Origin of the sequence: Elusimicrobium minutum Pei191, from assembly GCF_000020145.1 — a bacterium.
GTDB classification, from domain to species: domain Bacteria; phylum Elusimicrobiota; class Elusimicrobia; order Elusimicrobiales; family Elusimicrobiaceae; genus Elusimicrobium; species Elusimicrobium minutum.
This window is the reverse complement of record NC_010644.1, coordinates 1-230,686: the sequence shown is the minus strand read 5'-3', so window position 1 is coordinate 230,686 and position 230,686 is coordinate 1. Positions and strand designations below refer to the sequence as shown.

Below are 230,686 nucleotides of genomic sequence, written 5' to 3'. Positions count from 1 at the left end.
CTTCCAAGAGGTAAACAGGCCTCAACAACGGGGTGTCTTAAATCAGCGGCTTTTAAAATATTGCTTTCATCAATAACAGGTTTTGTAAATTTATAAACTTTGGCGCAGTGCGCCAGGTTAGAGTAAACGTCTAACTCAGCTATCGCTTTTGCAAACGAGCGCATAACGCCGATATGTTCGGCCAAATGTTTACGCACGCTGTCAAAAAGGCTTGTTTCCAAACGCAAAATCTTTTCTTCCGCGTGTAAAATTTTATCTTCAATTTCTTTAAGTTCTTCGGTAATAAAACGTTCGGCGTTGGTTAAAGTTTGTTTTCTGGTATAACTGAAAGGCACTTTGCCGGACTGGCCTTTACTTACTTCAATATAATAACCGAATACCGAGTTAAACCCCACTTTTAAAGTGCTTATGCCGGTTTTCGCTTTTTCACGCTCGCAAAGTTCGGCGAGGGTTTTGCTGCTGTTGTTTTTTGTGTTTCTTAAATCGTCAAGCTCCGCATTAAAACCTTGTTTTATTATACCGCCGTCGGATATTTTAATGGGCGGGTTAGGTTCTATAGCGGAGTTTAAAAGGTTAGCTAAATCTTCAATAACCGTGATTTTAGATAAAATGTTTTCTTTTAAATAAGGAACCACAGCCCCGTATTTGTCAAACCAGTTTTTTAAAGCCCCGTGCACCGCAAGAGAACGCGCAAGCCCCGCCAAATCCCTGGGCCCCGCGTTACCTGTGCCTACCCTGCTCATAATGCGTTCAATGTCACTGATATCGGCTAGAATAACTTTAAGTTCCTCATAGGCCAAAGGGTTGTCATAAAAATTGCTTACGCAATTTTGCCTTTTTTCAATATCTGCAAGGTTTAACAGCGGGTTTAAAATCCAATTTTTAAGCGTTCTGCCACCCATAGGAGTTACAGTAAAATCCAATAAATGCCAAAGACTGCCTTTGCGCGCGCCGTTTTGGCTTACAAGTTCAAGCGTACGTACGGCGTTTTCATCAAGCGCAAGATAATCAGAAATTTCTTTGTAAAAAGGAATAAGCAAATCTTTAAAACCCGGCTCGTTAACATTAATGTATTTTATTGCCGTAAGAGCGCATGTTAAGGCTGTTTTTTTGCCTGCCCATACGCTTTGCGAAGGCCAGTTGGAAGGGATTTGGGAAGATTCTTCCCTGGGCACTATCGTTGTGGCTACGCTGCCCGGTATCATCATTGATGATTTTACTCTGTCTAAAGTAATTTTGTCTAAAAGTATTTCCGCAGGATTTAAAGCAGCCAGCATGCAGGAAAGTCCGTTTAAAGAAATATCGTCCGCCTGTTCGGTTACCCAAAACTCACCCGTGGATACGTCTATAGCGGCGGCTCCCCAGCCTTTTTTATCAGTAAAAACACAAACGAGGTAATTGCTTACATTGCTTTGAAGCATATTATCCTCAATAACAGTGCCCGGCGTTATAACACGCACTATTTTACGTTCAAAAAGTTTGCTTTTTCCTTCCCCCGTGCCTACCTGCTCGCAAATGCCTACTTTTCTACCTTCTTTAATAATTTTGCTTATATAATTGGCCGCCGCGTGGTAGGGTACCCCGCACATAGGCACGCCGCCTCTCTGTGTTAAGGCTATACCTAAAATACGGCTTGCTTCGCGCGCGTCGGAATCAAACATTTCGTAAAAATCCCCCAAACGGAAAAACACTATTAAGTCGGTGTTTTTACTTTTAATGTCATTATACTGTCTCATTAAAGGGGTAAGCTGTTTGGATTCCTGCATCGGTTACTCCATATTTTTATATAAAGATAAAGCGATAATAGTTTTAGCGTCTCTTATAACGCCCTTTTTTATCATATTATAAGCCGTTTTTAAAGGAAAAAGCTTAATATTTAAAAATTCGTCCTCATCGGGATTTGTTTTGCCCGGTTTTAAGTCCGTAGCTGTAAAAATGTGCAAAACTTCGTCTGAAAAAGCGCAGCAGGGGTGAAAAGAGATAAGTTTTTTAACTTTGCCGCTGTAGCCGGTTTCTTCTTTAAGCTCGGCTTTGGCGCAGGCAAGCGGGGTTTGGCCCTTTTTCATTTTGCCGGCCGGTATTTCCCATGTGGTTCTGCCCACGGGGTAACGATATTGCTCAACAAGCACAACCTTATCGTCTATTACAGGTAAAACAGCGCTGGCTCCCGGATGAACCATATACTCGCGCGTTACTACGCTGCCGTCAATAAGTTTAACCGTGTCTTTGTTAAAACCCACCACTCCGCGGTGAATAACGCCCGTTTTGACCTTAGTTTCTTTTAATTTATTATAATGTTTATGCATAAGCTTTATTTACATTATACCTTTTAACCCCCTTTTTTTATAGGATTTTATCATGGAATTCGTACATCTGCATAATCATAGTGAATACTCGTTATTGGACGGGATGTTAAGGCTGTCCGAAAAGGGGCCGTCTAAATTTTTAAAACAAGTAGCGGCGGACGGGTTTAAAGCCATGGCTATAACCGACCATGGCAACATGTACGGCGCTATGGATTTTTATAAAAACGCCGCGGCCGCGGGGATAAAGCCCATAATAGGCTGCGAAGCGTACATAACTAACGGCAGCCATAAGAACAAAGAAAAAGGACTTGATAAAACATTCCACCTTACTCTTTTAGCCAAAGATTATGAAGGGTACCAAAATTTAATGGCGCTTATTTCCAAAGCGTGGCTTGACGGTTTTTACTACCATCCCCGTATAGATAAGGATATTTTGGCCCAACACGCAAAAGGCATTATGGCGCTTTCGGGCTGTTTGAAGGGGGAAGTTTCCCAAGAACTGCTTAACGGCACTTTTGCGCAGGCCTGTGAGTACGCCAAAACCTATGAAAGCATTTTAGGCAAAGGCAATTATTATATTGAACTTATGGACCACGGTATTGAGGAAGAGCAAATTATACTTCCTAAACTTATAGAAGTGTCCAAATCAACAGGCATACCCGTTGTGGCCACAAACGACTGCCACTATGAAAAGCAGGAAGACTGGCAGGCCCACGACATACATATGTGTATTTCTATGGGTAAAACTTTAGATGATCCTAACCGTTTAAAATCCTCCACCCATGAACTTTATTTTAAATCCGCCCAGGAAATGGCCGAGCTTTTTTCCTATATACCCGAGGCTGTTTCCAATACCCTAGAAGTGGCAGAAAAATGTAATGTTGTAATGCCTAAAAGCGGCTTCGTTTTGCCTGTTTTTGATATACCCCCCTCTTTTTCGGATACAGATTCTTATATAAAAAATTTATGCCAGGAAGGCCTTGCTAAAAAAATGAGCGGGATTATACCCCCTAATTACCAGGAAAGGCTTGATTATGAATTGGGCGTTATCGGCAAAATGGGCTTTTCAAGCTACTTTTTAATTGTGGCGGACTTTATAGATTACGCAAGGCAAAACCATATTCCCGTAGGGCCGGGGCGCGGCAGCGGCGCCGGCTCTATAGTGGCGTACAGTTTAAACATTACAAAAGTTGATCCTATTAAAAACGGACTTCTTTTTGAACGTTTTTTAAACCCCGACCGTCTTAGCATGCCTGACTTGGATATCGACTTTTCGGACGAAGGCCGCGAACAGGTTATAAACTATGTCCGCAACAAATACGGCGAAACTAACGTGGCGCAAATTATAACCTTTGGCACAATGAAAGCAAAAATGGCTGTAAAAGACGTGGCCAGAGTGCTTAATATACCCGTGTCCGAGTCAAACCGCATAACAAAGCTTATTCCTAATGATTTAGGCACTACCATTGATTCGGCCATTGAAACCGTAAAAGAATTAAAGCAGGAAATAGCCTCAAACCCGCAAACGGCAAAACTTTTTGATTTCGCCAAAAAACTTGAGGGTTTAAAAAGACACGCGGGTATACACGCCGCGGGTATTGTGGTTACCCGTGAGGAAGTTTCCAAATACGCGCCGCTGGCAAGGGGCTCAAAAGAAGCGATTACAACCCAATATGAAGGCGGTATTTTAGCGGACGACCTTGGCCTTCTAAAAATAGACTTTTTGGGACTTAGAACCTTAACAATTATAGATAACGCCGTTGACATTATAAAAAACATGCGCGGTATTGATATTGATATAGACAATATTCCTTTGGATAACAAAAAAACTTATGAGCTTCTTTCCTCTGCCAAAACGCTTGGTATATTCCAATTAGAAAGCGGCGGCATGAGAGACTTGGTTAAAAGGTTAAAGCCTTCCGAATTTAGTGATATTTCCGCTCTTGTGGCTTTGTACCGCCCCGGCCCCATGGAATCGGGCATGTTGGAAAGTTTTGTGCGCCGTAAAGCCGGACAGGAAAAAATTACCTATGACACTCCCCTTATGGAACCCGTTTTAAAAGAAACTTACGGCACTATGGTTTACCAGGAACAAATTATGGAGCTGTCCAAATTATTAGGAGGTTTTACACCCGGACAGGCCGACAGTTTGCGTAAAGCAATGGGTAAAAAGAAAGTTGACGAAATGGAAAAAGCCAGAGTTAACTTTGTAAACGGGTGTGCGGGCAAAAAAATAAACCCTAAAACCGCGGATAAAATTTTTGAACAAATGAGCAAATTCGCCGGCTACGGTTTTAACAAATCACATTCTGTCGCTTACGCGCTTGTTTCTTACCAAACAGCGTATCTAAAAGCCAATTACCCTATTGAGTTTATGTGTTCGCTGCTTACAAACGAAATCGGGCATAATGCCATAGGATCCGACGATAAAGAAAATAAAATAGTAACTTACATCGAAGAAGCAAAAAAAATGGGTTTTGAGACCCTGGGTCCGGATGTAAACCATTCTAAAGAAAATTTTTCAATAGAAGAAGTTAACGGAAAAGAAATTATACGCTTCGGTTTAGAGGCGGTTAAAAACGTAGGCACCGAAGCCGCCGCTTCCATAGTATCAGCCAGAGGCGACAGGCCTTATTGCGGGTTTCAGGACTTATTAGAACGCATTGACCTTAAAGCTTCAAATAAAAAAACTATAGAATCTTTAATAAAAGCCGGCGCGTTAGACTCTCTTATTCCTGGTAAAACGCCCAACTCAGCGCGCGCGGTAATGCTTGCCGAAATGGAAGACATGCTTGAAATTACGGCTAAAATAAAAGAAGAAAAAGAATCCTCAATATGCAGCCTTTTCGGGGAAGATTCTTCCGCTTTTGTAAGCGTGAAGAAAAAAGAAACTAAAACCGCCCCCCGCCCTTTAAAGCAGGAACAGCTTTTGGAAATGGAAAAAGAAGTTTTGGGTTTTTATAATTCTGGACATCCTCTAGCCAAATATAAAAAGCATATGGATAAAATAAAATCCGTTACCATAGAAGAAATTAACGAAAACAATATAAAAGGCGCAGTTAATATTTTGGGCATTATAACTAGAGTAAAAAAACGGCAAAATAAACGTAAAGAAGACTGGGCTCAATTTATTATTGAAGACGAAACGGGCCAAATGTCGGCAAACGCTTATTCAAGGGTATATGCCGAAATAGCCGAAAAAATTGAAAATAACGCTATAGTCTATTTAACGGGCGATATTAAAACGGATGAGGAAAGTGCCAGGACGGAAATAATGGTTTCCAATATAGAAAGCATTATTCCCGTTATTTCACGCGCGGCGGCCAAGGTAACCATTGACATACCGAAAGGATATTCGGAAACCAACTCCAGGCTTTTAAACACCCTTTTAGAGCGCGGTAAAGGCATTACGGAAGTATATTTTAATATAGAATCCCCCGACGAAGACAAGGCCCCATTTCTAGTACGTTCACAGCATAAAATAGTGCTTCATAAAGCGCTTATTGACCATATAGAAAACACTTTGGGCGAAAACTCCTGGACATTTGAAAAATAAACCGCCGTTTACAAAAGCGCAATATTATCATATTTATACGCTTTTTTAGCACAAATGCCTTTGACGTAGCCTGTTTTTTCTTTCCGAAGTAAAATGCCTATTGCAAAATCAAGTAATATTTATTAAACTTTTCTCGTAAGGCATTTAAAGTACTTTCCCAGGAGGAAAAACAGTATGGCAGAAAAAGTTCAAAAAGTTGGTGTTACCCGTGAAGACGGATTTCTTTATTTTATAGATAAAGACGGCGACGTTGCTAAAGTTCAAATGGCACGCGGCGGCAAAAAAGGCGGCAAAGCAAAAAAAGTTGAAAAAACAGGTATCAAAAAAGAAAAAGGTTATCTTTATTTCTTAGACAAAAAAGGTGATATCTCAAGAGCAAAAATGGTTAACGCCAAATAAGCTTAGAATTTCATAAAAAACCGCGCAATAAAATGCGCGGTTTTTTTATTTATTTTTTAAAAATTATTTTGTTAGAATATAAATATCTTTTGTCAACAAATATTAAAAAGGGGTACGGTTATGAGGAAGGGATTTACATTAATAGAACTGCTTGTTGTGGTTTTAATAATAGGTATTTTGGCGGCTATAGCGCTGCCCCAATACCAAAAAGCCGTTATGAAAAGCCGCTACACCCAGCTTTTTATTATGGTTAAGGCGGTTACGGACGCAGAGGAAAGGTATTATCTTGCCGAAGGCTCTTATACAAACGATGTTAACAACCTTGATATTGAACTTCCTTCCAACGCCAACTATTCTTATTACTTTGACATACGCGGTGACGGACACGCCGCTTTGGTAATGACCAGCAAGGACGGGGCTTTACAGTATGTATCTTATTTCGCCAAATCTACAGCAAGACCTTCAATAAAAGAATGCAGGGCGCTTTCCACCAACGAAAAGGCCATATCAGTATGCAAATCGTTAACAGGTAAAAATACGCCTGACGGCGCGGGCGGGACAGGTTATCCGTCTTTTATTTTTTAAATAAAACTCCTCAGGCTCACGCCAGGGGGTTTTTTGTTTCAAAACTTCATTTTAGGGTTTCACTCAACAACACCTCCACACCGGCAAGGCGGAGGTATTGTGAAATCAAGAGACTATCCATCCCCCGGCTTTGGCAGAAGGTTTTCCGTACTCTCATAAAAAAAATCCCTTACATAATTGTAAGGGATTTTTTTATGCCTTTTATTTATAAAAGCTGTAAAGGCGCGTATTTAAGCATGAAGGTTCTTTTTACTCCGTTAGCAAACATAACGGTTATTTTTGCCGCTTCACCGGAGCCTGCTATTACAATAACTTTACCGTCGCCAAAAACGCCGTGCCTGACACGCTGCCCCGTTCTTGGGCCTTGCGCCGAAACGTGTACCGCGGGAGCTTCGTTTTCTCCGGCTATTCCTAAAGGCGCGCAGCCTATAGGCGCGCCGTAATCCCCTTCCTGCTCTTCTATTTCATAACCATGCTCATCATATTTTTTTTGTTTTTTAGGAGCCGCGAAGAAAGGTTTAAAAGAAGGCCTGTTTTGCGTTTCACCGTATTTGGAGCCGTACTTAGTCTTATACCCGCCGTAATTTGGCATAACCGTGCTTTGGCGGTTTAAGGGGCCTTCCTGCTCTTCCGTAATAAGGCCGCTTTCAAATAAAAATCTGGAAGGTAGATTTGTGTACATTTTACCGAAAATTCTGCGTGTGCTTGTGTACGTCATAAACAAACGGTCTTTAGCGCGCGTCATGGCAACATAACAAAGGCGGCGTTCTTCCTCAAGGTCGTCATCGTCTTTACTTGAAAGAGGGAAAAGGCCTTCTTCCAACCCGCTTACAAACACCACGGGAAACTCCAACCCTTTTGCCAAATGCACAGTCATTAAAGTAACCGCTCCGGCGGAAGAATCCTGCTTTTCGTCAGCTCCGGTAATTAAGGAAATTTCCTGCACAAAATCAGAAAGGGACGCCTCTCTCTCCGTTCTTGCCATTCGTTCCTCATACTCTTTTACAGCGTTAACAAGTTCTTGTAAGTTGTCTAACCTGGCGCCGGCTTCCAAATCTTTTTCTACTTCGTCTTCAACAGCTTTCCAATAACCAGAAAGCGTTAAAATTTTATTAACGATATCCGTGGGGCTTGTTACTTTAAGTTCTAACCTTAAAGTATCCATTAAATTAATAAATTCCTGCGCCGCGCGCCTTGCGGTAGGCGTAAGGCCTTCAACAAAAGCGCTTCTTTGCAAAGCCTGGTAAAGCGAAATATTATGCAGGTTGGCGTATTCTAAAAACTTTTCCTCCGCTGTTTTACCTATGCCTCTTTTAGGCGTGTTTAAAATACGCAACAAACTCACGGTATCAAGCGGATTAACCAAAACGCGCGCGTACCCTAAAATATCTTTAATTTCCCTGCGGTCATAAAACCTTACCGCGCCGATAAGACGGTAAGGCAGCTGGTATTTTCTAAAATTGTCTTCAAAATTTCTTGACTGCGCGTTTGTACGGTAAAAAACGGCGATATCATTTAAACTTGCGCCATCTTCAATTAAATTAGCTATATTTTGCGCCGTCCATCTGGCTTCTTCCCCTTCGGTAAGAAGTTCCCGCACTTCAATAGGCTCGCCCGATGTTTTATTGGAATACAAGCTTTTGTCTTTACGTTTTTTATTTTTTTTAATAAGTTTATTGGAACTGTCTAAAATAATTTGGGTGGAGCGGTAATTTTGCTCAAGCGTTATTATTTTAGCGTCGGGGAAATCTTTTTCAAATTCTAAAATATTTCTTATATTCGCGCCGCGCCAGGAGTAAATGCTTTGGTCCGGATCGCCCACCACGCAAAGATTGCGGTGCTTATAAGCAAGCGTGCGGGTAATAATATACTGCGTATGGTTGGTGTCTTGGTACTCGTCAACTAAAATGTGCTGGAAGATGTTTTGGTAATACTCGCGCACGTCTTCATTATTTTTAAGAAGCTCGGCCGTTTTAACAAGCAAATCGCCAAAATCCAAAGCGCCTGCGGCGTTTAATTTATTTTGATATCTTTTGTAGACTTCCGCCGCGCGTATTTTAAAATCAATATTGGAAGCCAAAGCGGAAATGGCAAAACTTTCAGGGTCAATCATATCGTCTTTAGCGCGCGATATTAAAGAAATATATTGGTTAATTTCTTTTTTAGCGTCCTTTTGGCCCATTTCCTGCAAAACTAAAGTTATTATTTTTTTCTGTTCGCTTTCATCATAAATAGCAAAGTCTTTGGTAAGTTTTAACAAATGCGCGTTTTGCCTGAGCAGACGCACACCGAAGCTGTGAAAAGTGTGTATCCAAACTCTGCCGCTTTGCCCGGGGGCAAGCGCTTCCACGCGTTCACGCATTTGCGCGGCGGCTTTATTTGTAAAAGTAACGGCAAGTATGCGGTTAGGGTTTACGCCGTTTTCTATTAAAGCGGCTATCCTTGTCGTTAAAGTTTTGGTTTTGCCCGTGCCCGCGCCGGCTATAATAAGACACGGCCCGTTTTGGTGTAAAACGGCCTCCTGCTGCATCGGGTTAAGCGATTGTAAAAGATAATCTATACTCATTTAAGTTCTAACTCTACTAAAGTTTCAATATGTTTTGTGTTGGGGAAAAAATCAAAAGCTTCAATATTTTTAATATTATAGTTTTTTGTAATAGCCTCTAAATCCCTTGCAAGCGTAACGGGATTACACGAAATATAAACTATATAAGGCACGCCCGAACCCGCCACAGCCTGTTCCGCCGCGGGATGCATTCCGCCCCGGGGCGGGTCTAAAATAATTAAAGAATCGCGCGTGCTTAATTTGTTTTTCTTTACATAATCCTCAACCTTATCGCACACAAAAGAAACATTTTCTATTTTATTTAGTTTGGCGTTTTCCGCGCCGTCGGCAACAGCCTCGGGCACTGATTCTATGCAAAAACTTTTTTCAACTAAATCGGCGCAGGTTAAGCTAAAGCTGCCCGCTCCGCCGTAAAAATCGTAAATTATTTTAGGTGATATTTTTTTAATTATGTCACGCACTCTTTGGTACATTAACTGCGCGGCGAAAGTGTTTGTTTGAAAAAATGATTGGGCGGATAATGTAAAAACAGGTTCGGTATCGCTTAATTTAATTGTTTCTTTTATTGCGCTTTGCCCTTTTAAAACTTTGGCGTTTTGCGTTTTTGCGACATCGGCAAGACCGTCGTTAACAGCAAGCAAAATATTAGCTTTAGGCAACACGCTTTCAACAGCCTTAACAAAACCGTCCGTATTAAAACTGTCATTAGCGGCGATTAAAACAACCATTTGATCACCGGTGTTTTTACCGCAGCGCAGCATTATATTACGAAGTACGCCCGTATGTTTGCGCTGGTCATAGTAAGCGATATTTTGTTCTTTAGCCCAGGCGCGTACCGCGTTAAGCAAATTAATTAAATAAGGTTCAAAAATAATACAGTCCTGTATATCAACGGCGCGGTCCCAACAGCCTTTTACTTTAAAACCGAGCGCCTGCTCAAACTCAAGCGGCTTTGTTTTATCACGCTTAAATTTTTTATCAAAAGGACGTTCCCAAACTACCTGGTTGCAAAAGCCCACTTCAATTTTATTTCTATAAAATTCTTTTGAAGGACTTTCATACACAAAAATTTCTTTATCCCAAAAAGGACGCAAAAGGCCTTTAACCTCGCCGCATTTAAGGTTAACCTGCCTTTCATACGCAACGTCCATATTCTGGCAGCCGCCGCAAAAGTTAAAGTGCTTGCAAATTTTTGTCATCTATAATTCCTGTCAGTATCAAAATTTTCCGCTATAGGCAAAGCGGAAGCAACAAACTTATCAAAATTACTTGTATTGCTAAATTTTATTACGGTAATCCACTTGCCGCATATTTCCACAACAAAATTACCTTTTTCTATTCTTGGCAAAACCCGCATCAAACTATCAAGCGCGCGTTGTTCATATTCAGGAGCACAGTAAAGCTTATAGCGTTTGTGTACCGAAATCCCGTTAAAATTTTTATTTAAAGGTTTGTAGAAAAATTTTAATATAGTAAAAAATTTTGGCTTAGGAGCTATCTTTATATAAGGCTGCGCTTCTCTAGCTTCCAACACTATGGCCTGCGCCTTTTTTTCTCCACTGAACCTACCCAGGTCCCATTCATAGCAAACTTCCAGCATATATGCTCTTTTGCCTGTTATATTTAAGGAAACCATTTTACTGGTAGCAATTGTTATCTCCCTTCTAAGTATATTGCGGGGCCTGTTTCTAAAAACAGCGATATCTTGCAGTTCATTTTTCATTTTATACTTCGCGTAATCATCTTTTACTAAAGAAAATCCGCATTTGCGGCAAATTTTTTCTATTTTCTTTTCTCTAAAGTACGCCCAAAGCGCAGGAAGGATTAGTGCCGATATTATCAAAATAAAAACAATTTTTGGCACCGTTTCCAGGCTTGTAAAAGCCTCCAAAGCAGGACCTCCTAAAAACCAAACAACAACGGCGCCTAAAATAATTGATATAACAATATGGAATTTGAAACTTTGTGGTACTTTTTCTGTACGCTCATTTGAAAGAGCTATAAATTCTTTTGTATAAAGGGAAAGATCTTCAGACGAAAGCTTTTTCAAAAAGGCGCGGCTTTCCGCCTCTGACATTTTGTTTATTTTTTCGTGGTCAAATTTATACTGTCCGCTTATTTTAATACGCTCAACCTCCAAGTCAAACTCGGCATCTTCTTTAGCGCGGATAATATTCTCTTCCTCACGGTCCTCTTCAGTAAGATTCTTTAAATAGTTATCATACTCTTCCGGTTCCATTTCAGCAATTTCTTCACGGCTTTTTTTCATAGAAACCCTTATGCGTTAACTTTAAATAAACAAACGTCTCCGTCTTTTACAATATATTCTTTGCCTTCCGAGCGTATGAGGCCCTTTTCCCTAAGCACTTTTTCAGACTCCCATTTATCAATATCTTCAAAGGTGTATACATCGGCTCGGATAAAGCCCTTTTCAAAATCAGTATGAATTTTACCCGCCGCCTGTGGCGCGGCGCAGCCCAAGGGAATAAGCCAGCTTCTTACCTCAACTTCCGTACCGGCCGTAAAATAGGTGCAAAGGTTAAGAAGTTTTAAACCTTCGCGCACAATTTTTTCAAGCCCCGTGTATTCGCTGCCTATATCTTGCAAGAAAGCGTGTTTTTCCTCATCGGATAATTCAGCTATGTCAGACTCAAATTTAACGCAAAGTTCCACAAACCCGGCGTTATTTTTTTGCGCGTACCGGGCAAGTTTAGCGGCATTTTCTTTATTGGGAGTTTCGGAATTATTGCCCACATAAAGAATGGGTTTTGCGGTTAAAAATTGAAATTCCTTTAACTCTTCTTTATCAAGTCCGAGCGAAGCTACCTGATTGCCGTCTTCCAAACATTTTTTAATTTTTTTAATTATTTCAAGCTGGGCAACAGCTTCTTTTTTGCCGCTTCTGGCCGCGCTTTCAAGACGGGGAAGCATTTTTTCAACGCTTTCCAAATCGGCAAGCATAAGCTCAGTTTCAATAATTTCAACATCGCGCAAAGGATCAACAGAGTTCATGACATGCGTAACATTTTCATCTTCAAAAAGCCTTACGACATGGATAATAGCGTCAACTTCGCGGATATTTGCTAAAAATTTATTTCCCAAACCTTCGCCTTTGCTGGCGCCTTCAACAATACCCGCAATATCAACAAATTTAATAGCCGCGGGAGTTTTTTTAGGCGGGCCGAAAACCTGTTGTAAACGGTCAAGCCTGCGGTCCGGTATGGCAACTATGCCGACATTCGGTTCAATTGTACAAAAGGGGTAATTACTTGCCTCCGCGCCCGCGCATGTTAAAGCGTTAAAAAGCGTTGATTTGCCTACGTTAGGCAGTCCTACTATTCCTATTTCCATTTTTCTGTTCTCTCTGTTATTATGATAATTAAAAAGTTATACCCAGTTTTAAGCCTGTTTCTTTTGTTTTATTTTCAGGCTCATAAATATATAAAGTTGTGCCGGGCACACCGGCAATCTTAGAATCTTTTATATGCCAATACCTGAAAAAAGGCTCAATAAACAAACCAATTTTTTCGAAATTTTTTGTTATTCTGGCGCTAAAGCGCATGCCATAACCCTTTTCCTGCTCATTTTCTATCCAGCCGTTCCAATCACTTCTTTGCGTACCGCTTAAAAAAAGATTGTATTCCGCATTAAGTGAAAAAAGCCAGCTCTCACTTGCTTTTAAAACAGCCTTTAAACCCAAAGGCGCGTAAGTATACCGCGATTCCCTGTCATACCCGTATTGCACTTCACCCATACCGTTAAACAAATATCTGTACCCCAAACCGAAATAAGGCCATAATTCTAAAGAAGTTTTTGGTATTTCAAAAGAGACTCCCAATAAAGCCCGACCTTCAATATAAAAATCTTTTATACCGTCAGCCGTATACGCGCTGGTTTGCCCGGTGGAAGTATTTACAACACTGCCTTCGTATTCTATGTTGCCGAGCATAAACAAACCTTGTAAAGATAAAAAAAGCGGAGTGCTTGTCCCCACGCCGCCGGCGGTAAAATCGCCCGACATACCATATTTAGGGCCTGAAAGTTTAACATCAACCTCCGGTTCTCTGTATTCATAATTTGACATTTGAAAAGCCAAATCAAAACTTGCCGATTTGTTTTGGGCAAACGCGGCGCCGGCAAACAAAATAAATACCAAAAACAATATTTTTTTCATAAAGTTCCGCCTTATTTTCAGATACAAGAAAAACGATAGAAGAAGATAGGTTTCCGTATTACAAGTATTTCAGCAACGGCAAAACAGGCTTACGCCACAAACAAAATAAGTATATTTTCAAATCACCGCAAAGCAGTGCTTTGCTTTTATTAATAAGCGTATTTTTAAACCCCCGTAAAGGGGGTTTAAAAATACGTCCCGTACGGGATTTGAACCCGTGATCTCCGCCTTGAGAGGGCGATGTCCTGGACCGCTAGACGAACGGGACAAAAACCACAAAATTGACCTTTATATTTTACCAAATTATACCAATCCGTTTTAAGTAATAATTGTATAATAAGCTGAAACAAAAAAAGGAGCCCTTATGGAAAAAGGTTTTACATTAATAGAATTACTTGTAGTTGTCCTTATTATAGGCATTTTGGCCGCGATAGCTTTGCCGCAATATAACAGAGCCGTTTTAAAAAGCCGTTATACACAGTTTCAATTAATGGGTAAAGCCATAGCTGACGCTGAGGAAAGATATTATTTAGAAAATAACGTATACACGGCAAACCCAGCGGACCTGGACATTGATATCCCGGCAAGCAGTGAATTTCATATTGGTTTTGACGTTAGACCCAACGGAGAGGCAGCATTAATAATCTTTAGTAAAGACACCTCTATGGTTCACATAATTTATTTTGACAAAGCTACAAAATTTAAGGGAACAAAAGAATGCAGGGCATTACCGGAAAACGCTAATGCTAACGCAGTCTGTAAAACAATTACCGGTAGCCCAACACCAAACGGTACGGGCGGACCAAGTTACAACGCATACGTTTTTAAATAATTTAAAAACCCCCGTTTTTTTAAGCGGAGTTTTTTATTTGGAAAACATTGTAAGCAATATTCCTTTTAAAAGCACTTTAGGGTCATGCCCTGAGGATGTTTTGAGCGCGATGTCGGCGTCAATAATTTTATTTAAAGTTTTTAGCATAGTTTGTTCAGACGGGAACATACGGGCGGATGAAACAAGCCTGCCTTCCCAAAACATAAGCCCAGCGGATGACACTATTTCTTGATTTGAATACCCCGCGTTAACCAAACGTTTAATACGGGTCATTTTAAGCACAGAAGCGGAAATTTTATTTAAAATTGATACGGGTGATTCGCCTTCGCCAAGCAATTTCCCTACAAGAGTAAGGGCGGTTTTCCTGTCGCACGCTAAAACAGCGTTGGAAAGCGCAAAAGGGTTTTCCTCCCTGCTGTAACCCACACACTCTAAAATATCCGCGCTTGTGGCGGTGCCCTGCATGTTCTTATAAAGGGAAATTTTTTCAATTTCACTTTCTAAGGCGGCCAAGTCCGAACCGGTCATGTCAATAAGAAGTTCGCACGCTTCAGGCTCAACACTTAAACCTTTTTCTTTAAATTTATTTTTAATCCACGCGTTTAAAGCCGGTCCTTTAAGCTCGGCAAAATCAATAACAGTTCCAACCGCTTCGGCCGCTTTTTTTACTGAAGCGTCCGTTTTTAACTTTTTAGCGTCGTTATGGAACAAAACAAGCACCGTGGAATGCATGGGAAGTTCTAAATAATTTAAAAGCGCCGACTGCGCGTCTTTTTTTAATTTATCTATATTATTTAAAAAAATTATTCTTCTGTCCGAAAAAACGGGAGCTGTGTTTGCGAGGGCTAGTATTTCGCCAAAATCTGTTTTGGAGGCGTCTTCTTTAGTTACGTTAAAATCATCTGCGTTAATTTTTTTTACAATGCGCTCAAGCATGGCTGACTTGCGGTAAACATCCTCCCCCGTGAAAAAATATACGGGAGAGATGTTTCCGTCCGCTAAATTTTTGGCTAATGTATTAACGTCTGTAACTGTCATGGTTTTATTGTGTGATTGTGGTAAATTCCTGATTGTCTTGAGAACTGCGTCTGCTTTCGCTCCATACAGAGCCGAACCCATCCGTAGTTCTTTTTACGATATCTCTGGCAAGCCTGTCCCAAATCTGCTCCCTTGCCTGTTCTTCCGTCATACCGCCGGGCAATGTAGCTGCTGAATAAATATAACTTGACATTAACGCGGGTTCTTCCCAAATAACAATATCTGTCTTTTTATCTAAGAATCTTACATTTAACCATATCTCCATACGGTAGGTTGTTGGAATAAGCTGCGTATCATACTGGAGCGGAATCATTAAATATCTTGTTATCTGTCCTATTACCACGCCGTCAGAATTATTTTCTGTGACAACTTGGTAATATCCGTTTTTTAAAAACTCGTCTGTTACTCTTAAGGTCAGTTTATCTTCTAAAGCAAATACCTGTGTTTTATTAATAAAAGGACGCACGGCTACTTTATTAATATGCTCGGGCATAATTTGCTGATACGGTCTGTACGTAGCGTCTGTACAGGCGGACAAAATAACTGCTATAGAGATAAGTAAAAATACTTTTTTCATAATAACTCCGGCGTTAAAAATATTATTTAACCACTATATTAACCATTCTTTTGGGTACGATTATTACTTTAACTAAAGCTTTGCCTTCCATATGTTTTTTTACATTGGGCTCTTCAAAAGCTTTTGCTTTTATCTCATCATCAGACGCTGAAGCGTTTACGGTTATACTGCCGCGCACTTTACCGTTAACCTGAATGCCCAAACCCATATCTTCCGAGCGCAAAAGCATAATGTCCGCTTCCGGCCAAGCCGTTTTAACAAGGAAGGGGCCGCACTTGCGCCTGCTCCACAACTCTTCCGTTATATGCGGCGCAAAAGGATGCAAAAGCGCTAAAAATGTTTTAAAGTGTTTTAAAGGAACGCCTTTAATTTTAGACAGGTCATTAAAATAAATCATAAGCGCGGAAACGGCTGTATTAAAATTAAACTTCTCAATATCCTCGCTTACTTTTACAATGGTTTTGCTTCTTAAAATATCAAGTTCCTTTGTTGATAAGAAAACTTCGTCCGTTTCAACGCTTTCGCCCCAGGCGTATACCCTTTTTAAGAACCTGTTTACACCTTCAATGCCTTTCATATCCCAAGGTTTGCTTGCCTCAAACGGGCCCATAAACATTTCATACATTCTAAAAGCGTCGGCACCGTATTTATGCAAAATATCGTCAGGGTTGATAACGTTCTTTTTAGATTTAGACATTTTTTCAACCATGCTGTTTAACTTTTCACCCGTGGTTTTGAGTTTCGGATTTTGCAGGTCGGACAAATCAACTTCATCATATCCGTGATAAACGCCGTCCTCGCCGCGGTAGGAATAAGCCAAAATCATACCCTGGTGGCGAAGTTTTGCATAAGGTTCTTTATATTTAACATAACCCAAATCGTAAAGCACTTTGTGCCAAAATCTAGAATAAAGCAAATGTAACACAGCGTGCTCCGCTCCGCCTATATAGCAGTCAACCGGGTCACACTCTCTTTCAATTTCCGGGTTAACAAAAGTTTTATCGTTTTTAGGATCTAAATATCTTAAATAATACCAGCAGCTTCCCGCCCATTGCGGCATGGTATTTGTTTCGCGTTTGGCAGGCCCCGCGCAAACAGGACAAACCGTGTTAACCCATTCGGGCACATTAGCCAAAGGAGACTCGCCCGTGCCTGTAGGTTCATAATTGGTAACTTCAGGCAGTTTAACGGGAAGTTCGCTTTCCGGCACGGGGACAACACCGCACTTGGGACAATGAACTATAGGAATAGGCTCGCCCCAGTATCTTTGGCGGCTGAAAACCCAGTCACGCAGGCGGTATGTGGTTTTTGCTCCGCCAACGCCTTTTTCTTCCAAAAATTTTATCATGGCCGCTTTGGACTGCTCAACTTTCATGCCGTTTAAAAAGTCCGAATTAACCAATTCGCCGTCACCGGTAAAGGCTTCCTTTTCCACACCTTTATCGCTTTTAATAACTTCAATAATCTCAAGGCCGAATTTTTTGGCAAACTCATAGTCGCGTTCGTCATGGGCGGGAACAGCCATAATTGCGCCGGTTCCGTAACCCATTAAAACATAGTCTGAAGTCCATATTTGTATTTTTTTACCGTTTACGGGGTTAATGGCGTAAGCTCCCGTAAAAACACCTGTTTTTTTATTGACATCGCCGCGTTCAAAATCAGTTTTAGCTGCGGCCTCTTCCTGATAAGATTTAACGGCGGCTTTTTGTTCGGGCATTGTAATTTGTTCCAATATCGGATGTTCGGGCGATACAACCATATACGTTGCGCCAAACAAAGTGTCCGGCCTGGTTGTAAAAACTTTAAGATTTTCTTTATGCCCGTCAATTTCAAAATCAACTTCCGCGCCGATGCTTTTGCCTATCCAATTACGCTGCATGGCAAGCGTGCTTTCCGGCCAGTCAAGGCCTTCTAAATCTTCCAAAAGCCTGTCGGCGTACTCGGTAATTTTAAGAACCCACTGGCGTATGTTTTTGCTTTCTATTTTTGTTCCGCAGCGTTCGCAGTTGCCGTTAAAAACTTCTTCATTAGCCAAACCTGTTTTACAAGACGGGCACCAATTTATAGGCACAGTGCTTTCATAGGCAAGGCCCTTTTTAAAAATTTGTAAGAATATCCACTGCGTCCATCTGTAATAGTTGGGGTCGGTTGTGTCAATCTCGCGGGTCCAGTCATAAGCCATACCCAAAGATTTAATTTGTCTTCTGAAATTATCAATATTATTTTTTGTGGTTATAGCGGGGTGCACGCCTGTGGCGATGGCGTAGTTTTCGGCGGGAAGGCCGAACGCATCCCACCCCATGGGGTGAATGACGTCAAAACCTTTCATTTTTTTATATCTTACAAGAATATCCGATGCTGTGTATCCTTCCGGATGGCCTACATGAAGCCCCTGTCCGCTCGGGTAGGGGAACATATCTAAGCAATAAAACTTAGGATTTATGGGAAGGCGGGGAGTAACAAATAAGTTGTTATCTTCCCAGATTTTCTGTTGTTTTTTATCTATTTCTTGAAAATTTATCTCTGTCATATTATTATATTATAGTTTATTTAACACTGTATATTTATCATTAAGCTGCGCTGCTGCTTCAAAAACCAAAATTAATAAGCTGCGCTTGAGATAGAAGAATCAAACGTTCCGCCCAATGATTTCCGCAGCTTCTCTTCCTTGACCTGATTGGCGGGCCTTACCGCGCTCCAACTCTTGCTCTTATTCCCAAGCCAAAGTTCACAGAATAATATCCGTACGGGCGGGAAGAACAATAAATATTAGCAGAAATCATCTATCTTAATTCTGTCATTAACAGTTGTGTCCGCCGGGGGAAGGTCAATATCAAACTGTGTAAAATCCGTAGCCGTAAGAACATTGCTGCAAAAACAATCTTTCTTGCGGGTCTTTTATAGCTTTTGTAAGTATTATAAGTTTAGTGTATCTGTTTTTTACAACAGCATTTTGGTATTGAGGCAAAGCTATAGCCGCCAAAATACCGATATTAAGCGCTACTGCCGGTAATGCTATTAATGCAAGTCCTTGTTTAAAAAGGCCTTTAAATTTATATATTAAGTAATATAATAAATAATTTAAACACGGCACAATGCTTTTTAACTAACAAAAGCCTCTGTTCTTGTTTTGGCTGATTTATGCATGGCCTCAAGCACGCTTTGAACATACAGCCCGTCTTTAATTGAAGGATTTGCCGCGGCGCCTTTGCTTACGCAGGTTAAAAAGTTATGTAAACAGTCAACATGCGCGCGCAAAAAGCCCAAAGTGTGGTTGCCGGGAGGAAAAACACAATCCGCCCCATAGCGCTGCATGGTTTCTATTTTTGTAAACCCCTTCATTCCGCCGTTTGGGGAGGCAGGAGCCGTATTATCGTAAAAATAAAGCCAGTTAGGATCAATAAGGTCAAGCGCCAAAGCGCCTTTTTCCCCGTGTATTTCTAACTTAAAATTGCCGTTTTTACCCGTGGCTATTTTTGTTGTTTCCATTGTGCCCATAGCACCGTTTTTAAGTTTTACTAAAGAGTAGGTGGCGTCCTCAATTTCGATTTTAACGTCTTTGCCGTCCTTATCCTTGCGTACGGGATGGGCTATTTGGTTTTTAGTGTAAACGCTTTCAAATTCGCCCAAAAGATTGTAAACCATGTCGCTTAAATGCGCGCTTAAATCATAAACCACTCCGCCGTTGCCCTCAACCGTCTGCCTCCAGGATACAGGCTTTAAAACGTCAACCGAACTGTTATGAAGCATAACCCCTCTAAAAGAAAATATTTTGCCCAAACGACCTTCCCCAATTAATTGTTTGGCGCGTATAGCCGCGGGGTAAAAACGGTTATTAAAAACAACCTGCGTAGTTACTTTATCTAAATTAGGATGGGAAAGAACGGCCTTAATTTCCTCTTCCCCCACTACAACGGGCTTTTCGCAATAAATATGTTTTTTATTGTCTAATGCTTTTAAAATTTCATTTTTATGATTGGCGTTTGGCGTGCAAATATCAATAACGTCTATAGAAGGGTCGTTTAAAATATCTTCCGGGTTTGAAGTCGCGTATTCAAAGCCAAAGGCCTCTTTAAAATACTCGGCCTTTTCAAGCGTTCTGTTGCAAACACCCGCAAACTTTATTTTAAAATCATTATTGTAATACAGGGGTATTGTTTGGTAGCCCGCCATATGCGCGCGCCCCATAAAACCACAGCCTAATAAACCAACTTTTATTTCTTTCATACTTCCTCCTAACTTAAATCTATAAGATGCCAATGCTTCTGGTATAAATCTATAAGACGTTCTTTAAAAAGGGCGTGCTCTGGAAGGATAAGTTTAGGGTCCTGGGTTAAAAGTTCATCACGGTCTTCTATCGCCCATTTTAGCACTTCCTGGTCTTTAAAAATATCACCCGCTTTAAATTCAAAATCACCGCTTTGACGGGTGCCTAAAATTTCACCCGGCCCGCGGAGCTGCATGTCACGCTCGCCTATTTTAAAACCGTCTGTCGTTTGGCATAAAATATCAATGCGCTCTTTACTTACAGTGCTTAGATTATGCGGAACTAAAAGACAAAAGCTTTCCTCGCTGCCTCTTCCCACCCTGCCGCGGAGCTGGTGCAGGCTTGCCAAACCGAAACGCTCTGCGCTTTGTATAACCATAACCGTGGCGTTTTTAACGTCAATGCCTACTTCAATTACCGGAGTGGCGACCAAAACATCGGTTTTTTTGTCTTTAAAATCAGCCATGGCTTTTTCTTTTTCAGCCCGTTTCATCTGCCCGTGCAGCATGCCCACTTTATAAGGGGCAAAAACACCTTCAATTTTTTCAATATCTTCCTTAACGGCTTTTACGGTGAGCTTTTCACTTTCTTCAATAAGCGGGTAAACTATATAAACCTGGCGCCCTTTTTCAAGCTCGCTTTTGGCTTTTTGGTATGCTTCGCCCTCGGTAATAGAAAAAGTTGTAATCGGCTTTCTGCCTGGCGGGAGCTCCGTTATGGCGGAAACTTCCAAATCACCGTAAAAAGCAAGCGCCAAAGTTCTTGGTATCGGGGTTGCTGTCATTGTAAGCATGTCAATTTCTTTAGCTTTGTTTCTAAGTCGGGTTCTCTGCTCAACGCCAAAACGGTGCTGCTCGTCAACTACAGTCATTTTCAAATTTTTAAAGACGACATTATCCTCAATAATAGAGTGGGTGCCCACTAAAATATCAATTTTTCCTTCGGCCAAATCGGCCAAAAGTTTTTCTTTAGTTTTACCTTTAACGGAAGATGTTAAAAGCGCGGTTTTCACATCCAACCCTTTTAAAAAATTTGTAATTGTTATAAAGTGCTGTTCGGCCAAAATTTCAGTAGGGGCCATAAGCGCGGCCTGAAATTTGTTTTCAACAGCCAAAAGCATGGCGCTTAAAGCTACTGTTGTTTTACCGCTGCCAACGTCGCCTTGTAAAAGACGGGTCATCGGCAAAGTGCTTTGCATGTCTTTAAAAATCTCATTAATAACTTTTTTTTGCGCATGCGTTAACTCAAAACCTAAATTATTTTTAAAAGGAGTAAGCAAATTTGTTTTTATATGGTAGGTGTAATTTTTTTGCACCGTTTTTTGCTGTTTTTTTATACCCCAGGCCGAGGTTAAAAGCAAAAACTCCTCATAAACAAGCCTTTTGCGCGCGGCGTCAAGCTCCGGAGTATTGGAAGGGAAATGAATGGCTTTTAAAGCCTGTTTTGCCCCTAACAAAGAGCGTTTTTTTACCAAAGAAACCGGCAGGCTTTCATGCTCTTCAAACAAATATTTTTCAAGCGCAAAATGAACGGCGGTTCTAAAAAATTTACCCGTAAGCCCCTGCGTTAAAGAATAAACAGGCGTAAGGCGGTTAACGTGAATTAAACTTTCCTGCTTGTCGGCAGAGTAATATTCCTCAACCGTGATTTTGTTTGATATAAAACTTTCTTTATCCTCGCGCTTTCCTATTACCCAAACCCAAACGCCCATTTTAAAATCTTTTTTTAAACTGCCCATAGGATCAAAACGGGCTTTAAAAAAAGTGCGTTTTTTAAACCAGGTACATTCAATATTATTGCCTTTATCATCTTCCAAAAAAGCTTTAAATATGTGAACCGATTTAGCGGGAATGCTTTGCGTCCTTGCCACACGTCCTAAAAACACCACAAGCCCCTGACTGCAGAATTCATTTAAAACACCGGGCCGCCTGTCTTGGTAAGTACGAGGATAATAACGCAAAATGTCCGAGACTGTGTTAATTCCCAGCCTCTCAAACATAGCCGCCCTGGCAGGCCCTACTCCTTTTAAAAATTTAATATCCATTAAAACCGCCGCTTATAATATTTCCAGACCTTACTTATTTTAAAATCCTTACAGATAACGATACCAAAAATACTACTTATCTTCCAATAAATTTTTGTCTCTCAAATGCCTGTGGTAAGTTATGCCGAAGCGGTGCACCTCGTCTCGCATTTCCATAAGCAGGTTTAAGGCAGGATCGCCTATAGGCAGTTTAATGCTTTCGCTGCGGCCGGTAACAAAAATTTCTTCTTCCCGTTTAGCTAAGGAAATAAATTTCATTTTAACACCCGCTCTTTGGGCTGCGGCTTCAGCCATACCAAGCTGGCCTTTCCCGCCGTCAATAACCATTAAATCAGGTAGCGCGCCGCCAGCTTTTTTTAAGGCCGCAAGGCGTCTGCCCACAATTTCCGTCATCATCAAAAAGTCGTCATTGCCGGTGCCGGGCAAAACGGACTTAATTTTAAACCTGCGGTAATGCGCGTGATGTTTTTTACCGTCAATATAACAAACCATACTGCCTACCGCGTAACGCCCGTAAAGACCAGAAGTGTCAAAAGTTTCTATATGCCTGGGCACTTTGGCAAAGCCCAAAACTTCGCCCAGCCTTTTTACTTTAGAAGACGCGTCTATGGCTGACAATATTTTTTCGTCCTTATATTCACTTACCAAAATGCGTTCGGACATGCGTTCTAAGGTGTTTAAAAAATCTCTGTACCTGGCGGCTGATTCATAATCCATATTTTTACTGGCCATTTTCATGGCTTTTGCCAAACCGTGTTTCATTTTACCGAAATTGCCTTCTGCGAAATCCCTAAACCGCTGCACTATTTTTTGGTAATCCTTATAAGAAATTTTTCCCGCGCAGGGAGCGGGGCATTGCCCTGTGTGAAAATAAACGCAAGTTCTTATTTTACGTTCGTCTAACGGTTTAGAAAGGCTGAAATTCCATTTACACGGCCTTAACGGGGCAAAACCGCTTGTCCACAAAAAACGCAAAAGACTTTTAATAGCGAAAGCGTTGGGGTGCGGACCGTAATATTCGCCCGGTCCTTTTTTGTTTCTAGTCAGCAATCCCCTGGGGAAATCTTCATCGCTTATTTTTATATAAGGATAAGATTTATCGTCTTTACCATCGGTATTAAAAAAAGGTTTGTATTTCTTTATTAGACGGCTTTCAAGCACCAAAGCGTCCCGCTCGCTGGCCGCCACAATATAATCTATTTTGGCCACAAGCGGCAGCAAACTCGGCAAAAGCCAGCCGCGGCTATGGAGGTTAGACTCCAAAAAATACTGCCGCACGCGCGCCGCCAAATTTTTAGCTTTACCGATATACAAAACCTCGCCCAGGCCGGAACGCATTATGTATACACCGGGAGATTTTGGTAAAATATTAAAGTTAACGCTCATAATATTATTATAAATTATAAAAAAGAGGTTGACCGTACTCTTGCAAATAAAGTAAAATATTTTAACAAGTTATACAGAGGTAATATAAATATATGGCAAAACTTAAAACCGGCAGACACACAAGCGCACTTAAAGCACAACGTCAAGCCGAAAAAAGAACTTCAAGAAATAAAGGTTTAATAAAAACTGTTCGCGTAACAACAAAAGAAGTACGCGCACAAGTAGCAACAAAAGACACTAAAGCCGTTGAAACTTTAAAAAAGGCAGTTTCAGCCGCAGACAAAGCCGCTAAAAAAGGCGTTATCCACTGGAAAACAGCCGCGAGAAAAAAAAGCAAACTTACTAAACTCGTAAACAGTTCAAAATAAAAAACTTTTTAAAGCCGCTGCGATCGCAGCGGTTTTTTTTGTTTTATTTTCAGGTTTTTATGCTAAACATTATTTTACGGTTAAGCCCGTTTAAATCATAAAGCTTTATGCTAAAATAATCTTATGACAAAAAAAAGTTACTTTTTTATTACTATAATTGTTGCCTGCATCGCCGTTTTAATAGCGTACAGGGGTTACGGCATTTACCAAAGGCATGTTGAAAGAATTAACGCTCAGCAGGAAAACGAAATGCCGTCAATGTTTGGAAGCATAAGCGCGGAAACGCCCGAAAGCGAGCCGCCGCAAAGCGGAGTGGCTTTATATGTGCCCCCTTCGGAAGTTAAAACTCCGCTTGATACCACGCACAGCCAAATGCCTCCCAGCAGGCACCAGGTAAAACCAAACATCCAATCCGGAGTTATGCCTCCGTCCGCTAATGATTTTCCTTTAGACCCTGTACCGGAATTGCCGCAAGTTTCAACCAACGCCGAAGTACAGAAAAAGGCGGAAAATGTATTTAAAAAATATTCGGAAAATCCTTTGATAAAGCAATTTAACCAAGATATGCAAAAAGCCGGCGCTTATAATATGGACTTTGCTAAACTTGCCGGACAAGATATCAACCAAGTGTTAAGCGCAAACCCGCAACTGCAGCAGGTTTTTATGAAATACGCGCAAAATCCTGAGTTTTTAAAACTCATACAGCAGTTGCAAACAGACCCGGAGGTCAAGCAGGTTACCCAACAATTACGCCAACAAAATTAATATAATTTTGTATATTATCTTTAAAGTTATTTATAATTAATATTTAATAAACTTTTGGAGGAAGGATGAACGAAGATACACGCAAGCCGTTAAATTCGTTATTTATTATTCTAATTAAAACCGTAATTCTGGTTACCATAGTTATGTGCACTTTTTTCATTGTGTACCCCAACGCTTGCCAAAATTACTGGTCAGACAACAGAACGGAAGATCCTTCAATATTAGATATAAATAAACCGTTAAAACCTGTTAATTCAGATACCAAAGCAATGGAAGACGCTATGCCTTCAGACGATAATTTTGCTGATTCGCCGGCACAAACCGCGCCCGCGAAAGGTGATAAAAATTATATAAAAGTTCACGAGCCGGAACCGCAGGCCGAGCCGGGATCCGACCAGGAAGAACTTATTAAAAAACAGCAGGCTGAGCAAGACGCTTTTGATTACGAAGTTGTTAAAAGATATGTGGCTATAGAAAAAGAATATCTGGCTAATCACCCTAACGATAAAAACGCATCCATAGTTATAACGGCGCAGGTTATGCAAGAAGCTCAAATAACACAGGAAGACTGGAATGAAATAATACTAAAAGGAACTGATAAGGGCTGGTTTAACGAGCTTAGAAAACAAAAATAAGTTTAGTTAAATGATTTTATAAAAAAAGAGCCGCCTAAAAGGCGACTCTTTTTTTATAACTTAATATAGGCGGCTTTCCATATGTTTTATTTATTGTCTTTACGCCAAAGCCAAGGCTCCTGCGGCGAGCGCATATTCCAAAGCCCTTTTTTACGGGCCTTTGCCTCCTCTTGCAAGGTTACCCAATAAGTACACCTCTCTATACGGCAATACTGTGGGTAAACCCAGGCGTAGCCCCGCTCTACCATAAGCCGGTTAATATCTTCTCCGCGTAAAGTTAAAAGCCCTACCGGGCGTCCATATCTGTCTATATCAATAATATCGGCTTCAATATCTTCTCCGGCAATTACGGAAGATAATGCCTTTTTGGCGGTGGAACCATAATCTTGCTTTTTTTCAGGAGCGTCTATTCCATAAAGCCTTATTTTTATTTTTTCTCTTTGCGGACTTAATAAAGTTACGGTATCCCCGTCAGATACTTTAACTACCCTTCCCTGTACAATGCCTTTTACGGGACGGTATTCTTTATATATAACGGCGTCTTTACCAAAATAAACTATTATAACAGCGGCAACAAGCGCCATTATTTTATTAAGCTGCTTCTTTGATTTTCTGCCCTGTTTTCTTTTAGCCATAAAATAAATGCCAAATTGGTTTTTATAACAGTTATTTTATCAATTAAAGAGGTTTTTGCATTTTTTAGCTTTTTACCAGGGCGCGGTTTAACTTCCGAATAAAAAAAGAAGCTTTTTGCTCGGCAATCTAATAAAAAGGCCGCTCTTTCAAGCGGCCTTTTTTACTATTTAACTTCTAAAAGCTCTATTTCAAATATCAATACAGAGTTAGGCAAGATAATTCCCCTTTGCCTGTTGCCGTAAGCAGTTTCGGGCGGGCATATTAATTTAGCTTTGCCGCCGGGGCGCATTTCCTGAAGGCCTTTTGTCCAACAAGGAATAACGCCTGTTAAAGGAAATTCCGCCGGTTCGCCGCGAAGGACAGAGCTATCAAAAACCGTTCCGTTAATGAGCGTTCCGTGATAATTAACCTTAACCGTATTCTCCGGTGTCGGAGCATTGCCTTTACCTTTTGTTATAGTATGCACTAAAATACCGCCCTCAAGTTCTTTTGTATTTCTCTCTTTTTTTGCAGCGGCTAAAAATTTCTTCTTTTCCTCGTCTCTTTTAGCGGTTATTTTTTTAGTGTCTTCCTCATATCTTTTAATAATAAGCGGTTTATATTGGTTGATATCAGTTTGGCTGGGGTTATTCATCAAATTATCCCTCATGCCCTGCGATATGTACTTATATTCATTTTCATCTTCAATAATAAGATTGCTTTTAACGCTTTCAACCATCAGGTAACCCAAAGAATATAAGGTTTTTGCCTTTTCTTCCTGCTCTTTTAAAACGGGATCAACAACCTCCTCCCCCGCAGAAACTTCGGTATTGGCAGGTACGGCCGAGGTTTGCGCCAAAACAGCTATATGTGTTAAAAGTAAACCCAATACTAATAATTTTTTCATCTGCTATCTCCTTTCCAAATAATCATATAATCTGTCTTTAATTTCTTTGCCCGCACTTTGGCCTATATCGTCCATAGTCCTTTTAACGGCTTCTTCCGTGCGTGAGGAGCCTTGTCTTCCGCTTATGCTAAAACGCGCAAAAATTCCGCCTGTTTCCACATCTTTTAAACCTACGGTAGCCGTTGCACTGCACCAGTAAAGCCCTTCTAACCGTTTTGACGGATATTCAACTATTTCACTGTTAACGTCTACTGATATATCGGCTTCCTGGTTAATAGCCACGCTTAAACCCATTTCATTAAGAGCGTTAATAATATGTGTATGCAGAATTTCACTGTTTTTACCCAATACCTGAAGGGAAAATCTTACATCGTTCATTGACTGGTATACTATATTTTTCAATGAGGAGAAATTTTGCGGGTCATACCCCTGTCCGGTATAATCTATTTTTTCATGCAGGTCCTCAAGCGCGTTTCTTTTTAATAAAAGAGGCTGTATTTTAAGCGCTGTTTTTACTTTGGCAAATTTATCCTGTTTCATATTAAACTGCATAACCAAACCCGCGAGCTGCGAGTCCATAGCGTCCAAGTTATTTTTAATCATATTTTTGGCGACCTTTCTTTCCAAGGCGGCTATGGCGTAATAAGTATTTGTTTGCTTATCTTTCCATGTTTCTTCAATAAACGCATGGTTGTAAATATCCGCCACAACAGGCATTTGCCCCGCTGAAGTAGCATTAAAGAAAGCCTGAATATCGGCTTTGGCCCTTTCCTGGGCCTCTTTTTTATCCTGGGCAAAGCCTACACCCGTAATATATTTTTCCGAGGATACTTTAGAAAGTTTATAACTTAAAGTATTCTTATTTACCGTGGAACATGCCGCTAAAATTACAGCACACACAGTCAACGCCAATATTTTTTTCATATAACACCTCTTTTTAAAATTTTATTTGCCTGTTCTGTGATGCAAATAAATTCTTTCTCCTGCTTTAATTTCTATATTATCAAAATCTTTAACCTCTATGGCGTTACCCATGGAGTCATAGGCGGTAAAAATTATTTTATGGTAACCGGGTTCGACAAAAACTCTGCTCATTCTTATTTCCCCAGGCAGGGTAAACCACATTCTTGTGTCCGCGCGCTCGGTAGCGGCGTTAAAAGCGCTTACCATCATACCAGCTATCATACCCCAGTTTTCATTATCCGTAGCTTTTGTGGCGGCATGCCTTGCCTGGGTGGCTATAATCTGTTTTATAACCGCTCTCGCTACCATTTTAGCCATTATTGAAGGCATTCTTTCATCTAATTCTTCTTTAGCAAGTGCCGATAAATTATGCACAAGCACGGTATCTTGTTTAACAGAGCCTACTCTTACCGAAGACCCCGCCGTACTAAACGGCACAGGTGTTAAAACAGGGTAAGCTATGGTGACGGCGTTGCCCATAATGCCCGCAACGACAGCGTTTTGCACGGAGGAATCCGCATTGGCAAGGTCGTCCGTACCTACAGTCATTGACATCGCCCTGTCCCACGCTATCTGAATAGTCTGGGAGCGTATTATAGGTATATGCCCGTTATAATGGACAAATATAATTTCCCCCATTTTATCCGCGTTAGAAGGGACAGTAAAATCCGGCTTCGGCACATTATAAAAAGACGCAAAACGCTCATACGCGTTAAAAGCGTTTGCCCTGGCTATCCTTGCCGAGGATAAATTACCCTCGCTTTCAAATAACAAACTGGCGAAATACTGTACAAAAGGATCATCATTATACCCTTTATGCTTATTTTTTCTTAAATTGTCCAAATAAAAAACTGCTTTTCTGGCTTCAACCAAAGCACCTGACAAATTGTTCATGGCTAAAAAATTCATAGCCCTGTAAAAATAGGTCATGGCTCTTTCATAATCGGCCCCTTCATAGGCGGCCGTAAGTTCGTTTTTTACCAGCGTTCCTACCGACTGGCTTACGCTTGTTGTAAAAAGCTCATCAATTCTTTGCTGGGCCAGGTCAAAATTTTTATCACTCTCTTCATGTTTTTTGGCGTCATGCTGCACGGTGCCTAAATCCAAATAATAAATTAAAGAATCTTTTTCCCTGTAAACCTTATTTTTTTGGTCTTCAATTTTAGCTGTGGCAGAAGAGTAATTACCCTCGTTAATCTCCTTGTTTACGTTCTGTCTGAAATTAAAAGAAGACCTGCACCCGCAGATAACAAGAATTATAAGCAGAAATATACAGGTCTTCTTCATAAATTAGTCCCTTCCCGGCCCTACCACTTTGCGGAACGTTTAAGTACGTATTTTTTAATCTTTTTCTCGCCGTTCCAAACTATCTGGTTAGTTTCAATATTTATAAGTTTTAAATTGACTTGGTAATAAACAACGCTTCTTTTACCTTCCTGATCAACTATGGAATTAAGCACGCCGCTTAACATGAAGTCTGCGCCTACTTCCCTGCCAAAAGCTTTCCTTGTAAGTTCGGAGGCGAACTCATCCTGTTCCAGACGTTCTGTTCTTACTTCGCCGCGTTCATTTTTGCTTGCCACAAAGTTTACTTTGCCGCTGTTAATTAAAGCGCGCTGCATATTTTCAATGAAGGTATCGGTATTAATATGCTCCATGCTTTGGTTGTTAACCGTTCCCACTATTATGGTAGGCTCTTTACCTTTTGAGGTTAAAAATCTGTTATACCAAACACGGCTTAAGCAGTCAGAAATCATTTCTTCCGCCACCATTTGGGAATCAGTGTCATTCCAACCACCGCTGAGATCTTTTACCGTACCGGCGTCCATCCTTTCAACTTTGGTGGAGCAGGCGCAGAAAATAAAGGCTGCCATAAGTACCGCTAATATCTTTTTCATAGTATTTACTCCCTTTCAAAAATATACACCTATAATTTATATTACTAATTATTAAATGCAAATTCATATATTTTATTATAAGATTGGGTTTTGGCAAACAAAATTGTATACTGTATATATACATTTAAGATTTTCTGAAAAAGGTGTTTTATGGAATTTATTTTTTCTGCAGTTTTTACTCTTCTTATGGTTATGGACCCCTTTGGCAATATGCCTATATTCATAACGGCTTTACGGAAAGTGTCGCCCGAAAGAAGGCGTTTTATTTTAATAAGAGAACTTTGTATAGCCCTATTAATAATGTTGGCGTTTGTGTTTTTAGGAAGGCAGTTTTTGGGGATGATGGGTATTAAAGAGTATTCTTTAAGCATAGCCGGTGGTTTAATGCTTTTCATAATATCGCTTAAACTTGTTTTCGGAAGTTCCGAAGATCCGGGCGCAAACCCGAAAGATGAAGAACCTTTTGTAGTTCCTTTGGCCATACCGCTTGTAGCGGGCCCCGGTTCACTGAGCACAATAATGATTTTATCCGCCCAAAGCCCAAGCAAAAGCATTATCTGGATGGCCGTTTTAATAGCGTCAGCGTTAAATCTTATAATTTTATTATTCTCATTCCCCATTAGCAATTTACTCGGGAGAAGAGGCCTTTTAGCTTTGGAAAGGCTTACCGGCATGCTGCTTGTTTTATTATCTGTTAACATGGTCATGTCCGGAGTGGCTGACTTTATGGCAAAAGGATTTTAAAAATGAAAAAACTTTTTATAACAGCTTTACTTTTATTACCGCTTACAATGTTCGGCAAAGATTTGGTTAGGGTAGCCGTATTTACCTCTCCCGCCTGCGTTCACTGCAACCATATGAAGCAGGATAAATTTGTTGAAAAATTAAAAAAAGAATATGGTTCAAAAATTGAAATTATAAATATTGACACATCCGACGCGCAAGGCAGCATTATTTTTAAAGAATCGGCCGAGGCTTACGGTAAAGATTTTGGCGTACCCGCCATGGCCATAGGCGAAACATACCTGCAGGGTTACCCCGCGCAAATAGCTTTTTACGCCGGCCCGGCAGTTGAAAGAGCTTTGGCTAACAACGAAACAACCAAAATAACGGTAAAAGAAGTAAAAGCTGAGGACGAATTTAACAAACTTACGTTTTCAACCATTGTTTTAAGCGGTTTGGCGGACGGCATTAACCCGTGCGCTTTCGCCGTAATAATATTTTTTGTTTCTTTCCTTGCCGTTTACGGATATAATAAAAAAGAAGTTGTTTACGTCGGCAGCGCTTACTGCCTTGCAGTATTTTTGGCCTACTTTTTAATAGGGCTGGGCCTTTTTGAGTTTTTATACGCAATGAGCGGCTTTGCCTACGTAATAAAAATATTTTACTTTTTGGCCGCCGCGCTTTGTTTTGTTTTCTTTCTGCTTAGTTTATATGATTTTATTATTTACCAAAAAACAAAAAAATCGGACGGCATGCTTTTGCAACTGCCCAAAAATTTAAAACTCAAAATAAATAAAATAATAGGTTTTTTTATGCGCGGTAAAGAGGGCGAAGGCCGCCACCCGCTGCGCCTTATAGTAGCCGCTTTCTGCGTAGGTATTTTAGTATCTTTAGTTGAATCTGTATGCACAGGACAGGTTTACGTGCCCACAATAGTTTTGATAATGAAAGATCCCCATTTCAGAACGAGGGCCGTCTCATATCTTATCTTATACAACCTGCTTTTTATTTTACCTCTTCTTATTGTTTTCGGTTTTACATTGCTGGGACATAAGTCTGAAAAAGTTAACTCTTTATTTAAAAAACACCTCGGGATAACAAAACTTTTGCTTGCTTTGGTGTTCTTAGGTTTATTTATAATGTTGGTTATTGTTTAAGAGGCCGCATGATAATGACTGATGAAGGGATAGTTCTTATCCGCCAAAATTTTAGAGAAGCGGACAGAATGGTTTCCTTATACACAAAAAGCTATGGAAGGCTTAACCTAAGGTTCCCCAGCGTTAATAAATCCGCCGGTAAACTAAAAGCGTTAAGCGAGCCTTTTGTGCACGCCAATTACCGCATTTACGTTAAAAGAGGCGCGGTTATAGGCTGTGTTACGGGCGGTAAAATTGAAAGCGTTTTCCCGCAAATAAGGCAAGACGGCCCCAAAACTAAAATGGCTTTGCACTTTTGCGAACTTATGTTCAGGCTTACGCCCGAACACCAACCGAGTGAAGAAAAATTTTTATTACTGCAAGAAGCGTTAAATTCCCTTCAAAAAACAGACTGTAACCCTTCTTTAAGTCCAGCTTTTATACTGCGACTTATGACTTTGGCGGGCTTTGGTATGGATAAACCCGCTTTAGGTATACCTGCCGCTTTTTGGGAAACTTTGCATAATGCGGATTTTGAAAACCTTGGCTTTACTTCCCCCCAAGACCTCCTTAACTTAAACAAATCTGCTTATATTTGCAGAAGGTTTTTAAACAGATACCTTACCTACCCGCTTAATACTTTAAAAGACGAAGATATTTCCGACATGGCTAGAAACCTTGATAACTATGACAGCGAATTCGAGGCCGAAACCCAGCCCGCCGCCGCTTATTAGGCCCTTTTCCATTCCGCACACAAAGTTAAAAAATAGTAAAATTTAATATATGAACTTTCAAGATATAATATTTACATTACAAGATTATTGGAAAAAACAGGGTTGTATAGTAGGACAGCCGTATGATGTGGAGAAAGGCGCGGCTACCTTCAGCCCCTATACATTTTACGGGTCGCTCACTTCAAAGCCGACCTCGGCCGCTTACGCTGAACCATGCCGCAGACCCGCGGACGGAAGATACGGCGAAAACCCTAACAGATTAGGCAAATATTACCAGTTTCAGGTAATAATAAAACCGGCGCCTTCAAATATTCAGGAACTTTACCTTAACTCACTTAAAGCTATAGGCCTTGACCCCAAAGAACATGACGTACGCTGGGTTGAGGATGACTGGCAGTCCCCTACATTGGGCGCAAGCGGCGTGGGCTGGGAAGTTTGGCTTGACGGTATGGAAGTTACACAATTTACTTATTTCCAAAATATGGCCGGTTATGCCCTTAACCCCATAACAGTTGAAATTACTTACGGGCTTGAGCGTATAGCCATGTATTCCCAAAAGAAAGATAATGTTTATGGCATTATGTGGAATAATACCCGCTCTTACGGGGATTTATTTTTAGAAGGCGAAAAACAATTTTCCCGCTATCATTTTGAACAGGCTAACATTGAACATTTAAGACGCTACGTAGAAGAAAATGAGGAAGAATGTAAACGTCTTTGTTCTATGGGCTTGTACCTTCCTGCTTATGAATGCGCTATGCGAGTATCACATTACTTTAATATGTTAGAAGCTCGCGGCGCTATAAGCGTGTCCGACCGTACTAACATAATTGCAAAAATACGCTCGCTTGCCAAACTTTGCGCTACCGAGTATATAAAGGCTGTCGAACCCGAGGTTATCAAATAATATGAAAAACGCATTGTTAGAAATCGGGGTTGAACATTTACCCGCGAGATTTGTTGAAGGCGCTTTAAGGCAAATGGAAGCCTTAGCCGCCGAGCAATTTGCAAAATATAATATTTCTTACGCGTCTTTACGCGCTTTCGGAACTTTTAGGAAAATAGCCCTTCACATTGAAGGCCTTGAACCCAAATCAAAAGATATTTCCAAAGAAATTAAAGGCCCGCCTGCTAAACTTTTAAAAGACGCAAACGGCAATTTTACTCCTCAAAGCGCAGGATTCGCGCAAAAAAACGGTATTAAGCCTGAAAAACTTTCCGTAGTTGAAACGCCAAACGGCCCTTTTATTTATGCCAAAATAAAAATTAAAGGTGAAGCCACTAAAAAACTTTTACCACAGATTTTTACAAATATTGTAACTTCTTTACAGTTCCCCAAAAACATGGTATGGGAAGAAAGCGGCCTTCGTTTCGCACGTCCTATACGCACCTTAATAGGTTTATACGGTGACGCTGTTATAAAATTTAAAGTAGCCGGCGTTGAAAGCGGCAGAACAACGTGGCCTTTATCTTCATTTGGTACGAAAGGCATAAAAATAGCCTCGGCCGACAGCTACATAGAAACGCTTAAAAATCAGCCGCAACCTATTTTGGCCGAACCTGAAGAAAGAAAAGAAGTTCTTGCTAAAGCCATTGCTAAAGAAGGGGAATTAAGAAATTTAACCTCCGTCATAAGTGAGGATTTGCTTAACGAAACCGTTTATATGACAGAACACCCCGTAGCAGTGCCGGGCGATTTTGAAATAAGGTTTTTAACCTTGCCAAAAGAGCTTATCATAACCGTTTTAAAGAAACAGATAAAAATGTTTCATATGGTAAACAAAGACGGCGGTATTGAGCCTTACTTTATAGCCGTGAGGGACGGCATGTCCGTTAACCAGCAGGAAGTTATGGAAGGCTTTAAAAAGGTTATGTCGGCAAGATTAAGCGACGCAATTTTCTTTTATAACCAGGATTTAAACAAAGGTTTAAACGCTTTTAAAGAAAAGCTTGCCACAGTACGTTTTATTGACGGACTTGGAACAATGCTTGATAAAACCGAGAGAACAAAAAAGCTGGCCCTTTGGCTGGCTGAAAAATGCGGTGCGAAAAAAGATATTGTTGGGCAGGCGGCCGATTATTGTTACGCTGATTTAACTTCGTCAGTAGTCTATGAATTTCCGGAACTGCAGGGTTATATGGGCGGCGTTTACGCTTTAAAAGAAAATAAACCAACCGAAACTGCGAAAGCGTTGGAAGAGTTTTACTTCCCGCTTACATCAACGTCCGAACTTCCTTCAACTTTGGAATCCGCCATAGTTTCTTTAGCCGGCAAAATGGACGCTGTTACAGGCAACTTTTTAACAGGCCAAATACCTACCGGCAGTGAAGACCCTTTCGCTTTAAGACGCCAGGCCATAGGCATTGTAAGAATGATGCTTGATTATAATATGCCCATTGCGCCTAAGGAATTAGTTGATTACTCCGTTAAACTTTATGAAAAAGAAACTGATGTATATTGCGCTTTGGAAGCGTTTTTAGACGCTCGCATGTCTAACTTATTAGAAAACGAGTCCATAGATACCAAGGTAATTATGTGCGTTTCCGGCAATGCCGCCAAACCTTTTACACACACGCTCCAAGTAGCTAAAGCTCTTCAAAACATGAAAGAAAATGAAGACCTTAAAACCGTGGGCGAAAGCGCCAAACGCGTTATAAACATATTAAAAAAAGCCGAGTTTGACGCTGCCTCAGTTAACAGCACACTGTTTGAGCATGACGCGGAAAGAAATCTTTTAACTGCCGTTGAAAAAACGGAAAAAGAACTTATCAAATATAACAAAACTCTAACCGTAAAAGATTGTGAGGAAATATTTGCTTTACTCGCCGGTTTTAAAGGGGAGCTTGCCTCTTTTTTTGATTCGGTTATGGTTAACAGTGATAAAGAGGAAATTAGGAAAAACAGGCTTAACCTGCTTAATAAAACTGCTTCTTTATTAACAGTAATAGCTGATATCACAAAATTAAATTAGCTGTTTCGTTTTAACAAATACAAAACTCCCCGGGCCAAGCCCGGGGTTTCTTGTTTTAAAACTTTACTTTTTCGATTGCTCTAAAATAACAAAACAATATTTCCTTATGCATGGTTAAAGCGCAGGCGGCGTAGAAATAAAACTGCCAATCTTTAAGCTTACGCGAAAACTTTTCACGGCACAATAAAAAATCCCGGAATATAATTCCGGGATTTTTGTATTAAAGCAATTTAAAGCATTATTTATTTTCTACTTTAACTTCAGGCGCTTTAGAGTTCATTTTACTTCTGGGACCGCCTTTGCGCTGTCCGTCTTTAGGACCCTTAAAATCACCTTTAAAACTTTTGCGTTCGCCTTTATCGCAACCGCATTCTTTACCTTCGGAACATTCGGCTTTATCGCATTTTCTTTCTTTGCCAAATTTAGAAAAGTTTCCTTCCTTTATCATTTCAGCTTTTTTCTGGTTTATATTCTTTTTATCTTTCTTCTTTTCGGAAAGTTTCTTTTTAGCTTCTTTAAGCTTTTTTTCCGAATCGTCAAGACGTTTTTGGAACATCGCTATTTCAGCATCCGTTTCTTCGGCTACTTTTTGGTTTATTTTAGCTTCAACCGCTTTCTTTTCAGCGTCAGTTTTAGCGTTAGCGTATTCCTCATGAAGAGCTTTATTTTCTTTCATTTTATTTTTAAAGTGCTCTCTCATACCTTCCATATCTGCCTTGCCGGGATATTTTTTAGAACCTTGTCCCATAGGCTGGGCGTTTACAAAAACTGCAAGTAAACATACTGCAAAAAAGCCCGCTAATATTTTTTTCATAACTATCCTCCCTTATATTGTTTCAAGATATTCCAAAACTTCGCTTAAATCGGAATCAAATTGATCAAAATTTGTTTCAACCGCCGAACTGTATATGTCGGTATCTATCCGCCCCAAACTATTTTTTGATAACATATACGGGACAGCAAACACAATAAAAACAGTTAAAGCGCCAGTAAGCAAAGTCTTATAACTAAACGCCGAAAACAGATTTTTTATTGCATATTTGTTTTTCTTTGCAGCCGCTGCCATAATGTTGTCAATAACAGCCTGTGAAGGAGCTAAAGAAGTTTTGTTTAATTCTTTAGACACAGCCTTAGAAACGGCGTTTATTTTTTCCGCTTCCCCGCTGTCAGGGCTTATTCCCATATATTTAAAAAGTTCATCATTCTGCATAAACGGCCTCCGATGATTCAAAATTATTAATTGTTAGTTGTTGCTGCATTTTTTTATATCCTCTGCTGGCTCTGGCAAGCACTGTGCCGATAGGGCAGCTCAGCAATTGGGCTATTTCTTTAAAACTCATTGTTTGACGCATTATTATTATTTCTTTTTGCTCAAGCGGAAGCATATTTAAAGCTTTATTAACCGCTTCCGCATCTTCTAAATTAAGAAGAAAATCTAAAGGTTCTTTCTCTTTGGACTGAACGGTTTCGTGAAGGCTAAAACCCTCTTCAACAACAGCATCCAAAGACTGAAGATCCGTGCCGCTTTGTCTGAAATAATCCATACACTTATTCCTGCTTACCGTAAAAAGCCAGGCTTTAAAATTTGAGTTCTCCTTATAAATATACGGATTTTTAATAATTTTCAAAAACACTTCTTGAAAAATATCCTCAGCGACTGAAGCATCTTTAACATAAGAAATTATAAATGTATATAACGGTGTTTTATATTTCTCTATAAGCAGCCCTAAAGAAAAAGTATCGCCTTTCTTAAATTGTTCCAATAATTCATTATCTGCGGTTTCACTCATAAATTTCTATCCCTATATTATAACAACGGTAAAAAAACTTTTTTATTGCATAAAAAAGGCGGTTTTTAATCCGCCTTTTTATTTAAAACCGTAATCCGTTTTTGTATTTATTTAAGCGCGAATTTATTTTTGTCTGGCTAAGTTCTAACAGTTTATTTATACTAAAACTTTCTATTCCGAAACTGGCCATGACGCCGCCTACGGCCATTGCATTTTTAATGGCATACAAGGTATTCCATTTGGGAAGACTTGCCAGATAACCGGTAAAAGCCCCTCCGAAAGTATCTCCCGCACCCGTAGTGTCATAAATGTTTTCAACTAAAAACGGGGGAAGCTGGGCCATGCCGAGCGGGCTTATAAACATAGCGCCGTTGGGACCAAGCTTTATAATAACGTGTTTAGCGCCAAGTTTTAAAATATCTTTACCGGCTTTAATTAAATTATATTCCCCGGTAAGCATTCTTGCCTCAGATTCATTTACAAATAAAATATCCGTATTTTTAATAACTTTTTTAACCGCTTTTTTATTTGAATTAATCCAATAGTTCATAGTGTCGCAGGTAATAAGTTTAGCGCCGTCCATTTGTTTAATAAGACTTAATTGGATTTCAGGGTCAATATTTCCCAAAAAAGCGTATTTGCATTTTTTATGTGAACTGAGAATGCGGGGTTTAAAATTGGCAAAAACGTTCAAGTCCGTCACTTTTGTATACGCGTTTTTAAAATCCTTATCATATTCGGCGGCCCAAAAAAAGGTTTTGCCTTCCTCTACTTTTACGCCTTGGGTATCAACGCCGCGCTTTTTAAAAGGAGCAAAATGTCCGTTGCTAAAATCGGTTCCCACAATACTTATTAAATGCGTTCTGGCAAAATAACTTGCCGCAACCGAAGCATATGAGGCGGACCCGCCCAAAACCATATCTACGCGGCCCCTGCAGTTAGTAACTGTATCAAAACCAAGCGTGCCTACTACAAGTATTTCTTTTTGCAAAACAATTACTCCTGGATTAAACTTTTAATTTCATTTTTACTGTTAAAATCAATAAGAAAAGCGTCTTGAGCGGCAAGGCTTTTTGTTTCGGCCACGGTCGGAATAAAATCCTCTTTTTTCTTAGCGTAATCTTTGATAGTACCGTATTGGGTTTTATAATTAAATAAAAGTTCTTCAGGGGTGGATTTATATGAAGACATGATAATATTAGCCATCTTATTCATTTGCATGTTTCTGCGTTCCTGGTTTTCAAATTCCGCAGGCGTCATCATAAGCTGGTTTCTAACTGTCCACACGTATGCCTGCTTGCTAAATAAACCGTTGTTTGTAAAAGCGGGAGCAGTTTGAATCATATAAGCTATTTCAAAATCGGGTGTGTGAATACCGTATTTTTCAGCGCTTTGTACCATGGCCGACTGGAACATTAAAGTCTGAAGAGCACGCTGTTTAAGATAGTTTAAAAGAGAGCCGCCGTCATCGTCAAAATCTTCCGTGGCTAATCTCCTGAGTTCGCGTTCCTGTTGTTCCACAATTCTGTTATACTGTCTGGCTTTTATTTTTTCATTGCCTACTTTTGCAATTGTTTCATGGTTGGAAAGCCCCACCGAAAAAGAATTATATCCGGCGTAAAACAAACCTCCGATAAAAGAGATGACAATAACTATAATAATGATGTTTTTATACTTTTGCAAAAAAGACATTGAAAACTCCTTTTTAATTTGATTGTAAATTATTTTTCTTCTTCTTTAGCGGGGGCTATAACCACCATGCCGTTTAAAACGGCGCCTTCTTCAACGGCTATTTTTTCCGCTCGTATATCGCCTTTAATCTTGGCCGTGGCGGAAACTTCAAGCGCGTCCGCGCATATATTTCCGGTTACAGAGCCGCTTACTACGATTGTTTGCGCGCTTAAATCACCTTCCACCGCGCCGTCAACCCCTATAACAATATGCCTTGCATTATCAACACAGCCGCTTAAACGGCCGTCAACTCTTAAGGAGCCCTGTACGTTAAGAGTGCCTTGAAAGTAACAATCAGCGCTGATTACGGAAACATGTTCTCCCGAAGTAAAATCTGTATTCTTTTTTAAAAATGTCATACCAATCCTCCAAAATTCCTAATCAAAATATTTTCTGGGGTTAACGGGGTTGCCGTCTAACCAAACTTCATAATGCAAATGTACGCCCGTTGACCTTCCCGTAGTGCCCATAGTAGCTATTTTATCCCCTCTTTTCACAACATCCCCGGCTTTTACTATAATGCCGGTAACATGCCCATAAAGAGTGGAATATCCGTAACCGTGGTCAACCAAAACAGCCTGGCCGAATCCGCTTGCCCAACCCGTGTGCCTTACAACACCGTCAGCAGTTACAACTATAGGACTGTCCGGTTTATCCGCAAAATCAAGGCCTTTATGCATTGCCCCCGTAGGCGCTCCGAAAGGAGAAAGCCTGTAACCGAAGCCGGAAGTTATTCTCCCGTTTGATGGTCTTATAGAAGGCGTAGCGTTAATATTACTTTTTTTGTTTGCGTAGTACCACGCTATTTCTTGAAAATTAGCCAGCCTTTGTTTCGCCAGATTTTCAATATTATCAATATATTCTTTATAATCTTCTTCTAAAATATCGCCGCTTCCGCGCGCGAATACTTTGCTAAATAAAAGTTTTTCTTCTTCGGAACCCGGAGTCGGGTTATTCTTGCCCACAGGCATGCCGAGCATCTGCCTCATTTGCCTTTCGGTAGTTTGCGTAAGTTCCAAATATTTTCTTCCGCGTTCAAGCTCTTCACCGATAATGGCAAGTTTGGCTTTCATTATTTGGTTGTCAGCGCGCGTAAGGCTGTAATCATAACTCCTTATCAGCACATAACAAGCCCCGATTATCGATAATATCCAAAGGAAAAATATAATTACTACCGTAATCAGCCTTACTCTTATCTTTACAGTGTTTAACTTACTTGGCATTACAATTATATCAACGCGGTCTTTAAACACTTTTGATAAAAACTTTAACATATTTAAATTTTATCATATTTAATGCCGCTATCTTATAATGAGAACGCTGTATTTCAACATTTAGCAGGAACGCATCTTCACATAAAATTGTAAAAATGGTAAAATATACATACTTAAAAATTTAATTCGGGATGGTGAAATGGTATCACAGGCGCCTCTGGAGCGCTTATTCTAGGTTCGAATCCTAGTCCCGAAACCATATAAACAGCCTGCCGGATTTCCGGCAGGCTGTTAGTTTTAAATTATTAAGCCGCATAAACGGCTCTCTTAATTACAGGCTTTGGTAAAGCTCTAAAGTGTCAACTAAAGTCCCGTCCAAGTTATAAACGTTTACCGTAAGCTTACGGTCAACAATTTCGCCCACGCCGTAAACCTGTCCGGAAAGGAACCTCGCGGTCCATGGTTCTTTAAACTCTCTTTTAGTAAGTTCGGCGGAAGCCCCCGTCCCAAAAGTTTGGTAAACAATACCTTTTAAACTTTCAACTCCTTCTCTTATCGGGAAAGTGCGTTCATAACTGCGTTCATCTCCCTGGAAAACAACGTTTACGCCGTAATATTCGAAAAGGTTAGTAAAAGCGTTTTTCACATCCTCATTAGAACCTTTCGCTCCGGAGGAATATGCCGGCAAATGCATAACAACCACTTTCCATTTGCCGGCTTCCGTAGTGGCTAAAGCTGTTCTTAACCAGTCATACTGCGCGCTGTCTTTTGTAATACCGGGAGCAAATAAAGCGCCCGCTGCTGAAGAAGTATCCAAAAATATAAACCTTGCGTTGGCCGTGTCAAAATAATAGTAGTTGGGGGTACCCTTACCCCAGCTCATTGTATGCACCCTTGAATAGTTGGTTCTAAAAAAGCCTCTACTTTCTTTATCTTTTAAATCGGGTCCGTATTCTTTATCACCGACAGCGATAAACATAGGCGCCTTTGCCAAAACATCTTTAAAAGGGGTAAAAAACTCTTTATCCGCGTCCAAAGCCGAACCTGTTGAAACTAAATCACCCGTGTGAATATAAAAATCCGGATTATGTTTTTTTAACTTTTCAACCAATGCGGGCAATAATTCCCCGCTTCCCGCAGTGTTTCCGAAAATAACAAATTTAACCACTTTACGCTCAGGACTGTATAAAGTTTTAAATTTCCCGGTTCTGGGTTCCTGCACGCCGTCCTCCGCGTTATTTTGTATATAAGCTTTATAACAAAATTCCTTATTGGCAACCAGCCCGTGCAAAACAACCTCATGCGAAGTGGACTTGGGAGATATTGTCATTATCTGGTTGCATTTAGGCGACGGTCCGTACTCAAACCAGCCCACGGAAGGAACATCCGTATGCCATTTAATTATGGCGGTGGTGAGGGTAGGATCCTCAACATAAGGTCCGCGGGTAAATTCCGCACCGAAACCAAACGCTGAAATATTTAATAAAATAAAAACTAAGAGTTTCTTCATGCTCTTATTTTACAATAAAATTTGGTAATCTATAGAAATATGAGAAAATTTATATTATTAATATTATGTGTTTTAGCCGCGGCGCAGTTGCAAGCCGCCAAAATCAGCAATTCATTTTATTTTAATTCTGATTTTATTAAAAATGATTTATCTTTCGCCGCGCCTGTTACCGACCGCCTTTCAATAGGTGTAGACGGGTCATATTTAAATCATGATATCCATAACGACGACATATATACCTTTTATATCCCGGCATCTCTGTCAACAGATTTAATGCGAATTGTCTTTCGCCCGTTTTTCACGCCGAAAACAAATGAACTTTATTCATACGGGGCCATGGGACATCTTCTTTTAACTCTTAACAATAATGACAACGCCAACCTTTACACCCAGGCTTTATTGTCAATTTCATACGCAAACCAAAAAGCTGATATTGAAAAAAATAATGTCATAGAAAGAGACAATTACGGCCAGGTAGCCTACTCGCTCGGATTAAGGCAAAATTTTTATAACGCTTTTTTATTTGGCGTTACCGCGAACCTTTTTCAGTATGTTAACGGCATAAGCAATGTAACCGCTATAAGATCGGTGATGGATCAGAACTCTCTTGTTGATTTAAAAACTTTTGATATTATTTATGATTTGCCCAAATATTCCATAGGCGCCATGTTCAACAGAATGTTTTTAGACAGAAACGCCAACGTCTATGTTAATTATAATTTTATTGAATATTATACCGCTGATTCCGACCACTCAATAACGGTAGGGAATGATTTTCCTATAGCAAAAGGCTGGAAAGCGGACATAGCCTATAACCATATAAGGGCAACAAACCACGGAAGTAAAAGAGATATTTTCAGAGTAGGGTTAAGCGTATTATTTTAAGAGGGTTTTATTATGACAAATAAAGATGATATCGCCTCAAGGGTGCTTGCCCTTGTGTCACACAAATTAAGAACGCCTCTGTCTATTATTAACGGATATTCGGAGGCTATTATCGCGCAAAAAAGCAAAGAAAAATTTTCCCCCTTTACTGAAAAAGCTTTTGAGGAAATCAACAAGCAGGGGCAAAAACTTGCTATCTTGGTTGACAAGTTGCTGCGTTTTACAAAAATTGAAGAAATGAGTCAGCTTGAAATAGTGAAGAATGAAGTTAATTTAAAAAGTCTTCTTAAAGAAGCATCCGCAGAATGTATTGTTTATTCCACGGAAGGAAGCAACCGCTCAATCATTATAAAGTCAAACAACATTTCGCGTGATTCCTGCGCTATTGAAATTATTTGCCCTGACGATCTTATGGTAAATATAGACGCTAACTATTTTAAAATGGCCATTAAAGAACTTATTGACAACGCTATAAAGTTTAATAACCATATAGAAAGGCTTATAAAAATATATTGCACAAAAAACACTAATTATGTTTCTATTTCAATTAAAGACACCGGTACGGGAATACGCCCCGGAGAAATAAGCAGACTTTTTGAAAAGTTTTACCAAATTGACGACTATTTTACAGGACAAATCGAAGGATGGGGCTTAGGGCTTCCTTATGTAAAAAAAGTCATGGACTTACACGGAGGATCCGTAAGCGTAGTAAGCGACCAGGGGTCCGGCTCCGTTTTTACTTTAAATATACCCAACTGATAAATTAAATGCAAAATATAAACTATTTTTTTGAAAACACCGAGACAAAACTGGAAACCATGCGCAAAGAAATAAGCGCTGCGGGCAAGCAGCTTTATTCTTTTGTACCCAGGCTTGAGTCATTAAGCGCGCAGGTTAAAAAAGGTATCCATACTAGAGATGAATCTTTAGAAAAAGAATTTAACATTACCGCAAAAACAATATATGACCTTGCCAACACAAGCGAGGAGTTTTGGGCTAAAACAAGAGAGGAACTTAGAAATTTAAGCAAGAAGGAAATTACCGAAGTTTACAGTCTTGAAGTTAAAACGGTTAATTTAAAATCCAGAACTTTAGCAAAAACGATAGATGAATTTCAATCCGCTTTCGGTTATGTATATCCTACGGCGAAAGACTCTTCTTTAAAACTTAATTTGTGGATGATTGAAACCGCAACGCTTACTTTAGACAAGCTTGCGAATAAAATACTTTTTATGGCGCGTGAACTAAGTAAAATTTTAGAGGCCAAAAAAACTATTTATTAAAACAGGGGAAGTTGTTATGTCTGAACATATTGAACGAATTATTTCAAGCACAAAAGTCCTTCATTTTATATCAGTTTGCGTAGCTATACTTGCCAGTGTGGCGCTTGCGTTTTGTCTGATTTTTACCAAATCGGTTTCCATGCCGTTTGTCATAGCGGTGCTTATTTATACGGTATTAGCGCCTATGATACGTTTCTTAACAAAAAAAACAAAGATGCCAAACCTTCTTATACTTTCGCTTACGTTTTTGGCTGTTTGCGGCCTTACCGCGCTGGTCGCAATATTTATATATAACTCCATAGGCAGTTTTATAAGCGGCGCGGACGCTTATAGAGAAAAACTTATCGATATAGCGAATTGGGCGACATTTACCGCGTCCAAATATAATTTTCACATAGACAACGCTTTTATTTTAGACGCACTTAGAAACCTGCCCGTATTTACGTTTGTTAAAAGCCTGGGCAGCGTACTGCTTTCTTTATCAATTTCCACATTTTTAGTTATTATTATCTTATTCTTTTTCTTTGCCGGATCCCGCGCGGCGGAACAAAAAACAACCAAAGAAAGTAAAACCATGCAGGAAATACAAAGTAGAATTTCTTTTTATATAACGGTTAAAGTGGCCGTATCTTTAATAACAGGTATCGTGGTTTGGATAATATTGGGCGCGTTTAACGTTGAACTGGCTTTTATGTTCGGATTTATAACTTTTTTTCTTAATTTTATACCCAATGTCGGTTCAATAGTTGCGGTTCTGCTGCCGGTGCCCGTAATATTTTTACAATATGGATTGGGTTCCAGATTTATAATTATAATGAGTTTAGCCATAACAGCCCAGTTTGTGCTTGGTAACATTATTGAACCAAAAGTAATGGGCAGCGCCGTAGACATGCACCCGGTAACCGTTATATGCGCGTTAGTGGTGTGGAGTTTAATTTGGGGAATAGCCGGCGCATTTCTGGCCGTTCCGCTGACAGCAGCGATACAGGTAGTTATGGCAAGGTTTAAAACAACCGCGCCGCTGGCCGAACTCATGGCGGGAAGAATACCTTCCTTCTAGTCTTTACTTCACGTTTTTCTTTTTATATGATATTTAAAGTATTTAATTATAAAAAACGCAGTTAACAAAAGGAGAAAAAATGGCATATTCAGCATTCTGGAGAAGGTTAGTGGCATATATTATTGACGGTATAATCATAGGCTTAATAGATACGATTATCAGTTTTGTATTAGGCTTTGTAGCCGCTATTACAGGCTCACAGGCTCTTATAACTATCGCTACGTTACTTTCATTAATAATAGGATTAGCGGTATTTATAGCCTATTTCGCTTATCAGGAAAGCTCGGAAGATCAGGCCACTATAGGTAAAAAAGCTATGGGCATTAAAGTTGTTGATATGAACGGAAACAGAATCCCCCTTAAAACAGCCGCAATAAGATCAGCTTCCAAGATTCTTTCCGCAGCCATTATATACATAGGTTTTATTATGGCCGCTTTTACGCAGCAAAAACAAGCTTTGCACGATATAATAGCCAAAACCCTTGTTATTGACGCAAAATAATAAAGGCTAAACCGGAGGAATCATGACATACGCTGGATTTTGGAAAAGATTTTTAGCTTATATAATTGACTATTTTATTGTTTTTATAGCCAGTTTTATATGCGGGTTCATGATAGGCATTTTATTAGGCATACTTATGGCTGTTTTTAATATTAACCCGCAAGAAGCCGAAGCGGCTCTAAGCTTTGCGGGCGCACTTGTCGGATTGAGTATATGGTTTTTATACTTCGCAATATTTGAAAGTTCAAAACTGCAGGCAACTCCCGGCAAATTATCAATTGGCATCAGAGTAACAGGTCTTAACGGGGAAAGAATAACTTTCCTTCGCGCTTTAGGCAGAACGGCTGCTAAAATTATTTCCGTCATTATTTTGGCGATAGGATTTATCATGGCGGCTTTTACACAAAAAAAGCAGGCTTTGCACGATATAATAGCCCAAACGCTTGTCATAAACAAATAGTTTTAAAAACCCCCGCTTTAAGCGGGGGTTTTTTATTTAATCAAGCTATCTATTTTTTTAACCCGTCTGAAAAACATAAAATCAAAAAAGTTGTTTGAAATAATATACCCGAGGCTTAACAAAATAGTAATATAAATTTTAAATTTGGATATTCTTGCTTTTTCATTTCCAAAAGTATTTCGTGCTTTAAGAAGCAAGATAAAACTATCAAGGCTCCACAGCATAGGCCACGCTACGGATATTCTTATTTGCCATTGTTTTACGGGTATGGCTTTATAAAAAGCACTGCCGGAACCTATGTTATCCCTGCCCCAAACAATCCATTTTTTTAAAACATCCAGCAATTCTTCGGATAGTATTTTATTTTTCAAATCTTCCCGCTTAACACCGGCAGTTCTTAATTCATCTTCGGGAAAATAACACCTGCCGTTATTTAGGTCTTCTTTAATATCTCTCAAAACATTTACTATTTGTAAAGCCCGGCCGACATTGCGCCCCATATTAATAAAAGAGTCTTTATCTAAAGCCACAGGCGTATATTTTAAAATAAGCTTGCTCCAAAAAACACCGGGCGCGCCGCCCATGGTATCACAGTAATATTCAAGTTCTTCCTTAGTTTTTAAACAGGTAAGACCGCCTTTCTTGAATGTTTTTAAATCAAAAGACATGCCTTCGCACACCTTTTTTAATATATCAAAAACAAGTTCCTTATCTTCTTTATTAAGCATGCCGTATATTTTGGCTACAAACGGTATTTTTTGCAAAAGAAATCTTTCGTTTTGCTTTAAAGAATCTGAAGAAACTTCTTTAATTATTTTTTCTATTTCCCCGGATTTATTTTTGTTAATAATATCAGGAAAACGTTCTATCCAAAAAAGCCTTCTTTCAAAATCTATTAAATCAGTATCGGCAACAGTATCCGCGCAGCGGCATACAAGGTAAGCGATACTAAACGTTTCCCTAAATCCTGAGGGTAAAACTTTAGCGCTTAACTCAAGCGTTCTTGCCGTTTTTTTCAACAAATCATTTAACAGCTTTTGTTCTTGTTCATTCATTTTAATGCAAACCTGATTTGCAAATGTGTTTTTCCTTATAAAGGTCAAAACTTAGTTTTTCTTTATCTTTATATTCGCCGGTGCGTCTGGAAAGTTCATCAAAATCAACCAAGTCGCCCTCAAACATAGGACCGTCGACACAAGCAAATTTAACTTCACCGCCTACGGTTACCCTGCAGCATCCGCACATACCCGTGCCGTCAAGTAAAATAGGGTTTAAACTGGCGTAAGGTTTTATACCCAGTTTAGACATTAAAATACTTGTAAATTTCATCATTGGAATAGGGCCTATTATAAAACCAACGTCTATTTTATTGCTTTCGTCTACAAGTTTTTGTATTGCGTCAGTAACCAAACCTTTAGCCCCGCAGCTTCCATCATCGGTAGACACTATTGTCATATCTGAAAGATTTTTCATCTCTTCTTCTAAAATAAGAAGCGCTTTTGTCCTGCAACCTAAAACAGAAATTACTTTATTGCCCGCTTCTTTTAAAGCTTTTGCTATGGGGTAAACTTCCGCTATGCCTACGCCGCCTCCCACAACGGCAGCAGTGCCGTAATTTTTAATTTCCACCGGCATTCCCAAAGGCCCGACTACAGATGTAAACCTGTCCCCCGTTTTAAGGTTATTATACATAGCGGTTGATTTGCCTATTGCCTGTACAATAACAACAATGGTTCCTTTGTCCGCGTCCCAGTCAACTAAAGTAACAGGTACTCTCTCTCCTTCTTTATCGCTGTCATGTTTTATAATAACAAACTGCCCCGCCTTTGCTTTTGCGGCTATTTTAGGGGCATAAATTTCAAAACGCGCTATATCTTGCGAAAGCTGCTTTTTGTCCGTAACTGTATTAATAATCATTACCAACCCCCAAATATTCGTTAATTTTACGGGCGGCTATAATGCCGTCTTTCATAGCCAGCAGAACCGTAGCCCCGCCTCTTATAATATCGCCGCCGGCGAAAACGCCTTTTAAAGAAGTTTCTCCAAATTCAGTGGCTTCCAAAACGCCTTTAGAAGTAACTTTAAGTTCTTTTGTTTTTTTTGGGATAATAGGATTAGGCTTTTGCCCTATTGCCACTATAACGGTATCAACATCCAATGTAAATTCCGAACCCGGCACGCAAACAGGCTTTCTTCTACCATCGGGGCCGGGCTCGCCAAGTTCATTACGTGTGCATACCAAACCTTTAACACGGCCTTTTTCATCGGCAAGAATTTCTTTCTGCACGGTTAAAAATTCAAATTTAATGCCCTCTTCCATAGCGTTATGTATTTCCTCTTCTCTTGCGGGCATTTCTTCCAAACTTCTTCTGTAAACTACAGTAACGCTTTCCGGACCCAAACGCATAGCGCATCTCGCCGCGTCCATAGCGCTGTTGCCGCCGCCTAAAACAGCCACCCTTTTACCTATGTTAACAGGAGTGTCCACCTCCGGGAATTTATAGGCTTTTAACAAATTTATTCTTGTTAGAAATTCATTTGCGCTGTAAACGCCCACGCTGTTTTCACCGGGAATATTCGCCATTGTTGGCAATCCAGCGCCGCTTCCTATATAAACAGCGTCAAATTGTTCTTTAAGCTCCTCTATTGTAACGGAAGCCCCTACAAGCACGTCGCGCTCAAAAACAACGCCCATGGCCTGAACGGTTTCCACCTCTTTAGATATTACTTCTCTGGGTAATCTGAAAGAAGGTATGCCGTATCTTAAAACTCCTCCATAATCGTGTAAAGCCTCAAAAACAACAACTTCATGCCCTGCTCTTCTTAATTCCGCTGCCGCCGAAAGTGATGACGGCCCGCTGCCCACACAGGCTACTCTTTTGCCTGTCCATGCGGACGGTTCCGGCGCTTTTAAAACGCCTTGTTCTCTTGCCGTGTCAGCCACATATCTTTCAAGAAGTCCTACGGCTACTGGCTCAAATCTGCCGTTAAGGATACAGGCGCCTTCGCAATGGTTTTCCTGCGGGCATACCCTTCCGCAAATGGCGGGCAAAAGGCTTGTTTCCATAATTTTACTGGCCGCACCGCCCATATCATCTTTTAAAACCAAAGATATAAATTCCGGTATTTTTACGTTCACAGGGCACGCGGCCGAACATTTAGCGTTTTTACAGTTTAAACAGCGCTGCGCCTCAGCTTTAGCTGTCTGCGCCGTTAAACCTTTTACAACCGGGTCAAAGTTTTTAACTCTCTCTTCAGGGGTTTGGATTATGCCCTTTTGTCTTGGGGCCGAAGGATTGGCCATATTAAGGATACCTCTTGTTATTTAAATGATATAATGAAACTAAATTAGACATTATAGATACGATACTATAATTATATAAAAATAGGAGGCAGCTTATGTCAGACAGAAACGGGTTCGGAGTTTTGGGGGCTTTTTTACTTGGCGGAGCGCTTGGCGCTATCGCCGGCCTTTTAATGGCGCCTGAAAAAGGTGAAGACACAAGGGAAAAACTGAAAGACTGGATGGAAGATAATCTAGACGAAAGCAAAGAAAACCTTGAGGAATTGAAAGAAGAAATTGAACGTAAATTAGATAAAAAGAAAAAACAGCTCGGCAAAAAACTTAACCAAATAAAAGAAGATATAGCCGAAGCAGTTTTAGAAGAAGGTAAATAAAAGTTTAAAATAAAAAAGCCCTTTTAAAAGGGCTTTTTTATTTGTTTTTTTAACAATTTTATGATATCCTTCTGGATAATTTAAATAGGAATTAATATGATAAAAATATTTTTCATCTTAATTATTGTTTTGTTAATAGCCGCCGTGCTGATATTTAACAAACTGATATCTTTACGCAACAGAGTTAAAGAAGCGTGGAGCGGTGTTTTAGTACAGCTTAAATTACGTTATGATTTAGTAAACAATTTAGTACAAACCGTTAAAGCTTACGCCCGGCACGAACAGCAAACTTTAACGGCGGTTGTATCGGCAAGGAATATAGCGCAAACAGCCGTTTCGCCCCAGGCTAAAGGCGGGGCGGAACCCAAACTGTCCGGGGCTATAAAAAGCATTTTTATGCTTTCCGAACAATACCCGCCGCTTAAGGCTGACAAAAATTTTTTGGAATTACAAAACCAGCTTGTCAAAATAGAGCAAAATATACAAATGGCCCGCCGTTACTATAACGGCTCCGTGCGTGATTTAAATAATACCGTATCACGTTTCCCTACAAATATAGTGGCTAAGCTCTTTAATTTTAATGAGGAAACATTTTTTGAACTTGAAAACCAAAACGAACGCTTAGCTCCAAAAACAAACTTTTAATAAAAAGAAGATATCATAAAAAGGATTTATGTTAATTGAGTTTTTAGTAGTTGTGTCTATTATAGGCATACTTACGGCTATCGCTTTACCGCAATATACCGCAGCCGTTGGAAAAAACAAAGCCGCCGGTATGATGCCTCTTATAAGAACGCAAGGCCTCTAACGCAAGATGTTTTTTGGCTACAGGCTATTACGCTTCCTTTTTTAATGATTTAGATATTGAATTTTCTGGTACAGACAACACCGATTACAGCGCAACACATTGTAAAATTAACAACAAATATACGTATAGACTGCTTACAGATAACGGCCTTGCACAATTTTCAAAACTCTATATATTTACATTGGAATATTATCCTGATAATTAGGCTGTATCAAAAAGGATTATGTTTAAGGGCCTTGCGAATGAGATAAATACCGTAGGCAACAAAGTTTGAAAATCTTTAAATGGGGTTTTAAATTCCGCCTCATCAAGCGAAAGTATAAATTATTACGATTTAAAAGAACATGCCGTATAACAACAATATAAAACCCCGTTTAAATAACGTGGTTTTACAATTTAACACAATTTCCTTTTACCCTTTACATTTTATATACTTTAAGTATATATGAAATTTATAAAAACTTTTTTAGAATTAGCCCGTTCAAAAGCAGCTGTTTATGTTATTTTGGGCGCGCTTTTTATTTCAATTATTATCCTCGCGTGTTTTGCCCGCTATATTTTAAGCGCTCTTCCCCCCGTTTATGAGATGGAGGAGTACACCCCCTCGCTTTCTACAAAAGTTTACGATGTTAATGAAAAGCTGATTCATGAATTTTCTATAGAAAAACGCAGTATGGTACCTTTGGAAGAAATCCCTGTAGATATACAGAACGGTGTTATCGCTATGGAAGACAGGGCTTTTTTTGAACACCCCGGATTCTCTATAAAAGGCACCCTGCGCGCCGTGATTTATGATTTATTTACAGCCAGGGCCAAGCAGGGCGGCTCCACCTTAACGCAGCAGCTTTCCAGAGGCGTCTTTTTAAGCAAAGAAAAAAAGATTATAAGAAAAATAAGAGAAATTATTTTAGCCGTTCAAATAGAAAACCGCTTTAGCAAGTATGAAATTTTGCAGCTTTATTTAAATGAAATTTACTTCGGTCGCGGGGCTTACGGCATTAAAGCGGCCGCAAAAAAATATTTTAATAAAGAACTGCAGGATTTGTCGCTGGCGGAATCGGCCCTTTTAGTAGGCGTAATACCCGCGCCTGAACGCTACAACCCGTTCTCCAGCCCGGACAGAGCGCTTGAAAGAAGAAGACTTGTTTTAAAAGTTATGCAGGAACAAGGTTTTATTACAGAAGAAGAAGCCGCCTTAGCTATGGAAGAGCCTCTGCCAGAAAAAGCGCCCGAAGAAAAAGATAAACCCGGACAGTATTTTATTGAGCATATAAGAAGATATTTAGAACCAAAGTACGGCATGGATGTGCTTTGGAAAGCTGGCCTTAGCATCTACACCACTATTGATATTGAAAAACAAACCGCTGCGGAAGAACTTATGGAGAAAAAGCTTCATGAGTATGATTTAAAAATAGCAAAAGGGCTTGGCATTGATATTCCTGAATTTAGCGACGAAAACGTTGAAACTACGGAAGACGGCGAGCCTGTTGAACCCACAGAGCCGGACCTGACCAATTACCCAAGGCTGCAGGGCAGCTTTATAGTGCGCGACGTTAAAACAGGCGCTGTACGCGTTTTAATAGGCGGGCGCGATTATTCCGAATCACGTTTTAACAGGGCTACACAATCAAAAAGGCAGCCCGGTTCGAGCTTTAAGCCTTTTGTGTGGATGGCGGCCTTACAAAAAAATTATACCCCGGCCACTTTAGTAAAAGATTTGCCGACATTATTTTATTTTGACGGCAAGAACTGGCGTACCTTTGACGAGGAAGAGGACCAGTACTCTCTTTCTTTGGCGGGCCAGTCCTTTATTTCAAGCAAAAGTTTTTCAGTTTGGGTGCCTCAAAATATGGGCGGGCGCTCTTCAGGCTGGGTAACTTTAAGAAGCGCTTTGGAAAAATCTAAAAATCTTGTAGCCGTTAACTTAATTGACGCTATCGGCATAGGCAATGTGATAAGCGTTGCCAGAAAAGCGGGCATAAAAAGCAACTTGGCCCCAGTGCCGGCGCTTGCTTTGGGCGTATCAGCCGTTACGCTTGAAGAACTTTTAAGCGCAATGTCCACATTTGGCAATAACGGCATTCATACGGAAAATTATTTTATAGAAAAAGTTGTTGACGCTAACGGACGTGTTTTAGAACAGCATATACCTTATGAGCAGGGCGCGTTTTCACAGCAGGATTCCTATTTATTAATTAATATGATGAAAGGCGTTACCGACAGAGGAACCGCCGGCGCCGCCAGAACATTAAAAAGACCTTTAGCCGCCAAAACAGGCACCAGCCAAAACCACCGCGACACCTGGTTTGTAGGCATGACGCCGCAAACAGCCGCCGCGGCCTGGATGGGATATGACGACGATACTTCACAAAAAGACGGGCGTTGGACGGGGGGCGGAAGTGTTGGGCCGTGGTGGACTGATATTATGGAAGTCATTTTAAAAGATGAAGAACCTTTAGACTTCCCCGTTCCGGAAGGTATTTCATTTGTTTATATAAACCCCGTTACAGGCAAACTGGCCCAACCTACGGACAGAACAAAATTTTTGGAAGCATTCAAAAAAGGTACTGAACCAAAATCTTTCTAATTTGAAATTTGAATATTTAATTTAAACCGTTTTATGACGCAAAAAAACAACCTTGCCTATTTTTACGGCCTGCCCAACTTTGGAGCAAAGGCAAGGTTTGTTTTTGACAAATTTTCAAGTTTGGATAAAAATTCCGTCTTTGTTTCTAACGAAGAAGAGGATTTGGACGCGTTTGAATCCGCGCTAAAAACATGGTCAGAAGGCAAAATTTTAACAGAAGTATACCTTTCAGATGACAAAGGCATGTTAATGCATGCTTTATACAAAATATTAAAATCTTCCGCGCCTTTAGCCATAACCAGCACTTACCAAAATTTAAATATACCGTTGCCGGGTAAAAAAGATTTCTTATCAAAACTAAAAAACATAAAACAAACTGAAGTTTTAAAACGCGGCGACCTTATAGATTATTTGCATTCCTGCGGCTATAAACGCGAAGAGTTTACCGAAAACCCCGGTGAGTTTGCTGTGCGCGGCAGCGTGGTTGATGTTTTTATACACGGACAAAAACTGCCGGCGCGCTTATACTTCGCAGGCAATATTGTTGAAACTATAAGCTCTTTTGACGTAGATACGCAAAACACCAAAGAATATAAAAATGAAATTACCGTTATACCTCTTCACTTTGAGGAACTGCCTTCAAATATAAAGAACTGGGCGGGAGAGGCAGCTTTTATTTTTGATAATCCCGCTTCGGATTTTGACGCTACCGAATATGATAACGCCGTAATAATTTCCCCCATTCCCCACGGCGAAAATTACGCTTTAAATGCCAATATAAAATTTAACGCGAACATGGACCTTGCCACTAAAGAAATAAATTCTTTATCTCTGCAAGGCTATGATATAGCAGTTTTTTGTTTAAACAGAGGTGAAGAGGACAGGCTTAAAGAACTTTTTAATAACCACGGTATTTTAAATAAAGTTTCTTTTAAAATAGCGGACATCACGCAAGGTTATTACAGCGTAAAAGACAAAAAGGCTTACATAACCTCTTCTGAAATTTTAGACAGGAATTACCACACAAGCTCTTTGCTTAAAAACTTTGAAATCGAAGGCGCTAAAAGAGTGCGTTTTAAAGATTTGGTTGAAGGCGACTATATTGTGCACCAAACCCACGGCATAGGCCGGTACAGAGGGCTTGAAACGCTTGATAAAGACACTGCGCCGACAGACGCTCTTGTAATAGAATACCGCAAAGGAAGCAAGCTTTTTGTACCCGTGCAGGATTTTGGCAAAGTGCAAAAATATATAGGCGTAAAGGGCAAAACGCCGCCGTTATCGCACTTAGGCGGAGTGGCGTGGAAAGAAGTTAAAAGACGAGTTAAAGAAGCTGCCCAAAAAGACGCTGAGGAAATTTTAAAAATGGAAGCCTTAAGAAGCGCGGCCAACGCCAAACCTTTAACAGGTGACGCCCAGCTTGAGGCCGAGTTTGCCGATTCCTTCCCCTACATTCAAACGCCTGATCAAAGCCAGGCCATAAGCGAAATTTTAGACGATTTAACCAGACAAAAAACCATGGACCGCGTTTTAGTGGGCGACGTAGGATTCGGCAAAACGGAAGTCGCCATGAGGGCGGTTATGCGCACCGCTTTAAGTTCAAAACAAGTTTTGGTTTTGGTACCTACAACAATTTTGGCCGCGCAGCATTACAAGACTTTTGTTAAGCGTATGGCCTCATTTCCCGTATCTGTTGAAATGTTAAGCAGGTTTCAAACTAAGGCGGAGCAAAAAATTATTGTTGAAAAAATAAGAAAAGGCACCGTAGATATTGTGGTGGGTACGCACAGACTTCTTTCTAAAGATATTTCTTTCGCTAATCTAGGACTTGTTATCATAGATGAAGAGCACCGCTTTGGCGTCAAACAGAAGGAAAAAATTAAAGCAAAAACAGCTGGCGTACATACGCTTATGCTTTCCGCCACACCGATACCGCGCACTTTAAACCAGTCGCTTTCATCTCTTAGGAATTTATCTCTTATTGAAACCCCCCCGCAAGGTCGTATGCCCGTAAAAACAATTGTAACGCCTTGGAATAATGATTTGGCCGCCAACGCCGTAAGGCAGGAAATAGGCCGCGGAGGACAAGTGTATTTTGTTTATAACAGAGTGCAAAGTATGGAAAGCAGGCTTGAGCTTTTAAAACGCCTAGTGCCTGAAGCCCGCATTTGTATGGCGCACGGGCAAATGAATGAAACTGCATTAGAAAAAACCCTATGGGCTTTTTATAATCATGAATATGATATTTTGTTAGCTTCCACAATTATAGAATCCGGCCTGGATATCAGTAACGCAAACACTTTAATAATAGAGTCCGCACAGGATTTCGGCCTTGCGCAATTATACCAACTACGCGGCAGAATAGGCCGCGGTGACAGGAAAGCCTATTGCTATTTATTTCACCCTGACTGGCTGTTCCAAAAACCGAAAGACAATATTGAACGTGAAAATAATTTTGAGGATTTAAAAGCTTTTTTAACAAAAAAGAAAGAAGCCGACCCTACCGAAACTGCAAAAAAACGCCTTTCCGCCCTTATGGAATTTAGTGAACTCGGCAGCGGTTTTAAACTTGCACTGCGCGATATGGAAATAAGGGGCGCGGGAGAGCTTTTGGGCACCAGGCAGCACGGTTTTGCCAATGAAGTAGGTTTAAGTTTATATTGTGATATGGTTGCGGCAGAAGTGAAAAAATTAAAAGGTGAGCCTGTTGAAAAAAAATACCGCGCTACTGTAAACGTACCTGTAGCCGCTTATATACCGCCTGAGTATCTGCCTGATGACAATGAACGCTTACGGTATTATAAGGAGCTTTTAAACAGCGGCGAGCTGGAACAGAAGAAAACTTTAAATAAACTTATCGACTTAGCGGGTCCGCTGCCTGAGGAAGTTAAAACGCTTTCTAAAGTTATTTTAATTTCAAACAAAGCCGGCGAGCTTAATATAAGACATATTGAGGCTACCAAAGATTTTGTGGAATTTTATTTTGCTAAAAACTTTAAAATGCCTGAAGGCGCGATAGGCGAACTTATAGTGAAATACGGCAATAACCTTAAATTTATACCATCCGCCAAAGGCGACGGGTTTAGAATAAATTTAACGCGCGGCGGCGCCAATTATTTTAATGAAATTGAAAACACTCTAAACTTTTTTAATTTAAAAATAAAATAAATATAATTTTAAAATAAAAAACCCGCTTAGAAAGCGGGTTTTTTATTATCTTAAATCGCCGGGATTACGCCAGGGGGACCAGTAACGGTCTTCCTTACTGAAGGTGTCGTCCCTGTGTTTTTTTCCGCAAAGCACAGCTATCCTAAAAGCAAAAGAAAGGTTGTTGTTTCTGTCCTCAACGCCAAATTCCATATGCGCGTCATGAAAATCTTTGTAAACTTTAAAACTTCTTGAATACGCGTTTAAAGAACCTTGCCTTATCTCAAAATCAACGCCTACGTCAAAGTACCAGGTAATATTTTCGGGCCTGAACCAAAATTTAGTGTTAAAAAGATAGCTGTTTTGGTCTAAAGAATAATTGTTCATGCCAAAAACCATACGGCTTTTTTTAAACATTCTAAAATCACTTTGTAAAACAAACGCTTCCTGTCCTTCTTTAACGTCATAAAGATTCTGCGCGAACAAATTAAGGTCTCCGTTCATTGTGTTAACGCCCAGTTCGGCAAGAATAGGCAGCATTCTGTTATCAAAGCTCCAATTGTCTTGTGTTTCCCGCAAGTCATACCCCGTGCCAAGCCTGAAATATAGCCATTGCGACGGACGGTAATGGTTTTGTATATAGATTCTGTTAAGCTCTTCCCCCATATCATCGGAAACATTGTCAGTATTTAGAGTGCCGGTGGAAAATCTTTTTAAATAATCATAGGATATATCTAAAGATCCGGTAAGCAGCTCCGCTCTTAAATTAACGCCGGAACCTAAACGGGTTACATATGCGTCTTCATTATTATCTTTATCTCTGAAAATCACTCTTTCATCAAGCGACACGTACGGCAAAAGGGTAAAAGTTCTGTTTAAATTAAAAGACCTGCTGCTGTGCCAAAAAGCCCCCGCGGTTTGTTTAAAACCTTCGTCTCTTACTTCGGTATTATAAACATTAGCGTTAAAACGGTTTACTATGCCCAAAGGAAGGGTAAACGGCATAAGATGATATTCAAATTTAGGAAGAATTTTTTCAACTATTTCATACTCTTCGGTAACATAATTATATTCATCTTTTTGGGAATAGCTTATGCGTGTAATAGACCTTCTGCTCTGCCTGGAAAAAGCCACATTTATATCCTGGTCAGGCATAAATTTAAACGGGTTGGAACGGAAATAAGTGTCGTTAAAATACGGGTCGGACACACTTCTAAACTGTGACTGCATTGTATACATGGCGCCGCCGTCATCTCTGTTTAAGTGGTCAGAATTGTCAAACAACTGAGCCCAAAAACCGCCGCTTACGCCCCAGCGGTAATCTTCTTCCTTTTGGTCATCAATGGCGTAGGCTTCCAAATTACCAATTACTTTATCCGTATTTTGAACAAGAAGCTGTACGCCGTAACCAAAACCCGCTTTTGTGTAACCGTCAAGATTAACGGTTGTTCTTAAATTTCTTGTAGGAAAGAAGACAGTGCTTGTTAAAAGACCGTAACCCGTTCTTGCGCTTTGCGTAAAATCAACGTAGGTAGTAAAAGGTTTTTTTGAATCTAAAGAACGCCAAAAAAACGGCAGATAAAAAACAGGAACATCGCTTAAATATAATAACGCGTTAGTAACATAAACTCTTTTTTCGGGAGTCATTGTAACGCTGCCGGCTTTTAAATGATAATGGGGATCTTCCTGGTCACAGCAGGTTACCTGCGCGCCTCTGTACCGCTGCCTTCCGTTTTTAAATTCCGCGCTGTCAGCGTGTAAAAGCCTTATCGGAGGATATTCGGCCGAAATATTTTGAAGAGTCAAATGACTGTTTTGGTAATCGTAAAAAAGATTTTCCCCTCTTAATTCTCCACCGTCCTGCTCTACTCTAACCTCGCCTTCATTATAAACTTTTTGCTCGGCCTGATTTATATATAAATTTTCGGAATATATGCGTGTTTCATCAAAATCTGAGTTCACTGCGGTTACATTAACATCCCCTAGTAATCCTGCTGTTCTGGTATTGCCGTCATAATCAAGTTCATCAGCATTAAAATATATGTAAGTATCGCCCGAAGGAACCGGCATTTCATAATCCTGCGCTTTCAAAATAAAAGAGCATAATAGAAATGTGATAAATAAAGTAATGTTTCTAGTTCGCATTCTTATTTCTGTTTATTGCATATAAAGCCGCGCCTATGCCGCCTATCTCAGGCAACTGGGAGGTATATATTTTTAAATTTTTAAAAGGGGTAATAATTTTTTCCAAAGACAACCTTTTCTTTAAGGCGGGCATAAAATATTTTGCCGCACCCGAAACTCCGCCTGCTAAGACCACTACGTCAAAATCAAGTATAAGCCCCGCGTTTGCTATGCCCGCGCCTATACTTAAACCTACTTTTTCCCAAACTCTTTTTGCGCTATTACAGCCTTTCGCGGCTGCTTCGGATACCAAGGCTATTTTAAATTTTTTATCTTTAGCCGCCATTTTAGCGAGTAAGCTTGAAGGATGTTTTTTTACTTCCTCATTTACCAGCCTGTGTATGGCAATTGTGCCAGCGTAAGCCTCAAGGCAACCTCTGGCGCCGCATCCGCATAAGGGCGCTTTCGGATCTAAAGAAATTTTTATATGCCCTATTTCGCCCGCGGACCCATGCGAGCCCTGGTACAAATTGCCGTTAACAATAACGCCGCCGCCTATCCCCGTACCCATGGTTATAACCAGCACGTTAGCATATTTCTTTTTTAAAATAAGCTCATAAATGCCCCAAGCGGCAATAGTGGCGTCGTTAGCGGTAACAGGTTCAATCCCCGTAAGTTTTTTAATACCCGCGCCAAACTCAATTTTTTTTATGTTTTTATTTTTAAATTTTAAATTTGTGCCGAATCTTAAAACGCCTTTTTTATTATCAACGTCGCCCGGAAGGCCAAGGCCTATGCAAATTTCTTCTTTAAATTCCTTTTTCCAAACATTAATAAAATCCGCTATTTGCTTAATAAAAAAAGCCGGGCCTTTACTCATGTCCGTTTCAAGTTTATGATATTTAATTTCTTTTCCTTGTTCGTTTAACGCGAAAAATTTTACAAAAGTTCCGCCGACATCAATGCCTATTCCTATCATACCTACTCCTTAGATCTCGGATGGGTTTGCCCGTAAATTTTTTTAAGCCTGTCCAAAGACACATGCGTATAAACCTGCGTGGCCGACAGGCTTTTATGCCCAAGCATTTCCTGTAAGCTTCTTAAATCACAGCCGTTATTTAACATATGGGTCGCGAAAGAATGCCTTAAGCTGTGCGCGGTTACCTTTCTTGCCAAATTAGCTTTTATAGTAATATTTTTAACTAAGTAAGCAAGTCCGTCACCGGTTAAACGCCCGCCAAGTCTGTTTAAAAATAAAGGATCCCCGCTGTTATAAACGCCGCGCGTGGACAGATATTCTTTTAATGCTTCAATAGCCAAATCAGTTATAGGCACAAGACGCTCTTTAGAGCCTTTGCCCATAACGCGCACAACGCCTAAATTTAAATCTATATCCTTTATGCTAAGGCCGGTAACTTCGCTTCTTCTTAAACCGCTTGAATAAATAAGCTCAAACAAAGCTTTGTCCCTTGCGGGCAATTTGCCCTGGTTTGCAGCCGTGTCAATAAGCCTGTCCGTTTCTTCCTGCGTTAAAAATTTTGGCAAAAGTTTTTCTCTTTTAGGCAGCGGCAAAAGTTTAAAAGGGTTATTTTTTATAACCTCATGTTTTAATAAATATTTGGCGAAACTGCGCATTACCGAAATTTTACGAAGAACAGTGTTTTTTTTATAATCGCCTTCACTTGTTACTCCCAGGTAGCCGCGAAGCTTTGTGTGAGTAAAAAATTCAGCCGCCGTTAAATTATGCTCAGCCATATAATTTTCAACATCTTTTAAGTCCGCAGTGTAAGCCCGCAGAGTATGCCGGGAAAAATTTTTACTCTGCAAACTTAAAATAAACTTATTTATAAGGCTTGCGTTACTTTCCATTATTTATTTTCTGCTTCGTGCTCTTTTTTTATTTTGGCGATTTCCTCAGGTGAAACAGATACTATTGTTTTACATTTAGGGTAACCGCTGCAGCCTAAAAATTCGCCGCGTTTGCTTGCGCGAAGCAGCATAGGTTTGCCGCATTTTTCACATTTAATTTTTGTTTCAATAGGGCCGGAGGAAGCTACCTTATTGCCGCTCGCATCAATAGAAAATGTGTTTTTGCATTTAGGAAACGCACTGCAAGCCATAAACTTACCCCTGCGCCCCGAACGTATAACCATGGGGCTACCGCATTTTTCACATTTTTCCTCGGTTACTTCAGGCGCCAATTTTTCGCCTGAAGAAGTTAAATTAATTTTACCCTTACATTCCGGATAGGTGGAGCAGGCCAGGTATTCGCCGAATCTGCTTCTTCTTATTACCATGGGGCTGCCGCATAATGGGCATTTTTCATCGGAAGGTTTGGGCGCGGCGCGCTGCATGTCTTTATCTGCCGTAGCTAAATCTTTTTTAAAACCTTCATAAAAATCGCCTATAACTTTAACCCAGTCATTATCGCCTTCTGCTATATCGTCGAGTTTTTCTTCAATGCCCGCAGTATAAGAAAGGTCCATAATATCTTTAAAAAAGTCTTTTAACTGGTCTGTCACCGTTACGCCCAAATCAGTCACAATCAGTTTGTTGGTTTTCGGCTGGCGGATAATATATTTCCTGTCCAAAATAGTTTTAATTGTAGGAGCGTAAGTGGAAGGACGCCCGATACCGTGCTTTTCAAGCGTTTTAATCAAGCTCGCCTCATTATAGTTCGGCGGCGGGGCTGTTTTATGTGATTTGGTTACAATGTCAATAAGGTTTAAATCATCGCCTTCCGTAAGATTAGGAAGCAAGGCTGAGCCTTCGTCCTCTTCTTCCGAATCGTCTTCTTTATAAACGGATAAAAAGCCCGGGAATTTAACTGTGCGGCCCGTTGCTCTTAAAACGCATTCTTCAGCTTTGCCTGCCGTTATGTCGACAGATACTGTGTTAAAAACAGCGTCCGCCATTTGGCTGGCAATAAACCTTAACCAAATAAGTTCGTAAAGTTTGTACTGGTCCGCGCTCAAATAATCTTTTATACTAGCTGGCGTTTTATAAACATCAGTCGGGTGAATAGACTCGTGCGCTTCCTGAGCGCCTTTTACTTTGCTTTTAAAAAAATTTGGAGTTGGGGGGACAAAATCATCCCCGTATTTGCCGGCTATAAACTTTTTGGTTTGGGATTGCAAATCTTTTGATACGTTAAAAGAGTCTGTTCTCATATACGTAATTAAACCTACAACTTCACCCGCTATCTCAACGCCTTCATAAAGGCTTTGCGCCGTCATCATAGTTTTTTGTGAAGGGAAACCTATTTTATTATACGCTTCCTGCTGTAAAGAGCTGGTTATAAAAGGTGGTTTGGCTTTTTGTTTTACTTCTTTTTTTTCAATTTTACTTACCGTTAAGGGCCCTTGTCTTAATAAAGAATTAACAGGGGCAAGATCCTCAGGTTTTTTAAAGACTGTTGTTTTTACTTTATAGTCTTCGGCGAACAAATGGTATGTTGTAATAATTTCAGTATTTTTGCCCCTCCATTTAAGCATGCGCGCGTTAAATTTGGGCGTTTCACCTTGCTTTTCAAGCTCGGAGGTTAAAGAATAATATTCTTCTTCCCTAAAATTTTCTATTTCTTTGGCACGCTCGGCAAGAAGCCTTACCGCTACGCTTTGCACTCTGCCCGCGGAAAGACCGCCCGTAATTTTCTTCCAAAGAAGCGGCGAAAGTTTGTACCCAACCAAACGGTCAAGTACGCGCCTTGCCTGCTGTGCGTCAACCAAATCTTTATTAATATTTCTGGCATGGTCAAAACTGGCTTTAACAGCCGCGGGCGTAATTTCATGAAAGAAAATACGGCGTATTTTTTCAACAGGTATTTTTAAAAGTTCAACCAAATGCCAGGCAATAGCTTCTCCTTCGCGGTCAGGGTCAGTGGCCAAGTAAACATATTCGGAACCTTTAGCAAGTTTTTCAAGCTCGGAAACCATTTTTTTAGCTTTTTCCACAGGAACATATTTGGGTTTAAAACCGTTTTTTTCGTCAACGCCTATTTCTTTGGAAGGCAAATCCCTAACATGCCCGAAGGAACTTTTTACAACATAATCGGCCCCTAAAATTTTGCTTATTGTTTTTTGTTTTGTAGGTGACTCGACTATAACAAGGTTTTTACCTTTAGAAAGAGACTCCGTTTTTTTTGTTGTTGTTTTCTTGGTTGCCATTTTCTTTATCTTCCTTTTTTTGTTTAAAAATTGTTACGGCTGTATTTGCCGTCTTTGCACATTAAAACGCCTTTAATCTCCATTTCAAATAATACCGCCGCGGCCGAAGGAACATCCGTTGCCAAAGCTTCAACAATATCATCGATCGTATGTTCACCGGGGCCGATAACTTCTAAAAATTGTTTTTCCGTTTCAGTTAAATCAAGTATTTCTTTTTGAACCGAATCTTTTTCAAAAACTTCCTCATTAAGGCCAAAGCGCTCCTCAAAAGGAATAAGGTCTATAATATCGCGCGTTTCAAGCAAGGCGTGCGCGCCGTCTTTAATTAACATATTGGGGCCGCCGCTCTGTTCGCTTTCTATAGAGCCGGGCACCGCTAAAATATCTTTACCCTGCTCAGCGGCCAGTTTTGCCGTAATCAAAGCGCCTGAGCGCACTTTACCTTCTATAATAACCACCACGCTTGAAAGGGCAGAAATTATTCTGTTGCGCCTGGGAAAATGAAAAGCGTTCGGCGGTTTATTAAAAGATAGTTCCGAAATTATGGCGCCGCCGTTTTCTAAAACAGCGTTTGCCAAAGCTTTATTTTCAGCCGGGTAACAACGCCCTATTCCAGTGCCCACAACAGCCCAGGTGGGTTTATTAATATCAACCACCGCCTGCTGGCATACACTGTCAACTCCGCGGGCCAAACCGCTTACTACAACGCATCCCGCCTGCGCGATTTCCGTGGCAAATTTTTTAGCGCATCTCCTTCCGTAAGGCGTTATAAGCCTTGTGCCCACCATTGCCACTTTAGGGCCGCGCGCTTCTAATGTTCCGCGCACATATAAAACAAAAGGCGGGTCCTTAATATCTTTTAAACTTTGGGGATACTCATAATCTTCCAAAAGCAAAATTTTGCCGCCCGCTTTATTTGTAAGTTCCGCTTCCTTCTCAGCGTCAAGCGCGTGCGCTTCTTTAAGTAAATTGGCGGCAGTATCTTCCGACATTCCGCCCTGCGCCGCCAAATCCTTAGCTGAAGTTTTTAAAATCATTTCCGCGCTGCCAAAAACTTCTATCATGCGCATGGCCCAATCCGTACGCAAATAGGTAAAAGCGTTTAATTTTATTCTGGCAAGTCTTTCCGAATCTGTTATCATACGTCGGCCACGCCTTTTCTGTCAAGCGGTCTGTACTGTAAAACTTCCATAATATGAAGCTTTGAAATATCTTTACTTCCTTCCAAATCGGCAATGGTGCGCGCCGTTTTTAAAATCTTATCTAAACTTCTGGCGCTTAAGCCCAATTTTCTCATAGCCGCTTCAAGCACCGGCCCGCCGCCTTCGGGCAAAGGGCAAAATTTCTTTATTTCTGCCGTCGTCATAAAAGCGTTTACTTTTGTTTTTGAGTTTTTAAAACGTTCTTTTTGTATTTCCCTGGCCTTGGTTACGCGCGCCCTTATTTCTTTAGAGTTTTCTCCTTCAGCCTTTTTTTCCCAATCTTTAAATTCAACAGGGTTTAAATTAACGGTTAAATCAATCCTGTCTAAAAGAGGCCCCGATATTTTTGAACGGTACCTGTTAATCATAACAGGCGTACACGTACACTGTTTGTGCGGATGTCCGTGATTGCCGCAAGGGCACGGGTTCATAGCCGCTATTAAAGTAAATCTGGCGGGAAAAGAAACGCTTTCCCTTGCTCTTGCTATAGAAACGGAACCTGTTTCCATAGGCTCTCTTAAAACTTCTAAAGCGGCGCGTCCGAATTCCGCAAATTCATCTAAAAATAAAATGCCGTTGTGCGAAAGGGAAATTTCCCCAGGTTTGGGAGTCGCGCCGCCGCCTGCTAAAGCCACGTCCGAAATTGTGTGGTGCGGGTCCCTAAACGGCCTGCTATAGGCAAATTTATCTTTACCGAGCATGTTTGCCACGGAATAAATTTTAGTTATTTCCAATGCTTCCTCATGAGTTAAAGAAGGAAGTATGGACGGAAACCTTTTTGCCAGCATGCTTTTACCGGTGCCGGGCAAACCTATCATTAAAATATTATGTCCGCCCGCGGCCGCGATTTCTAAGGCGCGTTTGGCAAGCGGCTGGCTTTTTACTTCATTAAAATCTAAAAAATATTCAAACTCTTCAGATTTAAATTCAATTTTGCCAATCTGCGCTAAATCAGTAACGCCGTCTAAATATTCGGCAAGTTCTTTTAAATTTAAAGGAGCTATTGCGAGTATTTGCGCCAAAGCGGCTTCACCCGAATTAGCAGGCGGGATTACCGCCGTTTTTTTACCTGCCGCGCCAAGCATGGGCAAAACGCCCGCGCAAGAACGCAAACTGCCATCTAAACCAAGTTCGCCTATAAAAATATGGTCTTTTAACTTTTCTAAAGCTTTTTTACTTAGCTGCCCCGAAGCCGCCAAGATTGAAAGAGCTATAGGCAAGTCAAACCCCGTGCCTGATTTTTTTACTTCGGCTGGGCTTAAATTAACCGTTATTCTTTTTGACGGGAAATCAAAACCCGAGTTTCTTAAAGCCGCCACAACACGGTCTTTAGCTTCTTTAACTTCCGTATCTGGAAGGCCTACAACAGCCATAGTAGGCATGCCCGCGGCGATGTCTGCCTCTACTTCAATGGCAAACCCGTCAACACCTCTAACTCCCGCCGTAAGCACTTTTGAAATCATAAATTACATAAGTTTTAAAACTATCGCTTTTGTGGTTACGCCGTTAACATTAAAATTAGCGCTGTACTGGCGTATAATTTTGGCGGCCAACTCATCGGACGTTTTTATGTTGGCGTGTATAACGAAATCGGCGTTTGAATTGTTATATTTAACTAAGTTAAAGTCCTCAATTTCCCTTAAATCCCTTAAAATATCCTGCAGGGTTTTTAAACGTTCAATACTATTAACGTCGGTAACTCTTAAAGAGTATTCTTTGGCGGAATTAACTGCCGATTGCAAAGGATCCATAATTTCTTTGGCGGCCTGTTCACAAGCGGCGGAAATAGCTTTTTGGGCGGCTATTGATTCAATAGGATCTAAACCGCTTTGCTGGCTTGAAGCCGTTGCCACAATTCCGTAATTTTTGGTTGAGTAAACACGCATATTAACGCTGGCCCTATATGTTTTAAAAGGCGTTATTACCGAGCCTAAAACATTTAAAGGGGCGGCATTTACATCGGCTATAAAAATAAATCTGGCGCCGTTGTAACGGGCTTTATCCATTAAACCGGTAGGGTCGTCAATATTGTTTTGGCTTAAGTTATCGCCGTTCATAAGATAATAAGGCGCGTTTCTTAACGTTTTATAAATAGCCTGTTTGCAGTCCTGGTTTAAGGAAACTTCGTCGTTAATAAGCTCCCTTGATGAAATCATGATATTTGTTTTTTTAACTAAAGAAGATTCTTCCGATTTTTTTATAACGTCGCTTATTTCCGTTACAAGAACCATGGCTTTGATTTTTGTATACCAAAAATCGCCTTTTCTGTAATCTTGCATTACATGATATTTCCTTATAAATCCGTTGGATTTGGAAATAATTTCATTTTGCACAACCTGGCTGTGATCTACGGTAGTGCTGGCAGAAACAAATACGCCCGCCACCATTTCAACAGCCTTCTTCTGCGCTTCTAAAATACCTTCTTTTTTCATTGAAGCCATGTCTACTTCGTTATAAGGAACCAGACTTTCGGAAACTACATATTCTCCTTCGCCTTTAGGACCTATTTGTATTGCGCTGCAGGAACAAAGCGCAACCACGGCAAAAACCGTAAACAAGGATAAAAGTTTTTTCATTATTTCACCTCTATATTAACCGCTTTAAGTTTGCTTAAAGAAAGCCTCATTATAACGGTGGCCGCGTCGTCATTCATATACTCGGTTTTGTAAATTCCCATACCCAAAACCAAACCTTTAATAGTGTTATCTATTGAAGAATCCTGCATAACGGCGTCTTTAACGGACATTTGGGCGTATACGCCAGTGCCGTAAATATGTTCGGCCGCTCTTTGGTATCCTTGGGCTATGGCCGCCTCGCGGCTCATAATACGTTTTTGGGCGGAAGTCGTGTGAGCGGGGTTAGCCGCGCCAAAACCGCGCACCCATAAATATTTACCGTCAACTTTAGTATCGGTAAATGTAGGCGCGATTTCCCCCTTCTTAACCGCGCTGTCCAAACCGCCGCAGGCGGCAAGCAGCAATGCCGCTATCGCCAAAACTGTTAATTTTTTCATCATTTAAGTAACTCCGCTATAACTTTGACATATGTGCTGGGCGCTTTAATTTTTTCAAAATTAATTACGCCGCAACGTATAAGCATAATCTCAAGCATATGGGTGAGGATATCATAAAAATTTTCCCTCACTGAAGGGTCGCACACATCTATGGACGGCCCCAAAATAACCGCGCCTTTAAGATTTTTATTATCACAAATGTTGGCGATTTTAAAGGCGGAGGATATTATATTTGACGTATTGTAAGAGGACTTAAGCGCAAGCTCAAAACTTCCGTTAATTCCCATTTCCTTGGCACGTTCGGCGGTTGAATACGCTATCCACTTCATCATATTAGCGTTATCGGAAGGATAAAAGAAACCCACCTTGCCCCATTCCCCTCTTCCGAAATTGGGCATTTGCGTTATTTGTGAAAAGTCTTTTACGCTTATCGCGCTTTCAACATCCTCACCTGACACAGCCAAAAGCTTTTCAAACAAAACAGGATAAGACGGCACTTCTTTCCCTTCACTTTCAAGAACATGACTTAAAACTTTAGCCCGTTTAATTGTTCTTGAAATAACACTAAGAGACATGCCTCTGAAAAACTTTTCGTTTTCCGCTTCCGTAAGATCTATATGATTATCCGAAAGCATCTTTTTTACTATTCTCGTATGGTTGCTGCCTGTGGCGACCTTAAGTTCGCTTATCCAGCCGGCGTCAAGTTTAAAGTTGATAAGTTCTTCTAACTTAGCCAGGCTTTCCGGCGGGTATTTTGACGTAATAACTATTTGCTTATTTGACTGCAGAAAATAGTTAAGATACTTAGAAATATATTCCCTGTTCTGTTCATTAACCGCCGTCAAATGGATATCATCAATCAAAACAGCTTTTGTGTTTTTAACGAATTCTTCAAAAGTGTTAATTTTGCCTTCAACAACATATCTTTGTATCCCGCGTGAAAAGCGCACGCCGTTTGTAAGAAAAATATTTTGCTGCCCGTACTTTTTAGATAACGCGTACCCTATGGCGTTTAAAAAGTGTGTTTTACCTGTTCCCGTAGCGCCGTGCAAAACAAGCGGGTTGTATAAATTGCCGGGATTGTCAATAACTGAAATAGCCGTAGCGTGGGCGAAACGGTTTGCTCCTATGACCATTGAGTCAAAAGTATATGTGGGAACCAAAGGAACTTCTAAAGGCCAATTATGCTTTTCCCTGTCAGCCAACTCAATGGAATGGTCTATAGAACGTTCGGTTGTCGCCTTTCTGGCTCCAAAAAATGAATGCTGCGTTTTAGAAGGCGAAGAAGGCTCTCGCACAGGAGGCGCGGGCGGGGGAAGCGTTCTTGTCTTTTCAGCTTCCGCGGCAACAGGCGGAGGCGGTACTTTGGCAGGCTCGGTCAAAGAAGCCTGCTCCGACGCGACGGACGGCAGGGGAGCCTTAACTGGAACTGAAGGCATGGAAGGGTTTTGGGGCGGCGCCGGAGGCGCGGGAGGCATTGTTTTTGTCTGTGTATCTTCCGCAGATTTCACAGGCGCGCTCTCCTTATTAAATTCCTGCTCTTGTCTGTTTTCTTGGTTTTCCATATTAATTTCACCATTCTCCCCATTTTTTGTTTCAGCCTCGCTTACTTCAGGCTTTTTCGTTTCCGTTTCTTCCCGTTGCGGCGTTAAATCTTCAACAGTATCCGTTTCAGGCAAAGGATCTTTACTAAGTAATTTTCGGATCTCATCTTCTTCAAGGTTAAAATCATCCGGCATAAGATCAGGTTTTTCATTGGCCATTTCTTCTACCTCTCTGCTAAGGGTTTCTTCCGTTTTGTTTTTAGGTTCTCTGTTCGGCGCCGGCGGTATTAAAGGTGCTTGAGGCGCTGCCGGTTTGCCGTTTATAACAGGCGGAGGAGACGCTTGTTCCGTTCCTGCCGTCTGTTTCGGGTCTTTTGCCTGCGCAATATTTAAAGGCTTAAGCGCGGGCACAATACATTCTTCTTTTCCACCGGTTTCTTCGGGTTTAGTTTCTTTTAAAGAAACATCCTCTTTATTTTCAAATCGTTCGCTGATTTGTTCTTGAATAAATTCAGCTTTTATATTGTTAAAAGTCTTTTCATTATCAACATTCTTTTTTTTATCTTTTTTAACAATTTCAACGGTTTTGGAAATTATTTTATTAGAATCGTTTTTTATGGTTTGTTCGTTAGAATCAACCGTCTTTGCCGATACATTTTGCAATGTCGCGGGGGCCGCTTCATCCATACTATCAGCCTCTTGGACGGGAGATTCTTCCCCGGCAGGTTCTTTAGGTTCTTTTTTCTCATTTAAAGAGCCGCCGCTTACTATCATATCAAAAGGGTCAATCACTTCCCCGCCGCTCTCTTTTTCGGAGGTATCTTCCTTAAAATTTTGCTCAAAAATATTAAAGCTGGTTTTATCCGAATTTTCTAAAATTTCGCCAACCTTAGCACTCTCTTTGTTTATTTCAGCCCCTTCTTTGGCTTCAGCCGTAACGCCAGAATCAGCGTAAACGTCCATAACGGTTTTAGCAGCCAAAATATCTTCCAAGCTTATTTTTGCCCTGTTGCCGGAAGGTCTTGTACCGGGCATTGTTTTTTCCAACAAACGCTGTATTTCTTCTTCCCTGTAATTAGCACCGTTGTCTTTATGTTCAGACTCTTCTTTTTCAGATTCGGTTGGAAAATCAAAATTATGTTCAAATTCCGAAGTAGGATCCTTTGGGTAATCATAAGGCCCGTCGCCGGCTTCGGCCTGTTCAGAGCCGCCCGGAGGAAGGTCAAAAATATTATTTATATCACTATGAAGCTCGGACTTATTTTCCTGGTCTTGGGGTTCTGCCGATTCTTCTTTTAAAGGCATCATCATAGTATCGCCGGGAGCAATGGAAAGGCCGCCGTCCCCCAAATCTATGGAGGTTATTTGATCCCCGTTACTCTCGTCTCTAAAACTTATATCCGGGTCTCTGCTTACTTTAAAATTTTCAGTTTCCAAATCCGTCTTTTTTCTAAATATCGTAGGAGGATTGTCCGGATCGAGAACGCTCTCTAAATTAGCGGGGAAAAAAGGCGTTATTTTTTTACTTTGCTTAACAACTTCCTCAACCGCGGTTTTAATTTTATCAATAATATCAGGGTCATTATTTAACAGGTCAATACGGTAATTGTAAGGGGGATTGTCCGCGAGCATAGGCTCCTTAGCAAAAGGCTGGAGTTTTTTATACGCGAGTTTAGCGTCCGCCGCAGTACCATGCAAATACAACGTCATAACGCCTTCCCTGTTTTTAATTTCCCAAATATCTATCATAAGCTTTCTATAATTTTAATTGAAGAACTTGTTCCTATTCTTGAAGCCCCCGCTTCAACCATTTTTGTTAATGTTTCCAAATCTCTCACCCCGCCGGAGGCTTTAACCTGCATGCCGGATGAAATATTAGCCTTCATAAGTTTAACGTCTTCAATCGTGGCGCCCCCGCCCGCAAAACCCGTGGATGTTTTTACAAAATCAGCTTCAGCACAGGCGGAAAGTTCGCAAACTTTTATCTTTTCCGCATCTGTTAAAAGAGTGGTTTCTAAAATAACTTTTAAAACAAAGTTTTTGCCTAAATCCCTTATTAACTTTATATCATGGTAAGCAAGCTCGTAAAGGCCGCTTTTTACTGCCCCTATATTTATAACCATGTCCAGTTCTTGAGCGCCGTTTTCAAGCGCGTTTTTTGCTTCAAAAACTTTAGCTTCGGTAGTGTTGGCTCCTAACGGGAATCCTATTACAGTGCAAACCTTAACATCGCTCCCTTCAAGTTCAGAAGCCGCAAGCTTAACCCAAAAAGGGTTAACGCATACGGAAGCGAAACCGTATTTAAGCGCCTCGGCGCACAGAGTTTTTATTTCAAACTCTGTAGCGCCGGGCTTTAAAAGCGTATGGTCTATAAGCTTTGCCGTTTTATTCATATTAGTTAAAGTTAATAATCCTTATAAACTGCTCCGCCACTAATGACTGCCCGCCTACTAAGGCGCCGTCAACATCTGGCTGGGCCATAATTGCGTCAACATTATCCGTCTTCACGCTGCCGCCGTAAACTATTCTTACTTTTGAGGCAAAATCCTCACCGTATTTAGAGCTTAAATATTTTCTTGTTGAAGCGTGCACTTCCTGAGCTTGTTCTGGCGTGGCTGTTTTGCCGGTGCCGATTGCCCAAACAGGTTCATAAGCTACAACCATTGAGGAAAGCTGTTCAGCCGTAAAACCTTTCAAGCCGTTTTCAAGCTGTGATTCAATAACGCCTAAAGTTTTATCTGCTTCTCTTTCGGCAAGCGTTTCTCCTACGCAAAAAACAACCGTTAAGCCGTGTTTAAGCGCGGCGGCTACTTTTTTATTTAAAATTGCGTCCGTATCGCCAAATAAGCTGCGTCTTTCGCTGTGTCCTATAATAACGTGGGAAGCGCCCGCGTCTTTAATCTGTGAAGGGGCTACCGCGCTTGTAAAAGCGCCTTTTTCTTCAAAATGCACGTCCTGGGCGGCTACCGCCACTTTGGAACCTTTAACCGCTTCCGCCACGGCCGCTAAGCTCGTATAAGAAGGGGCTATCATAATATCAGCGTTGTTTTTGTTTTCTTTGCAATCAGCAATAGCTTTTGCCAAAGCTTTTGACTCCGCAATAGTATTGTGCATTTTCCAGTTGCCTGAAATAAAAGGTATTCTTTTTGTCATTTTTTAAACCTCATATGTAATATATATTAATATTATATTAACATTTAACACAAATAATTGGAAGTTTTTATAAATATAAAGACAAAACCCCTCTTTAAAACAGGGGTTTTTAGAAGTAAAAGTATAAAAAAATATTAAATACTGTTTTTTACGCCGTTTTTAGGGCAAATTTTTGTAATTGAGCATAAACTGCATTTTGGTTTGCGCGCGTCGCACACTTTGCGCCCGTGCCAAACAAAAGCGTTGCCCGCCCAAAGCCAGTCTTGTTTAGGCAGTTTTTTCATTAAATCAAGTTCCACTTTAACAGGGGCAGTATTATTTGTAAGCCCCGTTCTGTAGCTTACCCTTTTTACGTGCGTGTCAACAACAACGCCTTCCGTTTTTTTAAAAAAATCTGACAACACCACATTTGCCGTTTTACGGGCAACACCGCGGAGCTTAAGCAAATCATTCATATTGTCGGGCACTTCGCCGTTAAAATCCTCCGTCAAAATTTGCGCCGTTGTAACAATGCTTTTTGCTTTCGCGTGATAAAAGCCTGTTGATTTAATAATTGTTTCAATATCTTCAAGGTTTGCCTTAGCCATTTTTTGCGGCGTGGGGTACTTGGCAAACAAAACAGGCGTTACCATATTTACGCGCGCGTCAGTACATTGGGCCGATAAAATAACGGCAACCAAAAGCTGAAAAGCGCTTTCGTACCCCAAAGCGGTTTTAGTGTCAGGATAATCCTTGCGTAAAATTTTAACTATTTTGCTGATTTTTTCTTTTTTTAAAAGCATATTTTTATTTTTTTGAATAATTAAGATACGCCCGTATGTCTTCGGGCAGTTTGGAGTAAGGAATTGCGGTCGCATATCCGTCCGAAGCGTCCAAAATTTCCAAATCATAATAATCATTGCCCATATTTGCGCTTAGTAATTTTAAACTTTTAACGCTAAACGGCGCGAAACCAGAATATTCCATTTTAGAAGCTTTGTCATTTTTTTTGTATGTAAAATCAGCGTTAAAAGAACTTATACCTACAAGCTCACCTGTATTTGTCATAACGCCTGAACCTGATATCCCCTGTTTTGTGCCAAAATTTTTAGCAAGCAGCATCTGCTGGTCTTTTAAAAAGTAGACCGGCGTTTTATCGCCGTCAGAATCATTTTCAAAGTCACCCGAAATTTTTACTTCCTTTTTACTTCCTTCAATTGAAATAATTGATAAAACCCTGTTTAATTTATAATTATTTTTACCGTCAAAAGATATTATTGGCAAATATTTTGCGGAAAAATCTCTTTTATTAGCCGTGTCTAAAAAAGCTTTGGCCCCTTTTACGCGCGACAAAAAAACGTTAACCGGGTAAGCGGTCATTTCTTTTGTGTTAACCACGGTTATCTTTTGTTTGGAAGGACTATATTTAAAAAGCGCGATATCGGTGCTTTTTAAATCAAGCGGTGTTTGCGTATCAAAAGAAGCGTCAAAAAAGACTTTTTGGTTTTTTGGCCCGCTTGTTACCGTTGAATATATTTCATACGAGGAATTTTTGTTAAGAATAACCCGTATTTCACAGTTCTTAAGCTTTACCTCACACTCTTTATCCGCTTTGGCGCAGGTTGTTCTGCAATAAGGTACAACGCAGTGCGCAGCGGTAAAAAACCAATTTTTATGTATTCTTACGGCTTGGCATTTTCCCGTACGCATTCCGGCCGAAAAAACCCTTATATCATAAGTATTATTAAAATCTTCTTCTTTTGTATACTCGTCATAACCCGTTACTTTAATGACGCTTACCTGCGCGCCGCAAAAAGTAAACAATAATACAAACAGCGTAAAAAAGAAAAATATTTTTTTATTCATTAATGTAATTTATAAATAATCCAACCGCCATGGGTTCCGTCAGGCTCGCCGCCAAAAACTTCTTCACAGGCAAGATCGCCCCCTATGGATTCATTATCCATACAATAGTGAATACCGTTTTTGATAAACAACGCGTAGCCTTTAAACTTGCCTGTATTTTTTATAGCTATAATATTGTCCGCTAAAAGGCTGTTTGGCTCGTTAGAAAATATATAGTCGTAATTATTAATTCTTACCTGTCCGTCCGGATAGGCGGACAGATTGCCCGTATTTGATGTTATGGCAACGGCATCTGCAAATTCCGACTTGGCTTTATTCAAACTCCTTATAACTTTTTCGGGAGAAACTGCGCTTGAAATGCTTTGCATATCCTTAAATCTTTTAAGTACAACCATAGCCTCTATAGAGCGGTTACGCTCAATAGCCTTTGCATACATAGGATATGCTATTGCAGCCAGTATTCCTATGATAACCACAACTACCAATAATTCTATTAAGGTAAAACCTCTTTTCATTTTTATCATTTGCCCCCCTTAGGACAACAACCCCATTTCCTTTCCCACTTTTTTATAAGCGGCAACAGCCCGTTCAAGGTCAGTTATTTCATGTCCGGCGGTAATTATGTTTCTAAGCCTTTCTTTACCCTTTGCCACTGTAGGAAACCCTATCGAAAGGGCAAAAACGCCTTCCTCAAAAAGCCTGTCGCTAAACTCAACCGCTTTTTTTGTATCGCCTATCATAACGGGCGTTATAGGCGTTTCGCTTTTATTTATATCAAAACCGGCTTTAACAATTTCTTCTTTAAAAAATTTTGTGTTTGTCCAAAGTTTTTCAAGCAGTTCAGGCTCATTGTATATAACGTCAAGTCCGGCTAAACACGTTGCTATTACGCTTGGCGGATGAGAGCTGGAAAATAAAAAAGGCCTTGCGGTGGAAACCATATAATCTCTTAAATCTTGACAGCCCGCGACATACCCGCCTATAGTTCCGAAAGCTTTAGACAAGGTGCCTATTTGTATATCCACGCGGCCTTTTAAGTCAAAGTGGTCAACAGTTCCTCTGCCCTGGTTGCCCAAAACGCCGCTGGAGTGGGCGTCGTCAACCATAATAATGGTGTCATGCCGTTCGCAAAGCTCAACAATTTCAGGCAGTTTAGCGATATCGCCGTCCATACTGAAAACACCGTCAGTAACAAGCATTCTTCTTCTGGCTTTTTTTACTTCGGGGCTTTCTAAAATTTCTTTTAAATGCGTCATGTCGCTGTGGCGGTAAACTTTTTTTACAGCTTTTGACAAACGTCCGCCGTCAATAATTGAGGCGTGGTTAAGCTCATCTGAAATAAGCACGTCTTCGTGGCTTGTCATTAAACTTTGGCATACCGCGGTGTTTGAGGTAAAGCCCGATTGTATTACCAGGGCTGCTTCTGTTTGTTTAAACTCGGCAAGTCTTTTTTCAAGCTCGCCGTGTAATGTTGTTGTACCTATAATTGTGCGTACTGCGGCTGTACCTATACCGTATTTTAAACACGCGTCAGCCGCCGCTTTTTTAACTTTAGGATGCGTGGTTAAATTAAGGTAATTATTAGAAGTTAAATTAATTACTTTTTTACCGTCAATAACCGCAATCGGCGCCTGTTCTGATTCAAGCACGCGCAGTTTTATAAATCTGTTTTCTTCTTTTAATTTATTAATTTCGTCTTTTAAAAAATCCATTCTGCTCATTTAAATGTCCTCTGTAATTACGGGATTAAAACCACTTTGCCGCATTTTCTTTCGGGGTCCATCATAGTGGCAAAGGCTTTTTCATAATCTTTCATCTCAAAAGTATGGGTAATGATGGGAGCGGGGTTTATTTTGCCAGAACGCAAAAGCCCCTCCATAACATGCCAGCTTTTATAAATTTGTCTGCCTGTAATACCTTCAACTTTAATACCTTTAAAAACAATATCGTTGGAATAGTCAAGCGTCATTTCCGAGCCGGGAAGGCCGAAAGCCGTAAATCTGCCCGCGGGCTTAACCGCTTTTAGGCCAAGCCTTACAGCGTCCGGATGGCCTGACATTTCAAGAACAACGTCAACGCCGCTTGGGTCGCCCGAGGCTTTTTTAATTTTTTCAAGTAACTTTTCTTCCGTAGGGCTGAAAATAGCGTCCGCTCCCATTTGTTCAGCCATTTTTTGGCGGTAAGGAGAGCCTTCCAAAGCAATCACTTTTTGCGCGCCACAGGCTTTGGCTATTTCAATGGCAAAAAGACCCTGCGGACCGCAACCTTCAACAAAAACCGTTTTTCCCGCAACGTCTTCAACCAATGTGGCGAAAACAGCGTTACCCAAAGGCTCCATAATAGAAGCTATTTCCTTTAATTTATTGTCAGAATGTTTCCACCCGCAGCGCGCAGGTATGGCAGCGTATTCTGAAAATCCGCCCTGTGTATCCAGCCCCAAAACAACCATGTTGGAGCAAACATGCCTTTGGTCGTTGCGGCATTGGTAGCAAAGCCCGCAAAAGACGTGTGATTCAACGGATATAAAATCGCCTTTCTCAAAGCCTTTTGTGTTTTTGCCTGTTTCAACAACTTCGCCGCAAAGCTCGTGCCCGAAAACGAACGGAAGCGGGATTCTTCTAGGCGCCCAGCCGGTATAATTATAAACCGGTATATCGCTGCCGCAAATTGAAGTTTTATAAATTTTAACTAAAAGCTCGTCATCTTTTATCTTAGGCAGGTCCACGTCTTTATATTCAACGCCTTTTTCAGGTTTTGTTTTGCAAAGCGCTTTCATAGGTTATCTCCCGGGGCACAATCTTAAATAAGTAAACATCAAAAATATTGTATATTATTTTTAGATTTTTTAAATGAATTAAGGATATTGATAAATGGTTAAATACTTTTCTTTTATTTTTTTAATGCTTTCACTTCCTCTGTGCGCGCAGGAGCATATAAAAAGTTTTAACGTTTTTGCCCAGGTCTATAAGGACGGTACCGCAGTTATTACCGAATATATTACGGTAAATGTTGAACACGAGCAAATAAAACGCGGCATATACCGTGATATTCCCAGAAAATACACTAATAAACGCTTTTTGGAAGCCGAATTGGGAATAGAACCGCTGTCTTTAAAAAGAAACGGACTGCCCGAGCATTTTTTTACTGAAAGCCCCGACAGGTACACGCTTAGAGTAAATTTCGGGGATGATAATTTTATCCCCAAAGGCGAGCACACTTACGAGTTTGAGTATTTTGTAAAAAACGCCGTTGTTTTTGAAGCGGATTCTGACGAATTTTACTGGAACGTTACGGGCAATTACTGGCGGTTTGCTGTTTTATCCTCCCGTTTGGACTTAGTTTTACCCGAGGAGGCGCAAATAAATAAAGATTTAATTTCTTTATATTCGGGACCCAAAGGTAATAAAATCTGCGACTCCTGCGAAATTCAATTTACAAACCGGTTTGCGGCCTCGTTTATTAACAACCGTGTCCTTAACCCGAAAGAAGGTTTTACCGTGGCTGTGCCGTTCCAAAAAGGCGTTATTACAAGGCCGCCCACAGAAGATATCTTGAAAGATTTTATAATGAACCCCACTCCTGTTATCTTATGTTTGGTTGTTTTAATTTTAGGCTCGGCATATTTGGCTTTGGGCTGGTTTCTTTTTGGCATAGACCCTAAAAAAGGAACTATTATCCCTTTATATGAGCCGCCTGCGGATATTTCCCCCGCTAAAGCGCTTTATTTATATAGAAGAGGCAAAATATCAGACGCGGCATTATCTCAAACAATCTTAATAAGTTTGGCCTCTAAAGGCATTTTGGAAATAAAACACAAAAAACATTCTTTGCAAGACGTTAAAGTTTTTGGGAAACAGCTTTTCCCAAAGGAATTTTATTTAACAAAAAATTTTCATCCCGAAATAATTCTCTCCGAAGAAGAAAAATCTTATTTCTCCGCTCTTCCTGCGGGGCAGCTGGCTCTATCCAATACATACTATGAATATTTTAAAAAAGCTGCCGGATGTGCTAAATCACAGTTAAAAAATTTTTTCAAGAATGATTATTTTAAAAACAATTCGCTTTGGGCTTTGCCTTACAAGTTAGCCTGTGCGGCGGCGGTTTTTTATATGGCAATAGACCTTTTTCCCGTACAGCACATAATCCCGGCCTTAGCTATAACATTCTTTTTGTTACTGGCTGTTTTTAATAAAAGTTTGCAAAGCCTGGTTATTTTTTTGATGCTGTTGATATATTTTAGAACAATAGCGGCAAACGCTCTACCCGAGACGGCGGTATTATTTATAATATGCTTTTTAATGCGGGGTGCTGATTATATTTTTGACAAACTTATAGCCAAATATACCCCCAAAGGCAGAAGCCTGATGGACCAAATTGAAGGTTTAAAACTATACATTAAAGTAGGTGAAAAAGACAGGGTTAAACTTGCTACCCCCGAAAGCGCGGCCGATGTTTTTTGCAATATCTTACCTTACGCGATAGCATTAGGCCTGTCTAACGATTGGGTAAAATCATTTGACGTTATGTTTAAAAACAACCAGGTTTCCACAAAAAGAATATCAACAAGGGGGTTTTCTTCTTTCATAAACTCAAAAAGCTTTTCAGCTAAAACTTTTTATAGCGCTTTAAATAGTTTTAACAGTTCAGCGAGACAGTCTTCTTCCCCAAAATCCTCAGGCGGCGGAAGAGGTGGCGGGGGGGGCGGTGGCGGTTCAGGAGGAAGGGGCGGCTCCGGAGGCGGAAGAGGCGGCGGGGGCGGCGGCGGAAGATGAGTTTAAAAATATAAAGAACGCTAATTGTTTATAATTTTTTTAAAATTACTATACTTTTGGATACTGTTTTATTAGGTTTACTTTTAAGGAGATTAAACAATGTTAAAAAAAATTTCACTTAACACGTTCCTTCGTTTTTCTCATATTAGAAAAAGTGGTTTTACTTTAATTGAGTTATTAGTTGTTGTTTTGATTATAGGTATTTTAGCCGCAATCGCTTTGCCGCAATATAATAAAGCGGTTGAAAAAAGCCGCATTACTCAAGCTATTACTTACACAACATCGATTGGCAGAGCCGAACAAATGTATTATCTTGCCAACAGTTCTTATACAAATAATTTTGACTCGCTTGATTTGGATTTTTCAGGCACAAATGAAAACTACCTCGGCAACGCAAAAAGACTTCACCTGCCGCCCCTGGACAAGTAATTCTTCCGCATGGGCCGATACTCTTGCCTCATGCAGCCGCAACCCGCAGCAAACAAAATACGCCATAGCATTCTATAAAGACGGTAGACTTCTTTGCAGATTTTATAATACGGAAGGCGAAAATATCTGTAAAAGCGTAGCCACTGGAGGCAAACAAACCATTGGAGGCGTGGCGTCTTACGTTTTATAAAAAGAGTAGTATTTAACAAAAAAAATCCCTCTGTTTTCAGAGGGATTTTTTATTTACTTTAAAAACACTGTACGCCGTCAGGAACAGTCATTAAATTTTTATCTTGTGATGAAATATAAAAGTACCACGTGTTATAAGCATAACCTCGAAAGAAAATATCGGGTTTATTACCTTTATCAATATCCCATATCCAAAGCATTTTAGGAGCAGAATAGCTATATAATTATTTTTTACTTTTTCCTTAAACGTCTTACAAGACTAATTTATAATCTGAAACCCGCTTATCTACGTTATAATCAAAAAAAGCATCAGCCTTTCCTTCAACTTATTTGTCCAAAACATTTTCCCGAGCTTTTAATACCCCCTTTCTTACCGCCGGCAGAAAAAATATTCTTTGAAGGGATAAACATACTCGGTTGTTATGGAGGAACTTTCTATGTGAACTGATATTAAGTTAGGAACTGAAATTAAAACAACCGCGTTCCCTTCTAAAGATAAAACAGGGGATTCCTCTCCTTCGTGGCAATTCTCTTCCTCAACGCCTTCTTTGGAAATTTTTAAATGAGCTTTTTCTAAAACATATCCGTTTTTACTCTTACAAAGTCTTAACCACGGTTTAGGCAAATTTTTATTAAGTTCTTTATTCTGACTGTAATAAACCATTTGTATTAAGATTTCAAATTTAGTTTCCCAATTTCTTTTGCCATTAATTTAAAAAAATAACAAGAAATGCAAACATTAATATATTTTTTTAATTTCCTGCACCCATTGGTTATTCTTCGCCTTTTAGTTTTTTTAATCTTTCTTTTATATTTTTTTCTTTACCTATTTCAGTAGGTTCATAAAATTTTTTAGGCTTTGGCATATATTCCTGCTTAACGTAATGGTTGGGGTAATCGTGCGCGTATTTATAGCCCTCATTCTTAAAACCTGAGCGTAAATGCGCGGGCACACGCCTTTGAATACCCTCGCGGACTTCTTTTAAAGCTTCGTCCACGGCTATGTAACTTGCGTTTGATTTTGGCGCGCAGGCAACATAAATAGCGGCCTGGGCAAGCGGTATGCGAACTTCGGGCATACCGAGAACTTCGGCGCATTTAAAGGCGGCTTCGGCAAGCATTATGGCAGCCGGTTCGGCGTTACCCACGTCTTCGCTCGCGCAAATTAAAATACGCCTTGCTATAAACCTGGGGTCCTCGCCTGATTCTAACATTCTTGCCAGCCAGTAGACGGCAGCGTCCGGGTCGGAACCGCGCATTGATTTAATAAAAGCGGAAATAACATCGTAATGCTCATCGCCTTTTTTATCGTAATTTAAATGGCGTTTTTGCATACATTCTTTTGCCACGTCCATTGTTATATTAACAATGCCGTCACTGTCTTTAGCCGTGGTTAAAATGGCAAGATCAACCGCGTTTAAAAGCCTTCTGGCGTCGCCGTTAGCCTGCGTAATAAAAAAATCTTTAGCGTCTTTTTGTATTTTTGCTTCTTTAATTTTTAAAACTCTTTTTAAAATCTGCTCTAAATCTTTTGCGTCTAACGGTTTAAATTCAAAAACAGAGAATCTGGAAAGAAGCGCGTTGTTAATATAAAAGTAAGGGTTTTCGGTAGTAAGACCTATTAAAATAATATCGCCACGTTCGACTGACGGAAGCAAAACATCCTGCTGGGTTTTATTAAAGTGGTGTATTTCATCTAAAACAACAAGGGTGCGCTTTTCTAAGAAAGTGTCATTACGCCTTTCCTTAGCTTCCTCAATTACTTTTTTAATATCGCCTACTCCGGCGGCAGCCGCGTTAAGTTCAACTGTAACGGCTTCTGTTTTGGACGCTATAAAACGGGCAAGCGCGGTTTTCCCAACGCCGGGCGGGCCGAAAAATACGGCTGATTTTATAGTGTCGCTCTCAATCATACGGCGCAGCATTCTGCCCGGGCCGATAACGTGTTTCTGCCCTGCGAAATCATCTAAATTTTTAGGAGCCATGGCCGCGGCCAAAGGCATATCGTGTTTAATATCTTCCATATATTATTTGATAAGAGTGCCGGAGAGTGAGTTTTGCAATTTTAAAATAAGTTCGTCTACCTTGCGTTCTTCTTCCTGGCGTTTGGCGCCCGCATTAGAACCTTTTAAGTAAACTTCGGCAGCAAATTCCATAGCCGTCATTATGGCGAGTTTAAGAGTGTCTATAGTGCCCGTTTTATCGGCTATTTTAGCCATACGCTCTTCAATCATACTTACGAGCGTGGCAATTTCCATAGGTTCAACATTTTCAATGTTAACCTCTAAAGGAATGCGGCGGACGGTAACTTCATATCCTCTTTTTGCCATAATTTTTTACACCGTTTTTAATAATTTAATAAATCTAATTTTTTATTTCTTTTTCTATTTTTGATTGTAAACGTTTTAACTGAGCTAAGGTATCACGTTTCCAATCTCTTAAAATTTTGGCCTCGTCCTCAATTTCTCTAAGTCTTTCCAAATGAGCCTCAACAGTTCTTAAGCGGTTTTTAAGCGTGCTATTTTCCCCCTCAAGGCCCGAAAGCTTTTGGGTTGCCTGCGCTACTAACACTTCTAATTGGGCTATTTTATCTTGCACGCTTAAACACCTCTTAATACCTTATAGCAAATTATTTGCGAAGCTCCGCCCCCAAAGCGGTAAGAGCCGTGAAAATTTTATTCATATTTTCTTCAACTTCGGCGTCTTTTAAAGTTCTGTCCATAAGCCAAAACGCGAAGTTAAGAGTTAAGCTCTTTTTACCTTCCGGTAAGTTCGCGCCTGTATAAACGTCCATTAAATCAACGCTCATTTTGCTCCACACGCCGCTTGAATTAACAGCCTGTAAAACCTTGGCGTACCCAACGTCTTTGCCGATAACAAAAGATAAATCTCTGTAAGAAGACGGGAACTGCGCCGCGTCCTCTGCGGGTTTAAACTCCTGCGCGTTAAACTTCTTTTCCAAAACTTTTATATTAAGGTAAAAAGCGTAAATATCATCATTCTTTAAACCATAAGCCTTAGCCGTTAACGGATGTATTTTACCAATGAACCCTGCCTTTTGTTTGCCGTCAACAATTATATCTGCGCATATTTTAGGGTGCATATAGGCCGGCGCTTCTTTTGAAGCCGAGAAATTTACCCCCGCTATATTTTTTAAAGCCGCTTCAACCGCGCCTTTAACAAAATAAAAGTCCGCTTCAGGCGTTTTGTCCGCAAAGTATTGCTCTCTTACCGCACCGCAAACTATGCCCGCCATTACCCAGGTTTCCGCAGGAAAGCCTTTCATAATCTGGTATTCTTTACCCGTCTCGAAAATCTTATATTCTGTTGTGCCCCTGCTTTGGTTAAAATTGGCGTTTTTAAGAAGGCCCGCGAAAAGCGTAGGACGCATATACTGGTAATCCTCATTTAAAGGATTGGCGATTTCCACGCAAAATTCTTTTTTATATGAAAAATTTTGTAAATCATTTTCACATAAGAAATCAAAATTTTTACATTCATAAAAGCCGGCTGAAATAAGAGCGGAGGCGAATTTGGCCGAGGTATCCGTATTTCTGGGATTATCCGAAAACGCGACGCTTGCCCTTGTTTCGCTTACGGGCAGTTTATCTAAACCGTAAAAACGGGCGGCTTCCTCAGCTAAATCCCATTTATGGTTTAAATCGCGCCTGTGAGTGGGTGAATTAAATTTCCACGGTTTTAAAGAAGCGTCAAACTTTTGAGCAAGCCTTGAAAAAATTTCTTTAAACCTTTCTTCATCAATTTTCATGCCCAGTATTTTTTCAATATCTTCAGGAGTAAAAGAAACCTCTTCCGGCGTGTAAGGCACAGGGTAAACATCACTGGATTTTGAGGCTTTGCCACCGCAAAGTTCCTGCACTAAGTTCGTTGCCCTGGCAAGAGCTTTTGGCGTAATACCGATATCCGCGCCGCGTTCAAAACGCTGGCTGGCCTCGCTTGAAAAACCGTATTTCTTGGCGCTTTTATTTATTGCGGGCGGGTTAAAATAGGCCGCTTCAATAAAAATGTTTTTAGTTGTTTCTTTTATGCCGCTGCCTATGCCCCCCATAATACCGGCAAGACAAAGGCCTTTGTTTTTATCCGCTATTAATATATCCTGCGCCGTTAAATTAAGTTTGCTGCCGTCAAGCGTTTCAAAGACTTCACCTTCTGCCGCCTGGCGGATTATAACGCTTTCCCCAATATCCGATAAATCAAAAAAGTGTAAAGGCAGGCCGATATCATAGAGCACATAGTTACTGATATCAACAAGCGCGTTTTTGGGGTTTACGCCCATGGCCGAAAGCCTTTGCTTCATCCATTCGGGCGACTGGGCGTTTTGCACGCCGCGCACCACGCGAGATGTATAACGCGCGCAATTTTCCGTTTCAATTTTAACGTCAATGCTTTCGCCTTCTTCTTTAACTTCTTTTAAAGGGATTTCTTTTAAAGGAATATTAAGCAAAATAGAAAGTTCCCTCGCTACGCCTAAGTGGGACAAAAGGTCCGGTCTGTTTGAAGTTATTTCAAGCTCAAACAAATAATCAGCCTTAGGGTAAAGTGTGGAAACGTCTATACCGGGTTTAAGATTTTTATCTAAATGCAAAATACCTTTTTGCCTTGTGGCTGTAAGGCCAAGCTCGTCAGACGAGCAAATCATACCATCCGATTTAACGCCGCGTATTTCAGCAGCTTTTAAAACGGTTTTGCCCAGCCTGGCGCCTTCACGCGCAAGCGGCACTATAATGCCCGCTTCCAAATTGCCCGCGCCGCAAACAACTTTCCTTGTTCCGTTTCCTGTATCTAAAGTAACTAAAGAAAGTTTGTCCGCGTTAGGGTGGCGTTCAAGCGTAACTATTTTAGCCGTGTGAACGCCTTCAAAATCAACACCTGTTTTTTGTATCTCGGCTACTTCTATGCCGACGGAGTTTAGTTTTTGGGCAAGCTCCTCGGCGCTTAAATCTATGTCAATATAATCTTTTAACCAGGAATAAAGTATCTTCATGTAAAATCCTTAAAACTGTTTCCAAATTCTTAAATCGTTTTCGTAAAAAGCGCGAATGTCTTTAATGCCAAGCATTAACATGGCAAGACGTTCAACCCCCATGCCGAAAGCGTACCCGCTGTAAATCTCTGGGTCGATGCCTACGTTGCGAAGCACGTTGGGATGCACAATGCCCGCGCCCAACATTTCTTTCCAACCCGTGCCTTTACAAAAAGAGCAGGGTGATTTACCGTCGCAAAAAACGCATTTTACATCCACTTCAACGCTGGGTTCCGTAAACGGGAAAAACGACGGGCGGAACCTTACCTCCGCCTTATTGCCGAAAAGCCCTTTCATAAAAGCGGTTAAATCGCTTTTTAAATCAGCCAAAGAAACGTTTTTGTCAACGTACAACCCTTCTATTTGGTGAAACACCGGGCTGTGTGAAGCGTCAATATCATCTCTTCTAAAAACTTTACCGGGTGACATAATACGCAAAGGCGGTTTGTTTTTTTCCATATAACGCACCTGCACGTTTGATGTGTGCGAGCGCAAAACCATTCCCTTTTTTGCGCCGCCGCCTATTATAAGCGTGTCCTGCACGTCGCGCGCGGGGTGGTGAAGAGGAATATTAAGGAAATCAAAATTATATTTTTCCTCTTCTATCTGCGGGCCTTCCGCCCAGACAAAGCCGAGCTTTGAAAGTATAGCCGTCATTCTGTCCATGGCTATGGTAAGCGGATGTTTGTGTCCGTTAGCCACAGGCCATCCGGGAAGAGTTAAATCTATATTCGTTTTAGCAAGCTCTTCATTTAAAGCGGCTGATTCAAGGGCGTTTTTTTTAGAGTAAAAAGCGTCCTCTAAATCTTTTTTTATTTTGTTGCCCAAAGGGCCCGCTTCCTTCTTTTCCTCAATAGTAAAATCCTTAAGGTTTTTTAGAAGTTCCGTCAGCACGCCTTTGCGGCCAAGGCAGTTAACCCTTGCCGCTTCCAACGCGTCCGAAGAGGCGGCGTTTGAAATAATATCTCTATACTCGGCTTCCGCTGCCGAGCACTTTTCTTTCCATTCTGTTAAGTTCATAATTACCTGTAATTTGTAAATTGCAAATCCAAGCCTAAATCTTTACCTTTTAAAAGAGCCATCGTGGCCTGAAGATCATCTTTTGATTTGGAAGTTACCCTCAGCTGGTCGCCCTGTATAGAAGCGTTTACTTTAATTTTGGCGTCTTTTATTATTCTTACTATTTCTTTAGCTTTATCCGCAGGAATACCCTGTTGAATTTTAACGGACTGTTTTGCCGTGCCGCCTAAAGCGCTTTCTATTTTACCGGGTTGGAAATTCTTTAAAGAAATGCCCCTTTTAGAAAGACGAGTAAGCAAGATGTCATATAAAGATTTAACTTTAAAATCATCAGCCGAGGAGAGTTTTATCTCATTATCTTTTGTGTTTAATTCCATGGAGGAATTGGAATCTTTAAAATCGTATCTGTTTGTAATTTCTTTAAGAGCTACGCTTATAGATTCCTCTATTAAATTTGTATCCACTTTAGACACTATATCAAAACTGTAATCTGCCATATTAATATCACTCCTAAATTATATTGTTGCTTCTTTTGTTTTGGGAACATCTTTAAAAAATATCATAAACAACACGGCAACTACTAAAGCGTATATGGCGAAAGAAAGCCATATCCCGTGCCAGTTTTTCATGCCGCCGTATGTAAAGAAACGGTCTATAACAATGCCGCTTATAGAGCTGCCCAAAACCGCGCCAAAACCGTTTGTAGCCATCATAAACAGGCCCTGCGCGCTGGAACGCATTTTAGATTCTACCGTGTTTTCCACATACAAAGAACCGGATATGTTAAAGAAGTCAAAGGCCATACCGTAAATGATGCAGGAAAGGATTATCATCCAAAATCTTCCCACGGGGTCCGCATAGGCGAACAAGCCGAAACGGAACACCCACGCTATCATGCTTATAAGCATTACTTTCTTTATGCCGAAATGTTTAAGGAAGAACGGAATTGTTAAAATAAAAAGCGTTTCGGATATTTGTGAAATTGACATTATGATAGTTGAATATTTTACAACGTAAGAATTGGCAAAGGCGGGTATTTTGCTAAAGTCATCTAAAAACACGTCGCCGTAGGCGTTGGTAAGCTGCAACGCCGCGCCAAGGAAAATTGAAAATAAGAAAAACAACGCAAGCTGTTTGTTTTTAAGAAGGGCAAACGCGTCTAACCCGAGTGCCTGAATAAAAGTTTTTTTACCTTCGCCCTGTTCAGAAGGCGGGCAGGCGGGTAGAGTAAAAGCGTATATGCCTAAAATAACCGCAGCGCACGCGGCGATATAAAATTGGTTGGGTGAACTTTTGTTGCCTGTTAAATTAACAATCCACATAGCGGCGATAAAACCTATTGTTCCGAATACGCGTATCGGGGGAAAGGCTTTTACGATATCAAGGTCCGCCCTTTTAAGAACGTTATAAGCTATTGAGTTGGAAAGCGCTAAAGTAGGCATATAAGCTAACATAGCGACTAATATACCCCAGAAAAACATTGAAGGGTCTTTTATAGCGGGTAAATAAGCAAGCATAGCGGCTGTGATTATATGAAGCACGCCGTAAAGACGTTCGGCGTTAACCTTTCTGTCCGCCAGCATACCCATAAGAGCGGGCATAAAAAGCGAAGCTATACCCATAGTTGAAAATACAGCGCCAAACTGCGCGCCTGACCAGCCTTTTGTCTGAAACCAATAGTTTGCTATAGTAATAAGCCATGAACCCCATATAAAAAACTGCAAAAAGTTCATAACTGTAAGACGTAATCTTATACTCATATAAACCGCCTCTCAATGTTAATTTTTTATTTTTCCGCTTACGCAGACAGGATATCTACTACATATATTATCAAATATGAAAAGATAAGGCACAATACAAATTAGCGGCCGCGCGCGGGAAAAAGACCCCAAAAACCCCGTCTTTTTGTTTTTGGTAAAATTTGTTATAATATTTATACACTTTTAGCGCCTGTAGCTCAGTTGGTTAGAGCAATCCGCTCATAACGGATGGGTCGCAGGTTCAAGTCCTGCCGGGCGCAGTAATTTAAATTGCCGCTTTTTAAAAGCGGCAATTTATTTATAAGAAAGGAAAATTTAATTCTAAGTTAGTATAATTAGTTTGGCGGGGCATGGCTCAATTGGCTAGAGCGCTCGGTTTGGGACCGAGAGGTTCCCGGTTCAAGTCCGGGTGCCCCGATTTAATTTAATAATACCGTAAAAGACAGGTAAAATTTACAAGAACCTCCAAATCGAGCAACACTTTGCGAGCGTATTATAAAGAGAGGGGACGGAAGTCTTTCCCGTTACCGGTTCAAGTCCGGGTGCCCCAATTTAATTTTAGTTAAAAAAATGTCATACTTAATAGGTCCTATTATAATTTAAAAAGAGGTATTAAATATGCAACAGCCTCCCTACCAGATTTCATTTAGCCAAACATTAAACAAAGACAACCTGGAAAATATCGATAAAGAAAATGATGTTTTAAAAATAACTTCTAAAATTATTCCGCTTCCGTTTAACGCGGATACTTTTATTTTAACGCCTTGCGCTATAATGCCCAAAGGATCCTGCATTACAATAGAAATTAAATTTTTTAAAGGTCCTTCAAAAACACAGTGGCTTAAATATCTGCATATCGAAAAAAACAATAACTTAAGTTTTAATGAAAAAAATGAATTAGGGCATTTTGATACGGATATTTTTAAAGCTGCCGAATATATTGATTCTTTTAAATACAGAATTACCGCCAAAGGCAAAGTGAGTTTTAACTCTTTAAACTGTGTTATAACAAAACATAAAGCGCTTTTTGATTTAGAGGCCGCCACCGAGCAAGCTGACCAACCGTCCGTAATACTTAACATAAAACCGATAAGCCAGATACAACACGGGTTTGAGCGCAAAAACAGAATTTGCAGCCCCACCTGCATTGCCATGGCGCTTGATTATTTTGGAATCAGCTCCTCCTTACAAGAAACCGTGGATGGCGTTTATGACAAAAAAGCCGACACTTACGGCAACTGGGTTTTTAACGCTTCCTACGCCGGGCTTTACGGCTTGGAAAACGCCGTTATACGCTGCGACACCGTTAAGCAGGCGCAGAACATTGTTTCCGCCGGCATTCCTTTAATAGCAAGCATTTCTTTTAAAGAGGGCGAGCTTAAAAGCGCTCCTCAAAAAGAAACGCCCGGACATTTAGTCTTGATAAAAGGGTTTACAAAACAAGGCGATTTTATTGTTAATGACCCCGGCGCTGAAACAGACGCGCAGGTTGAAAAAATTTACGACAAAACGGAATTTGCCGCCGCCTGGCTAAAAAATAAAAAAGGCCTTTGCTACAAAATATCCAAACAAAAAGGAACCTGACATGAGAAAAATTTTCATTATTGCGCTTGCGCTTTTTATAGCCGCCTGCGGCGGGAAAAAAGAGAGCGACAAGCAAACTCTTATTTTTGCCCATAAAGGGGAAATGCAGTCTTTAGACCCAATTTATTCTTATGACGGTGTTACACAAGGGCTTATTTTAAATATCTATGACACGGTAATAAAATTTAAAGGAAGCTCAATATCAAAATTTGAACCTCTTATATCAACGCAGGTCCCTTCAATTGAAAACGGCCTTATTTCTAAAGACGGACTGACATACACTTTTCCCATAAGAAAAAATGTGAAGTTCCATAACGGTGAAATCTTAACACCCGAAGACGTAAAATATTCAATACTCCGTTTTATTTTATCTGACCGCGCGGGCGGGCCTTCCAATTTATTGCTTGAACCTATTTTGGGCGTAAACTCAACACGCGACGGAAGCAAATTTACAATAACAAATAAAGATATAGAAGAGGCCGTAAAAATAGAAGGGGATAATGTTGTAATTAAATTAAAAAGACCGTTCGCTCCTTTTTTATCAATTATGGCACGATGGTCATACATAATGAATAAAAAATGGTGCGCCGAAAACGGTGAGTGGGACGGACGCCTTGAAACCTGGCAAAAATTTAATAACCGCGAGCGCGACGACTCCTATCTGTTTAACCACATGAACGGCACCGGGCCTTTTAAATTAAACCGCTGGGATATCACGGGAAAAAGACTTTCACTCTTAAGTAATGAAAATTACTTTTTGGGCGCCCCTAAAATAAAGAATATTTTACTTATGACGGTAGATGAACCTTCCACCATGCGCCTTATGCTTGAAAGCGGCGATGTTGACGTGGCGGAAATTTCTCAAAAGTTTGATAAGCAGTATGACGGACATGAAGGCATTATCCTGGCGGATAATTTGCCAAGATTAAGGACTGACCCGGCCATATTTTTTACTTATGAAATTAACACAACCGCCAACCCAGATGTGGGCAGCAGTAAACTTGACGGAAAAGGAATACCGCATGATTTTTTTACTGATAAAGATTTGCGAAAAGCCTTTGCCCACGCTTTTGACTACCAAGCGTTTTTAACGCAAACCATGCAAAATAAAGGCACGCTTGCCAACGGGCCTGTACCGCCGGGATTAATAGGTTATGACAAAAACGCGCCTCATTATAATTTTGATTTGGAAAAATCAAAGGAATACTTTAAAAAAGCCTGGGGCGGCAAAGTTTGGGAAAACGGATTTAAGTTTACAATAACTTATAATACCAGCGGCGAAATGAGGCAGATAGCCTGTGAAATTTTAAAAAGAAATATTGAGTCTTTAAACCCCAAATTTAAAATTGAACTGCGCGGCGTGCCGTGGGCTTCTTTTTTAGAAAAAACCGATAAACGCCAAATGCCCATGTGGTCGCGCGGCTGGATTGCCGATTACGCGGACCCGCACAACTTTGTGTTCCCCTTTTTACACAGTCGGGGCCGCTATGCTTTAAGCCAGGGTTTTAAAAACCCTAAACTTGACGCTCTTATTGAACAAGCGGTAAACAGCGTAAACGTTTCCGAGAGGGAAAAGCTTTACTCTCAAATACAAAAAATTGCTTATGAGGAAGCGCCCCAAATTTACACCGTGCACCCGACAGCTTTATGGGCTTTTAGGAAAAATGTGAAAGGATTTTACGATAACCCGGTTTTTATGGGTATTTACTTTTATCCTTTATATAAAGAATAAAATATTTTTTAAGATAAATAAAACGGGCGTTCAATTTATTGAACGCCCGTTTTATTTTAAGCAATATTTTTACTGGTCAATTTTTAACATAGCCACAAACGCTTCTTGCGGTATATCAACGCTGCCTATGGATTTCATTCTCTTTTTACCTTCTTTTTGTTTTTCCAAAAGCTTACGTTTACGCGTAATATCACCGCCGTAACATTTTGCTATAACGTCCTTACGCATGGCGGGAATGGTTTCCCTCGCCACTATTTTACCGTTAACACGGGCCTGCACGGCAATTTCAAACATCTGCCTGCCGATAAGCTCTTTTAACTTTTCGCATAAAGCTCTGCCCTGCGTTTGCGCTTTGTCTTTATGCGTAACTACGGATAAAGCGTCAACAGGTTCGCCGTGTATCAGAATTTCCATAAGAACAACGTCTGAACTTCGATACTCGTCAAGTTCATAGTCAAAAGAGGCATACCCCTTTGACACCGATTTAAGCTTATTATAAAAATCAATAACCATCTCAGCCATAGGCATTATGTACTTGATAATAACGCGCATGTTTGAAATATGTTCCATTTCCAAATAAGTACCGCGCTTTTCTTTTAAAAGCGTCATAACGCCATCCATAAATTCCACGGGTGTAACTATGGTAATTGTTATGGTAGGCTCTTTAATATCAATAATATCCCCGTACGGCGGGAAATAGGCGGGGTTGTCTATAACTTTGTAGCCGTCGCCCGCGTCACGCAAAGCGGAAAGTTCCTGCGGGTGAGATTTTTTTGAAGTAAATTTAACATGATACACAACGTTAGGGCTTGTGGCTATTAAGGAAAGGTTAAATTCCCTCTCCAGCCTTTCTTTAACAATTTCAATATGTAAAAGCCCCATAAAACCAAGTCTGAATCCGAAGCCTAAAGCTTTAGAAACTTCACTTTGGTAACTAAAAGAAGAGTCGGACAAATTAAGCTTTTCAAGCGCCGTTCTAAGCAAAGGATAATCGGGTGAATCAATAGGAAAGATACTTGCGAAAACAACGGGTTTAGTTTCTTCATAACCGGGCAAAGGTTCATCGGCAGTGTTATCGGCTAATGTAACAGTATCGCCTACTTTAACGCTGTGAATATCTTTAATGCCGGCAACTATATACCCCACCTCACCCATATTTAAACCGCCACACTTAACAAGCTGCGGAGTCATATAACCTATTTCTTCTATCTTCGATGTCAGCCCACCACCCATAAGGCGAAGAGTCTGCCCTTGTTTTAAAGATCCGTCAAACATACGAACGTAAATAATTACGCCTCTAAAAGGGTCATAAAAAGAATCAAAAATTAAAGCGCGGGGTTTACCGTTAGGATTCCCCTTAGGCTCCGGGATATCGGTAACAATTCTTTCAAGTAAATGGTCAACGCCCATGCCTGTTTTGGCGCTTACGCGCTCGGCTAAAATAGGCTCTCTTAAAATTTCCCAAAGCTGTTCTTCGGACAAGTCAGCATCCGACTGTGATAAGTCAACCTTATTCATTACGGGAATAACTTTAAGCCCTAAACTCTGCGCCAAGTGGGCGTGCGCTACAGTTTGCGCCTCAACTCCTTGGGACGCATCCACAAGCAGCAAAACGCCCTCGCAGGCGCGCAAAGAACGCGCGACCTCGTAGGAAAAATCCACGTGTCCGGGAGTGTCAATTAAATTAAGCTCATAGTCTTTATATTTAATGCGCACAGCTTTAGCTTTAATGGTAATGCCTCGTTCTTTTTCAAGCTCCATCCCGTCTAAAAGCTGCGCCGTCATTTTACGTTTAGCCACGGTTCCCGTATCTTCTAAAATACGGTCGGACAAAGTTGTCTTACCATGGTCAATATGTGCTACTATGGAGAAATTACGAATTTTCATCTACTATTGTTAAACTCAACTTTTTAATTTCTTCAGAACTTCCCATCAAAAGAGCAGCCTGCGCAAAGTTTGCGCAAGTATCATAACTTATTGTGCGAAGCCTGTTTTTTATTCTTAAAAACATTCTGGGCGTAGTTGAAAGAGTATCAACACCAAGCCCTATAAGAAGAGGCACTATAGCCGGGTCGGAAGCTAATTCCCCGCAGACGCTTACGCTCTTATGCTTTTGCTGGCAAGACTGAACTATGTCATTAATAATTCTTATTACGCCCGGATGGTACGGATCATATAAATCGGCCACTTCCTCATTTACCCTGTCCACCGCTACCATATATTGTATCAAGTCATTAGTGCCAATGGAAACAAAATCTATATGAGGCAGCACAAAATCAAGAGCTAACGCTATGGAAGGCACCTCAACCATAATGCCCAAATCAATTTTATTTTTAGGATATATACCTTGCAAAGAACATTCTTGCAACACTTGCTCAAAAATGCCTTTCGTTTCCAAAACCTCTTCAAGTCTGGAAACCATGGGAATAATAATTTTAATCTGCGCGTTAACCTGAGCCGAAGTTTTTACAATAGCCCGTAGCTGCGAAGTTAAAAGTTCGGGGTATTTTAATAAAAACCGTATGCCCCGGCAGCCCATAAAAGGATTTAGTTCTTCCGAATAATCTCCCAGTTTTAAAGAATGCACTTTGTCCCCGCCCAAATCGGCAAGGCGTATATTAACGGGCCGCATGTCAAACTTTTTAGCTGCGGGAGTATAAAGTTCAATTTGTTCTTCTTCTGAAGGAGGAATTTCCCTTCCTAAATATAAAAATTCCGTTCTTAAAAGGCCCAGTCCGTCAGTCTTAAGTTTACGCGTTTCTTTAGAATCCATACGCGGGTCATAGTTTATCATCATTTGTACGCGTTTGCCGTCAGTGGTTATAAAAGGCAAATCATTAATTGTTTTTAACAGTGTTTCGGATTTTTTTATTTCGCGTTGTATTTTTTTATAATGAGTTAATGTTTCCGCGTCAGGGTTAACTATTAAAATACCTTTTTCCCCGTCTACAATAAGCATATCGTCATTTTGTATGGTTTTGCTGGCGGTAGATAACCCTACCACGGCGGGCAATTCCAAACTTTGGGCCAGAAGCGCCGTATGACTTGTTTTACCGCCGATGTCTGTTACAAAAGCGACAAAACTGTTATCTCTTAAAGTAAGAGTGTCAGAAGGCAGTAAATTATGAACAACTAAAATTGAGGAGGGTTTTGAAGGTTTAAAGGTTGTTTCCGCCCCTCCTCCCGAAAGATGGTTAAAAAGCCTTTTTGCGACATCAAAAACATCATTTTTTCTTTCCCTGAAAAACTCATCTTCCAAAGAATCAAACTGTACGATTATCTCTTCAACAGCGGAATGAACGGCGTTCTCGGCGGAAAGCAAATCGTTTTGTATTTTACTTAAAACCATTTTTTTAAAAGCAGGATCTTGCAAAATTGCCTTATGCGCCGTTAAAAGTTGCGCGTATTCGGCCCCCAAAATATTTTTTATTTCAACCTCGGCTTTTGTAAGATCATCTTCAGTTTTTTTATAAGCCGCGCGCATGCGGATAACCTCGGATTTCACATCCTCTTTAGTTATCTGCCTGCGTTCCGTAAGCGGGCTTGCGAAATGGTGTATGTAAGCCGGCCCTATAGCAACGCCCGGGCTTGCCGCGACCCCTGTTATTGTAATCATTAATACGCCTCTGAAAAATTGTTCTCAAACAAGTTTAATATAGCGTTAAGAGCCTCATTTTCGTCCGACCCGTCAATGGCTACCGTAAGTATGCTGCCGTATTCAGCCGCCAGCATCATAATACCCATAATGCTTTTAGCGTTAACCTCAACGCCGGATTTTGTTATTTTAATATCAGCCGCGAACTTCCCGGCCGTCTGCGCCAGCATAGCCGCCGGACGCGCGTGCAACCCCATTTTGTTTTTTATCTGTATGTCTCGTGTAATCATAATTCCTATATAAAATACGCCACTAAACTAAAAATTAAAGTAAGCAGAATATATAAATAAACGCTTGGTATATCATACTTCTGCGCGAACCCGCTCATAACAACAACAAATAAAATTATTGCCGTAAAAATAAAAATCTCAGCTGAGAAAAAGAAAACTTTTACGGTATCATATATATATAACGAAATAATAAGCAGTGTTATTATAAGGCCTATAAACCTAAACACTTTAATAGCTCTGTTCCAGTCAAAAATTAAAAGACCGAAAGCATGGTCCCTGTCGCCCTCATAGGACGCCTCTATACCTTTCCATCTTACATATAACGTTATAGAATTATAAACAACTAAAATAAAGCCCAGCAAAAACGCTGCCTGCATATTTGAAATATAACAGGAATAAAAAATATCTATTGTGCCCATGGCGCATAAATAAGCGGCCAAAATACCCGCGGCTAGAGTAAGCGGTTTCCAGGAATCCCAAAAAAGCCTATCCCCTATTGAAGCGGAAGAAGATGCCAAAAAAGTTTTTATAACGCGCCATTCTGTTTTTTTCATCGGGGCTAAGGCGACGTCCCCTTCCGAACGGGCCAAAGCGCCGTAACAAAAAGAAGCCATAATAGGGTTAGTATTAAAAGTTTCCATATAACGCAGCAGAGCGGAGTCTAAAGCTTTTGCTTTATAAAATTTTTTAAGCCAGGGCGTCATAACAAAAGCAAAACCCAACCCCTGGAACCTAAGATAATTCCAGCCCGTTTGAAGAAAAAAAGAACGCGTAAAAATTGTTAATTTATCTTTAAAATTCATCAACCGGCCTTCTCAGTAAATTTTCTGAGTAATATAAAAATACCCATCCAGGGAACGGCGATATACGCCGTTCTGAAAGCAAAATGTATTCGCTCATGCACATCCTGCCCGTAATACAAAACCGTTTTTGCCGCAAACACCACAAACATTAAAAATGCAAAGTTAAGAACAATTTGTAAAGTTAAACTTGAAATCATAAAAACCTTTATTGCCTTAAGCGGTTCTTCCGTTAGCTCTTTGTTTTTCTCAAGCAGTTTTTTGCCTATATAATTGCGGGTTAAAAATTCAATTTGTTTAAAAATAAGTCCGGCTACCACTCCGTAGAAAAAAGCAAAATATACCGGCGCGCCAAAGCCCGCCGCAACAACCGCCGCAAATACTGCCACCGTACCGTTAGGAGGCAAAACCCCGCCTACGGGAATATAGTCTAAAAACAAAAGTTCTATTAAAACGCCTATTTGCAAACCAAGCCCGATATTGCCCATAAAAAAACCCAAAATTATACCGGCTACAAACGGCCGGCCTACGCCGAACTGTCCAAAACTTACGTTATCAAGTTCAAGCAAAGCGGCAACAAGACATACCAATATAATCAGCTGCATAGCAGACTCTCCAGATTATTGTGCGGCTCCTTAGGAACCGAACGCCCGTCAAGTTTAATTCCGATAATCATAAAGTTTTTAAGCATTTGTTTTTCTTTTTCATCTAAATAAACGTCAGTTAATACTTTGTTTCTTCCTTCACGGTAATGAAGCCCGCCCACATTTAAATTTTTTATTCCAAGCCCTTTTCTTATTACCACGTCAACATCTTCTAAAGAACTGAAAAGAAGAAATATTTTTTTATCCGTCTCTTTTAAATACTTCACAGCGTCTTCATTATTTAAAATTTGAAGTCCGTAGTTCGAAGGCAGGGAAATTCGTAAAAGAGACTTGACAAGATTGTCCGCCTCGTTTATTATAACAACAAATTCATCCACTTCCATTCTAGGAAGCCAGCCTTGAACAATTTGCCCGTGAATCAAACGGTCATCGACTCTTGCAAAAACAATTGGCATATAAAACTCTCTCAAATGCGGAAGAGCAATACTTAATATATTACTCCCGCAAAATATTTCTATTTACTCATAAAATCAGTGGCATTAATTACGGCGCGCCTGCCGTCAGCTTCCGCTTTTTGGGCAAGTTCAGCCACGTTCATTTTGCCTCTATTATACAGGGCAGACATAAGCATACCCATATTCAAACCTGAAAGAATAAAAACATTGTTCATGTCCTTAGCGGCCAGAATAGGAGCGTTTACACCCGTACCGCCAAAAATATCGGACAAAACCAAAACGCCTTCCGGCGAATTTAAAAAAAGCATTTCAAGTTCCTGTATAAGAACTTTAATATCGCTGCTGCAAGTTACAGAATAGGTATAAACATCTTCTAAAGAAGAACAGCTTAAATTTTCAGCCGTTTCCAAAAAACTTTTTGATAACCCGCCATGCGCTATCAGCACAAGTTTTATCATAAAGGCCCCCTGTTATTTTTTTATATCTCTGTGATATTCGGATACGGTAAATCCGCTTTGGCTTAAAGCTTTTGTCAAAGCGTTAGCTATAAAAACGCTTCTGTGCTTTCCGCCCGTGCAGCCTATAGCAATGGTAAGGTAGGATTTGCCTTCTTTCATATATTTGGGAATTAAAAATTTAAGCATATTTAAATATTTAATTAAAAATTCGTTAGCTTCAGGAAAAGACATTATATATTTCGCTACGGGAGAATCCAACCCCGTTTTTTCTTTAAGCTTGGGCTGGTAGTACGGGTTTGGCAAAAAACGCACGTCAACAACAAGATCGGCCTCCAACGGGATGCCGTGTTTAAACCCGAAAGAAAGAACGCTGATTTGCATCTCACTGTCTTTTTTTAAGTTGCACACAAGAACTTTGGAAAGTTTTTCCTTAAGCTCACCCAAGGTAAGATTTGTAGTGTCAATTTCTTTATCGGCAATGTTTCTAAGAGGCTCAAGCTGTTTCCTTTCCTGCGCTATAGCCGCAATAAGTTTTTTCTGTATAGGGTGCTTGTGTTTAGTTTCAGAAAAACGCTGAACAAGTTTTGAATCGGACGCGTCTAAAAAAATTGTATAAACATGAAAATCTGCCTTTTTAATATTGGCAATTATCTTGGGTAAGGTTTTTAAATCTTTTCCTTCCCTTATATCTACGCCAAGAGCGATATTTTCTTCTTTCCTGTTTTTTAAATGATCAACAAAATGTTCAAATAAGGCAAGCGGCAAATTATCCACGCAATAGAAACCAAAATCGCCGAATATCTGCAGGGCTTTTGTTTTGCCCGCACCGGATAACCCGGTAATTATAAATATTTTTTTATTATTTATCATCTTTATTCCCCGATGCCCTTTGCCCCATTTTATCTAAAACTCTTTTACTAAATTCCTGCGCCGAAAAAATGCCCTGGTGTCTAAGCCTTTGGTTAAGGGCGGCGACTTCAATTAATATTGCAAGATTCCTGCCCGGAGTAACAGGTATGGATAACGAAGGTATTTCCAAATCCAAAATAGTTGTTGTTTTTTGCTCTATTCCAAGCCTATCTATAGTCATGTTAGACGCCGCGGAAGTAAGCTTAACTTCCATCGCTATTTGGCTTGATTCCATTGTAAAACCCACGCCAAATAAAAGTTCAACGTCTATTATCCCAAGCCCGCGCACTTCCATATAATGCCTAATCATATTAGGACACGAACCTATTAAAATATTTCCCCTTCGTCTTTGTACCTCAACGATATCGTCAGACACCAAGATATGCCCGCGTTTTACAAGTTCAACAGCACATTCGCTTTTACCTATGCCGGGCTCGCCTCTTATAAGAATGCCAAGGCCGGACACGTTAACCAGCACCCCGTGCACGTGCGTGGTAGGGGATACTTTTTCATCTAAAAAAGCGGAAAGCTCCCCTACAAAAGCGGAAGTTTCCAAAACCGTTGTAAAAAGAGGAACACAACCTTCTTTACAGGCCGCTATAAGCGGTTCTAGAGGAGGCTGCCCGGCGGTTATAACCAGACACGGCACATTACCTACGGCAAGCATTCTTCTTACATTTTCTTTAAGTTCGGCCGGGTTAGCCTGTTTACAAAAAGCATATTCCCCGCGGCCTATAACCTGTACAAGATCCGCGCGGAAATTCTCCAGATATCCTACCAACGCAAGCCCCGGTCTGTTAACGTTTCGGTGCGAAATCTCCCTGTCAAGATACTCTGCGCAGCAAACAGTTTCAAGCCGCAAATCATCTTCCTTGGCTTTTAAAACTTCTTCCACGCTTATAGACCTGAAATAATTACGCGAATTTTTAGGACTTTCGGCCATAAACTTTCCTTTGGAATCTTTTAAAACAGCGTGAAACCGCTTTACAAAAACAGTTTCACGCCGCCGTACAAAAGGTTATTTCTTTTTTACCGGTTTAATAAGGCCGTATGTGCTGTCAAGCCTTTTAAAAATAATATTAATTTGCTTTGAGTCTTCGTCTAAAAACATCCAAAAAGTGTAGCCAAGTCTTTCCATTTCATAAACGGCGTCTTCCGGGTTCATGGGAGTTACTTCAACCTGTTTGATTACAGAAAATCTTACATCGTTTTGAACGGACATAACAGGATCGATAAAATTAACAATTTCTTCTTTTTTGCTTCTTCTGGATTTTGTTTTTTCTTTAATTTTTTTAAGCTGGGCTTCCGCTTTAAAAGCGGCAGCGTCTATAGCTTTATAAAGGTCGCTTTCGATGGCAGTGGCATCAACTGTATTTTTATTCCCGACATGAACGATTATCTGCGCTTTTTGGTTAATCTTTTTATCTACTGATAAAAAAATCTGCGCCCAAACGACTTGGTCAACATATTTTTCCATCTTATCAAGTCTTGTCTGTGCAAAATCTTTTATTGCCGGTGTTAATTTAATATTTTTAGCTGTAATTTGTATTTCCATACTGCCTCCGTTAATTGCGGGCATAAAACCCTTTTACAAAGTTGCGACCCGTCCTCTGATTAAAGAATTTTTTAGAGGGATAGTCAATATATATTTTAATAAATATATCATTAAAATGATATATAAATATTATACCCCTTTGCCCGTGAAAAAAACAAATAAAAAACCCCCGGTTTTAACCGGGGGTTTTATTTAATCCTTCTTTGGTTCTTTATAAAACAGATTTCCTATCCATCTGCCAAGATCGTCAAGCAAAGTATAAGTGACAGGTGTCATCAAAAGCGTAACAAGCAATGATAATGTCTGCCCGCCTATAACGACGATGGCCAAACTGCGTCTCAGCACCGCCCCCGAGCCGGTACCAAACACCATTGAAACAACGCCCATAACAAGAGCAATTGTAGTCATCAAAATAGGTCTTAAACGCACTTTGTTACCTTCCAAAATAGCGTCAAGCCTGTGTAGCCCTTCGGAACGCAGTGTATTGATATAGTCTATCTGCAATATAGAATTTTTACTTACAACGCCTATTAACATAAACAAGCCCAGCAAACTGAAAATATTTAGAGTTTGCCCGGTTACAATAAGCGATATTAAAGCAAACGGCAAAGTAAGCGGCAACGAAACAAGCACCGCCACAGGATGGGTGTAGCTTTCCATTTGAGAGGCCAAAATCATGTATTTAAACAAGAAGGCTAAAATAAAAGCCATGATAAAGGATGACATCATTTTGCCCATTTCTTTACCCATACCTATTATTCTTCCATTGTATTCTTCGGAAGGATTTAAACTTCTGAAAACTTCTTCCATAACTTTACTTCCGGTACCGATATCCATGCCGCCCGTAGGGTTGGCGGAAACCGTTACCTGGCGCTGCCTGTTATATCTGTCAATCTGAGTGGGGCCAAAGCCTTCCTCAATCTTGGCAAGACTGTCTAAACGCACCGGCTCATTCTTGGAAGGAACCAATAACGCCGATACTGTAGCCACGTTGGCCCTGTACTCACCCTGTACTCGCAGGCGGACTTCGTAAAGTTCGTCGCCGTCTTTAAACTTGGTAATATCTTCCTCGCCGCTGACCATGGTTCTTAAAGCGGACGCGATATCAAGAACTTTTACCCCTAAGTCTTGGGCTTTATCCCTGTCTATAATAACGCGGTATTCCGGTTTAGCCAACGAGAAGGATACGTCAACATCGATAAATCTGGGGTCTTTTCTTAATTTATCCGCCATAGCGGTTGAATACTTTGTAAGCATTTCAATATCCGGCCCCGAAATAAGATACTGCATCTGCGCGTGGCCGCTGCTAGGACCCTCGGCAACGATAACAACCATTGTTCTTAAGCCGTCATATTTGCCGATAATTTCCCTTACTTCATCCCTATATTTAAAGGTTGTAATTTTGTTCCTGGTATTTCTGTCTTCAAGTTCCAACAAAATTGAACCTTCATTAACGGGTGAACTGCCTATCATGCTGTCAGCAGGCACACCAACGGAAACGAACATATTTTTAATATACGGAAGTTGTCTAAGATCATCGGCCAAAGTGTTAAAAATAGCCATAGAATCCTCATAACTTACGCCTACCGGCGCCTTGATGGTAGCTCTTATCTTACCGCTGTCATCTTGCGGGATAAAGTCTTTACCCACGCCTTTAAAAATAGTGTTTACCACAATATTTTGCGTATTTACGGAAAAAGAAGGTTTTACTATTTTAATAAACGGCTCTAAACCTACCAGCATAGGAATTGTTGACACCATAAGAAGCACAGAAATCAAAACCATTGTCTTTCTGTTTCTAAGAGCCCATTCAAGCATAGGCAAATATTTAGCTACAAGCCAACCGTTAATTTTTGTAACATAAACTTCAATTTTGCTTTTCTTTTCGTCCCCGGTAAGAAGCTTGGCGCAAAGCATTGGAGTAAGCGTTAAAGCCACTATACCGGAAAGAGTAATAGCAACAGCTACCGTAATACCGTAGCTTCGTACAAATCTCCCCACAATACCGCTCATAAAAGCTAACGGAAGGAAAATAACAACAATTGACGCGGTTGTGGCTATAATAGCACCCGTAATTTCTTTAGAGCCGTCTAACGCGGCCTTTACGGCGCCTTTGCCGTATTCTTCCTTATGCCTGTAAATATTTTCAAGCATAACGATGGCGTCGTCAATAACGATACCCACGGCTACAGTTAAACCCAAAAGAGTCATGTTGTTTAACGTAAAACCAAACTGCCACATAAAGAAAAATGAGCCTATAATAGATATAGGTATGGCGATTGAAGATATAATAGTTGACTTCAAAGAGCCCATAAAAACAAATACAACAAAAGCCGCAAGCAAGCCGCCCAAAATCAAATGTTCTATAACGCTGTAAAAAGATTCTCTGATGTTGCCTGACTGGTCCATAAGGAAAGTAATTTGAAAATCTTCCGGTAAAATAGGTTTTATTTCCTCTATTCTTGCTTTAATGCCTTCAATAACGGCCAAAGTGTTTGTACCGCTTTGTTTTTGCACTTCCAAAGAGATGGTTCTTCTTTCATTAAGCCAGGTAGACTGCCTTTCATATTCACCGCTGTCTATAACCGTGCCGACATCGGATATTTTTATGGGACGTCCGTTTCTGGTTCCTATGTAAACATTTAAGAAATCGGCCACCGTAGGAATACGGCCCAATATTCTTAAGTCAAACTCTTTAGAAGGCTGCTCAACGCGTCCGCCCGGGATTTCAACGTTTTGTTCCTGTAAAGCGCCTTTAACTTCACTTATCGGAATACCCAAAGAATAAAGTTTAAAAGGGTTTACCTCTACATGTATTTCTCTTTTTCTGCCGCCTACTATATTAACCGAACCTACGCCGCTTATACTTTCAATGCTTTCTTTAACAAGTTTTTTGCTCATTTCGGTAAGTTCAATAACATCTCTCTCGCCGGAAATTGCTATTGTAAGAACAGGCAAAGAACTTAGGTCAAATTTGGAAATAACAGGCGCTTCCGTACCTTCAGGCAGATTAGCCTGAATCTGGTTAACTTTATCACGCACTTCCTGGGCGGCGACGTCTCCGTCCTTTTCAAGCTCGAAGGCTATAACAGTGATAGAAAGGCCGTCTAAACTGTATGAATTGATTTCGTCTATACCAGAAACGGTATTAACGCTTTCTTCTATTATTTTTGTAATAGAAGTTTCAACTTCCTCCGGACTCGCGCCGGGAAGAACAGTTTGAATGGCAACATACGGCAATTCCACGTTAGGGTACATATCAATACCCATACTTTTAAAACCTATGACACCTAATACCAAAAGGGCAATTGACAACATTGCCGTAGTAACAGGTCTTTTGATGAAGAACGAAGCGACCGTCGCTCCTGTTTGGGGTACTTCCCCCCCTACGTTTTCTTTATTGTTATCTGACATAATTAGACCTATTTTTCTATTGAAATTTTGCTTCCGTCTTTAATACCGAACGTAAACCTAATAATCTGTTCGCCTTCCTGAAGCCCGCTGCGGATTTCGGAATAACCGCCGTTTACAAAACCAAGCGTGACATTGCGTCTTTTAGCAAGTTCTCCTTCGGGAACCAAAACATATTTTGAAACGCCGTCCTCATCTGTAAAAATATTGGAGGAAAGAACGGAAACAGCGTTTTTCTTTTCGCCAAGCACCAAGTCCGCTTTTGCAAACATGCCGGATTTTAAAAGCCCCTGTTCATTATCTGCAAGAATCTCAATAGTTACGCTTCTGCTTGCAGTATCCACTACCGGGCTTATAACATTCACTTTACCCATAAATGTTTTACCGGGAAAACCTTCAACCGTAAAGCTGGCCGCCTGGCCTTTAAAAATATTTCCTATGTATCTTTCGGGCACATCTAAAATAAGCCTTACCTGGCTTTGATTGACAACAAAAGCTATGGCGGTGTTGCGCGTAACGTTAGCACCCGGATCTAAATATATTTTACCTACTATGCCCGTAATGGTTGAGGGGACAACAACCGGTTCATAAACCGCGCCGACCTCGTCACGCTCAATTAAAGATACCGTTTGCCCTTTTTTAACATTTTGGCCTTCTTTTAAAACATTTTTTAAAAGTTTGCCTTCGCTGCGCGGAAAAAGCGTAGCCTCTTCCAACGCTTTAATGCTGCCGGAAAGCAGAAGTTCGTTCTTTAAATTTCTCTTTTCTACCGTTTCCAGTTTTACCGAAAATCTGTCCTTTTCGATTTGCTCAAATATTTTATTTTTATCTTTTCCAAAAAAGAAAAACCCCGCAACCGCTAAAATTATAACGGATATTATTATTTTCCATTTGCTCATAATTATTTTCTCACCTCATAACCTACTGTAAATTTCAAATCCGCTAAAGCAGTAAACCCGTCATACACGGCTTGGGCATATTGCAACTGCGCGTTCGTAAGCGCTACAACGGAGTCATCAAGCTCAAGTCTGCTGGCCAAACCCGCGCGATAACGTTTTTTCATAGACTCAACATTCTGTTGGGATTGTTCAATAACTCTTTCCACTGTTAACATTCTCTCTTTAGCTTCGCCCAGTCTTAACCACGCGGCTTTAATGGCGATGCGCACTGATTTTTGAAGATCTTCATAATCCGCTTCAGCCTGTTCAAGCCCGAGCTGCTTTTGTTTTACGGCCGAATTAATTCTAAATCCTTCAAAAATGGACATGCTTATCCTAAGCCCCACGGATGATGTCCAATAGTAATCATTGGAGTGTTGCGGAAAGCCATTCTCGGTCTGTGCGTTATAATATTTATTAGCGAAAGCGGCTAATTGCGGAAAATGTTCCGAACGGGCCGATTTTACCTGCTGTTGCGCTGTTTTAACGCGAAGCCTTGATATTATTAAATCAGACCTGTATTCCGCAGCAAGATCATACAGCTCCTCTAATTTTTTAACTTCGGGAATCCTCACGTCCCAAATATTCCACGTTAGAGTAAGGTCCTCTTCAGGATCCATATTTAAAAGCTGCCTTAAATAAAGATTGCCCAATTCAAAATCGTTTTTAGCTGCTATAACCAAAGGTTTAATATTTGCTACGCTTACTTCTTGCGCCAGCAAGTCTAAATTGCTTGATAAACCCTTTTGGTATTTAAGCTTCATTTCATGCAAATTCTGCGTGGCGATATCAAGCTGCCCTTGTTGTACTTTAGTAACAGCGCTTGAAAGTATTATTGAGTAACACATTTCAATTACTGTTTTTTCTATTTGGTCTTTTACCGACCTTAAATTATATTCGCCGATATCCGCGTTTATTTTTGCGGATTTGACGTTAGATCTTACTCTGCCGCCGCTCCATAAAACCCATTCGGCGTCAACGCCTCCGGTAAAGGTATTGTTTTCCCCTACCTCCATCTTTTGCCCAGACACAATAAACGCCGGTTTTTCCAAATTGCGTGTATAAGTACCGCTTACCGAAACCTTCGGCAACATATATGACCTGAACTGGGTAACCTGCGAATTATATATGTCTCGCGTAATCATGGCGTTTTTAACAGAGATATTTCTGTTAAGAGCTTCGGCCACGGCTTCTTCTATAGTAATTGTGCGTCCTTCTGTATTGGTACTGACAAACAGTTTACTATATTCAGAAGTATAGCTAGACATTGAACTGCAAATAATAGTTACTATTAATAATGCTTTCTTCATCTTTTATTCCTTATAATACTCTTTCAGCCCCAAAAATATTATTTTTGTAATTTTGGACGGATACTCTTTGTCAAAAACATAATCCGGATTTTTAAAATTTAAAACAATATGCGATGTTTGCGCACCCATAAGAGCACAAAAATCTTTGACGGCTTTTGCGGGGAGTTCTCCTTTTTTTATGGCGGCTTCTATTAAACTTTCGAAAACCTCTTTCTTTTTGTTTTCGCTTTCCATAAAAGATTTTCCGCGTTTACCGCCTTTCATTATGTAACTTATTATATGTAAAATAAAGGTTTGCATCTTAGGATTTTTTTCAAAAAATTCTATTTGGCTTCTCAATGCGAGTTCAACAAGTTTTTCAAGCGTTGCGCCGCTTTTGTAAGCGTCTTCTATGTTTTTGTGAAACATACACATGCTTTCACGAATGATTTCTTTACACAAATCGTCCTTATCTTCAAAGTAATAATACAGAACAGGTTTTGTAACGCCTATATGTTCGGCAATTTCGCGCATTGACACCTGGTCGATACCTTTTTTACTCATAAGATCATAGGCTTTTTTTATTATGCGTGTTCGCATTTTCTTTTCTTTAGAAATTTTTTTTGTCATAACTTTTACCTACCGGTCGGTAAGTATATTATAACAAAACAACACTTCCGTGGCAACCTCTATTTTTCTTGGTTTTAAAATATGCTAATCTATTTCTAGTAAAATTAAAAAGAGTATGTTATGACAACTCCCCCCAAAAAAGACGTTTTTGTTCTAGGTGACGTTCACGGACATTATGATGAGTTTACCATAATGCTCCAGGCGGCCGAACTTGCGGACAGCAAATTAAACTGGAAAGGCGGCAACAGCATATTCGTGCAAATGGGCGATTTGATTGACCGCGGCCCGCAGTCCGAAAAAACTGACTTATTGGCGGACAAACTGCAAAAACAAGCTTCTGAGGCCGGCGGCGAATTTGTAAGGCTTATCGGAAATCACGAACTTGAAATTATAATGGGCAATTTTTTTATATCAGAAATGTCTAAAGAAACGGCCCAAAAATACCAGAAAAAACTTATTGAAGGTATTTACAGCGGCAAATACAAAGCCGCATACCACCAGCGCGGCCTTTTATTTACACATGCCGGCGCGTGCGACAAGCTTCTTAATATATTAAAAATGCAACTTGGTTCGCTTACGGAAGCCAAAGTAGCTTCTTTAATAAACAATATTTTTACAAACTGCGTTAAACACTCTTTTTTTAAACATCCCATATTTAACATAAGCATTTCCCGCGGAGGAAGAGATAAATACGGCGGTATATTTTGGGAAGACTTGGAGGATTTGTACCTTTCTTTTCCCAGAAGCCCGGTACGCCAGGTTGTGGGACACACAATGGTTGATGAGGTTGTGGTAAACCCCGATAAAAATATTATCGCTACTGATATAGGCCTGCACCGCTCGATACAATATTTAAAAATACATGAAAAAAATATTGAAGTTTATACCGTGTCTTAAGATTTAAAAACCCCGGGTAAAAACCCGGGGTTTTTCTTCATTGTAAATTTTATTATTTTAGTCTTTTAAATTTTTAAAAGCTTTAAATAAAAGAGCAAAAATCCCCATAAAAACATACAAACTGAAAACAATAAAAATAACATTTTGAGGATATTTAAAAGTAAAGAAAACAAGCAAGGCTATAAATATTATAAAACCGACGCCTCGCTTCTTTCTTTCTTTTTTATCTTTAAAAGCGGCGTAAGGTATATTTGAAACCATCAAAACAGACAGCGCTATAACTATCAACGCCATAAAATTATAAATATACGGAAGAATCATGTTTAAAAACGGAATATTCTGCCCTTTTCCCAAATCTAAAAATACCATATAAGAAACCGCAAAAGCGGCGATTATAGCGGCGGCCGCTGGGGTTGGCAGTCCCGAAAAATGTTTTTTAGAACCTGTTCCCGCGTGCGCCATAGCGTTAAACTTAGCAAGCCTTAAAGCTCCGCACAAAAGAAATATAAAAGCAATGCAGGTGCCTATTCCGCCGTAATCTTTAAGCGTCATATTATAAATAAGGAAAGCGGGCGCCGCGCAGAAGGAAATAATATCCGCCAAAGAATCCATTTCCACGCCAAATTCGCTTTCGGCGTGAAGCATCCTTGCCACTCTTCCGTCAAAAGCGTCTAAAACCATTCCTAAAAAAATAAGCCAGCCGGCTCTGTAAAAATTGCCGCCGAATGAGGACAAAATAGAGAAAAAGCCGCAAGCCAAATTACCTATTGTAAAAAGGGACGGAACAGCCATAGCCCCCTTATGTTTAATTACGTCAAAAGTCTTTTTCTTTTCCATATTTTCCGCCTTAAAATATTTTGCCGCCAAAAAAGTTGTTTTTTGGCGGCAATAAAACAAAGTTCTCTAAAATTACGGAGCCTGGTGCCAAAGGCCTAAAACAGTAACGCCGCCTTCAACTTTTTGTCCTTCTTTAACCAACACTCTTACAGCGTCTTTCGGCAAATATACCGCGACCTGCGAGCCAAACCTTATATGCCCGACAAGCTGCCCTATGGTTAATTCGTCGCCTTTTTTAACGTTACAAATAATTCTTCTGGCTATAGCGCCGGTAATTTGTTCAATATGGGCAAACTTATAATTTTTTGAAAGTTTAATTAAATTCCTTTCATTTTTATCAGCGTCGGGATTATTGGCAAACAAAAAACCGCCCTGTGTATAAACAACATCTTCCACCGTGCCTGACATAGTGGCGCGTTGAACGTGTACGTTAAAAATAGAAAGGAAAATGCGGATTACCACTACATTAGGGTCTTCTTCTGTTTTTACAGACATTACCGTGCCATCGGCAGGGCAAGCTATTTCATCCTTAGAAAAAACGGTGTTTCTTTCAGGACTTCTAAAGAAAAACGCGCAAAAAACGGCAAAAGCCAGAACAATAATGCCAAGCCAGCACCATAAAAACCAGCCTAGCAGTGCACCGGCTATGGCAATTAAAAGAACGGGAATTCTTGCCTCAGGAAGCACTGTAAAAACCCAGCCAAACGCCTGTCCAACAGTATTTTTAAAATCTTCAAACATTTTTATCACTCCCCCAAAACAGTTTTTGTCTTAACCCATAAGAAAGTGTGGGCAGGGGGGGACTCGAACCCCCACGATCTTGCGATCAACAGATTTTAAGTCTGTCGCGTCTACCAATTCCGCCACCAGCCCAACGTGTATATTTTAGCAAATAAATTTTATATTGTGCAAAATTTATAAAGCTAAAACAAAAAACTACTTCAATTTTTCACTATAGATAAAAATCATTCTATTTTATATTAAAGTGTACTTTAAACAAGATCTTTAGTTTTATTGAAAAACTTTTGGCAAAACATTACTTTAATCTCATATTCTTTGACATATTGCTGTAAACTTCTATCCGAAGTAACAACCGTAACGCGCTCGCCGTTATTGTGCAGATAAAGCGCCTGCTCGTATATAAGTTCGTCCGCGCTTATATCTTCGGCGAAGTAAACTTTTAAAGCGCGCCTTACCGTGCTGCCAACGGGTCTGAACACGCCGTCAAAGATTACCCTGAAAAAAGAACCGTAATAATGCTCCGTTTCGGACAAGTCTTCTAAAAAATCAAGAAATTCTTTGGTAAGTTCTTCCTCATTTTCTGCGGTGGCGTTAAGACAGCTTCGGACAAAATTATGCCCGTCAATTATATAAATTGATGGTTTTTTGCTTATATACATTATTTTATATCCTTATATAAAAATGATACAATATTAATCCCTTATAAGGTAGGAGAGCAAAATTAAAACGGCAAAAGCCGTCTTTTGCTTTTATACACGGGGGTGACAAGTTTCGACAGGTGCATGTCTACTCTTGGTTGCAGGTACTGGTTGGCCAGGCCAGTTAAAACAGGGCTAAAAAAAATAATCGGCAATCAAACCGAACTTAACTGGGCTACAGCCTAGTTTCCATATCTCTGCTTTCTCCCGCGAAGCGGGGAATATGGTCAAGAAGCGGGATGCTGTTTTAAAGGCGAGCGTCGTACTTTAGAACTTAAGACTTACGAGGCGAACAAAACTCCGGCGGTTACGGGCCTTGGGTTTTGTTATTAACCGTAACTAAACCTGTAGTAGCCTAGATTATGCTGTGCTTGGACGGGGGTGCGAATCCCCCCACCTCCATTTTATATTTTTTAATAAAGCTTGCTTATTATGGCGGAAAGCTAAAATAGCGTAAAAAAACCGCTAATCGTCCCAAAATATATAGTTTGGCAAGTTCAAGCAAAATATGCTTTATTTATATTAAGATTTTTTATTTTAGGAGATTTAAATGGCTGATATAAAATTCACTACCGATGGATGGCGCGGCATTATCGCATGGGATTTTACTTTTGAAAATGTGCGAAGACTCGCGCAAGCTTTGGCTGATTTTATAAATGAGAACGCCCCCTCATCAGAACCGGGCAAACATACGGTTGCCGTAGGTTACGACAGAAGGTTCTTATCAGACAGGTTCGCCGCGGATATAGCCGCCATTTTACGTTCTAATAAAATTGACGTTATTTTACTTTCCGAGCCGGTTTCCTCACCCGTATTAAGTTGCTTAAGCATGGAACAGTTTTGGATGGGCATAATAGTAACGGCAAGCCACAACAAACCGCATTGGAACGGCGTGAAAATAAAAATTGAGGGCGCGTCCGCCTCTCCCAGAATTACAAAAGAAATTGAAGGTTTTATAGACGAAAGCCCAGTGCTTTACCTTCACGGTCAAAAAGCTGAACAAAAAGATTTTAAAAACGTATACCTTAAATATTTAAACTCACATATAAACACAAAAAAAATACAAGGAATAAAATCCCCGATAGTTTTTGACTATATGTACGGCAGCGCCGCCGGTATAGCTGAAAAGGTTTTGCCTAAAAACAAAATAATAACTTTAAGAGAAGAATACGACCCTTCTTTTAAAGGAATAAAGCCTGAACCTATTGCTGAAAATTTGACAGAGCTTATGACGGCGGTTACAAAAAACAAGGCCGCGCTGGGCATAGCTTTTGACGGCGACGGCGACAGGGTTACAATTATTGATGAAAAAGGCAGCTGCCTTACGCCTGAAATTTTATCTGCCATATTGCTTAACTACCTTATTAAAAACAAGAAATTAAAAGGCAGGGTGGTGCAAACGTTATCCATGGGATATTTGCTTAAAAGAATCGCCCGCAAACAAAATATGCCCTTTGAGGAAGTTAATATAGGCTTTAAATACGTAGCCGAAAAAATGGCGGTTGAAGACGTCGCTTTCGGTGTGGAAGAATCCGGCGGATACGCATGGAAAGGTATTGTGCCTGACAGAGACGGCATGATTGTAGCCCTTACTTTTCTTTACATTATGGCAAGCACAGGCAAAAAAGCCAGCGAACTTGTCGCAAATATTGAAAAAGAATACGGCGCCAGCGTTTATTTAAGAAACGACCATCCTTTAAAAAAACCCCTGGACAAAGGGTTTTTAACCGATAAAATTAAAAGAAAGGTTCCCGCAAAGATTCTAGGTTATAAAATAGCCCAGACCATAACGCAAGACGGCCTTAAAATTATATTTGAAGATGATGAGTGGCTTCTTATAAGGCCTTCGGGTACAGAGCCGCTGCTCAGGGTTTATGCCGAAACTTCGGATAAGAAAAAAACCCAGGCTTTGCTGGATTTCGGTTATAAATTAGCTGTACCTTTTATAAAATAACGGAGGCATAATGAAAATAGCATTGGTTGATGATTCAGACATGCTAAGAGCCGCAATATCAAACACCTTGGAGTCTTTCGGTTATGAAGTGATGTGTCAGGCGGCTTCCTCAGCGGAGCTTTTTGATTATCTTAAAACAAATAAAGTTAATATTGTACTTCTTGATATTTTCTTCCCTAACGAAAACGGCTTAGATACTTTAAGGGCTTTAAAACAATATCACAAAGATATTAAAGTTATTATTATCACGGGAATGAACCAAAAAATAATAACGCAAGAAGCACAAAGTTTGGGAGCGGACGACATTATTTATAAGCCTTTCAGCACCGATGATCTTACTTTAGCCCTGCAAAAGTTTAAAACAACATAAAAAACGCCTTTCTTAGAAGGGCGTTTTTTATACTTTTATTTTTATATTTTCATTATTTTAAATTCAATAAAAACAGCGGCGGCGGCCAAAACAACAATTCCCCAACCTGCTATAAAAGGGCTTAAAATTCCGTTTTGCCCCGCTGTGCTTGCCATTGTCATTACCCACCAGAAAGAAAAAGACATTACAAGAGCGGCGATAATATTTATTACTTTGCCCCTTTTTCTTACGGTTACTGCGAAAGGCATTCCTATCAAGCACATAATTATAGTCATAACAGGCATAGCCAGTTTATTATGCAAATTTGTTTTTTCTTTATAAGTCACTAAACCACTACGGCCCAAAAAGCTTATTTTTTTAAGCAACTCACGCACGCTGATTGCTTTTTCTTCAATATCGCCTACGCTGATATCTTTAGGCGCTACTTTTAAATCAGATTCAAGCGTATCAAAAACTTCTTCTCTTATGGTTATACCCTCTTCGAAATAACGTATTACGCCGTCTTTATAAAACCAAATTTTTTCGTCTTTATCCCACACAAGATTTCTGGCCACTATCTGCTTTTCTATTTCCCAATTTTCATTATAAAATTCCGTTGTTATGCCGTACATAGTCAAGGAACCGCTTTGTAAAGTTTGCGCCAAAAGCATTTGGCGGGGATTAATTCTTAACGTAATATTTCTTTCTATACCTGCTTGAAAATCTTTATCCCCCCGGAGCTGCCTGCGAAATACCTGCTCAGCCTTTTGGCTGACGCGCGGATAAACAAACTCCTGCATTAAGGAATTAAGAAAAACAACCAAAATAACACACGCGATTAAAGGAACAAACAGTTGCCCAGGCCTGTAGCCGCTTGCCAGACAGGCGGTCCATTCCCCGCCGGCGACCATGTCGGAAATAACAAATAAAACAGCAAGCAGGCAGGCAACCGGCAAAAGCATGCCCAGCCAGCTGGGTAAATTTAAAAAACAATATTTTAAAATCAGTCTGAATGTGGCATAGCCGTTGGTGATGCTTTTTATATTCTCAAAAAAATCACCTAACAAAACTAAAATGCAAAACATTGCCATCGCAAAGAAAAACGGCATCCAAAATTTTGAGGCTATGTATCTGTAAAGTATTTTAGGTTTTATCTTTTCAATCTTGTTTTCCATAAATATCTCGAAACTATTAACCCTGCCGCTATCGGTAAAAACGGCGCGAAATACGCCGCAATTTCATATTTTTTACCCAAGCTTACACCCGCCATAAGCAGCATGTAAAATGAAAGAACTATAACTATACTCCAAAGCATACCCCAAGCCTTATTAGCCCTTTTGCCGAAACTAAAAACCAACGGACAGCTTAGTAAAACCAAAACCAAAGGCGACAAGGCTAAAACCTGCCTCATGGCTACGTTGGTTTTATGCTCGGCTCTTTCTTTGTCCGTCAGTTCGCCGGAATAAATACGCGCTATAAGCTGCGGAGTGGTAAATTCCTCCTCTCTTAATCTTCTTTCTTTCGCTCTCACAAGAGGAAACGTTACATGATAGCTTTTAAAATTAGCGGCCATTATTTTAGAAGGATCTTCGGAAGACACTCTTTGCATCTGCCCGTCAAAAAGTTTAAGCCCCACATAATCGCTTGTAACATTCACTATACCGCTTAAAGCGTTAATTTTTGTAGTATAATTTGCAGAATCGTTTTTGTTTAACAAACGCACCTGCGACATAAGATTTGTTTTGGGATCTAGGCTTTCCATATACAAACTCCAGTCGCCTATTTCCATAAAAGTTTTGGGTTCCAGAATTACCTTGCCTATGCGGCCGCGCACGTTATTTCTGGCGTCTAAAAACGATTTTGTGTTTTTAGGCGTTATCCAGTTTGTGAAAGAGAAAATTACAAGAAACAAAAATAAGGCAAAAATAAAAAGAGGTTTTGTTATTTCTTTAAAAGAAAAACCAGCCGCGCGCAAAGCTATAATCTCGCCGTTTTCACTCATGTTGCCCAAAGTAAGCAGCACCGCAAGTTGAAACGCCATAGGGGCACACAAAGAAAAAACATCCGGCACAAGTTTTACAAGTGTTTTAAAAACCCACAGCATATCCGCGCCAAATGTCATGGCGAGATTAAAGAGTTTGATAAAGTGCATCATGAAAAAGATGAAAACAAGAACAAACAAGGCTCCTAAAAAGAAGGTAAGCAGGTTCTTAATCATGTATTTGGAAATTATGTTTATGCGCATTGTTTATATATTTTAACTTTTTTTTAAATATATATATATTAATTATTTTTTTAATATTTTAACAAATCATTTATATGATTTTATATTATGTATAGTGGAGTATTTTCCGCTAAATGAAAAAAATTATCAGTTTAACGTTGTCTCTTTTGTTGTTAACGCAATCGTTGCCTTTATTTGGCAATGAATACGGCTTATCAATCCTCGGTGATGAAGATTACACTATTCTTGCATTACCGGAGGATAGTTTTCCCGCCGCGCCAGAAGAATTAAGCAATGTTGAACTGATGGATTATTCCGAACAATTTTGGAGAGATGCCGTCCGCTCTATAGACGGAGATAACCCTTTAGATAAAGATGTCCCCCCGCCGATTACCAGCCTGCGTCCGTCATTTGCGATCCCGTTGCAAGGAACAAGCATTTCCTTAACAGGCAGACAGACATTAGGTATTAAAAGTGAAGCTAAAAATTATAAAAACGAAAACAAAAATTCTACTGATTCAAAGAGTTTTAGCAGTTTCGCGTTTGAACAGCAAATGCAGGTAAAAATGCAAGGCAGAATAGTGGACAGAATTTTTGTTGATATCAATTACGATAACCAAAACGAAGATACCAGAGATATTTTTGTGTCATACCGCGGTAAAGAAGGGGAACTTGTCCAAAGCGCGGAATTTGGCGACGTACAATTATCTCTGCCTAAAACGGAATTTATTTCTTTTAACAAACAGCTTTTCGGCGCTAAAATGCATTTACAGCATGACAAAGCAAACTTAAGACTTATAGGCAGCAAAACAAAAGGTACCAGCAGGTCAAAACAGTTTAGGGGAACCAGCGTTTTTGAAACTGTTACCATACGCGACATTGATTATATTCGAAGAACATACTACAACGTAAGAGAAATGCTTGACTCATCAGATCCCGGCGCCTCCTTTTTTACATATCAAATAGCAAGAAACAGCGAATTTATCTATCTTAATGACGGGTCTTCATCAAGCCAGTTTCGCTTTGAAACTTTATCTTACTCAGACACGGCGGACCCTTTAATTATATCAAGCGGAAAATTTAGACTTTTGGAAAGAGGTGTTGATTATACTATAGACTACAATAACAGTTTAATAGTTTTTAGAAACTCGCTCGCGGAAAGCGACAGCGTTGTTATTGATTACACAAACACCGCGGGCCAACGCCTGTTTGATATAGGCGCCGCAAGCACTTATAAACTTTTAAAAGCAGCTTACGATAAACCCATAGCGCCCGGCCGAGCAAGCACATATACGGAAGTAAAAACCATGTATAATATCGGGCGTAAACAAATAACGCGTGATGACGGCAACGGTAATTTTACGCTTGTTTTGCAAGACGCTAACGGGAACAATATAAGCAAACAAGAAGGACAAATTTACCCGCAAGATATTGAGGTTGATTTTGAAAAAGGCACATTCAAACTTAACAGACGTTTAAATGAAGCCAGCGTTTATAACAACACGCCGTTGTCTACAAGAAACTTATCTTTCAGAGTTGAATTAAACTCAAAAGTAAAATCCTATTTTGTGGAACCGAATATAGTTGTACAATCTGAAACCGTTAAAGTAAACGGACGTACTTTAAAAAGAAATGAGGATTATTATATTGACTACTCTTCCGGTTTTTTAACTTTTTACAAAGAAGGCACCGTTACGGAGGACTCCACCATAGACGTTACTTATGACACAACTGGCGGTTCAAGTTCGGATGTTTCATTATTAGGAGCAAGGCTGGATTACGATTTTACTGAAAACATAGGAGTCGGCGCCACTGTTTTACAAGAAGGGAGCAGCACTTCAAACAGCGCTCCCAATATTAACTCTCTTACACAGCAGCTTACAGTTTATGAAGCGGACATAAAAGCAAAAGACGTACAGGTTACCGAGGATTTAAAAATTTCAGCTTCCGGTGAAGTGGCGCAAAGCGTAAGGGAAAAAAACCTCTTCGGCTACGCTCTTATTGATAATATGGACGACGCGAAACAAATGGTCGCGGGAAGCGTGATTTTTAGAGATTGGAAAATAGCTTCGAACCCGGGCTTTGAGACCAGCACAGGGCAAAATTCTTATTGGGGAGCCGTACATTGGGATACGCAGAGCATAAACGCTCTTCAAATAAACCCCAACTCGGCAAGCAGTTCTTCTGATTCACAGGATGTTTTGGTTATTGATTACGATTTCACTAATTCGGATGAGGTTTCAATAGTTTATCCTTTGAGTGACAGCGGTGTTGACCTGTCAGAGAAAACCATGTTCGAATTAACCGCTTTAGGCAATTCAAGCGGACCTTTAATAAACGTGCATTTCGACCAAATTAATGAAATCTCAGACAGCAGTTTAGGCGACAACACTATAACCTGCAGCAAATATTGGCCTGATTATGTGCCTAAAACCGAAGACCTTTATTGCAGGGGTTCGGTATCTCCGGAAAACGACAGAGGCTGGCTGTTTGTTAACCCGGACAATACGACCGCGCGTTATGACCCTTTTGCAAATAATGAGTTTAACAGATTCTCACAGCCTAACGGTATTGTGGATACGCAAGATTTAGATAATAACGGACGTTTAGACACCGGCAACCCTAATATCGGCGGAAGTTTCGGCTACCCGGCTTCGGCCGCAATCAACCAGCCTATAGCAGGCATGGCGGGGAGCATATTAAATAACACGACCTGGGAAACGTTTACAACCCCCCTTAATTTAACCTCTTTAACAAAAGATAACTGGACAAACATAAAACACTTAAGAATCTCCCTTAAATATAATGGCGGAAGCAGAACGGGAAGAATAAAAATAGCAAATGTCGGCGTTTCAGGCAATGCGTGGACTCCAGACTCGGAAACATCCCAAATAACGGCTATTAATAAAACAGACAACACCAATTATCTTCCTATATTTGACGACGCAGCCGGCGACGGCAAACAAGTGTTTAACTATTTGTACGGTTCTCTTGACGAACTCCGTTCCGAAAGCAGAAATAAAAATATTTTTGAACAGGCCTTAGCTTTTTATTATGACACAGTGACGTATCAGGAAATACATGCCAGCAGAAATTTCAGCTCCATGGATATGACTACGCATAAAGAGCTGCGCTTTCTCCTTCACGTAAAAGATTCCGACCCTGACAGCGTGTTTTTTATGCGCTTGGGTACGGACCAAAATTACCAACAGATAAATGTTCCTTTAGATTTAGCTCCAAATAAATGGCATTTAATAAAATTAAAACTTACTGATAAAGATAATAACGGCATTCCCGAAATATTGGAACCTATTACCCCAAACGTTACGGTTGACACGGTAAATGACCCTTTAAGCCCGGCAAACGTTAACTTCAAAAAAATAAGCCGGGTTTTGGCCGGTGTCGAAAGAAAAACGGGAATGCCGGGCTCCCCTTCGGGAGAGGTTTGGCTTAATGAAATACATATGGCGAACTCAGTTACGTCCAAAGGCCTCGCGTACAGAACGGATATGAAAGTGGAATTAAACGGCTGGGGCGAAGCCGGCGGCACATATAAAAGTATAGACGACCAGTTTGAAACGCCTGTTACCGTCAACACTAATCAAAAAAATACCACTCAGGATTACTACTTGAGGCTTACAAAAGTTAACTATCTTCCCATAAGCGCGACTTATGAGCAAAGCAGGGTGGAAACTTTAACTATTTCCGACTCCGTCAATACAAACACCATAACTTCTTTAGACCAAGGCGTGGTGGAAAAGAAAACAGGAAAGATTAAAGCGGACTTTATTAAGCCGCAAATGCCTCGCCTGGGAATGGAATATATTTTTGACCGCGCCGACTATGATATGGCTGAGCGTAATGACGCTAGAAACACATATAACGCTACGGTAAACCACACTCTGCCAAGCGGATCTTTTTTAAGAGATTTAAGTTTAGGGTATACAAGCGCAAATAATGATATTAATTACAGCGACAGGCTTCTTAACTCAGCGTCAAACACATCTTACAACTCTTCGGAAGATACCAGACGCGTAAACGCCCGGTTAAGTTTTGAGCCGTGGAAAGGCTCCTCCTTCACTCCTTCTTACAGTTTAACCACGGTAAAAGAGGACCGCGACGGAGGCGGCGCTCCTGCTATAAGTTATAACAAAAGCATGCAACAGCAGGCTGGTTTTACCGGTAATTTCAGAATAACAAAATGGCTTATGCCCGCGGTAAGTTACAATATAAGCACCAATGAAACAAATAATTTAAATGAAATTACTTTCTCAAACGGCGATGCATACGGTGTAGGTGAGCTTAAAAACATTAACAGAAGCGCGGACGGCGGGGTCGCGTTAACACTTACGGTAAAAGAGATTTTCCCCAAAGCAAAACTGTTTGGCAATTTGGTTTTATCTAACTCCTACAAGCTGCAAGACGCTGATTCATATATGTACGTTGAGGACGGCTATGATTCAAAAAGCGACTTGTGGATACGAAACAATTTAGGCGCAAAAAACAAACACGCTTTCCGGCGCAATATGACGCTTAGGGATACTTTTACATCTTCCCAAAGGTGGTCCCCTTTCAGAGAATATGAGTTTACCGAGAATCTGCTGCCGTTAAAAACATTGTCAATTATCAATAATTTTACGCAAAGTTTTCAAACCACGGAAGAAACAGGAACTGAATCAAAATCATCTTCACGTACTTTGCCCGACTCCGTTATAACCATGAGCGAACTTGAAAAACTTTATGGCGGAACATACTGGCTTACTTCCACAAATATAAAAATGCGATACACGCATATACAAAATGAAATTTTTAACACACAGCTAAAAAAAGAAAACAATTACGGCCTTGAGCTGCGTTTTATGTTTATTAAAATTTTTGATACCGCTTTAATATATTCTCACCGGGACGGAGACACTAATGATTTAAGAAACAACGAAATTTCAGAAAAAATCCTTCGTGACGAATACAGCGCGCAAACATCCTTTTTTGTTAAACGGTTCCGCTTAACACCTAAACTTGCTTTTATTGAAAGCAAAAACCAGCAAAGAATGGGTATAGTAACCGAACAGTATGAAGAATTTAGCCCGAGCTTAAACTGCCGTTTGGATTTTAGCGTGCCGGGCGGGATATGGCTTCCGTTTATAAACAGGAATTATGCCACTACAAACCGTATTATCTGGAACACAAATTTCGCCTATACCCAACGGCGCTCCGACGTTGTTGTTTTGGAAAATAAAAATTATTACGATTTTAACACCAGTTTTGATTACGAGTTTTCAAAAAATCTGCGCCTTACAGTAAACGGCGGAGTGCAATTATTAGACCATTTGTATGTAGAATCTGAAAGTTACGTAGGTTACAATATAGGAACAATGGTAACATTGCAGTTCTAACATGAAAAATATTATTAAAACTCTAAAGAATTACCTGGCAAATTTTTTGCTGCCAAAAACCTGCCACCATTGTAAATGCGATTTGTCCGCAGACTACAAAGAACCCCTTTGCCTAAAATGCGCCGGCAATTTAAAAGATATGGGCGCGCTTAAGTGTAAAAGATGCGGTATAAATTTAGACTCCGGCGGAACATATTGTTTTAATTGCAGCGGGGCAAAAGCAAAAAAATTTAAGTGTTCCCTAATCCGTTCCTGCTTTATTTTTACTCCTGAGATAAGAAGTTTAATACATAATTTTAAATATCATGAACACCTGCGCCTTAAACACTTTTTTAATAGTGCGCTCTTAAAAACATTTAACCAAACGCCCGAATTTAAAAAAGTTGATATTGTTGTTCCCGTTCCGTTAAGCTGTTTACGTTACCGCGCGCGCGGGTACAACCAAAGCGCGGTTTTGGCAAAAAAACTATCCGCCTCAACACATATTTCTTATGTGCCGCAAAGCTTAAAAAGAATAAAAAACACAAAAAGCCAGGTGAATTTAGATAAAGAAAAAAGAGCCTCTAACATGAAAAACGCTTTTAAAGCAGCAGGGAAAATAACCGGCAAAACCATTTTATTAATTGACGATGTTGCCACAACAGGCTCTACTTTGGAAGCCTGCGCCGAAGCGTTAAAAAAAGCCGGGGCAAAAAATATTTACGCTCTTACAATAGCAAGAGAGCCTTTTAAGCATTAAAAAAACGCCCGCTTAAAAAAGCGGGCGTTTTTTATAATATTTTATTTATTCAAATCAGCCGTACAGTCAGGGCATTTAATTGCTTGTATATTAATGTCGCTAAAACAAAAAGGGCAGCTTTTTGTGGTTACAGGGGCAGGCTCTTCTTTACGTTTAAGATTATTCATAAACTTTATCATTATAAAAATAGCAAACGCCACTATAATAAAACTTATAATATTGTTTAAAAACATACCGTAATTAATTGTGGACGCGCCCGCGCTCTGCGCCGCCTGCAAGGTAGCATAAGGCCCGTGCACGGAACCTTGTTTAATTACCAAATATAAGTTTGAAAAATCTATTTTGCCGAGCAATAAGCCCAAAAAAGGCATTAAAACGTCTTTAACTAAAGAATCAACTATTTTACCAAACGCCGCGCCCAAAATAACACCGACGGCCATGTCCATAACATTGCCCCGCATGGCAAATGTTTTAAATTCACGCACAACGCCTACCAAACTCTTTTTTAACATATTTCCCTCCAAATTAACTATTAACTTAAGTATACTATTATTATGAAAACAAATGAAGAACATAAATTGCATATAAAATTTTTACGCGCCGCCGTAAAAATGGCCGAAAAAGGCGTCAAGGCGGGAAAAGGCGGGCCTTTTGGCGCGGTTATAGTAAAAGACGGCAAAATGGTGGCTAAAGGATACAACCGGGTAACTTCTTCCAATGATCCTTCTTTACATGCCGAAGTTGACGCTATAAGAAAAGCGTGCAAAAAATTAGGTTCATTTGAGCTTACGGGCTGCATTATTTATTCCTCGTGCGAGCCGTGCCCCATGTGTCTTGGAGCCATTTACTGGGCAAGGCCAAAAGCTCTATACTTCGCCGCGGATAAACATACCGCCGCTAAGTACGGTTTTGACGATAAATTTATTTATGAACAAATCGCTTTGCCATATGAACAACGCAGTATTAGAACGCATATAATAAATTTAGAAAATAAAGAAGATCCTTTTAACCTTTGGAATAAGCAGGAAAATAAAATCGAATATTAAAAAATACCCGCCTTTTAAAAGGCGGGTATTTATTATTTAGAAAACTTTTCCTTTAACGCTTTGTGCACAACGTCCGGCACGCATTTTGGCAGTTCCCCTCCGCAGGAATACGCTTCCCTTATTACGCTTGAGGTTAAAAAAGTATAGTTATTGCTTGTCATAAGAAAAACGGTTTCTATACCCGGGTCCATCATGTTATTTGTTGTGGCGAGCTGGAATTCATATTCCAAATCGGTAGCCGCTCTTAACCCGCGCAAAACAACATTGCATTTGTTGTTGCGCAAATAGTCAACCAAAAGACCGTCGTAACTTCCAACCTTTACACCATTTAAATGGGCGGTTGCTTTTTTTAATAAGGAAACGCGTTCTTCGGTAGAAAAAACAGGTTTTTTGTTTTTATTAACCAAAACGGCTATAATAATCTCATCAAAAATATCTAATGAGCGTTCCACTATATCAATATGCCCGTTTGTAACCGGGTCAAACGTACCGGGATAAATTGCCAGTTTTTTGTTCATATAAATAATGATATCATAATATTATGGCTATAAAATACAGAAATCCGTTTGATAATGAAGTATATATAAAACGCACAAAACCACATAAAAAAGATGTGCGCGGTGAATATTTTAGAGACCAGACTAAAATTATCCATTCTCTTCCTTTCAGAAGGTTAAAGCACAAAACGCAAGTATTTTTTGCCCCTGATAATGACCATATTTGCACACGTATAGAGCATGTGCTCCACGTAGCCACAATATCGGCCACAATATGCCGCGGGCTTAACCAAACGGGAGAATGGGAATTATGCGAAGACCTTGCCTATGCGATAGGCCTGGCCCATGATTTAGGACACGCGCCCTTCGGCCATGAGGGTGAAAAAGCAATCGCTAAGTGTATAACCCCCGCTCCTTTTATGCATGAAATAAATTCCTACCGTGTTGTTGAATATTTAGCAAATTACGGGGAAGGCCTTAACTTAACATACGCGGTTAAAGACGGTATTTTATGCCATTGCGGGGAAGATTTTAATAATAACGCCCTTAAACCCACAACCGTACTTAATGATTTAGATAAAATTGATAAACGCGTTTTCCTCCCCACCACCTATGAAGGCTGTATTGTAAGATTATCAGATAAAATAGCCTATCTCGGCCGTGATATTGAGGACGCTATTAAAGCAAAATTTATAACTAAAACCGATATACCTGAAATTATAAGAAAAGAAATCGGCGCCTCTAATGGTGAAATTATTAACACTCTTACGCTTGACCTGATAAGCCACGCCGAAAAAAACGGCGTTATAGGCTTTTCAAGAGAGAAATTTGATATAGTAACAGAACTTAGGAAATTTAATTATTCCAACATTTATTATAATGAACAAATGCAGGAACGCAAACGCATGATTGATAAAGGCATTGCGGAAATGTTTGCTTTTTTTGGAGAGCTGTTTGATAAAAACGGTTTTTATTACCCGAAATATGACGAGGGTAAAAAAAGAATTTCATCATCATTCGGCAACTATATAAAATCAATGAATAATCTTTATAAAGAAGATATATCTTTAAAAAACCAAATAATAACGGACTATATTTCCGGCATGACAGACAGCTACGCCCTTGAAACTTTAAAAGATATTATGCTGCCCACGGCGATAAAATTTAAATTATAGAGGTATTTTAATGAAAGTTAAACTTTTCATTTTCATTCTATTTTCGGCGCTTTTATTAAACGCCTGCGGGAAAAAAGATAAGGAAGAAAAAATATCATCCCAGGAATGCATGCGCCAAACCACATTCATGGGCAACACTTTTTTTAACGACTGCCTTGGTTTAAGTTTTGTAAGTACCGCGCCTTTTTTATATGAACAAAATACTTTAGGCGCGCAGGAATTCTTTTTCAGCGTGCCCGAACATAAATATGATTTAAGCGTTTCCCTTCTGGATTCTTCCGAAATTTCTCTAGATAATGACGAAGCAAAAAAACATTTCGCAGACACTTCCAAGGCTTTGTTTAATTTAAACTCACCCGATTTTGAAATTATGAAAGAAGAGTATACCACAATAAAAGGGCTTCCCGTTCTATATATAGCAGGTATGGAAGGCGGGGTTATAGGCAAGTTTTTCTTTTTTAATAACAACGGACACACAACCTGTTTTTATATGGGCGCCAAAGAAACTGACTATAATGAGGCAAACCGTCACCAAAACAATCTTATAAGGACAATAAGGTTCTATAAGCCTTAACGCAAAAGTTTTTTATAAAGAAAACATTTCTTTAGTGTTGTGTGTGGTTATTTCGGCTACTTTTTCAACTTGTATCCCGAGATAATCGGCAATATAAGTTGCTATTTCAGGTATATACCTTGGGCTGTTGCGCTGACCTCTTATGCTTTGCGGCGGCAAATACGGGCAGTCTGTTTCCAATAAAATATTTTCCAAACCTACCTTTTTAAGCGTTTCCCTTAAATCATTATTTTTTTTATAGGTAATAATACCGTTAATACCTAATTTTAAACCCATATCAAGCGCGCTTACCGCGTGTTCATAACGCCCGCTGAAACAATGTAAAACGCCCGCCGTTTTGGAAGGCGTCCAAGATTGTTTTAATATTTTAAACATATCCCCATAAACGCCGTAATCTTCGGGGTCATTATTTTTCCTGGCGTGCAAAACAATCGGTTTGCTTATTTCTTTGGTTATGCAAAGAAGGTCTGAAAAAATTTGTTTTTGTTCTTCTATAGAAGTACTGGTATGAATATAGTCAAGTCCGATTTCCCCAAACCCGACAACAGAGGGAAGGAGTAAAAGTTTTTTTAACTCCTCCAAAGCAGCCTCGCTGTAATTATTAGCGCAGCTTGGGTGAATACCTAAAACAGTGTAAATATTTCCCTTATATTTATCCGCCAGCGCGAGCGAGGGCGCCCACTCAGCCGTGTCGCACCCTATTTCAATAATATTTTTAACGCCCGCTTCAAAACAGCTTTTTATAACAGCGTCCCTATCGGAATCAAAGGCAGGGTCTGTCATATGCGCGTGCGAGTCTATAAAATGTATATCCATATACATATATTATACTTTTTTATAATGGTTTTATTTTTTCCTGCCGTCAACAAAACAAGCTTATAATTAGCAGACTAAAAAACAAATTGACAAAAATAAAAAAATTTTTTATACTATTAGCAGTCAGCTTTAAAGTCTGCTAATTAAGCAAAAGTTAAACAGGTAATCTATGCGAATACTAAAACCTGAAGTAGCCCAGGAAAGAGAGGAAAAACTTCTTCGCTGGGTAATACAAAAGTTTGTTGAAACAAGAAGGCCTATCGGTTCGGAGCTTGTAGCTAAACACGCTTTGCCGGGCATTTCAAGCGCCACCATAAGAAATATTATGAAGAAGCTTGAGGAAGAAGGCTACTTATTACAACCGCATACTTCGGGCGGCCGCATTCCTACCGATAAAGCTTACAGATTTTATGTTGATTATTTATCAAAAGTACAAAAAATAGCGGCGCAGGAAAAAATACGCATTGAAAAAGAATATGAGGACGCCAGCTCAGAACTGGACAGAACTATGGTACAAACCTCAAGAATGCTGGCAGCTCTTTCAAATTCGGCCGGGTTTGTATATACAACCAGCATAGCTGAACAAGTTGTCAAAAGATTAGATTTTATACCTTTAGCGCCCGAACATATTTTGGCCGTTTTGGTAACGGAAAGCGGAAGCGTAAAACACCTTCCGTTAAGAACAAATTACACTATTTCCCCGGCCAGATTAAGATTTTTAAGCAATGTTATTAACGAAAAACTTGCAGGCCTTACCGTGGTTGACGCGCAAAGAGTGCTTTGGGAATCAATGAACACCGGTAATAATGAGATTAACGATGTTCTTATTTTAGCCAAAAAAGTTTTGGAAGAAATTTCGGAGGCCCAAAATAACTCCGAAATTTATTTAGAAGGCCTGGGACAGCTGCTTGAAGGCATTACGGACACCGATTACGATGATTTAAGGCAAATGTTACGGATTGTCGAAGAAAGAAAATCTTTTGCCGCTATGATGGAAGAAAGAATAAAAGATTTGCAGCACAGCGGCAATAAAATCAGCGTTACGATAGGCTCCGAACACGGATTAAAAGAATTTAAAAATTTGAGTATCATCTCGTCCGCATATAAGGTGGGGGATAAAACCATCGGTATGCTTGGGATTATAGGCCCAAAACATATGGAATATACCCGCATGATTTCTCTGGTTAATTTTATCGGAGACTTGCTGGAAAACAGTATGAACAATTGGGGTACTCTTATAGAAACGGAGGAAGAAGAATAAATGGGTAAAGAAGAAAAAGATATTGAATTAGAAGGGGAGTCCTGCCCGGCCCAAGAAGAAAAACCCGACTATTATGAGCAGCTTATAAGACTAAAAGCCGAGTTTGACAATTACCGCAAAAGAACGGAAAGGGAGCGATCCCAGTTAGTGGCCTTCGGAGCGGAACAGGTACTTTTAAGCTTTTTACCTTTATATGACGCTATGGTAAAAGCGGAAGGCGAAATAAAAAAAACCGGCCACGGCGACGCGAAGTACTTACAACACGGCCTTGATATTATTTTTAAGGAAATGAAAAAAGTGTTTTCAGATAACGGCGTAATCCCTATGGAATCTTTGGGTAAACCTTATAACGCCATGGAACAGGAAGTTTTAACAATGCTTCCCTGTAACGGTGAAAAAGACGGATTTGTGGTAGAAGAAGTACAAAAAGGTTTTAAGGTAGGAGACAGGGTTTTAAGGCACGCTAAAGTTTGCGTGGGAAAAGCCCCGGAAGAATCCGCTGAAAAAAACGCGGAAGAAGAAATCGCGGATAAAAAAGAAAATTCCGCAAAAAAGAAGTAAACATTTTTAAAAAATTTATGGGCCTGTTAACAGTAATAACTATATAAAAACAGGTTAATATTAAAACATAAAATGTTATTAGTGTTAACAGGCTCAAATAGGGAGAAATAATAATATGGCAAGAATCATAGGTATAGACTTAGGAACATCAAATACGGCTGCTGCGGCCATGGAAGGCGGCAGGGCCACAATCATTCCTTCAGCAGAAGGCAGCTCTATCGGAGGCAAAGCGTTTCCTTCATACGTGGCGTTTACCAAAGACGGACAGAGATTGGTAGGCGAACCCGCCAGAAGGCAGGCTATCGCCAATCCTGAAGGCACGGTTACAGCTTTCAAAAGAAGAATGGGCGAAGATTACAAATTTACTCTAAGAGGCCAGGAATTTACACCACAGCAGTTATCGGCTTTCGTATTACAGAAAGTTAAAAAAGACGCCGAGGCGTTCTTAGGAGAACCTGTTGAAAAAGCGGTTATCACCGTACCCGCCTATTTTAACGACAACCAAAGACAGGCCACCAAAGACGCGGGCAGAATCGCGGGTTTAGAAGTTGTAAGACTTGTTAACGAACCTACCGCGGCCGCCCTTGCCTACGGTATTGATAAAGCGGGCAAAGAACAAAAAATAATGGTATTTGACTTAGGCGGCGGTACGCTTGACGTTACAATAATGGAAATGGGTAAAGAAGGAACATTTGACGTTTTATCCACCTCCGGCGACACAAAACTCGGCGGTACTGATATGGACAACGCCATCATTGAATGGATGGTAAGCGAATTTAAAAAATCAACCGGCATTGACTTATCAGCCGACAAACAGGCCGCGCAACGCTTAAAAGACGCCGCGGAAAAAGCAAAAATCGAACTTTCCACTACAATGGAAACCGACATTAACCTTCCGTTTATTAGCGCTGGAGCCGACGGCCCGAAACATTTGGAGCTTAAACTTTCCAGAGCTAAACTTGAAAGCTTAGTTGATTCCATTGTAAAACGCTGCGGCGCTTCCATTGACCAGGCTTTAAACGATTCTTCGCTTAAATCAACCGAAATAGACAAGATTATTTTAGTAGGCGGCCCCACAAGAATGCCTATAGTCCAAAAATATGTTGAAGACCATGCCGGCAAAAAAATTGAACGCGGCATTGACCCTATGGAATGCGTTGCCACAGGCGCCGCCGTACAAGCGGGTATTTTAACGGGCGACGTTAAAGACGTTCTTTTATTAGACGTTACCCCGTTATCCTTAGGTCTTGAAACCTTAGGAGGAGTAACAACAAGGCTTATTGAAAGAAACACAACCATACCTGTCAGAAAAACTCAGGTCTTCAGCACCGCTTCGGACAATCAGCCCGCGGTTACAATTAACGTTCTTCAGGGCGAACGCCCCATGGCAAAGGACAATGTGCCTTTAGGCAAGTTTGATTTAGACGGCATTCCACCAGCGCCGAGAGGCGTACCGCAGATCGAGGTTACCTTTGACATTGACGCTAACGGTATTTTAAACGTTTCCGCCAAAGATTTGGGCACAAACAAACAACAGCATATTACAATTACTTCCAAAACAAAATTAAGCGACGATGAAGTACAAAAATTTGTTAAAGAAGCAGAGAAATTTGCTGATGAAGATAAGAAAACCAAAGAAAGAGTTGACGCTAAAAACGAGGCTGATTCAGTGCTCTTCCAAACGGAAAAAGCGCTTAAAGAACACGGCGATAAAGTTCCCCAGGAAGACAGACTTAACATTGACCGCGCTTTAGGAGACCTTAAGGAAGCGTTAAAAGGCGACGATGTTGAAAGAATTAAAAAAGCCAAAGACGACGCGCTTGCTGCAAGCCAAAAACTTGGGGAAATAATATATAAAGAATCCCAGGCTAAAGCACAAGGCGCGGCAGGCCCTCAACCGGGCGCGCAAGCCCAAGGCCAGCCCAACGACGGCGGCAAAGAAGATGTTGTTGAAGCTGAAGTTGTTGATAAATAATAAGCAACAGTTTAAAACACCCCGCAAAAGCGGGGTGTTTTTTTATATACTATATATATAATCTGACATATAAAACCCGGCGTGGCATCTACGACTGTTTAAAGAATTGTCTTTTGCCGTTTACCGGGCCCCGTGTTAGCCAGACCATGCAAAAAACAAAAATATATTGTGTTTTTCAGAGGCGGATTATGCGAAAAATTCTTATAATGGCAACTGTTTTAGCTTTAGCGGCAAATATTTTTGCAAATGATTTTACGGATAAAATTAATTCCGCTCATGTAAAATTTAAAATTAACCACGCTGGCGGACTTATAAAAGTAACCGCCGAGCCTGACCCAAGGTATTCATCAAAGCTTTTTAGCTGCGACGGAGTGATAATCGCAAAAAATATAATGCTTACCCGAAGTTCCTGTTTTCCGGGCGGAACGGGAAGAATATCAAAAAAACCCCTTGTAACCCGGCACGATTATATGGCTTACGCCGAAATAGAAAATAACGGCAAAAAAACGACCATAAATTTTGATGTAAAAGATTTTTTTGACCATAGAAGCAAACTATATAAAAAACAACAGCCTTTGGGAATTGTATACAGATTCAATGCCGACTCCCCAACAGAGGATTTTATCATAATTGATTTAAGCAAATGGCCTTTGTCAAAAGATTTTAAAGAACATCTAGAAAAAGCTGTCCCTGCCCAAATTATGGTTTTCCCTTCAGCAGACCACGCGCACTACTTTTTCTTTTCCGGCAAAGGGGACTCGGTTAATTTGTTCTATCATGGTAAAACAAGCGGTAAAGGCAAAAAAATCGAAAGCCGAGGGATAAGCCAATATTTTTATACGCAAGGCGGGGTCAGCGTAAAAAACGGGGCCGCCTTATATATAAAAAACCCTCACAAACAAACCCCCGTTATGCTTTTAATGTCTTACGATAAAAAAGATGAATCAACTTTTATCCCTAAAAATATTATTTATAAAATACAGACATCCATACAGCCCGCCACATTAAACCTAGTAGACAACGAGTTTACTCCTATAGCTATAGAGAAAGCTTTTGTAAAAGAAAACGGAGAACCTTCTTTCTTTCTAATTCCCAAACCTGGATATAGAAAAGCTGATTTTGAAAAAATGAAAAAGCAAAATGAAAATACCTTTAAGCAAATAAAAAAGAAAATTTCTAATTTGATAAATGATAATTAGTTTTTGTAAAAAAGGCAAAAGACCTATATTACAAATAGGTCTTTTGACCCTTTTTTTATATGGGTTTAACCGTAATATTATAAATGCAGTTACCTAAGGAGATGTTTATGAAGAACCCATTAATGTTGCTTTTAGTTTCGCTTGCCGCATGCGCTTTGCCAGCGGCCGCGCAAAATACAAATTTTCTTATAAAACAAGCCACCGTATCATTATATTTTAACCATTACAAGGATTCAAAGACAGATAATACCCCGGCCATAGAAACAAGGTGCGATGGCGTTATAATTGACAAAAACTGGATTTTAACAAGAAAATCCTGCCTTCCCAAAGGAAATTCCGAATTTACCCTTTTAAAAGGAAAAAAACATAATAATTATCTTAAAAACATCCGTATAATACACCAAAAGAAATCCGCCATCGCTACATTTAACCCGAAAATAAAAAAACAGGATGAAAACGTGCAGGATTTCGGGCAAATTCTTTTATCAAAAGAAGATGACAGAAGACAGGATTTCGCTCTTTTAAATTTTTCAAATTGGAATATTCCCGAGGATTTTAAAACGCAGTTAAATAAAGCGTACAACCCGTCTATAATGTTATTTAAAAGCGACGCTGAACTAAAACAATTTCTTTCCCCAAAAGATAAAAAGACCCGCGTTGTTACTGGAAATACCGCCAAACGCAAACTTAAATGCTATGTTAATTTTTTAGATGTTGAATATTGTTATATTGAAGGTTTTTCAGGCATATTAAAAGGCGGCGGAATTTTTACAATAAATAAAATAGGCAGGCCGGTTTTGATGCTTGTGCAATACAGCCCGCGCTTGTTAAACAATGACGACGCCACCTTCATACCAAAATCCGTAGCCGTAAAAATACAACAGCTTACAAATGCAAAATTTGTAAATAAATATTTTATAGAAGCTGAAATACTTGTAATTCCCGTGGAAAGCGGCATTGCTTATCAATTAAGAAGAAAAAACAGCGTACCTAATGACGCACTGTTTAAAATACCTCTTAAACACAAAGACAAACTTACAGAAGATGTTGAAACCAGAATTAAAGAAGCTTTAGGATTGTAAAAATAAAGCCCCGGAAAATCCGGGGCTTTATTTTAATACACAAAGATAAATTAACGGGCAACACAGACAGACTTTACCAAATTAACCATAAAAAAGGTTTTTTAAATATCGGAATATTTGGAAAAAAGCCCAACAACTTTTTCAAAAAATATTCTATCTTCATCTGAAAAACGGTTCTTTATCGGACTGTCTATATCAAGCACGCCAAAAAGCGTACCGTTTTTTATTATGGGAACAACTATTTCGCTTTGGGAGGCGCTGTCGCAGGCTATATGTCCTGGGAATTCATGCACATCAGACACCACCAGCGTTTTGCGTTCCCGCGCCGAAACGCCGCAAACGCCTTTGCCTAGCGAAATTCTTACGCAGGCTGGTTTACCCTGAAAGGGACCCAAAACAAGCTTGTCCCCCTTCAAAATATAAAACCCGGCCCAGTTTAGCCGCGGTAAAGAGTTAAAAATAACAGCTGCCGTGTTTGCCATATTGGCAACGGCGTCAATTTCGGGACTTAACAACATCTCAATTTGTTTTAGTATAATTTCCATAACTTAATTATATTTTTTTAAAAGGACTTTTTATGAAAAAAGGGTTTACGTTAATAGAACTTTTGGTTGTGGTTTTAATAATAGGCATATTAGCCGCTATCGCCTTGCCACAATACCAAATTGCGGTTGAAAAATCGCGCGCGTCGCAGGCTTTTATTATGGTTAAAGCTATAAAGGACGCGTCGGACCGATATCAACTGGCAACAGGGGAAAAGCCAAAAACGTTTGATGATTTAGATATCGGAGTTCCAGGGGACAAATACTCTTCCTCAACCACTGAACCTTATGAAAAAATAAAAGACAAAAATTACTATTATGAGCTTTGGGACCAAGGCCCCGCCGCCAGAAAAATAACAGGCGAGCTTGTTATTGCCCACTATGAAAATATTCATTCAATAAAAAACTCTTTCGCCTGCGCGGCCGCAACTTCTAACGCAACGGCAAACAAAATTTGCAAATCCTTCGGCAGTTCAACCCCGAACGAAAGCAGTGCCAGCTGGAATTACTATGCCGTAAAAATTTAAACAGGCAAAACAAAAAAGCGCCTGACTAAAGTCAGGCGCTTTTTTGTTTTTTGCTTTAGTTTAAATCGATATTTTTAACAGCCCTTTTTAAAGCCAGCCTTAACAGCTGAACGTTTTTAGGGCTTGTTGAAATAAAACACATAGCCATCCGTCCGTTTTTCACGGCAGAAGTAAGAACTATGCCTCCCTTAAACTTAACGCCGGTGTTTATTTTAAAAATAATTTTAATAATATCTTTTGTGGTGTAGGATTCGTCAATAGCGATATTAGTGTCTAAATAAAAATGCAGCTTTTCCTGCGGTATGTCAAAAACAGTTTTTGCAAGCCTTAAACATAAACCAAAACCGTTATATCTGGAGTTACATTCAAGGCCTCTCAATTTATATTCACCATCTTTTATTGTTATAGCCCAATTAAAATTAACCTGCCCGCGCACGCCTTTTTTATGGAAATATTCAGCCATCAACATTGATTTTTCTTTTATCCTTTCTAAAATCTTTTTGTCAAATTTTTTAAAAGGAAAAAATCTTCCCTCCCACCCTTCCCTGTGCGGGAACTGGCAGTCAATGCCAACGAAGGCTGCGCCGTCGTCTTTTAATATACAAAGAGAGCCCAAAGTTTTTTCAACTTTTTTATATTTTTCTATAAAAAAATCGCCGTCTTTATTAAAAAGGCGCATTAAGGGCAGCAAATCTGTTATTTTACCGGCAATATTGCCGTAGCCGCCCATTGATGAAGGCCGCCTTAACAAATAAGTTTCATTGGCGTTAATAAAAGCAAGTATATGAGATTTGTCCTTACCGTCCTTTCTTTCAAAAACGGGCTGCATGGTGCGGATGCCGAATTCCTTGCAAAGCTTTTTAAAGCGCAGCTTATTATTGGCTTCCTGTATGGCTATGCTGTTGTTAAGAAGTTTATTACCGCACATTTTACTTAGCTTTTGAAACTCTTCCGTATATTTTAAAGGTATTAACACAAAACCGTGTTTGCAGAAATTTTTTATTTTACCGACAAGCGCCTTATCCTTCATAATAGCCTGGATAAGACTTTCATCCTTGGCATGTTTCTTTGGCTGGAACATCCATTTTTTATGTTTAAGCCCTTTTATAGCTGCTGTATAAGCCGTAAAATATTCATCCTTTTCGGTAAAAGGTGAAACTATGCACATATCGTTAGGTTTTAAGATTTGCAAATAGGTAAGCGCATGCTCTTTTAAAACGGCAAGGGCTTGTGATTTATAAATAAAATCATCTACGTTAAAAATCCATATTTTATCCGCCATGCGCTTTCTCCTTTTTATAATTATATAAAAACATTAGACAAAATAAAAAAACTCCCGTTTTAAAGCGGGAGTTTATGTAGTGTTATTCTATACTTATTGGAAGCTGGAACGCCCGAATTTGGATTCAAAAGCAGCAAAATAAGCGGCGTATCCTAAAGTAATTTCCTTTTTTTTAGCTTCTACGGCCTTTTTATCAGACATTTTTTCGACTGTTTTTTTAGCTAAAGTCTCTGTTGGTTTAGTTTTTAAGAATTTAGCGTAAAAATCTGCTGAACTGTTATGTTTTTCAAGAGCGGCTTCTAAGGCATTATTGTTTTTATTATCTTTGAGTTTGGCTATTTCCGTTTTAGCTTCGGACGATGCGGCGAAAGACAAAGCAAAAGGCGCTGTGGGCATATCTTTTGATACTATCTGTATTTTGTTTAAAGCCTCTTGATGCTTCTTTTCTTTTAAAACACTAAAAAGAAATTCCGCGGTAGCTTCATCTTTAGCTACATGGAAAAGGCTTTCGCCTCTTTCATTCTTTGTCAAAATATTTTCTTTAGATACATTTCTTTTAAGCGCGGCGATATCGCCTTTGGCGGCAAGTTCAAAAATATTAACGCTGGCAAAAGCGCAAACCGATAACAATACCGCTAAAAAGGCCGCCGATGTTATTTTTGTTATTTTCTTCATAATTTACTCTCCTCTGTTTTAACTAATTATATATTGGTTAAATTCTTATATATAAATTATCCCAAAATTTTTTACCGTCGGAAAGTAAAATAAGTACCCAAAAAAAAGTCCTATAGTTTTTTTAATTTTTTAAGCTTTTATTGCGGAATATTACAGTAAAAAGCAAACCACTTATGTCGTAAAAACGGATATTTCAGCGGAAAATAAATTTTTAGTATCATTGTTTTAATAAATATACAAACCCCCTTCGGCGAGTTAAGCCCAAGGGGGTTTATTACTAAAAATGGTGGGCCGGATAGGACTCGAACCTACGACCCCCTCCGTGTAAAGGAGGTGCTCTACCAGCTAAGCTACCGACCCATATTTATATTTTATCAAATTTTTAATACATTTATCCGCTATTGGTAAAAACAACCCAATGAACCTGAAAAATATGACGCGGAAGCGGTTGTATTAAACCCCATAACATTACAAACGTCTTTATATTTTTCCTGCATATAACAGCACCTGAAAAGATCGTCTTTCGAAGATTCCCCGATATTAAAAGCGTATAAGGTAGCGCCGGTGGCGTCTATTCTTCTAGCTCCCAGGCCAGTGGCTCCGTTAGCGTCAAAGTTAGTGTAAAAAACAAAATATTTTGTTTGTTTGCCTACTATACCAACCGACCCCATGTTTTTATCTGACGCGCCTGATATTTCAATGTCAAGGTTATCTAAATTTGAAGTAAACGTCCCCGTCTGCATGAAATATATTTTTTGAGCCTGATGCAAAGACTTTAAAATTAAAAGAGCTTCCGAAGCTCTGCTCTTTTCAACAGCTTTATTATATTGCGGTAAAGCTATCGCGGCTAATATGCCTATTATTAAAACCACAACTAAAAGCTCTATCAAAGTAAAGCCATTTTTCATATTACCTCTTTTTTAACTTCAATTATTTTTCTTCTTTTTTTAGTCTTCTCTGTCTGCGTTTTTCCAAACGTTCAGCCTGAGTAGTTCTGCGTTTATAGCCTTCAAAGTCAGGTTGTTCGGCCCTTTCGCTATCTAACTCCGTGCCGCTCCACTCAAACTCTTTTTGGCCAACCACAATTATATCGCCGGGCATAACGCCTTTTTTAATGAGCGCTTTTTCAAGGCCGATTTTCTTAAAAATATTTCTTAAACGTTCCACGCCTTGAAGCTGGTTAAAGTGGGTCATATTAACCATGTCCTCAATTTTACGGCCGAAAACCTGCACGCGCCCGTCTTCAAGCGGAACAATTTTAAAAAGCGGTTCAACGCCGTGCACTGCAACGGTTGATTTTGATATTGCCACATTAGGAACAGGCGTGGCTGAAATTACTTTTACAATTTCATTTAAAACTTTATCAACTCCTTCCCCCGTAGCAGCCGAGATTAAAAAAACTTTATGTTTTTTATATTTCTTTACAATTTTATTATAAACTTCTTTCGCTTCCGGCAAATCCGCTTTGTTAAGCGCTATAATACGCGGTTTTTTTGCAAGCTCACGGTCAAAAGTTTTTAATTCTTTTTCAATAACTTTTACGGATTCAACTGCGTCGATATCTTTAAACCCCATAGGATCAACAAGATGTAAAAGCACGCGGGTACGCTCAATATGTTTTAAAAACTGGTGCCCCAAACCTTTGCCTTCGCTGGCACCTTCAATAATACCCGGGATATCGGCTATAACAAAACTTACCTTCTTATGCATGGCTATACCAAGGTTCGGGTTTAATGTAGTGAAAGGATAGTCCGCTATTTTAGGCCTGGCGGCTGACACCCTTGATAAAAAGGTGCTTTTACCCGCGTTGGGAAAGCCAACCAGCCCAAGGTCGGCCAAAACTTTAAGTTCTAAATACAAAGTAATTTCTTCGCCGGGCTGCCCTATTTCCGAAATACGCGGAGCCGTGTTAGAATGCGTTTTAAAACTTTGGTTGCCCCTGCCGCCGCGGCCGCCTTTGGCTACCAAAACGCTTTGGCCTTCTTCAGTAAGGTCGGCTATTATTTCGCCGTCTTTTTTTACTATTGTGCCGCAAGGAACATAAATTGTAAGGTCATCTGCTCCGACGCCTGTTTTATTATAAGTACCGCCCTTTTCCCCGTTTTTTGCTTCTATATGCGGGTTGTAGGCAAGCTCCAGAAGGGTGGTAAGGTTACGCTCGGTTTTTATATAAACGTCCCCCCCTTTACCGCCGTTGCCACCGTTGGGACCGCCGAATTCAATAAACTTTTCCCTTCTGAAAGAAAGGCAGCCGTCCCCCCCTTTACCCGCTTTAACATAAATTTTTACTCTGTCTAAAAAACTCATTTTCTACCTCTTTTTAAGCCTTGCGGCTTTAGGTTTATTTATAAACCATAAAAATATTTAATCTAAAATTTTTAAAATACGCCCGTTCGCGTTACTACTTAATTATACAAACTATAATGTATAAACCCCGGTTATATAAAATCCAACAGTTTCACGTTCTTTTGTGAAGAAAAAAGCACATGCCTGCTACGGCATGTGCTTTTAAATAAGTCTAAATATTTTTATTTAGCTTCTTCTTTTTTAGCCGCAGGTTTTTTAGCGGCCGTTTTTTTAGCAGGCTTTTTTGCTTCTGCTTTAACGGCTTTTTCTTCTGTTTTAGGGTAGACAGAAACTTGTTTTTTGCCTCTGTAAGCCCATTCAAAAGTGACTATACCCGCTTTTCTTGCGAACAAGCTGTCATCACTGCTTTTGGAAACGTTAACGCCCGGCAAAAACTTTGTGCCGCGCTGCTTAACAATAATTTCCCCGGCATTAACGAATTGATTGCCGTATCTTTTAATACCTAATCGTTGACCGTGGGAGTCTCTTCCGTTAGAGGATGAACCTTGTGATTTACTTGTAGCCATATTATCTCACAACTCCTTAACCTATTTTGATGTCGGTAATCTTAATTTCGGAAAGATCCTGACGGTGCCCTTGTGTTCTTTCATAACCTTTTTTGGGCCTTTTTTTAAAGATTATGATTTTTTTGCCTCTCAAATGTCTTACCACTTGAGCGGTGACCTTAGCGGAATCTGTTCCCGCTTTGGCATCTGCTGAGGTGCCTTCCGCGTCGTTTGCCCAAAGTACTTTTACTTCAACATTGGCGCCAACTTCAGCGTTAAGTCTTTCAACCTGCAGATTTTGACCGGGTTTAACCCAGTATTGTTTTCCACCTGTTTCTATTATTGCGTACATGTTATTATTATATCAAAAAAGGGCAAAAAACCCAACCACCCCGCTTTTTATATATACGGAGAGTTAAGCCGGGCCCTTTTTAACCTTACTTAAGTTGTTTATAATATAGCAAATAAACGCGTTTTTGTACACCCCCTTTTGGAAAGTAATTCTATACATTTAGATGATATGAATTAACATAATTCATATAAATAAAAAAAGGTGTTGCATTTTAGTAATAAAAATATTAAACTTTTAATATACTCGCTTTGTATTCTATATAACTTAGTTTCACAAATTCAAAGGAGGATTAAAATGAAATTTTTTGCAAAAAAAATAACCCTAAGCTTAATAGCTTTATCCTTTGCCGTATCCTCATTCGCAATTGAAAAATTGACGACACAACAGGTTTTCCAAAGAGTTAAAGACGGCAAGGCAACAACTTTGTTATCAAGCAATTTTACACAAAAAATTGACTCAATGCGCGATGCCGATGGTAAAACTTTATTCTTCTTCGTAAATTCAAAAGAAGATATTGACCATCTTATTAAACTATTTAAAAGACAGGTAAGCACATCCTCTTCCGTAGTAATGTATACTGACGTGAAAGATACCCCCAAACTCTTTCTTCTTAAGGCTGAGGATCATAACGGCACAACCGCGTTTGGGCACTTTATAACAATAGGCAGAAGGGACCTTTGGCATTATGTCGCGGAAATATTTAACTCATATATGATTCCGCTGGCGTATACCTCTGTAGGGTGCCAAAATGAAAAGTGTTTAGATGTCGCCAAAGAAATATTGTACATTTTGCCTGATTCTGAGTTATTTATATATGAGCAGACCCTTATTGAACGTTTGAAACGCAATCCTTCAATAAGAAACATGCTTGCGGAACGCGTTGATGTCGCCAAAGCGAATATATCAAAACTGGAGCCCAGCGTCGCTAGGCATTATAGAGTAACTGACCTTTAAATTTGCTTTCGTAAACATAAAAAACCCCGGATTTAAATCCGGGGTTTTTTATGTTACGTATCAAAAAAGATATAATATTGTTATGAAAATACTTGTAGGACTTAGCGGCGGGGTTGATTCCTCCCTCACGGCCGCATTATTAAAAGATAAAGGATATGAGGTTACGGGGGCTACAATGTCTATATGGGACCCAAGCCTTCCCACGCCGGCAACACCAAATAACGCCTGCTTAGGCCCGGAAGAGGAGGATATAAAAACCGCCTCCGCCGTAGCTAAAGAAATAGGCATCGGTTTTCATGTAATAGATTGCCGTGAAGAGTACAAAAAAATTGTAATAGAGAATTTTAAAGACGAATATAAAAAAGGCCGTACTCCAAACCCGTGTATTTGGTGCAACAGTTTTATTAAATTCGGCGCTTTACCCGCGTCGGCAAAAAAACAGGGCGTGATTTTTGACAAGTTTGCCACAGGCCACTACGCCAGAATAATTTTTAATGAGGAAACAGGAAGATACCAACTAAGAAAAGCTTTGGACGAAGCCAAGGATCAAACTTATTTTTTATACCGTTTAACACAAAAACAACTGTCCGAAACTCTTTTTCCTTTAGGAGAATATACAAAAAAACAAGTACGCGCCTTAGCTAAAGAAAAAAACCTTCTTGCAGCCGAAAAAGCGGACAGCCAGGATTTCTACTGCGGCGATTATAATGATATTTTACAGTTTTCCGCTCAACCCGGCAGCATTGTGGATAAAGAAGGCAACGTTTTAGGCAAACACGACGGCATTTGGAATTATACAATAGGCAAAAGAAAAGGTGTCGGCATCAGCGGCGCTAAAGAACCTATGTACGTAATAGAACTTTTGCCAAAGCAAAACCTTGTTGTGGTCGGCACTAAAAAAGATTTATATAAAGATGTTTTAACCGCGTCAGAAATTAACTGGGGCTCAGTTGAGGAACCTAAAGAACCTGTAAAAGTGCAAGCTAAAATACGTCAGATGCATACTCCCTCAAACGCAACTTTAACGCCTTTGCCGGGCAATAGAGCTGAAGTAAAATTTGACGAGCCACAAATGTCTATCACCGCAGGGCAAAGCGTTGTTTTTTATCAGGGAGACATCGTTTTAGGCGGCGGAATAATAGACTGATTAGACATAATGCTTTCATTATAAAAAAACCCCCGCGGACCAAAACCGCGGGGGTTTTAAAAATTATAAGCTAATTATCTCTTCTATCAAAAACATAGGCACTGCCGGGCTGTTGTTTTACAAATCCTTTAAGCTCGGCCGCTATATTGCTTACCATAGCGTAAGATGTTATCGGGCGTTTTGTATTATGTACTATTCCAATACCTATTGAAAGAAACGGGAACTTCTGTTGCTCCCCCTTTCTGTTAAATGATTCCATAAATCCCTGTTCCCTGTCTTTTTCATTATAAAAAGAAGGAGATTTAGCGTCGAACACCTCAATAATTGTTTTTGCTATAGTCTCGGCTGTTTCCGGGCTGCTTATGGCTATAAAGTCATCGCCGCCTATATGCCCGACAAAGTTTTCAGGGTCTAATTTAGCAGCTTCAAGAATTGTCATGGCGGTAAATTTAATAATTTTGTCGCCCGCTTCAAAGCCGTATTTATCATTAAAAGCTTTAAAATTGTTTAAGTCACAATACAAAACCGCAAATTTCAACTGCTCTTGTATTCTGCTTTCGATCGTCGCCTGTATTGAAGGATTGCCGGGCAAACGGGTAAGCGGGTTTGAGTCAAGCCTTTGCTTTGTTCTTCTTAACAAAAGTTTAACGCGCGCTATAATTTCCTCAGCGTCCGCGGGTTTATTTAAATAATCGTCAATATCAAGACCGAGACCCTGTATTTTGATATCCCTGTCGGAGATAGCGGTAAAAATCATAATAGGCATACTTACATAACCGGCGCGCCCGCGCACCTCTCTTACAACATCAAAGCCTGATTTGTTGGGCATCTCATAATCTAAGATACAAAGCGCGGGATTTTGCATATATATTTTTTCAAGGGCGTCATCCCCGTCAACGGCGGTAACCACTTCATATCCCGCGTCTTTTAAAATATCTTCAACAAGTTCCCGTATCGCATTATTATCATCAGCTATTAAAATTCTTTCGTTTGCCATAAAATGATTATATAAATTTATTACCTTTTTTCAATAGAATAAAAAAGGTAGAATTTATCCATGGAAATATTCTCAACAGTATTAGATGTTTTTTTACATCTTGACGTTTATTTAAATTCATTAGCGGGCGCTTTGGGGCCTTGGCTTTATGTTTTGCTTTTTGTAGTTATATTTTGTGAAACAGGTTTAGTTGTAACCCCTTTTTTACCGGGCGACTCTCTTTTATTCGCGGTGGGCGCGCTTTCCGCTTTGCCCGAAAGCCCTATAAATCTGCCTCTTATAATAATTGTTTTAATTGTAGCCGCCATAGCGGGTGACAGCGTAAATTATGAAATAGGAAAACACATAGGCCCTAAGATATTTACAAAAGACACAGGCTGGCTGCTTAATAAAAAGCACCTTCAGCAAACCCATGATTTTTATGAAAAATACGGCGGGAAAACAATTATTTTAGCGCGTTTTATTCCTGTTATAAGAACATTTGCCCCGTTTGTGGCGGGAATAGGCAAAATGTCTTACCGTTTTTTTATAAGTTATAACGTTATAGGCGCTGTGGCCTGGGTGCTTATTTTTACTCTGGCGGGCTATAAATTTGCGGATTTGCCTGTGGTGCAAAACCATTTCCACTATATTATAGTAACTATCGTGGTAATATCCTGCTTGCCGGCGGTTTATGAAATTGTTAAGGCAAAATATTTCTCAAAAAAATAATTATTCCAATTCTATGGGCAGCTTACCCTGCGCGGGGATATTGCCCACAATCACGTCCGCCGCCGCCTTCATTGAATGCTTGCTTATGCCGTAAGTTAATAAAACAGTTTTAGCGCCGGGGTAAGTTTTTACTTCGTACGGGCTCATTGTTGATATAACAACCGCGTCGGGAAATTCTTCAAGCAAAGTGCCTATTACGGCTGTTTGTTTGTAAAAAGGTTTTGCCGCCCACTGTAAAGTTCCTATAACAAAAAGGTCCGCTCCTTTAGCGCATTCTCTTGCGCGTTTTAAATCTTTGCTTGTGGGTTTCATAATAGCGTTATAATAATTTACCTTCCATCCCTTTTCCAAAAACGGTTTGTTAAACGAAGTTATTTCCTCCGCGAATCTTGTAGGGGCAAAAAACACGGCGCACACTTTTTTACCCGGAGTGTTAGCAAACTCTTCTTTTAACGGAATTTTATTATTTTTATTTCTTAAAACGGTTACTGATTTTTTGGCTATAACTTCCGCCGCGGCGGCGTAAGCTTTGGAAGTGGAGGTAAAAGGTTCTTTCTGTTCGTCAAACAAACCCATTTGTTTTTTTAAATCAAGTATTTTTTTAGAAGCTTCTTCAATTCTTTTTTGTGAAAGTTCCGTTCCCACATAACCGTAAATTTTATTAAAAGTTTTATCCGCGTTTAAAAACCTGCCCAAAAGCGCCATATCGGAACCCGCCTCAAGCGTCTTAGCCGCGCTTAAAGCGATGTTGCCGTCTAAGGTAGCGCCTTTCATATCAAGCGCGTCTGATATAATTACGCCTTTAAATTTCATCTCCGTACGCAATAAATCATTTAATATCCTTTTGGAATATGTGGCGGGATTTTTGGGGTCATAATTTTTATAAATAATATGAGCCGTCATTATACCCGGCACACCTGCTTCTATTGCTTTTTTAAATGGAGCCAGATGAACATCCTGCATTTCTTTTTTTGTTATGTTTAAAACAGGAAGGCTGTAATGAGAATCCAAAACAGTGTTGCCGTGGCCGGGAAAATGTTTCGCCACGGACATTACGTTCGCCGCGCTAAGCCCACTTACAACAGCCGCGCCCATACGTCCCACTAATTCCGGCGAGGAGCCGAAAGAGCGTACCCCTATTATAGGGTTGCCCGGATTAATGTTAACGTCAACCACGGGCGAAAAGTTTATATGTATACCCGCTTTTCTAAGTTCAAGGCCGGCAAGATAAAATATTCTGGCCGCTGCTTCCTCATCATTAGCGGCGGCTATCATCATGTTTGGCGGAAGATATTCAAAACCTAAAGTAACCGGAGTATAAACCGTGCCGCCTTCATAATCTATTGAAATTAATAAAGGTATTTTATGCGGGGATTTGGCCGCCCAGCTTTGTAATTTGGCCGCAAGCTCGGTCGTTTGCTCTAAAGAGTAGTTGCCCCATTGCACAAGCACACCGCCAACCAACCCTTTTTCTATAGCACTTTGGTATTTATGAGCATTGTCCGTATCGACAAAAGCAACAAGCGTCTGTCCCAATTTCTGGTCCAATGTAAGGGAATCAAAATCAGGCACAGCCCCGTGGGCAAAAACAGCCGTAAAAAATACAACAAAAAATAGTTTTTTCATTATTTTTATTTTTCTATATTAAATAAAACAATTTCGTTTCTGCTAAAAAGCCTCATCGGCGGGCCCCAGTAAAAAGCGCCCGAAGTAACATAATATTTTGTTTCGCCTCTTGTGTATAAACCGTAAAAATACGGATATCTGGCTTTTACTAAAAAATGGAAAGGGAAAATTTGCCCCCTGTGCGTATGTCCTGAAAGCATTAAATCAACCTTATTTTCAGCTGTATCATAGAACCTTGGCTCATGCTGGAGAAGAATGTTATATTTTTGAGGGTTAATTGTTTTTAAAAATTCCGCGAAATCGCTTCTGCTTATATGCGCGCTCGCAAAATCGTCAACCCCGCTTACAACAACGCCGGGCAGCGGCTCTACGGAATCGTTTCTTAAAAGTTCGGTGCCGGCCATTTTAAAAAACTCAACCGATTTTTTGACCCCGCCGTAAAACTCATGGTTGCCGAACACCCCGTACACGCCGTATTTTGCTTTCATTTGTTTTAATGCGTGCGCGTTTTTTGCTCTAAACTTTTCGCCGTTTTCAAAATAGTCGCCTGTTACAACAATTAAATCAGGTTCTAGCGCGTTAACCTGGTCAACCATTTTTTTTACCCTTTTAACAGCTACGCCCGTGCCCAAATGAGTGTCGGAAATTTGAACAACTTTTAATTTTTCAACAGGCAGTTTATCAGACTTTAAGTTAATTGTTACCGTCTTAGGGGGCATAAGCCCGCCGATAATACCCAAAATAATAAATACCGCCATCGCGCATAATCCGGCGCGGCCTATCCACAATTTGGCGGGTATTTTAAAAAAATTGAAAATGATTTCGCTAAAAACCATTAATATAGCAACGGAAAAAATTATAAAAATAATTCCCGTCCAATAATGTCCGAGCATTGTAACTATACCTTCAAAAAAACCTGTCGAGCGGCGGTTTAAAGCAAAACTTAAAACAATAAGCCCCGTGCAAAAAACAGGAGCCGCCCAAAAAGCCGTTTTAGTTACGGCGGACGGAAAGAAATAATAAAAAGTACCCGAACAAAAAACATGAAGAATTATAAAAACAGAAAACGCCAGCGCATAGAAAGCCCACATATGATGTTGCCCCTCCTAAGTTCCGCCGTCAGACCGGCCGAACTTACTTTTTTCTTTATAGTATAATATATAATATCATTTATCATTTACCGGAGCCATACGCATTTTATGAAAATACGAGTAAGATTTGCCCCAAGCCCAACTGGATTTTTACATATAGGCGGCGTAAGAACCGCTCTTTTTAACTACCTTTTCGCAAAAAGATACGGCGGAACCTTTGTTTTAAGAATAGAAGACACCGACGAACTTCGCTCAACCGAAGAATCAACCCAGGCTATTTTTGACGGTTTAGAATGGACTAAACTTTTATGGGACGAAGGCCCTTTCCGCGACGGGAAAGAAAACGGGCCCTACCCGCCTTACCTTCAGTCGGAACGTGTAAAAGCGGGCATTTACCAAAAATATATTGACCAACTTTTAGAAGAAGGCAAAGCCTACAAATGCTATTGCACTCCTGAAGAGCTTGAAGCCATGCGTGAAGAAGCGGCGGCTAAAAAACTGCCCCCCAGATATCCTGGCAAATGCAAACATTTAACAAAAGACGAGCAGGCCGCGCTTGAAGCCCAAGGCAGAAAGCCCGTAATACGTTTTAACATGCCTTCGGAAGGCTCCGTGGAATGGGCCGATTTAATAAGAGGCCCCGTAAGTTTTGCCAGCAAAGATTTATATGATTTAGTTATTTCAAAACCTTCGGGTTTTCCCACATATAATTTTGCCTGCGTGATTGACGACCATCTTATGGAAATGTCACACATTATAAGAGGCGAGGACCACATTTCCAACACCCCCATGCAGATACAAATGTATAAAGCCTTCGGCTGGACGCCGCCCGAATTCGGGCACTTGCCCATGATTCACGGTTCGGACGGGACAAAGCTTTCCAAACGCCACGGAGCGACAAACGTTATTGAATACCAAAAGCAGGGCTATTTAAGCGAAGCGCTTGTAAATTATTTGGCGCTTTTGGGATGGTCCAATTCCGAATCGCAGCAGCTTTTTGCCCCGGGTGAACTTGAACAAAAATTTGATATTAAAGGCGTACAAAAAAGCCCCGCTATTTTTGACAACGCCAAACTTGACTGGATGAACAGTGAATATATCAGAGCTACGCCTATTTCTAAATTAACGGATTTAGCGATACCTTTCATTAAAGAAGAAAACATTGATATCAGCAAAACGGACAGAGCCGCGCTTGAAAACATTATCGCTATTGAGCAGGAAAAATACCGCACGCTTAAAGAAATCCCCGGTCTTATAAAATTCTTTTTTGAAGATGTTGTCTTTGAAGAAGGCGCTAAGGAAAAAGTTTACGGCAAGCCCGAATCTAAAGATGTCCTTTTAGGTATTACCCGAGTTTACCAGAATATTGAACCTTTTAAAGAAGCTGACCTTGAAGCTGCCACAAGAGCGTTTGCCAAAGACAATGGGTTTAAAACGGGGCAGATTTTCCACCCCGTACGCGTTGCGGTATCCGGCAGAACGCACGGCCCGACGCTTTTTAAAATGCTTGAACTTTTAGGTAAGGAAACTGTTATCAAAAGATTAAACGAAGCCGCTAAATATAGCAACATATAAATACCCCTAAGAGGGATACTAAATGAGATACTGGATTTTGGAAAAGGGAGATGTTATCGGCCCTTTTGAGGCGGAAGAATTAAAGAAAAGGGAAGATTTTTCTTTAGCCAATCTTGTGTGCCCGGAAAGCCACGGGGACGACCATACTCATTGGAGAGAAGCGTCCTTTTACGCTGATTTCACACCGCAAGACTCAAAGCCTAAAGCCCAAAACACAGATAAACCCCAAACCGTTACCCCGCCCCCTAAACAAGAAACTAAAAAAGAGGAAAACCCCCTTTCAATAGAAGAATATTTTGATAAGATATACCACACTGAAAGCCATGAATTAAGCAATGTTTTAGGTATCCCCGACAATCTTGAAAACTCGGATCTCTATTTAGACCGTCTTTTGAAAAAAGAACTGGGTAAGGAAAAGCGTTCCGCTAATAAAGAAAAATCTTTTGGCGCTAAAGGAAAAATTCTTTCTGCAAATGAAAAAGAACAGGTAAAAGAGGAAAAAAAACAAGACAGGAAAACTACGCCCGCACCGCCGCTGACAACCCGGGAAAAAGCAACTCATAATGAAACAAAGGAGCAAAAGGCGGATATACCTTTAATCCCCGCGTTAAAAGAACCTTCCGCTAAAGAAGAAACGAAGGTTAATTCTTCTTTATCCGCCTCGGCCCAACCTGCGGAACAAAAAAATATTCCTCCCAAAAAAGAGGAAATTAAAGAAACTCCGCCTTCTGCAATAAAAGAAAAAAAACCTCTGCAGCCGCAAATACCCGTTATTAAAGAACCCGCGCCGACGCAAAAAAAAGAAGAGCTCGTTAAAATTGAAACAAAAAAAGAGCCTGCGCCCGCAGCAACTAAACAAAGTAAAGAAGCCTCTCAACCCGAAATAAAGAAAGAAACTGAAACGCCGGTTGTGAAACAGGATAATCCTGTGAGTAAAGATAACATTCGGCCCGGGGCTCCCCAACAAAAAAAAGAATCTCCTAAAAAACCTGGGCAGCCAGAAGAAAAAAAAGAAATTACGCCTGCAACCGCCAAACAAGAAAATCTACCTGTAATTTCAGAAGCTCAGCCCGCGCCTATTAAAGAAGATTTTTTGCAGCCTGATATTTTAAAAATTATTGAAGAAGAAGAAAAAACTTTACCACAACAAGAGTCCCTGAAAGAAGCCCCTGTCTTAAAACAAGAATCACATGTGGAAGGACAGCCTTTAATAGAGCCCATTAAAACAGTGCGTCCGGAAGATGCCTCCGAAGAAGAGGAAAATCCTGTCGCTTTCGGTGTGCAAAGAAAACATATTCCGGCAGATTCTTTTGTAGAACATAAAAAAGAAAGAAGCGCAATTGACCCAAGAACAAAAAAAGAAAGCGTAAAACCTGTTATTTTAACCGCAGGCACCATTTTTATACTTTTAACGGTTGGATTATTTATTTTACTTTCACAGGCAAAAAAATCTTCCGAACAGCAATTCAAAGCCGCTCCGCTGCCTGTTAAACAGGAAAGGCCTGAATTAATAAAAACTGATCCGCAGCCAAAAATGCCGGCGCAAAAAGTGCAAAAAGCCCCGGCCGCCCCCGCACCTTTACCGCCGCCTCCCGCTAAAGCAGCCGTTGACTTAACCGTACAGGAAAGAGCTGTGGACATAGCTAAAAACCACATGCTTAAAAAGAAAGGTATGTCTATAGACGGTTTTTTAAATTCTTATTTTGAAGAATACGTAAAACAAGGATATACGGCATCCTGGTCGGCCGAACCGCTTCATAAAGACATTTACATAGTAAAATACAGGCTTGTAAAACCCAGAAAAGAACCCGTTATTTATATATTTGAAGTAGACACAAAAAAGAACATCGTGTCAGGGGCTTTAAATAACTGGTCACTTGACCTTCTAGATATGCAATAATATAAGCAGGGTTATTAAAAAAACAAAAAAGAGAGGTTTTTATTATGTTGGTAATGGACGAACTTTTTAAACTAATGAAAGAAAACGGCGCATCAGATATACACCTTACCGTGGGCGCGGCTCCTATCTTGCGTATTAACGGAAGGTTATTTTCAACTCCTTTTGAAGTATTAACCGCCGAAAAAGCGCAAACTTTAATCTACTCCATTATGAACGACGAACAAAAACAACGCTTTGAGCAGGACCAGGAACTTGACTTTGCCTTCGGTATGAAAAATTTCGGACGACTTCGTATGAACGTTTTTAAACAACGCAACACCATAGGCGCCGCTATACGTTCCATTCCTTTTGAGTTTAAATCTTTTGAAGAACTGGGCCTTCCCCCGGCAGTCAACACCATAGTGCGTTTAAACAAAGGTTTGGTTCTTGTTACGGGGCCTACGGGTTCGGGCAAATCAACCACTTTAGCAAGTATTATAAACTACCTTAACACAAATTATAACTACCATATTATGACTGTTGAGGACCCTATAGAATTTGTTCACAACCATAAAAAAGTATTGTTAACCAACGTGAAGTAGGCGCGGACACAAAGGATTTTGGCATAGCTTTAAGACACGTTCTGCGTCAAGACCCCGACGTTATTTTAGTAGGCGAAATGAGAGATTTTGAAACCATTCAAGCAGCCTTAAATATCGCCGAAACAGGCCACTTGGTTTTTGCCACCCTTCACACGTCAGACGCGGCCCAAAGCGTTAACCGTATTGTTGACGTATTCCCGCCGCACCAGCAGGAACAGGCTAGAATGCAGCTTTCTTTCGTTTTAGAAGCGGTTTTTTGCCAACAGCTTTTACCTACAGCGGATGGCAAAGGGCGTATTATGGCTGCGGAAGTTTTGCTTGCTAACTCGGCCGCCAGAAGTATTATAAGAGACAAAAAATCCGAGCAGCTTATCAACGTAATGCAAACAAACAGAGCTGCGGGCATGATAACCATGAACCAAGCCTTGGGAGATTTATATATGCAAAAGAAAATCACCTACCAAGACGCTGTTTTTCACTGCACGGACGCTAATGACTTTAAAAATTATCTGCAACAGCAAATGTCAAAATAAAATATTACAAAATAAAACTCCCGCGGTTTTACCGCGGGAGTTTTTTATTAACCGTAAACCTTAAAAATTTTTATATAAAACATTAAAACAAAACCCCCTGCGGTATTGGCGGGGGGTATTAATTAATTTGTTTCAAACTCTATGTCGTTAACAGTAATTTTATTTTGAGGAAAAATAAAATTTACTTTTTCGTTATTTTGTTTTTTAAGTTCTTTAAAAACTTTTTTACATACTTTCACATGATATTTATCCGCCGGAAGGCACTGAATTTCAATATTGCGGACATCGCCCTCTTGTGAATCCAAATATCCTATAACAAAATCAATCCTGTTATCGGAAACTCTTGTTTCTTGGGGGTTATCCTTGTGAAAGTCATTTAACCTTGAAACCAGCCCTGTGGAAATTTTACCACCTCCGATATTGTCATTATGTATAAAATATTTCCAATTCTGTCCTACATGGGCAAAACTTTCAATTTTGCTTTTAGGAATTTGATAGTCCAACGCTCCGTAAACGTCGGCAAATATTTTATCCATTTTACTTTTATCGCCGTTTTTAGCCGCTTCGCCCCAAAGCCTGTATATTTTTTGGTCAGGTTGTTCACCTGTTTTTTCTTTAAATCTTTGTGCCGATTCCTGCCAAGCTTTATGAATATTAATCGCTTGCAGAGCGCTTTCAACCTCGGCACGCATATTGACGGATTCTTTAACCTTAGCAAAAGCAAAAAACAAAACGCCAATACATAAAATTATAACTAAGAAAGTTATTTCCTTTCCGTAACCCTTACACATACAACCCCCTTTTTTACGGTTAGAAAGCCAGCAAAGTTATCGATGCCTTATCAGCCATTTTTATAACTTCATCCATGTCTAATATAAGGGTTTTACGTCCTTCTATCACCACAACTTTTGCTCCGCTTTCAACCGCTGATTTTATTGTTCCTTTACCTATAATAGGCAAATCAAAACGGAAATCCTGCTGCGGCCTGGCAACCTTAACAACAACCAGGCTTTTATTTTTTTTAGAGCTGTTTTTATAAAGCATACCCGCTCTTTTTATACATTCATCCGTGCCTTCCATTCCTTCCAAAGCCACAACGGCCCTGTCGGCCACAACTACCGTAAGACCTATATCTAAGCCCGACAATGCTTTAGCTATTTCTATACCGAACTCAATAGAAAGTTTTTCCTCTTCAGTAGGAGGTCTTTTACCCAAAAGCCCAGGCCCGGGCATATATTTTTCTAAAAAAGAAACGGAACTTATAAAACTTATACCTTCTTTTTCAAACTCATTAATAATCGCACGCAGGATAGTTTGCGCTTTCATATCTTTTAAACCCGCAAGCATTTTTGCGCCGCGCAAATCAGGCATAATATTGCTGAAAATAGCAGTATGCTTAACTCGGCCTGCCATTAAAACTTTTGTAACTCCGTTTTCTTTAAAAAAGTTAATGCCTTTACTAAGCTGGCCCATTTTAAATTCAACAGTGCTGGCTGAGTAAGCCTCGAAATCCGAGGGGAAAGCATTGCCTTTGATGCAAGCCACATACACGGCCACGCCTTTTTCTTTAGCCTCGGCCGCTATATAAACCGGCATCTTGCCTTCGCCCGCTATTATGCCTATTTTTTCCATTATTCTATTTCGTCACCCGTCATTTTCATTCTTGCTATTGCCATACCGCGCTTCGAGTTGCGGCAAAAATCAACCATATGTTTCGCTTCCGGCGTTGACGCTTCGGCCGCGGCTTTTTCAACAGCTTCGCTAAAAATTAAGCCTGATAAAAATAAATTTTTATAAGTGTCTTTAATTGACTTAATTGTTTCACGGCTAAAACCGTTGCGTCTTAAACCGATAACGTTTAATCCAACCAGTCCCGCTCTGTAACCTTGGGCAATACAATAAGGTGCGATATCTTTATGAACACCCGAAGCTCCTGAAACCATGCACATGGTTCCTATTCGGCAAAACTGGTGCGCGCCTACAAGGCCGGAGATAATGGCCTTATCCTCAATAATACAATGCCCCGCAATGCCAGTAACATTGGCTATAATAACTCCGTTGCCGACTTCACAGTCATGCGCTACGTGCGAACCTGCCATAAATAAGCAATTGCTTCCTATTTTTGTGGGCGTTTCAACAGAGGAAGAGCGGTGTATCGTGGCGGCCTCTCTTATTTTGTTGCCGTCACCCATAACAACCATGCTGGGAATGCCTTTATACGACAAATCCTGCGGCTTAATACCTACATAACAACCCGCTACAAGTTCATTGTTTTTGCCCATCACACAATTTTCCACAACGCAGTGAGGACCCACATAGGAACCGCTGCCTATTTTGACATTGGCGCCGATTACGACAAACGGACCTATTTCAACATTATCTTCCAATACTGCAGATTTATCAACAACAGCCGAAGGATGTATTTTTAAAGACATGCTATAATTCTCCTGTATTTGGCGGCGCAAACCGCCGGGTGCGGGCATATAAACCCGCTTTTTTATTAACTTAAATTTATTTTTTATCCGTCAATATATAGTTAAAGTATCCCTGTGTGCATAATGCTCCGTTAGCGTAAGCCTCCGCGTAAATGCGCGAGATTTTGCCAAAACGCAAAATCTTAAAAGGCATGCAAACGGTGTCTCCCGGTTTAATTACGCTTCTAAATTTAGCTTCTTCTATACTGAGAAACAAAGGCACTTTATTTTCAATACCGCGCATTAAAGCCGCTCCCGCGCATTGTGAAATACTTTCAATTGTTAAAACGCCCGGCATAACCGGCATACCCGGAAAGTGGCCTTTAAAAAAGTCCTCTTCTCCCGAATACTTTTTAACTCCTAAGAAGTATTTGCCTTCTTCGATCACTTTAACATAATCTACAAATAAAAAAGGCGGTCTGTGAAGTATTGTGCTCAAAACTTCATCATGACTTATTGTTGCCGTTTCTTCTTTGCTAAGCAGAAACGACAAATCAAGTTTTTCTTCAGCCATTAATTACTCCCTCTTTTAATAATTTTTTTGCGAATTCAACATTAAATTTATGCCCGCCCCCGCGCGCGTAAATTTTCATATTATCCAAAATACAGCCGGTAAGGGCAAAGTCCCCAATCATATCAAGTATTTTGTGCCTTACCATTTCACCCTCAAACCTTAACGGGGATGAAAAACCATCTTTAGTTATAACAACAGCGTTCTCGGTTGAGCCGCCCTTTGCAAGACCGTGCTTTTTTAAAAATTCCAACTCTTCAACAAAGCCGAAAGTTCTGGCAGGTCCTATTTCTTTAAGATAGTTATCTTTACTAAATTCTAACGTGTGCTCCAACCTGCTTACAAGCGGGTGCGTATGCACAAAAAGAAATGTCATTGTAAGTTTATCCGCCGGTTCGGCCGTGTACAAAACATTGTTTTCACTCATTTCTATTTTTTTATTAATTGTTAAAACAGGCACTTTTTTATCAAGCCTTTTTATGCCCGCCAAGATTAAAACCTTGGAATATTCCTGCGAGGACCCATCCATAACGGGCGGTTCTGGCCCATCCATGGAAATTAAAATATCGGTTATCCCCAAAGCGCTGCAGGCTGATAAAACGTGTTCAACGGTATGAACTTCCGCCCCTTCATAAGTAAGGTTAGTTCCCCTCATTGTTGAAGATACATTACCAACAAACGCTTTTATAGGTTTTGAATCTTTAATATCAGTTCTTAAAAAATATATCCCCTCACGGTCATAAGGCTCAAACGTCATGGTGCAGTCGCGCCCGGTATGCAGCCCTATGCCTTTTACTAGTTTTCTTTCCGCTATTGTTTGCCTAAACATTTTTTAGTTGCCCTTTTATTTATTTTCTTCTGTTTTTTTACGCTTCCTAAATTCTCTTACCATTTCAGAAAGATACGGCAGCGCCGCGTAAAGTTTTAAAGTTTCCATATAGTCTCTGACAGGAGTACCGAACATTTTTTTACCCGCGGGAATATCTTGCATAATGCCTGACTGCGCGCCTACTTGTACGCCGTCGCCTATTTTAATGTGGCCTGCCACGCCAACCTGCCCCGCTAAAACAACGCCCCGGCCTATTTCGGTCGACCCGGCTACCCCCACTTGGGATATAATAATGCTTCCCTGCCCAACCTTAACATTATGCGCAAGTTGCGTAAGATTGTCAACTTTAACATTAACGCCTATAACCGTGCTGTCAATTTTGGCTCTGTCAATTGTGGTGTTCGCGCCGATTTCAGAGTCTGACTCAATTATAACATTGCCTACTTGGGGTATTTTTTCATGTTTGTAATTAACCAACACAAAACCGAACCCGTCAGTCCCTATTGTCGCGCCCGCTTCAATTATAACCCTGTCTTTAATAATACATTCTTCCCTTACCACAACATTTGGGTAAAGAATACAATCCTTGCCTACAAAAGTTCTTCGGCCTATATAAACGTGCGGGTAAATAACGGTATTATCACCTAATGTTACATCATCTTCAATAACGCTGTATGCGCCTACGGTAATATTATTTCCCAACACAACATTTTTACCTATAACAGCCGTGGGGTGCACGCCTCTGTCAAATTTTGGTTTGGAGCTGTCATAATGTCTTAAAAAAAGCGTAAAAGCCCATTCCGGATTATCTGCGAAAATAACGTTTTTATCCGTTTTAAAAGTTTCTTTAATTTTAGAAGGCAGTATAAAGCAGCCCGCCTTTATAGAAGAAATAGATTCCGCTTTAGACCCGTCGGAAAAATAACAAACGGCGTCTTCTTTAGGGTTGTCTATGCTGCAGGGAGCGGTAATTTGAAAATCTTTATTTCCTCTTAATTCCCCGCCTGTGATTTTTACTAATTCTTCTAATGAAATCTGCATTATATTATTCCTCCTTTTTTATATTAATTTCGGGCGCTTTTTTAGAATCCAGTTCCAAAATCACCGGACTTTTATTTTTCTTTTTACTTTTTCCGTCTTTTCTTGTTTTCTGGATTCTTTGCGCAAATTCCGTGGTTATATCAACCGGTTTTTGTCCATATAAAATATCTTTCTTATTTACTACTATAGCCACATTCCTTTTCATGCAAAATAATTTAAGCTCGGCATAAATATCTTCAAGAATTTCCTGGACTTCAACCTGCTCTTCCTGTTTTACTTTATTTCTTGTTTCAAATCTTTCTATATCTATTTTAAGGCTTTTCTCCATTATCTGCCTTGTATTATCCTCTATCTTTGCCTCTGTTTCTTCTATATATTTATTAGAATCTAAAGGGCTGTTAAACCTTATATCCGCGCCGGAAAAAGCAAGCTCATCCGCTATTTGGTATATTTTTTCCTGCTCGGCCCAATCGGGGCCTACGGGCTTTATTTCCGACATTTGGCTTACATATCTTTTTTGATAAAAAGGGCGAATAACGTCAAGCCCCTCGCTAAGCTCAATGTTTTCATTTTTTAAATTTTCAATATCTTTTTTTAACCCGTCAATTTCCAAAGCTTTGCTTTTAAGCCGGTTTTGAAGTTCTGTTTTAGTCAAAGAAGTCCACGGGTGGTTTTTAAAAACATAATCCATGTCAATATAAGCGACAACCGGTTTGCCCGTAATTACCTTATCGGGGCCGTCGGCGGACAAAACATTTTTCCCCTGTCCGTAAACTAAAGAGGCCAGTAAAAAAAGAAACATTAATACACTTGTTTTTTTACCCGTCATTCGTACCCGCCTAAAAAAATTAAAACGCGTTAGACATATTAAAATAGAACTTGGTTCTTGATTCACCCGGCCTGTGGTTCAAACCATACCCCCAGTCTATACGTATGGGAAGCTGCGGAGTGGCAAACCTTAACCCCAAACCTACGCCGGCTTTAAACTCGTCCTCTTCGGGGCCCATTCTAAACCTTACATCGCTTGCGCTTTTCCATGAGTTTCCTATATCAAAAAACGCCGCAAGCTGGGCAATGCTTCTTCTGCCCTCTCTTGCGAGAGGAAGACGAACTTCCGCCGAAGATACAAAATACATATTACCGCCGTCCTGCGGCCCAACTTGTCCGTTATGGTCATAACCTCTTATTGTATCGGCGCCGCCTATAAAAAATCTTTCAAACACGGGCACCTCTCCCGTCCTTCCGTAAGCATTTGTTGACGCGAATTTATTAGACAACACAAAAACTATAGGATAGTTACCGCCGATATTTATTAAAGTACGGTTAAAAATTGAGCGTAAATTTATTGTCCATAAATCCAAATCTCCCATTAAAGGGCCGCCGGTAAGTTCAAGCCCGATGGAGTTACGCCAACCGGTGGTAGGGTCCCAAATATTATCACGCGTGTCTATTGCGAAATCCGCGCTGAAAGAGGAAGAGTTTAACCTTTCGCTGTCAATGTCCCCTTTAAACTGGTCATCTATGTCATAAATATCAATGTTTTGGAATGTATAGGAAAAAGCCAATTGGTAAATATCATCTGAAAATCTAGGCCCGACTCTTACCCTTCCGCCAATCCTTCTATCCGTATACGCGCGCGATTCACTCCTAAAAGGGCGGTAACGCCTTGTGTTAAAAGCATCCACTCCGAAAGAAACAGGCCTGTCAAAAACCCACGGCGTAGACCAGCCTATCGTATAGTCAAGTAAATTTTTACCAAACTGCGTTCTTAAATTAAGCCTTTGTGCCCGCCCGAATAAATTCATGTGGCTGACGCTGACTTCACCGTATAAACCGTCTAAAGAAGACATGGCGACACCGGCAGTAAACATGCCGGGACGGCCTTCAACTACGTTAAAGCCTACGTCTACCCTGTCGGGATACGCCGTAGGCGAAATATCAAGCTGCACATCGTTAATAAACCCTAAGTTTAAAAGCCTTGTTTGCGATCTGCGTATCTTAGAATAATCAAATAAATCGCCGGGTTTAACCGTTATTTCACGGGCAAGAACGTTTCTTCTTGTAGTCTCATACCCGGTAACGTCAACATGGTCAATGTAAAAAATATGGCTTTCGCTTATATCAAAAAGGATATTAAGTCTGCCCGCGTCGTCAATTGTTCTTATGGGATTAATTTTTGCGTTTAAATACCCTTTGTTAGCGTATTGTTCCTGCAAATCACGCATAGTCATATCAAAGCTTTTTTGGGTATATGTTTTGCCTTCCCTGAAAAAAATTTGCTTTTGTAATTCTTCATCGGTAAAGACAGTATTGCCGTCAAAAGCAGCTGTTCCGTATTGCGCTTTTGCTCCTTCCGTTACATCATAGTTAATAGTAATCTCGCTTTTTTCATCATTCATGTCAATCTGCGGCGGGGTTATTTCATACTCGCTAAAACCTTTGTTGCGGCCGTAAAGAGTCATCTTTACATAATCTTGCTGCAATTTTTGTGGTTTGAAAACTTTTCCGGGCCTGTTTGCGGTCTTTTTAACAAGTTTTCTAGAAGGTATTAAATTCGCACCCTCGATACCAACCTCTTTAACCCTCGCCCTTTGGCCTTCGTCAATAATAAACTTTACGGTAACAATATTTAATTTTTCATTAACTTCTGTTTCATATTTAATGTCGGCGTTAATATATCCTTTTTCCGCATATTTGGCTTTAATGCGTTCTAAATCGGAAACCAGCTTTGTTTCATTAAAAGGATCTTTAATTTTTAAAGTCATAGCCTCGGTAATCGCGGTTCGGCTTAATCTTTTCCTTCCTTCATAGGTAATAGCGTCAAAAATAGGTTTTTCTTTTACAATGTAGGTAACTTTAAAACAGGGGTGAAATTCTTTATCTTCTTTGTTTTTGCGCTCACCTTCCATGGGGCTTATGTCTACTTCCGCATTATCAAAACTTCCCAAAGAAATGATTGCCTGCATATCGTCGTAAACAAAACCTCGTTCATACATAACGCCTTTTTTGGCGTGCACCGCTTTGGTTACTGTTTTTTTAGCTACGTTTTTTAACCCGGATACGGCTACTTCACACACCATCCACGGGCCGGTTGCGTTCATTTCCGTTTCCTGCGCGAAAAGGCCTGCGGATGTTAAAATTAATAATAAAAATAGTATTTTTTTCATTTTTGTAAAATATTTAACCTTTCAAATAATAATTGTAAAACAAAAGCCCGTACTCAAACTCTTAAGCACGGGCTTATTAAAAATACAAACTTTTCCTTATTTGACAGGTTTTGTTGTAAAACCGCTTTTGATGCATTTTGTGCAGACATAGGCAGTTTGTGTTTTGCCCTCAAGAACAACTTTTTGTTTTTGAAGGTTTGGTCTAAAAGTTCTTTTTGTATTTCTATGTGAGTGACTGTAAGAACCGCCTGTTACGGAGCCTTTCCCACATAATTGACATTTGTATGACATATTCACTTCCTGATTATTTAATTTATATATATATTATACCAAAGTTTACATGTTTTAATCAGCATTGTGCAAAGCCCCGCCCTCCAGGCCTTTATAGATTTTAAGCACAAAAGGAATAAGCAAAAAGCTGGGAATGCTTAAAAAGCAGGCTAAAATAAAGAAATTTGTATAACCTAACGCCATTTTCAGGCTGCCGCTTAACATGCTGGGCACCATCATTCCAAGGCCCATTATACCCGTTGATATCGCGTAATGCGACGTAGCGTATTTACTTGCTATACTCACGTTCATTATAAAAACGGTAAATGCCATAAAACCAAGCCCATAACCGAATTGTTCAAAACTAAGTAAAGCCGCAGTTACTAAAGCGCCCGGCTGGAATATGGCAAGTATAACGTAAAAAACCGTAGGTACGTTAAGCATTATCACAAAAGGCCATATACATTTTTTAAAACCGTATTTAGAAAGAGCTATACCGCCTAAAATATTCCCGGCCATTAAAGATATAATGCCTATAGTTCCTTTAACAAATCCGTACATTTTGGTGCTCATTCCAAGCCCGCCCAATTCGCGCGCACTTGTTAAAAAAGGCGGTATCATTTTTTCAAAACTGGCCTCACCCAACCGGTAAAACAATATAAAACAAATTATTATCACAATGTTTTTTTGTGTAAAATAAGCTTTAAATGAATCAAAAAAATTTGTAAAAACCGTATTATTTTTTACTGTTTCCTCAATGCGTTCTTTATGTAAAATAAAAATATGAAACACAAAAAATAAGCCAAAAACGCCCGACGCTATAAACATAGCCGCTGTCCAGCTTAAAGGAATATTTCCCGTCCGCTCCTCTATAACACCCGCTATCATAACCAAAATACCGCTTGCGAAAATCATGGCAAGACGGTAAAAAAATGTTCTTATGCCCACAAAAAAAGCTTGTTCCTTTTTATCTAAAGCGAGCATGTAATATCCGTCGGTAGCGATATCATATGTAGCACTTATAAAAGCGCCCGTAAAAAACCCAATTAAGGAATAAAGAAAATAATTGTTAAGCTGAAAACTTAAAGCTATCAATACAAATACCGCGGACAAAGCCAACTGGGTGCCCAAAACCCAGCTTCTTTTGCTTTTGTTTTCAAGAAGAGGGCTCCAAAACATTTTTAAAACCCAGGGCAGGTACAAAAAGCCGGTATAAAAAGACATAATGTTTTCCGCCACGCCGAGTTTAGTATATATAACGGGCGACACCACGTTTACAATAACAAACGGCAAGCCTTCGGCAAAATACAGCGTGGGTATAAAGAACCAAGTTTTTTTCATATTCATTCCGTTACAGTTAGCGTATTTAATCCTAAAAACATAATATAATATTAAAAAGGAGATTAAAAAAAAATGACACAATTTTATTTTCTTGCTTTGGCTTTTTGCTGGGGCAGCGCTTTTTTAGCTACAAAAAATATAGTAACGGAAGTTGACCCTTATTACGGCGCGTTATCAAGGGTTTTTTTCGGCCTTTTATTTTTTATAATTCTTTTTATTGTAAGACGCAAAAGCATTAAAATACCCCTTAAAGAAATTTGGAAACCGTGGGTATTAAGTTCATTGCTTATCTCCTTACCTTTTATGTTAATGTTTTGGGGCCAGCAGCACATTCCTTCCGGGGTGGCGGGCATTTTTAACGGCACCGTTCCGATATGGGCTTTTGTCATGGGAGCCGCATTTTTAAAAGGCGTTGATTCCTTTACCTGGAGAAGAGCCGGCGGCGTTTTAATAGGCGTCGGCGGTATACTTTGTATTATGCTTCCCAAAGTGCATTTCAGCGGGCAAATGAGCGAATTTTACGGCTGCTTAGCTTTAGTTGGCATGGCAATTTCTTACGCGGCCGGAAATGTTGCCACTAAACATTTAATGGTTGACCATAATACAATCTCAATAGAAGGAAATATTTTCCACCAATATGTTTTTTCCGCGGTTATTTTGGCAATTATAAGCGTTTGCTTCGGCACAATGCCATCGGCCGAAACTTTAACCCAGCCCAAAGTGCTGGGTTCAATGATTTATGTGGGCGTATTTTCAAGCGCTATAGCGTTTTTACTTTTGCTTGAGTTAATAAGAAGACTTGGCGCTTTAAGAGCATCGGCAGTAACATATCTTGTTCCTATAGTCGCGCTTATTTTAGACTTTGGGTCAACAGGCAGAATACCCGCGGGTAATGAATTTTTTGGCGTATTCTTAATTTTTATAAGTTTATTAATGATTCAAAAACCGATAAAGAAATAAAAAAACCGCCTCTTATAAGAGGCGGTTTTTTTTATTCTTCAAAATCATCTGCCACTTCAGGGCCGGGCGGAAGTGTTGTTTCTACCATATCAATAAGCCTTAAGTCACTTGGATACTGCACCATTTCTTTAGCTTTTGTTACTGACACCCACCTGACAGCAAGTATTTCGGACGCGTCGGGCTTGCCTATACGGCCAAGCTTTTTCATTAAATACCACTGCACCGTTTTTTTAACGTAGTTTCCCTGAAATGTAAAAGCGTATTTAACTCTTATAATAGGCCTTACTATAGAAGCTTTATGCCCGGTTTCTTCCAACACTTCGCGAAGCGCGGCCTGGCGCGGCGTTTCACCGGGTTCAATATGACCTTTGGGAAACGTCCACAATTTTTTGCCCTTCATGTTTTTAACTTGCACGAGAAGCACTTTTCTGCCTTCTAAAACTACTCCTCCGCAGGAAAATTCCGATACAATCATTATTTACCTTTTACAGCTGCTTCGTAAGCGTAAGCCGCTTGGAATAAAACATCCTCTTTAAATTCGTCCGTATAAAATTGTAACCCTATGGGAAGACCTTCTTTATTGTTCCCCGCGGGAACGGAAATGCCGGGCAAATTTGCCATATTTCCGGGGCAGGTGTACAGGTCCGCTAAATAAGTGTTAACCTGGTCCAAAACGGCGGCGCCCTGCTTTGTAGCGACAGTGGGGGAAGTGGGCGTTAAAATAATATCAACGTTTTTAAAAGCGTCTTTAAAATTTTTTCTTATTAAAGAGCGCACTTCCTTAGCTTTAACCAAACATGTTTCATATTTTTCCCTGCTTAAAACATAGTGCCCTATCATAATGCGTCTTTTTACTTCCATGCCAAAACCTTCCATACGGGTTTTGCTGTAAACCTCGTCAAGGTTAGCGGGAACGGGCGTTGAATACCCATATCTTACCCCGTCAAAGCGGGAAAGATTGGAACTCGCTTCCGCGCCGGTAATCATATAATAACAAGGCGCACTGTATTTTGCGAAAGGAAGCGAAATTTCTTTAAGTTCGGCCCCTAAACTTTTTAAAATTTCTTTTGCTCTGTCAAAAGAGTCTTTAATTTCAGGATTCAAATTATCAAAAAAGTCTACCGGGATACCGACTTTAACGCCTTCTAACGTATTTTTCAGACTCGCCAAAACATCAGGAACGGGTGCTGAAGAAACGGTTGAGTCTTTTTCATCAAAATCCGCTATTACTTTAAATAAAAGGGCCGCGTCCTTAACATCACCCGCTAAGGGGCCTATTTGGTCCGCGCTGGAAGCGAAAGCCACAATACCGTATCTGCTAACTCTGCCGTATGTGGGTTTCATGCCCACAATACCGCAAAAACTGGCGGGCTGTCTTATAGAACCCCCGGTATCCGAACCTAACGTTAACGGAACCATGCCCGCAGCTACCGCGGCCGCGCTGCCGCCGCTTGAACCGCCGGCTACTCTTGTATGGTCTATTGGGTTTTTAGTAGGGCCGTAAACGGAATTTTCCGTTGTGGAACCCATGGCAAACTCGTCCATATTAAGACGGCCTATTATAATTGCGTCCGCATCAATTAATTTTTGCACTACCGTGCCTGTATAGGCAGCGGTATGGTTTAAAAGCATTTTGGAAGCGCATGTGACTTTATGGCCTTTATAAAGCAAATTATCTTTAATACCCACAGGTACGCCCGCTAATTCGCCAAGTTCTTTGCCCGCTGCTTTTTTGGCGTCTATTTCTTTGGCTCTTTGCAGGGCTTCTTGCTCAAAAACCTCAACAAAAGCGTTGATTTTCGGGTTTTTTTCTTTAATTATTTTTAAACTGGCCCTGGCCGCTTCCACAGCGGTTAATTTACCTTGTTTTACAGCCTGTACTATTTCAAAAGCTTTCATAAATTAGAGCACCTTTTTAACTTTAGCCATATTATCTTCAACTTCCGGAAGGGCGCAAACAATAGCCTCCCTGTCTTGTGAAATTACGGCAATATCTTCCCTCACATGCTGGGGTATTTGGGCGAAATCGGCCTTAGCTCCGCTTGTGTCAACCTGTTCAAGCTGATCAAGCCATTGGAAAATGTTAGACATGTTTTCATTCCAGTCTTTAATATCTTCCTGAGTAAATTTTAGTTTGGCGCTTAAAGCCAAGCCTTCTATATATTTAGTATCCATATATATATTTTATATAATTTACACAAATGTTGTATTTTACTTAACTCCCGGGGGTTATTATGACAGAAACAAACCTACATCCCAATATAAAAGACATTCCTAACCATCTTGTTTTAGCGGTTGTATCTTTATGTTTATCTTGCCTGGGGGGCTTTTTTGCCATACCCGCGGCGATAGCGTCGCTTATTTTCGCCTTACGGGTAGACGATAAAAAAGCATTAAACGATTTAGAAGGGGCGCTTCAGGCAAGCAAAATGGCAAATGTTTTCGGTTGGATAGCCATAGCTTTAGTTATTTTACCCTGGATAGCCCTTATATTCTTTTTTGTGCTTCTTTTTGGCGGAGCGGTTGGACTCGCGACTATATTTTAAGGATGATCCGCCCTGTCTCATCGTCCATGGCGGAGCGTTCTTTTGGCGTGGCGTCATCCATGCCCGCAAGATGCAAAGCCCCGTGAACGGCATAAGTTAACATTTCTTTTAAAACGCCTTGTCCGTAAAGAGAGGCGTTTTCTTTAGCTACATCGTAACATACAAAAATATCGCCGAACGGCAGGCCTTCGCCGCCTTTTTGAGGAAACGGGTAATTAAAAGAAATAACATCGGTTTTATAATCGTGGTTAAGAAATTCTTTATTTATTTTATGTATTTCTTTCCCATCGACAAAAATTAAGTTTACCTCGCCTTTTTTTGACGCGAATTTACCTAAAGCGGCGCTTACGCCCGCTTTAAAAAGAGATGTTTTTCTAAAGTGGGAAGGAACTTTGGTTTTATAAAAAACATTTATTATCATTTTCTTTTTTCCGCTTTAGCGTAAGCTTCTATAACCGCTTTAACGATTGGGTGCCTTACTATATCCTCTTCCTCAAATTCAACCACGGCTATGCCGTCAATATTTTTTAAAATTTTAGCCGCTGTTATAAGCCCGCTTTCTTTCTTTACGGACAGGTCTATTTGGGTAGGATCACCGTTAATTATCATTTTGGAGTTGCTTCCCATACGGGTTAAAAACATTTTCATCTGTTCGGGAAGAGTGTTTTGCGCCTCGTCTAAAATAATAAAAGCGTTTTCCAAAGTGCGCCCGCGCATGTAAGCCAGCGGAACTATTTCAAGAGTTCCGTTATAACGCATAGCCCTAAATTTTTCTATACCCAGCATGCTGTTAAACGCGTCGTAAACAGGCCTTAGATACGGATCAACCTTTTCATTAATATCCCCTGGCAAAAAGCCCAGCTTTTCGCCGGCTTCTACTATAGGGCGTGAAATTATTACACGGCTTATCATGCCAAGTTCTAAAGCGCGTAAAGCGCACGCGCAGGCTAAAAAAGTTTTGCCCGTGCCGGCGGGCCCCAAAGAAATAATTAAATCGTTGGCGAAAATAGTTTCAATATATTTTTGCTGGTTTTTAGTGCGCGGTTTTATGGGGGCGGCATGGTCGGGATAGAAGATAATGCCGTCTTTAAAAGGCTTATCGTACGCGTTTTTTTGTAACGAGGTTACAATATCTTTATTAGATAAAAGTTTTTTAATTTTATCCGCGCATTTATCCACCCTCGAATTAACGCCCGAAATTGAAATTTCCGCGCCTTCCCCGTCTTCATTATAACGCACGTAAATCTCAACTTTAAATTCTTTTTCAAAAGCTTTAAGCCTGGTGTCCTGTTCGCCTAAAACTAAAAAAATTTCATCTTGGTTTTTAAGCTTTATTTTTTTAATCATCTTGTTTTCTTTATAAAATAAAGGCCCGCTTAGCACGGGCCTTTTTATTAAATGAATTTCTTTCGGCCGCGCGGTATAACCACAATGCCCGAAGGATCTATATAGTATCTTTGCGCGTCTTCACTTCTTATATGCCCGACGCTTTGCTTTTCGGGCACTATGTTAAACCTGTCAACAATAGTCTTTTTTATTTTACTGCCTTTTTTAAACTCGCATGAATCCATTACAATACTGTCTTCCAGCACACAGCCCTCGCCTACAATTATACTACTGCCTAAAACGCAGTTTTTAACTATGGCGTTAGGATGTATAACACACCCGTTGCTTATCATTGAATTTTCAACATGTCCGCCCAAAAACTTGCTCGGAGGCAGGTGAAACAATGATGTGCTTATAGGCCAAAGAGGATTATTTAAATCCATTTTAGGTTTAGCTCCCAAAAGATCCATATGCGTCTGCCAAAAAGACTCTATATTTCCCACGTCTCGCCAGTATCCCTGCTCTTCATACGGTTTGGCGCCCGGTAATTTTTGGCTGGCAAAATCATAAGCAAATGTTCGGTACTCGCTTAAAATTTTAGGCAAAATATGTTTACCGAAATCTAATGCCGGAACATCGCAAAAACGTTTTTGCAAAATTCTCATTAAAAAATCGGTATTAAAAATATAGTTACCCATAGAAGCAAAAGCTTTTTTAGGCCTGCCCGGAATATGTTTGGGGTTTTCAGGCTTTTCGTCAAATTCGACAATACGGTTTTTGGAATCAACCCCCAAAATACCGAAAGAAGAGGCTTCCTCCAAATCAACCACGTTTGCCGCAACGGTAACATCCGCTTTGTTTGCCACGTGAAAATCTATCATTTGGCGTATGTCCATACGGTAAATATGGTCCGCGCCGAAAATAGCGACCACGTCAGGGGCAAAATCTCTTATCAAGTTTATGTTTTGGCGTACTGAATCCGCGGTGCCGCGGTACCAAATTTCGCCTATTCTCATTTGCGGAGGAACACAGGTTAAAAAGTGATCCTTGCTAATACCTGTGGTTCTCCACGTGGTGCGCAGATATTCAATTAAAGACTGTGACAAATACTGCACCAAAATATAGGAGGAAAATATTTCGGAATTAACAAAATTTGACAAAACAAAATCAACAATTCTGTATTTCCCGCCAAATGGAACCGAAGGTTTGCTGCGCTCCTTTGTTAAAGGATACAGCCTTTCCCCTTTGCCTCCGGCCATTATCATGCCTAAAACCTTCATGCTGTGCGTCTCCTTTGTTACTGCCGATATTTTTTACTTCTGTTTATTTAATTTCCGCTAGTTAGCGCTGGGCACCAGTTTTTTGTTCATGTTAACAAAAGCTTCCCAGGTCCAGGGCATTTTTTCCGCTACGATTTGGGCAATAGCGTCCGCGTAATCCCTTATTTCTTTCTGCGCGTGTTTATCAGTGCGCAAAGAAAGAAAATTAAGCAAGCTTCTCGCGTTTACCGTCCAATAAAATTGTGTGTATTGGCATACGGGCAAAATGCCCCTTGCCATTTCTCTGGCCACGCCTTTTTCCAACAGTGCTTTATAAGCTTTATAAGAAGCTTCAACACTTTCTTCGTAAATTTTTAAAAGCTCTTCATTATTTAAATCCGCCCCAGAAAGAGAACCTTGTTTATTGTGCGTGTCCTGTATGCGGAATTCGGAAGGTATATAAAACTCGTCCTTTACTTCCGTATATCTGGCGCTGACTTCATTGTAAGAACCCCAACGGTGCCTCATCCACTGTCTGGCTATATAAATAGGGCAGCGCACGTTAAACTGAAAATTTGTATGCTCAAAAGGAGAATGATGGGCGTTTTCCAATAAATATTTTATAAGCGCTTTGTCTTTTTCCGGGCCTTTGGTTTCCGAACCGAAAGTAACACGCGCCGATGCTACCACGCGGATATCCCCGCCCATAAAATCGACAAGCTTAACAAAACCTTTATCTAAAACTTTAACTATTTCCTGTGTCATTATATTCTCCCGTATGTTTTACATTATTGTGTATATTATTCTATTATTTTAACTTGAAAATTTCAAAGACGGTATTATCGCTGTCATAAACCAAAGTGGCTAAAACGCCTTTGGAAGCGCCGTACTCGCAGTAAGAAAGATCATAAATAACGCCGTCCGTTTCTGTTTTGCCAAGCCCCGCTAAAGTTACGTCATTCCAACCGCCAAAGTAAACCGCGCCTTTTTGGTAAGCGCCAAAACTGTCCGCCACAATACCAAGTTTGGCCGTGTTTTCTGCCGCCGCGAAAACATAATTTCCCTGCTCATTTTTGAAAACGGGCACCGGCAAAAGCACACGGTATATATTGCCCGCGAAGGCTATTCTTTTAGGAGTTGTGGAAAAATCGCCGCTTGTAAAAGCTATTTTTTTGCCGCCGTTAAGGTATAAATTAACTTTGCCGTACGTTGTGGCGAAAAGAACATCGTCTTTTTTATCTTTATTAAAATCAGCTATTGAAAATGAAAATACGCTGGCGTTCATTCCCGCTTTAACGCTTGTTTTTTGGGCTTTGAATTTGCCTTTTTCATAAACAATCTCGTTGACTTGTGTTGTTTTAAGTCCGTTATGAAAATAAATTTCCTGCCCCAACAAAACATCTTTGCCGTCACGGGTAGAAACTTTTGCTATGTGTTTTAAAACGCCGGTCTGTTCAAGTTTATTATCTTTAATTTCAAAAACAACCGTTGACACTTTATTTGAAACGCTTTCATAAATAACCGCGAAAATCTGCGCCGTGCCCGTTTGTTTTATATCTCCTGCGGAAGCCGTAATAATCTCCTTATAGGAAGGAACGGAATATTCCGTTACCGGTTCCAATTCAGCGCCGTTTATTTTAAAAATTTTAATTTTATTTGAGGCGGCGGCCGCGGCGATGTGCGCAACGCCGTTTATATTTAAAAAACTGCCTGAAATAAGCCTTTCTTTTACGGGATTAAATTTGTAAGCCTTTTCGACATTACTTATTTCTTCCGCCGCAATTGTTGCGGATGTAACCGCCGGAACGGGCCTTGCCGTCTGTTGTTTTTCAAGCTCCAGTTTCTGCCCTTGTTTTGTTTTGTAAGGTTCCGCAAGTTCGGCTACAGCGTATTTTTCTTCAACACCGGTTATTTCCGCCGCCGCGCCGTATTTATAAATTACGCCAAGGCTTTCGCCCTTATGGTTTTTAAGTTCTTCCTCGGAAAGTATTAACTTAAGCTTGTCTCCTTTATAAACGGGATTTTTTATTTCAGTTATATCAAGATAAACTGTTTTTCCTTCCTGCTTGGCCACATAAGCTATATCTGCGGCAAAAAGAGATGTTGTAAAAGTAAAAATTATTAGGGTTGATAAAAGTTTTTTCATATAATAGATATATACCATTTTAAGGCGGTTTTTGCATGGAAAAATTATTTAAAAAATTTGTAAATACCACAAAAGCGCTTCGCGGAGCAGGCGGCTGTCCGTGGGACAAAAAACAAACTCATGAAAGTTTAATAAAATGCCTGCGTGAAGAAAGCGAGGAAGTGGTGCAGGCTATTGAAAATAAAGATTTTGTCAATTTGCAAGAAGAACTTGGCGACTTGCTTTTGCAGGTTGTTTTTCACGCTAATTTAGCGGAAGAAGAAGGCAAATTTACAATAAACGACGTTATTAAAGGTATTGACGATAAACTTATCCGCCGGCACCCGCATGTTTTCGGGAGCGAAAAGGCCGACACCCCGGAAGAAAGCCTTGCTCTTTGGAAGAAAATGAAAGCCAAAGAAAAAGAAGCAAAAAAGTAAGTTATATTATTTTAAACAGGAGTTTTTATGAAAAAAGGTTTTACGCTTATTGAGCTTTTAGTGGTTGTGTTAATTATAGGCATACTTGCCGCCATAGCGTTGCCGCAATACCAAAAAGCCGTGCTTAAAGCAAAAACGAGAGAGGCTCTTATAAATTTAAAAGCTATAGGGGACGCGCAGGAACGCGTTTTTCTAGCCACGCGTGCATATACTACGGATAAAGATTCTCTTGATATCGGCGTTCCGGCACAGTCAAAATACTTTAGCGATTATTCTTTAAGAGCTACCTACGCCCAGGTACTCGGAACTTACAACAGCACAAATTTTTATCTTGCCTATTATTACGGAAAGAATTATGTTTATTGCGCTGCGGCCACTTCAAATGAAGAAGCTAAAAAAATATGCGTAATGCTTAGCGGTAAAAGCACGCCCGATGCCATAAACCTAGGCGAAACGGGATATAGCCAATACCTCATGAACTAATTTGAAAAACAAAAAAAAGCGGCCGTTTTTAAACGGCCGCTTTTTTATTTTCTTATTAAAAATTAATCTAATTTTTTAAGAAGAGGGAAAAACACAATTTCTCTAATTGAGTCCTGGCCGGTAAGTAACATTATCATTCGGTCAATGCCTATGCCCATACCGCCTGTAGGCGGCATGCCCGACTCCAATGCCTCAATATAAGCAGTGTCGACAATTTCGGAATTATCTTCATTGTCTTTGGCTTTTTGGGCGGCCTGGTCTTTAAGACGCTGGGCTTGGTCGGCGGGGTCGTTAATCTCGGTATACGCGTTGCCAAGCTCGCTTCCGCAAACAAAAGCTTCAAAACGTTCAACAATGGCCGAATCACCCTCTTTGGTTTTGGAAAACGGACTTACCGCCGTGGGGTAATCCATCATTAACATCGGGTTTGTGTAGTTAACAATAATTCTTTCGTCAAAAATCATGTCAAAAATTTTACCGCTCGATTCCTCTTCGTCAACTTTTAATCCCAGGCGTTTGGCAAGGGCGATAAGCTCGGCCCTTTTAAAATCACGCCCGTCTAAAATATTGTGAATATCTTCACCAACGTATTTCTGCCATGCTTCAGGCATAGAAACCCTTTCATAAGGCGGTTTTAAATTAACTTCTTTACCTTTAAAAGTAACTTTTTCCGCGCCTATAGCTTCGGCCGCGTTTGCCAAAACGGCTTCAAAAACATCAGCCATTGTGTTAACATCGCCGTAGGCCTGGTAAAGCTCCATCATGGTAAACTCAGGATTATGCGTAGTATCAATACCTTCGTTACGGAACATTTTACCTATTTCATAAATTCTGTCGAGTCCGCCGACAATAAGACGTTTGTGGTAAAGTTCCAAAGCTATGCGCATGTAAAGCGGCATTTTAAGAGCGTTATGGAAAGTTTCAAAAGGTCTGGCTATAGCGCCGCCCGCGTCGGGAGTTAAGGTCGGGGTTTCAACCTCCAAATAACCAAGCCCGTCTAAAGTTTTTCTTATTGAACTGATGATTTTGGAGCGTTTTACAAAAATTTCTTTAATATCTTCATTGGCAATTAAATCCACGTGGCGGTTTCTGAACCTTATTTCAGTATCCTGCACGCCGTGCCATTTTTCAGGCATGGGCCTTATAGCTTTGGAAATTAAGGTAATGCTGTCGGCCTTAATTGTTTTTTCACCCGTTTTTGTTAAAAACATGTGGCCTTTTACCGTAACAAAATCACCTACTGAAATATGTTTTTTAAAAAAATTATAATTTTCCTCCCCAAGAGTATCTTTCTGAGCGTAAAACTGTACTTTGCCTGTAAAATCCCTTATATGTGCGAAAGCCGCTTTTCCCATAAGGCGGAGCTGGACAACACGTCCCGATACGGTAACCTGAGTGTCAATATCAGCGTCAAGCGCTTCTTTGGCTCTGTTCTCGGCGCCGCTTCTCGCGGGATAAGGATTAATACCGACTTCTTTTAATTCCTGCGCTTCTTTATATCTTTGGGAAATTATTTCTTGTAAAGAATTTTGTAATTTCTGTTCATTGTTTTCTGTCATAAAGACCTCTTGCTTTTGTATTAATATAATTTTATCAAATTGACAGGGCTTTGTTTAATGGTATAGAATAAAAGATAGGATTTTAAAAAGGAGTATATTATGAAAAAAGGTTTTACTTTACTTGAAATTTTAGTTGTAGTTTTAATTATAGGTATTTTATCGGCCATAGCTGTACCCCAATATACAAAGATTGTTGAAAGGGGCCGCGCTTCCGAAGCTCTTTTAACTTTAAAAGCTTTAGCCGAAAGCGTACAAAGAGCCGAAAAGCTACGCAGATACCCCCTCGGCCCCAACCAATGGGACAGTATCGATATAGCTATGCCGGGCACAAAAACAGGCACAGGATACCAAACTAAATACTTTACATACTACACAGGCAATGACCTTGGCGTAGCAAACGCGCCAACATTTGTAAGCGCGGTTAAAGTAGGCGCTCCTAACTATATTTTGGAAATGCATGTGCATCAAGGGGATATTTTATCAGCGGTTTGTGTTTATACAAACGGCGATACCGAAGCTTATGACGCGTGCATTGACCTTGGCTTTAAAAACCCTGTCAGCCATATCGGAACATCCGGCGCGGGCAAGCTGGGCCTTGAAAGACCGTAAACGGTTAAATATTTACAAATAAAAAACCCTCCTAAAAAGGAGGGTTTTTTATTTGTTTTGCAGAAATTACTTTAAAAGTTTTTTAAAAAAAGGATAATATAAATCTTGTTCCAAAGGATATTTTATTTCACCTTTTTTATCTTTAGCGCAAAAAACAACGGGCGCGTTTTCTATAACGCAAAGGGGCGTTTTTTCGTCTGCTTCGCCCATAAGCAAACTTGCCGCGGAAGCGAGGCTGTCGGCGATATCAACCATTGTCATTTTTAATTTGCGTCCGTAAATATCTTTTTTACCAATATAATTTTTTACGCCTTTAAAACCGGAGTAACCCACCGCCGCGCCTATAACGCCCGCTCTTAAAGGAAGTATCATGCTATCGGTAATTATTACGCCAAAGTTTTTTACTTTATAAAATTTTTTAAGTTCCTTTACTAGTTCAGACGCTGTTTTATAACAGTCTTTAGGAAGTAAAATAATTTTGCCGCCTTCGGAATTTGATTCGTCAATTCCCGCGTTTGTCATTACCATTGCGTCCTTAATAGTAAAAAAACAAAGTTTTGTTTTTATATAACCAGTGCTTTCTTTTTTTATAAGCGATTCTTTTTGTTTAACGGTTAAAGGAGGCAAAACACGGCCTTCCGAAAGCGCGACTATTTTTGAGGATATTACCAAAACGCCGTTTTCTTTTATTTTTTTTATATGCTTTTTTATAAAGAAAGAAAGATTATCCCCTTCTTTAAAAACGCTTGTTTTTTTGGGTTTAAAATTCATGTTACACCCCAAAAGGTTCCACAAAACAGGAAAAAACTTTGTTAGCGAAAAACAAACCCTGCTCGGAAAGTTTTATGCATCCGTTTTCTTTTGTAAGAAGACGGCGGCTGACAAGCGCGTCAATTTCCTGTCCGAAATATCCGCTGATTTCAGAAGTAAGTTTAACCCCTTCCAAACGGCGCAAAGCTATCATAGCGCTTTCACCCGTTTTCTTCTTACCTTCAAGTTTTTCTTCAAAATCTTTAACGCCTAACCCTTTTTCCATATTGTTAATATATTTATTCAGGTCATCAGTATTAGAACTGCGGGTTCCGTTTAAATACCCGGCAGCCGCACAACCTAGGCCAAGATAATCACCGCCAAGCCAATAATTATTATTGTGAACGCTTTCAAAACCATGTTTTGAAAAATTAGATATTTCATAATGGGAGTAAGCTCGTTTGGGTAAAAAATTATGCGCGTACAAAAGCATTTCTTTTACAAGCGCGTCATCCGGCGCGTAACCTTCTTTAAAGAATTTTGTGCCTTCGCTTATTTCCATGCCGTAAACGGAAAAATGTTCGGGGTTTAGGGTAAGAACAAAAGAAATATCCTCTTTAAAATTTTCTAAATTTTGAGAAGGGCAACCCGCTATTAAATCAATATTAATATTATCAAAACCCATTGAGCGCGCGTCCGAATAAGATTTTATAAACATACGTCTGTCGTGGATTCTGCCTAAGTTTTTTAAAATATCATCGTTAGAACTTTGCAAACCCATGCTTAAACGGTTAAAACCGTATTTTTTAAGCAGAATTATTTTTTCTTCGGTAAGGCTTTCGGGGTTAGCTTCAAAAGTGGATTCCAAAAAGTTTTTTACGGGGCCAAAATTTTCTTCAACAGCTTTAAATAATTTCTCAAGATTTTCTTCAGACAAAACGCTTGGCGTGCCCCCGCCTATATAAAGAGTTTGGGCGTTAAAATTTTTGTGCCCGGACATTTCTTTAATTAAAGCGTTTATATATTCACCGGATAAAGAAAGTTTATCCGGGTAAGAAGAGAATGCGCAGTAAAAACACTTTTGAGCGCAAAAAGGAATGTGTATATAAATTGATTTCATAATCTTAAATATTAAAAATAAAGGTTATTTTTTGTTAACCATATAATCTAAATAAGACTGCATAAAAGCGTCCAAATCACCGTCCATAACAGCTTGCACCTGCGAAGTTTCGTAACCTGTTCTTAAATCCTTAACAAGCTGATACGGCATAAAAACATAAGAACGTATTTGATGCCCCCAGGCGATATCGCCTTTTTGTCCGTAATGTTTTTCCATTTCCGAGCGTTTTTTATCAGCCTCGATTTGGTAAAGTTTGGCGCGCAGCATTTTCATGGCGGTTTGCCTGTTTTGAAGCTGGCTTCGCTCTATCTGGCAGGCAACAACTATGCCCGTGGGAATATGTTTTATGCGCACGGCGGTTTCAACTTTATTAACGTTTTGCCCGCCCGCGCCACCGCTTCGGAAAGTGTCAACTTCCAAGTCTTTTTCTTCAATTTCTATTTTAATTTCGTCTTCAATGTCAGGCAAAACGTCGCATGAAGCAAATGAGGTGTGCCTGCGCGAATTAGCGTCAAAAGGGGAAATTCTTACAAGCCTGTGAACGCCGTTTTCACTTTTCAAATAACCGTAAGCGTAAAGACCTTCTATCATAAGAGAAACACTTTTCACGCCCGCTTCTTCACCGGGCAAAATGTCCGTTATTTTAACTTTTAACCCGTGGTTTTCAGCCCAGCGCGTGTACATACGAAGAAGCATTTGAGCCCAATCGCAGCTTTCCGTGCCGCCGGCGCCGGCATGTATATGCATAATGGCGTTAAGCCTGTCAGCCGGGTCGGAAAGTTTTATTTTAAACTCAATTTCTTTTAATTCATTTTCTATTTTTATTAAAAAGGAGGAAATTTCACCCATTTCGGTTTCGCTGTTTTCCTCAAGGGCCATTTCATAATAGGTAACGGCGTCGTCCATTTCCTTTTGCAAGGCGGAAAAAGTTTCAAGCTCAGTTTTAACGGCGTCGGCTTCCTTGCTTACCTGCCTGGCATTATCAGAATCATTCCAAAAACTTTCTTTGGATATTTCAGCCTCAAGTTTGGCTAATTTTTCTTTCTTTTCGCCAACGCGTATAAGAGCCCCTGCATTTTTAATACGGGCGGAAAGTTCTTCAATTTTATTTTTTAAATCCTTAAATTCAATATTAATCATCTGATATAATAAAAACCGTGCTCACCGCGGTAAGAAAAACAATTACGCATAAATAAGCAAACAAATTACCCCATTTAATATAAAAAGTGACGTCTTTTGATTTATACACCGGCATCTCAAAATTCATAACAGTGCGGGTATTAAGCTCACTAGATTCCATAACCTGCCCGAGCGGGTTAATCCAGCCTGAAATGCCCGTGTTAGCGCTTCTTACCACAGGGCGGCCCGTTTCCACAGCGCGGAAAACGTTAACCGCGAAGTGTTGGTAAGGCGCCGAAGTATCCAAATACCAGCCGTCATTTGTAACGTTAAAAAATATTTCCGCGCCGCCGTCCGCGGCTTTTGTCCATAAATCCGGGAATATGGATTCATAACAAATATTAGAAGCTATTTTCACCCCTGCAACTTCATATAAAGGCTGGTTCGGCGCACCCGGCGTAAAAGAGCCCAGTTCCCCCAAAACTTCAACGTCCATAATATTTTTTAATCTGTTTTCAAAAGGTATGTATTCACCGAAAGGCACCAGTTTTTCTTTATTATAAACCCCTTCTATTTCCCCTTTGTCGTTAAACAAGAATGCCGATACGTAATTTGCCCTGTCATTATAATAAGTAGAACCTATCAACTGGTATGATTCGTAACTTTTAGAAATGGATGAAAGCCACGTCACATATTTTTCTTCCTGTGCGGAACCCGGAAGCGCCGTTTCCGGCCAAACTATAATATCGGGATTAAAAGCTTTTACTTCCTCGAGTTGATGCCTTAAAACGGATTCAATTTCAGACACAAACTCGGCGTTCCATTTTTTATATTGGTCTATATTAGGCTGCAGGACGGAAACTCTTAAAGTTTTTTTAATCTCGGGGTTAAAAGAGGAAATTCTGTATGCGCCGAAAGCAAATACGGCGAATAAAACCGCAGCGCCTATAAAAACGCTTAAAAACCGTTCGCCCCAATTTTCCGAATCAAACAAAACAGCAACGCAGCCGGAAATAAAAACAATAACAAAACTTATTATGTATACCCCGCCAAAGCTTGCAAGTTGTATCATGGCAGGGGTGCTCCACTGCGAATATCCCGGCATGAACCACGGAAACCCTAAAAACCCGTAAGCGACAACCTGATGCAAAAGCTCAAACGTTACCCAGCCCGCAGCCGCCACAAGCGGATATAAAAATTTAAGATTGCGGGCATAAAACATTAGTCCGCCGAAAACTGCAAACTGCAACGCCGTAACCGCGGCCAAAGCACAGACTGCCATAGTAGATAAATCCTTACTAAGCCCGCCCGCGCGGCAGGTGGCATAAATCCAAATAAAAATTCCTATGTAGGTAAAAAAGCCGGTAACCCAGCCGAAAGAAAAAGATTTAAAAAGGCCTTTTGTTTTCCTTAACATAAACAAAAAAGGAAAAAAAGAAACCCAGGCAAACGCGCTGAAATTATTTTTTGGATATGAGAGATAAATAAGATACGCCGTGGCTGCCGCAGCAATAATAAAAAGAAAAAACCGTCCTACGGCAAAAAGAAGATCATCTTTTTTGCCTGAATATTCATTGCTGTCCTTACTTTTTTGCGCAACGCAGCTAAAAACCTGCGTTTCGCGTTGCCGTACCACATACTGTCCGGTTTTACCGGAAGATTTTTTTTCTCTCATCGGTTCAATTTATATTATTATAAATCGGCACCGCAGCACTTTTTATATTTTTTACCGCTGCCGCAGGGGCAAGGGTCATTACGTCCTATTTTTTTGTTTGAATATGTATCCGCGCCGGAAGTCTCTCCACCGCCTTCGGAAGATGGCGTCCCGATAGGGGAAACTCTTCTTTTAGGAGGGAGTTGTAAGCGAAAAATATACTCAACCATAACGTCACGCACTTTGTTTAACATGTTTTGGTACAGGTTATAAGATTCTTTTTGGTACTCAATCAAAGGATCTTTTTGCGCGTAACCGCGTAAGCTGACGCTTTTTTGCATTTGGTCAAGCTCATATAAGTGCTGTTTCCATGCCTGGTCTATAATTTGAAGAAGCAGCATTCTTTCAACTTCGTTGAAATTAACGCCCTGTTCATTAAAATATTTTGAACGCTCTTCAAAAGCTTTTTTAACGGCTTCAAAAGTTTCCCCGTCAATCTGTTCTTTTGATTTGCCCTTAATACTCTCCCCGCTGAAATTAGCGTCTATGGTAAACGCTCTTTGTAAAAATATATTAAGCGTATTAAAGTCAGTGCTTTGAGGATGTTTTACATTATAATATTTGTCAAAAGTTTCGTGTATAACCTCCTCAATCATCTGCATTACTTGTTCGCTTACGCTCTCACCGTCTAAAATTTTATTGCGTAAATGGTAAATGGCGGTTCTTTGCTGGTTCATAACCTTGTCATAATCAAGCAAATGCTTACGGATATCAAAGTTATGCCCTTCAACCATTCTTTGGGCGCCTTCAATTTGTCTGCTCATAAGGCGGGACTCTATCACCTGTCCTTCCGTCATACCCATTCTTTCCAAAATGCCCGAAATACGTGAAGTATTGGCAAAAAGCCTCATAAGTTCGTCATCTAAAGAAATATAAAAACGGCTTGAGCCCGGGTCACCTTGTCTGGCGGCGCGGCCGCGGAGCTGGTTATCAATACGTCTGCTTTCGTGCCTTTCCGTACCTAAAATGTGAAGACCGCCGAGTTCAACAACTTCAGCCTGCTGCTGCGGTGTGGCGGGGTTGCCGCCAAGCACGATATCGGTGCCGCGGCCCGCCATGTTTGTAGCTATGGTAACAGAACCTTTAGCGCCCGCCTGGCTGATAATTTGCGCTTCCATTTCGTGGTATTTGGCGTTTAAAACTTTATGCGGAATGCCTTTTGACCTAAGCATGGCGGAAACTTTTTCAGACTTTTCAATAGAGCGGGTACCCACTAAAACGGGAGCGCCCTTTTTCCACAATGTCTCAATGTCGGCAACTATAGCGTTATACTTTTCACGCTCGGTGCGGTAAACAAGGTCAGCCCCGTCAACGCGTTTAGAAGGCCTGTTCGGCGGAACTTCAACAACGTCAAGTTTGTAAATTTGCCAAAACTCTCCCGCTTCAGTCATGGCCGTACCCGTCATACCGGAAAGTTTTGAATAAAGTTTAAAAAAGTTTTGGAATGTAATCGTAGCTAAAGTTTGGTTTTCTTCTTTAATTTTAATTCTTTCTTTAGCTTCTACCGCCTGGTGAAGCCCATCCGACCAGCGGCGGCCCGGCATTAAACGGCCCGTAAATTCGTCAACAATAATAACTTCGCCGTCTTTTACAACGTAATCAACATCTTTTTCATATAAATGGTGCGCGCGCAAAGCCTGGTTAATATGGTGCACCCATTCGGATTCAACATCATTATAAAGATTGGCCACGCCTAAAAACTTTTCAGCTTTGGCTATACCGTCTTCGGTTAAGGTGGCATTATGGTTTTTTTCATCGATAACGGCATCGTAACCGGCGGAAAGATTTTCGCCTGAATATTTGGCTTTTATTTCATCGTCTTCAGTAATTTTCCTTATTTTTAAACTTGGGATAATGCGGTTAACCACTTCATACTTATCCGTGCTTTGTTCCGCCGGGCCCGAAATAATAAGAGGGGTTCTGGCTTCGTCAATTAAAATGGAGTCTACTTCGTCAACTATACAATAATTTAATTTTTTTAAAACTCTGTCTTCTTTACGCACCACCATATTATCACGCAAATAATCAAAGCCAAGCTCGTTATTTGTAACGTAGGTGATATCCTTTTTATACATTTCCTGGCGGCCTTCGTTATCCATTTCACGGTTAATGTAACCTACGCTTAAGCCTAAAAACTCATGAATAGGGCCCATCCAGTTTCTGTCACGTTTGGCAAGATAGTCGTTAACCGTAACCACGTGGACGCCTTTGCCTGTTAAAGCGTTTAAGTAAGAAGGCAGCGTGGCCACAAGGGTTTTACCTTCCCCGGTTCTCATTTCAGCTATTTTACCCTGATGCAGAACCATACCGCCTAAAAGCTGCACGTCATAGTGGCGAAGGCCTATTACGCGGCGGGCCGCCTCACGCACAACGGCGAAAGATTCGGGCAAAATATCGTCAAGCGTTTTCCCCTGCGCCAGCTGTTCTTTAAAATAAAAGGTTTTTTGTTTTAATTCTTCATCTGAAAGTTTTAAAATTTCGGATTCTAGGGAGTTAATTTTTTCTATTATAGGTTTAAGTTTTTTTAAATCTCTTTCGCTTTTTGTTCCAAAAATTTTTTCAATTACTGTTGTTATCATTATAAGTTCCTCAAAAATCTAAAAACACGGGGGCGGAAACACAACTCCCTGCTATAGAATTATAACTCTTTTTGAGGTGAATGTCATTTATTATAAATTAAAATTTTGTTGTATTAACTTTAGTGGTGTTTGAAACAATGCGAAGCCTGTTTTTATCATGGGTTTTAACCGTTTTAAAAAATGAGTCGTCCGGAATTACACTTTTATCATCGCCGCTGTAGATTTTTTTGACTGAAGGAAAGATTTTTTTAAAAGCCTCTATAATACGCGGGTCAAAAGATTCGCCGCTTTCCTCAAGCATATACTCATACGCTTTTTCGGGCGTCCATGCCGCTTTGTAAATACGCTGCATGCAAAGAGCGTCAAAAACGTCGGCCACGCTTACTATTCGCGCTTCTAAGGGAATTTCTTCGCCCGCCAGGCCTTTGGGATAGCCTTTTCCGTTCCATTTTTCATGATGGGAAAGCGCTATTTTATGCGCCATTTTTAACACTTTGGAATGCGCGCCCTCCAAAATGCGGCCGCCGTAAATTGTGTGGGCTTTCATAATTTCGTATTCCTGATCCGTAAGTTTTGCGGGTTTTAGCAAAATATTATCCGCCAAAGCTACTTTACCGATATCGTGCAAAGGACTCGCGTTTTTAATAAGGTTGCATCTTTCTTTTGCCAAGCCCAAACTTAAAGCCAGTAAATATGAAATTATGCTTATATTTCTTAAATGTTCTTTAGTATCACGCTGGTCCCTGTATTCGGCGGTAATGGCCAGGCGGTAAATAGTTTCCAGCTGGGATATATTTAAATCCTGGTAAAGCCGGGCTATTTCTATAGCGCTTGAAGCAAGCGTTGAAAGCAGCATTAAAAGGCCTTCGTCTTTATTATCAAACACGGTGCCGTCTTTTTTATTAGCAACCTGGAAAACGCCTAATACTTTGCCCGTATTGTTTTTAAGGGGAACCGCGAGCATGTTAACGGTTTTAAAATCCGTAACCATGTCAAGTTCTATGGAAAACCTGGGGTCCTCATAAGCATTTGTTATATTTACGCTTGTGCCCGAAGCGGCAACATACGCTATTATATTTTTGCTGTTTAAGGGAATTCTTATTTCGGTATGATCAAGCCCTTTGCCCTGCGCTATTTTGGACCAAAGCTCACCGTACTCAACGTCTTTTAGAAAAATTGTGCACTGCCCGACATTTAGGTTTTTTGTAATATGATTGCCTATAATATCTAAAAGTTCGTCTAAGCGAAACTCGGTTGATACCTGTTTACCGAATTCTACCAGAAGATTAAGCTGCTCTTCCGCCGTAAGTTTTGCCGCCATATAAATCTCCAATATAAACGACCTTAACCTTAGCATAATATTTTTTTACATGCTTGTTAAGAATAATTTTCTGTTCCAAGCTGGGACACACCAAAATATCAGCCTGGGCGGAAGCTATAAACTTTATTTTGTTTTCCAAAAAAATCTTATTTTCTTTGGGTTTTATATGCCCGTAACCAAGCAGAGCCAAGGGATAAGCCTCGCCTTGCCACCCGGGCAAATAGTTGGCCCCGTATATATTTTTAAGCATATCTTCACTCGTTTTAAAAAGCTCTTTCTCAGCTGAAAATACGCTTGTTTTTGTAAGCAAAACTTTATCTTGGGATTTTAAAGCTGTTGGTTTTTGCGCGGGCAAAACATCCGCCAGGTAAAAAACATTTAGGGCAAACTTCTTGGCTTTTTCTTCCAAAGGCGTTAATTTAAATAACTGCGGGTATTTTTTAAAAAAATTATAAAGCTCCAAAGAGTCGGTAACAATTTTTTTGCCTTCCATTTTTTTATCAAAATAAAAACCAATCAAGGCTTCGGCTTCTTTCCTTGCTTGCGGCAATGGCCCGTAAACATAATTATACATACCGCATTCCTTATAAAAAACCGCTATTTTGCCAAAAATATCATTTAAATTTTTAAATGCGTTAAAACCGCTTTTAGTTTCTTTGTATTTAGCTTCATAGGAAGGCACAAACAGTACTTGGTCCGGCCCTGTAAGCGGCGTTAAAGCGCTTTTTTTGATTTTTCTTTTAAGAGAAAACGGCGTTAATTTGCCAAACGCTTTTTTAAATCTTACGCTAAAAGACAATTCGCGCCGGCCCAAAGCTCTTTCAAGTTCCAGCACATGGTCATGCGTGGGAACTTTAGCGAAACATTCGCGCGTGCAGGAACCGCAAAGCATACAGGTAAGGCAAACTTCTTTCAATTCTTTTGTGTTCTGTTTTAAACTTATTTTGCCTTCCATTATATAGCGGGCTAAAAGATTCCTTGCTCGTGGGCCGCGGTCTTCCCTGTTTTGGGTCAGCTGAAACGGGCACACCCTGCTGCAATAAGCGCATTTATTACATTGGCTTACGCTGTCATAAATATTTTTTTCGCCCAAACCGGTGCAAAGAATATGCTGATGCATTTCTTCCTGCCCGTAGTTAAAAAGAAACCGCTGCGGCGGCGTTTTGTAATAAATGTCCCTATTCATCAAAAGTTCCTTCAAATTTATTGTTTTTATCAACAGTCTGTTTTATTCTTTGGTAAAAAGGGTTTTCAGCAAGCGTTTTTTGCTGTGTTACAGCGGCCTTTTTTTCAGAAAATATTCTAAAAGTAAGTTCGGTAACCGCGCCGAAAGCGCCTTGTGATCCCGCAAAAAGCCTGGCCAAATTATATCCCGCGCTGTTTTTAACAAACTTGCCGCCGTAATTTATAATTTCACCCTCAGCAAGCACGGCCTGCATACCTGTAACATAGGAGTTAAATTCATTACATAACCCCTGCGCGAACAGGCCGCCCACGCTGCCTTTGTATTTAGGCAGCGCGGCATAAAGTTTTTTAGCCGAAAGTTCTTTAATAACATCAGTGACTTTAGCGCCTGCCTGCACGGTAATTGTATAGTTTTTGATATCAACATCTAAAATTTTGTTTATGTTTTTTAAAGAAACTTTCGCTCTGTCCGTTTTAATTTTATTTGAGTTTAAACCTTGTATTTTAACACTGCGCGCGGCGGCAATGACGGCGGACAAATCCTTAATTTCTTTTGCCGCTTCTTTAACAGCGCTTTCTTTATCCGTTACGGGAAAAATTTTATCGGGATTGCATACCCCTTCCGGGTCCAAAGCGTTTTTAAGTTTTTTAAAAAAAGCAATTTCCGCAGCTCCGTACATAAAAGACATGGCCGAACGTTTTTCAATGCCCACGCCGTGCTCGCCTGAAATAGTGCCGCCTAAATCTGTGCAGACTTTAAGCATTTCTTTACCCGCTTTTACAACAATGTTTGTTTCCTGCTTGCTGCGCTGGTCAAAAACCACGTTCGGATGCAGGTTGCCGTCCCCGGCGTGAAAAAATAAACCCGCCGTAATGGAATTTGTTTCGCAAATTTCCCTTGTTTTTTTTATAGCCTCAGGCAAAACGGCGCGGGGCACGGTGCCGTCTTCAACAAAAACGTTGGGGGCAAGCCTTGCCATCGCGGCGTAACCGCCGCTTCGCCCCTTCCAAAGAGCCTGCCGTTTTTCCTCATTTTCAGCGATAATAATTTTTTTGCAGTTATGTTCCCTGCAAACGGCTTCTATTTCCTTAATTTCTTTTGCAGCTTTTCTGGCTGTTCCGTCCGTTTCTATAAGAAGAAGGGCTTCCGTATCCGTAGGATAACCGCTTTTACTGAAAGCCTCAACCGCAGCTGTAGTGGTTTTATCCATGGCCTCTATACACCTTGGCACTATTCCGCGCGCGGTAATGGCCGCGACCGCGTCCATAGATTCGTCCACACTGTCAAAAGCGGCAAGCATGGTTTTTATAAAATAGTCTTTTTTAGAAATTTTGAGCCAAAGTTTTGTTATAACCCCCAAAGTTCCTTCCGAACCTATTATAAAACCCAAAAAATCAGGCCCTTTGTCCTTATTGGAAAGGGTTACAACTTCTCCAAACGGGGTAATAATTTCCGCCTTTATAATATGTTCCCTTGTGGCGCCGTATTTTAAACCTTTGGCTCCGCCGGCGTTTAAAGCGGCGTTACCCCCTAAAGTACAAATTTTTTGGCTGGCGGGGTCGGGCAGGTATTCGTAACCCAAAGAATTAAGTAAATTGTTTAAATCCTCATTAACAACACAACATTCAACTTCGGCAAATTCTTCTTGGGTATCAACTCTTATAATTTTATTAAGCCCCATTAAGTGAAGCACAACGCCGCCTTTTAAAGCCACGCAGCCGCCCACATGGTTTGTAGCCGCCGCGCGCGGAACAAAAGGAACTGAGTATTTATTTAAAGTTTTTATTACGAAAGGGAGTTCGTTAGTATTGTTAATTAAAAGCACGGCATCGGGCCTGGTTCTACCCAAACTACAGTCAAAAGAATGAAGAGAAAGGGAAATTTCATCACTAAGAACTCGGGTTTCCCCTAATATTTCAATAATTTCTTTGCGCGCTTTAAAAAATTTATCCCTTGTAAACATATTTAAATTATATCTTTTTAAAAGTTTTTAAGCGGATTTTTTGCCAGTGCCACATATTAAAACATAAAAAAAAGCGGGAGGGAAAAGGCAAAAATAAAGTAAAAAAAGACAAACAAAAAATTTGTGCCTTTTTACGTACCTTTTTTCACAATACAAAATGGTATAATATTAAAGAATAGAACAGGGGGCGTTATGGATACAAGAAATTACAACTCCACTTCATTTATAAAAGTGGAAAACAAAGAAAAAAAAGAAGCTGAGTTGCAGCTTCCTTCCGGTTACGGAAAAACAGAGGCTTTTTTGCTGCCTAAAGACCCTGCCTGGATGTTCTTATTTTGGGAAATAACAGGCTCAACTTATGATTATATTAAAAGCCAAAACGGGTTTGATATTTTTGACAAAGCAAAACAAATAGTAAGACTTCATGACACTACAGACGTTAATTTTGACGGGTTTAACTCAAACGGGTATTCAGATGTGCAAATAGCGTTTTCCTCAAATTCCTGGTATTTGGCGGTGCCAAATCCGGGCCGCTGTTATACGGCTGATTTAGGGCTGCTTTCACTCGAAGGTAAATTTATTTTAATAGCCCGCAGCAACCCCGTTACGGTGCCTTCCGGCCGAATAAGCGACGTGATTGACGAAAAATGGATGGTTGTTGAAGGAGATTTCCAAAAAATGCTTGCCATGTCCGGCGCGCAGTATATAGGCATGGGAGCGAGCGAGCTTTCACACATGATAAGCGAAAGGCTTAAATATTTAACTTCGCTTCCTTCCTCTTATATGTCTTCAAACAAAAGTTCTAAAGAATTTTTTCAAAACACCGTTAGTGAGGATGAAGACATTTGGCTTAAAGCGGATTGTGAAATTATAATTTACGGTTCCGCCAGCCCGGGGTGCACGGTTAAAATTAACGGGAAAGAAATTGAACTTAAAAACGGTTCTTTCTCAATAAGGCAAAGTTTGCAAAAAGGCGACATGGTTAACCTGCCCATAACCGCCGAAAAAGGCAAAAACAAAAGAAGCTTAAAAATTAAAGCGGAAAGGGAGGATTAATTATGGAAGAAAAAGGTTATTTAGCTTTAGTCCTTCACGCGCATTTGCCGTTTATCAAACACCCGGAATATCCTGACTTTTTGGAAGAAGACTGGTTTTTCGAAGCGATGGTTGAAACATACCTTCCGCTTTTAAATATGTATGAAAAGTTAACTGCTGAAGGTGTTGATTTCAGAATAACAATGTCCTTAACGCCGCCGCTTTGCGCTATGATGAGCGACCCGCTTTTAATAAGCCGCTTCAGATATTACCTTAACGCCAGAATAGAATTAAGCCAAAAAGAGCTTGTGCGCACAAAAAACACAGAGTTCCAGTATGTGGCGCAAATGTACGCAGATAAATTTGCAAGATTTAAAGATTTGTTCGAAAACTATTACCACGGCAATATTTTGGAAGGTTTTAAAAAATTCCAAGATATGGGCAAATTAGAAATTATAACCTGCTGCGCTACGCACGGCTATTTGCCTCTGCAGGTGCATAAGGAAAGCGTTAACGCACAAATTAAACTGGCGGCGGACGATTATAAAAAACGCTTCGGCAGGCAGGCAAGAGGTATTTGGTTGGCAGAATGCGCTTATAACCCAGGCGACGATAGGTTTTTAAAAGCCAATGGCATAAGGTACTTTTTTACAGAAACGCACGGCATTTTACACGGTGTTCCACGCCCTAAATACGGTATTTACGCGCCGGTTTACACGCCCAGCGGAGTAGGCGTTTTCGCAAGGGATATGGAAAGCGCCCAGCAGGTCTGGAGCGCGGAGTCCGGCTACCCAGGCGACCAGTCTTACAGAGAATTTTACCGTGATTTAGGCTATGACCTTGATTATGATTACATTAAGCCATACCTTCACAGCGACGGCGTGCGCAGAAATATAGGCATGAAATACCACCGTATTACAGGCAAAGTTTCTTTAAGCCAAAAAGACACTTATTACCCTTCGGACGCGAAAAGTAAAGCCGCAGAACACGCGGGCAACTTTATGTTTAACCGCCAGAAACAAATTGAGTACCTATCCACTTTAATGGACAGAAAACCTTTGGTAGTTTCAATGTATGACGCCGAGCTTTACGGCCACTGGTGGTATGAAGGCGTTGATTTCCTTGAATATCTGTTTAAAAAACTGCATTATGACCAAAGTGACATTAAGCTTATAACACCTTCGGAATATTTATCTAAATATCCGGAAAACCAGGTTGTTGGGCCCAGCGCGTCCTCATGGGGCGACAAGGGGTACAACGATGTTTGGCTTAACAGCGGTAATGACTGGGTTTACAGGCACCTTATTAAAGCGGCTGAACGCATGATGGAAATGGCTAATTACTACCCTAACGCGGAAGGCCTTCTGAAAAGAGCCTTAAACCAATGCGCCAGAGAGCTTGTGCTTATGCAATCCTCCGACTGGGCGTTTTTAATGACGGTAGGCACCGCGCAGCAGTATTCGACAAAGCGCACAAAAGAACATATACAGCGCTTTAATGAATTATACGAGCAAATTAAAAACAACAGAATCGACGAAGCTTATATCTACGGACTTGAAACAAAGGACAGTATTTTCCCTGAGATTGACTACAAGGTTTATATGTCTGAACTTAAAGATAAAGCTTTAGCTTCCTAACAAAACAAATAAAAAAGCCCCGCAAAATTTGCGGGGCTTTTTTATTTGTAAAAACAATTTACGGCCTAGAAACAAGCGGTTTACGCACGGGCTTTTCATCAATAGGGCTGATTTCCATTTCCGAAATAATTACCGACGGAGCTATAAGGCTGCCTCTGTAAAAATTGTATACATCAATATCATCGCCCGCGTAAATAATGTCTCTTAAAGCGCGGGGGGTATTGTTCATCATTCTAGCCCCGTAGGCTACTTCTTCTCTTCCGTCGTTTGTATATATCTTATATACAGTAAAATTATTGCCAAGGCCGCCTTTAGCCATTAGGCAATATTCCAATTCCTGCTTAGCGCATTCTTCCCTTAATTTGCTTTTTAACTCATTATAAGGAATGGTTTTTAACGGGGTAAAAAAGATATTGCTTGTTAAAGCGGAGGGAAACTTTTCCATCCCTCTCTTTTTGCCGTGCCCCGTAGAGCCTTTTTGGCCTTTAATTAAACTTCTTGTCGTTAAAAAATTAACCAGCTTGCCGTGTTTAACAATATCAACCTTTTGCGCTTTTACGCCTTCGTCGTCAACCCTGTAATATCCGGATAAAGCCGCGCCTTTGTATTCTTTAGCCAAAGGATTGTCCGTAACGTCAAAAATATTACTTATAACTTTTAGCCCCAGGCGGTCTTTAAACTCCCCGGCGTTTGTAAAAGTTCCTTTATCGGAGTATTCAGGTTTTATTTTTTCAATATTATAAACAAATAAATTCATAAAAAACTCGGCCGCGGCGTATTTATACAATAATATGGGACCTATATACGGCTCGGCCTTTACGGCCTTTGACTGCGCCGCCGTATCGGAGGCAAATTCTTTTACCGTTTCCATAAGTTTATCTGACGGCGGAAAATCTGTTACCAAAGCGAAGTTTTTTTCAAAAGAATTTTCCAGTAAAAACCCGTCCGCCGCCCTTACGGAAGACTCAACGGATAATATTATTTCTACCGGATTGTTATAATAGCTGCTTCCCAAATTATCCAAATAATATTTATTTTCATTGTTATATATTATTCTAACCACAAATTTTTCAATCTCGGGGTATTTCAAGCCGATAGCCGAAAGTTGCTTGCTTAAAGCCTCAAAATACTCTTTGTCGAATTTTTCGGTATTTTTTTCTTCCTTTAAATTTACCTTTGCCGCGGGGGAAAAATCATCATAATAATCAGTAATATTTTTTTGCTTCATAAATCCTTTTTTCTTGGAAAGGGTTTCCAGCGCTTCCTTATACACATTGTCCGTTTCCTGCCACAATGCCGCTCTTATGGTGCCGTACCCGTCGCCGGGGGTTTGGTAGGCCGGATAATCCGAATCAAAAAAAGATACTTTAAAATTGCTGTTATCAAATTTATAGTCACCAACTCTTATACTTACTTCTATATCTTTGTATTTTGGCGTTACAGAGGAAACTAAAGCCCCTAAAGAAGCCGTTATTTTAACCGATTCGCTGTCTTTAAAATAATAAGCTATATAATAAGGTTTATCAAAGCCCTTCATTTTGAGTTCTTTTTTTGCCCGGTTCATTTCATCTTGCATGGCTTTTGTAACAACATTATAATCAACCGTCGCGTAGGAGGCTAAAGAAAAGAACGCTAAGGAAATTAAAAAAATTATCTTTTTCATTAATTTTTACCCCCTGTAGGATTTTTAAGTATAGGAAGGCTGTAGGAGTCTTTTGCTATTTTTTCAACTTCCAGCTCTCCTATCAATATACTCGGCGATACGGCCGATACGGGCACCCAGCCAGATTCCGCCCCGCAAGTCCCGTTAAATACGCCGTCGTCATCAGCGGCGGCAAGAATTTTATTAAAGCTAAGTAAAGGCGTGCCCACAACGCTTACGCCCCGGACAAGCTCGTCCTCCCTGTCATCGGGGTAAACCTTATAAACTAAAGAAATATCTACTTTAAAAGATTGTGGAGCGTATCTGTCTATTGCGGTAAGCCCGCCCGAAGTATCTTCTATAATAAGGCCGTAGGGTTTGTTTTGCCTTTTTATTTCTTCTTTAAGTTTTTGCTTAAGTTCTTCAAAAGACACGGGGTCTTTCGCTTTTACTATTGTATTGCCCATGCGCGCGACTGTGCGGCGCCCCAGCGCTTTGCGCCCGTGCCCGTTGGATTCCTCAAAATTCTTTATAGGACTTCTGCCCATAAAAAAACCTTTTAAAACGCCGTCTTCTATAACAACGGCTTTTTTGGCGGCAACGCCGTCATCATCATATTTATAATAACCTCTTAACGGGGTGCCGTTAAAATGTGAAAGGGTCGGGTCGTCATAAACGCTTATTACGGGAGAAACTATTTGTTCATTAATTTTTTTGGTAAAGGTTTGTCCGAAACTTTCACTTTTTTGCCTATGGCCTTCTACCCTGTGGCCCAGTATCTCGTGAAAGAAAACGCCGCTGGCTTTGTTTTTAAGTATAACGGGGCCGGTAAACGGTTCCACCACGGGGGCGTTTCTTAATTTTTTTAAAATTTCAATATCTCTTTTAATATCCGCGGCAATAATGTCTTTACCGGCCAAATCACCCACGTTAAAACCGTCATAAGAGTTTGAAACATTTAAAACCATGCCGTCTTCATTACGGGTGGATATATTGTAAAACAAGCGTACAAGAGCGTTGCCTTCTACTATATTGCTGCCCTCGCTGGTTACTAAATATCTGTTTGTAACATTGGAGGAAAAAGTAACCTCCGAGTTTAAAATGAAGTCATGCCCTTTCATTAAAGAAGAAAGCTCTTTAACTTTTTCACTAATAGCTTTAGTGTCTATTAATTGCGGTTTTACAGGTTCGTAGAAATCAACTTTTTTTACCGGTTTTGAAAAATCGGCGGAATCATCTTCGCTTTTTGTTTTAACGGCGGCGTTTGTTTTTACCTTTAGAAACCTGTCCTGCTCCATTTTAACAGCTTCTTCCGTAGCTCTCCATATAACATTTTTTATAGCCTTTTCGTTATCTTCAAGCGGCATGCTGTATGTTTGCAGAGCCAAAGCGTTATCATAAGAACCTTTAAATTCATGCGTATTATCCAATTTGCGGCTGCCCACGCGGACGTCTGCGTTAAGCCCTCTGGAGCGGAGAGTATTGTCTATAACAATATCCCCCAAAGAAGCGGAAATTATATACTTTTCACTGTCTTCCGCATAATAGGACATATAATATACAGGGGGCGACTGCTTTTTAAGCACTTTAAAGCTGCGGTCAAGCTCCCCCCTCATGGAATTTAATAAGATATCTTGTGAAAAGGCCGCCGCCGGGATACATAATATAAGTAAAAAAAGCGTTTTTTTCATATTTCCCCCAATATTATAAAGAAAATCAAGCCGTTAGAAATAAAAAGACGGTTTGTTTTGTATAAAAATACTTAACATCATTGTAGCAAATAGTGTATAATAAAGGAGAATACAAAGGATAAAATAATAAGAAGAAAGGAGAATTATATGGCTTTTAGCCTAATGCCAAAAACTACGGAGTTTTTTGATTTGTTCGACATGCAGGCCGAGAACTTAGTACAAGGTTCACGGCTTTTTTTGGAAATTGTAAACGAAAAAAAGTTTGAAGATGTATCAGCGGAAAGAATGCACGCCCTTGAACACAAAGGCGATGAAATAAACCACAAAATCGTCAATGTGTTAAATGAAACTTTTGTAACCCCCTTTGACAGGGAAGACATTCTTGCCCTTGCGGGAAATATGGACAATATTATCGACGCTATGTATCTTATTACAAAACGTCTTTCCATATATAAAATTAAAGAAACAACCCCGGAACTTAAACAATACGCCGTTTTGCTTGAAAAAAGCGTACTTACCCTGCAAAAAATGGTTAAAACCATGAGACTCGGCAGCAAAGCGATGAAAGAAACCCTTAAATACTGTGTAGAAATCAACAGACTTGAAAACGAAGGCGACGCTTTAAGAGATAAAGCTATAACCCACTTGTTTGAAGAGTCAAAAGATCCTATTTTTATAATAAAATGGAAAGAAATCTACGAAGCTGCTGAAAGCGCCACCGACATGTGTGAGTTTGTGGCCAATACTGTTGAAACCATTTTAGTTAAAAATAACTAAGGCTTAATATGACAGCTTTAATGGTTTGGATTATATTTTTAGTTGTGTTGGCTTTGTTTTTTGATTATCTTAATGGATTTCATGACGCGGCCAACTCTATAGCTACTATTGTAGCAACGCGTGTTTTGTCGCCCAAGTATGCAGTAATTTGGGCGGCTTTTTTTAACTTCGTCGCTTTTGCCGTATTTGGCACGCACGTAGCCGGAACTATAGGTAAAGGGATAGTTGATATTAATGTAATTGACTCATTTATAATATTCGGCGCTTTAATGGGCGCCTGCTTATGGAACTTAATTACCTGGTGGCTGGGATTGCCTACAAGCTCCTCACACGCTTTGATAGGCGGCCTTATAGGTTCGGCTTTAGTAAAAGCTGGCCCCTCCTCTTTGGTAAAAGCCGGTATAGCGAAAACGGTTGCATTTATATTTGTTTCCCCGATATTAGGCTTGCTTTTAAGTACTGTTATAGGGCTTGTATTATTTCACCTGCTTAAAAGGCAAAACCCTTTTAAAATGGACTATTTCTTTAGAAAGGGCCAGCTTTTCAGCGCTGCTTTCTACAGCTTGGGACACGGCGGTAACGACGCCCAAAAAACAATGGGTATTATTACCGGGCTTTTGTTTAGCGCGGGTATACTTCACGGGGAATTCCATGTACCTTTGTGGATAGTGCTTTCTTGCCATGCGGCAATTGCACTGGGTACCTTGTCCGGCGGTTGGAGAATTGTAAAAACTATGGGGCAAAAGATAACAAGGCTTACCCCTGTTGACGGCTTTTGCGCGGAAACAGGCGCGGCGATATCTTTGGCAATAGCTTCAGGATTCGGTATTCCCGTAAGTACAACGCACACCATTACAGGCGCTATTGTAGGCGTAGGCATGCTTAAAAGGAAGTCCGCAGTACGATGGGGCGTAGCCAGCAGAATTGTATGGGCCTGGTTCATAACAATACCGGCGGCGGCGTTTATATCGGCTGTTTCTTATTACATGGTAACGTTTTTTTAAAACAAAAACAGAATATAAAAAACCCCGGGGTTTTACACCCGGGGTTTTTTATTTACATTAACTTAAATTTATTCCTATTAAATTTTAATAGAATATAAATATGTCAGAATTCGGCAATAAAATTTTTACCGTTACAGAAATAAGCTCATCCATAAAGGAAATGCTTGAAGGCGTGCTTAACGACGTGCGCGTGGAAGGGGAAATAAGCGGCCTTAAAAAAGCGGCAAGCGGGCACATTTATTTTGATATTAAAGATGAAAACGCCCTTATAAGCGCTGTTTTATTTAAAGGCTACGCCCTTAGAACAGCCGACCTTAAAGACGGGCTTAAAGTGCTTGTACGCGGCGACCTTTCTTGCTATATCAAACAGGGCAGATACCAAATAATAGTAAAAAGCCTTGTGCCCACAAGCGTGGGGGATTTGTATTTGGAATTTGAAAGACTTAAACAAAAGCTTGCCGCCGAAGGTATTTTTGACGAAGAACGCAAACGTCCTTTGCCGGAGTTCGCTTCAAGAATAGGAGTTGTAACTTCACCCACAGGGGCGGCTTTACAAGATATTTTGAGCGTGCTTAAAAGAAGAAGCCCAAATTTAGAAGTAATTATTTCACCTTCGCTTGTGCAGGGGCAGGAAGCTCCCGCCCAAATAGTAAAAGCTATTGAACGGCTTAATAAAATAAACCCCGCGCCTGATGTTATTTTAGTGGGGCGAGGCGGCGGAAGCATGGAAGACCTTTGGTGTTTTAATGATGAAGCCGTAGCCAGGGCAATTTATAAATCCAAGATACCCGTGGTTTCCTGCGTGGGGCATGAAACGGACTTTACTATTGCCGACTTTGCGTCCGACCTGCGCGCGCCTACGCCAAGCGCCGCGGCCGAAATTGTGGCGCAAAACAGCGCCGGCGTGGCAAATTACGTAACCCAGCTTGTTAAACGTATGATTAACACGCAAAACCTGCTTATTTCTTTAGCTCAAAACAGGTTAAACATTGCCATGTCTAACAAATTTTTAAAAGACCCTCTTTTTTACCTAAACCAGCGCGAGCAGGAAACCGACGATTTAACCGCGCTTCTTGACAGGGCATTTAAAGATAAAATTAAAGCAGCGGATAATGCCCTTTCAATGCTTACGCATAAACTTAACGCTTTAAGCCCCGGGGCTGTTTTAAAAAGAGGTTTTAGTATTGTAAGAAAACAAGGCCGCCCGGTAAAAAATGCCGAAGAAGTAAATAAAGGCGATATTTTAGATATAGAACTTTATAAAGGAAATATACAAACGGAGAAGATTTAATGCAAAAATATACTTATTTAAAAGCTGCTTCAATATGCACTTTTATTGAAATGCTGTTTTTATGTGTTCTTGTTTATGCTTTTATTAAAAATGCCATAACTCTTAATCTTTTTATCTTAGCCGTGTTGTCCGTATCTGTAATATTCGGGGTTATATTATCTTATGTAACGCTAAGAATAAATAAAAAAAACAAAGCGATATTTAAAACCTGGCGGGCAGAAAAAGCAAAGGTTATTAACATAGCAAAAAAAGGAGTTAGGTATTACGCTATAGCTAAAGAAAAAAGCGGCGGCAATTTTTACAGAAGCAAGGCCGTGTTTTTTGACATAAGCAAACTTATAGCGCAGGGCAGTGAGGTTACTGTTTATTTCAACCCGCAAAGAGAAGACGACTACTTTTTAGATTTGACAAAATTTTTGCCACAACAAAACGGAAAATAAAATATGAAAGGTTATCCTTATAAAACAACTCTAGGCGCCGTAATTATTTTACAAATTATAATATTTGCATGCGCCGCCATTGCCGTTTTATTAATAGGGTCTAAAAATATAAATCCCGTAACGGCAGTTATATTTTTAGCCGTTATGACGGTTATAGAAATACCCGTGTTATTTTTAATAAAAAGCGTTTTAAAAACAATAGAAACGAATAAAAAATTAAAAACATGGACTTTAGAAAAAGGGAAAATAATAAGAATTGATGAAAACGCCGCCGCTTACGCCACAATATACCGTCTGGAAGTTTCTTTAAAAAACAAAGAAACCGTTTACAGCAATTATTTTAACTTTGACCCCCATGAGTTTCTGGAAGACAAAACTATAGACGTATACGTTAATCCGCAAAACGATAAAGAAACTTTTGTAGACACAAGAGCTGTTTTTGAGCGCGCGGGAAGAGAATCTTATATAGCATAGAGGATTTATGAAAGAACAATCATTTGAAGCTAACCTTAAAAAGTTAGAAAAAATAGTAGCTCAATTAGAAGACGAAAAAACTGATTTAGACAAATCAGCCGAGCTTTTTGAGGAAGGCTCCGCCTTGGCGGCGGAACTGTCGGCCAAATTGAAAACTATTAAATTTAAAGTAAGCGAAATAAAAGAAAAACAGGGCGACCTTTTTACGGAAGAAATAAATAATGATGACGAGTAACCCTAAAAAACCGCGTTTGGATATGGAGCTTATAGCCCAGGGATTTTTTAAATCCCGCACGCGCGCGCAGGCAAGCATTATGGCGGGCGAAGTGCTTGTTAACGGCACCGTGGAATACGGCGCGGACAGAAAAATAAAACCTGAGGATATTATTACCTTAAAAGAAAAGTCCTGCCCTTACGTATCTCGCGGCGGACTGAAATTAGAACACGCTTTAAAAGAATTTAAAATTGAAGTTAACGGTAAAATCTGCGCCGATATCGGCGTAGCCACGGGCGGGTTTAGCCATTGTTTTTTAAAACTTGGGGCAAAAAAAGTTTACGGCGTTGACGTGGGCAAAGGCCAGCTGGCCAGTGAAGTGGCGGCTTATAAAAACTTTATTTTCAAAAATGAAACCAACGCCAGGTTTATGTCGGCCGATATGTTTGATGATAAGTTTGAAGTAGCGGCTGTGGATGTTTCTTTTATATCTTTAAAAATGATTTTAGAGCCGCTTTTAAAATGCATGTCCGCCGAAGCGCATTTAGCTGTTTTAATTAAACCGCAATTTGAGTTAACCCCAAAACAAGTGCCCGGCGGCATAGTAAAAACAGAAGAGAACAGACAGCTTGCCATAAAAAGCGTGCGTGATTTTTTTAATGAAAACCTTGCCAAAAAATATAACGCCCAAAGTTTGGATTTAATTGAAAGCCCTATTAAAGGCACTCACGGAAATATTGAATATTTGTGGCATATTAAAAAAACGCCGGGGCCTTCTTTTTAGGAATTCTGATAGGGATAAAACACAAAGAGCATACGATGGCATACAGCACGACATTTTGCACTAAAGCGACAAAAAACAAGAATATAACAGATACAACTTGTATTCTTGCAAACATTAAAAAAATAAATCGTCCTGCCTTTTGAAGTATGTCGGTTAAAGAAAATATTTTTTAATTCTATTAATATATAAATAAAAATATTTATCTAAACCCATATAACAAAGTTTTTTTAAATTGTATCCATCATATCCAATCTTATAAACTGTTCCGTTTAATATCTTGCCTAGAAACAGTCCATAAAAAGACAAAATGCACTAAGTCAAAAATCTACGCATAAAAAACTCCAAACAATATCTTTTGCATTCCGGTTAAAAACCCGGGCGTCTGCAACAGTTAAAGCGGAAAAATTCCGAAAACAGTTTTTTATATTTAGATTTTAACGGTTTTGTGATTTTTTAAACAGCAGTTGCCTATCATACATTCCGGGCAGGCTGATTTTTTATAACTGGTTTCAACCGCTTTTAAAATGCTTTTGGCAAAGCCGGTAAGAGACGGGTCTCTCGCGCCCATTACAATAATAATGTCGCCTTCTTTTGCTTCGGCGGCTATTTCTTTGGCTATTTCTTCACGGCAGGAATTAAATTTTACATTAGCGCAGCCTGATTTTAACAACCCTTTTACAATCGTTTCAGCCGTAACGTTTTGCGGTATTGTGCCGCCCGGGTAATAGGCTTCGGTCATCCAAAGTTTATCTTGCGGTCTTAAAGTAGCGCAAATATTTTCAATAAACTCGGAGGTTAACAATTGAATGGAAGCAAATGAATGGGGCTGAAAGTAAGCAAGCACTCTTTTACCGCGCAGTTGGGTCGCTTTTACGGCGGCTTTTATTTTATGCGGGTTATGGGCAAAATCATCAATAACTTCAATTTTATTAAAAACGCCCACGCTGTTAAAACGGCGGTAAACGCCTTTAAATTTTTCCAAAGCAGCCGCGATAACGTTTAAAGGAACTCCCAGCTCTTTGGCTACGGCTATTGCCGCCACGGCGTTTTTTATATTATGTTCACCGGGCGTATTAATATGCATTTTAACGCCGTCTATAAAAAATGTTGAGCCAAAACCGTCCATTAAAATATTTTCGGCTCTAGTATCTCCTTCTTCAAGGCCGAAGGTTTTAAAACCTTTAAACTGTTCTTTTAAACCTTCTTCATCAGCGTTATATAAAAATTGTTTGCATTGGGAAGAAAACGTATTAAAAAAGCCTTTTAAAATATCAAGCTCTTTATGGTCTTTTTGTATGTTTAAACAAACGCCTATTTCGGGGCTGTAATTTACTAAAGAGCCGTCACTCTCGTCGGCTTCAATAATTAAAATATCGCCCGCGCCTCTGTAAACATTGCCGTAAAAACCTTTTTCCTGCAAAGCCAAAAGAGTTGCGCCCGTTATTACAGAAGGGCTTAAATCGGCTTCAACTAAAATATCATAAAGTATGGCTGTGGTAGTGCTTTTGCCGCTTGTGCCGGAAATAGCTATTGTTCTGTTTTGCGCGACATGGGTTGCAAGCAAAGCCGCGCGGTGCATAATGTTTATACCCAAAGATTTCGCTTTTACGAGTTCAACATTATCTTCTTCAATAGCTGTTGTAACAACAACTAATTCCGTTTCTTTTGTGATTCCGCTGCCGTTTTGCGCAAGAATATTTACGCCCAAAGCGCGGAGCGAATTAAAAACAGGTAAATCAACAAGGCCTTTATTTATCAAACGATCGGAGCCGGTAACCTTATCGCCCCCCATCGCGTGAAGCTGGGCAAGAGCGCTCATTCCTATGCCGCCAATGCCGATAAAATGTATGTTCACGGTAGTTTCCTTAAAAAGTAAAATTATTTGTTTTCAACGTAATTTCTCATATTGTAAAAACCGGGTTTTTGTTTAACCAGCCAGGCGGCTATTAAAACCGCGCTTTCGGCAAAAAGTTCCCTTTTTTTAGCAACGTGCGAAAGAATTATTTCCTCATAATCTGAAGACAGCGTTAGGGTATGCGTTCCCACAACTTCGCCTTCCCTTTTAGCCGTAATTTCCCCAACGGGAAAATTAAGCGACGCCGCTATATTTTTGGCCGTGCCTGAGGGAGCATCCACCTTATGCACATGGTGTATTTCTTCCAACTTCCTGTTATACCCGCGGTATAAATTCTGCGCGTATTTTAAAATTTCCGTAAACATATAAACGCCTATGCTTACATTTGGTGAAAAGAAAACGGGAATACTTGTTTCTTTTTTTAAGTCGCTAATAAATTCAGCCGCAAGGTTAGTTGTTCCCGTTAAATAAGCGGCTTTGTTTTTTTTCGCTATTTCAAAAGCTTCTTTGGCGCCTTCGGGCAAAGAAAAATCTATAACAACGTCAAAAGGGTTTTTAACTTCTTCTCCAACTTCCCTTAAAACGGATATTTCCAGGCCTAACTCCGGGCTGTTCTTAATTATGGCGGCTATCATAGCCCCCATTTTGCCCTTGGCACCGTTAATTAAAACTTTCTTCATTAAACAAGCCCTTGTTTTACGATATATTCAACAATCTGCGCGCCGTTTAAAGCGGCTCCTTTTAAAATATTATCGAAAGTCGTAAAGAAATGTAAAACTTTTTTGTCATACATATCCTGCCTTAAACGGCAGATAAAAACCTCATCTTTACCCGAAACTTCTTTCGGCGTAAAAATATTTTCACCGTAAATAATGCCGGGGTATGTACCTAAAAGCATTTTTGTTTCAACTAAATCAAAATCTTCTTCCGCACGGAGCGTTATTCCCAAACTGTGTGAGTTGTCAACAAAAACTCTTACCGTGTGGGGATATACCGTAAGCTGCGGCATTTGAAGTATTTTTCTGGCTTCATAAACTGTTTTTAATTCTTCGCTTGAGTAGCCGGTATCTAAAATGCTGCCGATTTGAGGCATACAGTTTTTATTATAAATTGAATCGGGTTTATTAGCTTCTTCAACTAATTTTTTGCCGCCGCCGCTTAAAGCCTGGTAAGAGCAGAAAAAAACTTCTTTTATTTTGTACTTCTTACCTAAAGCGTGTAAGGCCATTGCGATAGGAGTTACGGTACAGTTGGGGCTAGCTATAAGCTGCGTTTCTTTTGTAATTGTTTCAGGGTTTATTTCCGGTATAACTAAAGGAACGCCGGATTTCATACGAAACTCGCTAGACATATCCACAATAAACTTAGCTTTGTCTTTCAGCGCCTCAACAAGCTGCACGCTGTCAACATTATCCGTACATAAAACAGCAATATCTAAGTCTGTTAAAGCGTCTTTTCTGCCAAACTCTTTAATCTCAATATTTTGAACTTTCAAAAGACACTTTCTAAGTGTCTGTCCTACTAACCCGTTTATTCCAATAATGCCAACTTTTATCATTTGATCACCGTTCCTACTTTGCCGTCTTTATAATAAACAATTTCTATTTTAACGTTTTTTTCTTTTGCCAGTTTAACAGCGTCGGGGTGCAAAATATTCGCGCCCTCTAAGGCAAGTTTATACATAACGTCAAAATCTATCAAATCTAATTTTTGCGCGTCTTCGTGTTTGTTAGGGTCTTTATCATAAACGCCCGTAACGTCTTTTATCATGGCTACGCTGTTGCCGCCAAGTTCGCTTGCTAAAAATACCGCCGACACGTCCGACCCTCCGCGTTTTAAAGTTGTAATTTCTTTATTCTCGCCGATGCCCTGGAAACCAGCCACTATAGGCACATTGCCTGAGGCTATTTCTTTAAAAAGTCTGTCGCTTTTAAGGGCTAAAATGTCCGCGCCGCTGTGCTGGCTTGTTGTTACAAGACCTATTTGTGAACCTGTTAAGGAAACCGAGTTTACGCCGCGCGCTCTTAACGCTATGGAAAGAAGGGCAACGCTTATTCTTTCACCCGTGGTAATTAGCATGTCAAGTTCGCGTTTGTCAGGATTTTCGGAAAGGCTGTATGCGTTATCTAGCAAAATGTCCGTCATGTTTCCGTTGGCGGAAGCTACTATAACAGGTTTTTTTCCGTTTTCAATTCTATTTTTAATTAAATCTACCGCTAAAAGGATTTTTTCTTTATTTGCTAAAGTGTTACCGCCAAATTTCATAACAACGACGTTTTCATTCATATGATTTCCTTGTGTAAATTCCAAATAAGTATCATACAGCTATAACTATTATTATAATATATACAGCAACAAAACTTACTGTTTTATTGCTAATTTATAAAAAAGCTTTTATCCGCATTTTTTACCAAAGAATCTATTTTCTTTTTATTTTCGTCTGAAATAGGGCCTAAAGGCAGGCGCACCACCGCGCTGCAAAAACCAAGTTTATTTAAAATATATTTAACGCAGGTGGGGTTTGTTTCGTAGTAGCAGGCGGAAATAAGCTCATACGCGTCTGCAAAAGTTTTAAAGTCTTTAGGATCTTTAAACATTTTTACAAACACCGGAGACAGCGCATTACACGCCGCCGAAATAATGCCTTTGGCGTTTAAAGAAAGCATTTGTAAAAACAAATCGTCGTTACCGCAAATTATGTCTATTTTTGTGGAAAGCTCAACCGCTTCACAGGTTATATGCGATATATCATAGTCGGACTCTTTTACCCCTTTTATCATGGGAATTTTCTCAACAAGTTCTTTCATAAGTTTAACGGGAACTTTAAGCCCCGTTCTGCCGGGAATATGATAAAGAATTATAGGTTTTTCAAGTTTAGCAACCTCCGCGTAATGCGCGGCAAGTCCGCTGGGATTGGGTTTATTGTAATACGGGGTTACAATTAAAAAAGCGTCGGGATTATAGGGCAAAAATTCTTTGGCGTTTTCAAAAGTGTCCTCTGTGGAATTAGAACCCGCGCCTATTATAATTTTAACTCTGCCGTTAATAACTTTTTTAGCAAAAGCCACGATATCATGTTTTTCTTGTTTGGAAAGGGTGGGCGTTTCCGCCGTTGTGCCCAATAAAACAAAGCCTACTATTCCGCTTGCGATATTAGCTTCTATAATTTTTTCCATCGCTGGAAAATCTATTTGCCCTTTTTCGCCAAAAGGCGTTATCAACGCTGTAAATACGCCGTTAAACATAATATCCTCCGTTCCAACAGTTAAATTATTTTTATAATTCTAGCATTTTAATAATATACTCTGTGCAGCCTTCTGTTAATTTGCTAAACTTTTTTTGTAGAAGAGTTTTGATTTTTACGGAGAAGAAAATGGATACAGAGAAAAACAGCGGTTTCCCTGAATTTACGGACGGGAATGCCCAAGAAAAAAAAGAGGATATTATTTTAACTCCCTCCGCAGAGACACCCCTGCCTATAGCCCAAACAAAAGAAACCGGGCCCAAAGAGTCTAAAAAAAGCAACTCCGGGGGCAAAAACTGGTTAAGCGTATTGGTTTTATTGTTTTTTGTTTCCTCAATCAGCGGACTTTATATAATTTTTTCGGGCGGAATTTGCAAAAAAGAAACAAAAACAGAATCCTCTTTACCCAGGCTATCTTCCCAGGCAAGACATGGTGAAACAGGCGTAGCCGTTATAAGAATAAGAGGCGTTATAACGGAACCGCAGGCCAGCTCGTGGAGAGACCAGTCCGCCAGCTCAATAGCTAGAAGAATACGAACAACAGCCGATAAAGACAATGTTAAAGCCATTATAATTGATATTAACTCGCCGGGAGGAACAGTCGCCGCGGTGCAAGATATTTACAACGCCATTTTATACGCCAGGCAGGTAAAAAATAAAAAAGTTGTGGCTTTATTTAGAGATGTTTCCGCCAGCGGCGGGTATTATATAGCCGTGGCTTGCGACAAAATTGTCGCGCAGCCCGGCACGCTTACAGGCTCTATAGGCGTAATTTTCCAAACAGGCAATTTTGAAGGGCTTATGAATAAAATAGGCGTTTCATTTTCGACAATAAAATCAGGCCAGCATAAAGACATAGGTTCCCCTTACAGAAAAATGACGGAGGAAGAAAGAACTTTACTGCAAGAGCTTATTGACGACTCCTACAACCAGTTTTTAGACGTGGTTAAAACAGGAAGGCCGAACATGAACCCCGTTGAGCTTAAAGTTTACGCGGACGGCAGAATATTTACGGGCAGAAAAGCATTTAGCATAGGGCTTATTGACGCGCTTGGCGGCGAAGAAGAGGCCTTAAAAATAGCGGGCGAACTTGCCGACATAAAAGACCCAAAAATAATTTCAAACAGACCGACAACGTTTCGTGAATGGTTATCATCCTTAGACCCGGAAATGTCAAGCAAAACTTTAGACAGACAAATTGAAGCCATCTCCTCGCCCAAAGTAGCCTATTTGTGGACGAATTAAGAGGTTAAAATGAATGCATTTTACTCGAATATTTTGAATTTATTTAATTCAAAAGAAGAATATTTAAAAAATTTGGTTAATACCCGCTCGCTGGGTTTTGGTATGCTGGGGTATTTAGCGGGCGCGTTTTGCTTAACCTTCTTTTTAAATTTTTCAACAGGCTGCGGGCCTTGGTCTTTCCTGGGGCAGACCTTTCTGTATTTCGTGCTTATGGTTTTAAGCGCGTTTTTCTTTGCCTCTGTAACCCAAATGTTTTTGGATTTAACCGCAAAAACAGGCAACGCACCCGGGCTTTTTGCCCTTATCGGAATAAGCGAATTTGCTAAAATTTTGCTTATATGCGGCGTTCTTATAGCGGGCCTTACAAAAGGTAATACTACGGCCATGTCCGCCGTTTTCGCCATTGTTCTTATATGCCAGCTTGTTTGGCTTATAAGCCTTGTGGCAAAAGCTTATACAATGAAAAAAGGAATGGTTGTCCTTTCGCTGTTGGCGACAATAATTCCTTCTTTTATCGCGGTAGTCGTTATGGTTTTCCTCACCATAGCGGGTATTGTTGGGTTAATAATAAGCTTAGTTTAATTTATAACAATAAAAAAAGCGCCTTTTAAAAAGGCGCTTTTTTTATTGTCCAACCGTTAGAATTTTTATACAAGATTTAATTATTTTCACCGTTATTTTGTTTGTGGCGGCTTTTTTAGGCTCGCCGTCAACATGGTAATACAAAGCCTCGTCCGAAAATATTTCCGCGTTTTGTATTTTATCAACAACCGTTGGGTCAAGCGGCCTGAATTCGGAATTAAAAAAAGACGGAAGACTCAAAGCTAGCCTAAATAAATTTTTGGGCAAAACCTGCACCATATCAAGAAGACCGTCCGTTAAACTTGCTTTTGGAGCTATCTTAAATTCCGAGCCGTACTGCCTTCCGTTAGCGAAAACAAGCGTAAGCGGATTTATTTTCATTTCCTTACCGTCCGCTACAACCGTTAAATGTTTAGGTTTGTAAGTAAAAACAGTTTTTGCTCCTATTAAAAAATATGGAAGCATTCCTCTTTTGCCGTGCCTGGCAAAAGCGTGCGCTATAACAGCTTCTATGCCGACTCCGGCCACGTTAATAAAAAAATCGTCATTAATCTGCCCCATATCGCAAAGCACGGGCTTAGCCTGCTGCAGTTGGACAAGCGCTTTAAGGTTGTTTGTGGACATTCCTATTTCACGCGCGAATCCGTTTCCGCTGCCTCTGGGTATTATTCCTAAAGCGGTATCAGTATTTTTTAACGCCGAAGCGGTTTCGTTTATAGTGCCGTCCCCGCCGCAGGCTATAACGCTTTTATATCCTTTCGCCGCGGCGTGGGCCGCTATTTCACCGGCGTGCCCCGCGCGCTCGGTAAATTTAACTTCGGCTTCCGGGAAAAAATTTTTTACGGTTAACGCAAATTCCGCCCCGTCTTTTTTAGCGCCGCTGTTTGGGTTAACAATAAAAAGCGTCATAGCTTTTTTATGTCTTCTAATTTGGCTATGGCTTCGGAAACAGCGTCAACTTTTACAAGGTTAACGCCTATTGTAGATACTCTTGCCCCTACGGAAACCATAAAAAACATAAGCAAAGCGTGCACAACAAGGTTTAAAGTAGCGGCGCCTTCAGGCGAATTTACGCCCATAGGCCCGTATTGCGTGTTTACGCTGAAATTCATTGTGTTTAAAACTTTAACGGGCGCCTGTTTATTTACAAACACCTTAAACATTGAAATTGTCGCGAAGAAAATTAAGGCCAAACCCACACAAAGTAAAAAATATCCTATTATTTTGTTCATTACTCACTCCTATAGGCAAAATGCTATACTTTAATTATATATTTTTATAGAGGATTTTATATGGACAGCAAAGAAATACGCGCTTCATTTTTAAATTTTTTTAAGTCAAAAGGTTGTACGGTTGTAGCTTCAAGCTCCCTTATTCCCCAGGCGGACCCGACTTTACTTTTTACCTCAGCCGGAATGGTTCAGTTTAAAGCTAATTTTTTAGGCTTGGATAAAAGCCTTCACCGTGCCGTTACCTGCCAAAAATGCGTGCGCACAACAGATATTGACAGCGTTGGTTTTACAAACCGCCATCTTACGTTTTTTGAAATGCTGGGCAATTTTTCTTTCGGTGATTATTTTAAAGAACAAGCCATAAACTGGGCTTGGGAATATTTAACACAAACGCTGCAAATACCGGCGGAAAAACTTTATGTAAGCATTTATAAAGGCGGCATTGCCGAGCGCGATAACGAAGCATATAATTTCTGGCTTAAACACCTTCCTAAAGAAAAAATTTTTGAACTGGGCGAAAAGGATAATTTTTGGACAATGGGCCCCACGGGTCCCTGCGGCCCGTGTTCTGAAATTTATTATGATTTTGGCGATAAAGGCTGCAAAAACAAAAACTGCAACATCGAGTGCGACTGCGGCCGGTTTGTTGAGATTTGGAACATTGTTTTTACCCAATTTGACAGAAAAGACGACGGTTCCATAGTGCCCCTTTCGCAAAAAAACATTGATACCGGCATGGGGCTTGAACGCCTTGTAATGGCCATGCAAAATGTACAAAGCCCTTTTGAAACGGACCTTTTTACCCCTACAATTAACGAAGCAAAAAAATTATTGAAAATTGAAGGGAAAATAAAAGAGGAAATATCCACTTTAAGAATAGTGTCAGATCATATAAGAAGCTCAGTCTTTTTAATATCGGAAGGTATTTTACCTTCTAACGAAGGCCGCGGGTATATTTTACGCCGCTTAATACGCCGCGCTTTAAGATACGGCAAATTAGCCGGCGTTAAAGGCCCTTTTTTACACCTGCTTGTAAGCGTAATTGATTTGCATTTTGGCGAAATTTACCCTGAAATCAGAAATAATAAAAACTATATTTCCTCAGTTATAAAAACGGAAGAAGAGGCCTTTTTTAAAACACTTGAAAACGGTGAAGAAAGACTTGAGGACATTATTAAAAAAAGCAAAAAAACTATAAGCGGCGAAAACGCTTTTTATCTGTACGAAACCTTCGGTTTTCCCGTTGAATTAACTAAAGAAATAGCCTTGGCAAAAGGACTTGCTTTAGATGAAGAATCTTTTGAAAAAGCAAAAAAAGAGGCACGCGAAAAAAGTCGTTCCTACGCGGATGAGTTTAGCAAAGAAAAGCTTGTTGTTTTACAAAAAATAGAAAACAGTCTTAAAAACACTTTTGTAGGGTACGAACAAATACAAACCAAATCAAAAGTCCTTATTGTTTTAAATGATAAATTTGAGCAGGTAAAAGAACTTTCCGGCCCGGGCTACGCCGTGCTTGATAAAACGCCTTTTTACGCCACGGGCGGCGGACAGATGGGAGACAGAGGGGCCTTTTCCTGGAAAGACGGGCAAGCCCTGGTTTCAACCGCGGAAAAACCTTTATCAAACATCATTTTGCACGCTGTTGAAGTTTCGGGCGTTTTAAAAGAAGGCTCTGAAATTGAAGTAAAAATTGACCCGGTTAACCGCAAAAAAACAGCTGCTAACCATACTGCCGTGCACTTAATTAATGAGGCGCTGCGCCAGGTAATAGGCGAAAGCGTGCATCAGGCGGGTTCTTTTGTATCGGCCGATGTTTTCAGGTTTGACTACACTGCACCGCACGCGCCTACCTCTGAACAGCTTGCCAGAGTGTTTGAAATGGCAAACAACGCCGTTATACGCGCGCATCCCGTTAACTGTGAAATACGCCCATTAGAGGACGCTAAAAAATTAGGTGCGGTTACCCTTGTGGGCGAACAATATGCCGACCCTGCCAGATTTGTTATGGTAGGAGCTAACTTTAACGAGCCTTCCTTAAAATACAGTTTAGAGCTTTGCGGCGGAACACACGTTAACAATACCTCGGAAATTATTACTGTAATACTTATTAAAGAAGGCGCCCTTTCCGCCGGGGTAAGGCGTATAGAAGGCGTTGCCGGCATCGCAGCGATAGACTATTTAAAAGAAAATACGCATGCTTTAAGCGCCATGGCAAAAACGCTTGAAACTTCTTTAAAAGAAGTGCCCGCCAGAGTCAATTCCGTACTGGAAGATTTAAAAGCCGCTAAAAAAGAAATAGCCTCTTTAAGGCAAAAACTTTTAACCGGGGGATCCGGCGGAACCCAGGTAAAAGAAGACGTTTTAAACGGGAAGAAAATTATTTCCATGAAAGCAGAGGGCGCCAACCCCAAAGAATTAAGAACGCTGGCCGACAGCTTAAGCCAAAAACATAAAGACGCAGTAATCGTTATAGCCGTAGATAACGGGGACAGGCGTTCATTTGTGGTAAAAAAGGCCGAGGGCAGCAACACCGACGCCTGCACGCTCGCCAAAGGTTTGGCGGGCAAAATGGAAGGCAGTGCCGGCGGCAAGGCTGATTTTGCCCAAGGCGGCTGTAAAGTAACGGATTGGAATGAGTTTTTAAAAACAATAAAAGAATTGCTTTAATAGAACCCGTCTATAAAACACCCCGGGCGTTAGTCCGGGGTGTTTTTTGTTTCAAAACTTCACATTGCGGTTTTACCCAATAATAAACAGCCACGTCTCCGCAGCAGCAAGGCGGGGGTGTTGTGAAATCAGGATACTATCCATCCCCCGGTTTACGCAGGGGGTGCTGCGCTCTCTCACAAAAAAAGCCCTTCTTTTCAGAGGGGTTTTTCCCGCAAAATTTTCAAACAGACCCAAATGAAGAGAGCGGAGAAGTAACTGCTTCTCCGCTCCCCGAATCTTTAATGCGTGCCCTCTACACGCTTTTCTTATTCCAAACCGCCAAGGTACTATAAACCCATTTTATTATAGTCCCTCTAACCGCCGCCTTTGAGCGGTAAACTTACCGCCTTCAGGCCTAAAACTTAGGAGGCTCAAGCCAAACGGCTCGTGATAAAGAGAATATTTTCCTCTTTTTCGTTTGCCTCCATGATTAAAGTATAACGCGTTAAAGCTTATAAGCAAGTCCCAAAAAGGTCCCATTTAGGACGTCCGCCGCCTAAAGACCAAGAGACGGGGCCGCGTCTTGCATGGCTTTTAAAGACATCTCGGCAAAGCGTTCAAAAGGAATGCCTATTTTTTCACATTCCAAAATTTTTTCCCTGCTAACGCCGGCCGCGAAACGGTTTTCTTTCATGCGTTTTGTTATTGATTTAACTTTAACGGAGGCTACTTTTTTGTCCGGATAAATAAGAGCTATGGCGGTTATAAAACCGCTTATGGTTTCGCATGCGGTCAAAGCTATGTCAAGCTTTTTTTCTCTAGTTAAATTTTTAACTTCGGCGTTATGCATTTCAATAGCGTCAATAACATCGTCATCTACTTTGCCTTGTAAAATCGGGCGGGATTCAAAAGCGTGGCGCATATGATCGCCACCGGTAAGTTCAACGTCAATATCGTGCAGCAACCCCGCGATACCCCATTTTTCCTCCTCCTCTCCAAGTTCTTTTGCCGCGGCCCTCATAATAGCTTCGGATGCTAAGCTGTGTTTTATCATAGCATCGCTTTTTATATGCTCTTTAAGTAAAGCAAGCGCTTCCTCTCTGGTTATCATAGCAGACTCCTTACATTTCAGTAAAATGGTAAAATGATATATATGAATACATCTTACAAAAAATCTAACTTCGGCTCAGCATTTTTATTTTTAAGCAAAGAAAAAAAAGAGGCCTTATCCGTTATATACGCTTTTTGCCGCATAGTTGACGATATTGTAGATGAGCAGCACCCCAACGCGCAAGACGAGCTTGATTTTTGGAAAAAAGAATTAGATTCAGTATTTTCTGCGGCTACGCCGCAAACGAAGCTCGGCAAAGACCTTCAAAAACAGGTGCCTTTATTTAATTTAACCAAAAAGAATTTTTTGCTTTTAATTGAAGGAATGGAAATGGATTTACACCAGCGCTCCTACAAAACGTTTGATGAACTTAAGGAATATTTCTATAGAGTCGCGGGCGTGGTAGGCCTTATGTGCTGTGAGGTTTTCGGCGCCAAGGGCGATGATGCGCGCAACTACGCCATAACCTTAGGCAACGCTGTACAAATGACAAATATTATACGCGATATCTATGAGGACGCCGAAATTGGCCGGATATACATACCGTCTGAAGATTTACAAAAATTTGACATTACGCCAAAAGATATCAAGAATAAGTGTATGGCCCGTTTGGCTCCTTTGCTTAAAATGGAAGGGGAAAAGGCCAAACAGCTTTTTAAAACCGCTAAAGAAAGCTTTCCTTCGGAATATAAAAGCGCTTTAAAACCCGCAGTAATCATGGGCGCGGTATATGAGGCTATCTTAGATAAAATAGCCGCTAAAAAATATAAATTTAATAAAAAAGTGCGTTTAAGCAAACTAAAAAAAATATCTGTGCTACTTAAGGCTTTGATAAAATGAAACGATTTCTGTTCGCAGTGTTTATTTTTATGGTAGGCTTTGCTTTTGCCCAGCACCAGAGCATAACCGAGTGCCTGGACGAGGGTAAAAGGTCTTTTGCCAAATCTAACCTGGATAAATCACAGCAAACGTTTTTGGACTGTTATTCTATGGATCCCGAAAATGTTGACGTGCTTATAAGCCTGGCCAGTATTTATTTGGCCCAGAATAATTTATCCGCCGCTAAAAACTTTTTTGAAAAAGCATTAACTCTTCTTCCTTCAACTTCCCCTTACCACGCATACTGCCATTCAAGATTAGGGGATATTTACTTTAAACAAGGGGATTTTAAAACCGCCAAACAACATTACGAAAAATCTTTAAAATATAATTACGCCAACGTAAACTCCATTATCGGCCGCGGCGTTATTTTAGAATATGAGGGCTTTCCGGCAGAAGCGGCAAGAGCATACCGCACGGCTTTAGCGGTTGAGCCGTATAACCCCATAGCCAGGGAAAACTACAGAAGGCTTGAACCTTTGATTATTACTGAAAACGAAATGCTTGACGCGCTTAAAGAAAGAAACGCCGTCCCCCAGGACGCGCAAGCTGTTACGCTTGAAAACAAGGATTTATATTTAAAAATACACCGCGCGGAACAGAGTATGGGCATTGAATATCTTAAAGACAAATATAAGGGAAAAGTACCCAAAGGACTTATTGTTGAGAAAAATACTGGCACACCCGAGCTTCGCTTCATGCTTACCGAAAAAGGATATAACGAAGTTATGCGCATTATGAGCAGAGACGCCGTAAATTTTTTCGCGCGCGCAAAAGTGCCCCCTTCACAAATTTACCAGCTTAGAGATTTGCGCGGACTTCTTGTTTTTGATGATAAAGGCATTTTAACCGAGGAAGGCATAGGCGTTTACAGTAAAGCGCTTGAAGGAGAACGCGCCTTTTTGTTGCCTACCGAAAAAATGCCCGCAAGTAAAAAAGATTTAGACGCTTTAGACGCTTTGGTAAAAAAAGGGCTGGTTGAAATTTCTTCAAAAGAGTACTCTTATATAAAAGAAAAAACAGATTGCTCAGATGAAACTTTAAAAACAAAACTGGCCGTTACAACGCTTCCTTTTAACAAAACCTTACGATACTTTGTAATGCCGCCTTCCCAAACGGGTGATTTGGACACCGACGTCAGGGCTTTTCCTTACTATTACGCTGTTAATCACCGCAAAGACAGCTTTTACGGGGAGAATAAAAAACAACCCGTTCATTCTTCCTTTTTCGGAACCGGCGGGAACAAAGATATAAAACTTTGCAATAAAAGCGGTATTTTAGTTTACGGCCCATAACGGAGTGCTTAAATAACGCTCTCCGGTGTCGGGCAGTAAAACAATAATATTTTTTCCCTTATACTCATTTTTTTTGCTTATTTCCAAAGCGGCGCTCATGGCGGCCCCGCTTGAAATACCCGCGAAAACGCCTTCTTTAACAGCAAGTTCGCGCGAGCAAAAGTAAGCGTCTTCTTCTTTTACTTTAATAATTTCATCAATTATTTTTGTGTTTAACACTTTAGGAATAAAGCCTGCCCCTATGCCTTGCAAATTATGCGGCGCGGGGTCTCCGCCTGAAAGTACGGGGGATTTAAAAGGCTCAACGGCAACAATTTTTGTTTGCTTTTTTTCTTTTAAAACTTCGCCAACGCCGGTTATTGTTCCGCCTGTTCCAACGCCGGCAACAAAACAGTCAACGCTTTCGCCTTCCATGGCGTTTAAAATTTCAACAGCAGTAGTCTGCCTGTGTATGGCGGGGTTGGCGGGGTTGCCGAACTGGTCGGCAAAAAAAGAGCCGGGAGTGTTTTGTAAAATTTTTTGCGCCGCCTCAATAGCCCCTTTCATGCCTTTTTCTTTCGGCGTTAAAATTAATTTTGTTCCCAAAGCAGTCAAAACGGCACGCCTTTCCACACTTACGCTTTCGGGCATGGTAAGAATAAGTTTATATCCTTTAGCTGCGGCTATAAACGCAAGGCCTATTCCAGTATTACCGCTGCTGGCTTCAACTATAGTACCGCCTGTTTTTAAAGTACCGTCTTCCTCCGCCGTTTTAATAATGCAATACGCAAGCCTGTCTTTAACACTGCTTAAAGGGTTAAAACTTTCAAGCTTAAGATATATGTTAGCTCCGTTACAATCGATATTATTTACTTTAACAAGCGGAGTGTTGCCCACTGCCGCAAGAATATTATTTAATTTTCTCATGCTACCCCCTGGGATGAAACTTTTTATGTTTTTCTTTTAAACTCTGTACGTCTAAATGAGTATAAATCTGCGTTGTCTGCAAATCTGCGTGGCCAAGCATTTCTTGCAAACTTCTCAAATCCGCGCCGCCTATAAGCAAATGTGTCGCAAAAGTGTGCCTGAATAAATGCGGGTGTAAAGAACGCTCTATCCCGGCAAGCCTGCCAAGGTCATTAACATCTTTCCACACGCTCATGCGGCTTATTTTTTTACCGTTTTTATTTATAAAAATTTCAGACGCGCTTTCCTTTCCTTTTAAATATTTTTCCCTTTCGGACAAATAAATTTCCAACACTTTTACGGCACGATCATGAATGGGAATAAAACGCTGTTTGGCGCCTTTGCCATAGGCAAGCACCCATTTATCTTTAAGATTAACACTTTCAATCCTTAAAGAAACAAGCTCGCTAACACGAAGGCCGCAGGCGTAAAATAATTCCAAAATTGTAAGAGTTCGTATTTCCGCGAATGTTTTTGGAGGGAAAGATAACAGACGGCTAATTTCTTCTTTGGTTAAAGTTTCCGGTATTTTTTGGGTAAGCTTGGGGGACAGCAAAAAACGGCACGGATCCTCTTTTATATCACCGTTAATTATTAAATATTTATAAAAACTTTTAACGGCTTGCGTTTTTCTGAAAACGCTTTTAGGAGAAAGCCCTTTTTGTTTTAAATGGTAAATATATTCGTCTATAAAATCAGGACGGACGTTTTGCGGCGCGGTATTGTTTTCCTCGCAGAAAGCAAAAAAATCCCCTACGTCATTTGTATAAGCGTATATTGTGTTTTTAGATAACTGCCTTTCAAATGAAAGGTAATTTTTAAAGTCCAACATGTCCATAATTTAATTATAATAAAAAGCCCGCGCGCGCCATTGTAAAAAAGTTTTTAATAATATTCACGCGCCGCTGTTTTACCCGCCTGTTTTGATATTGCTTCCGTGAGTTTAAAAAAATATAAAAAAAGCGCGGGTTTTAAACCCGCGCTTTTTTTGTTTTTAAAGCAGATGCGACGCCAAGTCCGCCAGGCGGCTGCGTTCGGTTTTTGTAAATGTTACGTGTCCGTGGTTTTTTTGTCCTTTAAACCTGTCAACTAAATAGGTAAGGCCGTTTGATTCCGCGTCCAAATAAGGCGTGTCAATTTGGTAAGGATCGCCCGTGACAACGACTTTGGTGCCTTCGCCCGCGCGGGTTAAAATGGTTTTCATTTCATGCGGCGTAAGGTTTTGCGCGTCATCAACAATCATATATTGTTGCGGCAAGCTGCGGCCTCTTATATGCGTAATTGAAGCGATTTCAACTTTACCGGAATCTAAAATATATTTAGCCTTTTCCTCGCCTTCATCGGGGTTCCTGCGGTCGGCCAGGAAAGCCATATTATCATAAATAGCGCCCATCCATACTTCAAGTTTTTCTTCTTTTGTGCCCGGTAAAAAGCCGATATCTTTACCTACAGGAACTATGGAACGGCAAACAACAAGCCTTCTGTATTTTTCTTCGTCTAAAGTTCTTTGTAAACCGGTAGCTAACGTAATTAAGGTTTTACCCGTGCCTGCCGCACCGACTAAGGTAACAATGTCTAAACTGTCGTCTAACAAAAGTTCCATGGCAAAACGCTGTTCCTTATTTAAAGGTTTTATACCCCATGCCACAGGCTCTGTTTGAGATAAAAGTTTTACGTTTGGCTCACCATTGTTGCCCACGCGGCCGATAGCCGATTTTTTGCTTCCGTCATTAGATTTAAAAATTATAAATTGGTTTGGATAATATGTGCCGGCCGCAGGTAACGGCACGGTTTTGTTTTTATAAAGAGCGTCTATTACGGATGCATCCGTCTCCACTTCCGCAACGCCGGTATAAAGTTCGCTAAAGTTAATTTTATCCGTTATAAAATCTTGCGCTTCAATACCCAAAGCCTCAGATTTTAAGCGTAAATTTGTGTCTTTTGTAACTATAATAACGGGTTTTTTGTTGGTTTTGCGGGTTTCTTCTTTTAATTTAAGAGAGTAGGCTATATTTAAAATACCGTTGTCTGATTTATTAAAAACAAACCCAGTAGGAAGCACGTTGGCCCTTTCCATTTCTATTCTTAACGTTCCGCCGCTGTTTGTGGGTACGCCTTCGCTAAGGCGACCTTTTTCCCTGTAAGAATCTAAAGCGCGCGATACTATTCTGGCGTTTTTGCCCCTTTCGTCCGAATGGGTTTTAAAATTATCAAGCTCCTCTATAACAACTATGGGAACAATTATTTCATTATCTTCAAACGCTTCCATTGCCTGTACGTCATGCAGCAACACATTAGTATCCAAAACATATATTTTTTTCATAGCCTTGTCTCCCTCAACATAGCAAATAAATTCTTACAGCCGTTAAAAAATTTTTAACGGGAAAAATAAAATAATATTCTTCCACCTTTAAAAAATTATTCTTCTTGTAAATATAGTATCAATATTCCCCTAAAAAAACAAATCATTTTTTATTTGTCCGGTGCTTAAAATTCGGCGCGTAAACGCAAGTCGACACTCTTCCCATTAAAATATATAATGTGCGTATGAAATATTTATGTATACATGGACATTTTTACCAACCTCCTAGAGAAAACGCCTGGACAGACGCCATTGATTACCAGGAAAGCGCCTTTCCTTATCATGACTGGAACGATCGCATTTGCGCGGAGTGTTACCAACCTAACACCAAATCAAGGGTTTTAGACGGGGACAAAAACCTTATAGCTTTGGTTAATAATTATTCTTCAATAAGTTTTAACTTCGGCCCCACTCTTTTATCCTGGATGGAGGAAAAGCAGCCCGATGTTTACCGCGCCATTTTAGAGGCGGACAGATTAAGTATGAAAAAGTTTAACGGCCACGGCAGTGCCTTAGCGCAGGTTTATAACCATATGATAATGCCGCTAGCCAATGAACGCGACAAACGCACGCAGATAATTTGGGGCATAGAGGACTTTAAAAAAAGATTCCAACGTTTTCCCGAAGGAATGTGGCTTGCAGAAACCGCTTGCGACACTCCTACTCTTGAACTGCTTGCCGAACAGGGTATAAAATTTACCATTTTGGCTCCCGGCCAATGCGCAAAAACAAGAAAAATCGGTGATAAAAACTGGCTTGAAACACCTAACGCCTCAGTAGATCCCAAAAAACCTTATTTATGCAATTTGCCCTCAGGTAAAACAATTACTTTATTTTTTTATGACGGGCCGATATCACAGGGCATCGCTTTTAGCGACACTTTAAAAAGCGGGGAAAATTTTGCCGCCAAATTAATGGGCGCGTTTACGGACGCTTCTAAAAAAGACACGGAACTAGTGCACATAGCCACGGACGGGGAAACCTACGGGCATCATCAAAAATTCGCGGATATGGCTCTTGCCTACTGTCTTAAACAGGTTGAAGATAAAAGCCTTGCCAAAATAACAATTTACGGCGAGTTTTTAGAAAAATTCCCCCCAAAATACGAAGCGAAAATAAATGAAAATTCTTCCTGGAGCTGCTTTCACGGCGTTGAAAGATGGCGAAGCAACTGCGGATGCAACAGCGGCATGCACCAAGGCTGGAACCAAAAGTGGCGAGCTCCTTTAAGAGCGGCGCTTGATTTAATAAGAGAATCTTTTATTAAAACCTTTGAAACAAAAGGAAGCGAGTTTTACCATGACGTTTGGGACGCGAGAAACGCCTACATCTCTTTTGTGCTTGACCGCAAACCCGAAATGCTTGAAAGTTTTTTTAAAGCAAAAGGAAAAGAACGAGTTTGGCAAGACAGGCAAACTGCCGTTGATTTAATGGAAATGCAGCATAACGCCATGCTTATGTATACAAGCTGCGGCTGGTTTTTTGACGAGATAAGTGGCATTGAAACTGTGCAAATAATGCAATACGCGGCCAAAGCGATAGAGCTTCACAAAAATATTAACGGAATTGATTTGGAAGCTGATTTTATAAACAAACTTTCCGAGGCGCAAAGCAATATTGCGGAACTCGGCAACGGCGGTAATATTTACGAGCGTTTTGTAAAAACCGCCGCTTTCACAAGCCAAAAAGCCGCCGTGCACTACGCGCTTACTCGCACGTTTAACCATGAAGATATTAAGGAAATTTATTCTTACACCGTATCCGACAGCCAGTTAAAGGAAATAGAAACGGGCACTACAAAAGCCGTTACGGGCAAAGCGGTGTTTACTTCTAAAATAGACTTCCGCAGCAGTGAAGAATTTTTTGTATTGCTTTATTCGCAAGATTATAGAATTGTGTGTTTTTGCTCCGAAAAACCTTTAATAACGTTTGAGGAGATAAAAAATATTATAGAAAACAATTCTACTGACGAAGCCATAGAACAACTGCAAAAGAATATTCCGTCCTCTTTTACTCTTTCCGACCTCGTAAAAGACGCGCAGAGGGTAGTTTCTTCCAAAATACTAAAAAAGCTACACGCAACAACCACCGAGGCTTTTGACACCGTGTTTAACTCGCAGTATCCGCTTTTAAGAGAGTTAAAATATATAGGAACGCCGATACCAAAGCCGTTTTTTTATGTGGCTATTTTTGTGCTGCTTGAGGATTTAAAGGAAGAAATTTCTTCCGGCAATACAGACCCCGCCAGAATTGAGGAAATGCTTGAGGACTGCCGTAGTTTAAATACAGAAATTAATTTCGCTCCCGTAAAAGATATGGCTCAAAAAAAATTACAAAAAATCTGCCTGGAGTTTAAAGAAAACCCGGACAGGGAACACGCCCTTGCTGTTATTGAGCTGCTTTCTATACTGCAAAGCACACCTTTCGCGCCGGATGTTTTCTTTGGGCAGGAGGACGTTTTTACAGCGCTTAAAAGCCTGCCAAAAGTTACCAGGGACGAATCCGCCTTTAAGGTTTTAGCAAGAAAAATGAAAGTAAGAATATAATAAAAAAATCCGCCTTTAGGCGGGTTTTTTTTATTTAAAAGCTTTTATGCAGCAATCTAAAAGAATATGCATATTTTTATCTATGTCTTTATGTCCGAAGGCGGGCTCCCACTTCAAAGAGGCCAAACTGTCGCTTATAACAAAAGCGGCAGATAAATCAACTTTATGATGCTCGGCTATGGCAAAAGCCGCGGCGGCTTCCATCTCAACAGTCACAATTCCTTGTTTTTGGTAAAAAAGAACTTCGGAAACAGTTTCCCTGAACAAAGCATCCGTGGTCCATGTAGGGCCATGGGAAAAGGAACGCTTTTCTTGCTTAAAAACATTTTCTAATTTTTTGTTTAATGTTTTGGACGGGAAAGAAAAGGCGTCGCCGGGCGCAATATAATTTGCAGAGACGCCCTCGTCTCTTAAAGCTTTTTCACAAAGGACTATTTCGGCCGTTTTTATATCTTTCTGTAAAGCGCCAGCTATGCCTATTAAAAAAAAGTTTTTGCAACCCAACGCCACAAGAACTTCCATCATCATCGCAAAGGCGGGGCTTCCCATGCCGAAATTGGTTACAAAAGCGCAGTTGTGTTTTTCCAAAATATAAATATCGCCGTCAAGACGGTAAAATTTGTTTTTATAGTTATTTTGAACAATTTTTGTAAGCATTGAAACAGGGCAAATAATAATATTTTCAGGAAGGGATAGATCACATTTAATGTGGTTAATATAGTTTTGCGCTCCCGAAAGAGGTTTTTCCGAATATTTTTTATCTTTATTGTATATCATGTTTGTTATTTCCTTGTTTTAATTTTATCACATTTATCTATACACCGTCTTTTTCAACTTAAGAGGCTAAAAAAGTCTTTTAAAAAATTGATATATATGAGATAATAAGATTTACAGGACTTTAAAGCAGTTACTCTGTAAACCCAAAATTCCAAACAGGGGCTTTATGAGAAAGTACGAAATAGAATACGGTAAAATAGTGGAAACTTTCAGCGATTCCGCCCCTATTTTATTGTTTTCAAACCCCACGGCGGACGAGCAAAGATTCTTAATACAAAAGCTTAATATTGACGAGCACACTTTGGCTTCAGCATTAGACCCGGAAGAGCTTCCCCGTCTTGAGTTTGAGCCTGACCACGCCGCTATCATTTTTAAGCGACCTAAAAATTATTCCGGTAAAGACCAGCTTGAATTTAAAGTAGCGTCAATGGGTTTATTTGTTTATGAAGAAAGGCTGGTGATAGTTATTTCAGAGGATATTCCTCTTTTTATCGGCAAAAGGTTTTTAAATGTTACGGGGCTGCATGATATATTTTTAAAACTAATATATAACTCCATTTCGCACTATGTTGAGCATTTGCGCGTTATAAACATGATATCTGAAGAAATTGAGGACAAAATGTCTGAATCTTTAGACAATAAATACCTTTTAAATTTATTTAGCTTGGAAAAAAGTTTGGTATATTATGCGAACGCCATAAGCTCAAACGGATTTGTGTTTGAAAAGTTAAGAAATTTATCTTCCCGCATAGGGCTTGAGGAAAACAGCCGCGAAATGCTTGACGATATTATAGTTGAAAACGCGCAATGTCAAAGGCAGGCTGAAATTAACTCAAATGTATTGGCCTCTTTAATAGGCGCCAGAGCAAATATCGTAAGCAATAACCTTAACGTTCTTATTAAACACCTTAACGCCGTAACCATATGGCTGATGATGCCTACCTTTGTTGTAAGCGCTTTCTCAATGAACGTCCGCATACCAATGGCCGAGCATCCAAACGCGTTTTGGATGATTATGGGCCTTGCGGTAATCTCCGTATGGCTTATTATTACTTATTGGAAACACAGAAACTGGTAGATTTTAAAAACAAAAACCCCGCATAAAGCGGGGTTTTTTTAAATGGTAGTACCGTATATTTTAATCTCGTATGGTTTAAGTTGTAGCGTAATCCCGTTTTTATATGCTTCTTCAACGGGAATATCAACCGGTTTTCCCGCGATGTCATCTTTAAGTTCTTTAAATTTAAAACGTTTTAAAGTAACCTTACAAACAGCTTCGGCGTTTGAATAATTTATAACAACAATTTTATGCTCAATGCCTTGAACCCAGCTGCAGCACAAAACATTTTTGTAAGTAAGACTGTCGTTTACTGACAGAACTTTTTTAACCGTCCATTGTCCGCCGTGAAAAGAAGGATGGTTAATAATACTTAAAAGTTTTTGGTAAAAAGATATTATCTCCTCATCATCTTTTTCAGATTCCAAAGTATATTGTACGGGAATCTTTTCTTTATGCCCCAAAATTTGGTCTAAGCTAAACATTTTTGCGCCGGGAATTGTTGAAATTATAGCCGCGGCCGCTAAAGATTTTTCCTTACCAAAAGCTTTTAACGCGGACTCTTCATCGTGGTTAGAAATAAAACGTATAGAACGCATTTGAAATAAGTGTTCCGCCCCTAAGTGCGCTTCTATAGCTTCAGCTGTGGAAAATCTTAATCTGTCATACAAAACTTTATCGTAAGTATAGTCAAAACCCATTTCCTGTATATCCCACTCAAGGCCCCAATAAACTTCGGCAATAAAGGAAAACAACGGATTTATATTTTTGATTTTACTTACAGCTTTTGTCCAAAATTCTTCTTTAGGATAATCATACTTAAGGTAGTTTCCCCAAGTGTCTTTCATTACTTTGTTTAATGAAAGCATTGACATGTCGCACCTTACTCCGTCGCAGAAAGAAGATATCCTTTCCAAACATTGCAACATATATTCCTGTGTCTTAGGATTAAAATAGTTAAGCTGCGCAGTATCCGTCCACGGGGGAAAGTAAGGGTCCCTCCCATGGGCTATAAAAACGCCTTTTTCCGTTCGGAAAAACCATTCCGGATTTTGAGCGGGCGCTTCCATGCCGGTGTTAATAAAAAAATCGGGATTTTCTAAGGTTTGCGGATGGTCAATTGCAAAATGATTACCCACAAAATCTAAAAGAAGCGCTACTCCTCTTTCGTTTAAACGCTGCCTAAAGTTTTTAAGCCCGTCCTCAGTGCCCAAATCAGGGTCTATAGTATAGTCATAAATTGCGTAAGGAGACCCTGCGATATACTTTTTATCATAATTGGGATTAAAAGCAGCTATCGCTCTTTTTATTTCCTCATTATTTTGTGCTACTTCCCGGGCTTCCGGGCTGCGTTTCCAAATGCCCATAAGCCAAACAGCGTCAAAGCCGTATTTTTTAAACTTATCAAGTTCCTCGTCAGGAACATGGCAAAGCGGAATTTTTTTGCCATATTTTTCACTCAGTTTGTTGAGCCAAACTGCTGTATTTATTTCAAGAATATGAGGATTTGTTCTCATATAAACCCCTGCCTGAATTAATTTCTTATTTTTGTGTGTGCTTTATGGTTAAAGTATATATAACTTTTTTTAAAAAAGATAGTTCTGAACCGGCAACTTACCCAACGTCTTAAGTTTGTATAATTTAATAATGAGAATTATATATGTAACAACATCTACTGACGCCGGCGGCGCGGAAAAGGCGGTTTTCGACTTAGCTTTAACATTATCTAAAGAAAATACCGTTAAAGTCATAAGCTTAAAACCGTTAGGTTTTTTTGCGCAAAAACTTACCCTGGAGGGGGTGGAAACAACTTCATTAAATATGGGGTATTTTCCATCTCCGGCAGCTCTTTTTAAATTAAAAAAAGAAATTGCTTCCTTCAAGCCCGATGTTGTACACGCCGTTATGTACCGCGCCATACAAATGTGCAGAATGATAAAAAAAGATTTTAAACTTTTTACAACGCCTCACACAAACTATCGCAGCAAAAGCAAATTTTTAAGAATTATAGATGCGGCGTTAAAAATAAAAGATGATTTAAGTTTAGCAGAATCAAACTCCACGGCGGATTTTTTGCTTGTTAACCAAGCCTATAAAAAAGAAAAAGTAAAAATTATTTTAAACACGGTTTCTTCCGCTTTTTTCCCCGATGAAAACGCGCGCAAAGAATTACGCAAAGAACTTAACGTCGAAGATAAAACCGTTTTTATTAACGTGGCGAGGCTGGCTGAGGAGAAAGGACAGGTGTTTCTTTTAAACGCTTTTGCTAAAATATACAGGAAAAACCCCGACACCGTTTTATGGCTTGCGGGAGAGGGCAAAAAACGCAAAGAACTTGAAAATATAGCCGACATTTTAAAAATAAAACAGAATATTGTCTTTTGGGGTTTTAGGGAAGATGTTGAAAAACTTTTAAACGCGGCTGATATTTTTATTTTGCCTTCGCTTTCGGAAAGCATGTCTCTTGCTTTAACGGAAGCGATATCTTGCGGCCTTCCCGTTATAGCAAGCGACGCGGGCGATAACGCCCTAATATGCCAGCACGGCAAAAACGGTTTTATTTGCAACACAAAAGACCCTGTTATGCTTGCTGCTTTTATGCAGGAACTTAAAGACAATAAAAAATTAAGAAAAAATTTTTCTTCGGTTTCTTTAAAACAAGCAGCCGAGTTAAAAAAAGATTACGCCAAAGAACATATGCAAATTTATAGGAGTTAAAATGGAAACAAGACTTTTTATTATAGGCGCGGTTATGCTTGCCTGGGCCATAACCGCCAAAATTTTAAAGAAAAAAAATCTTCTTGAAAACAAATTTATTTTTACCGCTCTTCATGTTATTTTTATAGCCACGGTAACTTTTTTGGCCTTCTGGCTTTTTGACTTTGTGTCAAACGGCGGCGACGTGGCTATGATTGAATTCTCTTTAACAAAAACTTTAATACGCGCGGCCATTATTATAGCGTTTTGTATATGGGGCGCGGTTGCCTCTTTTAAAGGAGACGGGAAAAAAAGAATTAAAATTTTCGCTAAAGATTATGAATGGGCCGATACTATTTATTTCTCTGCGCTGCTCGCGGCTTTTGTAATGTTCTTTTTTGTGCAGGCTTTTAAAATACCTTCCGCGTCAATGAGAAATACTTTGATAGAAGGAGACCACCTGTTTGTTAACAAAGCCGTTTACGGCTTCAGAATTCCTTTAACAAGTGTACGTTTCGGACAGTTTAGGGATATTAAAAAAGGCGATGTCATTATTTTTGCTTTTCCTTCAACAACAAAAGACCAAATTAACTGCGGAGGCCCGCAGTTCGGAAGGGATTATGTAAAAAGAATTATCGCTTTGCCCGGAGATAAAGTTGAAATAAAAGGCGAACAGGTTTTTGTTAATGATATCAAGCAAGAGCATCAAAGTTATGAGGTTTTTGACGCAACGGAAAGATATTCCTTTAAAAACTTTGAACAGCAAAAAGAATACCAAAAGAAATGGGAAGATATGGTTCTTGAAAATTATTACGGCATGTTGCTGCGCGACCAGTTCGGCCCCGTTATAGTGCCCGAAGGCCATTACTTTGTTATGGGCGATAATAGAGATTATTCCTGCGATTCCCGCTTTTGGGGCCCGGTACCGAGAGAAAATATTAAAGGCAAGGTGTGGTTCATCCACTTTCCTTTTTCAAGAGCAAGATTTATTAAATAAATTTAATATACTTATAAATAGTTGTTAAAAAAATCAAAAAAGAGATAAAAAAATGAAACAAAAATACCCTATATATTGCTTCATTGTGTGCTTTTTACATACGAAAAATAAAGCTTTTACCCTTATCGAGCTGCTGGTTGTGGTTCTTATTATAGGAATACTTGCCGCAATCGCCGTGCCTCAATACCAAAAAGCAGTGCAAAAAAGCCGACTTGCAGAAGCCTTGGTTTTAGTAAAAGCCGTAGCTGACGCGCAAAGGCGGCATTTCCTGGCTAACGGGGAATATACTATTGACTTTGAATCCTTAGACATAGATGTCTCCGGCGGCCCGGCCAACGCCCAAACCGGTTCCCAAACTAAAAAGGTAGGCAATAATCTTTCCTTACAGTTACGGGGAGAAAAGGGATTAAAAGCCGGCAACGGTTTTTATGTTATGGGCGGAATAATGAACGCTGCTAAAGACGGCACGCCGCTTGCTGTCCGCTGGATGCCGGATGAAGAGGCTTTGGTATGCACTGCTTATGGAACCGACCAAAGCGCAATAGCCGTTTGCAAAACATTCGGCAAAGAGATACCCTGTCCGGCTACGATAGCCACGTCCGGGTACAATTTTACCTGCATCTCAATAAATTAAGTTTTTTAATAAAACACAAATGTCCCACCGCCCGGGGTTTCTTCTGTTCTAAAGCTTTACTTTGCAGTTTCATTTAACAATAAACAACACCTCCGCCTTGCTGCCGCGGAGGTGTTGTGAAATTAGAAAACTATCCATTCCCCGGCTTACGCAGGGGGTGTTGCGTACTCTAATAAAAAAGGCCGCTTTAAAAAGCGGCCTTTTTTATTACATAGGTGAAAACTGGTCTTTACCTACTCCGCAAGCCGGGCAAACCCAATCCGCAGGAACTTGCTCCCAAGGTGTGCCGGCGGTAATCCCGCTGTCCGGATCGCCCGCGGCAGGATCATAAATATAACCACAAACATTGCATACGTATTTTTGCATAATTTTTCACTCTCCCCTAATTATATTTTCTACATATTACTAAATTATTCGTGTGTTGCGCCTTTAGGAGTTTTACCTTTAATTACATTATGGTAATAATCATAAGTAAGGCATTTATCCTGAGTAAAATTTTCAGTCTCTTTTACTAAGCCTACAATAATGTAGTGGGTTCCTACGTCTATTATCTTTTCAACCTCGGCTTCGTAACAAGCGGTTGTATGTTCAAGCACAATTGGCGCGCCCAAAACACCTTTTTTATATTTGACATTGGCAAACTTATCAAAGGTACGGCCTGTTCTAAAGCCGAAAATTCCTATAAAAGGCAACGCCGTGTTTTGCGCAAGCGGCATAGCGGCAAAAACTTTGCTTTCTAAAATATATTCACAGGTAAGGCTGTTTTTATTTATAGCAGCCATGATTTTCGCAGGCTCGGACGACACCTGTACCAAAGAATTAACTATCATAGCATTTATTTTATCCCCTTTAAAGGAAGATACTATATAAAGGCCGTAAGATATTTTTTTAAACGCGTTTAAATCAATCATTCATCTTCTCCGCCAGTTTTTGTGAAATCCTTAAGCCGAATTCTTCCGCTTTTTTCAAATCTTCTTCAGTGGGAACAAAGTTTATTTTAAGCGCGGGCTCAACAATTTCAATTTTCATATCTTCAAGTTCTTTTGTAAGGCTGTCTATGGGAGCGGGGGCCCATCCGTAGGAACCGAAAGCCGCGCCTATTAAATTTTTAAATCTCATACCTTTAATGTAAAACAAAGCGTCGCCTAAAGACGGGAACAGATTAGAATTCATAACCGGTGACCCTAAAATAAGCGCGCCAGAATCTAAAAGCTCCGTCACCACGTCGCTTCTGTGCTCGCTGTGTAAAAACATAACTTTAACTTTTGTTCCGCCCTGTCTAAGACCTTCAGCGATAGCCTCGGCAAGTTTATTTGTGCTGCCCCACATTGAATCGTACACAATAACCGCTTTATTTGTAAATTTTTGCGTAGCAAAACGTTTGTACAAATCAACAATTTTACCTATGTCTTTACGCCAAATAAAACCATGGTCGGGAGCTATCATTTTTACTTTGCCCAAAAGCCCGGAAGCGCCGGCAAAGTCTAAAAATTTTAAAGCTATATCGCTGTAAGGCGTGATAATGTTGGCATAATATTTCACACATTCGTATATCCAGTCTTTCTCATCATTCTCGTCGTCAAAAAGTTTGCTTGTGGCGTAATGCATGCCGAAAATATCGTTTGAAAATAAAACACCCTCCCCTTCAAGCAAAGAAACCATGCTGTCCGGCCAGTGCAGCATGCGCGATTCATAAAACGTTATTTTATCCCCGCCGATATCAATGCTGTCTCCTGTTTTAACGGTTTTTATTTTAAGATTTTCATGAAGCTGCAAATCGATATTTTTTAAACCCATTGTTGAGGCGTACACTTCCTCAGGTTTTATAGCGGCTACAGTCTTGGGTAAAGCGCCGCTGTGGTCCATTTCCGCATGGTTAGAAATTATTATTTTAATTTTTTTGGGATCTATGACAGAAGAAATCCTGCTCATCATTTCATCATAAAAATGTTCTTTAACAGTATCAATAAGAGTAGGCTTTTCCCCCAAAACCAAATACGCATTATACGTGGTGCCGCGCTTTGTGGAATATCCGTGGAAATCCCTTAAATTCCAGTCAATGGCGCCGACCCAGTATACTTTTTCACTTATTTTTATAGCCTTCATATTTATTGTCCCCCTCACACAATTATGCCAAGGCTAAAAAGCCTTGGCACGCAGACTGCTTTATTTTTGAACTTCTTTTGTTGACCAAAGCCCGTGAAGATTGCAGTATTCCCTTGCTAAAACTTTTTGGGACTTTGTTTTAAATTCCGCTACCGGCTTGTCGCCCGGGTTAAGATGTTTTCTCATAACTTTGTTACATTCTTCACAAATAAGCTCAATCCATTCAATATGGTGTTCCTCAGTCATAGGATGTTCAACACTGCCTATTTGAACTTTGTATCCGTCAGCCGTTTTTGTAACAAACGGCACATGTTTTTCTTTGGCCGCGTCTACTGTGTTTTCCGTCTGAAGAACCATAGGCTTGCCGCAGCAGGTAAGTTCCCCTACGGAAGCATGAACAACTTCAACAATGTTGCCGCAAACGGAACATTTGTAAATCTCGTTTAATTTTGTCATAATCCCCAACTCTCCTTTTATTTGTCTAACTCTTTTGCTTTCTCAATAATAACCTTATAGTCAGGCTCTTTGCCGACATCTTCCAAGAAATCAATATGCCTTATAACCCCGTCTTTATCAATAACAAAAACCGCTCTTGATAAAATATAAATTTCTTCTATTAAAACGCCGTAATCTGTGCCGAATTCCGGATTTCTGTAGTCTGACAACATAATAATTTTATCCGTGTTAAAAGAATCCGTCCAGCGTTTTTGCGCAAAAGGCAAGTCCTTGCTTACCGTAAGAAAAACAATGTTGCCGCCAAGCTCGGAAGCCTCTTTATTAAAACGCCTTGTTTCAATAGTACAGACAGGCGTGTCTATTGAAGGGACAACCGACAGTATTACAACTTTGCCCTTGTAATCTTGCAGTTTTGCCGGGCTTAAATCAACTTTAGTTAATGTAAAATCAGGCGCCTTATCCCCTATCTTAAGCTCCGCTCCCTTTATTTTCATGGGAGTGCCGTTCATCAATATCTTTTTCATACATCAGTCCCCTTTTTTTCTATATTATATAAACAAAACACTTCAAACTAAAGACAGAAAACCCCTCGCAATCCGCAAGGGGCTTACAAGTTTTTTACCAGTTTTCGCCAAGAAGTTCAAAATAGCTTTGAGCGTGCGCGCAGGCAGGGCATTTTTCAGGAGCTTCGTTGCCGGTGTGAAGGTATCCGCAGTTAATACAGCGCCAAACAACAGGTTGTTCTCTTTTAAAGACAAGTCCTTTTTCAATGTTAGATTTAAGCGCTTTATAGCGTTTAGAATGCTGTTTTTCCGCAATAGCTATATTTTCCATAGCGGACGCAACTTCCTCAAAACCTTCTTCTTTGGCCGTTTTTGCCATTTCAGGGTACATTGTTTGCCATTCATAGTCTTCCCCTGTGGCGGCTTCCGCAAGGTTTTCAATAGTGTTTCCTATAATACCCGCGGGATAGCTGGCCGTAATTTCCACGTCTCCCCCTTCTAAAAATTTAAACAAACGTTTTGCGTGTTCTTTTTCCTGGTCGGCGGTTTCTTCAAAGATTTTAGATATTTGCACATACCCTTCTTTTTTTGCTACGCCGGCAAAATAAGTATATCTGTTTCTAGCTTGGGATTCCCCCGCAAAAGCTATTAAAATATTTTTTTCTGTTTTTGATCCTTTCATCTTAGGCATACTCTCTCCTTTTAATCCTTATACCGGGAAGCATCCTCCCGGTAAATCCTTATATATATACCATATTATTTATAGAAACAAAACTCAACTACTTAACATATTTCTTTAAAAAAGATATAATAGCTATATTGTTTTGGTGCGGTGGCCAAGTGGTAAGGCGGCAGTCTGCAAAACTGCTATTCGCGGGTTCGATTCCCGCCCGCACCTTATTTAATTTTATAAAGCCCCGTAACTTCGGGGCTTTTTGCTTTTAGGTTTAATATATTTTACAATTTACTATGAAAAAACTGATTTTTATCCCTTTATTTCTTTTTTTAACGCTGCCTTTAAAGGCACAAATTAAAACCGCCCACATTATTGTGGCTTTGTGCGATAATGTTTATCAAAATATAGCCCCTGTTCCCGCAAAGTTGGGCAACGGGTCCAATCCGGAACAAAACCTTTACTGGGGCGCGATGTATGGGGTTAAAACGCATTTGAAAAAGTCACCCGAATGGAGTTTTGTAAGTGAAGAAAAGGATATTTCACCGGATATTTTAAGGCGTATTATTTTTAAACATAAAGATAAAGATTATTGGGTAATTTTAGACGCTTACAAAGGCAAAGAAATAAAAACCGCCACTAAAGATTTTTTTAACTATCTGTCCAAAGTTCAAAAAAACTCATTAGAAGCCGTCCTTGATAATCAAAAACAAAATATTCCTTTTGGCTCTGCCTCGGATATAATTATTTACGCGGGGCATAACGGACTTATGGATTTTACTATCAATACCCCCGAAGGGAAAAAATCTTCTAAAAAAGCGGTTGTTTTGGCCTGTCAAAGCAAAAAATATCTTAATGACGCTATATTAAAAACAGGCGCGGAGTCTTACGTGACAACAAACGGCAATATGGCGCCTGAAGGATATGTTATAGAAGCGGTGTTAAACAGTTGGGCCGGAGGCAAAGATTCTGCCAAGGCAAGAAAGGCAGCCGCGCAAGCATACGCTAAATACCAAAAAGTAAAATCAGCGGATTATTTGTTTAGATAAGAAGACTCTCGCAACCGCGAATCATATTTTCTCTACCAAAACCCGCCCAAACCCTTTTTTACCGTTCTCGTACGGAAAATATTGGGTATCTTCAACAATTTTATATCCTTTTTCCAGTAAGCCGTTTAATATCGGGCGGGCGGACACCGCAAACGGCTTGTTGTAATCATCAGGAATATAACAATTATCTACTAATAATGTTTTATTGTCATCAAACTTTTTATATTTATCGGGCACGTCTTTTAGCGGGATTATTTTTAAATTTTTAGATTTTGGCCTGTCTTGGATAGGAATATTAGTATACCAGTGTCCGGATGCTTCTACAAGTTCCCGTTTGGGGTTGAGGTATTTATCCACACGGTTATAGCCTGCCCATACTTTATTCTCCCTAAAATATTTAATATACGCAGGAGTTATGGGATTAGATATGTTAGATATAATTATAAATTTTTTAGAACTTCCGATTAACATTCTCCAAAAATCTTTAGCTCGGGAAAACGGGGGATTTGTGCATACTATATCCGCCTCTTTATTAAGGATTTTCAAAGATAGAGGGTCATCAAAACTACCCGTATACCCTTTAGGATAGTCCTTAAATTCCCGAAAACCGTCCTTTGTAAATATATACCCGCTTGCCCCTTGATTAAACAAATCAACAACACCGCTATAATGAGTGCAAATCAGTTTTTTCAATTCAAATTCTTTAAATTTTTGTATGAAATACAAGGCAAACGCAGATGTTTTTTTATTATCGCTGTCCACGGCGTCGTCGCAATTGCAAAAAACTATTTTGTTTTTCCAAATCGATATATCATACAGTGAAAGTTCTTTTTCGACATCTTCAAATCTGGTATAAAATTCGTCATTATCTACCTTTTGCGCCTTTTGCATTACATCTTTTCGGGTTATCCCTCTTTCTTCAAGTGACGGCGTGGTTTTCTTTACTATTTTTATTATTATTTTTTTATCTTCCTCTTTTGTAAAAATCTCTTTAATAAACATTTTATGAGTTTTTATAAATTTAACATAACCATCAAACAAGCTTGGATTATAAAAATATATTTCTCTCTTCTTTTGCTCTCTTAGGGCAGAGAAGTTCTCTTTAATATCTTTTTCTAATTCCGACATATCTTTCACTTCACAGGCAAACAGATACCGATAACTATTTTCGTTTGATTTTCCTGTCATGTTGTTATATTCTTTCAATCTTCTTTCAAAATCTTTTGTTTTTCCTATTTTACACTTTGAGGGCTCTAACAAGGCTTGAACAATATAAATATATTGCTTTGTATTCTTATTGTTTTGCATTCTTCTTTCCTATATGCTTAAAAATTTATTCTTTTGCTCTGATATAACATGTTTATGTCTTTGTGCATATATTCTACCGAAATATTTTGATAAGCAGTATAAAAATTAAAGATATTCCCAATAAAAAAGCCCCGCTTGGGTAGCGGGGCTTTTTTATTTTTTGCTTTTTATATTAATTCTTTAGGAACCGCTTCTTCACCGCCGCAGGCTTCCTCGTCATTATCTTTAATAACGGGCGCTATGCGGGCGATTTTGTCAGATTCCGCCAGCTTTACAAGCCTTACGCCTTGAGCGTTGCGGCCTACGGAACGGATTTCCTCACAGCGTATTCTTACCGCCATGCCGTTTTCCGTAATAACCATTAAATCTTTAGATTCATCAACAAGTTTAATGCCTACTACTTTACCGTTGCGTTCTGTTGTTTTAATGGTGATTGTCCCGCTTCCGCCGCGGTTTTGTTTGCGGTATTCCGTAAATTCCGTGCGTTTGCCGTAGCCGTTTTCACAAACGGATAATACGTCCGGCCCGGGAGCGTCTTTTAAAGCGTGTTCCATGCCTACCACAATATCATCTTTACCGAGCCTGATGCCTCTTACGCCTTTGGCCTGGCGGCCCATAGCGCGGATTTGCTCTTCATCAAACCTTATAGCTTTGCCGTCGCGTGTGGCGATAATAAGATCGCTCTTGCCGTGGGTCATTTGAACCGAGGTTAAAACATCCCCGTCTTCAAGACCGATGGCAATGATGCCCGATTTACGTATGTTGGCGAAATCACCCAGTTCAACACGTTTAATTAAACCGAAACGCGTACACATTGTTAAGTAGGTTTCGCCGCTGTTTTTGGGGTCAAAATCCTCAATAGCCACGGCTGAGGTAATTTTTTCCTCATTAGAAATCTGTAAAAGATTTACAATGGCCTTGCCTTTCGACAGTCTGTTTCCTTCCGGTATTTCATAAGCGCGTAAGCTAAACACTCTGCCCCTGGTTGTGAACATAAGAATGGTAGCGTGCGTGGAGGTAACGAAAAGATGTTCAATAAAATCTTCCTCTTTCGTTTTACCGCCGATAACGCCCTTTCCGCCGCGGTTTTGCGTGCGGTAAGTGTCAAGAGGAATACGTTTTGCGTAACCATCGTTAGATAATGTGATTACAACATCTTCTTCCTCAATAAGATCTTCCATCGTCATGTCGGAAAGTTCAGTATTGCTTATTTCCGTTTTGCGTTCGGTACCGTAATCTTTTTTAAGGCCTTTCAGCTCATCTACGATAATAGCTAAAACTTTTTGAGGATCTTCTAAAATACCCTTAAGTTCGGCTATTAAAGCAAGCAGTTCTTTTTGTTCTTTTTCTATAGAGGCTGAGGAAAGCTGCGTTAACTGGTGCAGCCTCATATCCAAAATAGCCTGGGACTGCGGTTCGGATAATGCGAATTCTCTTATTAAAGCGAATTTGGCTTCCGTCGGATCTTGCGCTTCGCGGATTATTTTGATAACTTTATCTAAGTTAGCAATCGCTATAAGCAAGCCCTGCAAAATATGCTCGCGTTTTTGCGCTTTGTTTAAATCAAACCTTGTTCTTGCGGTAACAACTTCTTTTCTGTGTTTTACATAACACTTCATCACTTCTTTAATAGGCAGTATGCGCGGCCTGCCGTCAACAATGGCAAGCATGTTTACGCTAAAACTGGTTTGAAGCTGGGTGTGTTTGTATAAGTGGTTTAAAACAACTCTTGCGTCGCCGTCGCGCTTTACTTCAATAACAAGGCGCATGCCCCGGCGGTCGCTTTCGTCACGTATATCGGCGATATCGGTAACTTTTTTGTCTTTAACCAAACCCGCTATCGCTTCAATTAAATTGGTTTTGTTAACCTGGTAAGGAATTTCCGTAACTACAATGGCGCTTCTGCCGCCTCTGCCGCCTTCTTCAATTTCCGCCCTGGCCTGCACTTTAACGGAGCCTTTGCCCGTTTCAAAATAATCAAAAATACCTTTGCGTCCGCAAATTATAGCCCCCGTCGGAAAATCCGGGCCTTTGATAATATTCATTAATTCTTTTGTGGTTACGCCGGGGTTTTTAATTACTTCAATAACAGCGTCGCAGACTTCGCTTAAATTATGTGTAGGAATATTTGTTGCCATACCTACCGCAATGCCTGAGGAACCGTTTACAAGAAGGTTTGGCATTTTTGCGGGAAGAACAGAAGGTTCCTGCATGGAGCCGTCGTAGTTATCCATAAACTTAACGGTATTTTTATCAATATCGTTAAGCATTTCGTCAGCAATTCTTTCAAGGCGGACTTCTGTATAACGCATAGCGGCGGCCATATCGCCGTCGACCGAGCCGAAGTTACCCTGCCCGTCTACAAGAGTGTCCCTTAAAGAAAAATCCTGCGCCAAACGAACCAACGAATCATAAATAGCTGAATCGCCGTGGGGATGGTATTTACCCATTACGTCGCCGACTACACGCGCGGATTTTTTAAAAGATTTGTTATATTTTAATCCCATTTCGTTCATGCCGTATAAAAGCCTGCGGTGAATGGGTTTTAACCCGTCGCGCACGTCCGGCAACGCGCGGCCTACGATAACGCTCATAGCGTAATCAATATAAGACCTTTTCATCTCCTCGCCAATATCGCGCGATTTAATATTTCCAAATAAATCAACAGATTGATTTTCTTTCTCGCTCATTTCTTTCTCCTAACTTTGCGCCTTAAAGCGCTTTACGTGCCCTGCGGCACTTTTTATACTAATTACCCGTCAGCAGGGCGTGGATTAAATGTCTAAATTTTTAACTTCAAGGGCGTGTGATTCGATAAACGCCCTTCTGGGTTCGACCTTATCACCCATAAGCGTGGTAAAAATTTGTTCCGCGTCGGCAGCGTCTTGTATTTCTACTTTAATAAGGCTGCGTTTGGCAGGGTCCATAGTGGTTTCCCAAAGTTGTTCGGGGTTCATTTCACCCAAACCTTTGTAGCGCTGTATCGTTGAGCCTGAAGAACCCGCGTCTTTTACCGTTTTAAACAACTCATGCAAACTGTAAACAAAAACGTCCGATTTGCCTGTGTTTACGGTAAAAAGAGGGTTTTTCTTTTCATCTTCGGATACGGCGTCTTGGTAATTAGCCAAGGAATAACCGAAAGCCTTGAGCTTTGTATCCGCCGCTAAAAGTTTGCCGAATTCAAACAAACTTTGGTGTTCGGGCGCCAGATCTTCATCACTTAACATGGAAATATCCGCCCCTTCTGCCATAAGTACTTCTTTGCGTTCCAAAATATATTGGGCGGCGTAATCGCCATATTCTTTTTCGGTATAGAAATATCTAAACCCTCCGCTTTGTAAAGGAATGCGGTATAAAGGAATTTGTCCGGCGTTAACAAAAGACAAAAATTCATTAAGAGTAATGCCTTTAACTTCAATTTTCATTAACAAATCTTCAACGTCTTTTAAGATTTTAAGTAAATCCTTAAGTTCGACGGCCGTTAAAGCGGTTTTGTCCGCTTTTACTACCGAGGTTGAGTTAATGCCTTCTTTAGAAAGCCAGTTAACAAGCTGTTCTTCGGTTTGTAAATACTGCTCGTTTTTGCCTTTTTTAACTTTGTATAAAGGCGGCTGAGCTATATAAACGTGCCCCGCCTCAATAAGAGGCCTTAACTGGCGGTAAAAGAACGTAAGAAGAAGCGTGGTGATATGCTGGCCGTCAACATCGGCATCAGCCATAAGAACGATTTTATGATATCTTAATCTTGAAATATCAAAACCGCCTTCACCTTCGCCTACGCCTGTGCCTAAAGCGGTAAACAAGGTTCTTATTTCCTCGTTAGATAAAATTTTAACAAGCTGTGCTTTTTCAACGTTAAGCACTTTACCTCTTAAAGGAAGTATAGCCTGGAAAACACGGTCCCTGCCTTGTTTGGCGGAGCCGCCGGCTGAGTTACCTTCCACGATAAAAAGTTCGCATCTTTCGGCCACTCTTTCCTGGCAGTCGGCAAGTTTACCAGGTAAACCGCCGCCTTCAAGAGCGCTTTTGCGTCTGGTTAAATCACGCGCTTTTCTGGCCGCTTCTCTTGCTACCGCGGCGCCTATACATTTTTCGCAAACGGCTTTCGCTGTTTTGGGGTTTTCTTCAAAGAAGGTTGTTAAAGCGTCGCCAACCATGGAGCGGACGATACCTTCAATTTCACTGTTGCCTAATTTGGTTTTTGTCTGCCCTTCAAACTGGGGGTGCGGGATTTTAACTGATAATACCGCGGTTAAACCTTCCCTCATATCATCGCCGGTGACGTTAACTTCTTTGTTTTTAAGAAGGCCGTTATCTTTAATATATTCGTTAATTACCCTTGTAAGAGAAGAGCGAAAACCGCTTAAATGGGTGCCGCCTTCAATAGTGTTAATATTGTTAACGAAAGAATAAATATTTTCGGAATAACTGTCGTTATATTGTATGGCGAAAGAAATGTAATTATTATTAATTTCTTTTGTAAGGTAAATAGGCTCCGCGTGAAGAGTTGTTTTATTGGAGTTAATATATTTAACAAACTGTGAAATGCCTCCTTCGTAAAAGAAGGTGTGTGTTTTAGGCTCATCGCCGCGTTCGTCCGTTAAAATAATTTTAACACCCGCATTTAAGAACGCGAGTTCGCGAAGTCTGTTGGCTATTGTATCATACGAGAAAGAAAGTTCGCCGAAGATTTCTGTATCGGCTTTAAATGTCACGGTTGTGCCTTTTTCTTTAGCGGCTCCTATTTCTTTAACTTTTTCTTCAGGTTTGCCTCTATGATAACGTTGAAAATATTGTTTACCGTCTTTATTAACAACTACTTCTAAATACTCTGATAAAGCGTTTACGCAAGATACACCCACACCGTGTAACCCGCCCGAAACTTTATAAGCTCCGCTATCAAACTTACCGCCCGCATGAAGCACTGTCATAACTACTTCTAAAGCGCTTTTGCCTTTAAGTTTAGGGTCTTTAGCGTTAACCATAGGGTCAACGGGAATACCGCGTCCGTCGTCGGCTACGGAACATGTCATATCATCTTTAATAGTGACTGAAATTTTTGTGGCTCCGCCTGCTAAAATCTCATCAACAGAGTTATCAACAACCTCGTACACCAAGTGGTGTAAACCCGGTAAACCTGTTGAGCCGATATACATAGCGGGGCGCTTTCTAACAGCTTCAAGACCTTCTAAAACCTGAATTTTAGAAGAATCATAATTCTTTTGTTCTTTTTCTTTGACTTCTTCTGTCATTTTTACCTCTGTTGTGTTTTAGTTTTGCTTAAACATAAATAATAAAAAACAAAACCAAAACTTATTTATACTGTTATTAAATTTTTAAACTATTTCTATTTTTTTAATCCAGGGTTTGTCAAAATGTTTGTTTAATTCTTTTATTAAATTTTCCTTATGGCCGGCAAGCTCAAGCTTAGCGGAAGAATTTTTTACTTTAATAAAAACAGCGTCTTTTGAGGCGGCGTCTAAAATCCAAAATTTAGCGCGTTTGCCCGCCAATTTTTCCCAAACCATACCCAGCACCATTAACCTGTTAAGTTTAAAAGCAAGGGGATTAAAATTATTATTTAAATCACCCGAACTGTTCCAAATTTTACGAGGTTTGGCGCCAAGTTTCATTACGATCTCACCGGCATTATTACGTATTTAAATTTTGTATTGTTTATTTCCTCAATCAACACGGGCTGCGCCGCGTTAATAAAAGAAAATTCAACTTTTTCCGTGGAAATATTTTTTAACACATCTAAAACATATTGTGGGTTAAAAGATATTTCAAAAGGTTCGGCTGTATATTCAACTTTCATTTCGTCAGAAAAGTCCATTTTTTGAGAATTGGAAGTTATTTTTAAAACATTATTATTTAAAGAATATTTTACCGTGCCGCCAAGTTCGTTTGCGCAAAGACTAGCACGTTTTGTAGAGGCTAAAATTTCTTTTGTATCAGATAAAAAACCCATTACTTTTTTATTGGGGATAACCTGCTCATAATTAGGAAAATTACCTTCAATAAGCCTGGAAATATAAGTTGTTTCTTTTATATTAAAACTTACCTGGTTTGAAGCTACGCTTAATACTAAAGTATCATCTTCAGAAGGTTTATTTATGGAGAAAAATCTTAAAAGCTCGTTTAAAATTTTAGTAGGAATAATAATTTTAAAATCTTTAGTGTCGCTTTCAATTGTATCAACAGCCAAAGCAAGCCTTCTGCCATCGGTGGCGACAACTTCAAATTTATTTCCCGTTTTTACCCATAGAAGGCCGTTTAAAACATATCTCGTTTCCTGTGTTGAGGAGGAAAATATTGTTTTTTCAACCATTTCCTGAATTTCTTTTATTTTTAAATTAATAAGATTAGATTTATCTATTTCCGGAATTAAAGGATATTCTGATTTAGGTGTTCCTATAACCCAAAATTTTGATTTACCGCTTTTAATGTGAACTTTATTATCCTCACCAACAGTTAAATTAATTTCTTTATCATTAGGAAGGTTTTTTAAAATATCGGAAACTTCTTTTAAAGGTATTGTTACTGATCCTTCTTCTAATATCTCGGCCTTTATATAATGTATTGAAGCCATTTCCATATCAGTTCTTACAAGTTTAATTTTACCGTTTTCAGTTTCCATAAGAAAATTGTGAAGAATGGGTAATGTAGCTCTTGAAGATACACCGGCCTGAACAACAGAAAGTCCTTCCAAAAAAGTTTCTTTAGTTATATTAATCTTCATCTTATTATTCCTTATACTATTATGTGTTGTTAATTGTGTTGATAATGTTTATACACAAATACAATTTTTTTAAAAATCTGTTAACTATTATACACACGTTATAGAAAGTATTAACAGTTTGTTTTATTTTTACGGTTTTGTGGTTAAGTTTTAATTGTTATCCACAAAAAATTAACGTTTATCCACAGCTTTAATATCTGAGATAATCTGGTTAATTTGAGCCGCGAAAAAAGGATCATTTTCAATTTCTTCTTTAATTTTTTCCCTTGCGTGAACTACTGTGCTGTGATCTCTTTCAAACTCGCGGCCTATTTCCGGTAAAGACATATCTGTAAGCTCAGTTGCTAAATACATAGCAATCTGCCTGGGCCACGCGATAGAATGGTTTTTCCTTTTTGAATTAAAATCAATAATATCAATCTTAAAATGTTTGGAAACTACTTTTTTAATACTGTTAGGGTTAATTAAAAGTCTTTTTTCTTCCATACTTATAATATCAGACAAAACTTCCCTTGCTATAGGTATAGTGGGGGTTACGCCGTGAATATTACAATAGGTTGTAAGCCTGAAAAGGCAGCCTTCTAATTCCCTTATACTTGCTTGAACTCCTTCCGCTATAAAAGCAATAACATCGTCGCCAACATCAAAGTTGCTTGTATCTCTTTTTTGTCTTAAAATAGCTATTCTTGTTTCTAAATCAGGTCTTTTAATTTCAGAAACTATACCCGAAAGCAGCCTTGAGCTTAACCTTGGGTCAATACCAAGCTGCTGCGGCGTTCTGTCAGAAGTTAAAACAATTTGTTTTTTTGATTCAAATAAAGCGTTAAATGTATAGAAAAATTCCTGCACGCTGGATTCTTTGCCTGCCACAAATTGAATATCGTCCATTAAAAAACAGTCTAACGAGCGGTGTTTTTTTCTAAAAGCTTCAGGGTTTCTGTTTTGTAAAGATTCTATATATTCACTTACAAATTCCTCACCTGACATGTATAAAATTTTAGCGTATGGGTTTTCTTTTAATATTCTATTTCCTATAGCGTGTAATAAGTGGGTTTTACCTAAACCGGGCGTACTGTATATAACAAGGGGGTTATTTTCTCTTTCACCTAATTTTTTTACGACGGCTTCGGCCGCCCTGTAGGCAAACCTGTTTGAAGGGCCTTCAATAAAACCTTCAAAAGTATAATTAGGGTTTAAACGGCTTGGAAACGGTATTTTTGCATTATAATTAGCTCCCATAACCTGAGGGGGAATTTCTGGTCTTTTATAAGGGGTAGTGTCTTCCAATACATCATATTTAATTTGTATATCACCGCCCTGTTCTTTTTCTATAGAGGATTTTACCTCCTGAACATATTTATCGGCTATAGTTTTTGACCAAAACTTATTAGGTAAAGTAACAGTTAGAATATCGTTTTTTAAAGAAAGAGACAGGGGTTTAAGCCATGTTTCACAGGCTTCAACCCCAAAAACTGTTTCCATTTCTTTTAAAATGCGGTTTTTTAAATCTTCATTAATAATATTATTCACAATGTTAATCCAATAATCCTTTGGCTTATTATATCATTATTTTAGCTGAATTTGAGGTTTTTTACATTTTTATTTTTTACAGCCTTAAGGGTGCTTAATTTTAGGTAAGTTAAAATAATGTAAATTTTGGCCCTAAAGGGCAAAAAAGCGTATAAAATAGTTGTTTTATACGCTTTTTTGGCTTTTGGTACTTAGATGTATTTGTTTATAGTTTCAGTGAGTTTAGTAATAGTAAACGGTTTGGGTATAAAATCCTTAACCTGAGAAACCCCGGAAAATAAAGATTTAGATTCCTCCAAAGCGGAAGTTACTATTATTGGAATAGACGCGGTTTCTTCATTAATTCCTAATTCTTTTGCAATGGCTGTGCCGTCCATTCCGGGAAGCATAACATCAAGAATGACTAAATCGGGCTTGTGTTTTTTAATAAAAGAAAAAGCCTCTCTTCCATTATCGCAAACTAATGCCTCGTGCCCAAGTCTTTCAACCATCATTTTTAACATTTCGTTAATTGAGGGTTCATCTTCAATAATTACAATTTTTTTCATATTTATA

The 230,686-nt window shown here is 40.0% G+C and carries 215 protein-coding genes, 7 tRNA genes, 1 other RNA gene and 1 pseudogene (1 of these 224 cut by a window edge); 80 read left to right on the top strand and 144 right to left on the bottom strand.

Translation table 11 applies throughout. The features are described 5' to 3' along the window. Window positions 1–1,766: the 5' portion of a DNA mismatch repair protein MutS gene (gene mutS, locus EMIN_RS01095; RefSeq protein ID WP_012414391.1), read on the bottom strand. Its footprint begins 790 nt before the window's first position; the window shows 1,766 of its 2,556 coding nt (coding positions 1–1,766); its start codon is at window positions 1,764–1,766; its stop codon lies beyond the left edge, outside the window. A 3-nt stretch (window positions 1,767–1,769) separates the two neighbouring features. Next, window positions 1,770–2,306 carry an NUDIX domain-containing protein gene (locus EMIN_RS01090; protein WP_012414390.1) on the bottom strand — a complete coding sequence of 179 codons (537 nt, stop codon included), beginning with the start codon at window positions 2,304–2,306 and terminating at the stop codon, window positions 1,770–1,772. A 52-nt stretch (window positions 2,307–2,358) separates the two neighbouring features. On the opposite strand from EMIN_RS01090, the gene dnaE reads away from it, so the two are divergent. From dnaE to EMIN_RS09330, 3 genes are all read left to right on the top strand, one after another. Then, complete coding sequence (dnaE, locus tag EMIN_RS01085) at window positions 2,359–5,862, top strand: DNA polymerase III subunit alpha (protein WP_012414389.1); 3,504 nt, start codon at window positions 2,359–2,361, stop codon at window positions 5,860–5,862. 174 nt (window positions 5,863–6,036) lie between these two features. Further along, entirely contained in the window at window positions 6,037–6,261 is a 225-nt protein-coding gene (locus EMIN_RS01080) for a hypothetical protein (protein WP_012414388.1), read from the top strand. A 120-nt stretch (window positions 6,262–6,381) separates the two neighbouring features. Further along, a complete protein-coding gene (locus tag EMIN_RS09330; RefSeq protein WP_012414387.1) occupies window positions 6,382–6,846 on the top strand; it encodes a type IV pilin protein in 465 nt (154 codons plus the stop codon). A 205-nt stretch (window positions 6,847–7,051) separates the two neighbouring features. On the opposite strand, the gene EMIN_RS01070 is transcribed toward EMIN_RS09330, so the two are convergent. The 6 genes from EMIN_RS01070 to EMIN_RS01045 form a co-directional block, all read right to left on the bottom strand. Then, window positions 7,052–9,412, bottom strand: a complete 2,361-nt coding sequence (locus tag EMIN_RS01070) for an ATP-dependent helicase (RefSeq protein WP_012414386.1) — start codon at window positions 9,410–9,412, stop codon at window positions 7,052–7,054. Further along, window positions 9,409–10,611, bottom strand: a complete 1,203-nt coding sequence (rlmD, locus tag EMIN_RS01065; protein ID WP_041691223.1) for a 23S rRNA (uracil(1939)-C(5))-methyltransferase RlmD — start codon at window positions 10,609–10,611, stop codon at window positions 9,409–9,411. Before rlmD ends, EMIN_RS01070 begins: the two co-directional genes overlap by 4 nt. Beyond that, window positions 10,608–11,681 (bottom strand): hypothetical protein, encoded by a 1,074-nt coding sequence (locus tag EMIN_RS01060; protein WP_012414385.1) that lies wholly within the window; start codon window positions 11,679–11,681, stop codon window positions 10,608–10,610. Before EMIN_RS01060 ends, rlmD begins: the two co-directional genes overlap by 4 nt. A gap of 8 nt (window positions 11,682–11,689) precedes the next feature. Beyond that, on the bottom strand, window positions 11,690–12,763 hold the full coding sequence (gene ychF, locus EMIN_RS01055; RefSeq protein WP_012414384.1) for a redox-regulated ATPase YchF: 1,074 nt from the start codon (window positions 12,761–12,763) through the stop codon (window positions 11,690–11,692). A gap of 28 nt (window positions 12,764–12,791) precedes the next feature. Continuing rightward, window positions 12,792–13,586 carry a hypothetical protein gene (locus EMIN_RS01050; RefSeq protein WP_012414383.1) on the bottom strand — a complete coding sequence of 265 codons (795 nt, stop codon included), beginning with the start codon at window positions 13,584–13,586 and terminating at the stop codon, window positions 12,792–12,794. Window positions 13,587–13,780: 194 nt separating this feature from the next. Beyond that, a tRNA-Glu gene (locus EMIN_RS01045) sits at window positions 13,781–13,854 on the bottom strand. Window positions 13,855–13,950: 96 nt separating this feature from the next. Between EMIN_RS01045 and EMIN_RS09325 the strand changes: the two genes are divergently transcribed. Beyond that, the gene (locus tag EMIN_RS09325) at window positions 13,951–14,418 is read left to right on the top strand and encodes a type IV pilin protein (protein ID WP_012414382.1); all 468 of its coding nucleotides are present in this window, start codon (window positions 13,951–13,953) and stop codon (window positions 14,416–14,418) included. Window positions 14,419–14,451: 33 nt separating this feature from the next. Here EMIN_RS09325 and holA read toward each other — a convergent pair whose 3' ends face one another. From holA to EMIN_RS01005, 7 genes are all read right to left on the bottom strand, one after another. Continuing rightward, complete coding sequence (gene holA, locus EMIN_RS01035) at window positions 14,452–15,456, bottom strand: DNA polymerase III subunit delta (RefSeq protein ID WP_012414381.1); 1,005 nt, start codon at window positions 15,454–15,456, stop codon at window positions 14,452–14,454. 4 nt (window positions 15,457–15,460) lie between these two features. After that, the gene (gene lptE, locus EMIN_RS01030) at window positions 15,461–16,033 is read right to left on the bottom strand and encodes an LPS assembly lipoprotein LptE (RefSeq protein ID WP_012414380.1); all 573 of its coding nucleotides are present in this window, start codon (window positions 16,031–16,033) and stop codon (window positions 15,461–15,463) included. A gap of 22 nt (window positions 16,034–16,055) precedes the next feature. Next, window positions 16,056–18,563 carry a leucine--tRNA ligase gene (leuS, locus tag EMIN_RS01025; protein WP_012414379.1) on the bottom strand — a complete coding sequence of 836 codons (2,508 nt, stop codon included), beginning with the start codon at window positions 18,561–18,563 and terminating at the stop codon, window positions 16,056–16,058. 303 nt (window positions 18,564–18,866) lie between these two features. After that, window positions 18,867–19,127, bottom strand: coding sequence for a pilin (locus EMIN_RS01020; protein WP_041691222.1), 261 nt, complete (start codon window positions 19,125–19,127; stop codon window positions 18,867–18,869). Between the two features lie 8 nt (window positions 19,128–19,135). Then, window positions 19,136–20,260, bottom strand: coding sequence for a Gfo/Idh/MocA family protein (locus tag EMIN_RS01015; protein ID WP_012414378.1), 1,125 nt, complete (start codon window positions 20,258–20,260; stop codon window positions 19,136–19,138). A gap of 8 nt (window positions 20,261–20,268) precedes the next feature. Continuing rightward, window positions 20,269–22,344 (bottom strand): ATP-dependent DNA helicase RecG, encoded by a 2,076-nt coding sequence (gene recG, locus EMIN_RS01010; RefSeq protein WP_012414377.1) that lies wholly within the window; start codon window positions 22,342–22,344, stop codon window positions 20,269–20,271. 72 nt (window positions 22,345–22,416) lie between these two features. Next, window positions 22,417–23,730 carry a GIY-YIG nuclease family protein gene (locus EMIN_RS01005; RefSeq protein ID WP_012414376.1) on the bottom strand — a complete coding sequence of 438 codons (1,314 nt, stop codon included), beginning with the start codon at window positions 23,728–23,730 and terminating at the stop codon, window positions 22,417–22,419. Between the two features lie 92 nt (window positions 23,731–23,822). Between EMIN_RS01005 and rpsT the strand changes: the two genes are divergently transcribed. From rpsT to EMIN_RS00990, 3 genes are all read left to right on the top strand, one after another. Beyond that, window positions 23,823–24,098 (top strand): 30S ribosomal protein S20, encoded by a 276-nt coding sequence (rpsT, locus tag EMIN_RS01000; RefSeq protein ID WP_012414375.1) that lies wholly within the window; start codon window positions 23,823–23,825, stop codon window positions 24,096–24,098. A gap of 123 nt (window positions 24,099–24,221) precedes the next feature. Further along, a complete protein-coding gene (locus EMIN_RS00995) occupies window positions 24,222–24,863 on the top strand; it encodes a hypothetical protein (RefSeq protein ID WP_012414374.1) in 642 nt (213 codons plus the stop codon). A 65-nt stretch (window positions 24,864–24,928) separates the two neighbouring features. Next, a complete protein-coding gene (locus EMIN_RS00990; RefSeq protein ID WP_012414373.1) occupies window positions 24,929–25,498 on the top strand; it encodes a hypothetical protein in 570 nt (189 codons plus the stop codon). 86 nt (window positions 25,499–25,584) lie between these two features. Here the strand turns inward: EMIN_RS00990 and EMIN_RS00985 are convergent, their stop codons facing one another. The 5 genes from EMIN_RS00985 to lpoB form a co-directional block, all read right to left on the bottom strand. Beyond that, window positions 25,585–26,133, bottom strand: coding sequence for a thermonuclease family protein (locus EMIN_RS00985; RefSeq protein ID WP_012414372.1), 549 nt, complete (start codon window positions 26,131–26,133; stop codon window positions 25,585–25,587). Window positions 26,134–26,297: 164 nt separating this feature from the next. After that, complete coding sequence (locus tag EMIN_RS00980) at window positions 26,298–27,020, bottom strand: FKBP-type peptidyl-prolyl cis-trans isomerase (protein ID WP_012414371.1); 723 nt, start codon at window positions 27,018–27,020, stop codon at window positions 26,298–26,300. A 3-nt stretch (window positions 27,021–27,023) separates the two neighbouring features. Further along, window positions 27,024–27,944 (bottom strand): hypothetical protein, encoded by a 921-nt coding sequence (locus tag EMIN_RS00975; protein WP_012414370.1) that lies wholly within the window; start codon window positions 27,942–27,944, stop codon window positions 27,024–27,026. A gap of 21 nt (window positions 27,945–27,965) precedes the next feature. Then, entirely contained in the window at window positions 27,966–29,270 is a 1,305-nt protein-coding gene (locus tag EMIN_RS00970; RefSeq protein ID WP_012414369.1) for a COG3014 family protein, read from the bottom strand. A gap of 20 nt (window positions 29,271–29,290) precedes the next feature. Then, window positions 29,291–29,881 (bottom strand): penicillin-binding protein activator LpoB, encoded by a 591-nt coding sequence (gene lpoB / locus EMIN_RS00965; protein WP_012414368.1) that lies wholly within the window; start codon window positions 29,879–29,881, stop codon window positions 29,291–29,293. Window positions 29,882–30,031: 150 nt separating this feature from the next. Between lpoB and EMIN_RS00960 the strand changes: the two genes are divergently transcribed. From EMIN_RS00960 to glyS, 5 genes are read left to right on the top strand one after another with little or no spacing between them, the layout of a single operon-like run. Continuing rightward, window positions 30,032–30,625, top strand: a complete 594-nt coding sequence (locus EMIN_RS00960) for a MarC family protein (protein ID WP_012414367.1) — start codon at window positions 30,032–30,034, stop codon at window positions 30,623–30,625. Window positions 30,626–30,627: 2 nt separating this feature from the next. Further along, window positions 30,628–31,761 carry a hypothetical protein gene (locus EMIN_RS00955; protein WP_012414366.1) on the top strand — a complete coding sequence of 378 codons (1,134 nt, stop codon included), beginning with the start codon at window positions 30,628–30,630 and terminating at the stop codon, window positions 31,759–31,761. Window positions 31,762–31,769: 8 nt separating this feature from the next. Further along, window positions 31,770–32,474, top strand: coding sequence for a DNA repair protein RecO (gene recO / locus EMIN_RS00950; RefSeq protein WP_041691221.1), 705 nt, complete (start codon window positions 31,770–31,772; stop codon window positions 32,472–32,474). A gap of 49 nt (window positions 32,475–32,523) precedes the next feature. Then, window positions 32,524–33,381, top strand: coding sequence for a glycine--tRNA ligase subunit alpha (locus tag EMIN_RS00945; RefSeq protein WP_012414364.1), 858 nt, complete (start codon window positions 32,524–32,526; stop codon window positions 33,379–33,381). A 1-nt stretch (window position 33,382) separates the two neighbouring features. Continuing rightward, window positions 33,383–35,446: a glycine--tRNA ligase subunit beta gene (gene glyS / locus EMIN_RS00940; protein ID WP_012414363.1), complete on the top strand. Its 2,064-nt coding sequence runs from the start codon at window positions 33,383–33,385 to the stop codon at window positions 35,444–35,446. Between the two features lie 238 nt (window positions 35,447–35,684). On the opposite strand, the gene EMIN_RS00935 is transcribed toward glyS, so the two are convergent. From EMIN_RS00935 to EMIN_RS07970, 7 genes are all read right to left on the bottom strand, one after another. After that, a complete protein-coding gene (locus EMIN_RS00935; protein WP_012414362.1) occupies window positions 35,685–36,260 on the bottom strand; it encodes a hypothetical protein in 576 nt (191 codons plus the stop codon). Window positions 36,261–36,272: 12 nt separating this feature from the next. Further along, window positions 36,273–36,656: a hypothetical protein gene (locus EMIN_RS00930; protein WP_012414361.1), complete on the bottom strand. Its 384-nt coding sequence runs from the start codon at window positions 36,654–36,656 to the stop codon at window positions 36,273–36,275. Then, entirely contained in the window at window positions 36,646–37,236 is a 591-nt protein-coding gene (locus EMIN_RS00925) for an RNA polymerase sigma factor (protein ID WP_012414360.1), read from the bottom strand. The genes EMIN_RS00930 and EMIN_RS00925 overlap by 11 nt, the downstream gene beginning before the upstream one ends. An 82-nt stretch (window positions 37,237–37,318) precedes the next feature. After that, window positions 37,319–38,227, bottom strand: a complete 909-nt coding sequence (locus EMIN_RS00920) for a PfkB family carbohydrate kinase (protein WP_012414359.1) — start codon at window positions 38,225–38,227, stop codon at window positions 37,319–37,321. A 5-nt stretch (window positions 38,228–38,232) separates the two neighbouring features. Beyond that, window positions 38,233–38,928 carry a SurA N-terminal domain-containing protein gene (locus EMIN_RS00915; protein WP_012414358.1) on the bottom strand — a complete coding sequence of 232 codons (696 nt, stop codon included), beginning with the start codon at window positions 38,926–38,928 and terminating at the stop codon, window positions 38,233–38,235. 29 nt (window positions 38,929–38,957) lie between these two features. Next, on the bottom strand, window positions 38,958–39,326 hold the full coding sequence (locus EMIN_RS00910; protein WP_012414357.1) for a bactofilin family protein: 369 nt from the start codon (window positions 39,324–39,326) through the stop codon (window positions 38,958–38,960). Window positions 39,327–39,344: 18 nt separating this feature from the next. Next, on the bottom strand, window positions 39,345–40,241 hold the full coding sequence (locus EMIN_RS07970) for a M23 family metallopeptidase (protein WP_012414356.1): 897 nt from the start codon (window positions 40,239–40,241) through the stop codon (window positions 39,345–39,347). Between the two features lie 125 nt (window positions 40,242–40,366). On the opposite strand from EMIN_RS07970, the gene EMIN_RS00900 reads away from it, so the two are divergent. After that, window positions 40,367–40,440 (top strand) — tRNA-Gln (locus EMIN_RS00900). A gap of 72 nt (window positions 40,441–40,512) precedes the next feature. On the opposite strand, the gene EMIN_RS00895 is transcribed toward EMIN_RS00900, so the two are convergent. Further along, window positions 40,513–41,691 carry a metallophosphoesterase family protein gene (locus EMIN_RS00895; protein ID WP_012414355.1) on the bottom strand — a complete coding sequence of 393 codons (1,179 nt, stop codon included), beginning with the start codon at window positions 41,689–41,691 and terminating at the stop codon, window positions 40,513–40,515. 39 nt (window positions 41,692–41,730) lie between these two features. Between EMIN_RS00895 and EMIN_RS00890 the strand changes: the two genes are divergently transcribed. The 6 genes from EMIN_RS00890 (at window position 41,731) to EMIN_RS00865 (ending at window position 45,881) form a co-directional block, all read left to right on the top strand. Beyond that, entirely contained in the window at window positions 41,731–42,576 is an 846-nt protein-coding gene (locus EMIN_RS00890) for a hypothetical protein (protein WP_012414354.1), read from the top strand. 12 nt (window positions 42,577–42,588) lie between these two features. Then, on the top strand, window positions 42,589–43,335 hold the full coding sequence (locus tag EMIN_RS00885; protein WP_012414353.1) for a sensor histidine kinase: 747 nt from the start codon (window positions 42,589–42,591) through the stop codon (window positions 43,333–43,335). Window positions 43,336–43,343: 8 nt separating this feature from the next. Further along, the gene (locus tag EMIN_RS00880; protein WP_012414352.1) at window positions 43,344–43,859 is read left to right on the top strand and encodes a hypothetical protein; all 516 of its coding nucleotides are present in this window, start codon (window positions 43,344–43,346) and stop codon (window positions 43,857–43,859) included. 16 nt (window positions 43,860–43,875) lie between these two features. Then, on the top strand, window positions 43,876–44,919 hold the full coding sequence (locus EMIN_RS00875; RefSeq protein WP_012414351.1) for an AI-2E family transporter: 1,044 nt from the start codon (window positions 43,876–43,878) through the stop codon (window positions 44,917–44,919). A 79-nt stretch (window positions 44,920–44,998) separates the two neighbouring features. Further along, complete coding sequence (locus EMIN_RS00870) at window positions 44,999–45,421, top strand: RDD family protein (RefSeq protein ID WP_012414350.1); 423 nt, start codon at window positions 44,999–45,001, stop codon at window positions 45,419–45,421. Window positions 45,422–45,443: 22 nt separating this feature from the next. Next, complete coding sequence (locus EMIN_RS00865) at window positions 45,444–45,881, top strand: RDD family protein (protein WP_012414349.1); 438 nt, start codon at window positions 45,444–45,446, stop codon at window positions 45,879–45,881. Window positions 45,882–45,913: 32 nt separating this feature from the next. Here the strand turns inward: EMIN_RS00865 and EMIN_RS00860 are convergent, their stop codons facing one another. The 3 genes from EMIN_RS00860 to gltA are packed head-to-tail and all read right to left on the bottom strand — an operon-like array spanning window position 45,914 to window position 49,185. Beyond that, the gene (locus EMIN_RS00860; RefSeq protein ID WP_012414348.1) at window positions 45,914–46,936 is read right to left on the bottom strand and encodes a phytoene/squalene synthase family protein; all 1,023 of its coding nucleotides are present in this window, start codon (window positions 46,934–46,936) and stop codon (window positions 45,914–45,916) included. A gap of 1 nt (window position 46,937) precedes the next feature. Then, window positions 46,938–47,798: a sulfide/dihydroorotate dehydrogenase-like FAD/NAD-binding protein gene (locus EMIN_RS00855; protein WP_012414347.1), complete on the bottom strand. Its 861-nt coding sequence runs from the start codon at window positions 47,796–47,798 to the stop codon at window positions 46,938–46,940. Beyond that, window positions 47,788–49,185: an NADPH-dependent glutamate synthase gene (gene gltA / locus EMIN_RS00850; protein ID WP_012414346.1), complete on the bottom strand. Its 1,398-nt coding sequence runs from the start codon at window positions 49,183–49,185 to the stop codon at window positions 47,788–47,790. The genes EMIN_RS00855 and gltA overlap by 11 nt, the downstream gene beginning before the upstream one ends. 95 nt (window positions 49,186–49,280) lie before the next feature. Here gltA and EMIN_RS00845 point away from each other — a divergent pair, with 95 nt between their 5' ends. The 5 genes and pseudogenes from EMIN_RS00845 to mfd all read left to right on the top strand — a co-directional run bounded on the left by EMIN_RS00845 (window position 49,281) and on the right by mfd (window position 56,122). Then, window positions 49,281–49,559: a YtxH domain-containing protein gene (locus EMIN_RS00845; RefSeq protein WP_012414345.1), complete on the top strand. Its 279-nt coding sequence runs from the start codon at window positions 49,281–49,283 to the stop codon at window positions 49,557–49,559. A 96-nt stretch (window positions 49,560–49,655) separates the two neighbouring features. Continuing rightward, the gene (locus EMIN_RS00840) at window positions 49,656–50,204 is read left to right on the top strand and encodes a LemA family protein (protein ID WP_012414344.1); all 549 of its coding nucleotides are present in this window, start codon (window positions 49,656–49,658) and stop codon (window positions 50,202–50,204) included. A gap of 25 nt (window positions 50,205–50,229) precedes the next feature. Further along, window positions 50,230–50,367: pseudogene (locus EMIN_RS08680) on the top strand (type IV pilin protein); the annotation flags it as partial. Window positions 50,368–50,812: 445 nt separating this feature from the next. Next, window positions 50,813–52,954 carry a penicillin-binding protein 1A gene (locus EMIN_RS07965; protein ID WP_012414343.1) on the top strand — a complete coding sequence of 714 codons (2,142 nt, stop codon included), beginning with the start codon at window positions 50,813–50,815 and terminating at the stop codon, window positions 52,952–52,954. 33 nt (window positions 52,955–52,987) lie between these two features. Next, window positions 52,988–56,122, top strand: a complete 3,135-nt coding sequence (gene mfd / locus EMIN_RS00830) for a transcription-repair coupling factor (RefSeq protein ID WP_012414342.1) — start codon at window positions 52,988–52,990, stop codon at window positions 56,120–56,122. Window positions 56,123–56,167: 45 nt separating this feature from the next. On the opposite strand, the gene lptC is transcribed toward mfd, so the two are convergent. The 16 genes from lptC to tdh all read right to left on the bottom strand — a co-directional run bounded on the left by lptC (window position 56,168) and on the right by tdh (window position 75,924). Continuing rightward, complete coding sequence (gene lptC, locus EMIN_RS00825) at window positions 56,168–58,246, bottom strand: LPS export ABC transporter periplasmic protein LptC (RefSeq protein WP_083759816.1); 2,079 nt, start codon at window positions 58,244–58,246, stop codon at window positions 56,168–56,170. Next, entirely contained in the window at window positions 58,236–59,204 is a 969-nt protein-coding gene (locus EMIN_RS00820; RefSeq protein ID WP_012414340.1) for an ROK family protein, read from the bottom strand. The genes lptC and EMIN_RS00820 overlap by 11 nt, the downstream gene beginning before the upstream one ends. Before the next feature lie 2 nt (window positions 59,205–59,206). Continuing rightward, on the bottom strand, window positions 59,207–60,094 hold the full coding sequence (gene xerA / locus EMIN_RS00815) for a site-specific tyrosine recombinase/integron integrase (RefSeq protein ID WP_012414339.1): 888 nt from the start codon (window positions 60,092–60,094) through the stop codon (window positions 59,207–59,209). Beyond that, on the bottom strand, window positions 60,094–62,391 hold the full coding sequence (gene topA / locus EMIN_RS00810) for a type I DNA topoisomerase (protein ID WP_012414338.1): 2,298 nt from the start codon (window positions 62,389–62,391) through the stop codon (window positions 60,094–60,096). The genes xerA (EMIN_RS00815) and topA overlap by 1 nt, the downstream gene beginning before the upstream one ends. Before the next feature lie 23 nt (window positions 62,392–62,414). Beyond that, window positions 62,415–63,533 (bottom strand): DNA-processing protein DprA, encoded by a 1,119-nt coding sequence (gene dprA, locus EMIN_RS00805; protein WP_012414337.1) that lies wholly within the window; start codon window positions 63,531–63,533, stop codon window positions 62,415–62,417. Further along, window positions 63,530–65,056: a YifB family Mg chelatase-like AAA ATPase gene (locus EMIN_RS00800; RefSeq protein WP_012414336.1), complete on the bottom strand. Its 1,527-nt coding sequence runs from the start codon at window positions 65,054–65,056 to the stop codon at window positions 63,530–63,532. The genes dprA and EMIN_RS00800 overlap by 4 nt, the downstream gene beginning before the upstream one ends. Before the next feature lie 3 nt (window positions 65,057–65,059). Next, window positions 65,060–66,169: a hypothetical protein gene (locus EMIN_RS00795; protein ID WP_012414335.1), complete on the bottom strand. Its 1,110-nt coding sequence runs from the start codon at window positions 66,167–66,169 to the stop codon at window positions 65,060–65,062. Beyond that, a complete protein-coding gene (locus EMIN_RS00790; protein WP_012414334.1) occupies window positions 66,169–66,609 on the bottom strand; it encodes an LPP20 family lipoprotein in 441 nt (146 codons plus the stop codon). Before EMIN_RS00790 ends, EMIN_RS00795 begins: the two co-directional genes overlap by 1 nt. Further along, entirely contained in the window at window positions 66,606–69,899 is a 3,294-nt protein-coding gene (locus tag EMIN_RS00785) for a DnaA ATPase domain-containing protein (RefSeq protein ID WP_012414333.1), read from the bottom strand. Before EMIN_RS00785 ends, EMIN_RS00790 begins: the two co-directional genes overlap by 4 nt. Then, the gene (gene deoC, locus EMIN_RS00780; RefSeq protein WP_012414332.1) at window positions 69,896–70,543 is read right to left on the bottom strand and encodes a deoxyribose-phosphate aldolase; all 648 of its coding nucleotides are present in this window, start codon (window positions 70,541–70,543) and stop codon (window positions 69,896–69,898) included. The genes EMIN_RS00785 and deoC overlap by 4 nt, the downstream gene beginning before the upstream one ends. Before the next feature lies 1 nt (window position 70,544). Beyond that, window positions 70,545–71,303, bottom strand: coding sequence for a triose-phosphate isomerase (tpiA, locus tag EMIN_RS00775; protein WP_012414331.1), 759 nt, complete (start codon window positions 71,301–71,303; stop codon window positions 70,545–70,547). A 134-nt stretch (window positions 71,304–71,437) separates the two neighbouring features. Next, a complete protein-coding gene (nth, locus tag EMIN_RS00770) occupies window positions 71,438–72,085 on the bottom strand; it encodes an endonuclease III (protein WP_012414330.1) in 648 nt (215 codons plus the stop codon). Between the two features lie 4 nt (window positions 72,086–72,089). Continuing rightward, window positions 72,090–73,148 (bottom strand): trypsin-like serine protease, encoded by a 1,059-nt coding sequence (locus EMIN_RS00765; RefSeq protein ID WP_012414329.1) that lies wholly within the window; start codon window positions 73,146–73,148, stop codon window positions 72,090–72,092. Further along, the gene (locus tag EMIN_RS09320; protein ID WP_012414328.1) at window positions 73,148–73,672 is read right to left on the bottom strand and encodes a prepilin-type N-terminal cleavage/methylation domain-containing protein; all 525 of its coding nucleotides are present in this window, start codon (window positions 73,670–73,672) and stop codon (window positions 73,148–73,150) included. The genes EMIN_RS00765 and EMIN_RS09320 overlap by 1 nt, the downstream gene beginning before the upstream one ends. A gap of 9 nt (window positions 73,673–73,681) precedes the next feature. Then, entirely contained in the window at window positions 73,682–74,869 is a 1,188-nt protein-coding gene (locus tag EMIN_RS00755) for a glycine C-acetyltransferase (protein ID WP_012414327.1), read from the bottom strand. Window positions 74,870–74,886: 17 nt separating this feature from the next. Beyond that, window positions 74,887–75,924, bottom strand: a complete 1,038-nt coding sequence (tdh, locus tag EMIN_RS00750) for an L-threonine 3-dehydrogenase (RefSeq protein WP_012414326.1) — start codon at window positions 75,922–75,924, stop codon at window positions 74,887–74,889. Window positions 75,925–76,018: 94 nt separating this feature from the next. Here tdh and EMIN_RS00745 point away from each other — a divergent pair, with 94 nt between their 5' ends. The 3 genes from EMIN_RS00745 to EMIN_RS08670 all read left to right on the top strand — a co-directional run bounded on the left by EMIN_RS00745 (window position 76,019) and on the right by EMIN_RS08670 (window position 78,539). Next, entirely contained in the window at window positions 76,019–77,920 is a 1,902-nt protein-coding gene (locus EMIN_RS00745; RefSeq protein ID WP_012414325.1) for a DUF2207 domain-containing protein, read from the top strand. A gap of 99 nt (window positions 77,921–78,019) precedes the next feature. Beyond that, the gene (locus EMIN_RS09315) at window positions 78,020–78,349 is read left to right on the top strand and encodes a type IV pilin protein (RefSeq protein ID WP_052545799.1); all 330 of its coding nucleotides are present in this window, start codon (window positions 78,020–78,022) and stop codon (window positions 78,347–78,349) included. Beyond that, complete coding sequence (locus EMIN_RS08670; protein WP_148204449.1) at window positions 78,294–78,539, top strand: hypothetical protein; 246 nt, start codon at window positions 78,294–78,296, stop codon at window positions 78,537–78,539. Before EMIN_RS09315 ends, EMIN_RS08670 begins: the two co-directional genes overlap by 56 nt. A gap of 369 nt (window positions 78,540–78,908) precedes the next feature. On the opposite strand, the gene EMIN_RS00735 is transcribed toward EMIN_RS08670, so the two are convergent. The 8 genes from EMIN_RS00735 to EMIN_RS00700 form a co-directional block, all read right to left on the bottom strand. Further along, on the bottom strand, window positions 78,909–79,202 hold the full coding sequence (locus tag EMIN_RS00735; protein ID WP_012414323.1) for a hypothetical protein: 294 nt from the start codon (window positions 79,200–79,202) through the stop codon (window positions 78,909–78,911). A gap of 109 nt (window positions 79,203–79,311) precedes the next feature. Beyond that, a complete protein-coding gene (locus EMIN_RS00730; RefSeq protein WP_012414322.1) occupies window positions 79,312–80,562 on the bottom strand; it encodes a replication-associated recombination protein A in 1,251 nt (416 codons plus the stop codon). A 3-nt stretch (window positions 80,563–80,565) separates the two neighbouring features. Then, a complete protein-coding gene (locus EMIN_RS00725; RefSeq protein ID WP_012414321.1) occupies window positions 80,566–80,868 on the bottom strand; it encodes a cell division protein ZapA in 303 nt (100 codons plus the stop codon). 34 nt (window positions 80,869–80,902) lie between these two features. Next, the gene (locus EMIN_RS00720; RefSeq protein ID WP_012414320.1) at window positions 80,903–81,136 is read right to left on the bottom strand and encodes a hypothetical protein; all 234 of its coding nucleotides are present in this window, start codon (window positions 81,134–81,136) and stop codon (window positions 80,903–80,905) included. 31 nt (window positions 81,137–81,167) lie between these two features. Continuing rightward, the gene (gene pheT / locus EMIN_RS00715) at window positions 81,168–83,543 is read right to left on the bottom strand and encodes a phenylalanine--tRNA ligase subunit beta (protein ID WP_012414319.1); all 2,376 of its coding nucleotides are present in this window, start codon (window positions 83,541–83,543) and stop codon (window positions 81,168–81,170) included. 9 nt (window positions 83,544–83,552) lie between these two features. Further along, window positions 83,553–84,602 carry a phenylalanine--tRNA ligase subunit alpha gene (locus EMIN_RS00710; RefSeq protein ID WP_012414318.1) on the bottom strand — a complete coding sequence of 350 codons (1,050 nt, stop codon included), beginning with the start codon at window positions 84,600–84,602 and terminating at the stop codon, window positions 83,553–83,555. Between the two features lie 2 nt (window positions 84,603–84,604). Beyond that, entirely contained in the window at window positions 84,605–85,099 is a 495-nt protein-coding gene (locus tag EMIN_RS00705) for a YajQ family cyclic di-GMP-binding protein (RefSeq protein WP_012414317.1), read from the bottom strand. An 18-nt stretch (window positions 85,100–85,117) separates the two neighbouring features. Beyond that, window positions 85,118–86,362 carry a nucleoside permease gene (locus EMIN_RS00700; RefSeq protein ID WP_012414316.1) on the bottom strand — a complete coding sequence of 415 codons (1,245 nt, stop codon included), beginning with the start codon at window positions 86,360–86,362 and terminating at the stop codon, window positions 85,118–85,120. A 186-nt stretch (window positions 86,363–86,548) separates the two neighbouring features. Between EMIN_RS00700 and EMIN_RS00695 the strand changes: the two genes are divergently transcribed. The 4 genes from EMIN_RS00695 to EMIN_RS00680 all read left to right on the top strand — a co-directional run bounded on the left by EMIN_RS00695 (window position 86,549) and on the right by EMIN_RS00680 (window position 89,678). Continuing rightward, a tRNA-Ile gene (locus EMIN_RS00695) sits at window positions 86,549–86,622 on the top strand. An 84-nt stretch (window positions 86,623–86,706) separates the two neighbouring features. Further along, window positions 86,707–86,780 (top strand) — tRNA-Pro (locus EMIN_RS00690). Window positions 86,781–86,980: 200 nt separating this feature from the next. Further along, complete coding sequence (locus EMIN_RS00685; protein ID WP_012414315.1) at window positions 86,981–87,946, top strand: C39 family peptidase; 966 nt, start codon at window positions 86,981–86,983, stop codon at window positions 87,944–87,946. A gap of 1 nt (window position 87,947) precedes the next feature. Next, window positions 87,948–89,678: an ABC transporter substrate-binding protein gene (locus EMIN_RS00680; protein WP_012414314.1), complete on the top strand. Its 1,731-nt coding sequence runs from the start codon at window positions 87,948–87,950 to the stop codon at window positions 89,676–89,678. Window positions 89,679–89,747: 69 nt separating this feature from the next. On the opposite strand, the gene lepA is transcribed toward EMIN_RS00680, so the two are convergent. From lepA to EMIN_RS07955, 14 genes are all read right to left on the bottom strand, one after another. Further along, window positions 89,748–91,565, bottom strand: coding sequence for a translation elongation factor 4 (lepA, locus tag EMIN_RS00675; protein WP_012414313.1), 1,818 nt, complete (start codon window positions 91,563–91,565; stop codon window positions 89,748–89,750). Beyond that, window positions 91,552–93,294: a phosphoenolpyruvate--protein phosphotransferase gene (ptsP, locus tag EMIN_RS00670; protein WP_012414312.1), complete on the bottom strand. Its 1,743-nt coding sequence runs from the start codon at window positions 93,292–93,294 to the stop codon at window positions 91,552–91,554. Before ptsP ends, lepA begins: the two co-directional genes overlap by 14 nt. Continuing rightward, window positions 93,294–93,563, bottom strand: a complete 270-nt coding sequence (locus tag EMIN_RS00665; protein ID WP_012414311.1) for an HPr family phosphocarrier protein — start codon at window positions 93,561–93,563, stop codon at window positions 93,294–93,296. Before EMIN_RS00665 ends, ptsP begins: the two co-directional genes overlap by 1 nt. A 5-nt stretch (window positions 93,564–93,568) precedes the next feature. Then, a complete protein-coding gene (locus tag EMIN_RS07960; RefSeq protein WP_012414310.1) occupies window positions 93,569–94,366 on the bottom strand; it encodes a PTS system mannose/fructose/sorbose family transporter subunit IID in 798 nt (265 codons plus the stop codon). After that, a complete protein-coding gene (locus tag EMIN_RS00655) occupies window positions 94,366–94,968 on the bottom strand; it encodes a PTS sugar transporter subunit IIC (protein ID WP_012414309.1) in 603 nt (200 codons plus the stop codon). The genes EMIN_RS07960 and EMIN_RS00655 overlap by 1 nt, the downstream gene beginning before the upstream one ends. Next, window positions 94,959–95,423: a PTS sugar transporter subunit IIB gene (locus tag EMIN_RS00650; protein ID WP_012414308.1), complete on the bottom strand. Its 465-nt coding sequence runs from the start codon at window positions 95,421–95,423 to the stop codon at window positions 94,959–94,961. Before EMIN_RS00650 ends, EMIN_RS00655 begins: the two co-directional genes overlap by 10 nt. 59 nt (window positions 95,424–95,482) lie before the next feature. Further along, a complete protein-coding gene (locus EMIN_RS00645; protein ID WP_012414307.1) occupies window positions 95,483–95,881 on the bottom strand; it encodes a PTS sugar transporter subunit IIA in 399 nt (132 codons plus the stop codon). A 12-nt stretch (window positions 95,882–95,893) separates the two neighbouring features. Next, window positions 95,894–96,751, bottom strand: coding sequence for an RNase adapter RapZ (rapZ, locus tag EMIN_RS00640; protein WP_012414306.1), 858 nt, complete (start codon window positions 96,749–96,751; stop codon window positions 95,894–95,896). Then, window positions 96,741–97,733, bottom strand: coding sequence for an HPr(Ser) kinase/phosphatase (hprK, locus tag EMIN_RS00635; RefSeq protein ID WP_012414305.1), 993 nt, complete (start codon window positions 97,731–97,733; stop codon window positions 96,741–96,743). The genes rapZ and hprK overlap by 11 nt, the downstream gene beginning before the upstream one ends. 75 nt (window positions 97,734–97,808) lie before the next feature. Then, window positions 97,809–98,345 carry a ribosome hibernation-promoting factor, HPF/YfiA family gene (hpf, locus tag EMIN_RS00630; RefSeq protein ID WP_012414304.1) on the bottom strand — a complete coding sequence of 179 codons (537 nt, stop codon included), beginning with the start codon at window positions 98,343–98,345 and terminating at the stop codon, window positions 97,809–97,811. A gap of 192 nt (window positions 98,346–98,537) precedes the next feature. Further along, a complete protein-coding gene (locus EMIN_RS00625) occupies window positions 98,538–101,759 on the bottom strand; it encodes an efflux RND transporter permease subunit (protein WP_012414303.1) in 3,222 nt (1,073 codons plus the stop codon). 8 nt (window positions 101,760–101,767) lie between these two features. Next, window positions 101,768–102,655, bottom strand: coding sequence for an efflux RND transporter periplasmic adaptor subunit (locus tag EMIN_RS00620; protein WP_012414302.1), 888 nt, complete (start codon window positions 102,653–102,655; stop codon window positions 101,768–101,770). Between the two features lie 2 nt (window positions 102,656–102,657). Next, window positions 102,658–104,004: a TolC family protein gene (locus EMIN_RS00615; protein WP_012414301.1), complete on the bottom strand. Its 1,347-nt coding sequence runs from the start codon at window positions 104,002–104,004 to the stop codon at window positions 102,658–102,660. Window positions 104,005–104,007: 3 nt separating this feature from the next. Further along, window positions 104,008–104,613 carry a TetR/AcrR family transcriptional regulator gene (locus tag EMIN_RS07955; protein WP_012414300.1) on the bottom strand — a complete coding sequence of 202 codons (606 nt, stop codon included), beginning with the start codon at window positions 104,611–104,613 and terminating at the stop codon, window positions 104,008–104,010. A 120-nt stretch (window positions 104,614–104,733) separates the two neighbouring features. Between EMIN_RS07955 and EMIN_RS00605 the strand changes: the two genes are divergently transcribed. Continuing rightward, window positions 104,734–105,510 (top strand): metallophosphoesterase, encoded by a 777-nt coding sequence (locus EMIN_RS00605; protein ID WP_012414299.1) that lies wholly within the window; start codon window positions 104,734–104,736, stop codon window positions 105,508–105,510. Window positions 105,511–105,567: 57 nt separating this feature from the next. On the opposite strand, the gene pssA is transcribed toward EMIN_RS00605, so the two are convergent. The 4 genes from pssA to EMIN_RS00585 form a co-directional block, all read right to left on the bottom strand. Beyond that, the gene (gene pssA, locus EMIN_RS00600) at window positions 105,568–106,347 is read right to left on the bottom strand and encodes a CDP-diacylglycerol--serine O-phosphatidyltransferase (RefSeq protein ID WP_012414298.1); all 780 of its coding nucleotides are present in this window, start codon (window positions 106,345–106,347) and stop codon (window positions 105,568–105,570) included. A 72-nt stretch (window positions 106,348–106,419) separates the two neighbouring features. Further along, on the bottom strand, window positions 106,420–107,088 hold the full coding sequence (locus EMIN_RS00595) for a phosphatidylserine decarboxylase (protein ID WP_012414297.1): 669 nt from the start codon (window positions 107,086–107,088) through the stop codon (window positions 106,420–106,422). A 48-nt stretch (window positions 107,089–107,136) separates the two neighbouring features. After that, window positions 107,137–107,220 (bottom strand) — tRNA-Leu (locus tag EMIN_RS00590). A 119-nt stretch (window positions 107,221–107,339) separates the two neighbouring features. Continuing rightward, window positions 107,340–107,747, bottom strand: a complete 408-nt coding sequence (locus EMIN_RS00585) for an NYN domain-containing protein (protein WP_012414296.1) — start codon at window positions 107,745–107,747, stop codon at window positions 107,340–107,342. Window positions 107,748–107,845: 98 nt separating this feature from the next. Between EMIN_RS00585 and ssrA the strand changes: the two genes are divergently transcribed. The 3 genes from ssrA (at window position 107,846) to EMIN_RS00575 (ending at window position 110,110) form a co-directional block, all read left to right on the top strand. Next, window positions 107,846–108,191: a transfer-messenger RNA gene (gene ssrA, locus EMIN_RS08540) on the top strand. Window positions 108,192–108,336: 145 nt separating this feature from the next. Then, window positions 108,337–109,740, top strand: a complete 1,404-nt coding sequence (locus EMIN_RS00580; protein ID WP_012414295.1) for a phosphoglucomutase/phosphomannomutase family protein — start codon at window positions 108,337–108,339, stop codon at window positions 109,738–109,740. A 10-nt stretch (window positions 109,741–109,750) separates the two neighbouring features. Continuing rightward, window positions 109,751–110,110, top strand: coding sequence for a response regulator (locus tag EMIN_RS00575; protein ID WP_012414294.1), 360 nt, complete (start codon window positions 109,751–109,753; stop codon window positions 110,108–110,110). A 41-nt stretch (window positions 110,111–110,151) separates the two neighbouring features. On the opposite strand, the gene EMIN_RS00570 is transcribed toward EMIN_RS00575, so the two are convergent. After that, window positions 110,152–111,264 (bottom strand): LptF/LptG family permease, encoded by a 1,113-nt coding sequence (locus EMIN_RS00570; protein WP_012414293.1) that lies wholly within the window; start codon window positions 111,262–111,264, stop codon window positions 110,152–110,154. Further along, on the bottom strand, window positions 111,240–112,334 hold the full coding sequence (locus EMIN_RS00565) for an LptF/LptG family permease (RefSeq protein WP_012414292.1): 1,095 nt from the start codon (window positions 112,332–112,334) through the stop codon (window positions 111,240–111,242). The genes EMIN_RS00570 and EMIN_RS00565 overlap by 25 nt, the downstream gene beginning before the upstream one ends. A gap of 113 nt (window positions 112,335–112,447) precedes the next feature. Between EMIN_RS00565 and EMIN_RS00560 the strand changes: the two genes are divergently transcribed. Continuing rightward, on the top strand, window positions 112,448–117,706 hold the full coding sequence (locus EMIN_RS00560; RefSeq protein ID WP_012414291.1) for a hypothetical protein: 5,259 nt from the start codon (window positions 112,448–112,450) through the stop codon (window positions 117,704–117,706). A 1-nt stretch (window position 117,707) separates the two neighbouring features. After that, entirely contained in the window at window positions 117,708–118,445 is a 738-nt protein-coding gene (locus EMIN_RS00555) for a ComF family protein (protein ID WP_012414290.1), read from the top strand. Window positions 118,446–118,486: 41 nt separating this feature from the next. On the opposite strand, the gene mscL is transcribed toward EMIN_RS00555, so the two are convergent. After that, window positions 118,487–118,957 (bottom strand): large conductance mechanosensitive channel protein MscL, encoded by a 471-nt coding sequence (mscL, locus tag EMIN_RS00550; RefSeq protein ID WP_012414289.1) that lies wholly within the window; start codon window positions 118,955–118,957, stop codon window positions 118,487–118,489. Between the two features lie 42 nt (window positions 118,958–118,999). On the opposite strand from mscL, the gene EMIN_RS00545 reads away from it, so the two are divergent. Further along, on the top strand, window positions 119,000–119,491 hold the full coding sequence (locus tag EMIN_RS00545) for a nucleoside deaminase (protein WP_012414288.1): 492 nt from the start codon (window positions 119,000–119,002) through the stop codon (window positions 119,489–119,491). Between the two features lie 32 nt (window positions 119,492–119,523). On the opposite strand, the gene coaD is transcribed toward EMIN_RS00545, so the two are convergent. Further along, window positions 119,524–120,009: a pantetheine-phosphate adenylyltransferase gene (gene coaD, locus EMIN_RS00540; protein ID WP_012414287.1), complete on the bottom strand. Its 486-nt coding sequence runs from the start codon at window positions 120,007–120,009 to the stop codon at window positions 119,524–119,526. Between the two features lie 23 nt (window positions 120,010–120,032). On the opposite strand from coaD, the gene EMIN_RS00535 reads away from it, so the two are divergent. Then, on the top strand, window positions 120,033–121,163 hold the full coding sequence (locus EMIN_RS00535) for a deoxyguanosinetriphosphate triphosphohydrolase family protein (RefSeq protein ID WP_012414286.1): 1,131 nt from the start codon (window positions 120,033–120,035) through the stop codon (window positions 121,161–121,163). Between the two features lie 10 nt (window positions 121,164–121,173). Next, window positions 121,174–121,737 (top strand): hypothetical protein, encoded by a 564-nt coding sequence (locus EMIN_RS00530; protein WP_012414285.1) that lies wholly within the window; start codon window positions 121,174–121,176, stop codon window positions 121,735–121,737. Window positions 121,738–121,749: 12 nt separating this feature from the next. On the opposite strand, the gene EMIN_RS00525 is transcribed toward EMIN_RS00530, so the two are convergent. Then, window positions 121,750–122,553: a TatD family hydrolase gene (locus tag EMIN_RS00525; protein ID WP_187146163.1), complete on the bottom strand. Its 804-nt coding sequence runs from the start codon at window positions 122,551–122,553 to the stop codon at window positions 121,750–121,752. 169 nt (window positions 122,554–122,722) lie between these two features. On the opposite strand from EMIN_RS00525, the gene hrcA reads away from it, so the two are divergent. From hrcA to EMIN_RS00500, 5 genes are all read left to right on the top strand, one after another. Continuing rightward, entirely contained in the window at window positions 122,723–123,814 is a 1,092-nt protein-coding gene (gene hrcA, locus EMIN_RS00520; protein WP_012414283.1) for a heat-inducible transcriptional repressor HrcA, read from the top strand. Continuing rightward, window positions 123,815–124,375: a nucleotide exchange factor GrpE gene (locus EMIN_RS00515; protein WP_012414282.1), complete on the top strand. Its 561-nt coding sequence runs from the start codon at window positions 123,815–123,817 to the stop codon at window positions 124,373–124,375. Window positions 124,376–124,490: 115 nt separating this feature from the next. Beyond that, window positions 124,491–126,350, top strand: a complete 1,860-nt coding sequence (gene dnaK, locus EMIN_RS00510; RefSeq protein ID WP_012414281.1) for a molecular chaperone DnaK — start codon at window positions 124,491–124,493, stop codon at window positions 126,348–126,350. A gap of 188 nt (window positions 126,351–126,538) precedes the next feature. Then, a complete protein-coding gene (locus tag EMIN_RS00505) occupies window positions 126,539–127,549 on the top strand; it encodes a hypothetical protein (RefSeq protein WP_012414280.1) in 1,011 nt (336 codons plus the stop codon). Window positions 127,550–127,656: 107 nt separating this feature from the next. After that, a complete protein-coding gene (locus EMIN_RS00500) occupies window positions 127,657–128,631 on the top strand; it encodes a hypothetical protein (protein WP_012414279.1) in 975 nt (324 codons plus the stop codon). Window positions 128,632–128,732: 101 nt separating this feature from the next. Here the strand turns inward: EMIN_RS00500 and EMIN_RS00495 are convergent, their stop codons facing one another. Continuing rightward, window positions 128,733–129,176: a GAF domain-containing protein gene (locus tag EMIN_RS00495; protein ID WP_012414278.1), complete on the bottom strand. Its 444-nt coding sequence runs from the start codon at window positions 129,174–129,176 to the stop codon at window positions 128,733–128,735. A 32-nt stretch (window positions 129,177–129,208) separates the two neighbouring features. Between EMIN_RS00495 and EMIN_RS09310 the strand changes: the two genes are divergently transcribed. Then, window positions 129,209–129,700, top strand: a complete 492-nt coding sequence (locus EMIN_RS09310; RefSeq protein WP_012414277.1) for a type IV pilin protein — start codon at window positions 129,209–129,211, stop codon at window positions 129,698–129,700. A gap of 55 nt (window positions 129,701–129,755) precedes the next feature. Here the strand turns inward: EMIN_RS09310 and EMIN_RS00485 are convergent, their stop codons facing one another. The 7 genes from EMIN_RS00485 to rplU form a co-directional block, all read right to left on the bottom strand. After that, window positions 129,756–130,982 (bottom strand): hypothetical protein, encoded by a 1,227-nt coding sequence (locus EMIN_RS00485; protein ID WP_012414276.1) that lies wholly within the window; start codon window positions 130,980–130,982, stop codon window positions 129,756–129,758. Window positions 130,983–131,075: 93 nt separating this feature from the next. Beyond that, a complete protein-coding gene (locus tag EMIN_RS00480) occupies window positions 131,076–131,657 on the bottom strand; it encodes a hypothetical protein (RefSeq protein ID WP_012414275.1) in 582 nt (193 codons plus the stop codon). A 284-nt stretch (window positions 131,658–131,941) separates the two neighbouring features. Then, a tRNA-Val gene (locus EMIN_RS00475) sits at window positions 131,942–132,017 on the bottom strand. A 38-nt stretch (window positions 132,018–132,055) separates the two neighbouring features. Next, complete coding sequence (locus EMIN_RS09305; protein ID WP_012414274.1) at window positions 132,056–132,565, bottom strand: type IV pilin protein; 510 nt, start codon at window positions 132,563–132,565, stop codon at window positions 132,056–132,058. Window positions 132,566–132,587: 22 nt separating this feature from the next. Next, window positions 132,588–133,964: a GTPase ObgE gene (gene obgE, locus EMIN_RS00465; protein WP_012414273.1), complete on the bottom strand. Its 1,377-nt coding sequence runs from the start codon at window positions 133,962–133,964 to the stop codon at window positions 132,588–132,590. Between the two features lie 221 nt (window positions 133,965–134,185). Then, a complete protein-coding gene (gene rpmA / locus EMIN_RS00460) occupies window positions 134,186–134,530 on the bottom strand; it encodes a 50S ribosomal protein L27 (RefSeq protein WP_012414272.1) in 345 nt (114 codons plus the stop codon). A gap of 16 nt (window positions 134,531–134,546) precedes the next feature. After that, on the bottom strand, window positions 134,547–134,861 hold the full coding sequence (gene rplU, locus EMIN_RS00455; RefSeq protein ID WP_012414271.1) for a 50S ribosomal protein L21: 315 nt from the start codon (window positions 134,859–134,861) through the stop codon (window positions 134,547–134,549). A gap of 294 nt (window positions 134,862–135,155) precedes the next feature. On the opposite strand from rplU, the gene EMIN_RS00450 reads away from it, so the two are divergent. Further along, window positions 135,156–135,815 (top strand): hypothetical protein, encoded by a 660-nt coding sequence (locus EMIN_RS00450; protein WP_012414270.1) that lies wholly within the window; start codon window positions 135,156–135,158, stop codon window positions 135,813–135,815. 82 nt (window positions 135,816–135,897) lie between these two features. Next, a complete protein-coding gene (mnmA, locus tag EMIN_RS00445) occupies window positions 135,898–136,962 on the top strand; it encodes a tRNA 2-thiouridine(34) synthase MnmA (RefSeq protein ID WP_012414269.1) in 1,065 nt (354 codons plus the stop codon). Between the two features lie 70 nt (window positions 136,963–137,032). Here mnmA and EMIN_RS00440 read toward each other — a convergent pair whose 3' ends face one another. Continuing rightward, complete coding sequence (locus EMIN_RS00440) at window positions 137,033–137,959, bottom strand: GGDEF domain-containing response regulator (RefSeq protein WP_012414268.1); 927 nt, start codon at window positions 137,957–137,959, stop codon at window positions 137,033–137,035. Between the two features lie 60 nt (window positions 137,960–138,019). Here EMIN_RS00440 and EMIN_RS00435 point away from each other — a divergent pair, with 60 nt between their 5' ends. Continuing rightward, window positions 138,020–138,670 carry a DedA family protein gene (locus tag EMIN_RS00435; protein WP_012414267.1) on the top strand — a complete coding sequence of 217 codons (651 nt, stop codon included), beginning with the start codon at window positions 138,020–138,022 and terminating at the stop codon, window positions 138,668–138,670. Here the strand turns inward: EMIN_RS00435 and EMIN_RS00430 are convergent, their stop codons facing one another. Both EMIN_RS00430 and EMIN_RS00425 read right to left on the bottom strand, forming a co-directional pair. Next, window positions 138,671–140,296, bottom strand: coding sequence for a glycoside hydrolase family 3 protein (locus tag EMIN_RS00430; protein WP_012414266.1), 1,626 nt, complete (start codon window positions 140,294–140,296; stop codon window positions 138,671–138,673). A 5-nt stretch (window positions 140,297–140,301) separates the two neighbouring features. Further along, window positions 140,302–141,387, bottom strand: a complete 1,086-nt coding sequence (locus EMIN_RS00425) for a metallophosphoesterase (protein ID WP_012414265.1) — start codon at window positions 141,385–141,387, stop codon at window positions 140,302–140,304. Between the two features lie 108 nt (window positions 141,388–141,495). Between EMIN_RS00425 and gltX the strand changes: the two genes are divergently transcribed. Genes gltX through EMIN_RS09295 form a run of 4 tightly spaced genes read left to right on the top strand, consistent with a single transcriptional unit; the run spans window position 141,496 to window position 145,976 of the window. Beyond that, window positions 141,496–142,962: a glutamate--tRNA ligase gene (gene gltX / locus EMIN_RS00420; RefSeq protein WP_012414264.1), complete on the top strand. Its 1,467-nt coding sequence runs from the start codon at window positions 141,496–141,498 to the stop codon at window positions 142,960–142,962. 22 nt (window positions 142,963–142,984) lie between these two features. After that, entirely contained in the window at window positions 142,985–144,862 is a 1,878-nt protein-coding gene (locus tag EMIN_RS00415; protein WP_012414263.1) for a hypothetical protein, read from the top strand. Between the two features lie 44 nt (window positions 144,863–144,906). Continuing rightward, a complete protein-coding gene (locus tag EMIN_RS09300) occupies window positions 144,907–145,443 on the top strand; it encodes a type IV pilus twitching motility protein PilT (protein WP_202943286.1) in 537 nt (178 codons plus the stop codon). Beyond that, window positions 145,422–145,976 carry an ATPase, T2SS/T4P/T4SS family gene (locus EMIN_RS09295; protein WP_202943288.1) on the top strand — a complete coding sequence of 185 codons (555 nt, stop codon included), beginning with the start codon at window positions 145,422–145,424 and terminating at the stop codon, window positions 145,974–145,976. The genes EMIN_RS09300 and EMIN_RS09295 overlap by 22 nt, the downstream gene beginning before the upstream one ends. A gap of 122 nt (window positions 145,977–146,098) precedes the next feature. Here the strand turns inward: EMIN_RS09295 and EMIN_RS00405 are convergent, their stop codons facing one another. The 10 genes from EMIN_RS00405 to EMIN_RS00360 all read right to left on the bottom strand — a co-directional run bounded on the left by EMIN_RS00405 (window position 146,099) and on the right by EMIN_RS00360 (window position 155,609). After that, entirely contained in the window at window positions 146,099–146,767 is a 669-nt protein-coding gene (locus EMIN_RS00405) for a hypothetical protein (protein ID WP_012414262.1), read from the bottom strand. A gap of 19 nt (window positions 146,768–146,786) precedes the next feature. Continuing rightward, a complete protein-coding gene (locus EMIN_RS00400; RefSeq protein ID WP_012414261.1) occupies window positions 146,787–147,608 on the bottom strand; it encodes an LpxI family protein in 822 nt (273 codons plus the stop codon). After that, the gene (lpxA, locus tag EMIN_RS00395) at window positions 147,608–148,411 is read right to left on the bottom strand and encodes an acyl-ACP--UDP-N-acetylglucosamine O-acyltransferase (protein ID WP_012414260.1); all 804 of its coding nucleotides are present in this window, start codon (window positions 148,409–148,411) and stop codon (window positions 147,608–147,610) included. The genes EMIN_RS00400 and lpxA overlap by 1 nt, the downstream gene beginning before the upstream one ends. A 76-nt stretch (window positions 148,412–148,487) precedes the next feature. Beyond that, a complete protein-coding gene (locus EMIN_RS00390; RefSeq protein ID WP_012414259.1) occupies window positions 148,488–148,964 on the bottom strand; it encodes a 3-hydroxyacyl-ACP dehydratase FabZ family protein in 477 nt (158 codons plus the stop codon). Next, window positions 148,957–149,790 (bottom strand): UDP-3-O-acyl-N-acetylglucosamine deacetylase, encoded by an 834-nt coding sequence (gene lpxC / locus EMIN_RS00385; protein ID WP_012414258.1) that lies wholly within the window; start codon window positions 149,788–149,790, stop codon window positions 148,957–148,959. Before lpxC ends, EMIN_RS00390 begins: the two co-directional genes overlap by 8 nt. Window positions 149,791–149,805: 15 nt before the next feature. Continuing rightward, on the bottom strand, window positions 149,806–150,831 hold the full coding sequence (lpxD, locus tag EMIN_RS00380; protein ID WP_012414257.1) for a UDP-3-O-(3-hydroxymyristoyl)glucosamine N-acyltransferase: 1,026 nt from the start codon (window positions 150,829–150,831) through the stop codon (window positions 149,806–149,808). Window positions 150,832–150,835: 4 nt separating this feature from the next. Then, window positions 150,836–151,660 (bottom strand): OmpH/Skp family outer membrane protein, encoded by an 825-nt coding sequence (locus tag EMIN_RS00375; RefSeq protein ID WP_012414256.1) that lies wholly within the window; start codon window positions 151,658–151,660, stop codon window positions 150,836–150,838. Between the two features lie 19 nt (window positions 151,661–151,679). Beyond that, a complete protein-coding gene (bamA, locus tag EMIN_RS00370; protein WP_012414255.1) occupies window positions 151,680–153,998 on the bottom strand; it encodes an outer membrane protein assembly factor BamA in 2,319 nt (772 codons plus the stop codon). A 96-nt stretch (window positions 153,999–154,094) separates the two neighbouring features. Further along, the gene (gene rpmB / locus EMIN_RS08535) at window positions 154,095–154,289 is read right to left on the bottom strand and encodes a 50S ribosomal protein L28 (RefSeq protein WP_012414254.1); all 195 of its coding nucleotides are present in this window, start codon (window positions 154,287–154,289) and stop codon (window positions 154,095–154,097) included. Window positions 154,290–154,343: 54 nt separating this feature from the next. Next, on the bottom strand, window positions 154,344–155,609 hold the full coding sequence (locus EMIN_RS00360; RefSeq protein ID WP_012414253.1) for an MFS transporter: 1,266 nt from the start codon (window positions 155,607–155,609) through the stop codon (window positions 154,344–154,346). 72 nt (window positions 155,610–155,681) lie between these two features. Between EMIN_RS00360 and EMIN_RS00355 the strand changes: the two genes are divergently transcribed. Then, window positions 155,682–156,569: a DMT family transporter gene (locus tag EMIN_RS00355; protein WP_012414252.1), complete on the top strand. Its 888-nt coding sequence runs from the start codon at window positions 155,682–155,684 to the stop codon at window positions 156,567–156,569. Between the two features lie 31 nt (window positions 156,570–156,600). On the opposite strand, the gene EMIN_RS00350 is transcribed toward EMIN_RS00355, so the two are convergent. The 3 genes from EMIN_RS00350 to EMIN_RS00340 are packed head-to-tail and all read right to left on the bottom strand — an operon-like array spanning window position 156,601 to window position 158,744. Then, a complete protein-coding gene (locus tag EMIN_RS00350) occupies window positions 156,601–157,044 on the bottom strand; it encodes an NUDIX hydrolase (protein WP_012414251.1) in 444 nt (147 codons plus the stop codon). Next, window positions 157,044–158,468, bottom strand: a complete 1,425-nt coding sequence (gene gatA, locus EMIN_RS00345) for an Asp-tRNA(Asn)/Glu-tRNA(Gln) amidotransferase subunit GatA (protein WP_012414250.1) — start codon at window positions 158,466–158,468, stop codon at window positions 157,044–157,046. The genes EMIN_RS00350 and gatA overlap by 1 nt, the downstream gene beginning before the upstream one ends. Window positions 158,469–158,471: 3 nt before the next feature. After that, window positions 158,472–158,744 carry an Asp-tRNA(Asn)/Glu-tRNA(Gln) amidotransferase subunit GatC gene (locus EMIN_RS00340; RefSeq protein ID WP_012414249.1) on the bottom strand — a complete coding sequence of 91 codons (273 nt, stop codon included), beginning with the start codon at window positions 158,742–158,744 and terminating at the stop codon, window positions 158,472–158,474. A gap of 59 nt (window positions 158,745–158,803) precedes the next feature. Between EMIN_RS00340 and EMIN_RS00335 the strand changes: the two genes are divergently transcribed. Beyond that, window positions 158,804–159,115 (top strand): CD225/dispanin family protein, encoded by a 312-nt coding sequence (locus tag EMIN_RS00335; RefSeq protein ID WP_012414248.1) that lies wholly within the window; start codon window positions 158,804–158,806, stop codon window positions 159,113–159,115. On the opposite strand, the gene ybeY is transcribed toward EMIN_RS00335, so the two are convergent. From ybeY to EMIN_RS00310, 5 genes are read right to left on the bottom strand one after another with little or no spacing between them, the layout of a single operon-like run. Next, a complete protein-coding gene (ybeY, locus tag EMIN_RS00330) occupies window positions 159,105–159,536 on the bottom strand; it encodes an rRNA maturation RNase YbeY (RefSeq protein WP_012414247.1) in 432 nt (143 codons plus the stop codon). The genes EMIN_RS00335 and ybeY overlap by 11 nt on opposite strands. Continuing rightward, the gene (locus EMIN_RS00325; RefSeq protein WP_012414246.1) at window positions 159,533–160,462 is read right to left on the bottom strand and encodes a PhoH family protein; all 930 of its coding nucleotides are present in this window, start codon (window positions 160,460–160,462) and stop codon (window positions 159,533–159,535) included. Before EMIN_RS00325 ends, ybeY begins: the two co-directional genes overlap by 4 nt. Before the next feature lie 47 nt (window positions 160,463–160,509). Continuing rightward, complete coding sequence (locus tag EMIN_RS00320; protein WP_012414245.1) at window positions 160,510–161,721, bottom strand: glucose-1-phosphate adenylyltransferase; 1,212 nt, start codon at window positions 161,719–161,721, stop codon at window positions 160,510–160,512. A 57-nt stretch (window positions 161,722–161,778) separates the two neighbouring features. Further along, complete coding sequence (thyX, locus tag EMIN_RS00315) at window positions 161,779–162,465, bottom strand: FAD-dependent thymidylate synthase (protein ID WP_012414244.1); 687 nt, start codon at window positions 162,463–162,465, stop codon at window positions 161,779–161,781. A 43-nt stretch (window positions 162,466–162,508) separates the two neighbouring features. Beyond that, window positions 162,509–163,846 carry a hypothetical protein gene (locus tag EMIN_RS00310; protein WP_148204447.1) on the bottom strand — a complete coding sequence of 446 codons (1,338 nt, stop codon included), beginning with the start codon at window positions 163,844–163,846 and terminating at the stop codon, window positions 162,509–162,511. Window positions 163,847–163,881: 35 nt separating this feature from the next. Between EMIN_RS00310 and EMIN_RS00305 the strand changes: the two genes are divergently transcribed. Together EMIN_RS00305 and EMIN_RS09290 are read left to right on the top strand one after the other, a co-directional pair. Beyond that, complete coding sequence (locus EMIN_RS00305; RefSeq protein ID WP_012414242.1) at window positions 163,882–164,265, top strand: MazG family protein; 384 nt, start codon at window positions 163,882–163,884, stop codon at window positions 164,263–164,265. A 27-nt stretch (window positions 164,266–164,292) separates the two neighbouring features. After that, on the top strand, window positions 164,293–164,748 hold the full coding sequence (locus EMIN_RS09290) for a type IV pilin protein (RefSeq protein WP_012414241.1): 456 nt from the start codon (window positions 164,293–164,295) through the stop codon (window positions 164,746–164,748). Window positions 164,749–164,810: 62 nt separating this feature from the next. Here the strand turns inward: EMIN_RS09290 and lysS are convergent, their stop codons facing one another. Beyond that, window positions 164,811–166,307, bottom strand: coding sequence for a lysine--tRNA ligase (gene lysS / locus EMIN_RS00295; RefSeq protein WP_012414240.1), 1,497 nt, complete (start codon window positions 166,305–166,307; stop codon window positions 164,811–164,813). A gap of 99 nt (window positions 166,308–166,406) precedes the next feature. Between lysS and EMIN_RS00290 the strand changes: the two genes are divergently transcribed. Next, window positions 166,407–166,916, top strand: a complete 510-nt coding sequence (locus EMIN_RS00290; protein WP_012414239.1) for a type IV pilin protein — start codon at window positions 166,407–166,409, stop codon at window positions 166,914–166,916. A 66-nt stretch (window positions 166,917–166,982) separates the two neighbouring features. Here the strand turns inward: EMIN_RS00290 and EMIN_RS00285 are convergent, their stop codons facing one another. The 8 genes from EMIN_RS00285 to EMIN_RS00250 form a co-directional block, all read right to left on the bottom strand. After that, complete coding sequence (locus EMIN_RS00285; protein WP_012414238.1) at window positions 166,983–167,687, bottom strand: coenzyme F420-0:L-glutamate ligase; 705 nt, start codon at window positions 167,685–167,687, stop codon at window positions 166,983–166,985. Window position 167,688: 1 nt separating this feature from the next. After that, entirely contained in the window at window positions 167,689–168,786 is a 1,098-nt protein-coding gene (gene hemW / locus EMIN_RS00280; RefSeq protein ID WP_012414237.1) for a radical SAM family heme chaperone HemW, read from the bottom strand. Between the two features lie 24 nt (window positions 168,787–168,810). Continuing rightward, window positions 168,811–169,926: a peptide chain release factor 2 gene (gene prfB, locus EMIN_RS00275; protein WP_012414236.1), complete on the bottom strand. Its 1,116-nt coding sequence runs from the start codon at window positions 169,924–169,926 to the stop codon at window positions 168,811–168,813. Next, entirely contained in the window at window positions 169,919–171,580 is a 1,662-nt protein-coding gene (gene lnt / locus EMIN_RS00270) for an apolipoprotein N-acyltransferase (protein WP_012414235.1), read from the bottom strand. The genes prfB and lnt overlap by 8 nt, the downstream gene beginning before the upstream one ends. 17 nt (window positions 171,581–171,597) lie before the next feature. Next, window positions 171,598–174,198 (bottom strand): preprotein translocase subunit SecA, encoded by a 2,601-nt coding sequence (gene secA, locus EMIN_RS00265; RefSeq protein ID WP_012414234.1) that lies wholly within the window; start codon window positions 174,196–174,198, stop codon window positions 171,598–171,600. Between the two features lie 97 nt (window positions 174,199–174,295). Then, entirely contained in the window at window positions 174,296–175,519 is a 1,224-nt protein-coding gene (locus tag EMIN_RS00260; protein ID WP_012414233.1) for an HD domain-containing phosphohydrolase, read from the bottom strand. Then, complete coding sequence (locus EMIN_RS00255; RefSeq protein ID WP_012414232.1) at window positions 175,485–176,705, bottom strand: 4Fe-4S dicluster domain-containing protein; 1,221 nt, start codon at window positions 176,703–176,705, stop codon at window positions 175,485–175,487. The genes EMIN_RS00260 and EMIN_RS00255 overlap by 35 nt, the downstream gene beginning before the upstream one ends. Beyond that, on the bottom strand, window positions 176,698–178,668 hold the full coding sequence (locus tag EMIN_RS00250) for an FAD-binding oxidoreductase (protein WP_012414231.1): 1,971 nt from the start codon (window positions 178,666–178,668) through the stop codon (window positions 176,698–176,700). The genes EMIN_RS00255 and EMIN_RS00250 overlap by 8 nt, the downstream gene beginning before the upstream one ends. Before the next feature lie 192 nt (window positions 178,669–178,860). On the opposite strand from EMIN_RS00250, the gene EMIN_RS00245 reads away from it, so the two are divergent. Together EMIN_RS00245 and EMIN_RS00240 are read left to right on the top strand one after the other, a co-directional pair. Further along, the gene (locus tag EMIN_RS00245; RefSeq protein ID WP_041691216.1) at window positions 178,861–179,724 is read left to right on the top strand and encodes a DUF4912 domain-containing protein; all 864 of its coding nucleotides are present in this window, start codon (window positions 178,861–178,863) and stop codon (window positions 179,722–179,724) included. 2 nt (window positions 179,725–179,726) lie between these two features. Further along, window positions 179,727–181,340, top strand: coding sequence for a glycoside hydrolase family 57 protein (locus EMIN_RS00240; protein WP_012414230.1), 1,614 nt, complete (start codon window positions 179,727–179,729; stop codon window positions 181,338–181,340). A gap of 58 nt (window positions 181,341–181,398) precedes the next feature. On the opposite strand, the gene EMIN_RS00235 is transcribed toward EMIN_RS00240, so the two are convergent. Then, window positions 181,399–183,003 (bottom strand): metallopeptidase TldD-related protein, encoded by a 1,605-nt coding sequence (locus EMIN_RS00235; RefSeq protein WP_012414229.1) that lies wholly within the window; start codon window positions 183,001–183,003, stop codon window positions 181,399–181,401. After that, on the bottom strand, window positions 183,003–184,673 hold the full coding sequence (locus tag EMIN_RS00230; RefSeq protein ID WP_012414228.1) for a TldD/PmbA family protein: 1,671 nt from the start codon (window positions 184,671–184,673) through the stop codon (window positions 183,003–183,005). The genes EMIN_RS00235 and EMIN_RS00230 overlap by 1 nt, the downstream gene beginning before the upstream one ends. A 147-nt stretch (window positions 184,674–184,820) precedes the next feature. Between EMIN_RS00230 and EMIN_RS00225 the strand changes: the two genes are divergently transcribed. From EMIN_RS00225 to EMIN_RS00195, 7 genes are all read left to right on the top strand, one after another. Beyond that, entirely contained in the window at window positions 184,821–185,450 is a 630-nt protein-coding gene (locus EMIN_RS00225; RefSeq protein WP_012414227.1) for a DUF47 domain-containing protein, read from the top strand. Window positions 185,451–185,458: 8 nt separating this feature from the next. Beyond that, window positions 185,459–186,454 carry an inorganic phosphate transporter gene (locus tag EMIN_RS00220; RefSeq protein WP_012414226.1) on the top strand — a complete coding sequence of 332 codons (996 nt, stop codon included), beginning with the start codon at window positions 185,459–185,461 and terminating at the stop codon, window positions 186,452–186,454. Window positions 186,455–186,554: 100 nt separating this feature from the next. Continuing rightward, window positions 186,555–187,745: an exodeoxyribonuclease VII large subunit gene (gene xseA, locus EMIN_RS00215; protein WP_012414225.1), complete on the top strand. Its 1,191-nt coding sequence runs from the start codon at window positions 186,555–186,557 to the stop codon at window positions 187,743–187,745. Further along, window positions 187,745–188,185 (top strand): hypothetical protein, encoded by a 441-nt coding sequence (locus EMIN_RS00210; RefSeq protein ID WP_012414224.1) that lies wholly within the window; start codon window positions 187,745–187,747, stop codon window positions 188,183–188,185. Before xseA ends, EMIN_RS00210 begins: the two co-directional genes overlap by 1 nt. Window positions 188,186–188,188: 3 nt before the next feature. Beyond that, the gene (locus tag EMIN_RS00205; protein WP_012414223.1) at window positions 188,189–188,659 is read left to right on the top strand and encodes a hypothetical protein; all 471 of its coding nucleotides are present in this window, start codon (window positions 188,189–188,191) and stop codon (window positions 188,657–188,659) included. Between the two features lie 7 nt (window positions 188,660–188,666). Then, complete coding sequence (gene xseB, locus EMIN_RS00200; RefSeq protein WP_012414222.1) at window positions 188,667–188,894, top strand: exodeoxyribonuclease VII small subunit; 228 nt, start codon at window positions 188,667–188,669, stop codon at window positions 188,892–188,894. Continuing rightward, a complete protein-coding gene (locus EMIN_RS00195) occupies window positions 188,881–189,657 on the top strand; it encodes a TlyA family RNA methyltransferase (protein ID WP_012414221.1) in 777 nt (258 codons plus the stop codon). The genes xseB and EMIN_RS00195 overlap by 14 nt, the downstream gene beginning before the upstream one ends. Before the next feature lie 427 nt (window positions 189,658–190,084). Here the strand turns inward: EMIN_RS00195 and EMIN_RS00190 are convergent, their stop codons facing one another. From EMIN_RS00190 to dapA, 5 genes are all read right to left on the bottom strand, one after another. Continuing rightward, window positions 190,085–191,512 carry a UDP-N-acetylmuramate--L-alanine ligase gene (locus EMIN_RS00190; RefSeq protein WP_012414220.1) on the bottom strand — a complete coding sequence of 476 codons (1,428 nt, stop codon included), beginning with the start codon at window positions 191,510–191,512 and terminating at the stop codon, window positions 190,085–190,087. 23 nt (window positions 191,513–191,535) lie between these two features. Beyond that, window positions 191,536–192,192 carry a 4-hydroxy-tetrahydrodipicolinate reductase gene (locus tag EMIN_RS00185; protein WP_012414219.1) on the bottom strand — a complete coding sequence of 219 codons (657 nt, stop codon included), beginning with the start codon at window positions 192,190–192,192 and terminating at the stop codon, window positions 191,536–191,538. Next, window positions 192,192–193,070, bottom strand: a complete 879-nt coding sequence (locus EMIN_RS00180) for an aspartate-semialdehyde dehydrogenase (RefSeq protein ID WP_012414218.1) — start codon at window positions 193,068–193,070, stop codon at window positions 192,192–192,194. Before EMIN_RS00180 ends, EMIN_RS00185 begins: the two co-directional genes overlap by 1 nt. Beyond that, on the bottom strand, window positions 193,067–193,798 hold the full coding sequence (locus EMIN_RS00175; RefSeq protein WP_012414217.1) for an amino acid kinase family protein: 732 nt from the start codon (window positions 193,796–193,798) through the stop codon (window positions 193,067–193,069). Before EMIN_RS00175 ends, EMIN_RS00180 begins: the two co-directional genes overlap by 4 nt. An 89-nt stretch (window positions 193,799–193,887) precedes the next feature. Continuing rightward, window positions 193,888–194,757 carry a 4-hydroxy-tetrahydrodipicolinate synthase gene (dapA, locus tag EMIN_RS00170; RefSeq protein ID WP_012414216.1) on the bottom strand — a complete coding sequence of 290 codons (870 nt, stop codon included), beginning with the start codon at window positions 194,755–194,757 and terminating at the stop codon, window positions 193,888–193,890. A 128-nt stretch (window positions 194,758–194,885) separates the two neighbouring features. Here dapA and sppA point away from each other — a divergent pair, with 128 nt between their 5' ends. Further along, window positions 194,886–196,001: a signal peptide peptidase SppA gene (sppA, locus tag EMIN_RS00165; RefSeq protein ID WP_012414215.1), complete on the top strand. Its 1,116-nt coding sequence runs from the start codon at window positions 194,886–194,888 to the stop codon at window positions 195,999–196,001. 9 nt (window positions 196,002–196,010) lie between these two features. Next, a complete protein-coding gene (locus tag EMIN_RS00160; RefSeq protein ID WP_012414214.1) occupies window positions 196,011–196,583 on the top strand; it encodes a hypothetical protein in 573 nt (190 codons plus the stop codon). A 42-nt stretch (window positions 196,584–196,625) separates the two neighbouring features. Here the strand turns inward: EMIN_RS00160 and EMIN_RS00155 are convergent, their stop codons facing one another. Both EMIN_RS00155 and EMIN_RS00150 read right to left on the bottom strand, forming a co-directional pair. Then, window positions 196,626–197,492 (bottom strand): diacylglycerol/lipid kinase family protein, encoded by an 867-nt coding sequence (locus tag EMIN_RS00155; RefSeq protein WP_012414213.1) that lies wholly within the window; start codon window positions 197,490–197,492, stop codon window positions 196,626–196,628. Further along, entirely contained in the window at window positions 197,489–197,815 is a 327-nt protein-coding gene (locus tag EMIN_RS00150; RefSeq protein ID WP_012414212.1) for a hypothetical protein, read from the bottom strand. Before EMIN_RS00150 ends, EMIN_RS00155 begins: the two co-directional genes overlap by 4 nt. 60 nt (window positions 197,816–197,875) lie before the next feature. On the opposite strand from EMIN_RS00150, the gene alaS reads away from it, so the two are divergent. After that, window positions 197,876–200,482 (top strand): alanine--tRNA ligase, encoded by a 2,607-nt coding sequence (gene alaS / locus EMIN_RS00145; protein WP_012414211.1) that lies wholly within the window; start codon window positions 197,876–197,878, stop codon window positions 200,480–200,482. A gap of 122 nt (window positions 200,483–200,604) precedes the next feature. After that, window positions 200,605–200,817, top strand: coding sequence for a hypothetical protein (locus tag EMIN_RS08660; RefSeq protein WP_148204446.1), 213 nt, complete (start codon window positions 200,605–200,607; stop codon window positions 200,815–200,817). A 203-nt stretch (window positions 200,818–201,020) separates the two neighbouring features. Here the strand turns inward: EMIN_RS08660 and EMIN_RS00140 are convergent, their stop codons facing one another. Continuing rightward, window positions 201,021–201,575 carry an HD domain-containing protein gene (locus EMIN_RS00140; RefSeq protein WP_012414210.1) on the bottom strand — a complete coding sequence of 185 codons (555 nt, stop codon included), beginning with the start codon at window positions 201,573–201,575 and terminating at the stop codon, window positions 201,021–201,023. Window positions 201,576–201,617: 42 nt separating this feature from the next. Here EMIN_RS00140 and EMIN_RS00135 point away from each other — a divergent pair, with 42 nt between their 5' ends. After that, window positions 201,618–202,415: a phytoene/squalene synthase family protein gene (locus tag EMIN_RS00135; protein WP_187146162.1), complete on the top strand. Its 798-nt coding sequence runs from the start codon at window positions 201,618–201,620 to the stop codon at window positions 202,413–202,415. Then, window positions 202,412–203,749, top strand: coding sequence for a tetratricopeptide repeat protein (locus EMIN_RS00130; RefSeq protein WP_012414208.1), 1,338 nt, complete (start codon window positions 202,412–202,414; stop codon window positions 203,747–203,749). The genes EMIN_RS00135 and EMIN_RS00130 overlap by 4 nt, the downstream gene beginning before the upstream one ends. On the opposite strand, the gene cysK is transcribed toward EMIN_RS00130, so the two are convergent. The 3 genes from cysK to EMIN_RS00115 all read right to left on the bottom strand — a co-directional run bounded on the left by cysK (window position 203,732) and on the right by EMIN_RS00115 (window position 207,017). Then, window positions 203,732–204,655 carry a cysteine synthase A gene (cysK, locus tag EMIN_RS00125; protein WP_012414207.1) on the bottom strand — a complete coding sequence of 308 codons (924 nt, stop codon included), beginning with the start codon at window positions 204,653–204,655 and terminating at the stop codon, window positions 203,732–203,734. The two genes, EMIN_RS00130 and cysK, sit on opposite strands and share 18 nt — an antisense overlap. A gap of 1 nt (window position 204,656) precedes the next feature. Continuing rightward, entirely contained in the window at window positions 204,657–205,532 is an 876-nt protein-coding gene (gene xerA, locus EMIN_RS00120) for a site-specific tyrosine recombinase/integron integrase (protein ID WP_012414206.1), read from the bottom strand. A gap of 156 nt (window positions 205,533–205,688) precedes the next feature. Then, window positions 205,689–207,017: a PhoH family protein gene (locus tag EMIN_RS00115; RefSeq protein WP_012414205.1), complete on the bottom strand. Its 1,329-nt coding sequence runs from the start codon at window positions 207,015–207,017 to the stop codon at window positions 205,689–205,691. 224 nt (window positions 207,018–207,241) lie between these two features. Here EMIN_RS00115 and EMIN_RS00110 point away from each other — a divergent pair, with 224 nt between their 5' ends. Continuing rightward, a complete protein-coding gene (locus tag EMIN_RS00110) occupies window positions 207,242–209,602 on the top strand; it encodes a DUF3536 domain-containing protein (protein ID WP_012414204.1) in 2,361 nt (786 codons plus the stop codon). 30 nt (window positions 209,603–209,632) lie between these two features. Here EMIN_RS00110 and EMIN_RS07940 read toward each other — a convergent pair whose 3' ends face one another. After that, window positions 209,633–210,379: a nucleoside phosphorylase gene (locus EMIN_RS07940; protein WP_012414203.1), complete on the bottom strand. Its 747-nt coding sequence runs from the start codon at window positions 210,377–210,379 to the stop codon at window positions 209,633–209,635. A 166-nt stretch (window positions 210,380–210,545) separates the two neighbouring features. Here EMIN_RS07940 and EMIN_RS00100 point away from each other — a divergent pair, with 166 nt between their 5' ends. Then, window positions 210,546–211,457 (top strand): magnesium transporter CorA family protein, encoded by a 912-nt coding sequence (locus EMIN_RS00100; protein WP_012414202.1) that lies wholly within the window; start codon window positions 210,546–210,548, stop codon window positions 211,455–211,457. A 38-nt stretch (window positions 211,458–211,495) separates the two neighbouring features. Here EMIN_RS00100 and EMIN_RS00095 read toward each other — a convergent pair whose 3' ends face one another. After that, a complete protein-coding gene (locus EMIN_RS00095) occupies window positions 211,496–212,953 on the bottom strand; it encodes an alpha-amylase family glycosyl hydrolase (RefSeq protein ID WP_012414201.1) in 1,458 nt (485 codons plus the stop codon). Window positions 212,954–213,083: 130 nt separating this feature from the next. On the opposite strand from EMIN_RS00095, the gene EMIN_RS00090 reads away from it, so the two are divergent. Genes EMIN_RS00090 through EMIN_RS09285 form a run of 3 tightly spaced genes read left to right on the top strand, consistent with a single transcriptional unit; the run spans window position 213,084 to window position 215,764 of the window. After that, window positions 213,084–214,154 (top strand): glycosyltransferase, encoded by a 1,071-nt coding sequence (locus EMIN_RS00090; RefSeq protein ID WP_012414200.1) that lies wholly within the window; start codon window positions 213,084–213,086, stop codon window positions 214,152–214,154. A gap of 1 nt (window position 214,155) precedes the next feature. Continuing rightward, entirely contained in the window at window positions 214,156–215,130 is a 975-nt protein-coding gene (gene lepB / locus EMIN_RS07935) for a signal peptidase I (RefSeq protein ID WP_012414199.1), read from the top strand. 52 nt (window positions 215,131–215,182) lie between these two features. Further along, entirely contained in the window at window positions 215,183–215,764 is a 582-nt protein-coding gene (locus EMIN_RS09285; RefSeq protein WP_012414198.1) for a type IV pilin protein, read from the top strand. Window positions 215,765–215,971: 207 nt separating this feature from the next. Here EMIN_RS09285 and rd read toward each other — a convergent pair whose 3' ends face one another. The 6 genes from rd to rbr all read right to left on the bottom strand — a co-directional run bounded on the left by rd (window position 215,972) and on the right by rbr (window position 219,520). Beyond that, the gene (rd, locus tag EMIN_RS00075; RefSeq protein WP_012414197.1) at window positions 215,972–216,130 is read right to left on the bottom strand and encodes a rubredoxin; all 159 of its coding nucleotides are present in this window, start codon (window positions 216,128–216,130) and stop codon (window positions 215,972–215,974) included. Window positions 216,131–216,174: 44 nt separating this feature from the next. Continuing rightward, window positions 216,175–216,675 (bottom strand): flavin reductase family protein, encoded by a 501-nt coding sequence (locus EMIN_RS00070; RefSeq protein WP_012414196.1) that lies wholly within the window; start codon window positions 216,673–216,675, stop codon window positions 216,175–216,177. Then, window positions 216,668–217,870, bottom strand: coding sequence for an FprA family A-type flavoprotein (locus EMIN_RS00065; RefSeq protein ID WP_012414195.1), 1,203 nt, complete (start codon window positions 217,868–217,870; stop codon window positions 216,668–216,670). The genes EMIN_RS00070 and EMIN_RS00065 overlap by 8 nt, the downstream gene beginning before the upstream one ends. Before the next feature lie 60 nt (window positions 217,871–217,930). Next, window positions 217,931–218,326 carry a desulfoferrodoxin gene (locus EMIN_RS00060; RefSeq protein ID WP_012414194.1) on the bottom strand — a complete coding sequence of 132 codons (396 nt, stop codon included), beginning with the start codon at window positions 218,324–218,326 and terminating at the stop codon, window positions 217,931–217,933. Between the two features lie 17 nt (window positions 218,327–218,343). Next, window positions 218,344–218,850, bottom strand: a complete 507-nt coding sequence (tpx, locus tag EMIN_RS00055) for a thiol peroxidase (RefSeq protein WP_012414193.1) — start codon at window positions 218,848–218,850, stop codon at window positions 218,344–218,346. Window positions 218,851–218,944: 94 nt separating this feature from the next. Then, window positions 218,945–219,520, bottom strand: a complete 576-nt coding sequence (gene rbr / locus EMIN_RS00050) for a rubrerythrin (RefSeq protein ID WP_012414192.1) — start codon at window positions 219,518–219,520, stop codon at window positions 218,945–218,947. Window positions 219,521–219,655: 135 nt separating this feature from the next. Here rbr and EMIN_RS00045 point away from each other — a divergent pair. Continuing rightward, a tRNA-Cys gene (locus tag EMIN_RS00045) sits at window positions 219,656–219,727 on the top strand. Between the two features lie 71 nt (window positions 219,728–219,798). Continuing rightward, the gene (locus EMIN_RS00040; RefSeq protein ID WP_012414191.1) at window positions 219,799–220,551 is read left to right on the top strand and encodes a hypothetical protein; all 753 of its coding nucleotides are present in this window, start codon (window positions 219,799–219,801) and stop codon (window positions 220,549–220,551) included. Between the two features lie 21 nt (window positions 220,552–220,572). Here the strand turns inward: EMIN_RS00040 and EMIN_RS00035 are convergent, their stop codons facing one another. The 7 genes from EMIN_RS00035 to EMIN_RS00005 form a co-directional block, all read right to left on the bottom strand. Further along, entirely contained in the window at window positions 220,573–221,859 is a 1,287-nt protein-coding gene (locus tag EMIN_RS00035) for an adenine-specific methyltransferase EcoRI family protein (RefSeq protein ID WP_012414190.1), read from the bottom strand. Window positions 221,860–222,026: 167 nt separating this feature from the next. Next, window positions 222,027–224,549: a DNA gyrase subunit A gene (gene gyrA, locus EMIN_RS00030; protein WP_012414189.1), complete on the bottom strand. Its 2,523-nt coding sequence runs from the start codon at window positions 224,547–224,549 to the stop codon at window positions 222,027–222,029. A gap of 84 nt (window positions 224,550–224,633) precedes the next feature. Then, entirely contained in the window at window positions 224,634–227,111 is a 2,478-nt protein-coding gene (gene gyrB / locus EMIN_RS00025; protein ID WP_012414188.1) for a DNA topoisomerase (ATP-hydrolyzing) subunit B, read from the bottom strand. Between the two features lie 84 nt (window positions 227,112–227,195). After that, a complete protein-coding gene (locus tag EMIN_RS00020; RefSeq protein WP_012414187.1) occupies window positions 227,196–227,492 on the bottom strand; it encodes a DciA family protein in 297 nt (98 codons plus the stop codon). After that, complete coding sequence (gene dnaN, locus EMIN_RS00015; RefSeq protein WP_012414186.1) at window positions 227,492–228,601, bottom strand: DNA polymerase III subunit beta; 1,110 nt, start codon at window positions 228,599–228,601, stop codon at window positions 227,492–227,494. Before dnaN ends, EMIN_RS00020 begins: the two co-directional genes overlap by 1 nt. Before the next feature lie 171 nt (window positions 228,602–228,772). Continuing rightward, complete coding sequence (dnaA, locus tag EMIN_RS00010; RefSeq protein WP_012414185.1) at window positions 228,773–230,131, bottom strand: chromosomal replication initiator protein DnaA; 1,359 nt, start codon at window positions 230,129–230,131, stop codon at window positions 228,773–228,775. Window positions 230,132–230,322: 191 nt separating this feature from the next. Further along, window positions 230,323–230,679 carry a response regulator transcription factor gene (locus EMIN_RS00005; protein WP_012414184.1) on the bottom strand — a complete coding sequence of 119 codons (357 nt, stop codon included), beginning with the start codon at window positions 230,677–230,679 and terminating at the stop codon, window positions 230,323–230,325. Window positions 230,680–230,686 lie beyond the last annotated feature (7 nt).

Coding starts and splice junctions, on each gene's coding strand:
- EMIN_RS01090 (WP_012414390.1), bottom strand. CDS start 2,306: ATGCATAAACATTATAATAAATTAAAAGAAACTAAGGTCAAAACGGGC.
- dnaE (WP_012414389.1), top strand. CDS start 2,359: ATGGAATTCGTACATCTGCATAATCATAGTGAATACTCGTTATTGGAC.
- EMIN_RS01080 (WP_012414388.1), top strand. CDS start 6,037: ATGGCAGAAAAAGTTCAAAAAGTTGGTGTTACCCGTGAAGACGGATTT.
- EMIN_RS09330 (WP_012414387.1), top strand. CDS start 6,382: ATGAGGAAGGGATTTACATTAATAGAACTGCTTGTTGTGGTTTTAATA.
- EMIN_RS01070 (WP_012414386.1), bottom strand. CDS start 9,412: ATGAGTATAGATTATCTTTTACAATCGCTTAACCCGATGCAGCAGGAG.
- rlmD (WP_041691223.1), bottom strand. CDS start 10,611: ATGACAAAAATTTGCAAGCACTTTAACTTTTGCGGCGGCTGCCAGAAT.
- EMIN_RS01060 (WP_012414385.1), bottom strand. CDS start 11,681: ATGAAAAAAAGCCGTGAAGAAATTGCTGAAATGGAACCGGAAGAGTAT.
- ychF (WP_012414384.1), bottom strand. CDS start 12,763: ATGGAAATAGGAATAGTAGGACTGCCTAACGTAGGCAAATCAACGCTT.
- EMIN_RS01050 (WP_012414383.1), bottom strand. CDS start 13,586: ATGAAAAAAATATTGTTTTTGGTATTTATTTTGTTTGCCGGCGCCGCG.
- EMIN_RS09325 (WP_012414382.1), top strand. CDS start 13,951: ATGGAAAAAGGTTTTACATTAATAGAATTACTTGTAGTTGTCCTTATT.
- holA (WP_012414381.1), bottom strand. CDS start 15,456: ATGACAGTTACAGACGTTAATACATTAGCCAAAAATTTAGCGGACGGA.
- lptE (WP_012414380.1), bottom strand. CDS start 16,033: ATGAAAAAAGTATTTTTACTTATCTCTATAGCAGTTATTTTGTCCGCC.
- leuS (WP_012414379.1), bottom strand. CDS start 18,563: ATGACAGAGATAAATTTTCAAGAAATAGATAAAAAACAACAGAAAATC.
- EMIN_RS01015 (WP_012414378.1), bottom strand. CDS start 20,260: ATGAAAGAAATAAAAGTTGGTTTATTAGGCTGTGGTTTTATGGGGCGC.
- recG (WP_012414377.1), bottom strand. CDS start 22,344: ATGGATATTAAATTTTTAAAAGGAGTAGGGCCTGCCAGGGCGGCTATG.
- EMIN_RS01005 (WP_012414376.1), bottom strand. CDS start 23,730: ATGAGCGTTAACTTTAATATTTTACCAAAATCTCCCGGTGTATACATA.
- rpsT (WP_012414375.1), top strand. CDS start 23,823: ATGGCAAAACTTAAAACCGGCAGACACACAAGCGCACTTAAAGCACAA.
- EMIN_RS00995 (WP_012414374.1), top strand. CDS start 24,222: ATGACAAAAAAAAGTTACTTTTTTATTACTATAATTGTTGCCTGCATC.
- EMIN_RS00990 (WP_012414373.1), top strand. CDS start 24,929: ATGAACGAAGATACACGCAAGCCGTTAAATTCGTTATTTATTATTCTA.
- EMIN_RS00985 (WP_012414372.1), bottom strand. CDS start 26,133: ATGGCTAAAAGAAAACAGGGCAGAAAATCAAAGAAGCAGCTTAATAAA.
- EMIN_RS00980 (WP_012414371.1), bottom strand. CDS start 27,020: ATGAAAAAATTATTAGTATTGGGTTTACTTTTAACACATATAGCTGTT.
- EMIN_RS00975 (WP_012414370.1), bottom strand. CDS start 27,944: ATGAAAAAAATATTGGCGTTGACTGTGTGTGCTGTAATTTTAGCGGCA.
- EMIN_RS00970 (WP_012414369.1), bottom strand. CDS start 29,270: ATGAAGAAGACCTGTATATTTCTGCTTATAATTCTTGTTATCTGCGGG.
- lpoB (WP_012414368.1), bottom strand. CDS start 29,881: ATGAAAAAGATATTAGCGGTACTTATGGCAGCCTTTATTTTCTGCGCC.
- EMIN_RS00960 (WP_012414367.1), top strand. CDS start 30,032: ATGGAATTTATTTTTTCTGCAGTTTTTACTCTTCTTATGGTTATGGAC.
- EMIN_RS00955 (WP_012414366.1), top strand. CDS start 30,628: ATGAAAAAACTTTTTATAACAGCTTTACTTTTATTACCGCTTACAATG.
- recO (WP_041691221.1), top strand. CDS start 31,770: ATGATAATGACTGATGAAGGGATAGTTCTTATCCGCCAAAATTTTAGA.
- EMIN_RS00945 (WP_012414364.1), top strand. CDS start 32,524: ATGAACTTTCAAGATATAATATTTACATTACAAGATTATTGGAAAAAA.
- glyS (WP_012414363.1), top strand. CDS start 33,383: ATGAAAAACGCATTGTTAGAAATCGGGGTTGAACATTTACCCGCGAGA.
- EMIN_RS00935 (WP_012414362.1), bottom strand. CDS start 36,260: ATGAAAAAAATATTAGCGGGCTTTTTTGCAGTATGTTTACTTGCAGTT.
- EMIN_RS00930 (WP_012414361.1), bottom strand. CDS start 36,656: ATGCAGAATGATGAACTTTTTAAATATATGGGAATAAGCCCTGACAGC.
- EMIN_RS00925 (WP_012414360.1), bottom strand. CDS start 37,236: ATGAGTGAAACCGCAGATAATGAATTATTGGAACAATTTAAGAAAGGC.
- EMIN_RS00915 (WP_012414358.1), bottom strand. CDS start 38,928: ATGTCTTTTTTGCAAAAGTATAAAAACATCATTATTATAGTTATTGTC.
- EMIN_RS00910 (WP_012414357.1), bottom strand. CDS start 39,326: ATGACATTTTTAAAAAAGAATACAGATTTTACTTCGGGAGAACATGTT.
- EMIN_RS07970 (WP_012414356.1), bottom strand. CDS start 40,241: ATGTTAAAGTTTTTATCAAAAGTGTTTAAAGACCGCGTTGATATAATT.
- EMIN_RS00895 (WP_012414355.1), bottom strand. CDS start 41,691: ATGAAGAAACTCTTAGTTTTTATTTTATTAAATATTTCAGCGTTTGGT.
- EMIN_RS00890 (WP_012414354.1), top strand. CDS start 41,731: ATGAGAAAATTTATATTATTAATATTATGTGTTTTAGCCGCGGCGCAG.
- EMIN_RS00885 (WP_012414353.1), top strand. CDS start 42,589: ATGACAAATAAAGATGATATCGCCTCAAGGGTGCTTGCCCTTGTGTCA.
- EMIN_RS00880 (WP_012414352.1), top strand. CDS start 43,344: ATGCAAAATATAAACTATTTTTTTGAAAACACCGAGACAAAACTGGAA.
- EMIN_RS00875 (WP_012414351.1), top strand. CDS start 43,876: ATGTCTGAACATATTGAACGAATTATTTCAAGCACAAAAGTCCTTCAT.
- EMIN_RS00870 (WP_012414350.1), top strand. CDS start 44,999: ATGGCATATTCAGCATTCTGGAGAAGGTTAGTGGCATATATTATTGAC.
- EMIN_RS00865 (WP_012414349.1), top strand. CDS start 45,444: ATGACATACGCTGGATTTTGGAAAAGATTTTTAGCTTATATAATTGAC.
- EMIN_RS00860 (WP_012414348.1), bottom strand. CDS start 46,936: ATGAATGAACAAGAACAAAAGCTGTTAAATGATTTGTTGAAAAAAACG.
- EMIN_RS00855 (WP_012414347.1), bottom strand. CDS start 47,798: ATGATTATTAATACAGTTACGGACAAAAAGCAGCTTTCGCAAGATATA.
- gltA (WP_012414346.1), bottom strand. CDS start 49,185: ATGGCCAATCCTTCGGCCCCAAGACAAAAGGGCATAATCCAAACCCCT.
- EMIN_RS00845 (WP_012414345.1), top strand. CDS start 49,281: ATGTCAGACAGAAACGGGTTCGGAGTTTTGGGGGCTTTTTTACTTGGC.
- EMIN_RS00840 (WP_012414344.1), top strand. CDS start 49,656: ATGATAAAAATATTTTTCATCTTAATTATTGTTTTGTTAATAGCCGCC.
- EMIN_RS07965 (WP_012414343.1), top strand. CDS start 50,813: ATGAAATTTATAAAAACTTTTTTAGAATTAGCCCGTTCAAAAGCAGCT.
- mfd (WP_012414342.1), top strand. CDS start 52,988: ATGACGCAAAAAAACAACCTTGCCTATTTTTACGGCCTGCCCAACTTT.
- lptC (WP_083759816.1), bottom strand. CDS start 58,246: ATGCGAACTAGAAACATTACTTTATTTATCACATTTCTATTATGCTCT.
- EMIN_RS00820 (WP_012414340.1), bottom strand. CDS start 59,204: ATGATAGGAATAGGCATTGATGTCGGCGGAACTTTTGTAAAATTTTTC.
- xerA (WP_012414339.1), bottom strand. CDS start 60,094: ATGGAAAGTAACGCAAGCCTTATAAATAAGTTTATTTTAAGTTTGCAG.
- topA (WP_012414338.1), bottom strand. CDS start 62,391: ATGGCAACCAAGAAAACAACAACAAAAAAAACGGAGTCTCTTTCTAAA.
- dprA (WP_012414337.1), bottom strand. CDS start 63,533: ATGATAACAGATTCGGAAAGACTTGCCAGAATAAAATTAAACGCTTTT.
- EMIN_RS00800 (WP_012414336.1), bottom strand. CDS start 65,056: ATGATTTCAAAAGTGCTTACGGCGGGAGTTAGAGGTGTTGACGGGTTT.
- EMIN_RS00795 (WP_012414335.1), bottom strand. CDS start 66,169: ATGAAAAAACTTTTATCCTTGTTTACGGTTTTTGCCGTGGTTGCGCTT.
- EMIN_RS00790 (WP_012414334.1), bottom strand. CDS start 66,609: ATGATGAAAAAATTAACAGTTTTGGCGATAGCGGCATTGCTGCTTGCC.
- EMIN_RS00785 (WP_012414333.1), bottom strand. CDS start 69,899: ATGATAGATATTTGGGAAATTAAAAACAGGGAAGGCGTTATGACGTTG.
- deoC (WP_012414332.1), bottom strand. CDS start 70,543: ATGAATAAAACGGCAAAGCTTATAGACCATACGCTTTTAAAGCCCGGC.
- tpiA (WP_012414331.1), bottom strand. CDS start 71,303: ATGACAAAAAGAATACCTTTTATTTCAGGCAACTGGAAAATGCACAAT.
- nth (WP_012414330.1), bottom strand. CDS start 72,085: ATGCTTTTAAAAAAAGAAAAAATCAGCAAAATAGTTAAAATTTTACGC.
- EMIN_RS00765 (WP_012414329.1), bottom strand. CDS start 73,148: ATGAATAAAAAAATATTTTTCTTTTTTACGCTGTTTGTATTATTGTTT.
- EMIN_RS09320 (WP_012414328.1), bottom strand. CDS start 73,672: ATGATAAAAATGAAAAGAGGTTTTACCTTAATAGAATTATTGGTAGTT.
- EMIN_RS00755 (WP_012414327.1), bottom strand. CDS start 74,869: ATGAGCAGAATGGATTTTTTAAAAGACGAAATTAATAAATTAAAAGAA.
- tdh (WP_012414326.1), bottom strand. CDS start 75,924: ATGAAAGCGCTTTGCAAAACAAAACCTGAAAAAGGCGTTGAATATAAA.
- EMIN_RS00745 (WP_012414325.1), top strand. CDS start 76,019: ATGGTTAAATACTTTTCTTTTATTTTTTTAATGCTTTCACTTCCTCTG.
- EMIN_RS09315 (WP_052545799.1), top strand. CDS start 78,020: ATGTTAAAAAAAATTTCACTTAACACGTTCCTTCGTTTTTCTCATATT.
- EMIN_RS08670 (WP_148204449.1), top strand. CDS start 78,294: ATGAAAACTACCTCGGCAACGCAAAAAGACTTCACCTGCCGCCCCTGG.
- EMIN_RS00735 (WP_012414323.1), bottom strand. CDS start 79,202: ATGGTTTATTACAGTCAGAATAAAGAACTTAATAAAAATTTGCCTAAA.
- EMIN_RS00730 (WP_012414322.1), bottom strand. CDS start 80,562: ATGGAAGATATTAAACACGATATGCCTTTGGCCGCGGCCATGGCTCCT.
- EMIN_RS00725 (WP_012414321.1), bottom strand. CDS start 80,868: ATGGCAAAAAGAGGATATGAAGTTACCGTCCGCCGCATTCCTTTAGAG.
- pheT (WP_012414319.1), bottom strand. CDS start 83,543: ATGAAGATACTTTATTCCTGGTTAAAAGATTATATTGACATAGATTTA.
- EMIN_RS00710 (WP_012414318.1), bottom strand. CDS start 84,602: ATGAACTTAACAGAATGGAAAGAAAAGTGCTCGGCAGCGGAAGCCGAG.
- EMIN_RS00705 (WP_012414317.1), bottom strand. CDS start 85,099: ATGGCAGATTACAGTTTTGATATAGTGTCTAAAGTGGATACAAATTTA.
- EMIN_RS00700 (WP_012414316.1), bottom strand. CDS start 86,362: ATGAGTATAAGATTACGTCTTACAGTTATGAACTTTTTGCAGTTTTTT.
- EMIN_RS00685 (WP_012414315.1), top strand. CDS start 86,981: ATGCAACAGCCTCCCTACCAGATTTCATTTAGCCAAACATTAAACAAA.
- EMIN_RS00680 (WP_012414314.1), top strand. CDS start 87,948: ATGAGAAAAATTTTCATTATTGCGCTTGCGCTTTTTATAGCCGCCTGC.
- lepA (WP_012414313.1), bottom strand. CDS start 91,565: ATGAAAATTCGTAATTTCTCCATAGTAGCACATATTGACCATGGTAAG.
- ptsP (WP_012414312.1), bottom strand. CDS start 93,294: ATGATTACAATAACAGGGGTCGCGGCAAGCCCGGGCGTTGCTATAGGG.
- EMIN_RS00665 (WP_012414311.1), bottom strand. CDS start 93,563: ATGATTACACGAGACATACAGATAAAAAACAAAATGGGGTTGCACGCG.
- EMIN_RS07960 (WP_012414310.1), bottom strand. CDS start 94,366: ATGAATTTTAAAGATAAATTAACAATTTTTACGCGTTCTTTTTTTCTT.
- EMIN_RS00655 (WP_012414309.1), bottom strand. CDS start 94,968: ATGCAGCTGATTATATTGGTATGTCTTGTTGCCGCTTTGCTTGAACTT.
- EMIN_RS00650 (WP_012414308.1), bottom strand. CDS start 95,423: ATGCCAATTGTTTTTGCAAGAGTCGATGACCGTTTGATTCACGGGCAA.
- EMIN_RS00645 (WP_012414307.1), bottom strand. CDS start 95,881: ATGATAAAACTTGTGCTGATAGCGCATGGCGGGTTATCAAAAAGTTTT.
- rapZ (WP_012414306.1), bottom strand. CDS start 96,751: ATGATAAATAATAAAAAAATATTTATAATTACCGGGTTATCCGGTGCG.
- hprK (WP_012414305.1), bottom strand. CDS start 97,733: ATGGCCGAAAGTCCTAAAAATTCGCGTAATTATTTCAGGTCTATAAGC.
- hpf (WP_012414304.1), bottom strand. CDS start 98,345: ATGGAAATACAAATTACAGCTAAAAATATTAAATTAACACCGGCAATA.
- EMIN_RS00625 (WP_012414303.1), bottom strand. CDS start 101,759: ATGTCAGATAACAATAAAGAAAACGTAGGGGGGGAAGTACCCCAAACA.
- EMIN_RS00620 (WP_012414302.1), bottom strand. CDS start 102,655: ATGAGCAAATGGAAAATAATAATATCCGTTATAATTTTAGCGGTTGCG.
- EMIN_RS00615 (WP_012414301.1), bottom strand. CDS start 104,004: ATGAAGAAAGCATTATTAATAGTAACTATTATTTGCAGTTCAATGTCT.
- EMIN_RS07955 (WP_012414300.1), bottom strand. CDS start 104,613: ATGACAAAAAAAATTTCTAAAGAAAAGAAAATGCGAACACGCATAATA.
- EMIN_RS00605 (WP_012414299.1), top strand. CDS start 104,734: ATGACAACTCCCCCCAAAAAAGACGTTTTTGTTCTAGGTGACGTTCAC.
- pssA (WP_012414298.1), bottom strand. CDS start 106,347: ATGGAAAAGAAAAAGACTTTTGACGTAATTAAACATAAGGGGGCTATG.
- EMIN_RS00595 (WP_012414297.1), bottom strand. CDS start 107,088: ATGTTTGAAGATTTTAAAAATACTGTTGGACAGGCGTTTGGCTGGGTT.
- EMIN_RS00585 (WP_012414296.1), bottom strand. CDS start 107,747: ATGTATATAAGCAAAAAACCATCAATTTATATAATTGACGGGCATAAT.
- EMIN_RS00580 (WP_012414295.1), top strand. CDS start 108,337: ATGGCTGATATAAAATTCACTACCGATGGATGGCGCGGCATTATCGCA.
- EMIN_RS00575 (WP_012414294.1), top strand. CDS start 109,751: ATGAAAATAGCATTGGTTGATGATTCAGACATGCTAAGAGCCGCAATA.
- EMIN_RS00570 (WP_012414293.1), bottom strand. CDS start 111,264: ATGGAAAACAAGATTGAAAAGATAAAACCTAAAATACTTTACAGATAC.
- EMIN_RS00565 (WP_012414292.1), bottom strand. CDS start 112,334: ATGCGCATAAACATAATTTCCAAATACATGATTAAGAACCTGCTTACC.
- EMIN_RS00560 (WP_012414291.1), top strand. CDS start 112,448: ATGAAAAAAATTATCAGTTTAACGTTGTCTCTTTTGTTGTTAACGCAA.
- EMIN_RS00555 (WP_012414290.1), top strand. CDS start 117,708: ATGAAAAATATTATTAAAACTCTAAAGAATTACCTGGCAAATTTTTTG.
- mscL (WP_012414289.1), bottom strand. CDS start 118,957: ATGTTAAAAAAGAGTTTGGTAGGCGTTGTGCGTGAATTTAAAACATTT.
- EMIN_RS00545 (WP_012414288.1), top strand. CDS start 119,000: ATGAAAACAAATGAAGAACATAAATTGCATATAAAATTTTTACGCGCC.
- coaD (WP_012414287.1), bottom strand. CDS start 120,009: ATGAACAAAAAACTGGCAATTTATCCCGGTACGTTTGACCCGGTTACA.
- EMIN_RS00535 (WP_012414286.1), top strand. CDS start 120,033: ATGGCTATAAAATACAGAAATCCGTTTGATAATGAAGTATATATAAAA.
- EMIN_RS00530 (WP_012414285.1), top strand. CDS start 121,174: ATGAAAGTTAAACTTTTCATTTTCATTCTATTTTCGGCGCTTTTATTA.
- EMIN_RS00525 (WP_187146163.1), bottom strand. CDS start 122,553: ATGGATATACATTTTATAGACTCGCACGCGCATATGACAGACCCTGCC.
- hrcA (WP_012414283.1), top strand. CDS start 122,723: ATGCGAATACTAAAACCTGAAGTAGCCCAGGAAAGAGAGGAAAAACTT.
- EMIN_RS00515 (WP_012414282.1), top strand. CDS start 123,815: ATGGGTAAAGAAGAAAAAGATATTGAATTAGAAGGGGAGTCCTGCCCG.
- dnaK (WP_012414281.1), top strand. CDS start 124,491: ATGGCAAGAATCATAGGTATAGACTTAGGAACATCAAATACGGCTGCT.
- EMIN_RS00505 (WP_012414280.1), top strand. CDS start 126,539: ATGCGAAAAATTCTTATAATGGCAACTGTTTTAGCTTTAGCGGCAAAT.
- EMIN_RS00500 (WP_012414279.1), top strand. CDS start 127,657: ATGAAGAACCCATTAATGTTGCTTTTAGTTTCGCTTGCCGCATGCGCT.
- EMIN_RS00495 (WP_012414278.1), bottom strand. CDS start 129,176: ATGGAAATTATACTAAAACAAATTGAGATGTTGTTAAGTCCCGAAATT.
- EMIN_RS09310 (WP_012414277.1), top strand. CDS start 129,209: ATGAAAAAAGGGTTTACGTTAATAGAACTTTTGGTTGTGGTTTTAATA.
- EMIN_RS00485 (WP_012414276.1), bottom strand. CDS start 130,982: ATGGCGGATAAAATATGGATTTTTAACGTAGATGATTTTATTTATAAA.
- EMIN_RS00480 (WP_012414275.1), bottom strand. CDS start 131,657: ATGAAGAAAATAACAAAAATAACATCGGCGGCCTTTTTAGCGGTATTG.
- EMIN_RS09305 (WP_012414274.1), bottom strand. CDS start 132,565: ATGAAAAATGGCTTTACTTTGATAGAGCTTTTAGTTGTGGTTTTAATA.
- obgE (WP_012414273.1), bottom strand. CDS start 133,964: ATGAGTTTTTTAGACAGAGTAAAAATTTATGTTAAAGCGGGTAAAGGG.
- rpmA (WP_012414272.1), bottom strand. CDS start 134,530: ATGGCTACAAGTAAATCACAAGGTTCATCCTCTAACGGAAGAGACTCC.
- rplU (WP_012414271.1), bottom strand. CDS start 134,861: ATGTACGCAATAATAGAAACAGGTGGAAAACAATACTGGGTTAAACCC.
- EMIN_RS00450 (WP_012414270.1), top strand. CDS start 135,156: ATGAAATTTTTTGCAAAAAAAATAACCCTAAGCTTAATAGCTTTATCC.
- mnmA (WP_012414269.1), top strand. CDS start 135,898: ATGAAAATACTTGTAGGACTTAGCGGCGGGGTTGATTCCTCCCTCACG.
- EMIN_RS00440 (WP_012414268.1), bottom strand. CDS start 137,959: ATGGCAAACGAAAGAATTTTAATAGCTGATGATAATAATGCGATACGG.
- EMIN_RS00435 (WP_012414267.1), top strand. CDS start 138,020: ATGGAAATATTCTCAACAGTATTAGATGTTTTTTTACATCTTGACGTT.
- EMIN_RS00430 (WP_012414266.1), bottom strand. CDS start 140,296: ATGAAAAAACTATTTTTTGTTGTATTTTTTACGGCTGTTTTTGCCCAC.
- EMIN_RS00425 (WP_012414265.1), bottom strand. CDS start 141,387: ATGTGGGCTTTCTATGCGCTGGCGTTTTCTGTTTTTATAATTCTTCAT.
- gltX (WP_012414264.1), top strand. CDS start 141,496: ATGAAAATACGAGTAAGATTTGCCCCAAGCCCAACTGGATTTTTACAT.
- EMIN_RS00415 (WP_012414263.1), top strand. CDS start 142,985: ATGAGATACTGGATTTTGGAAAAGGGAGATGTTATCGGCCCTTTTGAG.
- EMIN_RS09300 (WP_202943286.1), top strand. CDS start 144,907: ATGTTGGTAATGGACGAACTTTTTAAACTAATGAAAGAAAACGGCGCA.
- EMIN_RS00405 (WP_012414262.1), bottom strand. CDS start 146,767: ATGTGTAAGGGTTACGGAAAGGAAATAACTTTCTTAGTTATAATTTTA.
- EMIN_RS00400 (WP_012414261.1), bottom strand. CDS start 147,608: ATGGAAAAAATAGGCATAATAGCGGGCGAAGGCAAGATGCCGGTTTAT.
- lpxA (WP_012414260.1), bottom strand. CDS start 148,411: ATGTCTTTAAAAATACATCCTTCGGCTGTTGTTGATAAATCTGCAGTA.
- EMIN_RS00390 (WP_012414259.1), bottom strand. CDS start 148,964: ATGGCTGAAGAAAAACTTGATTTGTCGTTTCTGCTTAGCAAAGAAGAA.
- lpxC (WP_012414258.1), bottom strand. CDS start 149,790: ATGTTTAGGCAAACAATAGCGGAAAGAAAACTAGTAAAAGGCATAGGG.
- lpxD (WP_012414257.1), bottom strand. CDS start 150,831: ATGCAGATTTCATTAGAAGAATTAGTAAAAATCACAGGCGGGGAATTA.
- EMIN_RS00375 (WP_012414256.1), bottom strand. CDS start 151,660: ATGACGGGTAAAAAAACAAGTGTATTAATGTTTCTTTTTTTACTGGCC.
- bamA (WP_012414255.1), bottom strand. CDS start 153,998: ATGAAAAAAATACTATTTTTATTATTAATTTTAACATCCGCAGGCCTT.
- rpmB (WP_012414254.1), bottom strand. CDS start 154,289: ATGTCATACAAATGTCAATTATGTGGGAAAGGCTCCGTAACAGGCGGT.
- EMIN_RS00360 (WP_012414253.1), bottom strand. CDS start 155,609: ATGAAAAAAACTTGGTTCTTTATACCCACGCTGTATTTTGCCGAAGGC.
- EMIN_RS00355 (WP_012414252.1), top strand. CDS start 155,682: ATGACACAATTTTATTTTCTTGCTTTGGCTTTTTGCTGGGGCAGCGCT.
- EMIN_RS00350 (WP_012414251.1), bottom strand. CDS start 157,044: ATGATTGTATCGGAATTTTCCTGCGGAGGAGTAGTTTTAGAAGGCAGA.
- gatA (WP_012414250.1), bottom strand. CDS start 158,468: ATGAAAGCTTTTGAAATAGTACAGGCTGTAAAACAAGGTAAATTAACC.
- EMIN_RS00340 (WP_012414249.1), bottom strand. CDS start 158,744: ATGGATACTAAATATATAGAAGGCTTGGCTTTAAGCGCCAAACTAAAA.
- EMIN_RS00335 (WP_012414248.1), top strand. CDS start 158,804: ATGACAGAAACAAACCTACATCCCAATATAAAAGACATTCCTAACCAT.
- ybeY (WP_012414247.1), bottom strand. CDS start 159,536: ATGATAATAAATGTTTTTTATAAAACCAAAGTTCCTTCCCACTTTAGA.
- EMIN_RS00325 (WP_012414246.1), bottom strand. CDS start 160,462: ATGATTAAAAAAATAAAGCTTAAAAACCAAGATGAAATTTTTTTAGTT.
- EMIN_RS00320 (WP_012414245.1), bottom strand. CDS start 161,721: ATGAAGGTTTTAGGCATGATAATGGCCGGAGGCAAAGGGGAAAGGCTG.
- thyX (WP_012414244.1), bottom strand. CDS start 162,465: ATGACACAGGAAATAGTTAAAGTTTTAGATAAAGGTTTTGTTAAGCTT.
- EMIN_RS00310 (WP_148204447.1), bottom strand. CDS start 163,846: ATGAAAAAACTTTTATCAACCCTAATAATTTTTACTTTTACAACATCT.
- EMIN_RS00305 (WP_012414242.1), top strand. CDS start 163,882: ATGGAAAAATTATTTAAAAAATTTGTAAATACCACAAAAGCGCTTCGC.
- EMIN_RS09290 (WP_012414241.1), top strand. CDS start 164,293: ATGAAAAAAGGTTTTACGCTTATTGAGCTTTTAGTGGTTGTGTTAATT.
- lysS (WP_012414240.1), bottom strand. CDS start 166,307: ATGACAGAAAACAATGAACAGAAATTACAAAATTCTTTACAAGAAATA.
- EMIN_RS00290 (WP_012414239.1), top strand. CDS start 166,407: ATGAAAAAAGGTTTTACTTTACTTGAAATTTTAGTTGTAGTTTTAATT.
- EMIN_RS00285 (WP_012414238.1), bottom strand. CDS start 167,687: ATGAATTTTAAACCCAAAAAAACAAGCGTTTTTAAAGAAGGGGATAAT.
- hemW (WP_012414237.1), bottom strand. CDS start 168,786: ATGAAATCAATTTATATACACATTCCTTTTTGCGCTCAAAAGTGTTTT.
- prfB (WP_012414236.1), bottom strand. CDS start 169,926: ATGATTAATATTGAATTTAAGGATTTAAAAAATAAAATTGAAGAACTT.
- lnt (WP_012414235.1), bottom strand. CDS start 171,580: ATGAGAGAAAAAAAATCTTCCGGTAAAACCGGACAGTATGTGGTACGG.
- secA (WP_012414234.1), bottom strand. CDS start 174,198: ATGATAACAACAGTAATTGAAAAAATTTTTGGAACAAAAAGCGAAAGA.
- EMIN_RS00260 (WP_012414233.1), bottom strand. CDS start 175,519: ATGGCGGCAAAACTTACGGCGGAAGAGCAGCTTAATCTTCTGGTAGAA.
- EMIN_RS00255 (WP_012414232.1), bottom strand. CDS start 176,705: ATGAATAGGGACATTTATTACAAAACGCCGCCGCAGCGGTTTCTTTTT.
- EMIN_RS00250 (WP_012414231.1), bottom strand. CDS start 178,668: ATGTTTACAAGGGATAAATTTTTTAAAGCGCGCAAAGAAATTATTGAA.
- EMIN_RS00245 (WP_041691216.1), top strand. CDS start 178,861: ATGGATACAAGAAATTACAACTCCACTTCATTTATAAAAGTGGAAAAC.
- EMIN_RS00240 (WP_012414230.1), top strand. CDS start 179,727: ATGGAAGAAAAAGGTTATTTAGCTTTAGTCCTTCACGCGCATTTGCCG.
- EMIN_RS00235 (WP_012414229.1), bottom strand. CDS start 183,003: ATGAAAAAGATAATTTTTTTAATTTCCTTAGCGTTCTTTTCTTTAGCC.
- EMIN_RS00230 (WP_012414228.1), bottom strand. CDS start 184,673: ATGAAAAAAACGCTTTTTTTACTTATATTATGTATCCCGGCGGCGGCC.
- EMIN_RS00225 (WP_012414227.1), top strand. CDS start 184,821: ATGGCTTTTAGCCTAATGCCAAAAACTACGGAGTTTTTTGATTTGTTC.
- EMIN_RS00220 (WP_012414226.1), top strand. CDS start 185,459: ATGACAGCTTTAATGGTTTGGATTATATTTTTAGTTGTGTTGGCTTTG.
- xseA (WP_012414225.1), top strand. CDS start 186,555: ATGTCAGAATTCGGCAATAAAATTTTTACCGTTACAGAAATAAGCTCA.
- EMIN_RS00210 (WP_012414224.1), top strand. CDS start 187,745: ATGCAAAAATATACTTATTTAAAAGCTGCTTCAATATGCACTTTTATT.
- EMIN_RS00205 (WP_012414223.1), top strand. CDS start 188,189: ATGAAAGGTTATCCTTATAAAACAACTCTAGGCGCCGTAATTATTTTA.
- xseB (WP_012414222.1), top strand. CDS start 188,667: ATGAAAGAACAATCATTTGAAGCTAACCTTAAAAAGTTAGAAAAAATA.
- EMIN_RS00195 (WP_012414221.1), top strand. CDS start 188,881: ATGATGACGAGTAACCCTAAAAAACCGCGTTTGGATATGGAGCTTATA.
- EMIN_RS00185 (WP_012414219.1), bottom strand. CDS start 192,192: ATGAAGAAAGTTTTAATTAACGGTGCCAAGGGCAAAATGGGGGCTATG.
- EMIN_RS00180 (WP_012414218.1), bottom strand. CDS start 193,070: ATGATAAAAGTTGGCATTATTGGAATAAACGGGTTAGTAGGACAGACA.
- EMIN_RS00175 (WP_012414217.1), bottom strand. CDS start 193,798: ATGAATGAAAACGTCGTTGTTATGAAATTTGGCGGTAACACTTTAGCA.
- dapA (WP_012414216.1), bottom strand. CDS start 194,757: ATGTTTAACGGCGTATTTACAGCGTTGATAACGCCTTTTGGCGAAAAA.
- sppA (WP_012414215.1), top strand. CDS start 194,886: ATGGATACAGAGAAAAACAGCGGTTTCCCTGAATTTACGGACGGGAAT.
- EMIN_RS00160 (WP_012414214.1), top strand. CDS start 196,011: ATGAATGCATTTTACTCGAATATTTTGAATTTATTTAATTCAAAAGAA.
- EMIN_RS00155 (WP_012414213.1), bottom strand. CDS start 197,492: ATGACGCTTTTTATTGTTAACCCAAACAGCGGCGCTAAAAAAGACGGG.
- EMIN_RS00150 (WP_012414212.1), bottom strand. CDS start 197,815: ATGAACAAAATAATAGGATATTTTTTACTTTGTGTGGGTTTGGCCTTA.
- alaS (WP_012414211.1), top strand. CDS start 197,876: ATGGACAGCAAAGAAATACGCGCTTCATTTTTAAATTTTTTTAAGTCA.
- EMIN_RS00140 (WP_012414210.1), bottom strand. CDS start 201,575: ATGATAACCAGAGAGGAAGCGCTTGCTTTACTTAAAGAGCATATAAAA.
- EMIN_RS00135 (WP_187146162.1), top strand. CDS start 201,618: ATGAATACATCTTACAAAAAATCTAACTTCGGCTCAGCATTTTTATTT.
- EMIN_RS00130 (WP_012414208.1), top strand. CDS start 202,412: ATGAAACGATTTCTGTTCGCAGTGTTTATTTTTATGGTAGGCTTTGCT.
- cysK (WP_012414207.1), bottom strand. CDS start 204,655: ATGAGAAAATTAAATAATATTCTTGCGGCAGTGGGCAACACTCCGCTT.
- xerA (WP_012414206.1), bottom strand. CDS start 205,532: ATGGACATGTTGGACTTTAAAAATTACCTTTCATTTGAAAGGCAGTTA.
- EMIN_RS00115 (WP_012414205.1), bottom strand. CDS start 207,017: ATGAAAAAAATATATGTTTTGGATACTAATGTGTTGCTGCATGACGTA.
- EMIN_RS00110 (WP_012414204.1), top strand. CDS start 207,242: ATGAAATATTTATGTATACATGGACATTTTTACCAACCTCCTAGAGAA.
- EMIN_RS07940 (WP_012414203.1), bottom strand. CDS start 210,379: ATGATATACAATAAAGATAAAAAATATTCGGAAAAACCTCTTTCGGGA.
- EMIN_RS00100 (WP_012414202.1), top strand. CDS start 210,546: ATGAGAAAGTACGAAATAGAATACGGTAAAATAGTGGAAACTTTCAGC.
- EMIN_RS00095 (WP_012414201.1), bottom strand. CDS start 212,953: ATGAGAACAAATCCTCATATTCTTGAAATAAATACAGCAGTTTGGCTC.
- EMIN_RS00090 (WP_012414200.1), top strand. CDS start 213,084: ATGAGAATTATATATGTAACAACATCTACTGACGCCGGCGGCGCGGAA.
- lepB (WP_012414199.1), top strand. CDS start 214,156: ATGGAAACAAGACTTTTTATTATAGGCGCGGTTATGCTTGCCTGGGCC.
- EMIN_RS09285 (WP_012414198.1), top strand. CDS start 215,183: ATGAAACAAAAATACCCTATATATTGCTTCATTGTGTGCTTTTTACAT.
- rd (WP_012414197.1), bottom strand. CDS start 216,130: ATGCAAAAATACGTATGCAATGTTTGTGGTTATATTTATGATCCTGCC.
- EMIN_RS00070 (WP_012414196.1), bottom strand. CDS start 216,675: ATGATTGATTTAAACGCGTTTAAAAAAATATCTTACGGCCTTTATATA.
- EMIN_RS00065 (WP_012414195.1), bottom strand. CDS start 217,870: ATGAAGGCTATAAAAATAAGTGAAAAAGTATACTGGGTCGGCGCCATT.
- EMIN_RS00060 (WP_012414194.1), bottom strand. CDS start 218,326: ATGACAAAATTAAACGAGATTTACAAATGTTCCGTTTGCGGCAACATT.
- tpx (WP_012414193.1), bottom strand. CDS start 218,850: ATGAAAAAGATATTGATGAACGGCACTCCCATGAAAATAAAGGGAGCG.
- rbr (WP_012414192.1), bottom strand. CDS start 219,520: ATGCCTAAGATGAAAGGATCAAAAACAGAAAAAAATATTTTAATAGCT.
- EMIN_RS00040 (WP_012414191.1), top strand. CDS start 219,799: ATGAAAAAACTGATTTTTATCCCTTTATTTCTTTTTTTAACGCTGCCT.
- EMIN_RS00035 (WP_012414190.1), bottom strand. CDS start 221,859: ATGCAAAACAATAAGAATACAAAGCAATATATTTATATTGTTCAAGCC.
- gyrA (WP_012414189.1), bottom strand. CDS start 224,549: ATGAGCGAGAAAGAAAATCAATCTGTTGATTTATTTGGAAATATTAAA.
- gyrB (WP_012414188.1), bottom strand. CDS start 227,111: ATGACAGAAGAAGTCAAAGAAAAAGAACAAAAGAATTATGATTCTTCT.
- EMIN_RS00020 (WP_012414187.1), bottom strand. CDS start 227,492: ATGAAACTTGGCGCCAAACCTCGTAAAATTTGGAACAGTTCGGGTGAT.
- dnaN (WP_012414186.1), bottom strand. CDS start 228,601: ATGAAGATTAATATAACTAAAGAAACTTTTTTGGAAGGACTTTCTGTT.
- EMIN_RS00005 (WP_012414184.1), bottom strand. CDS start 230,679: ATGAAAAAAATTGTAATTATTGAAGATGAACCCTCAATTAACGAAATG.